This is a genomic window from Pedobacter miscanthi, assembly GCF_003315595.1.
Taxonomy (GTDB): domain Bacteria; phylum Bacteroidota; class Bacteroidia; order Sphingobacteriales; family Sphingobacteriaceae; genus Pedobacter; species Pedobacter miscanthi.
The window spans coordinates 115,343-328,326 of record NZ_QNQU01000004.1; the positions used below are offsets into that span (position 1 = coordinate 115,343).

Annotated in this window: 186 protein-coding genes (1 of these 186 cut by a window edge); 97 read left to right on the forward strand and 89 right to left on the reverse strand. The window is 38.6% G+C overall.

From position 1 onward, the window contains the following. Nucleotides 1–420: the 5' portion of a response regulator transcription factor gene (locus DRW42_RS05860; RefSeq protein WP_113947898.1), read on the reverse strand. 405 nt of this gene lie to the left of the window's left edge; the window shows 420 of its 825 coding nt (coding positions 1–420); its start codon is at nt 418–420; its stop codon lies off the left edge, out of view. Beyond that, nucleotides 405–3,572: a ligand-binding sensor domain-containing protein gene (locus DRW42_RS05865; protein ID WP_113947899.1), complete on the reverse strand. Its 3,168-nt coding sequence runs from the start codon at nt 3,570–3,572 to the stop codon at nt 405–407. The genes DRW42_RS05860 and DRW42_RS05865 overlap by 16 nt, the downstream gene beginning before the upstream one ends. A 155-nt stretch (nt 3,573–3,727) precedes the next feature. On the opposite strand from DRW42_RS05865, the gene DRW42_RS05870 reads away from it, so the two are divergent. The 10 genes from DRW42_RS05870 to DRW42_RS05920 all read left to right on the forward strand — a co-directional run bounded on the left by DRW42_RS05870 (nt 3,728) and on the right by DRW42_RS05920 (nt 20,234). Next, nucleotides 3,728–4,744: an exo-alpha-sialidase gene (locus tag DRW42_RS05870; protein WP_244215204.1), complete on the forward strand. Its 1,017-nt coding sequence runs from the start codon at nt 3,728–3,730 to the stop codon at nt 4,742–4,744. A 766-nt stretch (nt 4,745–5,510) separates the two neighbouring features. Next, on the forward strand, nt 5,511–8,738 hold the full coding sequence (locus DRW42_RS05880; protein ID WP_113947901.1) for a SusC/RagA family TonB-linked outer membrane protein: 3,228 nt from the start codon (nt 5,511–5,513) through the stop codon (nt 8,736–8,738). A 19-nt stretch (nt 8,739–8,757) separates the two neighbouring features. Next, on the forward strand, nt 8,758–10,662 hold the full coding sequence (locus tag DRW42_RS05885) for a RagB/SusD family nutrient uptake outer membrane protein (protein WP_113948071.1): 1,905 nt from the start codon (nt 8,758–8,760) through the stop codon (nt 10,660–10,662). Nucleotides 10,663–10,673: 11 nt separating this feature from the next. Then, entirely contained in the window at nt 10,674–11,375 is a 702-nt protein-coding gene (locus DRW42_RS05890; RefSeq protein ID WP_113947902.1) for a DUF3823 domain-containing protein, read from the forward strand. A 245-nt stretch (nt 11,376–11,620) separates the two neighbouring features. Continuing rightward, entirely contained in the window at nt 11,621–12,529 is a 909-nt protein-coding gene (locus tag DRW42_RS05895) for a glycoside hydrolase family 43 protein (RefSeq protein WP_244215205.1), read from the forward strand. A gap of 128 nt (nt 12,530–12,657) precedes the next feature. Continuing rightward, the gene (locus DRW42_RS05900; protein WP_244215206.1) at nt 12,658–13,689 is read left to right on the forward strand and encodes a glycoside hydrolase family 43 protein; all 1,032 of its coding nucleotides are present in this window, start codon (nt 12,658–12,660) and stop codon (nt 13,687–13,689) included. A 16-nt stretch (nt 13,690–13,705) separates the two neighbouring features. Continuing rightward, nucleotides 13,706–14,785: a glycoside hydrolase 5 family protein gene (locus DRW42_RS05905; protein WP_113947905.1), complete on the forward strand. Its 1,080-nt coding sequence runs from the start codon at nt 13,706–13,708 to the stop codon at nt 14,783–14,785. A gap of 201 nt (nt 14,786–14,986) precedes the next feature. Then, nucleotides 14,987–16,840 carry a glycoside hydrolase family 2 protein gene (locus tag DRW42_RS05910; protein WP_113947906.1) on the forward strand — a complete coding sequence of 618 codons (1,854 nt, stop codon included), beginning with the start codon at nt 14,987–14,989 and terminating at the stop codon, nt 16,838–16,840. Nucleotides 16,841–16,969: 129 nt separating this feature from the next. After that, entirely contained in the window at nt 16,970–18,490 is a 1,521-nt protein-coding gene (locus DRW42_RS05915; RefSeq protein ID WP_158544285.1) for a glycoside hydrolase family 43 protein, read from the forward strand. 514 nt (nt 18,491–19,004) lie between these two features. Continuing rightward, a complete protein-coding gene (locus DRW42_RS05920) occupies nt 19,005–20,234 on the forward strand; it encodes an RICIN domain-containing protein (protein ID WP_113947908.1) in 1,230 nt (409 codons plus the stop codon). A gap of 222 nt (nt 20,235–20,456) precedes the next feature. On the opposite strand, the gene DRW42_RS05925 is transcribed toward DRW42_RS05920, so the two are convergent. Continuing rightward, nucleotides 20,457–20,900: a GNAT family N-acetyltransferase gene (locus DRW42_RS05925; RefSeq protein ID WP_208643512.1), complete on the reverse strand. Its 444-nt coding sequence runs from the start codon at nt 20,898–20,900 to the stop codon at nt 20,457–20,459. Between the two features lie 42 nt (nt 20,901–20,942). Next, nucleotides 20,943–21,767 (reverse strand): MOSC domain-containing protein, encoded by an 825-nt coding sequence (locus DRW42_RS05930; protein WP_113947909.1) that lies wholly within the window; start codon nt 21,765–21,767, stop codon nt 20,943–20,945. 91 nt (nt 21,768–21,858) lie between these two features. On the opposite strand from DRW42_RS05930, the gene DRW42_RS05935 reads away from it, so the two are divergent. Both DRW42_RS05935 and DRW42_RS05940 read left to right on the forward strand, forming a co-directional pair. Further along, nucleotides 21,859–22,167 (forward strand): hypothetical protein, encoded by a 309-nt coding sequence (locus tag DRW42_RS05935; RefSeq protein ID WP_113947910.1) that lies wholly within the window; start codon nt 21,859–21,861, stop codon nt 22,165–22,167. Between the two features lie 277 nt (nt 22,168–22,444). After that, nucleotides 22,445–23,191 carry a polysaccharide deacetylase family protein gene (locus DRW42_RS05940; protein ID WP_244215207.1) on the forward strand — a complete coding sequence of 249 codons (747 nt, stop codon included), beginning with the start codon at nt 22,445–22,447 and terminating at the stop codon, nt 23,189–23,191. A 19-nt stretch (nt 23,192–23,210) separates the two neighbouring features. On the opposite strand, the gene DRW42_RS05945 is transcribed toward DRW42_RS05940, so the two are convergent. Continuing rightward, entirely contained in the window at nt 23,211–25,571 is a 2,361-nt protein-coding gene (locus tag DRW42_RS05945) for a mechanosensitive ion channel family protein (RefSeq protein WP_113947912.1), read from the reverse strand. A gap of 554 nt (nt 25,572–26,125) precedes the next feature. On the opposite strand from DRW42_RS05945, the gene DRW42_RS05955 reads away from it, so the two are divergent. After that, on the forward strand, nt 26,126–26,908 hold the full coding sequence (locus tag DRW42_RS05955; RefSeq protein ID WP_113947914.1) for a hypothetical protein: 783 nt from the start codon (nt 26,126–26,128) through the stop codon (nt 26,906–26,908). 79 nt (nt 26,909–26,987) lie between these two features. Continuing rightward, complete coding sequence (locus DRW42_RS05960) at nt 26,988–28,406, forward strand: SDR family oxidoreductase (protein ID WP_113947915.1); 1,419 nt, start codon at nt 26,988–26,990, stop codon at nt 28,404–28,406. Nucleotides 28,407–28,459: 53 nt separating this feature from the next. On the opposite strand, the gene DRW42_RS05965 is transcribed toward DRW42_RS05960, so the two are convergent. Beyond that, nucleotides 28,460–29,098: a hypothetical protein gene (locus tag DRW42_RS05965; protein WP_113947916.1), complete on the reverse strand. Its 639-nt coding sequence runs from the start codon at nt 29,096–29,098 to the stop codon at nt 28,460–28,462. Between the two features lie 993 nt (nt 29,099–30,091). On the opposite strand from DRW42_RS05965, the gene DRW42_RS05975 reads away from it, so the two are divergent. Continuing rightward, nucleotides 30,092–30,760 (forward strand): hypothetical protein, encoded by a 669-nt coding sequence (locus DRW42_RS05975; protein ID WP_113947918.1) that lies wholly within the window; start codon nt 30,092–30,094, stop codon nt 30,758–30,760. Nucleotides 30,761–30,833: 73 nt separating this feature from the next. On the opposite strand, the gene DRW42_RS05980 is transcribed toward DRW42_RS05975, so the two are convergent. From DRW42_RS05980 to DRW42_RS05995, 4 genes are all read right to left on the reverse strand, one after another. Continuing rightward, complete coding sequence (locus DRW42_RS05980; RefSeq protein WP_147243673.1) at nt 30,834–31,427, reverse strand: GIN domain-containing protein; 594 nt, start codon at nt 31,425–31,427, stop codon at nt 30,834–30,836. A gap of 231 nt (nt 31,428–31,658) precedes the next feature. Next, the gene (locus tag DRW42_RS05985) at nt 31,659–32,198 is read right to left on the reverse strand and encodes a hypothetical protein (RefSeq protein WP_113947920.1); all 540 of its coding nucleotides are present in this window, start codon (nt 32,196–32,198) and stop codon (nt 31,659–31,661) included. 11 nt (nt 32,199–32,209) lie between these two features. Further along, entirely contained in the window at nt 32,210–32,932 is a 723-nt protein-coding gene (locus tag DRW42_RS05990) for a hypothetical protein (RefSeq protein WP_113947921.1), read from the reverse strand. Nucleotides 32,933–33,054: 122 nt separating this feature from the next. Then, a complete protein-coding gene (locus DRW42_RS05995; protein ID WP_113947922.1) occupies nt 33,055–33,654 on the reverse strand; it encodes a GIN domain-containing protein in 600 nt (199 codons plus the stop codon). Between the two features lie 279 nt (nt 33,655–33,933). On the opposite strand from DRW42_RS05995, the gene DRW42_RS06000 reads away from it, so the two are divergent. After that, a complete protein-coding gene (locus DRW42_RS06000) occupies nt 33,934–34,833 on the forward strand; it encodes a glycerophosphodiester phosphodiesterase family protein (protein ID WP_113947923.1) in 900 nt (299 codons plus the stop codon). Between the two features lie 8 nt (nt 34,834–34,841). On the opposite strand, the gene pepE is transcribed toward DRW42_RS06000, so the two are convergent. The 30 genes from pepE to DRW42_RS06150 all read right to left on the reverse strand — a co-directional run bounded on the left by pepE (nt 34,842) and on the right by DRW42_RS06150 (nt 69,411). Further along, entirely contained in the window at nt 34,842–35,537 is a 696-nt protein-coding gene (gene pepE / locus DRW42_RS06005; RefSeq protein WP_113947924.1) for a dipeptidase PepE, read from the reverse strand. A gap of 97 nt (nt 35,538–35,634) precedes the next feature. Continuing rightward, the gene (locus DRW42_RS06010) at nt 35,635–36,225 is read right to left on the reverse strand and encodes a Crp/Fnr family transcriptional regulator (RefSeq protein WP_113947925.1); all 591 of its coding nucleotides are present in this window, start codon (nt 36,223–36,225) and stop codon (nt 35,635–35,637) included. 197 nt (nt 36,226–36,422) lie between these two features. Further along, nucleotides 36,423–37,652: a helix-turn-helix domain-containing protein gene (locus DRW42_RS06015; protein WP_113947926.1), complete on the reverse strand. Its 1,230-nt coding sequence runs from the start codon at nt 37,650–37,652 to the stop codon at nt 36,423–36,425. Between the two features lie 119 nt (nt 37,653–37,771). Next, entirely contained in the window at nt 37,772–39,496 is a 1,725-nt protein-coding gene (locus DRW42_RS06020) for a carbamoyltransferase family protein (protein ID WP_113947927.1), read from the reverse strand. 7 nt (nt 39,497–39,503) lie between these two features. Further along, nucleotides 39,504–40,133 carry an exosortase Y gene (gene xrtY / locus DRW42_RS06025; protein ID WP_113947928.1) on the reverse strand — a complete coding sequence of 210 codons (630 nt, stop codon included), beginning with the start codon at nt 40,131–40,133 and terminating at the stop codon, nt 39,504–39,506. After that, the gene (locus DRW42_RS06030) at nt 40,105–40,992 is read right to left on the reverse strand and encodes a glycosyltransferase family 2 protein (protein ID WP_113947929.1); all 888 of its coding nucleotides are present in this window, start codon (nt 40,990–40,992) and stop codon (nt 40,105–40,107) included. The genes xrtY and DRW42_RS06030 overlap by 29 nt, the downstream gene beginning before the upstream one ends. Further along, a complete protein-coding gene (locus DRW42_RS06035; protein WP_113947930.1) occupies nt 40,982–42,229 on the reverse strand; it encodes an XrtY-associated glycosyltransferase XYAG1 in 1,248 nt (415 codons plus the stop codon). The genes DRW42_RS06030 and DRW42_RS06035 overlap by 11 nt, the downstream gene beginning before the upstream one ends. Next, nucleotides 42,226–43,080, reverse strand: a complete 855-nt coding sequence (locus DRW42_RS28560; RefSeq protein WP_147243674.1) for a hypothetical protein — start codon at nt 43,078–43,080, stop codon at nt 42,226–42,228. The genes DRW42_RS06035 and DRW42_RS28560 overlap by 4 nt, the downstream gene beginning before the upstream one ends. Before the next feature lie 555 nt (nt 43,081–43,635). Then, complete coding sequence (locus DRW42_RS06045) at nt 43,636–44,598, reverse strand: glycosyltransferase (RefSeq protein ID WP_113947932.1); 963 nt, start codon at nt 44,596–44,598, stop codon at nt 43,636–43,638. Beyond that, nucleotides 44,591–45,730, reverse strand: coding sequence for a glycosyltransferase family 4 protein (locus DRW42_RS06050; RefSeq protein WP_167437794.1), 1,140 nt, complete (start codon nt 45,728–45,730; stop codon nt 44,591–44,593). Before DRW42_RS06050 ends, DRW42_RS06045 begins: the two co-directional genes overlap by 8 nt. Next, nucleotides 45,727–46,998 carry a glycosyltransferase gene (locus tag DRW42_RS06055; RefSeq protein ID WP_147243675.1) on the reverse strand — a complete coding sequence of 424 codons (1,272 nt, stop codon included), beginning with the start codon at nt 46,996–46,998 and terminating at the stop codon, nt 45,727–45,729. The genes DRW42_RS06050 and DRW42_RS06055 overlap by 4 nt, the downstream gene beginning before the upstream one ends. Before the next feature lie 16 nt (nt 46,999–47,014). Beyond that, nucleotides 47,015–48,298, reverse strand: coding sequence for a glycosyltransferase family 4 protein (locus DRW42_RS06060; protein WP_113947934.1), 1,284 nt, complete (start codon nt 48,296–48,298; stop codon nt 47,015–47,017). Further along, entirely contained in the window at nt 48,291–49,490 is a 1,200-nt protein-coding gene (locus DRW42_RS06065) for a glycosyltransferase family protein (RefSeq protein ID WP_113947935.1), read from the reverse strand. The genes DRW42_RS06060 and DRW42_RS06065 overlap by 8 nt, the downstream gene beginning before the upstream one ends. Nucleotides 49,491–49,507: 17 nt before the next feature. Then, on the reverse strand, nt 49,508–50,227 hold the full coding sequence (locus tag DRW42_RS06070) for a hypothetical protein (protein ID WP_147243676.1): 720 nt from the start codon (nt 50,225–50,227) through the stop codon (nt 49,508–49,510). A gap of 37 nt (nt 50,228–50,264) precedes the next feature. Further along, nucleotides 50,265–51,404 (reverse strand): glycosyltransferase, encoded by a 1,140-nt coding sequence (locus DRW42_RS06075; RefSeq protein WP_113947937.1) that lies wholly within the window; start codon nt 51,402–51,404, stop codon nt 50,265–50,267. Then, nucleotides 51,401–52,342, reverse strand: coding sequence for a glycosyltransferase family 2 protein (locus DRW42_RS06080; protein ID WP_158544286.1), 942 nt, complete (start codon nt 52,340–52,342; stop codon nt 51,401–51,403). Before DRW42_RS06080 ends, DRW42_RS06075 begins: the two co-directional genes overlap by 4 nt. Further along, nucleotides 52,321–54,444, reverse strand: coding sequence for an NAD-dependent epimerase/dehydratase family protein (locus DRW42_RS06085; protein ID WP_113947939.1), 2,124 nt, complete (start codon nt 54,442–54,444; stop codon nt 52,321–52,323). The genes DRW42_RS06080 and DRW42_RS06085 overlap by 22 nt, the downstream gene beginning before the upstream one ends. After that, entirely contained in the window at nt 54,434–55,492 is a 1,059-nt protein-coding gene (locus DRW42_RS06090; protein ID WP_113947940.1) for an acyltransferase family protein, read from the reverse strand. Before DRW42_RS06090 ends, DRW42_RS06085 begins: the two co-directional genes overlap by 11 nt. A gap of 45 nt (nt 55,493–55,537) precedes the next feature. Then, the gene (locus tag DRW42_RS06095; protein WP_113947941.1) at nt 55,538–56,446 is read right to left on the reverse strand and encodes a glycosyltransferase family 2 protein; all 909 of its coding nucleotides are present in this window, start codon (nt 56,444–56,446) and stop codon (nt 55,538–55,540) included. A gap of 24 nt (nt 56,447–56,470) precedes the next feature. Then, nucleotides 56,471–57,481: a glycosyltransferase family 2 protein gene (locus DRW42_RS06100; protein ID WP_113947942.1), complete on the reverse strand. Its 1,011-nt coding sequence runs from the start codon at nt 57,479–57,481 to the stop codon at nt 56,471–56,473. After that, the gene (locus tag DRW42_RS06105; RefSeq protein ID WP_147243677.1) at nt 57,466–58,290 is read right to left on the reverse strand and encodes an alpha-1,2-fucosyltransferase; all 825 of its coding nucleotides are present in this window, start codon (nt 58,288–58,290) and stop codon (nt 57,466–57,468) included. Before DRW42_RS06105 ends, DRW42_RS06100 begins: the two co-directional genes overlap by 16 nt. A 35-nt stretch (nt 58,291–58,325) precedes the next feature. Further along, complete coding sequence (locus tag DRW42_RS06110; protein ID WP_244215208.1) at nt 58,326–58,991, reverse strand: CatB-related O-acetyltransferase; 666 nt, start codon at nt 58,989–58,991, stop codon at nt 58,326–58,328. Then, nucleotides 58,982–60,214, reverse strand: coding sequence for an ABC transporter ATP-binding protein (locus DRW42_RS06115; RefSeq protein ID WP_113947944.1), 1,233 nt, complete (start codon nt 60,212–60,214; stop codon nt 58,982–58,984). Before DRW42_RS06115 ends, DRW42_RS06110 begins: the two co-directional genes overlap by 10 nt. Nucleotides 60,215–60,260: 46 nt before the next feature. Then, a complete protein-coding gene (locus DRW42_RS06120) occupies nt 60,261–61,397 on the reverse strand; it encodes an acyltransferase family protein (protein WP_158544287.1) in 1,137 nt (378 codons plus the stop codon). 67 nt (nt 61,398–61,464) lie between these two features. Continuing rightward, on the reverse strand, nt 61,465–62,322 hold the full coding sequence (locus DRW42_RS06125; RefSeq protein ID WP_113947946.1) for an ABC transporter permease: 858 nt from the start codon (nt 62,320–62,322) through the stop codon (nt 61,465–61,467). Nucleotides 62,323–62,339: 17 nt separating this feature from the next. Beyond that, nucleotides 62,340–63,434, reverse strand: a complete 1,095-nt coding sequence (locus DRW42_RS06130) for a glycosyltransferase family 4 protein (RefSeq protein ID WP_113947947.1) — start codon at nt 63,432–63,434, stop codon at nt 62,340–62,342. Beyond that, a complete protein-coding gene (gene asnB / locus DRW42_RS06135; protein WP_113947948.1) occupies nt 63,434–65,212 on the reverse strand; it encodes an asparagine synthase (glutamine-hydrolyzing) in 1,779 nt (592 codons plus the stop codon). The genes DRW42_RS06130 and asnB overlap by 1 nt, the downstream gene beginning before the upstream one ends. Before the next feature lie 150 nt (nt 65,213–65,362). Next, nucleotides 65,363–65,866 (reverse strand): UpxY family transcription antiterminator, encoded by a 504-nt coding sequence (locus DRW42_RS06140; RefSeq protein ID WP_113947949.1) that lies wholly within the window; start codon nt 65,864–65,866, stop codon nt 65,363–65,365. Nucleotides 65,867–65,925: 59 nt separating this feature from the next. After that, nucleotides 65,926–68,325 (reverse strand): GumC family protein, encoded by a 2,400-nt coding sequence (locus DRW42_RS06145; protein WP_113947950.1) that lies wholly within the window; start codon nt 68,323–68,325, stop codon nt 65,926–65,928. Nucleotides 68,326–68,577: 252 nt separating this feature from the next. Then, nucleotides 68,578–69,411, reverse strand: a complete 834-nt coding sequence (locus tag DRW42_RS06150; RefSeq protein ID WP_113947951.1) for a polysaccharide biosynthesis/export family protein — start codon at nt 69,409–69,411, stop codon at nt 68,578–68,580. A gap of 306 nt (nt 69,412–69,717) precedes the next feature. Here DRW42_RS06150 and DRW42_RS06155 point away from each other — a divergent pair, with 306 nt between their 5' ends. From DRW42_RS06155 to gap (DRW42_RS06180), 7 genes are all read left to right on the forward strand, one after another. Beyond that, nucleotides 69,718–70,083, forward strand: a complete 366-nt coding sequence (locus tag DRW42_RS06155; protein WP_147243678.1) for a hypothetical protein — start codon at nt 69,718–69,720, stop codon at nt 70,081–70,083. A 977-nt stretch (nt 70,084–71,060) separates the two neighbouring features. Further along, a complete protein-coding gene (locus tag DRW42_RS28565; RefSeq protein WP_147243679.1) occupies nt 71,061–71,330 on the forward strand; it encodes a hypothetical protein in 270 nt (89 codons plus the stop codon). A gap of 614 nt (nt 71,331–71,944) precedes the next feature. Continuing rightward, the gene (locus tag DRW42_RS06160) at nt 71,945–72,496 is read left to right on the forward strand and encodes a hypothetical protein (RefSeq protein ID WP_113947953.1); all 552 of its coding nucleotides are present in this window, start codon (nt 71,945–71,947) and stop codon (nt 72,494–72,496) included. A 161-nt stretch (nt 72,497–72,657) separates the two neighbouring features. Further along, on the forward strand, nt 72,658–73,080 hold the full coding sequence (locus tag DRW42_RS06165) for a hypothetical protein (protein WP_113947954.1): 423 nt from the start codon (nt 72,658–72,660) through the stop codon (nt 73,078–73,080). 126 nt (nt 73,081–73,206) lie between these two features. Continuing rightward, nucleotides 73,207–73,947, forward strand: a complete 741-nt coding sequence (locus DRW42_RS06170) for a glycosyltransferase family 2 protein (RefSeq protein WP_113947955.1) — start codon at nt 73,207–73,209, stop codon at nt 73,945–73,947. Between the two features lie 104 nt (nt 73,948–74,051). Beyond that, entirely contained in the window at nt 74,052–75,134 is a 1,083-nt protein-coding gene (locus tag DRW42_RS06175; RefSeq protein WP_244215209.1) for an MraY family glycosyltransferase, read from the forward strand. Nucleotides 75,135–75,257: 123 nt separating this feature from the next. Next, on the forward strand, nt 75,258–76,253 hold the full coding sequence (gene gap / locus DRW42_RS06180) for a type I glyceraldehyde-3-phosphate dehydrogenase (RefSeq protein WP_113947956.1): 996 nt from the start codon (nt 75,258–75,260) through the stop codon (nt 76,251–76,253). On the opposite strand, the gene DRW42_RS06185 is transcribed toward gap (DRW42_RS06180), so the two are convergent. Further along, on the reverse strand, nt 76,243–76,644 hold the full coding sequence (locus tag DRW42_RS06185; protein WP_113947957.1) for a DoxX family protein: 402 nt from the start codon (nt 76,642–76,644) through the stop codon (nt 76,243–76,245). The genes gap (DRW42_RS06180) and DRW42_RS06185 overlap by 11 nt on opposite strands. A 183-nt stretch (nt 76,645–76,827) precedes the next feature. Between DRW42_RS06185 and DRW42_RS06190 the strand changes: the two genes are divergently transcribed. The 4 genes from DRW42_RS06190 (at nt 76,828) to DRW42_RS06205 (ending at nt 81,169) form a co-directional block, all read left to right on the forward strand. Next, complete coding sequence (locus DRW42_RS06190) at nt 76,828–78,216, forward strand: sulfatase-like hydrolase/transferase (protein ID WP_113947958.1); 1,389 nt, start codon at nt 76,828–76,830, stop codon at nt 78,214–78,216. Nucleotides 78,217–78,363: 147 nt separating this feature from the next. Then, complete coding sequence (locus tag DRW42_RS06195) at nt 78,364–78,801, forward strand: GNAT family N-acetyltransferase (protein WP_113947959.1); 438 nt, start codon at nt 78,364–78,366, stop codon at nt 78,799–78,801. A gap of 5 nt (nt 78,802–78,806) precedes the next feature. Next, complete coding sequence (locus DRW42_RS06200; RefSeq protein WP_113947960.1) at nt 78,807–80,000, forward strand: phosphoglycerate kinase; 1,194 nt, start codon at nt 78,807–78,809, stop codon at nt 79,998–80,000. A 197-nt stretch (nt 80,001–80,197) separates the two neighbouring features. After that, nucleotides 80,198–81,169 carry a 3-keto-disaccharide hydrolase gene (locus tag DRW42_RS06205; RefSeq protein WP_113947961.1) on the forward strand — a complete coding sequence of 324 codons (972 nt, stop codon included), beginning with the start codon at nt 80,198–80,200 and terminating at the stop codon, nt 81,167–81,169. A gap of 51 nt (nt 81,170–81,220) precedes the next feature. On the opposite strand, the gene DRW42_RS06210 is transcribed toward DRW42_RS06205, so the two are convergent. Beyond that, nucleotides 81,221–82,783, reverse strand: a complete 1,563-nt coding sequence (locus DRW42_RS06210) for a PepSY-associated TM helix domain-containing protein (RefSeq protein WP_113947962.1) — start codon at nt 82,781–82,783, stop codon at nt 81,221–81,223. A gap of 280 nt (nt 82,784–83,063) precedes the next feature. Next, nucleotides 83,064–85,103: a beta-N-acetylhexosaminidase gene (locus DRW42_RS06215; RefSeq protein ID WP_208643513.1), complete on the reverse strand. Its 2,040-nt coding sequence runs from the start codon at nt 85,101–85,103 to the stop codon at nt 83,064–83,066. A 443-nt stretch (nt 85,104–85,546) separates the two neighbouring features. Between DRW42_RS06215 and mraZ the strand changes: the two genes are divergently transcribed. The 17 genes from mraZ (at nt 85,547) to DRW42_RS06300 (ending at nt 105,969) form a co-directional block, all read left to right on the forward strand. Continuing rightward, complete coding sequence (gene mraZ, locus DRW42_RS06220; protein WP_025144486.1) at nt 85,547–86,014, forward strand: division/cell wall cluster transcriptional repressor MraZ; 468 nt, start codon at nt 85,547–85,549, stop codon at nt 86,012–86,014. After that, nucleotides 86,004–86,909 carry a 16S rRNA (cytosine(1402)-N(4))-methyltransferase RsmH gene (rsmH, locus tag DRW42_RS06225; RefSeq protein ID WP_113947963.1) on the forward strand — a complete coding sequence of 302 codons (906 nt, stop codon included), beginning with the start codon at nt 86,004–86,006 and terminating at the stop codon, nt 86,907–86,909. Before mraZ ends, rsmH begins: the two co-directional genes overlap by 11 nt. Then, nucleotides 86,906–87,328: an FtsL-like putative cell division protein gene (locus DRW42_RS06230; RefSeq protein ID WP_113947964.1), complete on the forward strand. Its 423-nt coding sequence runs from the start codon at nt 86,906–86,908 to the stop codon at nt 87,326–87,328. The genes rsmH and DRW42_RS06230 overlap by 4 nt, the downstream gene beginning before the upstream one ends. Beyond that, on the forward strand, nt 87,318–89,420 hold the full coding sequence (locus DRW42_RS06235) for a penicillin-binding protein (protein WP_113947965.1): 2,103 nt from the start codon (nt 87,318–87,320) through the stop codon (nt 89,418–89,420). The genes DRW42_RS06230 and DRW42_RS06235 overlap by 11 nt, the downstream gene beginning before the upstream one ends. A 93-nt stretch (nt 89,421–89,513) precedes the next feature. Further along, on the forward strand, nt 89,514–90,971 hold the full coding sequence (locus DRW42_RS06240; protein ID WP_113947966.1) for a UDP-N-acetylmuramoyl-L-alanyl-D-glutamate--2,6-diaminopimelate ligase: 1,458 nt from the start codon (nt 89,514–89,516) through the stop codon (nt 90,969–90,971). After that, the gene (mraY, locus tag DRW42_RS06245; protein ID WP_113947967.1) at nt 90,971–92,218 is read left to right on the forward strand and encodes a phospho-N-acetylmuramoyl-pentapeptide-transferase; all 1,248 of its coding nucleotides are present in this window, start codon (nt 90,971–90,973) and stop codon (nt 92,216–92,218) included. The genes DRW42_RS06240 and mraY overlap by 1 nt, the downstream gene beginning before the upstream one ends. A 162-nt stretch (nt 92,219–92,380) precedes the next feature. Further along, nucleotides 92,381–93,769 (forward strand): UDP-N-acetylmuramoyl-L-alanine--D-glutamate ligase, encoded by a 1,389-nt coding sequence (gene murD / locus DRW42_RS06250; protein WP_113947968.1) that lies wholly within the window; start codon nt 92,381–92,383, stop codon nt 93,767–93,769. 14 nt (nt 93,770–93,783) lie between these two features. Beyond that, on the forward strand, nt 93,784–94,971 hold the full coding sequence (locus DRW42_RS06255) for an FtsW/RodA/SpoVE family cell cycle protein (protein WP_208643514.1): 1,188 nt from the start codon (nt 93,784–93,786) through the stop codon (nt 94,969–94,971). A gap of 248 nt (nt 94,972–95,219) precedes the next feature. Then, the gene (murG, locus tag DRW42_RS06260; RefSeq protein ID WP_113947969.1) at nt 95,220–96,323 is read left to right on the forward strand and encodes an undecaprenyldiphospho-muramoylpentapeptide beta-N-acetylglucosaminyltransferase; all 1,104 of its coding nucleotides are present in this window, start codon (nt 95,220–95,222) and stop codon (nt 96,321–96,323) included. A 138-nt stretch (nt 96,324–96,461) separates the two neighbouring features. Beyond that, nucleotides 96,462–97,817, forward strand: a complete 1,356-nt coding sequence (murC, locus tag DRW42_RS06265) for a UDP-N-acetylmuramate--L-alanine ligase (RefSeq protein ID WP_113947970.1) — start codon at nt 96,462–96,464, stop codon at nt 97,815–97,817. Continuing rightward, complete coding sequence (locus DRW42_RS06270; RefSeq protein ID WP_113947971.1) at nt 97,810–99,030, forward strand: cell division protein FtsQ; 1,221 nt, start codon at nt 97,810–97,812, stop codon at nt 99,028–99,030. The genes murC and DRW42_RS06270 overlap by 8 nt, the downstream gene beginning before the upstream one ends. Nucleotides 99,031–99,035: 5 nt before the next feature. Next, nucleotides 99,036–100,394, forward strand: a complete 1,359-nt coding sequence (gene ftsA / locus DRW42_RS06275; RefSeq protein WP_086545007.1) for a cell division protein FtsA — start codon at nt 99,036–99,038, stop codon at nt 100,392–100,394. 130 nt (nt 100,395–100,524) lie between these two features. After that, nucleotides 100,525–102,156 (forward strand): cell division protein FtsZ, encoded by a 1,632-nt coding sequence (ftsZ, locus tag DRW42_RS06280; RefSeq protein WP_113948078.1) that lies wholly within the window; start codon nt 100,525–100,527, stop codon nt 102,154–102,156. A 169-nt stretch (nt 102,157–102,325) separates the two neighbouring features. Continuing rightward, the gene (locus DRW42_RS06285; protein WP_113947972.1) at nt 102,326–103,567 is read left to right on the forward strand and encodes an aminotransferase class I/II-fold pyridoxal phosphate-dependent enzyme; all 1,242 of its coding nucleotides are present in this window, start codon (nt 102,326–102,328) and stop codon (nt 103,565–103,567) included. A gap of 260 nt (nt 103,568–103,827) precedes the next feature. Beyond that, nucleotides 103,828–104,004: a hypothetical protein gene (locus DRW42_RS06290; RefSeq protein ID WP_010602932.1), complete on the forward strand. Its 177-nt coding sequence runs from the start codon at nt 103,828–103,830 to the stop codon at nt 104,002–104,004. Nucleotides 104,005–104,329: 325 nt separating this feature from the next. Continuing rightward, complete coding sequence (locus DRW42_RS06295) at nt 104,330–105,313, forward strand: helix-turn-helix domain-containing protein (protein ID WP_147243680.1); 984 nt, start codon at nt 104,330–104,332, stop codon at nt 105,311–105,313. Nucleotides 105,314–105,486: 173 nt separating this feature from the next. After that, nucleotides 105,487–105,969 carry a GNAT family N-acetyltransferase gene (locus DRW42_RS06300; protein ID WP_113947974.1) on the forward strand — a complete coding sequence of 161 codons (483 nt, stop codon included), beginning with the start codon at nt 105,487–105,489 and terminating at the stop codon, nt 105,967–105,969. Nucleotides 105,970–106,011: 42 nt separating this feature from the next. Here DRW42_RS06300 and DRW42_RS06305 read toward each other — a convergent pair whose 3' ends face one another. From DRW42_RS06305 to ligA, 3 genes are all read right to left on the reverse strand, one after another. Next, a complete protein-coding gene (locus tag DRW42_RS06305; protein WP_113947975.1) occupies nt 106,012–106,281 on the reverse strand; it encodes a hypothetical protein in 270 nt (89 codons plus the stop codon). Between the two features lie 223 nt (nt 106,282–106,504). After that, nucleotides 106,505–107,392, reverse strand: coding sequence for a 4-hydroxy-tetrahydrodipicolinate synthase (gene dapA / locus DRW42_RS06310; RefSeq protein ID WP_113948079.1), 888 nt, complete (start codon nt 107,390–107,392; stop codon nt 106,505–106,507). A 240-nt stretch (nt 107,393–107,632) separates the two neighbouring features. Further along, complete coding sequence (gene ligA / locus DRW42_RS06315) at nt 107,633–109,645, reverse strand: NAD-dependent DNA ligase LigA (protein ID WP_113947976.1); 2,013 nt, start codon at nt 109,643–109,645, stop codon at nt 107,633–107,635. A 193-nt stretch (nt 109,646–109,838) separates the two neighbouring features. On the opposite strand from ligA, the gene DRW42_RS06320 reads away from it, so the two are divergent. Then, nucleotides 109,839–110,108, forward strand: coding sequence for a hypothetical protein (locus tag DRW42_RS06320; protein ID WP_113947977.1), 270 nt, complete (start codon nt 109,839–109,841; stop codon nt 110,106–110,108). After that, nucleotides 110,095–110,739, forward strand: coding sequence for a zeta toxin family protein (locus DRW42_RS06325; RefSeq protein WP_113947978.1), 645 nt, complete (start codon nt 110,095–110,097; stop codon nt 110,737–110,739). Before DRW42_RS06320 ends, DRW42_RS06325 begins: the two co-directional genes overlap by 14 nt. A 9-nt stretch (nt 110,740–110,748) precedes the next feature. Here the strand turns inward: DRW42_RS06325 and DRW42_RS06330 are convergent, their stop codons facing one another. Further along, nucleotides 110,749–111,426 carry an ACP phosphodiesterase gene (locus DRW42_RS06330; protein ID WP_113947979.1) on the reverse strand — a complete coding sequence of 226 codons (678 nt, stop codon included), beginning with the start codon at nt 111,424–111,426 and terminating at the stop codon, nt 110,749–110,751. A gap of 148 nt (nt 111,427–111,574) precedes the next feature. On the opposite strand from DRW42_RS06330, the gene tyrS reads away from it, so the two are divergent. The 4 genes from tyrS to DRW42_RS06350 all read left to right on the forward strand — a co-directional run bounded on the left by tyrS (nt 111,575) and on the right by DRW42_RS06350 (nt 115,376). Then, nucleotides 111,575–112,861 carry a tyrosine--tRNA ligase gene (gene tyrS, locus DRW42_RS06335; RefSeq protein ID WP_113947980.1) on the forward strand — a complete coding sequence of 429 codons (1,287 nt, stop codon included), beginning with the start codon at nt 111,575–111,577 and terminating at the stop codon, nt 112,859–112,861. Nucleotides 112,862–112,875: 14 nt separating this feature from the next. Continuing rightward, nucleotides 112,876–113,331, forward strand: a complete 456-nt coding sequence (locus tag DRW42_RS06340; protein ID WP_113947981.1) for a hypothetical protein — start codon at nt 112,876–112,878, stop codon at nt 113,329–113,331. 238 nt (nt 113,332–113,569) lie between these two features. Next, nucleotides 113,570–114,685: a sensor histidine kinase gene (locus tag DRW42_RS06345; protein WP_113947982.1), complete on the forward strand. Its 1,116-nt coding sequence runs from the start codon at nt 113,570–113,572 to the stop codon at nt 114,683–114,685. Continuing rightward, nucleotides 114,660–115,376: a LytR/AlgR family response regulator transcription factor gene (locus DRW42_RS06350; protein WP_113947983.1), complete on the forward strand. Its 717-nt coding sequence runs from the start codon at nt 114,660–114,662 to the stop codon at nt 115,374–115,376. Before DRW42_RS06345 ends, DRW42_RS06350 begins: the two co-directional genes overlap by 26 nt. A 348-nt stretch (nt 115,377–115,724) precedes the next feature. Here the strand turns inward: DRW42_RS06350 and DRW42_RS06355 are convergent, their stop codons facing one another. Next, entirely contained in the window at nt 115,725–116,927 is a 1,203-nt protein-coding gene (locus DRW42_RS06355) for a GTP-binding protein (protein ID WP_113947984.1), read from the reverse strand. Nucleotides 116,928–117,014: 87 nt separating this feature from the next. Here DRW42_RS06355 and DRW42_RS06360 point away from each other — a divergent pair, with 87 nt between their 5' ends. From DRW42_RS06360 to DRW42_RS06390, 8 genes are read left to right on the forward strand one after another with little or no spacing between them, the layout of a single operon-like run. Further along, nucleotides 117,015–117,410, forward strand: a complete 396-nt coding sequence (locus tag DRW42_RS06360) for a MerC domain-containing protein (RefSeq protein ID WP_113947985.1) — start codon at nt 117,015–117,017, stop codon at nt 117,408–117,410. A 12-nt stretch (nt 117,411–117,422) separates the two neighbouring features. Then, the gene (locus tag DRW42_RS28705) at nt 117,423–117,587 is read left to right on the forward strand and encodes a hypothetical protein (protein ID WP_158544288.1); all 165 of its coding nucleotides are present in this window, start codon (nt 117,423–117,425) and stop codon (nt 117,585–117,587) included. Next, nucleotides 117,580–118,206 carry an ABC transporter ATP-binding protein gene (locus DRW42_RS06365; RefSeq protein ID WP_113947986.1) on the forward strand — a complete coding sequence of 209 codons (627 nt, stop codon included), beginning with the start codon at nt 117,580–117,582 and terminating at the stop codon, nt 118,204–118,206. The genes DRW42_RS28705 and DRW42_RS06365 overlap by 8 nt, the downstream gene beginning before the upstream one ends. Further along, nucleotides 118,206–119,417: an ABC transporter permease gene (locus tag DRW42_RS06370; protein ID WP_113947987.1), complete on the forward strand. Its 1,212-nt coding sequence runs from the start codon at nt 118,206–118,208 to the stop codon at nt 119,415–119,417. Before DRW42_RS06365 ends, DRW42_RS06370 begins: the two co-directional genes overlap by 1 nt. A gap of 4 nt (nt 119,418–119,421) precedes the next feature. Beyond that, nucleotides 119,422–119,859, forward strand: a complete 438-nt coding sequence (locus tag DRW42_RS06375) for a hypothetical protein (protein ID WP_113947988.1) — start codon at nt 119,422–119,424, stop codon at nt 119,857–119,859. Then, nucleotides 119,856–120,293 carry a hypothetical protein gene (locus DRW42_RS06380; protein ID WP_147243681.1) on the forward strand — a complete coding sequence of 146 codons (438 nt, stop codon included), beginning with the start codon at nt 119,856–119,858 and terminating at the stop codon, nt 120,291–120,293. Before DRW42_RS06375 ends, DRW42_RS06380 begins: the two co-directional genes overlap by 4 nt. Then, nucleotides 120,290–120,739, forward strand: coding sequence for a hypothetical protein (locus tag DRW42_RS06385; protein WP_244215210.1), 450 nt, complete (start codon nt 120,290–120,292; stop codon nt 120,737–120,739). The genes DRW42_RS06380 and DRW42_RS06385 overlap by 4 nt, the downstream gene beginning before the upstream one ends. A gap of 20 nt (nt 120,740–120,759) precedes the next feature. Next, the gene (locus tag DRW42_RS06390; protein ID WP_113947990.1) at nt 120,760–121,197 is read left to right on the forward strand and encodes a Fur family transcriptional regulator; all 438 of its coding nucleotides are present in this window, start codon (nt 120,760–120,762) and stop codon (nt 121,195–121,197) included. Here DRW42_RS06390 and DRW42_RS06395 read toward each other — a convergent pair whose 3' ends face one another. The 5 genes from DRW42_RS06395 to DRW42_RS06415 all read right to left on the reverse strand — a co-directional run bounded on the left by DRW42_RS06395 (nt 121,198) and on the right by DRW42_RS06415 (nt 127,262). After that, nucleotides 121,198–122,181, reverse strand: a complete 984-nt coding sequence (locus DRW42_RS06395; protein ID WP_113947991.1) for a LuxE/PaaK family acyltransferase — start codon at nt 122,179–122,181, stop codon at nt 121,198–121,200. Between the two features lie 19 nt (nt 122,182–122,200). Continuing rightward, on the reverse strand, nt 122,201–122,560 hold the full coding sequence (locus DRW42_RS06400) for a hypothetical protein (RefSeq protein ID WP_113947992.1): 360 nt from the start codon (nt 122,558–122,560) through the stop codon (nt 122,201–122,203). A 6-nt stretch (nt 122,561–122,566) separates the two neighbouring features. Continuing rightward, nucleotides 122,567–124,996 (reverse strand): penicillin acylase family protein, encoded by a 2,430-nt coding sequence (locus DRW42_RS06405; protein ID WP_113947993.1) that lies wholly within the window; start codon nt 124,994–124,996, stop codon nt 122,567–122,569. Nucleotides 124,997–125,253: 257 nt separating this feature from the next. Continuing rightward, a complete protein-coding gene (locus DRW42_RS06410; RefSeq protein ID WP_113947994.1) occupies nt 125,254–126,759 on the reverse strand; it encodes a C10 family peptidase in 1,506 nt (501 codons plus the stop codon). A 26-nt stretch (nt 126,760–126,785) separates the two neighbouring features. Further along, nucleotides 126,786–127,262: a hypothetical protein gene (locus DRW42_RS06415; RefSeq protein WP_147243682.1), complete on the reverse strand. Its 477-nt coding sequence runs from the start codon at nt 127,260–127,262 to the stop codon at nt 126,786–126,788. A 368-nt stretch (nt 127,263–127,630) separates the two neighbouring features. Here DRW42_RS06415 and DRW42_RS06420 point away from each other — a divergent pair, with 368 nt between their 5' ends. The 15 genes from DRW42_RS06420 to DRW42_RS06490 all read left to right on the forward strand — a co-directional run bounded on the left by DRW42_RS06420 (nt 127,631) and on the right by DRW42_RS06490 (nt 150,567). Continuing rightward, entirely contained in the window at nt 127,631–130,501 is a 2,871-nt protein-coding gene (locus DRW42_RS06420; RefSeq protein WP_113947996.1) for a TonB-dependent receptor, read from the forward strand. 327 nt (nt 130,502–130,828) lie between these two features. Next, nucleotides 130,829–133,291 carry a glycoside hydrolase family 31 protein gene (locus tag DRW42_RS06425; RefSeq protein WP_113947997.1) on the forward strand — a complete coding sequence of 821 codons (2,463 nt, stop codon included), beginning with the start codon at nt 130,829–130,831 and terminating at the stop codon, nt 133,289–133,291. A 58-nt stretch (nt 133,292–133,349) separates the two neighbouring features. Further along, on the forward strand, nt 133,350–135,311 hold the full coding sequence (gene glgB / locus DRW42_RS06430; protein WP_244215211.1) for a 1,4-alpha-glucan branching protein GlgB: 1,962 nt from the start codon (nt 133,350–133,352) through the stop codon (nt 135,309–135,311). Nucleotides 135,312–135,488: 177 nt separating this feature from the next. Beyond that, nucleotides 135,489–136,922, forward strand: a complete 1,434-nt coding sequence (locus tag DRW42_RS06435) for an AAA family ATPase (protein ID WP_113947999.1) — start codon at nt 135,489–135,491, stop codon at nt 136,920–136,922. 455 nt (nt 136,923–137,377) lie between these two features. Then, a complete protein-coding gene (locus DRW42_RS06440) occupies nt 137,378–139,537 on the forward strand; it encodes an Ig-like domain-containing protein (RefSeq protein WP_113948000.1) in 2,160 nt (719 codons plus the stop codon). Between the two features lie 38 nt (nt 139,538–139,575). Further along, nucleotides 139,576–140,301 carry a hypothetical protein gene (locus DRW42_RS06445; protein ID WP_113948001.1) on the forward strand — a complete coding sequence of 242 codons (726 nt, stop codon included), beginning with the start codon at nt 139,576–139,578 and terminating at the stop codon, nt 140,299–140,301. Between the two features lie 19 nt (nt 140,302–140,320). Continuing rightward, the gene (locus tag DRW42_RS06450) at nt 140,321–141,259 is read left to right on the forward strand and encodes a T9SS type B sorting domain-containing protein (protein WP_113948002.1); all 939 of its coding nucleotides are present in this window, start codon (nt 140,321–140,323) and stop codon (nt 141,257–141,259) included. A gap of 13 nt (nt 141,260–141,272) precedes the next feature. Beyond that, nucleotides 141,273–142,244, forward strand: coding sequence for a PorP/SprF family type IX secretion system membrane protein (locus tag DRW42_RS06455; RefSeq protein WP_113948003.1), 972 nt, complete (start codon nt 141,273–141,275; stop codon nt 142,242–142,244). A gap of 271 nt (nt 142,245–142,515) precedes the next feature. Continuing rightward, nucleotides 142,516–144,582: an immunoglobulin domain-containing protein gene (locus tag DRW42_RS06460; protein WP_147243683.1), complete on the forward strand. Its 2,067-nt coding sequence runs from the start codon at nt 142,516–142,518 to the stop codon at nt 144,580–144,582. A gap of 30 nt (nt 144,583–144,612) precedes the next feature. Continuing rightward, nucleotides 144,613–145,302, forward strand: a complete 690-nt coding sequence (locus DRW42_RS06465) for a hypothetical protein (protein ID WP_113948005.1) — start codon at nt 144,613–144,615, stop codon at nt 145,300–145,302. 69 nt (nt 145,303–145,371) lie between these two features. Further along, nucleotides 145,372–146,286 (forward strand): T9SS type B sorting domain-containing protein, encoded by a 915-nt coding sequence (locus tag DRW42_RS06470; RefSeq protein ID WP_158544289.1) that lies wholly within the window; start codon nt 145,372–145,374, stop codon nt 146,284–146,286. Nucleotides 146,287–146,302: 16 nt separating this feature from the next. Beyond that, on the forward strand, nt 146,303–147,283 hold the full coding sequence (locus DRW42_RS06475; RefSeq protein WP_113948007.1) for a PorP/SprF family type IX secretion system membrane protein: 981 nt from the start codon (nt 146,303–146,305) through the stop codon (nt 147,281–147,283). A 99-nt stretch (nt 147,284–147,382) separates the two neighbouring features. Further along, complete coding sequence (locus tag DRW42_RS06480) at nt 147,383–147,697, forward strand: RNA polymerase sigma factor (RefSeq protein ID WP_113948008.1); 315 nt, start codon at nt 147,383–147,385, stop codon at nt 147,695–147,697. Nucleotides 147,698–147,796: 99 nt separating this feature from the next. Further along, nucleotides 147,797–148,405 carry a Crp/Fnr family transcriptional regulator gene (locus DRW42_RS06485; protein WP_113948009.1) on the forward strand — a complete coding sequence of 203 codons (609 nt, stop codon included), beginning with the start codon at nt 147,797–147,799 and terminating at the stop codon, nt 148,403–148,405. Between the two features lie 800 nt (nt 148,406–149,205). Then, on the forward strand, nt 149,206–150,567 hold the full coding sequence (locus DRW42_RS06490) for a hypothetical protein (protein WP_113948010.1): 1,362 nt from the start codon (nt 149,206–149,208) through the stop codon (nt 150,565–150,567). 337 nt (nt 150,568–150,904) lie between these two features. Here the strand turns inward: DRW42_RS06490 and DRW42_RS06495 are convergent, their stop codons facing one another. Next, nucleotides 150,905–151,474 carry a 5' nucleotidase, NT5C type gene (locus DRW42_RS06495; RefSeq protein ID WP_244215213.1) on the reverse strand — a complete coding sequence of 190 codons (570 nt, stop codon included), beginning with the start codon at nt 151,472–151,474 and terminating at the stop codon, nt 150,905–150,907. A 77-nt stretch (nt 151,475–151,551) separates the two neighbouring features. Between DRW42_RS06495 and DRW42_RS06500 the strand changes: the two genes are divergently transcribed. From DRW42_RS06500 to DRW42_RS06520, 5 genes are all read left to right on the forward strand, one after another. Beyond that, nucleotides 151,552–152,301: a DeoR/GlpR family DNA-binding transcription regulator gene (locus tag DRW42_RS06500; RefSeq protein WP_113948011.1), complete on the forward strand. Its 750-nt coding sequence runs from the start codon at nt 151,552–151,554 to the stop codon at nt 152,299–152,301. A 23-nt stretch (nt 152,302–152,324) separates the two neighbouring features. Continuing rightward, the gene (locus DRW42_RS06505) at nt 152,325–152,756 is read left to right on the forward strand and encodes a hypothetical protein (RefSeq protein WP_113948012.1); all 432 of its coding nucleotides are present in this window, start codon (nt 152,325–152,327) and stop codon (nt 152,754–152,756) included. A gap of 72 nt (nt 152,757–152,828) precedes the next feature. Then, on the forward strand, nt 152,829–153,677 hold the full coding sequence (locus tag DRW42_RS06510) for a DUF7003 family protein (RefSeq protein WP_113948013.1): 849 nt from the start codon (nt 152,829–152,831) through the stop codon (nt 153,675–153,677). 37 nt (nt 153,678–153,714) lie between these two features. Then, on the forward strand, nt 153,715–153,942 hold the full coding sequence (locus tag DRW42_RS06515) for a hypothetical protein (RefSeq protein WP_113948014.1): 228 nt from the start codon (nt 153,715–153,717) through the stop codon (nt 153,940–153,942). A 445-nt stretch (nt 153,943–154,387) separates the two neighbouring features. Beyond that, nucleotides 154,388–155,230 (forward strand): tetratricopeptide repeat protein, encoded by an 843-nt coding sequence (locus DRW42_RS06520; RefSeq protein WP_113948015.1) that lies wholly within the window; start codon nt 154,388–154,390, stop codon nt 155,228–155,230. An 882-nt stretch (nt 155,231–156,112) separates the two neighbouring features. Here DRW42_RS06520 and gap (DRW42_RS06525) read toward each other — a convergent pair. The 3 genes from gap (DRW42_RS06525) to pfkA are packed head-to-tail and all read right to left on the reverse strand — an operon-like array spanning nt 156,113 to nt 158,950. Then, nucleotides 156,113–157,111 carry a type I glyceraldehyde-3-phosphate dehydrogenase gene (gene gap, locus DRW42_RS06525; protein ID WP_113948016.1) on the reverse strand — a complete coding sequence of 333 codons (999 nt, stop codon included), beginning with the start codon at nt 157,109–157,111 and terminating at the stop codon, nt 156,113–156,115. Between the two features lie 8 nt (nt 157,112–157,119). After that, nucleotides 157,120–157,962 carry a hypothetical protein gene (locus DRW42_RS06530; protein WP_113948017.1) on the reverse strand — a complete coding sequence of 281 codons (843 nt, stop codon included), beginning with the start codon at nt 157,960–157,962 and terminating at the stop codon, nt 157,120–157,122. A gap of 1 nt (nt 157,963) precedes the next feature. After that, nucleotides 157,964–158,950, reverse strand: coding sequence for a 6-phosphofructokinase (pfkA, locus tag DRW42_RS06535; protein WP_113948018.1), 987 nt, complete (start codon nt 158,948–158,950; stop codon nt 157,964–157,966). A gap of 111 nt (nt 158,951–159,061) precedes the next feature. On the opposite strand from pfkA, the gene DRW42_RS06540 reads away from it, so the two are divergent. Then, nucleotides 159,062–159,751 (forward strand): NUDIX hydrolase, encoded by a 690-nt coding sequence (locus DRW42_RS06540; RefSeq protein WP_113948019.1) that lies wholly within the window; start codon nt 159,062–159,064, stop codon nt 159,749–159,751. A gap of 240 nt (nt 159,752–159,991) precedes the next feature. Here the strand turns inward: DRW42_RS06540 and DRW42_RS06545 are convergent, their stop codons facing one another. Continuing rightward, a complete protein-coding gene (locus DRW42_RS06545) occupies nt 159,992–160,852 on the reverse strand; it encodes an N-acetylglucosamine kinase (protein ID WP_113948020.1) in 861 nt (286 codons plus the stop codon). A gap of 220 nt (nt 160,853–161,072) precedes the next feature. Here DRW42_RS06545 and DRW42_RS06550 point away from each other — a divergent pair, with 220 nt between their 5' ends. The 5 genes from DRW42_RS06550 to DRW42_RS06570 all read left to right on the forward strand — a co-directional run bounded on the left by DRW42_RS06550 (nt 161,073) and on the right by DRW42_RS06570 (nt 167,987). Beyond that, nucleotides 161,073–162,095, forward strand: coding sequence for a threonine aldolase family protein (locus tag DRW42_RS06550; protein ID WP_113948021.1), 1,023 nt, complete (start codon nt 161,073–161,075; stop codon nt 162,093–162,095). 91 nt (nt 162,096–162,186) lie between these two features. Continuing rightward, a complete protein-coding gene (accC, locus tag DRW42_RS06555) occupies nt 162,187–163,698 on the forward strand; it encodes an acetyl-CoA carboxylase biotin carboxylase subunit (protein ID WP_113948022.1) in 1,512 nt (503 codons plus the stop codon). 228 nt (nt 163,699–163,926) lie between these two features. Then, the gene (locus DRW42_RS06560) at nt 163,927–164,511 is read left to right on the forward strand and encodes a riboflavin synthase (RefSeq protein WP_113948082.1); all 585 of its coding nucleotides are present in this window, start codon (nt 163,927–163,929) and stop codon (nt 164,509–164,511) included. A gap of 165 nt (nt 164,512–164,676) precedes the next feature. Further along, complete coding sequence (locus DRW42_RS06565) at nt 164,677–167,325, forward strand: glycoside hydrolase family 78 protein (RefSeq protein WP_244215214.1); 2,649 nt, start codon at nt 164,677–164,679, stop codon at nt 167,323–167,325. Between the two features lie 200 nt (nt 167,326–167,525). After that, on the forward strand, nt 167,526–167,987 hold the full coding sequence (locus tag DRW42_RS06570) for a DUF4268 domain-containing protein (RefSeq protein WP_113948023.1): 462 nt from the start codon (nt 167,526–167,528) through the stop codon (nt 167,985–167,987). Here DRW42_RS06570 and DRW42_RS06575 read toward each other — a convergent pair. Next, on the reverse strand, nt 167,984–169,138 hold the full coding sequence (locus DRW42_RS06575; protein WP_113948024.1) for a tetratricopeptide repeat protein: 1,155 nt from the start codon (nt 169,136–169,138) through the stop codon (nt 167,984–167,986). The two genes, DRW42_RS06570 and DRW42_RS06575, sit on opposite strands and share 4 nt — an antisense overlap. A 133-nt stretch (nt 169,139–169,271) precedes the next feature. On the opposite strand from DRW42_RS06575, the gene DRW42_RS06580 reads away from it, so the two are divergent. Both DRW42_RS06580 and DRW42_RS06585 read left to right on the forward strand, forming a co-directional pair. After that, nucleotides 169,272–169,568, forward strand: a complete 297-nt coding sequence (locus DRW42_RS06580; protein ID WP_113948025.1) for a hypothetical protein — start codon at nt 169,272–169,274, stop codon at nt 169,566–169,568. Nucleotides 169,569–169,579: 11 nt separating this feature from the next. Next, on the forward strand, nt 169,580–170,170 hold the full coding sequence (locus tag DRW42_RS06585; RefSeq protein ID WP_113948026.1) for a porin family protein: 591 nt from the start codon (nt 169,580–169,582) through the stop codon (nt 170,168–170,170). A 117-nt stretch (nt 170,171–170,287) separates the two neighbouring features. Here DRW42_RS06585 and DRW42_RS06590 read toward each other — a convergent pair whose 3' ends face one another. From DRW42_RS06590 to DRW42_RS06615, 6 genes are all read right to left on the reverse strand, one after another. Beyond that, entirely contained in the window at nt 170,288–171,208 is a 921-nt protein-coding gene (locus tag DRW42_RS06590; protein ID WP_113948027.1) for a YihY/virulence factor BrkB family protein, read from the reverse strand. A 73-nt stretch (nt 171,209–171,281) separates the two neighbouring features. Continuing rightward, nucleotides 171,282–171,680 (reverse strand): META domain-containing protein, encoded by a 399-nt coding sequence (locus tag DRW42_RS06595; protein WP_113948028.1) that lies wholly within the window; start codon nt 171,678–171,680, stop codon nt 171,282–171,284. Nucleotides 171,681–171,760: 80 nt separating this feature from the next. Then, on the reverse strand, nt 171,761–171,973 hold the full coding sequence (locus tag DRW42_RS06600; protein WP_025144571.1) for an alkylphosphonate utilization protein: 213 nt from the start codon (nt 171,971–171,973) through the stop codon (nt 171,761–171,763). Between the two features lie 45 nt (nt 171,974–172,018). Continuing rightward, the gene (locus DRW42_RS06605; RefSeq protein ID WP_113948029.1) at nt 172,019–172,543 is read right to left on the reverse strand and encodes a GNAT family N-acetyltransferase; all 525 of its coding nucleotides are present in this window, start codon (nt 172,541–172,543) and stop codon (nt 172,019–172,021) included. Between the two features lie 599 nt (nt 172,544–173,142). Then, entirely contained in the window at nt 173,143–173,685 is a 543-nt protein-coding gene (locus DRW42_RS06610; protein WP_113948030.1) for a DUF4199 domain-containing protein, read from the reverse strand. Between the two features lie 116 nt (nt 173,686–173,801). Further along, nucleotides 173,802–174,275, reverse strand: coding sequence for a response regulator transcription factor (locus tag DRW42_RS06615; protein ID WP_113948031.1), 474 nt, complete (start codon nt 174,273–174,275; stop codon nt 173,802–173,804). Nucleotides 174,276–174,569: 294 nt separating this feature from the next. Here DRW42_RS06615 and DRW42_RS06620 point away from each other — a divergent pair, with 294 nt between their 5' ends. Then, nucleotides 174,570–175,361 carry a hypothetical protein gene (locus DRW42_RS06620; RefSeq protein WP_113948032.1) on the forward strand — a complete coding sequence of 264 codons (792 nt, stop codon included), beginning with the start codon at nt 174,570–174,572 and terminating at the stop codon, nt 175,359–175,361. A 34-nt stretch (nt 175,362–175,395) separates the two neighbouring features. Next, nucleotides 175,396–176,139 carry a hypothetical protein gene (locus DRW42_RS06625; RefSeq protein ID WP_113948033.1) on the forward strand — a complete coding sequence of 248 codons (744 nt, stop codon included), beginning with the start codon at nt 175,396–175,398 and terminating at the stop codon, nt 176,137–176,139. Between the two features lie 133 nt (nt 176,140–176,272). Here the strand turns inward: DRW42_RS06625 and DRW42_RS06630 are convergent, their stop codons facing one another. From DRW42_RS06630 to DRW42_RS06640, 3 genes are all read right to left on the reverse strand, one after another. Further along, nucleotides 176,273–176,905, reverse strand: a complete 633-nt coding sequence (locus tag DRW42_RS06630) for an alpha-ketoglutarate-dependent dioxygenase AlkB family protein (protein WP_113948034.1) — start codon at nt 176,903–176,905, stop codon at nt 176,273–176,275. Continuing rightward, nucleotides 176,905–177,750, reverse strand: a complete 846-nt coding sequence (locus DRW42_RS06635; RefSeq protein WP_113948035.1) for a methylated-DNA--[protein]-cysteine S-methyltransferase — start codon at nt 177,748–177,750, stop codon at nt 176,905–176,907. The genes DRW42_RS06630 and DRW42_RS06635 overlap by 1 nt, the downstream gene beginning before the upstream one ends. Nucleotides 177,751–177,973: 223 nt before the next feature. After that, entirely contained in the window at nt 177,974–178,339 is a 366-nt protein-coding gene (locus DRW42_RS06640) for a hypothetical protein (protein ID WP_113948036.1), read from the reverse strand. Nucleotides 178,340–178,580: 241 nt separating this feature from the next. Between DRW42_RS06640 and DRW42_RS06645 the strand changes: the two genes are divergently transcribed. Beyond that, nucleotides 178,581–178,928 (forward strand): single-stranded DNA-binding protein, encoded by a 348-nt coding sequence (locus DRW42_RS06645; protein ID WP_113948037.1) that lies wholly within the window; start codon nt 178,581–178,583, stop codon nt 178,926–178,928. 51 nt (nt 178,929–178,979) lie between these two features. Here DRW42_RS06645 and DRW42_RS06650 read toward each other — a convergent pair whose 3' ends face one another. From DRW42_RS06650 to DRW42_RS06675, 6 genes are all read right to left on the reverse strand, one after another. Next, nucleotides 178,980–181,031, reverse strand: coding sequence for a TonB-dependent receptor (locus DRW42_RS06650; protein WP_113948038.1), 2,052 nt, complete (start codon nt 181,029–181,031; stop codon nt 178,980–178,982). An 80-nt stretch (nt 181,032–181,111) separates the two neighbouring features. Then, nucleotides 181,112–182,431, reverse strand: coding sequence for a PQQ-dependent sugar dehydrogenase (locus DRW42_RS06655; RefSeq protein WP_113948084.1), 1,320 nt, complete (start codon nt 182,429–182,431; stop codon nt 181,112–181,114). 142 nt (nt 182,432–182,573) lie between these two features. Then, nucleotides 182,574–185,291 (reverse strand): outer membrane beta-barrel protein, encoded by a 2,718-nt coding sequence (locus tag DRW42_RS06660; RefSeq protein ID WP_113948039.1) that lies wholly within the window; start codon nt 185,289–185,291, stop codon nt 182,574–182,576. Between the two features lie 116 nt (nt 185,292–185,407). Next, on the reverse strand, nt 185,408–185,980 hold the full coding sequence (locus DRW42_RS06665) for a hypothetical protein (RefSeq protein WP_147243684.1): 573 nt from the start codon (nt 185,978–185,980) through the stop codon (nt 185,408–185,410). 267 nt (nt 185,981–186,247) lie between these two features. Further along, a complete protein-coding gene (locus DRW42_RS06670) occupies nt 186,248–187,594 on the reverse strand; it encodes an ankyrin repeat domain-containing protein (protein ID WP_244215215.1) in 1,347 nt (448 codons plus the stop codon). Between the two features lie 9 nt (nt 187,595–187,603). Further along, nucleotides 187,604–188,806 (reverse strand): ankyrin repeat domain-containing protein, encoded by a 1,203-nt coding sequence (locus tag DRW42_RS06675; protein WP_113948042.1) that lies wholly within the window; start codon nt 188,804–188,806, stop codon nt 187,604–187,606. Nucleotides 188,807–190,448: 1,642 nt separating this feature from the next. Here DRW42_RS06675 and DRW42_RS06685 point away from each other — a divergent pair. Then, nucleotides 190,449–192,668, forward strand: coding sequence for an NADP-dependent isocitrate dehydrogenase (locus tag DRW42_RS06685; protein ID WP_113948085.1), 2,220 nt, complete (start codon nt 190,449–190,451; stop codon nt 192,666–192,668). Nucleotides 192,669–192,792: 124 nt separating this feature from the next. Here DRW42_RS06685 and DRW42_RS06690 read toward each other — a convergent pair whose 3' ends face one another. Both DRW42_RS06690 and DRW42_RS06695 read right to left on the reverse strand, forming a co-directional pair. Then, the gene (locus DRW42_RS06690; RefSeq protein ID WP_113948044.1) at nt 192,793–194,349 is read right to left on the reverse strand and encodes a hypothetical protein; all 1,557 of its coding nucleotides are present in this window, start codon (nt 194,347–194,349) and stop codon (nt 192,793–192,795) included. 2 nt (nt 194,350–194,351) lie between these two features. Beyond that, a complete protein-coding gene (locus tag DRW42_RS06695) occupies nt 194,352–195,224 on the reverse strand; it encodes an ABC transporter ATP-binding protein (protein WP_113948045.1) in 873 nt (290 codons plus the stop codon). A 350-nt stretch (nt 195,225–195,574) separates the two neighbouring features. Here DRW42_RS06695 and DRW42_RS06700 point away from each other — a divergent pair, with 350 nt between their 5' ends. Then, entirely contained in the window at nt 195,575–195,982 is a 408-nt protein-coding gene (locus DRW42_RS06700) for a hypothetical protein (RefSeq protein WP_113948046.1), read from the forward strand. A 205-nt stretch (nt 195,983–196,187) separates the two neighbouring features. Here the strand turns inward: DRW42_RS06700 and DRW42_RS06705 are convergent, their stop codons facing one another. From DRW42_RS06705 to DRW42_RS06720, 4 genes are all read right to left on the reverse strand, one after another. Further along, the gene (locus DRW42_RS06705) at nt 196,188–196,607 is read right to left on the reverse strand and encodes a hypothetical protein (RefSeq protein WP_208643515.1); all 420 of its coding nucleotides are present in this window, start codon (nt 196,605–196,607) and stop codon (nt 196,188–196,190) included. A 1-nt stretch (nt 196,608) separates the two neighbouring features. Beyond that, nucleotides 196,609–198,435 carry a DNA polymerase III subunit gamma/tau gene (locus tag DRW42_RS06710; protein WP_113948047.1) on the reverse strand — a complete coding sequence of 609 codons (1,827 nt, stop codon included), beginning with the start codon at nt 198,433–198,435 and terminating at the stop codon, nt 196,609–196,611. A 480-nt stretch (nt 198,436–198,915) separates the two neighbouring features. Continuing rightward, on the reverse strand, nt 198,916–199,671 hold the full coding sequence (locus tag DRW42_RS06715; protein ID WP_113948048.1) for a DUF1570 domain-containing protein: 756 nt from the start codon (nt 199,669–199,671) through the stop codon (nt 198,916–198,918). A gap of 24 nt (nt 199,672–199,695) precedes the next feature. Continuing rightward, a complete protein-coding gene (locus DRW42_RS06720) occupies nt 199,696–200,559 on the reverse strand; it encodes an AraC family transcriptional regulator (RefSeq protein ID WP_113948049.1) in 864 nt (287 codons plus the stop codon). Between the two features lie 182 nt (nt 200,560–200,741). On the opposite strand from DRW42_RS06720, the gene DRW42_RS06725 reads away from it, so the two are divergent. The 4 genes from DRW42_RS06725 to rplI all read left to right on the forward strand — a co-directional run bounded on the left by DRW42_RS06725 (nt 200,742) and on the right by rplI (nt 202,703). Beyond that, entirely contained in the window at nt 200,742–201,335 is a 594-nt protein-coding gene (locus tag DRW42_RS06725; RefSeq protein ID WP_113948050.1) for a hypothetical protein, read from the forward strand. Between the two features lie 292 nt (nt 201,336–201,627). Next, nucleotides 201,628–201,984, forward strand: a complete 357-nt coding sequence (gene rpsF, locus DRW42_RS06730) for a 30S ribosomal protein S6 (protein ID WP_113948051.1) — start codon at nt 201,628–201,630, stop codon at nt 201,982–201,984. Beyond that, nucleotides 201,984–202,247: a 30S ribosomal protein S18 gene (rpsR, locus tag DRW42_RS06735; RefSeq protein ID WP_010599582.1), complete on the forward strand. Its 264-nt coding sequence runs from the start codon at nt 201,984–201,986 to the stop codon at nt 202,245–202,247. Before rpsF ends, rpsR begins: the two co-directional genes overlap by 1 nt. Nucleotides 202,248–202,259: 12 nt before the next feature. Beyond that, nucleotides 202,260–202,703, forward strand: a complete 444-nt coding sequence (gene rplI, locus DRW42_RS06740) for a 50S ribosomal protein L9 (RefSeq protein ID WP_113948052.1) — start codon at nt 202,260–202,262, stop codon at nt 202,701–202,703. 385 nt (nt 202,704–203,088) lie between these two features. Here the strand turns inward: rplI and DRW42_RS06745 are convergent, their stop codons facing one another. From DRW42_RS06745 to DRW42_RS06755, 3 genes are all read right to left on the reverse strand, one after another. After that, complete coding sequence (locus tag DRW42_RS06745; RefSeq protein ID WP_113948053.1) at nt 203,089–203,787, reverse strand: SDR family oxidoreductase; 699 nt, start codon at nt 203,785–203,787, stop codon at nt 203,089–203,091. A gap of 30 nt (nt 203,788–203,817) precedes the next feature. Then, nucleotides 203,818–204,627: a 3-keto-disaccharide hydrolase gene (locus DRW42_RS06750; RefSeq protein WP_113948054.1), complete on the reverse strand. Its 810-nt coding sequence runs from the start codon at nt 204,625–204,627 to the stop codon at nt 203,818–203,820. 61 nt (nt 204,628–204,688) lie between these two features. Next, the gene (locus tag DRW42_RS06755) at nt 204,689–205,399 is read right to left on the reverse strand and encodes a hypothetical protein (RefSeq protein WP_113948055.1); all 711 of its coding nucleotides are present in this window, start codon (nt 205,397–205,399) and stop codon (nt 204,689–204,691) included. A 390-nt stretch (nt 205,400–205,789) separates the two neighbouring features. Here DRW42_RS06755 and mtgA point away from each other — a divergent pair, with 390 nt between their 5' ends. Next, a complete protein-coding gene (mtgA, locus tag DRW42_RS06760) occupies nt 205,790–206,518 on the forward strand; it encodes a monofunctional biosynthetic peptidoglycan transglycosylase (RefSeq protein ID WP_113948056.1) in 729 nt (242 codons plus the stop codon). A 67-nt stretch (nt 206,519–206,585) separates the two neighbouring features. On the opposite strand, the gene DRW42_RS06765 is transcribed toward mtgA, so the two are convergent. From DRW42_RS06765 to DRW42_RS06775, 4 genes are all read right to left on the reverse strand, one after another. Further along, on the reverse strand, nt 206,586–209,003 hold the full coding sequence (locus DRW42_RS06765) for an AsmA family protein (RefSeq protein WP_158544290.1): 2,418 nt from the start codon (nt 209,001–209,003) through the stop codon (nt 206,586–206,588). 99 nt (nt 209,004–209,102) lie between these two features. Beyond that, nucleotides 209,103–209,291 (reverse strand): YciI family protein, encoded by a 189-nt coding sequence (locus DRW42_RS29485; protein ID WP_425273470.1) that lies wholly within the window; start codon nt 209,289–209,291, stop codon nt 209,103–209,105. Further along, nucleotides 209,240–209,389, reverse strand: coding sequence for a hypothetical protein (locus tag DRW42_RS29210; RefSeq protein ID WP_244215216.1), 150 nt, complete (start codon nt 209,387–209,389; stop codon nt 209,240–209,242). The genes DRW42_RS29485 and DRW42_RS29210 overlap by 52 nt, the downstream gene beginning before the upstream one ends. 1 nt (nt 209,390) lies before the next feature. Next, nucleotides 209,391–209,870 carry an ABC transporter ATPase gene (locus tag DRW42_RS06775; RefSeq protein ID WP_113948058.1) on the reverse strand — a complete coding sequence of 160 codons (480 nt, stop codon included), beginning with the start codon at nt 209,868–209,870 and terminating at the stop codon, nt 209,391–209,393. A 50-nt stretch (nt 209,871–209,920) separates the two neighbouring features. Here DRW42_RS06775 and DRW42_RS06780 point away from each other — a divergent pair, with 50 nt between their 5' ends. Continuing rightward, complete coding sequence (locus DRW42_RS06780; protein WP_113948059.1) at nt 209,921–210,427, forward strand: hypothetical protein; 507 nt, start codon at nt 209,921–209,923, stop codon at nt 210,425–210,427. A gap of 126 nt (nt 210,428–210,553) precedes the next feature. On the opposite strand, the gene DRW42_RS06785 is transcribed toward DRW42_RS06780, so the two are convergent. Both DRW42_RS06785 and DRW42_RS06790 read right to left on the reverse strand, forming a co-directional pair. Beyond that, a complete protein-coding gene (locus DRW42_RS06785) occupies nt 210,554–211,342 on the reverse strand; it encodes a (Fe-S)-binding protein (RefSeq protein WP_113948060.1) in 789 nt (262 codons plus the stop codon). 110 nt (nt 211,343–211,452) lie between these two features. Further along, on the reverse strand, nt 211,453–212,748 hold the full coding sequence (locus DRW42_RS06790) for a 4Fe-4S dicluster domain-containing protein (protein WP_113948061.1): 1,296 nt from the start codon (nt 212,746–212,748) through the stop codon (nt 211,453–211,455). Nucleotides 212,749–212,984 lie beyond the last annotated feature (236 nt).

Consider the following 212,984-nt stretch of genomic DNA (forward strand, 5'->3'; position numbering starts at 1 on the left):
TTTATTCCTGTTTTTTATCAGGCTCGAAATCTGTACCTGTAAAAACTCGGGCGAAAAAGGTTTTTCCACGTAAGCATCGGCGCCCAGTTCCAGGCCTTCTATTTTCGATTGCAGCGAATTTTTAGCAGTAAGCAAAATTACCGGGATATGGCTAAACTCCAGCGTGGATTTTACTTTGGCGCAAAATTCGAAGCCATCCATTTCGGGCATCATTACGTCGCTGATAATGAGCTGAACGATTTCACGCTGTAAGATTTCCAATGCCTCTAAGCCATTTCTGGCTTGTAACACCTGGTATTTCTCTTCAAGGTCGTCTGATATAAAATCGAGGATATCCTCATTATCATCCACCAGTAACACCACATTTTTTTCAATCTCTTCGTGGTCTTTCGCCTTAAGTGTTCCTACAATTTCTTCCATTTTCCGTTCAGGTTAAATTCTATAAGTTGATGGATAGGCAGCTCCAGTACAAATATATTAAAATGCTGTTCATTAAAGTCAAGATATAGTTCGCCACTATGCAGCTGCGCCAGCGATTTGGAGATAGAAAGTCCGATCCCAGTACCTGCTGTGATCTGCGTTTCCTTTGCCCTGAAAAAAGGCTCAAAAATCTTTTCCTTAATTTCTACAGGGATTATATTGCCATCGCTTTTAACACATACCTTAAATTTATCCTGCTCAACTGATTTAGACAGGTCGATTTCAACGGTCGTTTTGCCATACTTAATGGCATTATCCACCAAATTACTAATGATTTTATAAAAAGCTTCTACATCGATATAAGCCTGAAATGCTTTTTCGGGCAGGTTGATCGAATAACTGATGTTGCGCTGTTCGGCTGCGGGCTGAAACTGAACGAAAACATCTTTAAGGACCTCACTGATGCTGGCCTTTACAAAGTTCAGGGAGAAATCGCTGGTTTCTGTTTTCCTGAAATCGAGCAACTGATTGGTCAGTTTAAGCAAACGATCGGTGTTGCGCCCCATAATGCGGAGGTTTTTCTCGATGGCTGGTACTGCATCAGCCTGTTTTATCAGTTTTTCCATTGGCCCTATAATCAGTGTGAGCGGTGTCCTGATCTCGTGCGCCACATTGGTAAAAAATTCGATCTTCGCCTGATAAACTTCCTTTTGTTTTTCGTGCTCGAAAACTTCCATGCGCCTGCTGTTTTTCAGGGCAATTTTCCGGTGGTAACGCCGCACCAGGAATAAAATAATAGCCCCGGCTGCCATAATATAAATAAAATAAGCCAGCGGGCTCAAGTAAAATGGTGGAAGGATTTTGATCAGCAATTTTACGTTTTTGTTGCTCCAGTTGTTGCTACCCTCAACCATGGCCTTTACTTCGAACACATAAGTGCCCGGAGCAAGTTTGGTGAAATATACTTTCCGGTTGGTTTTTAAATATTCCCAATCTTTATAAAGTCCGGTCATTTTGTAAGCGTACTCCGTCATTTCGGGCGATCGGTAACTTAAAGCGGCAAAATCGATGCTGAAAGACGATTGGTTGTGGTTAAGTTCGATGGTATCGGCATAAACGATCGATTTATTGGAGATAGAATCAGTGCTGTTTATTCCCGCACTGTTGATCTGAAATCCTGTTAAAAAAACAGGCGTTGCATAAGTGGTGGGTTTAAGATTGCTGGGATCGAAACTAATCAATCCTTTTACGCTTCCGAAATAAATCCTCCCGTCTTTATCCTGATAGGCTGAATTATAATTGAACTGATCGGTAAGCAATCCGTTTGCCTTGGTATAAGTTTTACTCAATCCGGTGGCAGGATCGAAGTGGATCAAACCGCGGGTACTGCTGATCCAGAATTTATTGGAGCTATCTTCTTCCACGCGGAAAAGGTAATTGCTCGGGAAACCATTTCTTACACCGTAACGCTTAAACTGAGCTGTTTTTTTATCGAAACGGCACAAACCACCTCCATCTGTAGTAATCCAGATGTTTTGTTTACTGTCTTCAAATATGCTGTTGATGGTATTATGGCTTAGGCTTTTTGCATCATTTGCCTTATTGCGGTAATTGATAAAACCGGGTTTTGATAAATTGAATTTAAAAACACCATCGTTAAAAGTTCCGGCCCATATATTGCCTTCATTATCCTCGATTACCGAATCGTAAAACAGAAAGGGGAGGTTTGCAATGGGTTCAAAATCATCGCGTTTGCGGTTGTAGCGGTAAATGCCATTAATGGTGCCCACCACAATTTCCCCTGCTTTCGTTTTACAAAAGGTAACAATAAAGTTGGTGCGTAAAGCATTGCCAACGCCGGCTTGATAGTGTTTAATCACTTTTTCGGTTTTCAGGCTGATGAGGTCGAGGCCGTGCTCGAATGTGCCCACCCAAAGTTTATCGCCATCTACTAGCAATCCGTGGATGTTAGAATAAGCGATGCTTCCGGGTTTTCCATCGGGTAAAAAGTGTTTAAATATGCCGGTTTTGGTGTCGAGTTTGTTCAGCCCTGCATCTTCCGTACCGATCCAGAAATTGCCGGCCTGGTCTTTCGTAATTTCCCTTACATCGCTTCCGCTGATGGAATTGCTGCCTTTTTGAGGGAAATATTTAGTAAACAGCGAAGTGTGACTCGAATAATAATTAAGGCCGCCAAAGTAGGTGCCCGTCCAAACGCCGCCCTCGCGGTCCTGGCAGATGGTATAAACCGCGTTATCACTTAACGAGTAGTCGTTATTGTACTGTTTCTGGATGTGCGTAATCTTTTCCGTTTCATCGTTATAAATATAAATGCCTGATTCGGTGGCGATCCAAAACTCGTGCAGACCTGTTTTTTTAATATCCCTCACGAAAATAGGTGTCTGGTCGTCATTTAGCCTTAAAATATTTTTGGATTGTAAAGTAACAGGATTAAAAAGTTTAACCCCCTGGTTGGTAGTGCCGATCAGCAGTTGCCCGTTTTCCGTTTCTGCAATCCGCGATACCCAGCCATATTCGGGCTTTTTGTTTTTGCCATTTACATTAAAGCTTTCAAAATTATGTTGTTTAGGATTGTATTTTTCCACCGTTCCCCGTCCGGTACTGATCCAGATGCTGCCGTTTTTTAAAACCGTAACCAAAGAGGCATCAAAAGGAGCATTAATAGTAAAAAGCGTTATTTTTTTACTCTTTTTTTGATAAAGGTATATTTTAAAGGAAGATAAAATCCAGAGGTTTCCGTCCTGGTCGCTACCCAGGTCGATAATACGCATACCTTTGGTTTCTTTAATGGCCGAAAAACTTTCTTTAGCCGGATTGTAGAGAAAAACCCCATCGTTGGTGCCAATCCAGAGGTTTTGATCATCATCATAATGTAACGCATAAATCAGATCATTGCCTAAGCTGCCGGCCTTATCGGGATCATGCCGATAGGTTTTAAATGAGTAGCCATCAAAGCGGTTTAGCCCATCTTTGGTACCAAACCACATAAAACCGTTGCCATCCTGCACGCTGCAGAATGCCGTATTGTTAGAAAGTCCGTTTTCTACCTGGTAATGCCTGAAATAATAAGGCTGCGCCCAAAGCAGATTGGCCGAAAATAAGATGCATAAAAGGATAAAGAGTTTTTTCAATATATTTTGGTCAGCAGCTTCAAATATATTAAAGAAATATTTGGCTTTCGGTCAAAATAAAATTTGAGCAGATAAGTAGAAAGATTGAGACGGATCGGTTTTGTGCTGCGGTGCAAATGCTGTTATTTGGCCATTCTAACCAAATGGGCCTGACCGTGAAAAAAATTAAAATTTCTGTTTTAGCTATCCTGCTGTTTTTGTCGCTGGCCGTAACGTCGCAAGAGTTACATAAGGCACCCTCACCATTATACCGCGATCCGATATACGATGGTGCGGCAGATCCGGTTTTGGTATATAACCATGCCGAAAAAAGCTGGTGGATGCTTTATACCCAGCGTAGGGCAAATGCGCAGACCAACGATGTAGCTTACTGTTATGGAACCAATATCGGTGTAGCAACCTCAACGGATAACGGACAAACCTTTGTATATAAGGGAGCGCTGAAACTTGATTTTGAACCCGGTGTAAATACTTTTTGGGCACCAGATGTAATTTACGAGAAAGGTATTTACCACATGTATCTTGCCTACATACAGGGGGTACGCAACCATTGGGGCGGAACGGCAAAAATTGCGCATTATACAAGCAAAAACCTTTGGGACTGGAAATATAAAGGCTTTATTTCACTCAATTCGGACCATGTAATTGATCCGACGTTGTTAAAAATGCCTGACGGGAAATGGCATATATGGTATAAAGACAGTTCGAAGGGAAGCATCACCATGACAGCCGAAAGCAAAGACTTGAAGCATTGGACGGCTGAGGCCGAACCTGCCATTGGTGGCGCACCGCATGAAGGTGCAAAAGCTTTTTTCTTTAACAACTGGTATTGGATGATTACCGACGAATGGCACGGGCAAAGGGTTTACCGATCGAAAGATGGCAAAGGCTGGGAAAAACAAGGCATGGTACTGGATGTACCCGGGCACAGGCCCGAAGACACGCCAACCGGGGCACATGCCGATGTACAGGTAATTAATGGGAGGGCTTATATTTTTTATTTTACCCATCCTGGCCGTAAAACACACTTTGAAGGTACGCTGGATCAGGACTATGCCTTTTCTTATGCGAATAAACGTACCTCTATCCATGTGGCCGAACTCGAATTTAAAGATGGTACACTGGTTTGCGACCGCAATAAACCTTTTGATTTTTATTTGGGGCAGCCTTGATGCTGTTTGTCTAATTCCCCTCTTTTAGAGGGGTGTCCGTAGGACGGGGTGTTTTATTCAGTTTTACCCTTTATTATAAAAATATTCCATTTTACTTTGATTTGTTGCCACCCATGGTGGGAAGCTTTCAAAGTAACTTTGATTTGTTGCCACCCATGGTGGGAAGCTTTCAAAGTAACTTTGATTTGGTGCTGCGCACTGCAGGAGGGTTTCAAAGTAACTTTGATTGGGCGCCACCTATGGTGGGAAGGTTTCAAAGTAAAATCAGTTCTTTTGTAAAATTGGAGGGTTTTTACCATCAAAGCGCCTATCTATAAAATATTGACCACCTAAGTCACCTTAGTACAGCTAAGAAGAATTTCTGTTGAGCCATCGTTGCCAGTGAATTAAAACCTGCATTGTGCTGAATTTATGCCCTAAAACCACTAACTTTTATTAATAAACCCGATAGCAGCGGAAAACCCGCAGGTGAGGTACGAACCAAGGCTTTGAAGCGTATAGCGGGACTTTCGTAACCCAAATGCACAGAACCCTGCTTTTCAAATAATTTATATCTTAACACATCTAAAAACGCTATCTATCGGATCATCCCAATCCTCTAGTTGCAACTTCTTAAGTTTCCTTCTCACCGCAAATCGAGACAAATTGCAGAAAGATTGATACAAATGCGTATCCCGCTGTAAAGCTAAAAAGCGAATCTTTGGTTAAGATTTAAATAGAACTAAAACCATTTACTTCCAATAACTAACCAAATCCCTAACCTAATATGAAAAGAATTCTATTCTCTTATGGCGGCTTTGTACGCATAGGTGGGTCTTTGCTTCAAAAAACATTTTTGAAACGCAAATTACTCTCCTTTATTCTTACATCAATTACCTTATTCTTACTTTCCTTTCAGCTCAGTGCACAGGAGCAGGCCACAGTTACCGGTACCGTTACCGACGAAAAAGGCGAAACCGTTATTGGTGCCAGCGTTAAAGTTAAAGGAACCAACACGGGGGTAACAACAGACGGAAACGGAAAGTTCAAAATCCAGGTAGCCGATAAAAATGCCACACTGATTTTCATTTACGTAGGTTATGTTAATCAGGAAGTGGCTCTGGCAGGCCGTGCGCAGGTTAACGTTAAACTTAAACCATCCGATAACGACCTTACTGAGGTAGTGGTGGTAGGTTACAACACGCAGAAAAAAGAAGCCATTACGGGTGCCATTTCATCCATCAGCAGTAAAGATCTCGAAAAAGTACACGGGGGCTCAACGGTAAGTACTGGCTTAGCAGGAAAATTACCGGGAGTATCTTTCAGGATGCCTGATGGAAGACCCGGATCGAGTGCCAATATCCAGGTGCGTAACATGGGTAATCCTCTTTACGTTATTGATGGTATTCAGCAGGATGCAGGGCAGTTTAACAACATTTCGCCCAATGATATTGAAACCATTAGTGTATTAAAAGATGCTTCGGCTGCTATTTATGGTAGCAGGGCGGCAAACGGGGTAATTTTGGTAACCACCAAAAGGGGAAAAAACGATACCCGCAATACTTTTAGTGTAGATGCCTATACCGGCTGGCAGAACTGGGTGCGTTTCCCCGAAACTACCGATGCTTACCAGTGGATGCTTGGCAAAGCAACAGCAGAACTTAATCAGAATGGTAAAACAGACATCACACCAGCTGAACTGGAAAAATGGAAAGCCGGTACCGAATATGGTTACCAGAGCCAGAACTGGAGAGACATTATCATTGCTCCAAACGCACCACAAAGCTCAGTTAATTTAAGTGCATCAGGTGGTAGCGATAAAGTAAATTATTACTTCTCGGCCACACGTTTGGATCAGAAAGGGGTGTATGGAACTGCCCGTGAGTTCGATTTTAACCGGACTAATATCCAGAGTAATATCGAAGCAAAAATTACCAACCGTTTTAAAGTGGGCATGTTGATTAACGGCCGTATCGAAAGTCGCGACCAGCCTGGCGTACCGGGTGGAGATGATTATTTTGCTGCCCGTTTTGCTTTGTTAAGAAACAGGCCAACCGAGCAGGCTTATGCCAATGGTAATCCGGATTATCCAAACGATATCGGCCACAACACCGAGCAGTTTGCCGTGCAGAGCAAAGCTTTAACCGGCTACTGGAAATCAGACTGGCGGGTATTACAAACCAATTTATCAGCCTCTTACGATACGCCGATTAAAGGTTTGGAAATAAAAGGATTATATTCTTACTACATTGCCGATAACGTAATAAACGGACATGAGTATACCTATAATGTATATACCTATCATCCTGAAACCGGTATTTACGAACAAAAAGTAGGTAGTTCGAACCCTTACAGGGAACGCAGGAATGAAAAAATATACACCAATACCTACCAGGTACAGGCCAATTACAACCGTACTTTTGGCAAGCATACCATCGGCGGTGTATTGGTAGCTGAACGTTTAGACCGTTTCAGGACTTATACCTTCCAGCATGCAGTGCCACAAACCAACATTTTGCCTGTATTGCAGTTTGCCGATATGGATGGACAGGATTTCGCCGATATTCAGGAAGAGGAGGCCCGTGTTGGTTATGTGGCCAGGTTGAACTATAACTATAATAACAAATATTACCTGGAACTTTCTGGTCGTAGAGATGCCTCATGGAAGTTTGCGCCGGACAGACGTGTAGGTTATTTCCCTTCAGCATCAATAGGTTGGAGAATTACTCAGGAAAAATTTATGAAATCGCTTTTGGGCGAAAGTACGATCTTAAATGATTTAAAACTACGTGCCTCCTATGGACAGCTTGGAGATGATGATTTGCGTCTCAATCCATTTCAAGAAGCACGCCTCGATCCTTATGCTTACATTCCTGGATACAGATACAATCAAGGAAGTGTGATTTTGGATGGAAAGAATATTACAACTTCAAGGGATAAGGGGCCGATTATCAACAACCTCACTTGGCTTACTAGCAAGATTACCGATATCGGTTTGGATTTTTCCATGTTCAACAGCAAACTTAGCGGAACAGCTGATTATTTTTATAGAAAACGAACCGGTTTACCAAACCTTAAAAATGACGTAGTGGCTCCGATTGAACTGGGCTATAGTTTAAGTCCTGAAAATATCGAAAGTGATGCGCAGTTTGGTGCAGAATTCGCACTTAACTACCGTGATAAGATCGGAGAATTCAACTACAATGTCGGAGGAAATATATCCATTAGCAGAAGAAAGTTTTTAGATCAATATAAGCCACGTTATGGCAACTCATGGGATTATTACAGAAATAGTTATAACCAACGTTATACCGATATTTTCTGGGGTTATGAAGTAACCGGACAATTCCAGAACATTGATGAAATCAACAATTATAAAGTGAACATTGATGGCCAGGGTAACCGCTCTTTGTTACCTGGTGATTTAATTTATAAAGATCAGAATGGCGATGGTATAATCAACGACCTCGATCAACGACCAATTGGTTACACCACTACCGGACAACCCAACGTAATGTTTGGTTTTACCATCGGTGGTTCTTATAAAAACTTCGATTTTACTGCCGATTTTTCGGGTGGTAGCATGTACTCATGGAACCAGAACTGGGAACAGCGGTGGGCATTCCAGAACACCGGGGCTTTATTACAAAGTTTTGCCGACGACAGCTGGCACCGCACCAATCCATACGATTTAAACAGCGCATGGATACCTGGTAAATATCCTGCTTTGCGATTTAACGATGGCGGACACAGTAACTACAACAAAAACTCTACTTTCTGGTTGCATAACGTGAGGTACCTGCGTGCCCGTACCCTAGAGATAGGTTACACCATACCAAAAAGATGGGCCGAAAAAATCAAGATCCAGAATGCAAGGGTATATGTAAACGGATACAATCTGTTTTCTCTTGATAACCTGAGCGACTATGGCGTAGATCCGGAAATTGCCGACGATAACGGCTTACAGTATCCACAGAACAAGTTTTTTAATATCGGTATTAAATTAACGCTGTAACATGAAAAAGACTAATCAGATGAAAAAAATTATATATGCATTTGCTGCCATTGCCTTTTTGAGTTTTGCGCAGTCGTGTAAAAAAGATTCAGAATTTTTAGATAAACAACCTACCAGTACATTGCCTATTGATGCGGTGTGGAAGGACCCAAACCTGGTACTTACCGTTGTTGGCGATCTTTATGATCGTTACCCTGATTACCAGACCATCGAAGCCTGGTGGGCCTTTACCGATTTCGACGAAGGTTTTGCCTCGGCCAGCGGCGATTATTTCCGCCACCAGAATTTAGAATATGGTTACGATGCCTGGAGATACTGGGATATGGGTGTTTACGCTTATATCCGCGATCTGAATATGTTTATCAAACGCGGACAGGAATCAACAGCTTTAAAAGCAGAAGACCGTGACCGTTTCCTTGCCGAAGCACGTTTTATCAGGGCAGGTGTATATTTCGAAATGGTTAAAAGAATGGGTGGTGTTCCCTTAATTACCGTTCCGCTGGACTATAATTATAGCGGCGACCCGAGCTACCTCCAATACCCGAGGGCAAAAGAAACCGAAATTTATGATTTCGTGATCTCAGAACTTGAAGCGGTAAAAACCATATTACCCGATAATGCAAGCGTACAGAGCAGGGCAACAAAAGCTGCCGCTCTGGCTATGGAATCGCGTGCGGCGTTATATGCAGGTTCTATTGCAAAATACAGCAATTCGCAGCTTACCCTACCGGGTGGCGAAGTAGGTATATCATCGAGTTTGGCCAATGGCTATTTCACCAAAGCTTTAAATGCTGCAAAAGAGATTATCGATGGCGGTAAATATTCACTGTATAAAAAGAACCCTAATTTATCAGAAAACTTTGCTGCGCTTTTTACCGATAAAGGCAGTAACCCTGAAGTGATTTTTGCAAAAGACTTTAAATTAAAAACCAACAAAGTGCATGGCTTTACCATCGATAACCAACCACGTTCTTCCGCAGAAGAAGCACAGGGTGGCCGTTTAAATCCATCGTTAAATTTGGTACAGTCGTTCGAAAAACTTGATAATACCTACGCTTCACTGGCTTCCGTTGATGGAAGTGGCAATCCCATTTATTATTCAGGCATTACCGATATTTTCGCAGGTCGCGATGCCCGTTTGGCCGGTACCGTAATTCTCCCCGGAACACAGTTTAAAAGTAAAACAGTCGATATCTGGGCAGGTTACCAGCTGGCAGATGGCTCGATTGTAACAGGCGATAATTTCGGACAGAACAAAACCAATGTACTCCCTGGTAACACCGGTTCGGTACAGGTTGTGGGTGCCGATGGTCCGGTTGATGGATTAGAGTTTAGTGCGCAATCTGGCTTTTACGTACGCAAGTATTTAGATCCGGCAACAGGTTCAGGCCAGATTGGTACACGAAGCGAAGTTTGGTGGGTACGTTACCGTTATGCCGAAGTATTGTTAAATGCAGCAGAAGCCGCTTTCGAACTCGGCGATCTGGCTACTGCAGCAAACTACATTAAACCTGTTCGCGATCGTGCCGGATTAACCACTGCATTAACGCCCGCACAAATTACTTTCGATCGCATTGTACACGAACGTAAAGTAGAATTTGCTTTCGAAGGTCAGGAGCTTTGGGATATGAAACGCTGGAGACTGGCAGATAAAGTATGGAACGGCAGTAACATGTCGGCAAACGATTTTATCAATGCCACCAACATCGGCAGTGCTACACGCACCAGCACGCAGGTTTTCGGTTTATGGCCTTACAAATATTATAACCCGGGCAATGCAAACCACTTAAAATATGTTTTCAAAGTAATTAAGCCTAGTCGCGTAACGGCTGCGCACCGTTTCCGTATCGGTAATTACTATTCTTCAATAGGGCAGGATGTGCTTAACGGAAACCCGAAAATTGTAAGAAACCCTAACCAATAACAGATATAGATATGAAAAATAAATTTTATTTCGTGATAGGGGCACTTATTGCTGTACTCTTTTCTTCATGTAAAAAAGATAATTACGATGCACCCGAAGCCGATTTTACCGGAAGGATTGTGTATAAAGGTGAAGCCATAAACGTGCAGTATGGTCAGGTTTTTTTCGAACTATGGCAATCAGGTTTTGGAAATTATTCTGCTTTAAATGTGAATGTGGCCCAGGATGGCAACTATTCAGCGAAATTGTTTGATGGCAATTATAAACTGGTTTTCTCACCCAATCAGGGGCCGTTTCTTTGGAAGAAAAATGCCGCTGGCAGGCAAGATACCATTGCGGTAAACATTAATGGGAGTAAAACCATGGATATTGAAGTGGTTCCATATTACATGATCCGTGGAGCCTCGCTTACAACTGCTGCGGGCAAAGTAAATGGTTTTTGCAAACTCGAAAAAATCATTACCAATGCCGATGGAAAGGATATTGAAAGTGTAGCGCTCTACATTAATAAAACGCAGTTTGTAGATGGTAGCAATAATATTGCCACACAGCAAATTAACGGCGCTGCCATTGCCGACCTCAATAACCTGAACATGAGTGTAACCATACCAACGCTGGTACCCACTCAAAATTATGTTTTCGCCCGGATCGGGGTTAAAATTGCTGGTGTTGATGATTTGATCTTTACTCCGGTAACCAAAATCAGTTTTTAATTAAAAGAGAGATTATAAATTGGTTTTATAGATTTTGTCACGTTGAGCTTGTCGGAACGCCTTCTAAAGTATTATGGAAGGTCATTCGACAGGCTCAGGCTTGACAATGCTACATTTATGATACATATAACTCCTTTAACTCCTTATTTCTGCCATAATCATTACCTTAACTGAACTACTCATTCCCGATGAAATTCCTTTTTTCCATTTTATTATGCTTTTCGCTTTGTTTTATTAATCAAAAATTGCTCGCAAAGCAATTAAATGATACCGTTTACCTGGCCGATCCAACCATTTTTGTTGATAAGGGCACTTATTATTTATATGGTACCAGCGGCGATGAAGGATTTTTGGTGTACACTTCAAAAGACCTTAAAAACTGGATCAAAAAGGCAGAAAATAATGGTTATGCCTTAAAAAAAGGTGAATCTTTCGGGAGCAAAGGTTTTTGGGCACCTCAGGTATTTAAAAGAGGAAATATTTATTATATGGCCTACACGGCCGATGAGCAGATTGCTATTGCACAAAGCAAAAGTCCGCTGGGCCCATTTAAACAGAAAAACTTAAAAGCCATTTCAGGAAGTGGAAAACAGATCGATCCCTTTGTATTTACCGATACAAATGGTAAAAATTACCTCTACCACGTAAAACTGATCAATGGCAACCGCATTTATGTATCCGAACTTAAAAGCGATTTTTCTGATATAATTCCCCAAACCGCCAAAGAGTGTTTATCCGGTACCAAATTATGGGAAAATACCGCTAAAACAGACTGGCCGGTAACCGAAGGCCCAACTATAATCAAAAAAGACAAACTTTATTATCTTTTTTATTCTGCAAACGATTTCAGAAATCCTGATTATGCTGTAGGTTATGCCATTTCTAAATCCCCAACCGGACCGTGGATAAAATATGAAGGGAGCCCCATTATCAGCAGAAAGCTGTTAAAATTTAACGGAACGGGTCATGGAGATTTTTTTACCGATGAAAACGGAACTTTGCAATATGTATTCCACACCCATCATAATAACCATAAAGTATCGCCAAGGGCTACAGCAGTTATAAAAGCCGGTTTTGTAAAAGATGAAAACGGTATTTATCAGATGCAGGTAGACCCCGGGAGTTTCCGCTTTTTAATGCAGGGCATAAATTGATTGTTTTTGTAGAAATATTGAAACAAATGGAAGCCGGTTTAAGAAAAGAAATCGCTTTTTTTAATGATTAAGGAAATACAAACAAACCGGGTTAAATTACCGGATGTAAACCTTTAAAACTGAATAAATTGAAAATAAAACTACTTTTTACATTATTTTGCCTGTTGGCTATCGGAGGATTAAATGCACAAACATTTACCAATCCCCTTTTGCCCTCAGGTGCCGACCCTTACAGTTTTTATAAAGATGGTTACTACTACTATACCCATACCACCGGTAACCGTGTAGATCTTTGGAAAACCAAAACTTTAGACGGGCTTAAAAATGCCGAACGTAAAACCATCTGGAAAGCACCTGCCGGAACCATGTACAGCAAAGAAATCTGGGCACCCGAAGTGATGTTTTTAAGAGGAAAATGGTATGCTTATTTTGCTGCTGATAATGGTAAAAACGATAACCACCGCATGTATGTATTGGAAAATGCTTCAGCCGACCCAATGAAAGGGGAGTGGATATTTAAAGGTAAAATTGCCGATCCAACCGATAAATGGGCCATTGATGGCGATGTGATCGATTTTAAAGGCCAGCTGTATATGATCTGGTCGGGATGGGAAGGTGATCAGAATGGTAAACAGGAAATTTTTATTGCCAAACTTAAAAATCCGTGGACGGTGGATGGAAACCGCGTAAAAATTTCTACTCCAAAATTTGATTGGGAAAAAAATGGCGACTTAGGCGGTGGCGCACATGTTGATGTAAATGAAGGCCCGCAGTTTTTGGTACATGGCGATAAAATCTTTATTATTTATTCGGCCAGTGGCTGCTGGACAGACTTTTACGCCTTGGGCATGCTTTCTGCTTCGGCAAAAAGTAACCTGCTCGATCCAAAATCATGGACAAAAGCAGATCAACCTGTTTTTAAGCAATCACCTGAAAATGGGGTTTATGCACCAGGCCACAATTCTTTCTTTAAATCGCCCGATGGAAAAGAAGACTGGATTCTTTACCATGCTAACGATAAGCCAGGTCAGGGCTGTGGGGGCTTCCGATCGCCAAGGGCACAGCAATTTAACTGGAATGCCGATGGAACACCAAATTTTGGTATTCCTGTAAAACCGGGAGAAAGTTTAGCCATACCTTCAAACCATAATAAAAAATAAATCAGATATAACCGATATGAACCTAAAAAACTATGTTCTTCTTGCGGTAATGAGCCTTAGCGTAAGTACAGGCTTTGCACAGAAGACAAAAAAAAGTACCGAACCGGCAAAAGTATGGTCGGTAGAAAAAGCAAATGCCTGGTATAGCGAGCATAAATGGCTAAGCGGCGCAAATTACATTCCCTCAAACGCCATTAACCAATTGGAAATGTGGCAGGCCGATACCTTTTCGCCTGATTTAATCGATAAAGAACTGGGTTGGGCCGAAGGCATTGGTTTTAATACCCTGCGCGTATTTTTGTACAGTAAAGCCTGGAGCCAGGATCCTGAAGGTTTTAAAAAACGCATGGACCAGTTTTTAAGTATTAGCCAGAAACATGGCATACAGCCTATGTTTGTGTTTTTTGACGATTGCTGGAACAAAACTTCGGCCATTGGCAAACAACCTGAACCAAAAACCGGTATCCATAATTCAGGTTGGCTACAGGATCCGGGCGATCCTGCCTTTAAAGAAGAAGCCAATTTTCCGGAGCTTGAAAAATATGTGAAAGATGTGCTTGGCCATTTTGCACACGATAAAAGAATTTTACTTTGGGATTTATACAACGAACCCGGAAACAGCGGTAAACTGGAAGCTAGTATTCCTTTATTAAATAAAACCATTAGCTGGGCACGTGCCGTTAATCCCGATCAGCCGATCTCAATCGGTTTATGGAGCTGGGGTTTCGAAAAACTGAATGCTATACAACTGGCCAATTCGGATATTGTAACCTATCATAATTACGAAGCACCAGAGTGGCACCAGCGCACCATCGACTTGTTAAAAGCCAGCGGAAGACCATTAATTTGTACCGAATACATGGCCCGCCCCCGCAATAGTCGTTTCGCTAACATTTTGCCTATGCTTAAAAATGAAAATGTGGGCGCCATTAACTGGGGCTTTGCAGCCGGTAAAACCAATACAAAATATGCCTGGGATACACCATTGGCTGATGGTTCTGAACCAATTGAATGGTTTCATGAAATTTTTCAGCCCGATGGTACACCATACCGCCAGGATGAAGTTAACCTGATCAAAAAACTCAATAACAAATAAATCCTAATTTACCGTCATTTCGAGCGGAGTGAAACGTAGTCGAGAAATCTATCTCGAGATAGATCTCTCCCTGCCCGAAGCAGGCGGGCATTCCAGTGCGTTTCAGTCGAGATGACGACAGTATGTCAATGGTAGCCTGTCGAAGGACTGCTGATTTAATAATATTGCCAAACCCAACCTTAACACACCAATTTTAAACCAATGAATAAAAAAGTATCTATTTTCTTATCGCTGCTGGGGCTCTCACTTTCCCTATCCGCACAGCAGCAAGACAAATCGTGGAGCATGGTAAAAGGAAAAATTTCCTCACCATGGGCAGATCAGGTTAATCCTAAAAGTGTTCTGCCAGAGTACCCACGTCCGCAGTTTGAACGTACCGGAAACTGGAAAAACCTGAACGGACTTTGGGATTACGCCATTTCCGGAAAATCGCAACATCCCACCATTAACCAGGGCAAAATTTTGGTTCCTTTTGCTGTAGAATCTGCACTTTCGGGTGTAGGCAAAACAGTTGGTAAAGACAGCTTATTGTGGTATAAAACCGTATTTACCGTTCCGTCGAATATGAAAGGCAAAGAAATCCTGCTCCATTTTGGTGCGGTTGATTGGAGATCTACTGTTAGTATAAACGGCAAAGAAGTGGGCAAACACGAAGGTGGTTTCGATCCTTTCAGCTTTAATATTACCCCGTTTTTAAATAAAAGTGGCAACCAGACTTTAACCGTAGAGGTTTGGGATCCAACAGACGAAGGTCCTCAGCCAAGAGGCAAACAGGTAAAAAAACCTGAAGGCATCTGGTATACGCCGGTAACCGGTATCTGGCAAACCGTATGGATCGAAGCTGTAAATAAAACACATATCGATCATATTAAAATTACTCCCGATATCGATCAGCAATCTTTAGCCGTTACGCCATTTTTAACAGGTGCTGCTGCCGGCGATCAGGTTAAAGTTTCGGCCTGGGATGGCACTACAAAAGTAGCCGAACAAACCGGCGATGGCAGTGGTGTAATTACTTTAAAAATTGCCAATCCAAAACTTTGGAGTACTAAAAATCCTTTTTTATACGATTTAAAAGTAGAATTAACCGCTAAAGGCAAAAAAACAGATGAGGTGAAAAGTTATTTCGCCATGCGTAAAACCTCAATTGGTAAAGATCAGAACGGTATCCAGCGCATGTTGCTGAACAACGAATTTGTTTTCCAGTTTGGTCCGCTCGATCAGGGATGGTGGCCTGATGGTTTATACACTGCACCAACCGATGTGGCGCTGAAATTCGATATCGATAAAACCAAAGAAATGGGTTTCAATATGATCAGGAAACACATTAAGGTAGAACCTGCCCGTTGGTATTACTATTGCGATAAAGCCGGAATGCTGGTTTGGCAGGATATGCCGAGTGGTGATTTAGGTAACGGCTGGGAAAATCGCCCGGGTATCTTAGACCACGGATCGGATCAGAACAGAACTGCCGAATCGGAAGGATATTACAAAAAAGAATGGAATGCCATTATCGATGCACTTTACAATGTACCTTCTATCGTAGTTTGGACGCCATTTAACGAAGCCTGGGGGCAGTTTAAAACCGTAGAAATTGCCAAATGGACAAAGGAAAAAGATCCTTCGCGTTTGGTAAATACGGCAAGTGGAGGTAATTTCCATCCGGTTGGCGATATCATCGATCTTCATAATTACCCACATCCGGCAATGCCTAGTCCTGATTATTTCGGGAAGGATTATGCCCTTGTATTGGGTGAATTTGGTGGGCTTGGTCTTCCGATCGATGGTCACGTATGGCAACAGAAAAACAACTGGGGTTACCAGAGTTTTAAAAATAAAGGCGATTTGTTTAATAAATATGCCGAGTTTACCAAACGTTTGGAGCGATTGATCCCTTTAGGACTTTCGGCCGGGGTTTATACCCAAACCACCGATGTAGAGGTAGAAACGAATGGTTTAATGACCTACGACAGAAAAGATATTAAGTTTTCGGAGGCACAGATGAAAGCCCTGCACGATAAACTGTATCAGATTAACGTGCCGGTTCAGAAATAAAATTTTATAAAATCGTCATCTCGACTGAAGTGAAGCGAAACGGAGAGATCTACCTAGATAGATTTCTCGACTGCGCTGCGCTCCCCTCGAAATGACGATTTTTTTGGTATAGATCTATTAATGAAATCTATGAGAAAGAAAATTAAACTTCCGTGGTCTGTTGCATTAACAGTAATCGTTAAATTACTCCTAACGGCAAATCTTTTATCCGCGCAAACACCCATAGAACCTGTAATTGCCGGAGATTTTGCCGATCCTTCTATTATCAGGGCAAATAACCAGTATTATGCCGTGGGCACTTCTTCTGAATGGGCACCTCATTTTCCTGTTTATACCTCTACAAACCTGTTAAACTGGAAACAATCCGGTTATGTTTTTGATAAGGCACCAGCATGGACATCCGGTTCATTTTGGGCCCCGGAATACGATTACCATGATAAAACCTATTTTATCTATTATACCGCCAGAAAGAAAAAAGACAATCTTTCGTGCATTGGGGTAGCCACTTCAAAGTATCCAGACAGGGGTTTTGTTGACCAGGGTATTATCATCGATTATGGTAAAGAAGCAATCGATGCCTTTGTTTATCTTGATGGCAATCAGCGTTACATTACTTTTAAAGCTTATGGGCTGGATAAGCGTCCGATTGAAATTTTAGCCTATAGATTATCAAAAAACGGGCTCAAGGTAGAGGGCAAACCTTTTTCGCTGCTTAAGGATGATGAACGCATAGGTTTGGAAGGACAGAGTTTTTTAAAAAAGGACGGATACTATTATCTTTTCTATTCTGCCGGAAATTGTTGCGGTGCACAGTGTGATTACAATGTGAGGGTTGCCAGATCGAAATCATTTGCAGGGCCATACGAAAAGTATGAAAAAAATCCGCTTTTAATGGAAAACGAATACTGGAAATGTTCTGGTCATGGCACTTTTGTAAAAGCAACAGATGGGGAATATCATTACCTCTACCACGCTTATAATAAAAAAACAAATGTTTTTTCTGGTCGGCAGGGCATGCTTGCACAGTTAAGCTGGTCGGGCAAAGATGGTTGGCCGGTGCTTAAAGAGCAATCTGGTCCCTGTGTTAATCAGGATCTTAAATTGCTGTTTACGCAGCCAAAAGCCGATAAAAGATGGCAATGGGATTTTAGAAATTCTTCTCCGAAAATTTCTCAGAACCATGGTCTGCTACATTTATCCGGAAGCATAAATAAAAATAATTTAACCGGGATAGCATTAACCATCAGGCCGGTATCAGGAGTTTTCGAAGCCAGTACAACAGTAGCCAATACCAATAAGGCCCTAAAAGGTTTGGTGTATTATGGCGATGCAGGTGCAGCAGTAGGAGTAGGCGTATCAGGAGATGAAGTGGTATTTTGGAAAGTAGAAAATAAGATCAAAACGGTGCTTTCAAAATCAAAAATACAGGCAAAAGGTCCTGTTGAACTTAAAATGAAAGTCGCTGATGATTTAAGCCTGCTTGTATTTTTTAAACAGGGAAATCACGAATGGAAAAATGTTCCAATCCAAGAAAAAATCTCAGTTAACTTCTTACCGCAATGGGACAGGAGCCCACGCGTTGGTCTGCATTTTAATGGAAGTATTAATCAAAATGCTGATTTTTCCTCTTTTAGTGTGAAATATTATTAATTCGTGCCGTCAGATGTTTCCATCTGACGGTTAATCTTTCGTACAGCAAAAATGTCGTATTTAAAAGTCGTAATATGATGACAAAATCGATTTAGTTTGTCTGTTTGAAAGCCGAATAGTGCAAACTATTCCAAATTATCTGAATATCTTATTTAGTTATAATTGCTCTAATTTTTGCTATTACAGCATTAGTACGAGGAAAACATTTGATTTTTTTTAAAAAAAGTCAATAAAAAATTTTAGATTGTTAATTTAATCTATATCTTAGACTGTCCCATAATACAAAGTGCAGTCCTACGCTTTGTAATTACCAAAATAAATTAAGATTAAAAACAGTATACCTTTTGGTTATATCCCATCTGTTTTGCATTGATTAAAACTTGGCTTTTGGATTCAATAATGATGCTTTTTAAGTACTTATTGTTTTCGCTATGAATTCCCCATTTCAAGAAGTGTAAAAACGGCGCAGCTTGGGGGTTTTCTGCTAAAAACTTTTAACTAAATATATATCACTATGAAAACAAAAGCAATTTTAACAGTTTTGGCTTTCTCGCTCGGGCTGTACTCCTGTCAGAAAAAAGTGGCAGAACAAGAGGTAAAAAAAGAAGAATTAACTTTAAAGGGGAAAAGTGTTGCCACCACGCCCCCGGCGCCAGCAGGTACAACATGGCAACTGGTAGAAAGTGATGATTTTAACAGCCTCGATTTGAATAGATGGGGACATGGGGGCACACCCTGGGGCTCTGAAAGCCACGATGGCAGCTGTAACCTGCAAACCGCAAGCAATTCTTTCGTTAGTGGTGGTGCTTTGGTGGTACAGGCAAAAAAAGGACCGTTTACAGGTCCGAGTGGTAAATCTTACCCTTACTCCGGAGATTATGTATGGACAAAAACCAGAAGGACTTACGGCTATCTCGAAATCCGTGCGCAATATCCAGATGCACGTGGCGTATGGCCTGCATTCTGGATGTTGGGTGATGGGTGGCCACCTGAAATTGATATAGCAGAATTTAGGGGCACTCCAAAAAATTATATGACGCATGCTTATTATGATGGATCATGGAGTAGCACAACAACATCCGGCAATTTTACCGGATGGCATACCTACGGTTTGCTATGGCAGCCCGGATCACTAAAATTTTATATAGATGATGTTTTAAAAGCTACAGTAACCAAAAGCTCTGTACCATCAGTACCCATGTATGTAATTTTAAGTAATGGTGCAGATTGTGGAGATGCAAATGGAACCGGTTTCCCTAACGATTACAAAGTAGATTATTTCCGTTGGTATCAATCTGTTCCAAGTGGTGGTTTGGCCAATGGCACCTATACAATTTCAAATCGCAATAGTAATAAATGTTTAACCCTGCTCAATGGATCTCAAAATGATGGGACGAATATTGTGCAATATAATTGCGATGGAAATAACAATTCCAAATGGGTGGTTTCACAGGTATCCAGTGGTGTATATACCATCGTAAATAAAAACAATTCGAAATATGCCGAGGTGGCCGGCTGGTCTACAACACCAGGTGGAAATGTGGATATCTGGCCTAATAGTGGCGGTAATAACCAACGATGGAACATCATCAGTGTAGGTAGTGGGTATTATAAAATTAAGAATGTACATAGCGGCATGGTGATGGATATTAGCGGGGCTTCTACGGCTAATAATGCAGCTGATGTGCAATGGGGAGATAGTGGCGGTAATAACCAGCAATGGAAGTTTACATCTGCCCCTTAATATCTGAAAAATACCAGGGCTGTTTAAAAAAATAAACAGCCCTCTTTTTATAATGCCTTTTACATAAGTTATTGTAGATTTTAATCTATACCATTTAGAAACAATGATATTTCTAAATTGTCTTGCTATTTTTTGATCTGTATAAATTTAAAAAAGCGTTACCGGTTGATAGAATAATTATTATGCGGAATGGGTAAGTGGGTAGAACAAAAAGAGTATAATTTAATTTTTCAGCTCCATTGATAGTATAGGGTAGGGTTTGCCGGCGGCATCAATCTCGCTACGCTCAACGGTTATAAAACCCAGTTTTTCATAAAAACCTACCGCCTGGATGTTCTGTTCGTTTACATCAACCGTGTTAACACCATATTCTTTTTTTGCAAAATCAATCAGCATTTTGCCCAGTCCTTTCCCTCTTGCATCAGCATGGATAAATAACATCTGTATAGATTCATTGTTAAGGCCGATAAATCCTAAAATTTCCTGATTTTCTTTAATGCAGTATAGTTGTACCTGATCAAAATACTCATTTAAAATCAATGCACGGTAGGTAATAATGTCGCTTTCCGAAAGAAAATGATGTGTTGCCCTTACCGAACTTTCCCATACCGTTATAAGTTGCTGATAATCTTTTTTCGCTGCCGGTTCAATTGATATTTCTTTCACGCTTTTTTTATTTTTTTAGCAGAGAGGAATCCCTCATCCATTTTACATTACTTCCATTTTCCATTCCACAACCCTTAACTCATTACCAACACAAATGGTTCCCAAATGTTGGTGCAAAAGGTTTTGCCCGAACAAGATTTTCTTTCCCACAGTACGGTAACCGGCCAGGGTTCTTAAAGGTTCCTGTCCTTTTTCGCCGGTTTGCTGATCGATAGTGATCAATACACATCTTGCACAGGGTTTTACTGCCAAAAACAGGGTTTCGCCGATGTAAAAAGTTTTAAAGCTATCCTCAATATGAGGTATACCACCGGTAAAAACAAAATTCGGGCGGAAACGGTCCATTTTAACCGGATTTTTAAGTTTTTCGTTAAGTCCGTCGAGTGCAGATTGACCAATCAGCAAACATGGATAACCATCTGCAAAACTTACCACTTCATCATTGGATGCATACCGCGGATCGACCATTCTTTTTTCGGCGACAGGCATTTTTACCAATCTCACTTTAAATTTCAGAAAATCGGAAAACCATTTGCTTACCGTTTCGTTAACTTCAACGGCTGTAGCGGTATCATTCCAGATCACAACCGGAAAACTTTTTCCGTTATCTTCATCCAATAAAAAAGATATGTTTTGATCGGGTTGCGTTTTATGCGATATCACCAGCCTGCCCTCCACAATATTAACGGCAAGCATCGCCAGTTCGAAATATTTGCGCTGGGTAATAAATGTTCCTTCTTCATCCACAAGCATCCATCTCCGGTCGAACTGCAGGCCTTTTTCTTCAAGTGTAGCCTGATTGAGACTGATGCCACCTAACGATTTAATGGGATAGATAAACAGCCCGGAAAGGAAAAATTTATTCATGGCTTAAAGATAAAAACACATTTTTAATTTATCTGTTAATGGAATGAATTACCTTAGGTATTTATCTAAATACATATTTGCTCCCTAACAAATGAACGCTAAAAAAACTTTAACCCGGCAGATAATTGAACGCATGGCTTTATTGGTGATACCTTTATTTGGGGTATACCTGCTAATGAAGTTTACCTATAACCCACATGCACATTGCGTTGGCAACGAACACAGGCATACGATGGGGCCGGTAGGTTACATCATTCTGGGAGCAGCGATCATCATCATCTGGGTTTTGGCCATTATTTTCGAACAGATCTGGCGTTATTTTAAGAAGGATAGGAAAGTTTCTTTTGTAATACTGTTTTTATTGCTTCTGGTAATCATTTCGATGATCTGTTTTATCTGAGCAGATCGCTTTTTTTAGTTTCAATAAAATATTCCATAGCTGATAATTCCTCTATATTTTCTGTTGGCCAAAATTGCTTTATCTATAGTTTTTGGCCATTCATGGTGTGTAAAGATATATCTGTCGATACCCTATCGTTTTCCGCTTGGCATCGTCTTAATTTCGTTAGGTATATCATTTACCAATATATCTATACGCTCCTTTGACCTGTATTTTAAGAAAAGTATTGCTATTTTTAAGTGTCATTACGGTTAGCTGTAATCGTGCGCCCAGGCCATTGCCCCAAAAGATAACGCTTAAACCAATCGTTGCGAAAAGCTTTTCAGCCTCAGAAATCATTGCCAAAAAAGAGGTACCCGTACTCTGTTATCACCACATCAGAAATTGGAGACGGAAAGATTCTAAGCGAGACCGTAACGACATTATTTCTATGTCCAAATTCGAAAAACACCTTAAAATGCTTTCCGATAGTGGTTACCATTCAATACTACCGGATGAACTCTACGATTACCTTACTTTAGATCGAAAATTACCCGAAAAGCCTGTTATGATCAGCTTTGACGATGGCTATAGGGAGCAATTTACCATTGCTGCCCCTTTGCTAAAAAAGTATGGTTTTAAAGGCGTATTTTTTGTTACCACAGATGCAATTGGTGGGAGACGGATGTTAAAGAAAAAACACATCAGGAATCTTTCTGATCAGGGACACATTATCGCCAATCATACCTTTCAGCACCTTAATCTGGCTAATTTATCCGACAGCGCTTTAAGAATACAGGTTATCAGATCGGCAAAAAAATTGAAGGAAATTACTGGAAAGGAAGTTAAATACCTGGCTTATCCCTACGGAATTTATAGTGAAAATATTTTACTAAAACTTAAAGAGATGGGCATAAGGGCTGCATTTATTCTTTCTACAAAAAGAAGTGCCAAATACCCCTTATATACCATCAGGAGAATTATAGATCCGGGAAATTATACGGCAAAAAACCTGTATCACAGTATCCATAAAAGTTTTAAATAATTACTTATAAATTCCCGGATTATAAGATTTCAATCCCTTTATGCTCAAATACTTCAAAAATCTGTGCGTTGATCATGCTACGTGTTAAATCTGCTTTAGAAATATCCTTACACCAGAAATAAATATTGATTTTACTGCTCAGCTTACTCACCGGACTGATCATAATTACAGGTTCTTTGCTGATAAATACATTATTATTTTCTGCAATCACCTCTCTGATCAGATTTATTACTTCAGTAGTGTTAAAAGGTTTGGCAATGGATAAGGAAATATTCACCCGCATCTGGTTATTGCTCAGTGTCCAGTTGATAATGTTATTGGATAAAATTGCACCATTTGGGATAATGATTTCTGCACCTTCATCGCTTAGCAAGGTGCTGGCACGCACACCAATTTCTTTTACCCTTCCTTTTTTATCACTCAGTTCAACAATGTCGCCGATTCGGATGGTTTTATCGAAAATGAGGATAATACCCGAAACAAAATTGCTCACAATATTCTGTAAACCCAATCCAATACCCACACCCAAAGCACCCAGGATTACGGTAATCTTATCTATTGGTAATCCCGATGCGGCAACCGCGATCAAAAAACCGCCAATCAGCAATACTAAACGTGTAACCAGTAATTTAGAACGCTCGCCTTTATTATCGTCGAAACTATCATCGCCCGTATCACCAAAGAAATAGGCAATGTATTTCTGCAGGAAGTTGGCAATCCAGATAATGCCAAGAAATAACACCACACCGCCAAAAGTGAAAGTAAAACTGCCGATAATCCTTTTTTCGGTCAGGATTTCCATCACCGATTCATAAAGTCCGTTAAAAATATTCAGGTTGGTGGTAAATATCACGAACCAGATAATGGTGGTACCAATACCTGTGAGTCTTTTTAGTCCGGCAATTACCGGCTGCCAGTCGAAATATTCAGGGAAGCCCTTTCTAATCCTGCTGCTTTTCATCTGCAGTAAAAAAGCCTCTACCAATACTTTGGCCAAAATGGTAAGTGATATGGCATTTAATAAAGAACTCACCCCGGTTGAATAAAAAATCTGTGTGAGTGTAAACCGGCCAAATAAATTACAAAAAGTAGCAATAATGGCAAATACAGTATAAATAAAGCCGGTAGTAACAATCATTTTATATCGTTTTGCTTTCTCATCGAGCATTTTCCACACCATAACCCCATAAGCTACCGAACTTACCGTTAAAAAAAGCAAAAGCCAGCGCTGGTATCTTGGCGGCATGCCCAAAAGGCGCAGGAAAACGGGTGCTAATAGCAGCACCACAAAAACGCACCAGTAATAAAATAACCTTTTACCGAGTTTCTTGCGGAAAAATACGGTAAGCAGTATGGCCAGGATCACCTGTACGGCCTCTATATAAAGCGCAGGTGCCCGCAGGTCGAAAATCGGTGCCAGCGTAAAAAGGGTAATAAAAGTAATGAGGTAGGGCTGCGGATTGATGAGCGAAAAACCGTCGAGGCTTTCTAAACGGTCGCGTTGTTTTACACTCCTGAAATTGAAAAATACCCAAAAGAAAAATATGGCGCAGGTAAAAAGCAACAGCAAGCGGCTGCTTCTGGTGTATACAAAATAGTAGCCTGATATTTCCTGTTCGCCTTTAATAAATCGTCTAAAACCTACACTTTTATTGGCCGGTTTATTTACCGATTCCCACAGATAGCGGCGTTCTTTGCCAAAAGCTTTAATGCTAACCGCATCGAGCTGGTTATCGGTAAGGTACATCAGTTCTTTAATGTTGATCAGGTTGGCAGAAGTTCTGGCCTGAAAATTATTGATGGCTAAAGTAGTACCTTTAAGCAGGCTATCCATCACCACGCGTTTTTTACCCAACTCGGCAAATTGTTCTTTAAACATGCTGCGTACAGCAGGAGAAGTAAACAACTTAATCAATACGGTATCTTTCCGCAGGTTGAGGATTTCGGTTTTTAATGCGCGAAGTTCTTTTTCATACTCATCCAGATCGGCTAAACAATCTTTGTTATTACTGCGCAGTTCTTCCAGTAAAGTTTGATCCATCTGCAGGTTCTGCAGGTTCATCGCCCTGTCGCTTTGTGTTAACCTGCTTTTAAGCAAGGCTAAGGCTGCTTCATCCTGAGTTAAATGTGCTGCTATAGGTTTAAGTTTCTTAAAAGAAGCTACCGTAACCGGCACTTTATTTACCGTTTCGAAAACTTTCTCCAGATGCGCCAGATAATCGCCTTTGGTTAACGTTGCAGAATCTGATAATATAGACACATCCTGCCCCTTACCTGCCTGGTTATTTTTCTGCGCAAAAGCATTGCCCGTAAAAAGCAAAACAAATAGAAATAATATTGAAGATGCGGGGTTTAAGGGAAAAAATTTTCTGATAATCATTGATATGAATAGTATGATATGAACCTTAATGGAAGAGCTTGCCAAAAATAACGATTAGAATTGATTTTATAATCACAGGCAATAGCCATTATCGTGCCTGAAAGTTGTTTTTTGGTTGAATTAGAAAGTATAATAAGCTTAAAGGAAAATTAGATCATTTAAATCAACATCTAACCGTATTTGCTGTTTAACACAAAAGCGTAACCAAATACATTGCTTTATAAATAAGTTAAACCGATGAATAAATTCCTAATCCCTTATTAAAGCATTGTTTTTAGCAATTATTTATGCTACTACTTTTGAGCAAAATATACGATGAGTGGCCTCATAAAATCAATATCAAACAAAAAACAAATAATAAGGAAAATAATTCTCCCAAAATAGATGATATGATAGCTTTCTCATGTAATAATTTTCACGTGATTAATTTGTCATGTAAAGAAAATATAGATATTGTCCTTAAAATCTGGAAGGAAACATTGTACATCAATACAGCCCTATTTGAACTTCTGAAAAAATAAATTTATTATTGAATAAACGGAATTGAGCAAACTATGAAAAAGCAGACCAAAATTATTCTAGGTGCAATATCACTTGTTTTTTTACTTGCCTGGGTATTGGCTTACAAATTACATTGGTTTGGTGGTAAAACAGATGCTCAATTGGCCGATAGCATTGTAACAGATACTGTTCAGCAGGCAGCTACTGTGGGAGAACCAATTTTAGTTCCCGTTAGTTCAACAGACGAGGAGAAAAAAGAAGTTATCATCGATTTTCCAACCAATGGAAATAAAGTGGAAGATTTTGTACCCCAAACCTATAAAATCGCCCTCGAAGCAAAAGGCTTGCTGGATAGCGACGACCTGGAAGATGCAGTCCTGGTTTTACAGCATAAAACAGACAGTACAGCTAAACGGCCAACCTTAGTTTTGTTGAAGGAGCCTGGTGGTGGCTACCGCTTACACGCCACTTCGTGGGAGGCTATTGGTGCAGCCTATATTAATGGCGATTTTCCTCAGTATGATAACGAAGATATCAGCATCGATCAAAACAGAACCTTAGTGATATCAACCTATTCGATCGGACCTGTTGGCAATCGCGACACCAGATACCGTTTTATAAACAATGAACTCGAACTTGTTAATATGGAAACCTACAATCAGGGAGCGGGCGGGCAAACCAGAGCCGAATACGATATTTTAAACCATAAAATAACGGTTGAGGAAGTAAATACCATGAAAGAGGATATGCCTTCCACCTTAAGCCATGCTAAATTACCTCTAAATAAACATTATCTCTTTAAGGATATCGACCCAGTAACGGTTTTTTCCGAATAAGATCTGAACCGGAATTTAGCACGAATAGTGTGTTTTTTATTATTCACAACAATCCTACCGGCTCGCGTGTTGTTTAGGTATGAAAATATTGCTTACCGGTGCAACAGGTTATATCGGAAAACGTCTGTTGCCTGTTTTAGTCGAAGCTGGCCATGAAGTGATCTGTAGCGTAAGGGACATTGGCAGACTAAACGTCAAAAAATATCCTGAAGGACAGGTTAAGGTTGTTCAGGCAGATTTATTGGAGCCGGGTAGCCTCGAAGCATTACCTAAGGATATTGATATTGCCTATTACCTCGTACATTCTCTTGATTTAAGCGGCGATTTTAGCCAGCAGGAAAAACAATCTGCACAGAATTTCATTCATTATCTAAATGCTACTGCGGCCAGGCAATTAATTTATCTTGGGGGTATCACCAACGTGGAAAAACTCAGCCGGCACCTTTCCAGTCGTAAAGTTGTGGAAGAAGAACTTGCAAAAGGACAGATACCTCTTACTGCCCTGCGCGCGGGTATCATTATCGGTTCAGGTAGCGCTTCTTTTGAAATCATCCGAGATCTGGTTGAAAAACTTCCCGTTATGATTGCGCCCAAATGGCTGGAAACTAAATGTCAGCCCATTGGTATACGGAATGTGGTTGAGTTTCTTTCAGGGGTGGTGGGAAAGGAATATACCTATAACAAACATTATGATATTTACGGACCTGATCTTTTAAGTTACAAAGAAATGCTGATGGGCTTTGCGCAGGTTAGGAAATTGAAACGCAGGATTATTATTGTTCCGGTATTCACGCCAAAACTCTCTTCATACTGGCTTTATTTTGTAACCTCAACGTCTTATACTTTAGCAAAAAACCTGGTCGAGAGTATGAAAATTGATGTCATACCGAAGCAGAATGACCTGACCTCCAGGCTATCGGTTAAGCTTTTGCCTTATAAAAAATCCATCGAACTGGCTTTTGAAAAGATTGAACAAAACCTGGTGCTTTCCCGCTGGGATGATGCCACAGGTGGAAGAATTTTTCGGGATGGGCTTCAACGGCATATCAAGGTGCCCAAATTTGGCGTATTTACAGATAAACAGCAGATGGAAGCTGTTGATGCTGAAAAAGCATTACAGCGTATTTTTGCCATAGGTGGCCGTAACGGATGGTATTACGCCGATTGGTTATGGTCGTTCAGAGGATTTTTAGACCGGTTATTTGGTGGCGTTGGACTTCGCAGGGGAAGGAAAAATACCGATGATACTTCTGCAGGCGAAGCCCTGGACTTTTGGCGTGTGCTTTACGCGGATAAAAAGGAGAAACGACTACTATTGTATGCAGAGATGAAATTGCCTGGCGAAGCCTGGCTCGAATTCAGGATCGACGAATATAACGTTGCCCACCAGATTGCAACTTTCAGGCCTCTCGGTATTAGTGGAAGGCTTTACTGGTATGGCATGTTACCTTTTCATGTCTTTATTTTCAAGGGCATGCTGAGTAAGATCGTGAAGTAGGCAGTGCGTTAGAAAGCATCTTTTTGACGTACTTCCCCCATTCAAGAAGTTTATTAAATTTTAGTTGATCTTAACTTACCTAAATACTTTTTGGCAAAGGCTGATATTTCACTGTCCTTAGAGGCCGAAGCCCTGCTCAATAATTTTTCTGCTATCGGACGGTCACTGATTAGCAAGTTACGGTACGTTATGTCGAAAGTATTTCCTTTAAGTTTTGCCAGACTTTCTACCAACGCATTACTTGCCCCATCGTTTATGCCTTTAGGTGTTGTTTTTACCATGCCGCTATTTCCTGCCTCTCCTCCAGCATTGCTGAGCCTAGAAGTGTCTCTCATATTTTCAGGGCTAGAATCAACACGTCCATCAGGTCGCTGACCACCTTCGGGAAGCGTACCTGCCAATTGTATCGATTTCTTCTTAGCGAGAACTTTTAGTTCATCGCTAAAACCACTTAAGGTTACCGATATCCTGTTTCCCCACTCTTTTGTGCTGTTGCCTTGTTTTGCCGCAAGACTTGCTGCCCTGAGCTGTTTGCTGCAGAGTGCATTGAGCTCATTGAGTGTTGCAGCATCATTAGCCTGGAAAATGATTTTAGTATCGTATGCTGTTTTCGTTTTTACCTGGTTACCAGGGTTGGTAAACAATACCGTTGCAGCTAGTAAAATGGCATTTGAATTGAATAAATTCATCATGGTTAAAATTTTGATATACAGTTATAACATGGGTAAAGGGTATTGGTTTTGATTTTTAATGGAAACATCCTGCTGCTAATATCCTTTTTAGAAAATTTCTCTGCTTCATTACCGGTTCTGATCAATGTATGCAAGCGGCCTATTAAAGTTTTATCAGGATATTTAAATCTTCTCCGCAGGCTCAATAGCCAAAGGGATCAATTCGTATATTGTTGGTGTAAATTCGAGATAATAAAGTAGAGCTGATCAGTCCGCAGATAAGTATGAGGGCAAGCGGAGAGATAAGCGGATCGCTTGATTTGCAACTGGTACCAATCCACTAATGGCTAATCAAATGTAAAATGTCAGGAAATTGAGCCATCAGAGATGGGAAAAATTTGGCTAACCTAAAAGATATTGACTTGGTAAATCCAATTTAGAAGAGGTATATAGATTTGTGTATTTCCGCCCAGCCAGGCTTTAGTACAGTATCTCCGTTCTCCTTAATTCCGGCCTAATAAATTTTTTGGGCTCCACCGACCAAGCCAACTTACTGGCTTCCAAAGAAAAATTTTCAGCCGGCGTTTTTTGGTTCTTTTTGACGCCAAAAAGAAGGAGCCCTTCGGCGGCGGCGAGCCGAGGCAAGACTGTGCCGAGGGACAAATAAAAATCAATTAGAATTTTGGTCGGTGTGATGCCAATAGATAACTATTTTATGCGCTATTAGTTAAAGCTTTAGCTATTTGTGTAGCTGAAATGATTGATCAGAAATGATAAAATGAGTAGCTATAAATAAAATCATAAAAAAAACGAGTTGCTAATAGTAACTGGTTTTTGTACAATTTCTTTTTGGTCGTCATCTTGTTTAATTTTAACGAAAAATGAAAGTTTTGGCGTTTTTATTTCTGTTAATTTACACTGTCACTATTAGAAACCGGTTAAATTTATTTGAAACTGTAGCGCCCGGAGCGTATAATACGTTTTAATGCTAAAACCAATATCCTAACCAGATCAATGAAAAAATTATTACCGATAATGTTATTGCTGATTGTGATATCAGCATGTAAAAAAGAAAAACAGGGAGATTATTCGGAAACAATCACTACCGGTGAGAAATGGGGGATTAAAATAGGCAGTACACAGGCTGAGGTATATGCCCAATTGCAGAAAGCCGGTCCAACGCTCGATTTTCGATCACTGGGCATTTATGGCCGCAGGCCTTATACTTCTCCTGAAAAACCTGCTGAGATTATCCAGTTTTACTATGCACTTACCATTTACAGCAGTACCGGAACATTAGACCGTGCAGTATTTCTTTTTAACGGCGATAAAGTAAAAGAAATTACAGTGGGTGGAGGACTTACCTCGGGAGTTACTAAATGGCCTGACGGAGCGGCCGATGATACGGCCATCAAGGTAGATGACCCGGTTAGCGCAATAGGAGCAAAGTTGTTAAAAATCCACCAGCTGCCGGCATATAGTAGTTATGGATTTGTACTTTCTGATAAACCATTAAATAAACCTTACGATCCCGATCTGAACAATTACAATGACTGGCAATTTGTATTTTCTGATTTCGTAAGCTCGAGTGTTAGCGGAACCTCAACGGTAAAACTGCATTTTAATGCCGGCAAACTCGAACGTATTGAACATGACTACCGGGAGGCACAGATATTTAACTAAACCTCGAAAAGATTTAAAAAGAAAAAGGCGGCAAATTATATTTTACCGCCTTTTATATATATGTTGTGATGGCTTATTTTGACAATGCTGCAACTTGAAGCGATTGTGGCGTATTCATCTCAGTTTTTAAAGCTGCAAAACGGTCTAAATTTAATTTTTGTGTTTTGCCCATTACTAAAATGTGGTTTTGTGTTGCACCTTTCAGTTTGAGGTCAGAGTTACCTTCAATTACGGTATATAAGCTTTCTGTATTTGAATTGATTTCGGCTACTGCGTTTTCTGATAAAAACACCTGAAGATATTTGGTATCCAATTTACCTTCTGTTTTTACGATTGCATTTTCAGATGCCTGTACTCTGTAAATGTTTTTTACATAAACTGTAATTTTTGCTGCTTCTTTACTATCCGAAGAAATTTTTAAAGCATGGCCATCCTGGATTACTTTTACTTTTCCTGTATTGTCGTTATCATAACTTACACCTTCTTTCTGGCGCTGAACTAATGTTACTTCTACATTCCCGCTTACCACAACTTTACTGAAATTATTTGGCGCCGAAACTTTTGTTGGTTGTTTTTCATCAGCCATTACGCTTGTTGAGAAGATAGATGATGTTAAAATGATTGCTGCTAAAAGCGATTTTGTAAGGGTTTTGATTGAGGTTTTCATAATGCTGTTATTTATATGTTTTATAATATTTTGTTCCTGTTTTTGTAGATAAGACGCAGGCACACGCAAAACGTTGCACCATAAAACAGGCTATTATACCAACACAGCGAAATCCTCGACGAACGGCCGATATAAATAGTCGAAAAGATGAAATTATTTTTTAGAAGATTTTAATGGTTAGCTTAGAGGCCAGAAGGAGGTAATGAGAAGAGTAATATTTTAGAAGGTGTATTAAGGATTAATTTCTAGGACGTAAAAATTCATCGTCATTTTATTTTTTGGTCTATAAGTAGAGTCGTCTGATTTGGCGTTTTTCAGGAATTCCTCTTTATTGTATGATGCTACAAATTTATTTAACGAATCTTTAACTTGGATTTTAAAATTATTTGGGAAATAGGTGCTATCGCCCACCTCAACAGGTAACATGTGTTGTGAGGAATGGTATGGTCCTGTAGTTAAATTTAAGGTATCACTTACCTTTTGAATTTTATTTTCCTTTTTGCATGTATAAGAAATAATTATTTTACGGCTGGTTTGGGCAAGATTTTTCACGTATAACCACTTGTAACGTGCAGCTTCTTCAGCATTTCTTTCTCTGGGGTCGGTTGAAGTAAGATAAAGCACGGCGGCTATTGCAATAAAAAGAACAACTATTCCGGCTAACAGCCCAACGGTACCAATAATTTTAACTTTTAAAGATTTATTCCTGAAAATTAAAAAATTTGCAAGCAGCAATATAGCGAAAATACAAAAGAGGAAATAAATAGTCATAATGTTAGGTTTTAACGGTCAAACTCAACTAAACTATCGTTGGGTAAATCATATTCATAAAGTTTATCCAGTTCGTTGTCGAAGTATAACCACTGTACAGTGTTAAGGCGGTGTTCTTCCGTTCCGGCAATTCCAATAAGCATATATTCCTTATCAGCCCTTATTTGTTTTTCGATAGAATAATTTATTTCATCACGATTTTTAACAAGCAATTGTAACTGTTCGTTTTTCGAATTGGCTATGTAATATTCTACCAGAGTGTAAAGTTTATCCAGATAGGATTTTGAATAATCCTCTTCTTGCGGCCAGTGATACTTTAAGGCTTCATTATAGTTTTTCCTGAATTTTGAAACATTACCGTCTTTTAGTTTTTTAACCGATACAATCTTTTCTGCTTGCTGTGGGGTATCTCCATCGCCTGCTACATAAATGGTATCAGTTTTCCAGGTTACTTCAATAATATCGCCTCTTAACAGGTTTCTATCCTCGTTATCGTCATTAATAAAAGATAATGTTTCATTTTTCCTGCGCGCTGTTAGCAGAAAATAATCGCCATCATCAATATAGCCTACAAATTCCATAATTTCTTGGTGTGGTGTTTGGTGATCGGCTGTCTTTTTTACTTCAGCTTCTCTCTTCACTGTATCGGAAACTACAGGTTTGTTCTTCTTTTGTGTATTAGAATGGCATGAAATACAGGTGAATACAAATAAGATTTTCCAGATATTTTTCATTGGTTGATCGCTATAATTTATTTTTCCGGATGATCTGTAAATATATGTTTTGAAACCGAAAAATCAGGTTACAAAAAAAGCGACAACCAGGTGCCGCTTTTAAAAATATGATGGAGTAATTGTTATTTAGATAAAGCAGCAGTTTGAAGGCTGCTTGCAACCGGTGATCTCATTTCTGTTTTTGAAGCAGCGAATTTATCAAGGTTCAGTTTTGGGGTACTTCCCATTACAAGGTTATGGTTTTGTGTGGCACCGCTCAATTTTAAATCGGCATTACCTTCCATCACGGTATATAAACTTTCGGTTTTAGAGTTGATTTTTGCAACAGCATTTCCGGTTAAAAATACCTGAAGATATTTTACATTCAGTTTTCCTTCTGTTTTTACAACTGCATCATCAGCAGCCTGTACCCTGTAGATATTTTTTACATAAACTGTAATTTTTGCAGGACTGTTGTTGGTTGAGGTAATTTTTAGTGCCGATCCGTCTTGTATTACTTTTACATTACCAGTATTATCATCTGTATAACTTACACTTTCGGTACCACTCTGGATCAGGGTTACTTCTACATTTCCGTTTACCACTACTTTATCGAAGTTTTTTGGTGCCGACATTTTAACCGGTTGTTTTTCGCCAGCCATTACATTTGAACTGAAGATTGAAGCGCTTAAAACTAAAGCTGCCATTAATGATTTTGCTGAGGTTGAGAATAAAGTTTTCATAATGTTTTTATTTATATTTTTAATTAATAATTTGTGATTGTTTGATAATGAGACGCAGCCATTCGGGAAACGTTTCAGCGGTTTTGCCCGTATTATACCAACGCTGTGAAATTCTCGACGAACGGGTTTTAAAATCGGGCGAAAAACAGTTCATTTTTTAATTAAAATTCCTTAGTTGAAAAATTTATGGCTGCAGTAACACAAGAATTAACATTAATGGAATAATAGCTTAATCAGCTGTTAATACTTTTGCGCGTAAATCCCATTATCCTTATTCGTATGAAAATTATCCGCACTGCACTCTTTTTATCGCTCCTTATCAATTCACTTGTTTCGTTGGCACAGAGTCCTGCTGAAAAGCTTAAAACTATTTTTCAGGATAAGAACAGGCAGATTTTGGTTGCTGCACACCGTGGTGATTGGAGAAATTCGCCCGAAAATTCGTTGCAGGCACTTTACAATAGCATCAGCAAGGGATTTGATATTATGGAGCTTGATGTGAAAATGAGTAAGGATAGCCAGATGGTGGTGATGCACGATAATACCATTGATCGTACCACAAATGCAAAAGGAAAGGTGGGAGATTATACTTTGGCAGAACTTAAAAAGTTCAGGTTAAGGAACGGTTTGGGCCGTGTTACAGAAAACCAAATCCCAACAATGCGTGAGATGATGCTGGCGGCTAAAGGAAAGATCCTGATCAATGTAGATAAGGGGAATGACCACCTCGATCTGGTATTTAAGGTGCTGCGCGAAACTTCTACCACCGATCAGGCGATTGTGAATGTTGGCGATGATATGCCTTACGAAGAATTGAAGGCCAAAAATACAATACCACAGGATGCTTATTTAATGGTGGTGGTGAATGTTAAAAATAAAGATATGCAGAGCATCATCAATGGTTATGCCGCCAATAAGAAAGCCATTGTACAGCCTATTTTTGACACTGATACCTTGACTAATTTAAAAGTGGTAAAAGCAATGAATGGAAAACCATTAATCTGGTTAAACAGTTTGTGGCCATCGCTAAATGGCGGCCACGACGACGACCGTGCGGTAGAAAAAAATGAAAAGGAAGAAAGCTGGGGCTGGCTGATTAATTATCACCCGGTGATCCTGCAAACCGACCGCCCGACAGATCTGTTGATTTACTTAAGGAGTAGGGGATTGCATAAATAAATCGATGCTTAAACCAATGAAGCACCAGGCTTTAATTCGTAGGGTGCTTTCCCAGGTTCAAAAATCCTTGTTTCTTCAGTTCCCTCTGTAGTAATTTTATTGCCCCTTATCCTGATCCAGTTTCCTTCGCGCAAGCCAACTACTTTTATATCGTTCTGCGTTAAAAACTCTTTTATCCTTGTTTCCCTTGTCTCACCATTGTGTTTCAAATCTGGATTTGGATCGAGGTAATGAGGATTAAGATTAAATGGAACCAGGCCCATACAGTCGAAAGACGAAGGATAAACAATTGGCATATCATTGGTGGTTTTCATATTGATACCGCCGATGTTGCTGCCTGCGCTACAGCCCAGATAAGCTTTACCTTTTTTGATATTTTCGCTCAAAACACCCATCAATCCAAGTTCGTGCAATGTTTTTACCAACAAAAAAGTATTACCACCACCGGTAAAAAAGCCTTTTGCTGCATGTACGGCTTCAACAGGATTGGCAAATTCGTGCAAACCTTTTATCTTAATATTAAGGCCGGAGAAAAAATCTTTGGCTTTTGCAGTATATTCCTCATGCGAAATGCCTCCCGGCCTTGCAAAAGGTATAAAAATAATTTCTTCTGTCCCTTTAAAAAGTTCAGTTAATTCTTTTGTTAGGTATTCAAGGTAATTTCCGCCAAAAAGGGTAGAAGTAGAGGCCAGTATAACATTCATTTTGGTATTTTTTTAATCCGGCTTTAAAAGCTTGTTCCTGCAAAGGTAGAAAACAGAAAGAATTTGGATTACCCTGTTTACCAAATAAATTTAATAATTAAGCCAGCATTTTTATTTCCTGATCAGTTGCCCTGTTTCTTATTCTGCTCAGGGTTTCGAGGCGCATGCCCAGATAACTGGCCAGGTAACGCTGGGGTACCCGTTCTATATCAAAAATGGTGTTTTCGAGTCTAAGGTATCTGCCTAATGCAGTAGGTATCCTCGCGATAATAGATCTTTCTGAGGCCATAAAATATTGCATTTCCAATATTTTTCTGGCAATTACATCCCACTCCGGATAATTAAAAGATAGGGTATCGGTAAGTGAATAGGGGATGCGCACCAGATAACAATCTTCGAGTGCCTGCAGGTATTCTACAGAATGGTTAGATTGCTGCCCGGGATGGCGGATGGCTTCTATGATCTGGTTTTCGAAACCAAACCAGGTACTGATATCTTTTTTCCTGTCTTTTATAAAACCCCTTACCACCCCCTTAATTAAAAAGTACATGGCATTGTTCGAGTCGATGGGCGAAAGGATATGTTTGTGCTTTCGTACCGTAACAACCTGGCAATTTTGCTCATAATAAGTAATAAATTCTTCCGATAGGGGATGAAGTTTTTCCAAATTGTTGAAAAATGGCTTCATAAGAAGACGATTGTCTGAACCTGTTGTCATTAAATTATTTGGGATAGCGTATAAAAAATCAGGTCATTTTCAAGCCGGCGTGTGACTAATGAAAATGCCTAACCAAAAGTATTGTCTATCTCAAAAGAACAGGAAAGAGATGGGGTAATTTGTCTCTAATGATTCAATCGTTAGATCAAATATAGGCTGAACAGGCCTTAGGACTTCAATATTTGCGAGAAGTATGCTGTTGGCATTATGCCTTTTTCCTTTTTAAAAGCGTTGTAAAAAGTTGCATGATTCTTGAAACCGGCTTCCTGTGCAATTGCTTCAATGGTTATTTTATCAGCAAGGATGGGATATTGTTTTAAAAAATGTGCTATCCGGTAACTGTTTATCCAGTCGCGGAAATTTTTACCAATATGGTTGTTGATTACAAATGAACATTGGTGTACAGGAATGTTGATCCGCATTGCCACATCTATAATTTGGAGGTCCTGATTGAGGTAGAGAAGTTCATCAGCCATTTCCTTTTTAATCAGGTTAATGTACAGCCCGATTTGTTCTTCGGAAAGATTTATTTTTTTAGAAGTTGCTGAAAGCTGTTTCGGAATTTTTATTATCTCCAGCAGGTCGAAGTCGTTGGGCGTTGGTTGATGATCTGTTGCCAGCTTTTCTTTCCATTCATTTTTGCTCCAATCGATAGCTACTAAAAGGAAGCCGTAAAATAGGCTTGGTTTATGAAGTGCATACAATAAGATGAGTAACAAGGCTGCACAGTTGATCACTACAAAGATAGAATTTTCGATAGGGAGATTTATATTTCTCAATATGATTGGCAAAAGACCCAGAAGCTGGAAAAAGGTCGCAACTTTTAGTAAAAAGACAGCCCAATACTGTGCGGTATGGTTTGAATTCTGTTTTCTTAAAACCCTCGATTTAATAACGGCAAACCAGGTTAAACCCAGATAAAATATAGTGAGTACAGGCCTTAATAAAGAATGGATATACGAAGGGAATAATCCGCTTTGGGCTTGTAAAGAAAGGTAACCTTCTGCATGTAGCTCTTTAACAATCACGTTCCAATCGATAGGTGCCAGGCCTGGCCATGGAATAATGTGTATAATGGCCAGCACCGCCGGGATGAAATGAAGAAAATCCCTTTTTTTAATTGTTGTTCGCTCATATACAAAACCGGTAATGTAAAGATAAAAACATGCAGGGGCAGCAAAATAAAGAGGCGTAAAGAGCTGGAAGAATATCGAAAGCGGCTCTGCCCGGCCGGTGGTAATAAACAGTGAATTAAGTACCTGCCCAAAGCGGGCAAATAATAGGAGCGATAAAAGTATATTCTGTGTCCTGTTCCCATTTTTTGCAAAAAATAAATGGAGGGAAATTAAGAGCAGGAAAAAACAGGTAGTGCCGGACAGGAAATTTACAAATTGCATATATTAACTTCGGGATAAGCGTTTTTATTGGTTAAATCTCATGATCTGGTTTAAATCAATCGATTTAGAAATAATGGTGAAATTTGTTAATAAACAATCGTAGGTAAGATGATTCTTTTTTATTTTTTAATGATAATATCTTCCATTACCAGCATATCCATTTTTGTTCTCAAAAAACAATCCAATGCTTCTTCCGGTGTATTTACTATGGGTTCATTTTCGTTAAATGAAGTGTTGAGCAAAATTGGGGTACCTGTTTTATCTCGAAAGGATTTTATGAGCTGATAATATTTTTCGTCGGTATGCTGATGTACAGTTTGGAGCCTGCCGGTACCGTCTAAATGTGTAACGGCCGGGATCTCATCCCGTTTTTCGGCTTTAATTTTAAAAACTTTTTCCATGAAGGGTACATCATCAACCTGTTCAAAATATTCTTTTACAAATTCTGATAGGATAGAGGGGGCAAAAGGGCGGAAAGATTCGCGTCTTTTAATTTTGGTATTTAACAGCTCTTTTGCTTTTGTATTTCTTGGATCAGCTAATATGGAGCGGTGGCCTAGTGCCCTCGGACCGAATTCGGCCCTTCCCTGAAACCACCCAACCACACCTTCATTAATTAAACAGTTGGTTACTTCGTTAAAAAAGTCTTTTTGTTCAGGCTTTAAATAATGGATATTTTTTTCCTTTAGCAAATTCTCAATATAAGCATTATCGAATTTACTGCCCAGATAACCATGAAACATAGGAGGGGTACGGGGTTTATTTTCGAGCTGGTTCCACACCCATAATGCGGCCCCAATTGCAGTGCCGGCATCATGTCCGGCTGGAGGAATATAAATATGCTTAAAGGATGTATTGAGTTTTATTTTTCCGTTTGCAACCGAATTTTGAGCTACACCGCCCGCTATGCAGATATGCTGTAATCCGGTTTTTTGTTGTAAATGATTAAGAAGGTGGAAAATAACCTCTTCGGTAACCTGTTGCACTGATGCTGCTAAATCTTTGTGATACTGGGACAATTCTTCATGCTGCTGTCTCGGATTTCCTAAAAGTGTGGTTAGGTTTTCGGTATAAAGATTATCCATACCAGGAATACCATTCTCCCAAGCCATATTTACACCATTTTTAGGATGGTTGAAATATTTAAGGTCGAGCTCAAAAAGTCCGTTATCTTTTAGTAAGATCAATTTATGGATCAAATCAACATAAAGGGGCTTACCATAAGGAGCCAGGCCCATAACCTTATACTCATCGCCATAATGTGGGAAACCCAAAAATTGTGTTAAAGTGGTATAGAAAACCCCTAGAGAATGCGGATAAGACACAGTATCCAATACCTTAATCTGATTCGCTTTTCCGATGGCCAGCATGGTACTGCTAAAATCACCAAAACCGTCAATTGATAAAATTGCAGCTTCTTCGAAAGGTGATGCAAAAAATGCACTTGCCAAATGGCTTCTGTGATGTTCTACCTGAACTATACTGGCTTTCAGCGTTCCTTGCAGGAGGTGAAAATGTTTGTAAATTTCGGACTCAATACTATTTGCCTTTTTAAGATTCTGCGCCCGGTTGATCATATTTTTTAAGCTCAAGCGGTTTTTTAATGCGGTGAGAACCTTTTTTGAAAAATTAGCTTTTGGATCGCGGGATACAGCAATATAATCGACCTCATTTATGGTGATACCTGCTTCAGTTAAACAAAATTCGATAGCTTTTGAGGGAAATCCTGCCCAATGTTTTATCCTCCGGAAACGCTCTTCTTCTGATGCGGCAATAATTTCACCATCTTTATAAATACAGGCAGATGAATCGCCATGATAGGCATTAAGCCCTAAAATATACATGTGGATTTTATGCTTGAGGGTTATTTGTTGCCGTAGTATCCTGATCGGCATTTGTTTTTTTAGGCATTCTGGTATTGCGCTTAATCCAGATATACAGCATAATGAAAATGATGATGTAAACAATCACGTTAAAGATCTCGTGATGGTATTCGAAGTAATTTCTCTGGCTTTGGAAAAAGCCGAAGAGCAGACCTAATCCTGCAATTCTGCAGATATTGAGAACATAAATGGTAACCAATCCGATTACAAGCATTTTGAAGGTAGATTTCCATGGTGCCGGAAATGCAAGTACGAACGCAGCTAAAAAGCTCATTACGCCTAAGCCAAGGCAGGAGTAGTTTATGCGCAGATATGGACCGTTAACCACCATTACATCCATTTCATTGTGGATGGCGTAGAACCCAAATAACTTAATAATCCAGACTGCTGGTTTAATCAATGCTGTTTTTAAGCCTTGTATATAATCGAAGTGCTGTGCAATATAGGCATTGTGGTACTTTCCGCCTTCACTCATTACACTGTTCATAAACACATTACCCTGACTAAACAGGATATATAAGACAAATAGCGCAACAATAAATTTGATTGCTTTTTTGTCTGCTTGTTTCTTAGCTTCTTTTTGACTGATTTCGCTCATACGGAACTTTATTTCTTTTTTTTAATATGTTTAATTTCTTATCTACCTGCAACCTGAACCATAGGCCCTGCATATAATGAAACTTGATGCCATTTTTTCCTTCAAATATACCCAGTTGGAACAGCATTCTATAGGTAAAATATAAATACGGGCGAATGTATAAGGGAAGTTGCCACCATAATTTTTTTAACCAGGCTTTACGTTCGTCGGGATTTCCGAGTAGGGTAGGATGAAGTGCTGATGTTCGCAGTCCCATTAATCGTTCAAATTCTTCTTTTGCTACCAGCTCACTGTACTTTTGATGTTTTGCATACCAAAAACTTAAATCATTTTCTTTAAGATTTTCTTCAATAATATGGCCATCCTTCCATATTTGGGTATTACCACTTACAATAAAGCGATGATCCATATTTTCGTTAAGGTCAGAAAAACCGATTCCCTTTCTGAACATTTTGAGCTGATACATGGGATAATAGCCCCCATAACGGATCCATTTTCCCTGGAAAATATTTTTACGGTTGAAATAGATCCCGTTTACATCTGAATATTCCTCGTTTTTAAAATCAGAGAGTTTAGCGAAAAGTTCGGGTGTTACCATTTGGTCTGCATCCAAGCCAATAATCCATGGGGTATTGATTTTGAAATTTTTTAGCGCAAAATCCCATTGTTTGGGATGGTTTTCGAATGGATGATGTTGTACCTGGGCATTATATGCAGCTGCAATAACTAAAGTTTTATCGGTACTGCCACTATCTAATATAAAAGTTGGCGCACTAAGTTGCTTAATGGAATCCAAAAGCCGTGTCAGATGAATTTCTTCGTTAAAGGTTAGAATTATAAAACTGAAATTAGGATTCATAACGGTTCAATGCCACTTCCTTATACAACTGCAGATACCTTTCTACCAATAACGCATCACTAAAATCCTGTTTAATAAGATCAGGGGCGTTGACCCTAATCCTTGCCCTCTTTTCGTTATCGTTAAAAGCCAATAAGATTTTAGCTTTGATATCTTCGACGGTTAATCTACATACCCAACCAAAATCTTTATCGGCAACATAATCTGCTAGTCCAACCTCATTTGAAATTAATACAGGGGTACCAATATCCAAACTTTCGATTACTACATTGGCAAAATTCTCATTGTATGATGTCAGAACAAATAAATCATGCCTGGCCATCAATTGGAATTTATCGTTATCCCTTACCTGCCCGTTCCATGTAATCCGATCAGCGAGCATTAAACCTTTTGCTTTTTGTTTCAAACATCCCACATAATCCTGTTCTCCCGAACCGGCAATTGTTAAGTGCCACGGAACATCAATAGAAAATAAAGCCTGAAACAACAGTTCCAATCCTTTTTTCTGCTCAATACGGGAAAGAAAAATTATCTCAAATCGGGAGTTGTCATCCTGTTTTTTTTTTATCTGGTCTATATTAAAGTGTTCGTTATTAGAGCTAAGTAAGTTTGGGATTACTACGGCTCCCTTAGACATGGCTATTTCAATTGCTTCCGATTTTTCCTGCTCACTTGTGGCATGGATATAACAATACCTTAATAGACTTTTGCCGATAAGCCGGTGCATCCATTTTTTGGCAAATGAACTCCGATTATGTTGACTATAAGTTGATAACATACCCCTTGGTGAGAGTACAATAGGTACATTGTACCATTTTGCAATTAAACAGACCAGTATAGAAACAAGATTCCACCAGGCATGAATATGGATAATCAGGTGTTGATTGTTTTTAGAACTAATAATTTCTTTTCTTAATTGCAACAACAATGCAGGAGAAAAATGACTGTGATCTTTTGTCCATCTTCTAAAATAGGTTACCGAAACCCCTTCAACCAATACGGGCTTTCCTATAGGTACGTTTAGTTCGGTTTTACCATTGGCTGTAGTAGTTAGAACGGCTATATTTATATTCTCGTTCGCATTATCGCCAAAAGTCCCATCCGCCGAATATTTAGTTTCAGCAATCTTTTGCTTTCCGGTAACTGCCAATGCTTCACATAATTTTCCAACTGATTGAATCGGCCCGCCATAGATATAAGCAGGTTTGTAAGAAGGTGTAATGTGGAGGATTTTCAATTTTTCAGGTAATTATCTAACCTTTCAATTATATACTTGTTTAAAAGGAGGTAAATTAAAAAGAAAGCTATAAAACTTCCTACCAATTTATCTAGTGCAGTTTCAAATAGGTTTATCTGAAAAATAAATGGTACAACAAAGGCAAAACCCCATATCCTGTTATAAGTATTGGATGTGATGTATCGATAGATCAGTCCTATTAATATTCCCCATAGACAAAGTGGGACCAACATCCCGGGAAAACCAAAATCGACGTAACTCTCTGTAACGTAACCCAAACTAACAGAAGTGCCTGAACTTGATCCGGCAAAACCAATTCCCGAATAAGTTATTGTTTTCTCTGTATCGTCTATCGCTGCTTTGTCCGGAAATAAAATTCTTGGCATAAACACTCTCTTTACTGCATCAAACCACAGTCTTCCATGTTCATGCGGCCTGTTTAAAGGCACATAAGATATTGTTGCCGAAAAAATATCGATATAGGATAGGCGGTCTAAAAGATTGGTAACACCATCCTGATATTTTAAATTCTCTGTTTGGGCAGTTAAATCGTATAGCTTTTCTAATGCCTCAGTTTTAGAAACCCTTACAACCTGCTCATTTTCACCTCCCGATAAATATTTCCGGTACTCGGGCTTTACATATTGCCAGATAATCATCAGATTGAATAGAAGAGCAATTATTGCGGCAAAAGAAATATAGTTAAGATAAGTATACGATTTTTTAACAAACAGATACAGCACGATGGCAACGATAAAAAAATCTTTAAATGAGCTGAAATAACCCGTGAGGCTAAAGATGATCTCGCCAACTAATATTACATAAAATAATTTTCTATTTTCATCAAACACAAAATAAAATGTAAAAAAGAAAAAGAAAATTACCCATTTTAAATCTTGGACTTTAATGAAAACCTGTTGTAAACCAGGTATTAAGTGCGACAAATAAAGAAGAAAAGGAGTGATAAAGATCGCAATAACATAAAGGGTGATTATTTTTTTTTTGTTATAATTTGACAGCTGTGATTTGAAATTGCCAAAATCGTGTTTTGGGATGTTCTTTATAATAGCAAAAATACCCAATGATATAATATAGAGTGATGTTAAACTATAATAATAAGCTTTATTGATACTTTGGTAATTGTCAAATAATTCACTGAAATCTTTATACAAATAGTCTGCATAAAATATTTTTAAACATACCTGAGACCACTGCATTAGCAAAGCGAAAAATAAAATTGGAGGTTCATTTTTTCTCCAAAGTAGTTTTGCAGCATAAGGAACAAAAAGAACAGCAAAAAAAGTGGCTAACGGATTTATGGTAAGAAGTGATAACGCCAGTATAACAGCAATGCCAATCTTCGAACTACCTAATTTTATTGCATTATCAAACAATTTTTTTATTTTTTAATTAATTAAATGAGATATTATTTTTTTTCGATGTAAAAGAAATGTTTTTCTATTCCTTAACCGGAATTTAAACCAGGCAAAAAACACTAGAACAAGATTATCTTCTTTTTTTAAGAGATTTAAACCTGAAAAAAAGAGCCTGAATTCTTTTCGGATTAAAAGCACAACTATTCTTTGAAAGTAATGAATTAGAATTAGCTCGCGTTTAGTTTTTCGTTTTACTTCTGAGCTTACTTTCGCCAAATCAAATAACATGTTGGTAATATTAATTCCTTCAACAACAGAGGCATAATTGCTTGCTGCTTTATGCGAAACCTGGTTTGGATGATTCCGGATGCTTGTAAGCTTTTTAGGGATAAATCCTATACTATGGTTTTTAGCTATCCTAGTCCATAAATCAAAATCTCCTGAATGGACTAAATTTTTTTTAAAAAAATAGTCATTGCCGATTTTATCCCTATTTATTGCAACTTGCGAAATGCTACCTGCCAAACAACCATAACTCAATGAATATTTTGCATATAATTTATTATCCAATATTGCAGGTGTTGCATCATATTCCCACTCTTGGGTAACTTCCCCTTTTTCATTGATATAATCACCACTACAGTACGACATACCTATTGATGGGTTTTTGGTATAAAAATTTATGGTTTCCGAAAGGCAATTTGGATGCATTACATCATCATGACTCCAAAAATGAGCAATTTTTCCTTTAGATTTTTTGAGTAAGAAATTGAAATTTCCAAATTGACCAAGTGATTTTTTTTGACTGAAAAGAGTAATTCGCTTATCTGCGTAAGAGTTAATGATTTGAATGGTATTATCGGTTGAATTATCATCACTGATTAACAATTCAAATGCCTGGTAATCTTGGTTAAGAACAGAATCAATTGATGCTCTAATAAATTGGGCACCGTTCTTTACTGCCAATAATACGGAAATACTTATTTCATCCATTTAACATATTTACTAACACTGCAACCTGATTATTGAAATTCCAGTTTTCAATTTTTTTCCCTGATATTTCTCCCATTACTTTAAGATCGTTATTGATCAGTACCTGTAAACTACTAAGTAAGCTTTGTTCATTAATATCAAAGATCAGTCCATTGGATGCATCAACAAGATCAATTGCGCAACCAACTTTATCTGAAATCAAAATAGCTTTTCCAGCCGCCATTGCTTCATTCACTGCCAAACCCCAGGTTTCTCCCGGCCCTCTAGATGGCAAACAATATAAATTACAAGCCTGATATATGGCAGGCATTTTAGTTTGGTTCTGAAAATCGAGAAAATGTACATTCCTTATTTTCTGGTCGGAAGCCGTGGATTTAAGTGGTTTTTCCAACTCACCATTTCCAACAAATAATAGATGGACATCTTTTCTATTGAGTTGTTTAAATGCTTCCAATAATAAATCGGGCGATTTTTTACTTTCTAATTTGCCCGCGAAAAGTATTAGTGTTTCATCTAGGTTTATTCCTAACTTATTTCTGATCGTTAAGGCCTCATTTTTTCTATCTGTTCCGAAACGGATATTATCTACAGCATGTGGGACAAAAATGAGTTTGTTCTCTTTTAGCCCAAATGTTTTAAAATAGGCTTTATTTGCCTTACCTACATAAAATGCAATATCAATGTTTTTATATACTAAAGTTAAGATGGCTTTTCTGATTTTTCTTTTAATCCAGGGTTGGTTATCGATTAACGTACTATCACCCCTAAACCAAACGGGAATCTTTCCTTTAAAATGCCAAATTATAGATAAGTGACTAAAATAACTCCAGCCATACACCAGTAAAGCATCCGGGGAAAAGGCCTTAATCAACTTTATTATTTTGGGGTTTTTAATACCCATAAAATTTTGTGAACCAGGTTTTTTAGCGGTGTTTTCTATAAATTCATGATCGTATCCCTCCAGTAAATCAATATCCCATATCACATTCTGCTTAAATCCCGGATCGTAATTTATATTTTCGGTAGTACCCAGGGTATAAAAAACTTTCAGTTCGCATTGCTGTGCCAACAGTTTAAATACTGGAGCATAATATTGTATAGGATGACTGATAATAATGGCTAGCTTTTTCAAATTCCGGAAATTACTTTTTCAAATAAACTGCATTGAAGCTTTGTCATTTGCAGCGCTTCAAAAATATATTGATAATCTTCAGGCAATTTGTTCGCAATGGAATAAATAAATCTGCTAAAGCTATCGTCTATTTCTGCCTGGTTATCCTCAAGGTTTTGAAGCGTTACATTTTTATATTTTATTAATATCAGGTTTGCTGGGCTTTGGCTATGTAAGAGTGAGAATATTTTCTTTTGTGTATACAGGTAATTATAAATTTTGGATCCTATGTAATTGGGATCGTCTGAGCCAGCCATTAATAAAGCATCACTATTTTTAACGTGCTGAATGGCATTATAGTAAGTTAAGCGATCGGTTACTTCTATCACATACTTTTCGATACCCAGCCTTTGAGCGAGCGGGGCAACACTGGGTACTCCCTTACCGTTGGGCGAATAGCTTGTTCCGAGGAAATACAGTTCGATGTTTTCGTGAAAAGATGAGTTGTTATCTATGAAAGATTTGAATGCCTTTAAAATTTTTACGATACTTTCTTTCATAATACTACCTACAGCACCAACATAAACAATTTTAATTTTTTTGTTTTTCTTAAAGAAAGAGGTAAAAGCTGCCTGGTGCTTTTGTGCTATTTCGAAGTCGTATTGTGAAGTACTAAATTGAATTATAGATGAAGGAATATCTGCCAGTTCTGGATACCTGGTAACCAGTTCATCAATATATTCTTGATTTACGGCTATCAGGCCGCTTACTTTCTTCAGGGCAATAGGTTCTAAAAACTTATTTAACCGGTAAGAAAACCAATATTTTGGAGGCCTTTCACTTTTGGGTTTATGCTTGTAATAATCCGTATGCCATGGGTCCTGAAAATCAATAATGTATGGAATATGAAACCTTCGCTTCCAATAAGGTCCTAAAGCACAGATGGGGAATTGCGTAGTAGAAAAATAGATTAAATCAAATTTTTGCTTAGCGAGTAAATTGTTTATAAAACGGAGATAAAACCACAGTGAGCGGAGCGCTATGCTTCCCAGCCCAATTTGGGCTGTCCATTTTTTTGAGAAAGCGTTTACCTGATACACATGTATTTCATCAGGGATGCTTTCATATAACAGTTCGTCTTTTACTAAATCAGAATTAACTGGGTTAACTGTAACTACATGAACATCCCATCCAAAATTTTTAAAGTATGGCAAACTCATTCTCACGCGATGGCTGTCTGCAGCATTTGTAGGTGCAAAATAAGGTGAAATGATCAGAACTTTTTTCAAAGACAAAATTCTTTCTTTAAGGGTTTAAGTGATTTTGATATCTTTCTGAGATACTCTTGATCAATAGTGCTCTGTAATCGCTCCATTGATATTTTTTTGCTTTTTCCAATATCAACCTGCTCATTTCTGGGAGTATAGTTTTGTTCTGTTTTATCCACAACATCTTTTTCGCCAACTGGTCGGCATTACCTGCTTCAACTAAAAAACCATCAACATCATTATCTATTAAATCATAACCTGCCGAATTGTTTGTGGTTAATACGGTTAAACCATTCGCCATGGCTTCGGTAATTACCATTCCAAAGCCATCTGCTAAGGTTGGGAAGACCAATAGATCTGCATTTTCATATAATTCATTTAAATCTGATTTACCTAAAAAACCTTTAAATTCAATGTTTAGCGGCAAATTTTCTGTGAATTCTTTTGGAAGGGAGTTACTTCCTGCAAGAATTAACCTGGCGTCGGCACAATCAGCAAAATATTTTCTCCATACCTCTAATAAAATGTGTGTACCTTTTCTAATGCTTAGCGAACCGATACAAATAAAAATAAACTGTTTTTTTTCTTCATTTTTGGAATGGGTATCCGAAATCACGGGATAAGCCAAAGGGATTTTTAAGATTTTATTTTCATCAACTCCAGCATTGATTAGCGTTTTTAAGGTGAAAGTAGAATTACAGATAATTAAGTCGGCTAATTCACATTCTTTTTGTTTCCTTTTGTTGCGTTTTGAAAAAAGTTTTCCCGAAATGTGCTCATTATATTCCGATTTTAACAAAGGGTACTGTTTAAATTGCTCATTCAATAAAGCTTCGTAAAACGAATAATGTTGGCTTGTCTGCTCCAATATTTTAAAACAATTAATCTGTTGTGCCCTTTCGAATGTGCTTAAGGCAGCATGTTCGTAACAATGAACAATTTTGACACTATGGTTTAATTTTCTGGCAACCCATTTGTCGAAATTTAACTCGGCCCATTCCCAAATAATATCAGCAGATTTTAGCGAAAGAAATCTAACCGCAAGTAATCTGCAGACTTCTTTCCAGGGGTATAATTTAATTTTATGATCAGGAACATCAGTAAAAAATCTATTTTTCAATCTCTTTTTTATGAAAGGAAAGATTTTAAGCAATAAATTTACATAACTGTTAGCAGGATGGAATGCAACAGTTGTACACATGAATTTTAAATAATTTTCCTGATTATAGGCCTTTATGGTTTCGGTACTGAATTTGCCGATACCTGGTGAGGCATGTACCACAGCATTGATTATTGAAGTTGTTTCTGCTTTTTTAATCAAGATCTATTTGCTTTATGGTTTCAATTAATTTTTTTTGTTCAAATTTCCAATTGAATGTGTGTGTCGCGGCTAAGACTGCTGCTTTTTTAGCAAATTCTAAGCATTTTCTATCTTTTTGCCAATTTTGTAAATTCATCAAATCAGTATCTTGATCTAAAATGAAACCTGCACTGGGACATTGTTGCATTACCCATTTTTGTCCTATTGTGGCAGTCGCTATAATGGCAAGCCCTGCATCTAGGTATTGAAAAATTTTATTTGTTATACAAAGATTACGGTTATTAGGTACACTGTTTTCCAGTGCTAATCCAACATCAAATTTCTGTAGCCAGGAATTTAATTCATAAGAAGAACATTGGGGATAAAAGAAAATTTTTTTTCTCCATTCGTCTGATAAATCTTTCAAGATTTCCGCTTTTGTTTCATTGCTGCAAGAACCTCTCAGATGAACCTCATATTCAGATGCGTTAAAGTTTGCTAATTTGAGTAGAAATTCTGCTAAACCCCTGTTAGTCCCAATCGTTTGTGAGAACCAAACTAATTTTATTAATTTTTGATCCTCATTGGTCTCGATTTTCTTATTTTCTTTTTCAAAATAGTTGTTTAATGTAATTACTTTTTTAGTTGGAAAATTCTCTTGATAGCATTTACCAATAAATGGGCTTGCTGCGCTGATGTAGCTGGCATTAACAAGGTATTTGTCTTCTATAATTTTAGCAGATTGGTTTTGCCTTTTATCTGTACTTTCTTCACGGTGATAATCTTCGGCATCAAAGGCAAACTTTGACTGGTTGAATTTTGCTGCCCATTGTACTATTGGTAATGCCTGGATCGTATGGGCAATATATAAATCTGCTTTTTCTTTTTTGAGTATATACTTAAATTCAGGAAACAATACGTTTTCGGTTAAATATGATAATGGGTTTATTGAAATCCAGATTTTACGCAATAAACGTTTAATGTTTAATATTTTTCCCCTCAATGTCGACTTATCACAATTAATGAGTTTAATATCTGCTTGATGTAAGTCTTTAATAATATCTTTATCAAAATGTTTAAGATAAGCAAGTTGTTGTAAAGAAATTATTTTGACATTAAAATTGGCTTTTAAAAGAGATTTGGCCTCTTTTACTAACCTGGGATTAGATGTTAGATGTGCAGTAGTAACTAATACTATTTTTTTTTTCTCCAATTGCCTTTTTTTAATGGTTAGGACCCTTTAAGCCGATGTTTGATATTATTCTTTTTTTGGATAAAAAAAACAAAAACTCTACTCGGCATCTGTTTTAGGTAGTATAAAATGAGTAAATTTTTGAACGTACCGTTATTAAGAAATGTTATCGCTTTAAAATTTATATAACGTTGTTTAGAATATCCATCACGTACAGTTGGCCATTGATAAGATGATATATAATGTATTTCATTACTCTTGATAAATTCAAATTCCCAGGGAGAATGTAGATTTTGATCTATGGCATACTCGCAAAGTCTGAGCAGATAGTCCAACCTCAGAAGTCCAGCGCCTATTTGTGAATAAAAAGGCCACTCTTGAGGGGTTTGAACAAATTGCTGCCCATTGATACTGATATTATAATTGAAACCATTTTTATAATGGGGATAGTATAGGAAATTCCACTTTCGATGTTTAAATATGCTTTCGTTTTTTTCTATCGTAAGCTCATCGACCGGTTTTAATGGAATTAAATCATCCAAAATGAGATAAGTAGCTTCGATGTCCGGAAAATCCTTTTGAAATTTAGTAATTCCTTTATGCAACAGATTGATCCAACTCAATGAATATTCAAACCGATATAATTTTTTGCAATTTAAGATCCGATCACTTTTATCATCACTAATGATATAAACGTCACCATGATTGGGCCACGATTCATCCAAAACCTCTAAAGATGGATTGATAAAATGTTCCATTTTATGATAGGTTAGGAAAATTATTGGAAAGCTCATCTTAAAATTCGCTAATCTCTTTTATAAGGCGTTTTTTATTATTATAAAGCTTTATATCAAAACCCTTATTTTTCCAAATATGCATATCGCCCAAATTGTTAGCCAATACCGGAATATTATTTTCCAACGCTTCAAAAAGCACAAATGGCCCCGTTTCGTACGTGATTGATGGAATGATGAGTAAATCTATTTTTTGATAAAATTCAATTATCTTTTCTGGCAGTAAATTTGTTTCCCAATGAATATTTGCATTTCTTATTGTTGATTTTTTAAGTTTTTCAAAATATGGAAGTTCATTTATAATACCGGCAATGTGAAGGTTTAAATCTTGCCTGTTGGCAGCCTTGAAAGAATTGATCAAAATATCTAATCCTTTCTCATGGCTTATTCTTCCTACGAAACCAATATTTCTGATCTCTTTGTTTCCTGCATTTTTTGGAAACAGTTTTTTATCCAGCACTTGGCTCGTTAATGAAAGTTTCTTAGAATAAAAACCATTGGCGATAAAAATTTCTTTCTGCCAGTTCGTGAACAGGTATATTTTATCGCAAAGTTGATTAAGTATGCGAATACTTTCTCTTTTTCTATCTACCGCCCCGGCAATATTAATTGGATAACCGACATAATTAATAACTCTCCCTAACAATTGACTTAAAGGTTTATTAATACCCTTTTTACTAATGTAGCAGGCAGTACATTTATGTTTTTTAATCAAGCCATCACACGCCTTTTGCCCAAATTGCATTAAATCTCCATGTATACAGGTAATACCGGGCACATGTGCACTAAAATGTATCTGGCTACCCAGCTTTTTAGCTTCGGTAATATGGAAAGTATTGAAGGCAGGGGTAAGGGTATGGAAATGGATTAAATCGTATTGATTGTTTCTGATTAGATTTCTAAAGTCTTTTACATTATTAGGGGCTTTTATTCCAAATAAAATATCCGGATCATCAGATAGTTCATCGGGGATATAATACACCTTTATTCCTATATATTCTGTTGGAGCTGATTCGCCAGTGGTAATCACATGTACTTCGTTATTTTCGGATAACAAATTTTTAGCGAGGTTTAAAACATATTTTTCAGTTCCGCCAGTACTGGTGGGATAGAAATAAGCTGTTACCAAAGCTATTCTCATGAATTAAACATTCTTTTCATTCCTGCTATTATTTCAGCATTCCGGTAACCAATAATTCTGGATAAAGTTCTTAATAACCCTTTTTCCGGTGGGAGGTAATGAGGTACAATAGTAAGCAATAACTGAATTGCCTCTTGAGCTAAATTCTTATCCAGTACGGTAAGCCGGTTAATGCAATGCCTCAATGATTGGATAATGGCCTGTTTTTTATCTGGCCTATCGATATAATCTTTTTCCCATATCTGATGGATTTCTTTTGTATTTTCAAACAGATCCTTTACAAAATTGGCATCACTTTTCTGAGACAATGATTGGGATTGAGCAGTTCTGTATTGCGCCATTATGCCAGGAGTATATTCAAAAGTGGCTTTTAATATTGCGGCATCTAAAAAGTAACGGGCATCTTGGATAATAGGGAGATTTTCTTTCCATTCCAGTTTCGAGCAAACCCTCCGTGAATATAAAATGGCCGCAGGCGGACACCAGAAATCGGTGAAAATCGAAATTTCTAAATCCGGCTTCATTTCACGTACAATAGCTTCTGTTACTAAAAGTTGGCTATCCTGAGTGATGAATTTTTGCCAATCGCCATAAGCTACATCGGCATTTGTGCTTAACAGCGCGTTAAGCTGTTTCTCTATTTTATTAAATATCAGTAGGTCATCTGCATCAAGGTATTGGATATAATCTCCCGATGCATGATTAAACCCTAATTTTCTGGCGTGGCTAACTCCCTTATTCTCCGTTGAAATTATTTTAAGAATTTTAGGGTAATTTTCTAATAAAGATAATGTATTATCTGTAGATCCGTCATTTATAACAACAACCTCTAAATCCAGGTAAGTTTGCGCATAAACCGAATTCAGCGTTTCAATAATGGTATCGGCTGCATTATAAGCAGGGATAATAACCGAAACTAATTTATTTTCTTTAACCAAGTTGATGTTCTTTTTATTGCCTCATCAAGATCTACCGTTGGTTTCCATCCTAAAATTTCTTTCGCTTTTTCTGCTAAAAATGTACTCTGGGTATTTCCGTAAATTTCGTTTAGCCAAACTGGAGGGTTAAATGGTGCAGTTGAGTTGTCGGTAAGATTTTCAGAACCAATGGTTAACCATTCTACTTCTCTTTGTCCATCCAATCTGTTTCTAAATTTAGGTACGAGGTTGAAAATATTTTTTTTAATCTTACCGAAAAAGGGATGCTGATTAATTAAACCTACAAATTCGTAGTTAGCCAATAAATAGCGCACTATTTTTTTTATACTGGTTTTTTCTTTAAAATTCTGTGATAGCAAAGTTTTAGTTGTGAGACTTTCTATTTTATTGCCATATCCTTGTAAAAGAGGGGTTAAGAAATCTTTCCATGTCATTACTCCATCATTGATTATAAAATTTTTGCCATGGGCCGCTTTAACTTCAAGTGCTTTTAAAATCGCATCCAACAGATTGTCGATATAAACAACATTTGCCAACCCCTGTCCATCATCAATCCAGCAAAAGCGGTTTGATTTGGCTAGCACTAAAGGTAAGGTGGTGTATGTTTTTCCATTAGGACCAAATACACAGGTTGGATTGAGTAAAACGATGCGGGTTTTATGCTGACTTTTGGCAAAGTCTAAACACCATTGCTGCATTATTTTTTTGGTTTTGCCATAAGTTCCGCCAGCAGGTTTATGAACAGTATTTTCATCAACCATGCCGTTCGGAAAGCCATAAACATTCATCGTACTTAAAATTACTATTGCTTCTACACCTTGTTTACAGGCAGCTTTAACAAGGTTCTTTGTAGCTTCGATATTAATATTGTATGCATCTTTTCCATCGGTTGAATAGGCAAGATGAACCAGGTATTTTTTTCCTGATAGTGCTTTCTCAACGGCATTATAATTTAATAAATCAACTTTGGGCAACGCTATTCCGAATCGGGCAATAGGTGCACAATTTTTGTAGCCCCTTACCGGTGCCGTAATATTTCTGACCCCATCCTTCCAAAGTTTTTCAATCAATGCCGTGCCAATAAATCCTGTACCTCCGGTAATTAGAAAAGAGGATCCGTTTTCATAAAGTGCTATGGTTCTTCTTTGATTGTAGGCCCATTCAATTAGGTTAATTACAGCCTTAGCCTCATCCATTTTAACAAGCGAACCGTGATTGGATGCAAACCGGCTAAGTTGTTCTACAAAGCAGGCCTCAAAAATATATTTCAGTGTTTTGTCGGCAAAGGCGTTTTCTAATCGTATTTCATGGATAACCTGCTCATCGGGTGAAAAGAAACAGGATTCAAAATTGTCTTTTTCCATCCAAATCCTTCCTTTTTCGCCGATAATTTCGAAAGTGTTCTTGAGCTTTTCTGTTCTTGATAATTTTAGTGAAATATGCGTATTATCTGCATTTTTCAAATGGTAAAGGGTATTTGCCTCTACACCACCCTCATAATCATCCTGATAGTTTACAGGTACTAAGTCGTCAAAAAGATGGTAAAGTAAATCCAGATAATGTACACCCATATCAGCTAATACACCACCATTTTTCGGGTCGAAGAAGGCATAGCTGTCTGCTACCCAGGCGTAAGGATTTCCATCCTCAACCTTTACTGTATTTATTTTACCTACTAAAGCTAAGCTCTTGCTTAAGGCCTGGTAGGAAGGCATGTAGCGGCGTACCATACCAGTGTAAACATGTTTGGCCGATTGGGATTCTAATCGGATTATTCTATCGCAAGCTGCAGTAGTTAAAGCTACAGGTTTCTCACATAAAACAGCGATATTATCTGCTAAGCAATGTGCTATTGCCGGTTCGTGCAGATAATTGGGTAAGGTGATAACGGCAAAATCAAATTTTAAATTGTTCTGATCAAAGAATTCATCAAATCCCATTTGTATTACTGAAATATCTTTTTCAGATAGTAGTTTACACACATTTTCATTGAGTTCTACAACAGTTATCGACTTTAACAGGCCCAGATGAGCAAACGCTTTTAAATAGTATTCTTGAAATACAGCACCTCCGCCAAGTACTAGCCATTTTTTATCGCCCATTAAATATGTTTTTTAGATTTAGACATTTTTTCTCTATCATGTTCCAACTAATGTAAGCCATTAAGAGGCTGATCGGAACGGTAATAGCAAAAATCTCCCATGCCGAAACATAATTTCCACTGGCAAGAATGATGGTTTGTATGATGAGAAAATGATAAATATATATACCATAAGAAAAATCTCCGAATCTTTCAATTGATTTAACAGGCAAATTCGTAATTAGCCAGAGTAAAATATAAAAGAGAAAAAATGGGTTTAGTGGGAAATTCGGATTGAATTTAATGTCCACAATCCATAATATAATGCAGAATATTAATAGGAATGTTGAGTCGGGAATATATTTTCTGAAAGTAAAACCAATTGAGCCAATAAGGAAATAGTAGGGTAAAATGGCTATGCTTTTGTTGGTAAAAAACTTTAAAAAAAATGTACACTTACAGGGATCAAGCCAATAACACAGAATGTAAATGGCTGTAAAACCTATTAATAACCATTTTCTTTTCTCTAGTGCACCAAATATTCCGCTTATGGCGAGTAAAATATAAAATGAAAATTCCCAAAATAAGGTCCAAAGTGATCCATTCAACGATTTTTCAACTAAATTGTTGGTCAGATTTCCGATAGTTGGCTGGTAAATATTAAGGGCGAGATTTTTAAAAATGTAGGTTGCCTGATTGCCGATGAAATGTAAATCTATTATTTGACCGCTTATTAATGCCATTACCGGGGCAACAATTAAAGCAGTAAAAACCAAACAAAACCAAAAAGCCGGAAAAATTCTTAATATCCTATGCCATATATAGTTTAGAAAACTTTTACTATTAAGCCAACTGGCAGTAATTAGAAAGCCGCTTAAGATAAAAAAGCTATCTACGCCTAGGGCTCCGAAGCTGGTTAAGCCAAGGGAACTTAATGGATCGATCTGACCATTGAGAACAAAACTATGTTGAATAACTACAAAAATGGCAAGTATTAAACGGATAAACCCAATAGCATTTTTTTTTGGACTGTAATTTTTTTCGAATGAATTATAAATAGTAAAATTCATTAAAAGAAAATTCTCTAGTAAAGTGCAATAAATCTGAAATTTTAATTATGCCCTGCCTAGCAGTCGGTTTAAAAAATAGAATAATTTAATACCTCTTTTAAGCCCTAATAGGCTGCAAAAACCACTTATACCTAATGGTTTAAACCAAGAATATGTTTTTAAATTGCTTGTTTTAATTTTATCTAATATTGGCAACTGCTGGGACTCTTTATACATTGAATATGCATTAGATAAAAGGTGTTTGTCTAGTACTTCTAAGATCACTTTATCCATCTTTCCTCTGGATAATATTTTTTGCTTCAAATTCTCGAAATAATTGAATGTATTTAAAGAATTGTAATGGTCATAAAGGTACGTTGCTCTATCTGTTCTGACAGTATGATTTATAGAGGTAATAACATTTGGACAAATGGTACATTTTAAACCTTTTACCAGTGCACTTGAAAAATAATCAATAACCTCCCAGGTTTTCATCTGCTCATTCCAGCAAATTTCATTTTTCCTTAGCATAACTGAAGACACAGGCCACCAATTTGAAAGTAGGTTAGCTAAATGATTTTTTCCGTATGGAAATTTGGTGTTAATGGCTAACTCGTTTTCTGCCAACCCGACACTCATATCTGAGTTGTTCCTTATTATGCATTTCATCAAATCGGCTACACCGTTTGGCTTTAAAAGATCATCAGCGTCTAGGAATAAGAGGTATTCGCCATTGGCTTTTTTTATGCCTAAATTCCGGGCAGATGATACACCCTTATTTTCCTGATAAAAATATTCTATTTTGTTATGTAAAATTAGATCGGATAGAATTTCCTGCGTACCATCCGTAGACCCGTCATCAATAACAATACATTCAACATTATCATAAGTTTGATCCAATATCGATTGGATTGCTGTTTCAATATACGCTTTATTATTGTAGGTAGGAATGATTACGGTTACGGAATGGTTCATTTTTAAAAGGCCATCTGTCAATAATTAATCATTCTTGATGCAGCTGAGCATTTGTTCTAAGATGGGGGGTGAATAAAATCCTTTTAGTTTGGATTGGCGGTAAAGTGATATACTGTTAATCTTTTTGTAAGATAAAAAATAGCAGATTTTCCATAATTTCTCTGCCAACATTAAATTAAACTTTGCAGGGGCAAGTTGTTTTTTATATTCATTTACTTCTATTAAGATTTCTAGCCAGGTTATAAGCTTTATTAGATCATGTTTGTTATCCGGCCAAGGACCAATGATAAAGCTTTTGTGCGTACTAAAATATAATTCTAATATGTCTTTAGGAATATCGAAGGATAAAACCTGCAACCAGGAAATCTCAAATGCTTTTTCCGACTGTTTATCTGATTGTGTATTACTAATCGAGTTTGGACTTATCCTATACTTGAGTAGTGTTTTATTTATGTTATGAAAACTGGTTTTGGTTTTTAGCCGAAGCCACAATTCGTAATCTTCTGCTGGAAAATAACTGCTGTTGTATACTTCGGCATTATTATTAAATAATGATTTTCTATAGATAACACTAGGATGTGCAAAAGGGCATTTAAAGAATAATCTTGTTTTTATTTCCTGATCAGATATAGGGAATTTCCATGTCCCCTTTATTTTATTCCCATCCCATAAGTTTATATCAGTCCCGCAAACCCCAACATCAGGATTTTTTAATAAATAATTAACCTGTATAGTTAATCTATCTGGATGCGCCCAATCATCAGCATCCATTCTTGCAATATATTCTCCTTTTGCAGCTGAAATCCCCTTGTTTAATTGCTTTACTAGTCCCTGGTTTAAATCACATTCAAATAAAATAATCCTTTCATCATCAATGCTTTTGATAATGTTTTTTGTTTTATCGGTTGAGCCATCATCTAATATTAGAAATTCGAAATTTTTATAGGTTTGATTTAAAATACTCTTAATAGCCGTATGTACATATTTTTCGACATTATAACATGGCATAATGACTGAAATTAAAGGGTAATCCATTCGTTAGGAATAATATCGGTCTCTGTATTAAGAAACCATTTCTTTGGTGCAATCACTATCTTATCTGCTGAATTATTAAGCCAGGCTGCCCACCAGCTAAAACTACTATTGGCAATAATCTGATATTTACACAACGACATAAGATTCATTTCTTCCCATGGTTCTCCTGAGGTTTTTACAAATGTTTTACTCTCTATAAAGGATAAGTTTTCTTCACACCAATCTAAATCATCTGAAAAAATAAAATAATTAGGCTCTTTTAAAATGGCATTAAAATGAGCTATTGCCTGTTGATAATATGAAATTGGTAAAATTCCATGTTTCAATCCATTCTCTGGTTTGAGGTAATCGCCTCTTCTAACATGTAGGCTAATTGAATGCTTTGTTTTGAGTATTTTTTTTTTAATATTTTTTGAAAGGATACTGAGTTCTGGGAAAGCGAATTCTTGTAGGAGTTTCTCTCTTAGTGGTGTAAAATAGGCTTCATTTTGAAAATATCCATTAAGAAAATATGTGCTATAATTTTGTCGTTTTTCCAGTTCATTTTTAATATTATCATCGTCGATATATTTTAATAAACTTAGCCGCTTAAGTACCTTTTTAAATAATCTAAAAAAAATATTTTCTTCTCGTATCTTCAAAAAAAACGAATTATTATTTGAGTTTATCTCTAAGTTTTTAAATATGCCCAATTCGAATTTTCTAGGTGTAAAGGTGCCGGATTCTAATTGATTGTTATTTAAAAAAGAAACATCAATATGAATTAGCTTCTCATTAGAAAATGCTCTTGCTGCAGCATATTGAAACATTTGGTTACCTTGGCCGCCCTTTAATCTGACAATTATCACTTTTTGTATTTTTCTACTAGACTGATAATATTATGCAAATCCTTGTAATTTTCAGTAAGCCAGGCTTCATCTTTTAACCACCATTTAAATTCCAGTAAAAAATCGATCTGTTCAGTTTCAAATCTATATTTCAAATGCTTTGCAGGAGTGCCTACAACTATTGAGTAAGGTTTTACATCTTTTGTAACAATTGCTCCAGCACCGATAATTGCCCCATCGCCAATTGTAACATCATCCATAATGACTACGTTTGCACCAATCCAAACATCATTGCCTATAACTACGTTCCCCATTTCTTTGAAATAGCTCTTATCCGCAAATGTTTTTCCGCATTGTTGATAGATAGAATAAAAAGCCGGGCTAGTTGAGGCGAAAGTATTTGATGGATGCATTCCTCCGCCTATTAAAACATTTTGGGCTATTGAACAAAAGCCCCCGATTTTAGTATTCATGATTGAAACAGACTGAGAAAGATATGTATACCTTCCGATTTGTGTTTGATACAAATAAGAATTTCTACCTATTGAGATATATTCTTCAAATACACAGTTATCTGTAATAACGCCATCGTATATCCTAACATTTTCTACGTTTTTAACGGTTGAAGGTGCATTTGATAATTTAAGTTTTGCCGCAATTTTTTTTATGAATTTTATAGCCATATACCTGGGGAATTGATAAATCCCAAATTAGAATTATTATATTTTGAGTGTTCACCGCCCGTATCCTCAATATAAAAAGAGAGGAAAAAATCTATTCTATCAACGAATTCAACATTGGGTACATGCATAACAGGTTCAATGAAGTATTTTCCGGGAAGCAAGTTGTTTTTAGGAATTGTTAGCTTTAGTGTTGTATTCTGGCTTTCAAGATTATAGTGTGAAGTAAATAATGCATTTTCGTTAGTATCCCTGACTATAATGCTAAAAAATAGCTCTTGAATTTGAACGCCGTAATCGACTTGTGTGATAATATTGATGTTTTCATCAAAAACAAATGTGTTTTTTTGATTATTAAAATCATCTGCCAAGATAATTTTGGTAATATGTGTCCCATCTGTTTGTTTCTCCCTATTAAATGAACTTACAGTTGCAATAGATTCGAGGTACTTTTCAATTGCTTTTCTTGTACTACCCTTATATTCTAGAGTACCGTTATTTAATATGAGTGTTGATTGACAGAGTTGGGAAATACTTCCCATATTATGGCTTACAAATAAGACTGTTCGTCCTTCACCTTTGCTCACTTGATTCATTTTGCCCAAGCATTTTTTTTGAAATTCTGCATCTCCCACGGCAAGTACTTCATCCACAATCAAAATTTCTGATTCAAGATGGGCGGCAACTGCAAAGGCCAAACGCACATACATACCAGAAGAATATCTTTTTACCGGTGTATCCAAATACCTTTCCATCCCGGCAAAATCTACAATTTCTTCCAATTTACGCTGGATTTCTTTTTTACGCATGCCTAGAATAGCACCATTGAGAAAGATATTTTCTTTACCTGATAATTCGGGATGAAATCCTGTACCTACTTCCAATAAACTTGCAATCCGGCCTTTACCCGAAATTTTTCCATTGGTTGGGCCGGTAACTTTACTTAAGATTTTTAACAAGGTACTTTTACCTGCACCATTTCTGCCGATAATCCCGACTGCATCGCCCTGTTCAATCTCGAAATTAATATCTTTTAAGCTCCAAATTACATTACTAGTGCCTTTGGTACTGCGATCATTACTTTCTCCAATGCGCAAAAAAGGGTCCTCTTTACCGCGTAAATTTGCATACCATCGTTCCAGATCGCGACTGATAGTTCCCGTGCCGATTTGCCCTAACTGATAAGCTTTGCTAAGATTTTCTACTTTAATTGCGATATCTGACATTAAAAAAAAATAGCTTATTTACCGCTCTATAATTCATATTGCCCAGTTAAACGGTCTCTTTTTTTAGTAGATAATTTTTCTTAAGGATTAGAAAATATTTTTCATAAAAATGAAATGAAATATAAGCCACACCTATAGCAATAATTATATTCATTGGTGCTGTTAGCATATCAAATTTATCATTATATGTATGGATAGGTACTATAAAGAGTTGTTGCCAGATGTAAAGACCATAAGATACTGTGCCAAGACTGACCACATACTTTAAATTGAGAATTTTATAAGTTAAAGAATTACATATTACAAGTGAATATATTAGTGATAATGCAATTAAAATATTGGCTATCAAATTTCCAAATGGAAGTAAAAATTTGCCATAAAGACCCTGACTTTGAAAAAAGTAAATGCATTCGACTGATACAATGGCAAAAGGTATTAGGAAGCCATTGCGCCAAATTTGTTGCTTTTTATTAAAAAAACCTTTAAATGATAAGAAAGAGAATAAGCATCCGGTAAAAATAGCATCGGCATTTCCTAAAAATGGGGATAATGTAAGCTCTTGAAAATGTGGGAATAGATACCAGAATATTTTTAAAAGTGGTATAAATAGAATTAATACACTGCAAATAATACACATTTTTTTTGGTGTGAATGAAAATAAAAAAGGCCAAATAAGATAGAATTGTTCCTCAACTGCCAATGACCACGTGTGCCCTGTTAACCAAGTTCCATTAAAAAAACTAAAATTGTTAACATATAAAAGCGGCCCTATTAAATGTTGGTAGTTTAGGTTTAAGTCTAAAACAATATTTAAAATGAATATTACAAACAGATAGAGATATAAAACTGGAAAAATTCTTAGAATTCTTTTGATAAAGAAGAATTTAATATTGATTTTTCCTGTTTTAATAAACTCCTTTATTAAAAGACTTGATATTAAAAAACCGCTTAATACAAAGAAAATCCTAACGCCCAAGTTGGCGTAAATAACTTTATCTGCAAACTTGTAGGTATCAGAAGTAGTTTCAAAGGTCAATTTAGCATGTCCTAAAATAACAATAATTATTGCCAAGGCACGCCAGCCATCTAATGAAGGATAGTATGATTTATCCAAAAAGTCAGGTGTAGCAAAAGGAGTAATTATTTTACTATAAACTTTATTAATATTTTTTGCAATTAACAATTGTCTATTCAGTTATTTAAAAATCAGATAAATATTTATGGTAATTAGGAAGATCACTATATGAGTTTTATACCGTATCCACAAAATTGCGTTCAACCTTATTAAAAATAACAGTCCCAAAAATCAGCAGCAGCAGTGTTACCAATGTTGCATATCCAAAGCTTCCCCAGTTAAAACTGCCTTCTCCTAAAAAGCCGTACCTAAAAGTTTCGATAATGGGGGTCATCGGGTTGTATTCGATAATCCAAGCATAAGCCGGGTATTTCTTTAAAGCTTCTGATAGGGGATAGATTACAGTAGTTGCATACATTAACAACTGGACCCCAAATCCAACCAAATATGCCAAATCGCGGTATTTGGTTGTCATGGCAGAGATGATCATGCCAGTGCCTAAGCCCAATAAAGCCATTAATATCACAACAACAGGGAACAGAGCAATGGCCCAGCTGATGTTGAAATGTGCAACTGTAAAATAATAATAGCCCATCATGATCAGAAACAAGATCATTTGGACACCGAAGCGAACCAGGTTACTTACTACAATACTTAAAGGCATAATTAACCTCGGGAAATAAACTTTGCCAAAAATTGCTGCATTATCCCTAAAAACAGTAGATGTTTTAGTAAGGCAATCGGCAAAATAATTCCATGCCGTAATGCCAGCCATATAGAATAGGGGTTTTGGCAAACCGTCGGTAGAAATACCAGCCAAATTCCCGAATATAAAAGTAAATATAATGGTGGTAAACAAAGGCTGGATAAAGAACCAAAGTGGTCCCAAAATGGTTTGTTTATAAAATGAAACAAAATCACGCCTAACCAATAGCCATAATAAATCGCGATAAGCCCAAACTTCGCTAAACTTCAGGTCAAATAATGATGTTTTCGCTTCGATGGTCCAGTTATATTCTTCCTGATGTTCCATGATCCTTTCTAATCTTTTCAAAAATCGAGCAGATGTGCCACTTTTAATAGGTAAGCATCAAATCCAAAATAAGCTCTAACTTTTTCTTTTCTTTTACTGGTTTCGTCAGCCAAAATTGCTTCTGAAAGTAAGGTTTTAATGCCTTTACACACGGCCTTAACATCCTCAGGATCTACCAGTAAACCCAATTCGCCATTTAAAAGCGCATCGCTGCTGCCATCGGCATTTCCGGCTAAAACCCTGCAGCCATGGGCAAGAGCTTCTGTAAATACCAGGCCAAATCCTTCCCCTTTGCTGGGCATTACAAAAACGTCTGCCTGATTGTATAGGTTTTCTATTTCTTCATCAGAAACATAACCTGTTAAAACAACATGCTGCTTAAGATCGTAATCGATAACCAATTTTTCAACCCTTACTAATTCTGTTTCATCAGCTTTTCCAACAATCAGATAGCTCAATTTGGGATGGTTTTTAACTAATTCTTTGAGTGCGGATAAAACGATATCATAACCTTTATACTGCTCGGCTGACGACAGGCGGCAAACGGTTAATAAAATTTGATGATCAGATGGGATATGATATTTTGCTGTTAAATTATAGTTATTCTTTTCTTCGTAAAAAGGGTAATCTTTGGGAAGGCAATTACTTAGCACATGAATATTTTGCTGTGATATTCCCTGTTGATCGTAAAGCTTTTTTGCGGTATAGGAACTTACCGCCCAGATATCGATTTTGCTTAACAGCTTTTTTTCCCATAAGCTTAATGGTTGCCATACTTCAATCCCGTGAGCAAACAATATAATTTTTTTCTTAGGAGTGAACCACCTGATCAGATTTGCAATGGGGAGTAGGTGGATATGACTCAAAATAATTACATCGTACGAAAAGCTCTTTCTAAATGTATCAATTAGAAATTGAATCTTATTTCCATTAAAGGAGCTATATTTTGGATAGTGCTGATTTTGATCGTATAACGAAAGTGTTAAGCTATCTTCAATTTTACCCTGCTGGATTAGACTATCCATGGCTTCCATAAAATTCTTACATACTTTCTCGATGCCACCCGTTAAGCTGTAAATATATAATGTTAAAAAAAGGATGCGCTTAGGCATTAAAATTTTCGGGTGGAGATTTGGTAGAGTGCAAAGGCTTTAGACCAGTGTATTTTACCCGCTTTAAATTTTTTTAGCAGCTTCAAAGAATAAGGGCTACCTGTATAACTTTTTTCATCAGTAATCTGGTTCCCTGCCAAAAACCATTCCTGTAATGGGAAAGTAAAGCCCATTTTGGGCCTATCCCAGATCATTTTGGGCAGTAGTTTTTTAAAAGCCTCAATGAGTATTCCCTTTGGTCTTTCCTGGAATCTTTGTGAAGCAGGAATGTGATCTGAAAAGCTTACAAAATCCTGATCCAAAAAAGGTACGCGAACTTCAACGCCATGGTACATGCTCATAAAATCGGTATCTTTTAAAAGCTGGTTCCGCATAAAAATATTCGTTTCGAACCACGATGCCCTTTCTTTGCCTTTTAGTGTTTTTAATGTTGAAGGCACAGGCAAGGCTTCAATTAAAGTATCAACTTCGGCCCTTCGAACACCTAAAATCCGGGCAATATCCTTCGGTATAAAAAATCCCCTTAAAAAAAGATATTCGCCAATGGGATTACGGTAAGCCAGATAACAAATGCGTTTTATTTTTTCGTCAGGTATAAATGCACAAAGTTTTAATAAAAAACGGGGCAGGAGTTTAAGCTTTCTAATGAGCCCCATTCTGTTAAAAGAAGGGTAACCGCCAAAAAGCTCGTCGGCCCCAATACCAGATAGAACTGCTTTTAGGCCTGTTTCTTTCGCATATTTGTTCACAAACCAACTGTTTATGCCATCGTTGCTGGGCTGATCCATCGCCGTTAAAATTTCTGCGAAATGCTGATCGAAATCTTCTTTTTTAACAACATATTGGTGATGTGTTCCGCTGGTTTTAGCGGTAACAACCTGCTGGAAACGTTCTTCCGAAAAAGCTGCTTCATTAAAATTAATGGATAAACTCTGAAGGTTTTTTCCAACAACCTCATCTGCCAGTAAGGTGATAATACTCGAATCTATGCCACCGCTGAGAAATACACCCACAGCTGCATCAGCTAATAAATGGCGTTTAACGGCTGAATGGAGTTGATTTGCCAGTCCGCTCGTTGCAACTTGATTTTGAGCGACCTGCTCAAAATGGAAAGGAAGAACATCAAACTTATTACTGATATGATCCCAGCTTAAAACGCTCCCGGCTGGTAAAACTTTAACCCCACTAAGCGTTGTGTAAGGTTCGGGAATATGTCCAAAGGCAAGGAAATAGGTTTTCCAGTCTTTATTTTCGCTGTAATTGCCACTTTGTTCAAATGCCTTTACTTCGGATGCAAATACGAGCCGATTATTTTCTATTGCATAATATAGCGGTTTGATGCCCATCTGATCGCGTACCAAAAAAGTGATTTGCTTTTCGCTATCATAAATGGCAAATGCAAACATGCCAACAAGTTTTTCGAAAGCTTTAATACCCCAGTTTTGATAGGCAGCCAGTATCACTTCTGTATCACTTTGCGAAACAAATTGAAATCCATTTTCTAACAATTCTTTCTTCAGATCAAGAAAGTTATAAATTTCGCCATTGTAGGTAATGGTAAGTTTATTTTTATGGTACGACATGGGTTGATGGCCAGTTGGGGAGAGGTCTATCAATGATAGACGGCGATGGCCGAAAACTAAACCCTGGTTTTTGTCTTCAAAATAGCCTTTATCATCCGGTCCTCCATGGGCCATTATATCGCACATGGCTTTCACCTCCAGTTGGAGTTGATCTATTGATTTATTTTTATCGATTATGCCAGCAATTCTACACATTTATAGGCCATCATCCCTTTTACATCTACCATTTTCCATTTTGCCTGGGCACAGCTTCGCCCCTTCAGCCACATTTTCTTTTAAAAAAATGACTGATCAGTTGTTTAAATTTAGCAGAGGAATAATTGTTTAATTATCCTCTAATGAACCCTAAATGGGTTCGACAAAAGCCATCGAGGTGTTGATCTCAATGGCGTAGCCCATATTTTGTAAACGTAAAATAATACGCTGTTTATTTTGTATCGATACCAGTTCGCCCAAGATGCCTTTAAAAGGTCCGGCCTTGATTTGTACACGTTCACCAGGTTTGATGTCGTATTCAAATACTTCAAGATCTGCATCAGTGGCGAGCAGTAGCTTGAGGTCGTTAATCTGTTGTTCGGGTATGGACGCTATCTGGCTGGAGAAATAAATGAACCTGGAGATACCATTGGTCATTAAAACTTCAGCATATTCTTTGCCCGAAATATACACAAACAGGTAAGACTTAATCAAAGCTTCTTCAACTATTTTTTTACGGTCGCTCCACTGCTTAACCACCTTTTTAAGAGGGAGATAAGCCGGAATGCCTTTCCTGATCAATTCGGCGTAAGCTTTTTTCTCAGCTCTCGAACGCGTATAAACCGGATACCATCTATAATTTTGATCAATCATTAGTTAACCTTCATCAACGATTAAACTCTATTTGGATTTCATCAATTAACCGATTAATCTTACTTCTTCTTCCAAAACATCCACCATTTGCGGTTTTCATCTTCATAATAGCCCGATCCTGAATATCCCGAATAGTCAGAATAATAGTAAGTACTATTTCCGCCACCACGGCTATAATCGGTAGTATAATAATTAGAGTAAAGGGCATCATCGCCAAAAGCGTTTAAAATAATGGCCAGATTACTTAAACCGTATTCTCTCGATAAGCGCTCGGGGATGTTTGCTGCTTTTTGCTGCGATACACCAGAACGGATTACAAATAAATTAACATCAGATGAGCGGATTAAAGGAATGGCATCCGAAACCAAACCAACCGGGGCGGTATCAACCAGAACATAATCGTAAGCACCTTCCAATTTCTTTAATAGTTCTTTCATTGCATCGGTATGCAATAATTCTGAAGGGTTTGGCGGAACCGGACCTGACGGGATAAAATCGATATGATGAACTTCATCATGGATCATAACATCTTCAAAGGTTGTCTGGCCAGATAATAGAGAACTCAGGCCTTTTTTGTTATCACTTCCAAAAGCCTTGTGGAGTTTTGATTTACGTAAATCGGCGGCGATTAAAATCACCCGTTTTTCGATCAGTGCCAAAGTACTGGCCAGGTTAATGGTTACAAAGGATTTTCCTTCACCAGATATTTCGGAAGTGACGCAAATAACTTTACTCTCTTTATGACTGGCCAAAAAGCTCAGATTGGTACGCACAGAGCGCACAGATTCGGCGAATACCGATTTTGGTCTAGCTAGTGATAAGGCTTGTCTGCTATCCTGATCGATATAATCAGGAAATTTACGGATAACCCCAATAATTGGCGTGTGTGTTAGGCCTTCTACTGTTTCCTTATCGTAAATATAAGGATTTAAGAAACGTACCAACAGAATTAAGCCAAAACCAGAAGCTAAGCCTAACATTAACGCCATGCTATAGATCTTGTTGCTGTTGGGCGAAATGGCATAGTACGAGGGGTAAGCAGGATTAACAATAGATGCGCCGGGTACAATTGCGGCTGCGTTCATTTCTGCTTCTAGTTTTTTTTCCGACAGATAAGAACGTACTTTATTATTGACTTCGAAATTAGTTTGGAGTTTTACAAAATTTTGCTCTTTTACCGGGATTGTGCCCATGCTTTGGTTAACTCCGGTAATTTGATTGCTGATAAAATTTATTGTGGCTTCGTTGTTTTTTCGCATGCCTGCAATGCTGTTCCGGATACCCGATTTAACATTGGCAATCTGTTGTTCTACCTGTTTAACGGGCTGCGATTCGGGGGTAAATTGGGTAAGTTTCGACTCCCTATTCATTAATAGTACATTCAATTGTGTAACCAGGGCACCGAGACCGGTACTGAGTTCGCCCTCCAGATCGATGCCGATTTCGACCTTACTGCGGTTGTTGTTGATCTGATCTTCTAATTGCTTTATACCCAGTAATTTTAGGTTGAGTTCGGTTTTTTGTTTTTCTAAATCGGCCAGCTTTCCTACGGTCATGGTTGTAGAAGAACCCATATCCAATATCTTGTTCCTGGTTTTATAATCGGCCAGTGTACTGCCCGATTTACCTGCCTGCATATCAATAAAACCAAGTTGGTTATCAATAAAATCGACTGTTTGGCGGGCTGATCTTCTTCTTTGGATTACATCATATTTTACATATTCTTTCATGATGGCATTTAAGATATCGGCTGCAAAAACTGCATTGCCATCCGTTTGACTTAAACCCATAACATTGGTAAAGCGTGCTGCCTCGCCGATGTTGAGCCCGCCCATTGCCCTCCCGATAAAATCCTCTTTACTGTTAAACTTGAATTGATAAATGCTCTTTACTGGAACCTTATCTTTGATACGGAAAATCATGTTGCCTATATTGATATCCTGATTGTAACGGTAGGTGAATTTTTGATTTTTATTATCCGAAACAGAGAGTTCAAAATGCTGGTCGTCCAGTCCGCTCACTGAATAAAGAGAACGGGAAAAATTCACACTGTCTTGTTTAATAATTTCGATAACAAAAGGAACGTCAGGATAAAGCTCTGTAGTACGTACACGTCCTTTTAAGTAATAACTGATTTTATAATCAAGCGTTTTTACGGCATTCGAAATCACCTCATTGCTACGGATTGTAAAACTTTCGGCCTGTATCTTATCTGTATAGTTATAATTCTGCATGGGCATTTGGGCCCCTGTATTTACTGAAGGATTGCTATCTTCTAATTTTAATGATGCCCCGGTCTGATAAATAGGTGGGGTATACCAAAGATAGATTTTGGCAATGCAAAGTGCTATAATAACGGTGCCGGCAATCCAATACCATCGACTTAGAAATACCTTAAAAATCTTATAAAAATCAATACTTTGGCTAACAGCCTTTTTCTCTTGCCCTAACTCTGTCAATGTATGTTGTTTTTAACGTTTGGTGCCTTTATTATTAATTTATAAAGATAAACCCAATTTTTCAAAAGAAATTATTTTTATTGCGAATGTTGCTCGCTTGTGTTTGATGAAAATCAAACATTATCGTATTAATTCTACGTAGGCATTTCAACCGGCTAAATAGAATAGTTAAGGGCTGGATGTAATACTTATTAATTCAGATACTAAAAGCAGTGGGTGCAGATAAATTAGTGTATGATAAACGAAAAATAACTATCTGGTTAGGGTAAATATCAGTACACCCAGGTTTACTACGACCAGAAGGGGCTGTAAGATGTTGCTGATACTTTGTAACTTATCGCTGGCTGCCGAACTTTTGGTTGGTTGAAGAACAATAATATCATGGTTCTGCAGTATCAGTTTTTTACTTGCCAGGCTATTGATGTCGTTTAAATTAACATAAATAAGCTCAGGGTGTGCCCGGTCTCCCCTAATAATTTTTAAAGTTTTAGGATCTGCAGTTTTAGTAATGCCCCCTGCTTCACCTATAATATCAATAAGCGTGGTGTTTTCTTTTTCGATGAAAAAATTGCCCTGTTTGCTAAATTCGCCCAGTAAAGTAACTTTTAAGTTAACTACACTTAGCTCAATAATGGGATCTTTTAAAAGTTTGGTTTTGTATAGGTCCTGTATTTTTGCTGCTGCATCCCTACGGGTTAATCCCTCAACCTGAACTTTTCCTATCGCCGGTAAATTAACCGTTCCATCTAATTCGACAGGATAAGACAGTACATTTTGAATACTGCCGCTACCGGCGTTTTGATTCGTATTGTTTGTAGCTGCGGTGCTACTAGTTTGGCTTGTTGTGGCGCCAAACTCAAAGTTTTGTACATTCCGGATAGCGAGCTGATCATTCACTTTTATTTTATAATAACCATCGCTGATACCCTGATCGTTTACCACATAAACCTGTTTAATGGTGTCGGTAACAATATCGGTAGGAGAATTAAATAGTGTGCGTTGCTTACGTACCGAGCAGCTTGAAAAAATCAAGCAAACAACAATAAGGCATAAAACAAAGGAAGGAGAATATTTATAAAGGGCCATAATCTTAAAGATACGTTTATGCAACTAAAACTTCCACATATCGTTTGCAAAAATACGTTTTCTATTCGCTTAAAAAAATGTTGCACTTAGCTTTGCAGCTTCTTTATATTATCAGTATGGTTATAAGGTGTAGGTTGTTAGGTGGATATGTTAATCGAGACGTTTTTTTGAATATATCTTGTAATTAAATTAATATATACATTGTATGATTTAGTTTGTTAAAAAAAATAATCGGATTGATATTGATCAATTTTGAGTATTTGTGTAGTATTTGTATTACGGATTAGGGTATTTTTGATGTTATTTATGAATAAGATTCCTTTTTTCCTCACATTTATTCTATTAATGCTTTCAGCTACAAGTTATGCCCAGTGGGCTGTTTCTTCAAATGGCGATTGTTTGTATGATGTTTTTGGAAACGTAATATCTGGCAGTTGCCAAACAAATGCTAAATGTAAATATAAAGAAAGCGGTACTACCAGAAGAACTTGCTTAGGTGTGCCAACACCATTTGGCTGTTGGGGTTTTGAGTATACAGAAAAGTTATTTCTTACCGAGTGCCCTCTCGATGACACCGCAAATCTTTTTTGCCTGGGCTGTGGTGTTCTGGGCTTTTTCTTTCTCAATAGGAACAACAATAAGAATCACAAGTTCTTCCAACGGGAATACTAACTTTGGCAATTATTTAGTTGACCAAAAGCAACTTCTAAGAAGAATATTTCCTGCTTTATAAATAAGATTAATTACCTTTGCGACAGTTTTCTATTTCAAGTCGTCCCCGTTATGAGGTTTTTAATCCTATTAGCAGTTTTATGCTCGTTTACTTTGTTGTGTCCTGCTCAGATTCCGATGACAAATGGTTGTTATGTTGCACCAAATAGAATTTATACAAATACAAATTGTACCACTTCTTATTACGTTTTGACTTGCGATGGGTCAGATCCTGATAATGAAGTTGCTGTTAGAACTGGTTCCCTAGGGGCAAATTGTTCTGTTTGTAGCGGTCTACTCGGAACGGGCAAAAGAACAAATTATACCGTTTACCATTGCCCATTGGATACAGGTGTTATTTTTTTAGCTTTATTGTCTGTCGGAGTTGGCTTATATTTTTTAAAACTAAGAAAAACGCAATTGTTTTATTAAGTTTTATCTCATTTTTTGATCAATGGTGATTATTCGATTTTTTATGTAAGTCGAAATGTATTGTACTGAAGTTTGATAATTTTTTATCAAATTTAAGGCCTGGATCTGCTCTTAGGATCAAAGCTGTTTTTAAATCACCCCATCTAATCAATTTTATTGAGGAAATCACATTATCCTAATTTTTACTGGACTGTTTTTGTTTTTTTTGCAAAAAAAGATTCTTATGGATACATGGTCCTGTTTCTGCAGTTGTTGTTAATTTATACATATATTAATACTCATTTATAAGCATTAAAAAATATTCTATTGTATTATTATTGTTATTATTTAGTAGTTTTGTGGTGTCTTCTTATGCAGGCGTCCCTATCCTACTGAAATGAAAAAAGCAATAATATCTTTAATTTGTCTTGTATTCGCTTTCATTCAATCGTCTTATAGACAGCCTTCTTCGGTACCCGGGATGTTTTATACCTGGATAGGGCAGGGTGTACCTTAATCCAACCAATGTGGCACGAGCCATATACTCGCCCACCGGTAATTTGTTAGACTGGACTAGTAACGGAAGTGTTTGTGTTTCTCCTAATCAATATGCGCTAAGAACGGGAAACTCCCATGGAAATTGCATAGTAACTGCACAAGGAAGTGGAACAAAGTGGTTATATACAAAAATATCCTGCCCGCTTGATGATAATGTTATTTTAATCGGATTGGGCTTAGGCGCTTTAGAAATTATTTTTATTAAACGTAAGGCCAGATTAGATGCCCCGATGGTATAGGTCTTTTATATTTTCTTAAAATGCCTCTTTTAATTCTTTATGGGGGTATTGTAGGTTTTTGGGTTAAAGAATAATATTAGTAATGCTGATCATTATGGGTTGCTGCCTGTTCTTAATATAATTAAAATACAGCTTACAATGGTAGATAATGGTTAATTCTGCTATAATCCTACTTAAGGAATATTATTCTCATGCATTTTTGGCTATATTGGAGTTTGAAATGATCGCATTCTTAAATCTTCATTGGTTGTAAGCATTAACCTTATGCATCATTCATTTTATTAATGATAATTGTCAATATTTTTTGTTAACCCCCTGTGTTAAAAGGAGCTCTTATTCTATTCCTAATGCGGCTTAAAGGTAGTTTATGGCAGAGTCTTCACCGATTAGGAATGTCATAACTACTAATATTCACTTTGTTCATTCTTCTATGATCATTTTTTTTGGTTAATTTTGTAATATTAATCTTACGATTATTTAAGTTTTTGAGTTAATTTAAATATTGACCCCAAAAATAGTTGTCTAAAAAATAATGTTATAAAAAAATATGGAAGTTAGTTGATACTTCCATTGCCCGAATAATGTTGAAGCGTCTATCCCTAACTTTAACTGTCTTGTCAACAGTTTTATTTTTTTTTAATATTTCCCAATCCTTAAGCCAGGTAAATGGACGTGGCTGTCATATCGGAGGCTCGGTAGGCACAAAATTTTTGGGAACAGCCACTTATTTTGGACATACAGACCAGATAGTTCAGGTTTATAGCAATTCTATGCTTGTGCCAATCATTACAGGAAATGGCTTTGCTGGTTATAGATGTGGATATATCAATGTTTATGATTCGGGCAAACGAAATACCCCTACACAAAACGACGTTCCTTATCCTGCAGCAAAAGAAATCGTTAACAATTATTCTGGTATGGCTTCACACAAATGTGTTACGGTTACTTCATACAGTTCTGATGTTACCAGCATAAAGGGCGAAGGATATGAGGTTGATTACCAATATAATGATCTGGCATATTCTGCTTATGCTGATCCGAATTTCCCATGTGCAAGCCAACCCAACAGTTTACCTGTGGATGATTATATACCATATCTATTAGCAACGGTTAGCCTATCAGGCTTTTTATTGGTCCGTAAAAAGGAAAGATTGAATTTTTTGTAATTCGTATTTTAGATTTTTATTCAATCCCGCTAGTTGATGAAATTTGACTAAAATTGGTTTTTAGCTGTTTTATTTCTCTGCAAATACTTTTGATTATTGAATAAACTGAACGTAGTTTTTAGTTTATGAGCTTTGTAACTTCATGTATCACAAAATGATATATGAGAGGTTACATCTTTTTAATTATTTTTTTAGCTTGTTCTGTTCCTCTTTTTAGTAAGGCAGATGGATGTCGAATAAATACAACGTTTTATAATATTCCCGCCAGCGTACTGCTTGGCATAAATTTAGGTAGTACTCTTGTTGCTTATACTACACCTGGAACCAATAGTAATGGTTGCTATAAAGGAACTGTTAGCTCAGCTAAATCCTGTTATGTTTGTACTGGTGGTGGTGGTGTAATCTTGGCTGTTGGGTTAGGTAGTGCTCTAGAGGTAATAACCTGCTCTTCAGGTGTTGCTACTAAAGGAACTTATTATTCAAATTACGTTCTCGAATGCAACCTCGACGATTACTCATTACCCCTCGCCACTGCCGCAGGCCTCTTCGGCATATTCGTCATCAGAAGAAGAAATAAACAATAATTGCTTGTTTATACTTGCCTTAATATCCTTGTTTAGATGTATCCATCAAGATTGAATGCTTATTGATTATATTTACCGCAGGTTTCTTTCATTTGTTTTAAAAATGAGATGGCCGCTGCAGATTAAATGAAAATATCCCTCATTACGGTTGTTTATAATGGCGAAACATTTTTGCAGGAATGTTTTAATTCGGTAATAGCACAAACCTATCCTGATATAGAGTACCTAGTTATCGATGGTGGATCTACCGATAGAACATTAGGCATCATCAATCAAAACCGATCACACATCGATTATTTTATTTCGGAAAAAGATAAAGGGCTTTACGATGCGATTAATAAAGGTATCCGGCAAGCAACCGGAGAAATTATTGGAATTTTAAATGCTGATGATATGTTCGCCAATACCGATGTATTGAGTCAGGTAGCTTCAACTTTTACAGCCAACCCAACAATTGACGGACTTTATGGCGACCTGGATTACATTCATCCAACCAGCCATAAGGTAATCAGAAAATGGCGGGCTAAACAAACCACCTATCTCGATCTTAAAAAGGGTTGGATGCCCGCTCACCCAACTTTATACCTAAAAAGAGAACTTTTTGATCAATACGGTGCTTATGCTTTGGATTTGGGAACAGCGGCCGATTACGAATTAATATTGCGTTATTTCTATATCCATAAAATCAAAGCCGAATATTTGCCTATGCTAATGGTAAATATGCGTATGGGTGGGGTTAGTAATCAATCATTAAAAAGCAGGTTTCATGCGCTAGTTAACGATTACAAGGCTTTAAAGAGAAACCGGGTGCCTAATGCTTTTTTGGTTTTGTTTAAAAAGAAAACCAGTAAACTTGGCCAGTTTTAACTATGCCGGCCTTACGTATTTGATTAATATCATGTTAAACATTTGTTGCCCTTCCTTTAGTTTATTTTAGTATAGCTATATTTGCTATAAGTCCAAAGAAAACCGTGTTAGAACGAATCCTTCATACCAATCCCATCTATTTTTATATCGCCATTTTTGTTTTGGCTTTTTCTATGGTGATTATCAGTATTCCCAGTATAATATTTACTTCTTTAAAATACGGACTTTTTGATAAGAGCGATCTATACCGAAAAAATCATAAACGCAACATCTCCAGGCTAGGTGGTTTAGCCATTGTGGGCAGTTTTACCATCAGTATATTGTTATTTTCATCCATCATCAACTTTAGTGAAGCCAATTTTGTGATCGCATCCTGTATGATCCTGGCTGCGCTGGGTTTAAAAGATGATGTTTATGGTACCAATACCAGTACCAAGTTTATCCTGCAGATTATTGTGGCCTTTATTCTTGTTTTTTTTGGTGCTTTCCGTTTAACCAGCTTATATGGTGTACTAGGCCTTGGTAACATGGTACCATTATGGGGAGGGCTGTTTTCTATCGCACTGATTATTTTTTTGAACAATGCATTTAATCTGATCGATGGTATAGATGGATTGGCTGGAGGGGTAGGTATTTTTACCAGTTTAACTTTTGGGGTACTTTTTTCGCTGATGGGACAGATTCCCTACGCATTTATTGCTTTTGCATTGGCAGGAGCTATTGGCGGATTTTTGAAATACAACTGGTTTCCTGCCAAAATATTTATGGGCGATACCGGCGCTTTAATCATAGGCCTGATTTCTGCAGCACTGGCGATTAAATTTATAGAGCTTAATAAGTTTACCGGTAATAATCATCCGGCTTTTTATTCAGCTCCGGCAATTGCAGTATCGATTTTAATTGTACCCATATTCGATTCGTTAAGGGTTTTTACGGTAAGGATATTAAAAGGTGGTTCGCCGTTTAGAGGCGACCGGAACCATATTCACCACCGTTTAGAAAGGATCGGTTTAACACCAGGATGGATTGTTGTTGCCACATTGGGTTTTAACTTACTGATTTTGGCTGCTACCATTGTGCTTCAGGAAATGGGTAATTTTGTGTTGATTTTGCTTATTATCGGCATCTGCATCATTTTTAACAGCACCCTTACGCTTGCCCTGCGAAGGAAATCAAAAAGACAATAAAATTGGATTTTTAAGCTTGATTCAGCGTTTAAATGCAGTTTTATCATGCCTTTTCCATCTTATACCATAAGCGCTCTGCTTTCATAAATAAATACTAATTTTGCGCTCTAATTTTTATATACAATGAGGCTGGCAATAAATGGTTTTGGTAGAATAGGAAGAACATTTTTACGTTTGGCATTGGCTGAGGGCTTTGAAGTGGTGGCCATTAACGATCTGGCAGATGCAAAAACGATGGCCCATTTATTTAAGTACGATACCGTACATGGTGTATATGCAGGCGGGGTTTCGGCTAAACCCGATGCGCTGGTTATCGACGAACTTTCTATCCCGGTATTTGCGATTAAAGACGCAGATCAATTACCATGGTCGGCCCTGAGGGTTGATGTAGTGGTTGATTGTACCGGTAAAAACCTAACCAGAGAAGCAGCCGAAAAACACATTACTTCGGGTGCAAAACAAGTGCTTATTTCTGCGCCAGCAGCAGACGATATCCCCATGGTGGTATTAGGTGTTAACGATGATCAGATCGACCTGAAAAGCCCGATTTTGTCAAATGCAAGCTGTACTACCAACAACATTGCGCCAATGATTAAGATCCTGAACGATAACTGGGGGGTTGAAGAAGGTTATATTACAACTATCCACTCTATGACGGGCGATCAGAACCTGCACGATGCCAACCATAAAGATTTGCGCAGGGCAAGGGCGGCATCCTCATCCATTATTCCCACTACAACTGGTGCTGCCAAGGCAATAACACATATTTTTCCTGAGCTCGATGGCCGTTTAGGTGGAGCAGGGATCAGGGTTCCGGTTTTAAACGGATCGCTTACCGATTTTACCTGCCTGTTAAAAAAGAAAACAACCATCGAAGAAATTAATGCTGCTTTTAAAGCGGCTGCCGAAAACGATCTTAAAAACCTCATTGAGTATACCGAAGACCCGATTGTTTCTATTGATATTATCGATAATCCACATTCGTGCATATTCGACTCGTTGTTAACCTCAATTGTTGGCGATCTGGTTAAAGTAGTAGGCTGGTACGATAACGAATATGGTTATAGCAGCCGTTTAATTGATGTGGTAAGAAAAATAGAAGCGCTTTCTAATGATTAATTTTAGATTTTTCAGTCGATTTTAATGCCCAGTAAACTAATACGGGTTGAAAAAAGAGGCGTAAAAAGCGTTTACCATCTGTGTCAAGTCCGAATGCGCTGCGTTTGTGGGTAAATTGCGCCACATTGCCCGGAAATACGCTAACAAATAAACCTGCAGCAATTTTGCCCACCAAAGCTTCGTGTTTTTTTGGTGTAATGATTAATGCTGCACCCAATGCAATCTCAACTAAACCGGAGTAAACAACAGTGTCATCTTTTTTGAGCGGAACCCAATTGGGTACCTGCGCCTGGAAAGCTTTTCGGGCAAAAGTTAAATGGCCAATCCCCGCGGCAATTAGGCCCGCACCCAATAATATTCTTGCTGCTGTTTTTATATTTTCTTCTTTCATGATTGATGTTACAGGCTAATACCTATTGAACAATAAATCTGCTAATCTGTTTAAAATTTCATAGCACTCATTTGAATATGGTTTACCTATCCAATTCATTACAATAAGGTAGATGTTAAATCTATAAATTTGGTAGTATAAATAACAAGTATGGCAGGCAATGGATATTTCGATTAATAGTATATGAATAGGTTTACCATATTTTCAGGCCTGAGCCTTTTAATCTTAACGGCATGTTTAACCGCAAATGCCCAAAAGAAAAAAGTAATGGCGAAAAGGCCTCCTAATATCATCATCATCCTTACCGATGATATGGGATTTAGCGATGTTGGCGCATTTGGTGGCAGATTTGTACCCACACCCAATATAGACAGGATTGCAAAAAACGGTTTAAAATTAACGCAATATTATAGCGCCGCGCCAATTTGTTCCCCATCGCGTGCAGGTATGCTTACGGGTATGTACCCGGCAAGATGGAATTTCAGCACCTATCTGGATAACAAAAAGCATAATAAAGAAGCACAGCAGGCTGATTTTCTCGACCCGGCTGCACCTACCATGGCAAAATTTTTTAAAGCTGCAGGTTATGCAACAGGTCACTTTGGTAAGTGGCATGTAGGTGGCGGACGGGATGTTAAAAATGCACCCGGATTTGAACAGTATGGTTTCGATGCGCACGCAAGTACCTACGAAAGTCCGGATCCTGATCCGGCGATTACGGCCACCAACTGGATATGGTCTGACAAGGATAGCATTAAACGTTGGGACCGGACAAAATATTTTGTAGATAAAACCCTCGATTTTTTTAAACAGCATCAAGATAAGCCCTGCTTCGTAAATCTCTGGCCGGATGATGTGCATACGCCATGGGTACCGCGCACAGAAAATGAATATACAGGTAAATTTCCGATGAATCCGGAAGAAGAAGCTGCTTTTAAACTGGTATTACAAGAATATGATGTTCAGATAGGACGTTTATTAGATGGACTAAAGCAGATGGGGGCAGATAAAAACACCATCATTATTTTTACAAGTGATAACGGACCTTTGCCCAGTTTTAGAGGCAGCAGGGCCGAAGGACTCAGGGGATCAAAGCTTTCGCTTTATGAGGGCGGCACCCGGATGCCCTTTATCATTAGTTGGCCAGGCCACATCGGACAAGATAAAACTGATAACACATCGGTTGTAAATGCACTGGATCTTTTGCCATCGCTTGCTAAAATGGCAGGTGTAGCGCTACCCAATAATTACAAAGGCGACGGAATAGACAGGAGTTTGGTTTTTACAGGAAGCCCTACGGCCAGAAACAAAGTGATGTTCTGGGAATATGGGCGCAATGATATTGCCTTTAAGTATCCGAGGCCCGTTGATAAAAGCCCTAATCTGGCTGTCCGCTCGGGTGAATGGAAACTGTTGATGAACAGCAATGGCAGCAATATTCAGCTATATAACATCATTAACGATAAAAAAGAAACCAATAATTTGGCAGCAAGCGAACCTGAAAAAACTAAAGAACTGAAAAATAGCTTGCTGGCCTGGTGGCAAGCGCTCCCAAAACTTGGGGATAAGTAGTGTTTTTAAAGCATTTGTCCTCAAAATGTTAGCACTTTATAATCATTATTATTATCGTGTTTCAATTGCTTTATTAACTTTGCAAACGTTTGCGGTGCATGCAATAGCCATATCCTGATTTGGATATTGGCCCATGATAATTAAAATATGGTCAAATTTATTCTTCCGGAAGAAGTTCTACCTTTAAGAAGCCTGGTTTTACGCAATGGCAAACCATTCAGCGAATGTGTTTTTGATGGCGACCTGGCTTATGATACCTTTCACCTTGGTTTTTTAAAAGATGACGAAATAAAATCTATTGCCACATTTATGCGAAATGATTTTTTCCCTGAAGAAGGAGAAGGTTACCAGCTTCGTGGCATGGCTACACATCCTGATGCCGGAGGACAAGGTTACGGCGCTGCTTTAGTTACTTTTGCCATCGATTACCTGAAAGAATACAATACTGATTATTTATGGTGCAATGCCCGTTCAACGGCAGCAGCTTTTTATAAAAAAATCGGCTTTACAACCGAATCGCCCGAATTCGATATCCCCGGGATCGGTTTCCATTATGAAATGAAATTAAACTTAAAATCAAAATAATTAACATGAATACTATTGACCAGTTCGACTTTAAAGACAAAAAAGCCCTGATCAGGGTTGATTTTAACGTGCCTTTGGATGATGAATTTAAAATTACCGACGATAAAAGAATCAGGGCTGCCTTACCAACCATTTCTAAAATCTTAAAAGATGGGGGTTCAGTTATTTTAATGTCGCACCTGGGCCGTCCGAAAGATGGACCAACTGATAAATATTCTCTAAAACATATTTTAACCGATTTATCTGCTTTAACAGGTGTTGAAGTAAAATTTGCTGATGATTGTATCGGCGAAAGTGCAGTAAAACAAGCTGCAGATTTAAAACCGGGCGAAATCTTATTGTTAGAGAACCTTCGTTTCTACAAAGAAGAAGAAAAAGGGGATGTTGCCTTTGCCGAAAAATTATCAAAATTAGGTGATGTTTACGTAAACGACGCCTTCGGTACAGCACACCGTGCGCATGCGTCAACTTCAATTATTGCACAGTTTTTCCCGAACGCAAAATACTTCGGTTATTTAATGGCTTCAGAAGTAGAAAATGCAGAGAAAATTCTGAACCACGCAGAAAGACCTTTTACGGCCATTATGGGTGGTGCAAAAGTATCTGATAAAATTCTTTTGATCGAGAAATTATTAGAAAAAGTTGATAACCTGATTATTGGTGGCGGTATGGCTTATACTTTTGCCAAAGCACAGGGCGGTGAAATCGGTACTTCATTATTAGAGGCAGATAAACAGGAACTTTCTTTAGAACTGATTGAAAAAGCAAAAGCCAAAGGTGTAAACCTGATTTTGCCTGTTGATACCGTAATTGCAGATCGTTTTGCAAACGATGCAGATAAAAAAGACGTTACTTCTGGTCAGATTCCTGCAGATTGGATGGGACTTGATATCGGCCCTAAATCTGTTGCTTTATTTCAGGATGTAATTAAAAACTCTAAAACTTTATTGTGGAACGGTCCGATGGGTGTTTTCGAAATGGAAAGCTTCCAGGTAGGTACCAAGGCAGTTGCTGATGCAGTTGTAGCAGCCACCAAAGATAACGGTGCATTTTCATTAATCGGTGGTGGCGATTCGGCCGCTGCGATTGCTAAATTCGGTTTAGAAGATGAAGTAAGCTACGTTTCTACAGGTGGTGGTGCTTTACTCGAATATATGGAAGGTAAAGAATTACCGGGTGTTAAAGCGATTAACGGCTAATCGGCAATCCTGATATTAAGAGCCCTTGCAGATCAAATTCTGTAAGGGCTTTTTTGTTTGTTAAATTCCCGGTTACCCATCTTGCAGGATACTTGCACCTGAGCAAAATAAGTTTTACCTTTCTTCACATTACCAGGCATTAAATTAATAATTGCTATGGTTTAAAAACAATGAACTACCAATAAATAATTAAACCTATGAGAAAAAAAGCCTTTTTGTTATGCCTGAGCTGTTTGCTGATAGCCGGTATAACTGAAAAAACATTTGCAGCAACAATGTCAAAAACTGATTACATCCTGCCAGTTGAGCCTAAGGACCTGATCGGCCGATGGGACATCACAGTCGATATAAATGGAAAACCAGCACCCGCCTGGCTGGAAGTTAAACTTTCTGGCGTAAAAACATTGGTAGGCTATTTTGTATCTACTGCCGGAAGTGCACGTCCGGTTTCTGAAGTAAAATTTACTGACGGTAAATTTAAATTTGAAATTCCGCCACAATGGGAAAGCGGTACAGCAAATCTTATTATGGAGGGAAGTTTAACAGATGGCGGTATCCAGGGCACCATGACCGAATGCAATGGTAAACAATACAGCTGGAAAGGTATTAAGGCACCTTATCTAAAAAGAACAGCTGCAACAACATGGGACAAGCCGGTTAATCTTTTTAATGGCAAAGATCTTTCGGGTTGGAAAGCCAGCGGACAAAACCAATGGATCGTTAAAAATGGTATTTTAACCAGCCCAAAACCCGGATCAAACCTGGTTACTGACCAAAAGTATAATGATTTTAAACTTCATGTTGAATTTAAATATACAAAAGGAGGAAACAGCGGGATCTATTTAAGAGGCCGTTATGAAGTGCAGATTGAAGACAGCCCAAAAGATGCACACCCCAACAGCGTGTTGTTCGGTGGCGTTTATGGGTTTTTAACTCCAAACGAAATGGTAACTTTAGGTCCGGATGAATGGCAAACTTATGATATTACCCTAATTGGCCGTTTGGTAACCGTGGTAGCCAATGGTAAAACCATTATCAGTAACCAGGAAATCCCGGGTATAACCGGAGGTGCATTGGATAGTAATGAAAGCGAACCTGGCCCGATTTACCTTCAGGGGGATCATGCGCCTATCGAATTCAGAAAAATTGTGATTACTCCCTCGAAATAATCGAATTGAACCTTGGTGTCAGGTGGTAACATCTGACACCTGAACTCCAAACTAAAAAACTTTAAAGCCTGTATTCAACAGCAGCATGTAAACAGCTAAATAGCAAACCAAAAAGGCGGTTGATAATGCAAAATACCTGGTCACTTTGTGGCTGCCCTTTCTAAAAGGAAGTAAAAACAGAATATTAAATATTTCAGATAATAAAGCACATATAAAATTCAGGCAGACCATTACACAACCAAATGCCACTACAAAAATGGCCGGTTGTATCACAATACCCGATGGAAGTCCGTATAATGCCCCCATTATAAAACTGACCGCAAGAATTATTCCGGCATATTTAAAACCCGATTTAAACTGTATAACAAAATACCTTCCCAGTTTAGGCAATGGTGGTGTAATTTTAGCTGGTTTTAGTTCTTTTTCAGCTACAGGAATTTCTGGTTGCCCATCCAATACCAGTTGCTTCTTTTTTCCCTTTTTCTGTTTTTTATAACGTGGCCACCAGATAATAAAACCGGTGATAAATAATGCCAGAGGAATTAAGCCGGCAATGATGGCGATTACCTGTGTTGGCCTGCCTCCAAAGCTGCCGTAATGGATGGGGGTTAGCCAGCTGAGGTAAGCATTGCCTACGTTTGGAAAATCCTTGCGGCTATTAAGCAGTGTTTTACCTGTATATTGATCTACAATCAACATTTCCCTTTTTCCAACCCTTGGCAGGTTTCCGCTTACCATATCGAGGCGATAAGTTCCCATTTTATCTGCAGGGAAGGCAATACCACCAATATAGGCATTTGGCATTTTCTCTTTTGCTGCGGCAGCAATGTCTTTTAGGGGCAGCGGAACAGCTTGTGCATGCCATGCCGATTTAGCTCCTAATAATTTTGCAACGCCCTGTGGCGATTTCCCGCTCAGTAAAAACAGAAAGGGGATAACCAATGTAGAAAAAGTAATGGAAAAGCCGGTTAAACTTAATATGGCCACAATGGGAGAGGAGTAAAAGCCCAATGAGTTATGCCAGTCGTAATTCTGTCTTTTAAACGAACCACTAAACCTTACCGTAAGCACCGATTTTAGCTGTTTCCATTTCTTTGGGATCCATAAACGCAGGCCCGAAATGGTTAAAATTAACAGGCAAAGTGATGCCAAACCGCAGATGTAACGGCCTGCAACGGGAATAAGCAAAGTTCGGTGCAGTTCGGTCACTACGCGGATAAAAGAACTGCTATAAATTCTTTTCCCACTTATTTTTCCATTATATGGATTGATAAAAGTTTGTTCGTTTGTTTTTAAATTGGTGATACTATATGCCTCGTTGGGGTTTTTCACCTCACCGAGAAACAGGTAATCTATTTTTAACTGTGGATTATTCTTTTTGATCAAGGGCACAATCTCCTCAACAGGCATCTTTTGTCTCTGGGCCACCACTTCAAAGAGTTGCGGATTCAGAGCCCGGTCAATTTCATCCTGAAAAACAAGAATGCTTCCCGTAAGACCAATAAAAGCTACAATTGCCCCGGCAATAATGCCAATATATAAATGCCATTTGCCAAACCATCTTTTCTGATGTTTTGCCCAGTTTAAACTTTTAGAATTAGTGTCCGATTTCATTTTGGAGCGCAGTTAACCGCTATCTTAATTTGCAGGGTATTATACTACAAAGAAATCGTTTTATATGCATTGATGCAAATTATATTTAATAAGTCTAAATAAGTTGATGTCTATTTTGCGTTAAGTTTATTGAATCGCCCGGAAGTGATAATGTCCCAAAGGGTCGTCATCTCGACTGAAACGAAGTGGAATGGAGAGATCTACCTCGATGTGGATCTCCTTACAAAGTTACTGATGTAAAATAGGTGCAAGTTGCATTTCGTCCTTAATGACTTTAATTCTACCTCGGCTCAATCCCATTCAACCGATCGTAAGGGCTTAAATTATAAGTGAAATTTCCGTTACTATCTGTTCCGTTAATGCCTTTTACGCTTGCCCGTAAGGTATATTTTGCTTTCGGGTTATAGTTATTCAATTGTAAATGGTATAAAAAGCTTTTCGTTTTATGTGTTCCCCTAAATTTATCCGCAATTCCATTATGCTCATCTTGTGCCACAACTTTTCCGTTTTCTAACAGCTCAACTTTTCTGATCTCCATAAAATTGGCACCATTGGTATAGTAAAAACCAGCAATGATACGTCCGTTGGCGTAAGTTTTTTTGGTTACATCCCATTCTATGTTCTGGTAATCATTAGCCAGTTGTTCTGGTTTCCATTTACCCGTAATATATCCGCCGGGTTTGTAATAATCTATTTTTAGTGCTTCTAAACGGTTCCGGTTAATAAGCAAACGATCTTTGAAATTGTCGAAATTACGATTGTCCTTTGGTATCCAGCCTATTTCCGCAAGCGCCAAAAGCCTCGGAAAATTCTGAACGTTCATGTCTTTCAGTTCCTGGGTAATTGCCGTCCACTGGTTGCCCTGCACACCCAATACAAATTTCCCTTCTTCGGTGCTCAGTCCCGCTTCGGGTTCGTAATTGTAAACTTTTTCTACCGAATTGATATTGCCATACGCAAGATCGCTCATTGTACCATCATTGCGGTCGGCCTGCGTAATGTCGAAATAAAACGGATCTGTAGGAGTAGCCACTGCATAAAAACCATTTTTAGCCGCGTCTGTAATGGCTTCATCGCCCAACCACGACATAATCGCGGTTTCTTTCGTCAGGTTTTTCTTATCGCTTAAAATATCATTCCAGCCAATCGGTTTTTTACCTTTTGCTTTTATAATGGCCGACACCCTGCTTGCAAAATAACTTTGCAGCTCATTGGTGTTTTTAAACGATTTCTCTTTCATAAAAGCCTGCACATGTGGTTCCTTTTCCCAAAGCACATGGCGTACTTCATCACCGCCGAAGTGGATATATTCGGCTGGAAATAATTCGGCCAGTTCTGTAAATACATCATCTAAAAAGCTGTAAACCTTTTCATTGGTTGGATCTAAAGTGTTTGGTGTGAACTGGTTGCCCCAATGCGACCATGAATCTAAAAACGGGAATACATATTCGGGCTTACGGTTCTGGTTTACACCAAGTTCGGGATAGGCCAGGATAGTTGGCCACGAATGTCCGGGAACATCAATTTCAGGGATAATTTTAATATTTCTTGCTGTGGCATATTTAACCAGTTCGCGGATCTGATTTTGGGTATAAAAACCGCTTCTTTCGGCAGGTTGTTTTGAGCTTGCGTCAAAAACCGTAGTTTGCGGAGAGGTAAGTTTCGGATATTTTTTAATCTCAATCCGCCAGCCCTGATCGTCTGTTAAATGGAGGTGCATTACATTTAATTTATAAAGCGCCATCACATCCATATATTTCTTCATCACATCTACGCCATAAAAAGTGCGGCTCACATCCTGCATATATCCGCGCCAGCTGTAACGCGGTTTGTCGGTAATTTCACCACAGGGGATGCTCCAGTTTACTTTCTTTTTACCAATGGTCGTTTCAATATCTGCCGGAAATAATTGTCTTAAAGTTTGCGTAGCATTAAAAATCCCAGCTGCTGTTCTGGCATAAACACGAATGGATTGTGTGCTGATTTTTAATTGGTAACCTTCATTGCCTAAACTATTCAGTGTATCAGATGTGATAAAAAATATACCTTGCTTCTCCTGTTTTAGGGGTGCTGTTTTAAAATTAATGCCTGTACTGCCTTTTAATAGTTCAGTAAATACGCCAATGGGCACCTGGGCATCTTTGGTATAATAAAATGTTGTGGTTGGCTTAAGTTCGAACCTGCCATCGGCCCTGTTTATTGACAATGGCTTCGGGATTACATTATTTAGTAGGAGGTTGTCTTTATAAGTTTCCTGTGCATCACAGAGTGAACCGGCCATGGTTAATGCCAAAGAAATTTTTAAGAATCTGGTTATCATTGATGGATTTTGAGTTGGTTATTAATCCAAATTAGAGATAAACCATCGATTAAGAAAGACAAAAAAACGGTCAAACGTTTGCGTAATCATTCATGAATAATCAAAAATGCTTAACGCTCTTCTTTTTGTATGAGATTGGTTAAAGTTGAAGAAAAAGTGGGACAATCTCCCACTTTTTAAAGGCTATAAATGAGGACTTTTTGATGCAATTCTTAAAATTATGGGCGAAAATGGGCAGATGTGACACTTTATCCTGAATAATTTTTAATAGGCTTATTATCAGTGTTTAATGGTTTTTTAAGTATGCCGATACGTTTATTCTAAGTATATTGTGGGGCCATTTATGTAACAAAAAAGATGTGGAAAACTTTTTTGTGGTAAAAAGTGGTAAAAAGTGGTAGAACTCTTTACTTTTACACTAGATAAAAAGTGTAGATACCACTATGACCCAACTTTTAGGAGAATTCGATTGTAAACTTGACGCAAAGGGCCGCCTTATGGTACCTGCTGCGCTTAAGAAACAATTGCCTAATGCCGAGAATGATGGGCTCATTATTAACCGTGGTTTCGAAAAAAACCTGGTGATCTATCCAAAACAAGTTTGGGATGCCGTTGTGGCTGATCTTGCCAAGCTTAATATCTACGATCAGGAAAACCGTGCCTTTGTTAGGGCTTTTACCCGTGGCGCAACCGAGCTTTCGCTTGATGCTGCCGGTCGTGTGCTTTTGCCAAAATCGCTGGTAGAGTATGCGGGTATCGGTAGCGATCTGGTGCTGGCTTGTCAGTTAGATCGTATTGAGGTGTGGGATAAAAAATCTTACGAAGATATTTTTGATGATGTTCCGGCCAATTTTGCAAGTCTTGCCCAAAAAGTAATGGGCGATAAGAAAGGAGGCGCGGATGGCGAATAATTACCATGTTCCGGTAATGTTACAACCTTGTATTGATGGTTTAAATATTAAACCTGATGGGGTGTATGTGGATGTTACTTTTGGTGGCGGTGGTCATTCGAAAGAAATTTTAAAACATCTCGGTCCTAAAGGCAAACTGATTGCTTTTGATCAGGACCCTGATGCGCAGGCCAATATCCCGGCTGATGACCGTTTTGTTTTTATCGATCAGAATTTTGGTTTCTTAAAAAATAACCTCCGTTTAAAAGGTTTCAGGCAGGTAGATGGTATCCTGGCTGATCTTGGTGTTTCTTCGCATCAGTTCGATGTGCCGCAACGTGGTTTTTCCATCCGTCATAACGCTGATCTCGATATGCGTATGGATCAGCACCGCGATTTAACTGCTGCAGAAATATTAAATACATACACGGAAGATAAACTGCATAAAATCTTTGGGATTTATGGTGAGGTAAAAAATGCAAAGTCATTGGCGCGTGCCATTGTTACTTCGCGTTTGGAGAAGCCTTTTACCGATATCGACAGTTTAAAATCGGCTATTGCAGCTTATACCCCGAAAGGAAAAGAGAATAAATACCTGGCGCAGGTTTTCCAGGCGTTGCGTATCGAGGTGAATGCTGAAATCCAGGTGCTGGAAGATTTTTTACAACAAGCCGCTGAGGTATTAAAACCGGGTGGTCATTTGGTGGTGATGTCTTACCACTCATTGGAAGACAGGCCGGTAAAAAACTTTATGGCTAAAGGTAAGTTTCAGGGTGAAGTGGAAAAGGATTTTTTTGGGAACCAGCAAAAACCATTTAATGTAATTACACGCAAAGCGATTATTGCCACTGATGAGGAAATTGCCCAAAACAACCGGGCCCGCAGTGCGAAACTTAGAATTGCAGAAAAGATATGAACAGGTTTAGGGAAGAGATAGAGGAAGAAGAGATTGGGCCCGAACCAGAGCTTAAGGCTACGCCCAAACGGCCAAAAACTGCTGAAGAGAAAATGGATAGCAATTCATTTATCAGTAAGCTTTTTAATGATGGATTAGTAACTAAAGAGGCGGCAACTGATGCTCTGCCTTATTTGTGTTTTTTGGCCCTTTTAGGAATGGTATACATTGCTAACAGCCATTTTGCGGTAAACAATGTTCGCCGCATTGATAAATTAAATAAAGAAGTAAAAGAATTACGATGGGAGTATAAATCGTTAAAGGCCGACCTGATGTTTAAGAGTAAATTGACAGAGGTTGCCAAAAAGGTTGATACCCTTGGAATAAAAGAACTGATTGAACCACCAAAAAAAATAATTGTTAAAAGCGATGAATATTAGGGCAAACATCTTGCTTCGTGTATATCTGGCATTTGGCTTAATTGTGCTTTTTGCTTTCGCGGTGTTTTTACGCCTCGGTCAGGTGCAGTTTGTACAGGGAAAAAAATGGAAAGCTATGGCAGATAGTCTTTCTACGCGCTATGTTAATGTAGAGGCTACCCGTGGAAATATATATTCTAACGATGGTAGTTTATTGGCTACCTCTATACCAGAATACGAACTGCGTATGGATATGTTTGCCGGTGGTATTGCTGATGATAAGGTATTTAACGAGAAAGTAGATTCGCTGGGTTATAAACTTTCGCAGCTTTTTCAGGATAAAACCGCTAAAGAATATGCCCGTTATCTCCGCAAAGGCCGTCAGGATAGTGCACGTTATTTATTGATTCACCGTAAAGTGGGTTATGCTGATCTCAAAACCATCAGGACTTTTCCATTATACAACATTGGTAAATTCAGTGGTGGTTTAATTGCTGTTCAGCAAAACAAGCGTATTCTTCCTTTTCAGGCTTTGGCTGCCCGTACCATTGGTTATAAAAATGAAAACGTTAAAAACGGCGTAGGTTTAGAAGGTGCTTATAAAGAATACATTAACGGCGAAACCGGAAAAAGATTGATGCAGCGTATTGCAGGTGGGGTTTACATCCCGGTTAACGAAGAAGCTGAAGTAGCGCCAAAAGATGGTGCCGATATTATTTCGACCATCGATGTAAACATGCAGGATTTAGCGCAAAGTGCCCTGGAAAAACAGCTGATCAAATCGCAGGCCGATCATGGTACCGTGATTTTGATGGAAGTGGCAACAGGCGAGATCCGTGCAGTGGCCAATTTTTCGAAAGTAGAAGAAGGCGTATATAAAGAGAAGTTTAATTATGCCATTGCAGGTAACCAGGATCCGGGATCAACTTTTAAGCTGGCTTCTTACATGGCGCTATTAGAAGATAAACTGATCGATACCAATACGATGATCGGTACAGGTTATTATCAGATCCCAGGTAAGCTAATCACAGATTCGCACCCGAAAATTGAAACGGTTACCGCCAAAAAAGCTTTTGAAACCTCTTCCAATGCTGCAATCGCAAAGCTGATCAATACGCATTACGGAAGCGATCCAATGAAGTTTACTGATCACCTTTATGATTGGCAGCTGAACAAAAAAATGGAACTGCAGATTCCGGGTGAGGCAATGCCGGTAGTTAAAAATCCTAAAACGAACAGAAGTTGGAATAAAAACATGACCCTTCCTCAAATGGCTTATGGTTATGAGATGCAGCTTACGCCGTTAAAGATGCTTACCATGTATAATGCTGTAGCCAACAATGGTAAAATGGTAGCACCAATTTTTGTTAAAGAAATCAGAAGATTAGGGAACCCGATCGAGCAGTTTAAAGCAAGGGTAATCAATGATAAAATATGTTCGGATGTTACCCTGAGCAAGATTAAAAAAATGCTTGAAGGTGTAGTGACAGAAGGTAGCGGAAAACAAGTGGTGTATAATCCTTTATATCCGATTGCTGGTAAAACGGGTACTGCGCAGGTGGCAGATGCAAATAAAGGATATAAGGCAAATAAGCAATACCAGGCTTCTTTTGTAGGATATTTCCCGGCTGATAAACCTAAGTATTCTTTGATCGTTGTGATCAATGATCCAAAAGGGGCTTATTATGGTGCTACAGTTTCGGGACCGGTATTCAGGGAAATTGCCGACCGCATTTACGCCAGCGATATGCAGATGTACAACGATATGCCAACACGTTTAGTGGGAAATACAGGTAATCCGCCAACAAAAGCCGGACAAAGTAAAGCTACTCAGAAAGTATATAGGGCATTTGGATTTAAGCCACTTTTTGCTTCGAAATCGGAGTATTACAATATTATAGATACCAGCGCAGGAACGGTTTTTCAGGAAAATAACGAACGTAAAGGCATAATGCCAAACGTAGCAGGGATGGGATTGAAAGATGCATTGTACCTTTTGGGGAATGCAGGTTTAAAAACAAAAGTTTCGGGCTCTGGTAAAGTGATTAGCCAATCCATTATCGCCGGAACAAAGGTGGGTAAGGGAGTTGGTGTACAAATAGAGTTGAATTAAGGCGAGAAAGGTAGAAGGCCGGAAGGTTGAAGGTAGAAAGGTTTAAGTCTTGATACTAAATACTCCCCGCTTGATACTAAAATAATAAGAAAAATGCAATTACAGGATTTACTTTACGGTGTAACGATTAAAGAATTGGTTGGAAAAACTGATCGGGAAATCAATGCGCTTAATTTCGATTCGCGTAAAGTAGTTAAGGACGATGTTTTCTTTGCTGTAGTTGGAACGGTTGCTGACGGGCATCAATTTATCGAACAAACCATTAAACAGGGTGCGGGTGTAATTATCTGCGAAAACCTGCCGGAGATCGATGATTATACCGTTACTTATGTTAAAGTAGAAGATACTTCTGTGGCATTGGGTATTATGGCCGGGAATTATTACGGAAATCCTTCGGCTGATTTAAAACTGGTTGGTATTACCGGAACAAATGGAAAAACCACCATTGCGACGATTCTTTTTAAATTATTTAAAGATTTAGGCTATAAAACCGGACTGTTATCAACGGTAGAAAATTATATCAATGATACCGTGGTTATCGCAACACATACTACACCAAATCCGATTGCATTAAACCAGCTTTTAAGACAAATGGTTGATGCAGGTTGCGATTATTGTTTTATGGAAGTGAGTTCTCATGCCGTATCGCAACACCGTATAGAGGGATTGACATTTGCAGGAGGCGTATTTTCAAACATCACGCACGATCATTTGGATTTTCATAAAACTTTTGATGCTTATTTAAAAGCTAAGAAAGCATTTTTTGATGGTTTACCAAAAGCTGCATTTGCATTAACCAATATCGACGATAAAAACGGTATGGTGATGCTGCAGAATACTAAAGCCTATAAAAAAACTTATGCGTTAAAACAACTGGCTGATTTTAAAGCGAAAATTATCGAAAACCAGTTCAGTGGTCTGCATTTGGATATAGATAATGAAGATGTGTTCTTCAAACTGGTGGGTTCTTTTAATGCTTACAACCTTTTAGCGGTTTATGGAACTGCAGTATTGCTGGAGCAGGATAAATTAAAAGTATTGACTTTACTCAGCCGTTTATCGGGTGCCGAGGGAAGGTTTGATTACATTACTTCGGCTGATAAAATTATCGGTATTGTTGATTATGCGCATACACCGGATGCCGTACAAAATGTACTGAGCACCATTGCCAATATCCGTAAAGGAACCGAACAGGTAATTACCGTGATTGGTTGTGGTGGCGACAGGGATAAAACCAAACGCCCCATTATGGCGCAGGTGGCCTGCGATTGGAGCGATAAAGTGATTCTTACTTCAGATAATCCGCGTACCGAAGATCCGCAAACGATCATCAGTGAAATGGAAGAAGGTGTATCGCCGACCAATAAGCGTAAAACCTTATCCATTTTGGATAGAAGAGAAGCTATAAAAACTGCTTGTCATTTGGCAAAACCAGGAGATATTATTCTTGTAGCAGGCAAAGGGCACGAAAAATACCAGGAAATTAATGGTGTAAGGAACCATTTTGATGATAAAGAAATTTTACTTGAACAACTAAAACCTATCAGCTAATGTTATATTTATTATTCGAATACCTGCATAAGCACTACGATATCCCCGGATTGAGGTTGTTCCAGTACATCACATTCCGTGCTTCGGTTTCCATTATTTTATCGCTGATTATCACTACAGTGTATGGTCGCAGACTGATCGATTTTTTACATAAAAAACAGGTAGGTGAAACGGTAAGGAATTTAGGTTTAGAAGGCCAGATGCAGAAACAGGGTACGCCTACCATGGGAGGTATCATCATTTTGCTGGGTATCCTTATCCCAACTTTATTATTTGCCAACATATCCAATATCTATGTGATTTTGATGATCATCACTACGATCTGGATGGGTGCTGTAGGCTTTTTAGACGATTATATTAAGGTTTTCAAAAAGAATAAAGAAGGTCTGGCTGGCCGTTTTAAAGTTGTTGGTCAGGTTGGTTTGGGTTTAATTGTAGGCTGCACCATGTATTTTCACCCCAATATTGTGGTAAGGGAAACCGTGCAGGATGATGTAAAAAGCACTTCTTCGGTACCGATGGTATTACGCCAGAAAGGAGAAACTTTTTATTACACCCAAGATGTAAAATCGACTAAATCGAACATGCCTTTTTATAAGAATAACGAGTTCGATTATGCGAAGGTATTGAAGTTTTTGGGAGGCGATTATCAGAAATATGCTTTTTTCATTTTCCTTATTGTAACGGTATTTATCATTACAGCGGTATCTAACGGTGCGAATATAACTGATGGGATTGATGGTTTGGCTACGGGAACTTCGGCGGTGATTGGAATTACCCTTGGTATTCTGGCTTATGTATCCGGTAATACCATTATGGCCGATTACCTCAATATTATGTATATCCCGAACTCTGCAGAGCTGATGATTTTTGCAGGTGCATTTGTGGGTTCGTGTGTGGGTTTCCTTTGGTATAACTCTTACCCGGCACAAATTTTTATGGGCGATACCGGAAGTTTGGCCATAGGGGGGATTATTGCCTCGTTTGCCATCATGATCCGTAAAGAGTTGTTAATCCCGATTTTATGCGGCGTGTTCCTGGTAGAACTCGTTTCGGTAATTATGCAGGTATCTTACTTTAAGTATACCAAAAAGAAGTTTGGCGAAGGACGCAGGATTTTCCTGATGTCGCCTTTGCACCACCACTATCAAAAGAAAGGTTATCACGAAGCCAAAATTGTAACTCGTTTCTGGATCATCGGAATCATGCTTGCAATTATGACCATTGTAACACTAAAGTTAAGGTAGGTAAAGGTAAAAGGCTGGAAGGTTGAAGGTGTAAAGTTGATTACATCCAAGACAAAAAATAATAATTAGGTGCCCTCGGGTATCTTGAATGATGAAATAAAAATTAATAAGCAGCAGTAGTACTTGATACTAATACTTACTACTTGATACTAAAAAAATAAAATGAGCACAAATAATACTACATCAAGCAATACTACGTCAGCAATGGCAGGGCACGGCCGTGTGGTTATTTTGGGTGCTGGCGAAAGTGGTGTGGGCGCTGCAAAACTGGCCCAGGCAAAAGGTTTTGATGTTTTTGTATCAGACTATGGTATAATTACCGATAAATATAAAGCTGCTTTAGAAAAACTGGGCGTTCCATTCGAATCTGAACAACATACTGAAGAACTGATTTTAAATGCTACCGAGGTAATTAAAAGTCCTGGTATTCCGCCAACCGCACCGATCATTAAAAAACTGATCGCTAAAGGAATTCCGGTGGTTTCAGAAATTGAGTTCGCCAAAAGATATACGAATGCCAAAACCATTTGTATCACTGGTTCGAACGGAAAATCGACTACCAGTTTATTAACCTATCACATTTTAAAAAATGCAGGTTTAAATGTGGGGCTAGCCGGCAACATTGGTCAGAGCTTTGCCGCGCAGGTGGCTACAGAAGATTACGAATACTATGTTTTGGAAATCTCGAGTTTTATGCTTGATGATATGTTCAAATTTAAGGCCGATATCGCTGTTTTATTAAACATTACACCAGATCATTTAGACCGTTACGACTATAAACTGGAGAATTATGCTGCATCAAAAATGCGTATTGTTCAAAACCAGACAGCAGCAGATGTTTTCATTTACTGTGCCGATGACGAAGAGAGTTTAAAAGCCATTGCATTAACTAAACCTTTGGCTAAAACCTATCCATTTTCAACTGTTAAAAAAGTTGAAACGGGAGCTTATTTAGAAGAAACTACAATACATATCCTTACAGAACCAAATAACGAACTAACCATGTCGATTTCAGATTTAGCCTTACAGGGCAAGCACAACATTTATAATTCTATGGCATCAGGCATCGTGTCGAAAGTGTTAGAGTTAAGAAATGAAACCATCCGCGAAAGCATGGGCAATTTCAAGAATATTGAGCACAGGTTAGAGCATGTGGCCAAAATTTCGGGGATTGATTTCATTAACGACAGCAAAGCCACTAATGTAAATTCTACATGGTACGCTTTAGAAAGCATGACCAGTGATGTAGTGCTGATTATGGGCGGTGTTGATAAAGGAAACGATTACAACATGCTTAAAGATCTGGTTAAAAGCAAGGTGAAGGCCATTGTATGCTTAGGTAAGGATAACAAACGTATCCATGATGCTTTTGAGGATGATGTAGACGTAATCGTAAATACTTTTTCGGCAGATGAGGCAGCGCAGATTGCTTTCCATTTGGCCAAACGTGGCGATGCGGTTTTATTATCGCCGGCTTGTGCAAGTTTCGATTTATTTAAAAATTATGAAGACCGCGGCAACCAGTTTAAAGCGGCAGTTAGAGAATTATAATAGGAGGCAAAAATATGTTGCAGGCACTACTTGATAAAACAAAAGGCGACAGGTGGATCTGGTTGATCATCATCCTGCTTTCGCTTATATCTGTAATGGCAGTGTATAGCGCAACAGGAACCCTGGCTTATAAAAAGGGCGAAGCAGTAGAAAAACTTTTGCTTACCAAACACCTCATTTTCGTGTTGATGGGTATAGGGATGATCTATATCGCCCATTTGCTCGATTATAGGTATTACGCAGGCATTTCGAAGGTTTTAATGATTGTAACCATCCCCTTGCTCTTTTATACACTTATTTTCGGTACCAATTTAAATGATGCATCGAGGTGGGTTAAAATACCTGTAATCGGATTAACATTTCAAACTTCCGATTTAGCGAAACTGGCATTAATTACCTTTTTGGCGCGCATGCTCACCAAAAAGCAGGAAAACATTAAAAACGTAAAAGAATCATTTATACCAATTATGGGGTCGGTTTGTGTGGTGTTTGTTTTAATCGCACTGGCCAACTTATCTACAGCTTTAATGCTGTTTGGTGTAAGTATTTTGCTGTTAATTATCGGCAGGATCAGTATTAAACAGATCGCGATTGTTTGTGCTGGCGGCTTCGTGCTGCTGTTGTTCGTTTTCTTTTTGGGCCCAAGGAGAAAAACATACATGTCACGTATCAATACGTTTATGCATCCCGAAATGCAACATTCAGACAAAACTTTCCAGGCAGATCAGGCAAAAATTGCCTTAGCTACTGGTGGTGTTTTTGGTAAAGGACCAGGTAATAGTACACAGCGCAATTTCCTGCCACACCCGTATTCCGATTTTATTTTCGCCATTATTATTGAAGAATGGGGCACGGTGGGGGGAATTGTAATCATGATACTATACCTGGTGCTTTTATACCGATGTATCAAGATCGTAACCCGGGCGCCAAAGGCCTTCGGGGCATTGCTGGCCGCAGGGTTAAGTTTCAGCCTCACAATACAGGCCTTTGCAAATATGGCCGTAGCTGTAGGTTTGGGCCCGGTAACTGGTGTTCCACTTCCATTAGTGAGTATGGGTGGTACATCAATGATCTTTACCAGTGTGGCTTTCGGTATCATTTTGAGCGTAAGCCGCGATGTAGAAGAAAACGCAAAACTGACTTCGAAAGAAGAAAAAACAAATAATAAAATAATCGTTGGAGAGATTCCCGCGATAGCTTAGTGAGGTTGAAGGTGGAAGGCTTAAGGCGGAAGGGTTAAGATTGAGTGATTTAAAGGTTGAAACGTTAAAAAGTGATCAAAACCTGGTGTCTTCGTGCCTTAGTGGTCAAAATAACCTTTTCGCTATAAAATAAAACAACTCAGTGTTCTCTGTGAAAAACTCAGCGCACTCGGTGGTGAAAAAAAAAGCTTAGTGCGCTCTGCCGAAAACTCAGCACTCTTTGCGATTAAAATAAATAAATTTTAAAAATGAATAATTCCCCAAAAATTATCATATCAGGTGGTGGCACCGGCGGGCACATTTTCCCCGCCGTAGCCATAGCCAATGCGCTAAAGCGCTTGGTGCCCGCGTGTGAAATCTTGTTTGTGGGGGCAAATGGTCGCATGGAAATGGAAAAAGTTCCAGCTGCCGGATACAAAATAATCGGTTTAAATATCAGTGGGATGCAGCGCGGCTCGATCGTGAAAAACTTTGCCCTTCCTTTTAAAGTAATTGGAAGTGTGCGCAGGGCCCTGCAGATCATTAAAGATTTTAAACCCGATGCCGTTGTGGGGGTAGGTGGTTACGCTTCCGGACCTTTATTGTATGCAGCCTCTTTAAAAGGAATTCCGTACCTCATCCAGGAACAGAATTCGTATGCGGGCGTAACCAATAAATGGCTGGGTAAAAAAGCATCAAAAATATGTGTGGCTTTTGATGGTATGGACCAGTTTTTTCCTGGCGAGAGGATTTTAAAAACAGGAAACCCGGTTCGTACAGAGGTGGTTGATATTAAAGGAAAACACTATCAAGGTGCCGAGCTGTTAAAACTTGATCCCTTAAAAAAGACCATTATGGTTACCGGTGGGAGTTTAGGTGCAGGTACACTGAACAAAGCAATTGAAAAACATTTGCCCGAAATACTTGCGCAGGATGTGCAGGTGATCTGGCAAACAGGAAAATATTATTACCAGGGGATTATCGAAAGGTTGGGACTCGAATATCATCCTAACGTTCGTATTCTCGAGTTTTTAAATAAAATGGATCTGGCTTATGCCGCGGCAGATGTAATCATCAGCAGGGCCGGAGCAGGAACCATTGCCGAACTTTGTTTGATTAAAAAACCGGTGATTTTGGTGCCTTCGCCAAATGTGGCAGAAGATCATCAAACCAAAAATGCAATGGCCCTGGTGAAAAACGGAGCTGCACTTTTAATTAACGACCGTTCTGCAGAAGATACGCTGGTAAAAACTGCACTCGATCTTTTAAACAATAAAGAGCAAAGTGAAGTGCTCGCAGAAAATATAGGTAAAATGGCACTGCCCGAAGCCGACGAAATTATTGCGGGCGAAGTATTGAAATTGATTAAATAAGAAATATGAATTAAAGATGTGAAATATGAGATCAGACTATTTGTCTAGTGTCTCAAATCTCCCATCTCAAATCTAAAAAAAATAAAACGGTAGAAAGACAGCTTTAAGCTTTGGTCTTTTTGCTTTTAGCTAGAAAAAATGGAATTAAGTAAAATAAATAGGGTTTTCTTTGTAGGTATCGGTGGTATCGGCATGAGTGCGCTTGCCCGTTATTTTGCTAAACGCGGCCAGGTGGTTTGTGGTTACGATAAAACCCGCACTAAACTAACCGAGACATTAGAACAGGAAGGTATTTTAATCACTTATCTTGATGAAGATTCTGCGCTGCCATCTGCATTTTTGGATCACCGTGAAGATACCCTTGTTGTATATACGCCTGCAATTCCTAAAGATTCAAAAATTTTAAACCACTTTATTGATAAAGGTTTTTCACTTAAAAAGCGTTCAGAGGTTTTGGGAATTATCAGTAAAGGCATGTTCTGCGTCGCAGTTGCCGGTACACATGGTAAAACCACCACTTCGTCTATTGTAGCGCATATTTTAAAAGATACTGGTTACGATTGTACCGCGTTTTTAGGTGGTATAACCAGTAACTATAACAGTAATGTGCTTTTTGGCGATAACAATGTAGTTGTGGTAGAAGCCGATGAATACGACCGCTCTTTCCTTACCCTGCATCCCGATGTGGCTGTGGTTACGTCAATGGATGCCGATCATTTGGATATTTACGGGGATAAAAGCCATTTAGAAGAATCATTCAGGTTATTTGCCGGTCAGCTTAAAGCCGAGGGTACATTGTATGCACACGAAGGATTGCCGTTGGAACATAGCATCAGCTATGCAGCAAGTTCAAGTGCTACAGCAAAAGCTGAAAACCTAAGGGTAGAAGGATCGAAGTTTGTTTTCGATTATGTAGATGCCACGCAAAGCATAAAAGACATTAGTTTGATGCTTCCGGGCAAACACAATGTAGAAAATACAACTGTTGCCATCGCCATCGCTTTACAATTGGGTATCGATGCCAAAAAAGTGAAACAAGCTGTCGCAAACTTTAAAGGGGTTAAACGCCGCTTCGAATATATTGTGAACAATGGCAATCAGATCTATATTGATGATTATGCACATCATCCTGAAGAACTGAAGGCCTGTTTTGATGCTGTACGACAATTGTACCCTGATAAAAAACTAACAGTAATTTTTCAACCGCATTTGTTTACACGTACCAGGGATTTTGCTGATGAGTTTGCAAAAGTTTTAAGCACTGCCGATGAGCTTTTGCTACTGGAGATTTATCCTGCAAGAGAATTGCCGCTTGAGGGTATAAATGCACAGTTTTTATTGGATAAAATTACGTTAACAGATAAAAGAATATGTGGAAAAGATTTTGTGCTTCAGCATGTTAAGAACACAAAACCTGAATTAATTTTAACAGTAGGAGCGGGAGATATCGATACCATTATCGACCCATTAAAAAATATTTTAAATAATGCTTAAACGGATAAACTGGAGCGCAATTTTTACTGGCTTTGCCTGGCTAATCAGCCTGGCAGGGGTGATTGTGCTTTTAAGTTTCATCAATGTTAAAAAGCAGACTGTTAAATGTACCGATGTTAAAATCCTGATTCCTGGCGCCGATAATTTTATCGAACGCGAAGAGATCGACGCCATTTTAAAAGAAGATCAGGGTGTGCTTTTGGGCCGTAACCTCGAAAATATCAATATCCATAAGATTGAGCAAAAACTGCAGTCTAACCCTTACATCGGCTTTGCTAAGGTATATGTAGATATGGATGGTGTATTGCATATCGAGGTAAAACAAAGGCAACCTATCCTCCGCATTCTGAATGAAAACGGACAGGATTTTTATATCGATAATGATGGTTTAAAAATGCCGATATCATCAAATTTCACTGCAAATGTTTTGGTAGCAACCGGTCATATCAGCGAGGTTTTTGGTAGCAGGATTGATACTTTGCACACACAATTGGCAAGGGATTTATATAAAACCGCACAATTTATCAAAAAAGATACCCTTTGGGATGCCCAGATTGAACAGATTGTGGTTGATCAGAAAAACGATATCGAACTGGTACCAAGGGTAGGTAACCAGCGTATTATTTTAGGTGATGCCGATTCGCTGGAAAAGAAGATGAAAAATCTTTTGCTGTTTTATAAAAAAGCTATGCCCCAGGTAGGTTGGGATACTTATAAAACCATCAACATTAAATATACCAACCAGATTGTTTGCGAAAAAAGAGATTCGACAGGTTTAGGAAAAAAAGCGAAAACATTTTCGGCAGCAGATAGTTTGAGGATACAACGGAATGTAACCGACTCTCTGATTAGAAATACAATCGGCACTGTAATGGATGATCGCCCTGAAGCAGACGAGCCGGAAAAAGCAGAACCTAAAAAGGTTGAGCCTAAAAAAGTAGAAATCAAAAAGGAAGAACCAAAGAAAGTGGAGCCTAAAAAAGTAACGCCCAAAAAGGTAGAACCCGTTAAAACAGAAATTAAAAAACCGGCAGCAACGCCGGCCACTAAACCAAAGGAAACAAAACCTGCGGATAAAAAAGAAAAGCCAAAGCAAACGGCAACAACGCAGCCAAAGACGGCAAAATCTGCGGCTGAATTGAAAAAAGAGAAAGAAGCGAGAGAGAAAGAAATCAAAGCCCTAGAAAAACAATATAAAAGTCAGCAAAATTAACGAATATGGACAAGGCAAAATTTACCAGTCAGTCGCCCATTGTAGTAGGATTGGATATCGGTACTACAAAAATTTGTGTCATCGTTGGTCGGAGAACACAGCACGGTAAGATTGAAATTTTAGGAATAGGCAAGGCAGAATCGGCGGGGGTAACACGTGGAGTGGTTTCTAACATTCAAAAAACAGTGCAGGGCATCGCTCAAGCAGTTGAGGTAGCAAGCGGACAATCCAATGTAGAAATACAGGTGGTAAATGTGGGTATTGCTGGTCAGCACATTAAGAGCTTACAGCACAGAGGAATTTTAACAAGAAGAGAATTAAACAACGAAATTGGTAAAAAAGATATCGATAAGTTGATTGATGATATGTTTAAGCTGGTAATGCCACCGGGTGAGGAAATCATCCACGTATTGCCGCAGGAATTTACCATCGATAACGAACCGGGAATCAAAGATCCGATCGGAATGGCAGGGGTGCGCCTTGAGGCTAACTTCCATATCATTTCTGGTCAGGTTACCGCCGTAAAAAATATCATCAAATGTGTTAACAATGCAGGCTTGCAGACCCAGGATTTAATCCTCGAGCCTTTGGCATCTTCCGAATCTGTATTGAGCGAGGAAGAAAAAGAAGCCGGTATTGCACTCGTTGATATTGGTGGTGGTACTACTGATATTGCCATCTTCCACGAAGGTATTATCCGCCATACAGCAGTTATTCCTTTTGGCGGCAATAGCGTTACCGAAGATATCAGGGAAGGTTGCTCTGTAATGCGTAACCAGGCCGAGCTTTTGAAAACACGTTTCGGTTCTGCGCTTGCTGAGGAGAACAAAGAAAACGAAATCATTTGCGTGCCGGGTTTACGTGGCCGCGAACCAAAAGAAATCTCGGTTAAAAACCTGGCTTACGTAATCCAGGCCCGTATGGAAGAGATTATTGAGCACGTTTATTACGAGATCAAATCTTCAGGTTACGAGAAAAAACTCATTGGCGGTATCGTAATTACCGGTGGTGGTGCATTGCTGAAACACCTGTCACAAGCGGTAGAATATGTAACCGGTTTAGATTGCCGTATCGGTTATCCGAACGAGCATTTATCTAAATACGAAGATATGCCTAAAGCCATTTACGACGATTTAAAAAGCCCGATGTACGCAACCAGTGTAGGTTTGTTAATCAAAGGAATCCAGAAAGCTGAAGAACTGATTGAAGAGATGAAACAGCCAGGTGTTTTTGTAGAGAAACCAAAAACGGCAAAGGAAAAAGAAAAACGCGGACCAGGTTTGTTCGATAAATTATTGGCAAAAACAAGAACATTCATTCAGGATGATATGAATGTGAGCGATGAAGATTACTTGAAAAGTTAATTATTTTTCCACAAAAGAAGAGTTTTCCACATTATTAACACTTGTGGAAAACGTCTGTTGAAAAAGTGTTAATATTACATTGAGTAATGAACAGAATTTAAAAATTTTTAAACAACTGATTCATAAAGATATGCAGTTCGAAATGTTAAAAGATAAGTCTTCAATCATCAAGGTTATTGGTGTTGGGGGCGGTGGCGGCAACGCAGTGAACCATATGTACCTGTCGGGTATCACTGGTGTGGATTTTATTATTTGTAATACAGATGCTCAGGCTTTGGAATCTAGTCCTATACCTAACAAGGTACAATTAGGCGCTAGTTTAACCGAAGGAATGGGTGCTGGATCTATCCCTGAGGTTGGCAAAAACTCGGCTATAGAAAATATAGATGATATTAAAGCCATGTTGGGCAATACCACCAAAATGCTTTTCATCACGGCAGGAATGGGTGGTGGTACCGGTACAGGAGCTTCTCCTATCATTGCCAAAGCCGCTAAAGAACTTGATATTTTAACTGTTGCCATCATTACCACTCCGTTTTCTTTCGAAGGAAAAAGACGTAGGTTACAGGCTGATGAAGGAATGGAAGAATTGAAGAAATATGTAGATTCTTACCTGGTTATCTCAAACGACCGTTTGCGCGAAATTTTCGGAAACTTAACCTTAGGTTCTGCCTTTGGTCAGGCCGACGATATTTTAACAACCGCTGCAAAAGGTATCGCAGAAATCATCACTGTTCCCGGTTATATAAACGTCGATTTTAAAGATGTGCGTACCGTAATGAAAGATAGCGGTGTAGCCATTATGGGTAGCTTTGCTGCCGAAGGCGAAGACCGTGCTTTACAGGCGGTAGAAGGTGCTTTGGCTTCTCCATTGTTAAAAGACAGTGAAATTGAGGGTGCCCGTTATATTTTATTAAACATCAGCTCTGGTTTACGTGAAGTAACCATGGATGAGGTTTCGATCATTACCGATTACATCCAGGAGAAAGCCGGTTTATCAGCCGATTTAATCTGGGGTAACTGTACCGATGAATCTTTAAGCGACAAGCTTTCGGTAACCATCATTGCTACTGGTTTCCAAACTTCAGAAGAACGTGTAAAAGAAGAAAAAAATAAAAAGAAAATTTCACTTTTAACACCTGAGGAAGCACCATTGGTTCGCCCGGTAGAAGCAGTAAACTCTTTTATTCAGCCTAAAGCAGTGCCTTCTTATGAGCCTGTTTTAAAAACGAAGGAAGAAGTTTCGCAGGCTGATCTTTTTGGTGGAATGTTTAATAAATCGGAAACCCAGAAGGTTCAGGAGCCTGATAACAATATAGTTCGCCATACCTTAATCGAAGAAGAACCACAGGTTGAAGAAGCAAAAGAAACCGGTTTTGAGTTTGAGGTAAAATTGGCCGAAACTAATTTTGTTTTCGAAACGCCGGTTGCGCAGATGCCACCGATGCCAGAGCCTGAACCGGAAATCGAAATGCCGGTTGTTGGTTTAGACGACGATAAAAGCGACGAATCGATGGAAGAGCAGTTAAGGAAATCTAAAGAACGTATTTTACGTTTAAAAGACCTTAGCATGAAACTGCGCACCACTAATGGATTGCAGGAACTGGAAAATGAGCCTGCCTACAAACGCAAGCAAATGCAGTTGCAACAAGTACAACACTCATCAGAATCGCAGGTGAGCCGCTTTACTTTAAGCAACGATCAGGATGGTGGTACAGAAATCAGACCGAACAATTCTTTCTTACACGATAACGTTGATTAGAACAGACCAAATATAATTTTAAAGCCCCGATTTAACATCGGGGCTTTTTTGGCATAAAATTGGAGTGTTAAAATTCTTATTTAACACCTAAAAGATTCAAGCAGGTTGATTTTAAGCCGAATAAAGCTTAAATTCGCAAAATTTTATATTAAAAAAAACAGATAATACATTGGATATATTTGATAAAATAGCAAAACACATGGGCCCGATTGGTCAACACCAAAAATGGTCTCATGGGTATTTCTCATTTCCAAAATTAGAGGGAGAAATTGCACCACACATGCAATTCAAAGGAAAAGAGCACTTGGTTTGGAGTTTAAACAACTATTTAGGCTTAGCCAATCATCCTGAAGTTAGAAAAGCTGATGCAGATGCTGCCGCAGAATTTGGTATGGCCTACCCGATGGGTGCCCGTATGATGAGTGGTAACTCTAAATACCATGAGCAACTGGAACAGGAACTTGCTGCCTTTGTGGGTAAACCCGATGCATTTTTATTAAATTATGGTTACCAGGGTATGGTTTCTATTATAGATAGTTTGGTTGACCGTAACGATGTAATTGTTTACGATGCTGAATCTCATGCCTGTATTATAGATGGTTTGCGTTTACACATGGGTAAACGTTTTGTGTATAAACACAACGATATCGAAAGCGCACGCAAACAGTTAGAGCGCGCTACAAAATTAACCCAGGAATCAGGTGGTGGCATTTTATTAATTACCGAAGGTGTATTCGGAATGAGTGGTGCCCAGGGTAAATTAAAAGAAATTGTAGACCTTAAAAAAGAATTCGAATTCCGCATTCTGGTTGATGATGCACATGGTTTCGGTACAATGGGTAAAACCGGTGCAGGAACCCACGAAGCTCAGGATTGTGTAGAGGGTATTGATGTTTACTTCGGTACATTTGCAAAATCAATGGCCGGTATTGGAGCTTTTGTAGCATCCAGCGAAGAAATTACCAATTATTTAAGATATAACATGCGTTCGCAAACTTTTGCCAAAGCTTTGCCAATGCCAATGGTAATTGGTTTGTTAAAACGCCTTGAATTATTGAAAAGCCGTCCTGAATTAAAAGAAAAACTTTGGGAAATTGCCATGACCCTGCAAAAAGGTTTACGCGAGCGTGGTTTCGATTTAGGTGTTACCGATTCGGTAGTTACGCCGGTTTTCTTAAAAGGAGAACTTTCTGATGCAACTGCATTAACTTTCGATCTTCGTGAAAATTATGGTATCTTCTGTTCAATTGTAGTGTACCCGGTAATCCCGAAAGGAATGATCGAGTTGCGTTTAATTCCAACGGCAGTACATACTTTAGATGATGTACAGCGTACCTTGGATGCTTTTAGCGAAGTAGCCGAAAAACTGGAAAACGGATATTACAAAGAGAATCTTTTTGCTACCGTTTAAGATCAATTAAAATATTACAAAGCCCTTTAAATACGTTTAAAGGGCTTTTTTATTTAGTGTTATTCTGTAAAACGCTGATTTTTAGCTAATTGTAATGTGTTTTGGTGTTCCTGATGTGTATAAACACCTTAAATGTGGAAAAAAACGGCGGAGAAGGCTGTTTTTTATTCTTCCAAAAATTTTTTTATTTAACCAAACCCTTTAAATTAGAGTATATAAAAGAAAAGTCAAACCTAAGAACCATAAAAATCTAATTAAAAATGAAAAAATTCGAAGAAGTAAAAAGTTTAGTGGCAGCTTTGGAAGCTGATGCCGACAAATTTTATAACAAAGGTAACAGCGCTGCTGGTACACGTGTACGTAAAGGTATGCAAGACCTGAAAAACCTTGCTCAGGCAATCCGTTTAGAAGTACAAGATACCAAAAACAAAGCTTAAGCGATCAAAATATTCCATTATCGAAGCCCCGGGACATCTCCCGGGGCTTTTTGCATCATATACCTTTGTTTTCACATGGTGTAGATTACTATTTTCCTTTAACTGTAAAATATATAAGACAAATTATCTTTCTCCGTGTCACTTTTCGTTTTCTTGTTTACAAGCCGTATCTTACACTAGATAACTCAATAGCATTAATTGCCTGTTGAAATTATGGCATCCATTGCAAAAAAGACAATACACTTAACTGCTCTCAACAGGATATTTTGTTTATCAGTCTACCGCATAAACGGAATAATACAATTAACATTATTAACGGTATTAAGTGTCAGAAAATTTGCAATATATTCGCGCAGATAGCGCAGATGTGGGCCTGTTATTAGGTGTAATGCGCACCATACATCCTGTTGATTTTAAACTTACCCGCGAATTTGAAAAACATCTTTTAAAAGTTAAAATAAAAAAAGGGCAGGTACTTTTTAAGGAAGATGAAGTTTGTGAGTACATGTATTTTATTGTAAAAGGTGCATTAATGGGCTGCACTTCTCACAAAGGGAAAAAAATTACCACTTATATATCGGTTGAAAATGATTTTGTGAGTTCCATATCCGGTCTTCATGGTTCCGGTTATTCGAAAGAACATGTGGTAGCAGTAGAAGATTCTGATCTTCTGGCTATGCATAATGATGAACTTAATCGCCTTTTTAGCTATAATTTTGAGCTGAATTATATCTTTAGGGTAGTTTTAGAAAAATATTATAAGGATGCACAGCAGCGGGCGCACATCATAAGGGTTGGAAATGCTAAAGAAAGATACCTGTATTTTACCAAAACCAATCCCGGTTACTTAGATCGTTTGCCTTTAGAGCTGGTTGCATCGCTGTTAAACATTAAACCTTCAACCCTTTTATCTATCAAAAAAAGCTTTTCTGTTTCTAACAGTTCAAATGAAGAATTTGGTGGATGCGGCCAGATGTTAGAGGCTTATGTGAATAAACATCAATCGTTTCGCAATAAAGATCTTCGGGTTCAATCCCTTGCCCGGGAGATAGGCGTGAGCAGTCACCGGCTTTCTGTTGTGCTCAATAACTATTTTAATAAAAGTTTTATCGATTACATTAACCAGTACCGTATAAACTGGATTAAAGAAAGCATTGCCAATCCTGAAATTATGCAGAATTTTACTTTAGAAGCCCTGGCCTATAGTGCCGGTTTTTCATCGCGTAGTGCCTTTTACAGTGCATTTAAAAAAGTAATGGGGATGAGCCCCTTAGAATATGCTAAAAAGCTTCAAAAAGAAAAGCGTTGATTTAACGTTTTTGTTACATAAAGCGCCTTATTCAGTACTTGTCGTTATATAGTTGTGTTGATTTATAATACAGGACAAACTTGTTTCTGTATTAACATTGTGTTTAGTTAATTTAGAGGAACAACAAAAACTATAGATTTTATAGGTTAATAAATACCCAAATTGATTAAACTATGATAAGAATTATGCGCTCTGCTGATTGGGAAGAAATCAGTGCTATCTATCGCGAAGGAATCGAAACAGGTACTGCAAGTTTTAGAAGACCAGATATTTCGTGGAAAGACTGGGATTTATCACATCTCAAACCCTGCAGGTTTGTGGCGGTACAGGAGAAAGAAATTGTTGGGTGGTGCGCACTTTTGCCCGTAGTGGCCAATTATGAAGTTGGTGGTGTTGGAGAGATTGAAGTATATGTTAAACAGGGTTATAAAGGGCAGGGCATCGGTTCTTCTCTCTTAAGCGCTTTGATAACCGAAAGTGAAAAAAAAGGAATCTGGATGCTCCAGGCAGGCATTTTCCTGCAGAATTCGGCCTCATTAAAAATTCATGAAAAAGCTGGCTTCAGGGTGGTAGGATACAGGGAAAAGATAGGTAAAGCAAAAGGCGTTTGGCAGGATAACCTGTTGTTGGAAAGAAGAAATAAATTGATAGCGTAATAAAATAAAAAGGGCTTCGAACACCATTCGAAGCCTTTTTTGCTAGTATCTCAATAGCTGATAATCATCTGCATTTCTCCCTTTTTCAAACCGTACAAGTTTTTCATTTCGGAAGAATAATTTGAAATCCGTAGCTGCATGATAAGTACTATAAATTCTGGTTCCATCTTCATTTGCAGCCACCAGTTCTGGTTTGTTTTTCTTTTTAAAATCAGATTCCGACATGCCCATTGTAAAAGTAGGTTCGAAGCCTACAAAGGCCCTGCAGCTCAGCATAACCAATGCCAGGCCAATTAAAATTAATTTTCTCATGGTGTGTTTATTTGTGTGTATAGAGCGCAAATCAATAATAATGCCCTGATTTACACTAAAGTTTTCATCAAACTAAAATTTTGGTTTGTAGTACTAATGCCTTGATTATGAATTAATTTCTTTTGGTAATTTTTTATTTACACACAAAAAAAACAGACTGTTATCTTTTGCATTTTTTGCAAAATCAAACAGTCTGTTCCAGAATATTATTATTGATAGGAGATTAAGCTATTACACTTAATTTTTCTATTTCTGCTATAATTAATTGTTCTAAAGCTGATGATGCTTTAACCAATGGCAAACGTACGGTATCACCGCAAATACCGATATGTTTTAGAGCTGCTTTAACCCCCGCAGGATTACCTTCTGCAAAAGCTAAACGGGTAAATTCGATTAAGCTTAAATGCGCAGGTAAAGCTGCTTTATAATCGCCGGCCAAACATAGGTTTACCATATCGGTAAATTGTTTAGGTAATGCATTTCCGATTACAGAGATAATACCCGATGCCCCTAAGGCAATCATAGGTAAGGTAACAGGATCATCGCCCGAGATTAAAAGGAAATCTTTGGGTTTATCCCTCATAATCTGGTTAAACTGATCAAAACTGCCTGATGCTTCTTTGGTAGCGATGATGTTTTTAAAATCATGTGCCAATCTGCAGGTAGTTTCAGCACTCATATTGCTTCCCGTGCGCCCTGGTACGTTATATAAAATCAGATCAAGCGGAGAAATTTCAGCTAGGTATTTATAGTGCTGGTAAATCCCTTCCTGCGTTGGTTTATTGTAATACGGACTAACCGATAAAATTGCGCTATAACCAGTAGTATCAAATGTTTTAATGTCTTCGGCAACTGCTAAAGTATTGTTTCCGCCGATACCGGCGACTAAAGGTAACCTGTTATTGTTAATTTCAGCAGTATAAGCCCACACCTTCTTCTTCTCGTCCTTGGTCATTGTAGCGGTTTCGCCGGTTGTACCTAAAGAAACGAGGTAATCTATCCCTCCGTCTACCAAATGATTAATCAGGTTTTTTAAACCATTATAATCAACTGATCCATCTGTGTTGAAAGGCGTAACCAATGCTACACCAGTACCCTGAAATTTGTTCATTTTTAACTTATAATTATTGAATTTTGAATGAGAGATTGAATGGTGCATTTTATCATTCAATAATTCAATCATGCTCTCATTTTATTTTCTAATTGAATTTTGAATAATCACCAAATGCGTACTTACTACATTCAATCATTCAAACTCAATCATGCTCTCATTTTTTACTTTTGCTATTGAATTTTGAATGAATGCTTCACTACATTCGATCATTCACCATTCAATCATTCATTCATTTCTTTACTTTATCATTTCCAACAGCTCGGCGTCGCTAATAATCGGGACATTTAATTTATTTGCTTTTTCCAGCTTCGAGGGGCCCATATTATCGCCTGCAACAAGGTAGTTCAGTTTGCCCGAAATACCGCTCAGCATCTTTCCTCCATTGGCCTCAATCATATCCTTTAGCTCATCGCGGCTATAGTTCTCAAAAACGCCCGAAATTACGAATGTTTTTCCAATAAGTCTATCACTATCAAGCGTAATTACTTTTTCTTCAATTTCGAACTGTAATCCTGCTAATTTTAATAATTCTACCTGCTGTATATGCTCTGGTTTTCCAAAATACTCAACAATACTCTCTGCAATACGCTGCCCGATCTCGTCTATAGCGATTAATTCTTCTACCGTGGCATGAGAAAGATTGTCGATGTTTTTTACCCCGGCAGCGGTTTTTTTAGCAACAGTTTCGCCAACATAGCGGATGCCCAAACCAAAAAGTACTTTTTCGAAAGGCATTTCTTTCGATTTTTCAATTCCGGTTAGCATATTTTCTATCGAACGCTCACCAAAACGCTCTAAGGTTTTAAGCTGATCTGCTTTCTCCTTTAGGCTATATAAATCGCTGATGTGCCTTACCAAGCCTTGTTTATAAAAGGTTTCGATGGTTTCGTCGCCAAGGCCATCAATATTCATTGCTTTGCGTGAAATAAAATGCTGGATTTTACCTACAATCTGCGGCGGACAACCTTCATCGTTGAGGCAATAATGTACTGCTTCACCTTCTTTTCTGATCAGTTCGGTACCACATTCAGGGCAGTTATGCAGGTAGTGTACTTTTGCTGCACCTGGCAAACGTTTATCGAGATTTACCTTAATAATTTTCGGGATGATCTCGCCGCCTTTTTCTACATAAACGGTATCACCTTCGTGGAGGTCTAAACGTTCAATTTCGTTGGCGTTATGCAAAGTAGCACGTTTAACCGTTGTGCCAGCCAGTAAAACAGGCTTTAAGTTGGCCACAGGAGTAACAGCGCCTGTTCTGCCTACCTGATAGGTAACTTTTTCTAAAACGGTTTCTACTTCTGCAGCTTTGTATTTGTAAGAAATTGCCCAGCGAGGCGATTTAGAAGTGAATCCCAGTTCCTGTTGCTGCGCATAACTGTTTACCTTAATTACAATACCATCAATATCATAACTCAATTTAAAACGTTCATCTTCCCAATGGTGGATAAATTCGAGAACGGCATCTATGCCCGAAACCAGTTTTGTATGCTCGCAAACATGGAAACCCCATTCTTTTACAGCATTTAAGCTATCCCAATGGGTTTTAAATTCATTTTTATCGGTATATAAAAAGTAGATAAAACCATCTAAAGGTCTTTTGGCTACCTCTTTACTATCCTGCATTTTAATAGTGCCTGAAGCAAAGTTACGCGGATTGGCATAAGGAATTTCGCCCAGTTCCTCCCTTGCGGCATTTAAGCGTAAAAAAGCCGCTTTGTGCATAAAAATTTCCCCTCGAATTTCAAAATGCTCAGGGGCTACTGCCGATTTAATCTGGTGTGGAATGGTGTGGATGGTTTTAACATTGCTGGTTACATCATCCCCTTTGGTACCATCGCCCCGGGTAACGGCACGTAAAAGTTTGCCATTTTCGTAGGTAAGACTAATCGATAAACCATCAAATTTCAATTCGCAAACATATTCGAAATTGTCGCCAATGGCTTTGCGGATCCGTTCGTCGAAATCGCGGAGATCCTGTTCGTTATAGGTATTCCCCAATGATAACATGGGGTATTTATGGTTTACAGTAATAAAATTTTTGGTGATATCGCCACCCACGCGTTGTGTTGGCGAGTTCGGGTCGGCAAAATCAGGATGGGCTTTTTCCAGTTCGGCCAAATGTTTTAATTTCTTATCAAACTCATAATCACCAATGGTAGGCATAGCCAGCACATAATAATTGTAATTATGCTGGTTTAATTCGGCCACAAGGGCATCCATTTCTTTTTGTATTGCAGATAGGGGCATCCACAAATATAAAAAAAGGATGAAAGGGTTTTTGATATGGAGCGAAAATAAAACTTAACAATTTATGCAATAATTCTATAAACATCTAAAATGAGTACAATTGTATAACTACCTGATTTTGTAGTGTTTCAGGGGCCTTATTTTGTTTTATGGCATTAAAATTGTATTTTTACGTTAGAAAGGATATTAAGTTATGTCAGTAGTTAATATAGAAAAAGAAACAAAAAACGAAAAATATTTCGATGTTCTGCGTAATCTCCGTACAAAAAACTTTAATCGTAACCTTCCTTTTCTTATCCTTTCGAATAAACTTCCAAAGGGCCAGGTTTATAAAGAATATGCCGATGGACGTATAGAAGTCCAAGAAGTTTCTTCAGCAGGTGAAAATTTTAAAATTAAGGTATTAAAGACCTTGCCAGCAGAGGAAGCTGATCTTTTGCGGCTTAATTATGGACTACTCTAAGCCAACACTTTTGGTGATTTCTGGCCCTAATGGAGCAGGGAAATCAACTTACATCCAAAGTATGCTTCCTGAGGAATTTGCAAATATCCTATCCTTTAACCGTGATGAAATCCGCATTGAATTTTTGAATCAACTTATTGACGAAGGTGCTTCGAAAACAGATCGGCTGAAAAATGCAACATCAATGATGGAGGCAAGACTTGTTTACGAGATGAAAGTTGCTATCTCTAAACAGGAACATTTTGTACTGGAAACTCCTTTGTCTGATCCCTATTATTGGACATACATAAATTTATTTGACGATGCAGGGTATCAGGTTCAGTTAAATTATTTATGTCTTGATACCGTAGAACAATGTAAAGCGAGGGTTCAACAAAGAATTTCGGAAGGTGGCCATGCTGTTTCACCGGAGACTATCAAAGGAGTTTACAACATGAATCTGGTTCACATTAATAGTCAACTGAATAGTTTTGCTAGATTAGAATTGTACGATGGAACAATTATTCCAACCATGCTTTGTGCGATTGATAATAACAAAGTAGAATATTATCATTCTGAAGCTTTCAAAAAAACATGGATAAAAAAGGGGCTTCCTACTTTATATAAAATGTTACAGGATGCAAAAAAATAACAATTCATTTTACAAATTTATCTTCCCCTCAATCTCCTCAAAAATCTCCATAAAATCCTTTTGTAAAATTTCTTTAAAAACTGCCAATTCTAAAGTAAGCTGTTGCAATTGCTTTTCGTTCAGTGTTTCCGGCCAAAGGCGCATGCATATCCTGTTAAGCGCATAGCTGATGTTTTCGAGTTGCTGATAGCTGAGCAGGTATTTGCTGCTGATAAACTTTTCCAGAAAGTTGAAAAATACTTCCGGTTGTTTCAGGTTGCAATGTTCCAGAAAATCGCTTAACGATTCCTTTTTTACGGCATTAAGCTTATCGTAAAAGTGATGTACCTGAATCAGGTTATGTGCGATCAATAAATGATCCAACAAAAGCTCTAAGCCAATATGCGCAAGAAATGATGGCCTAACAAGAGTATTTTCTACTATAGGTTTAATCAGCTGTTTTAATTCGGTGGTTTTCTCGAGGAAGAAATGAGAAGAGTGAAAAAATAGGTCTACCGCTAAATGCCTTTTCCAGCCGGCGAGCAGATTTTCTTCATCCGGGTTTCCTTTAAATAGAAATTCATTTTTCTGCGGGTATAAATTGGCTTCTTTTGCCGCATTTTTAATCAGATCCGGTAATACCGTCCCCATTACCACATTGGCGTCTTCACTTGCTCTGTCGAAATAATAATGTGATAAGAAGTTCATGCTGCAAGGTAATATTTTCTGTTATGGTTGTAAAGTTTGTATGGTAAAATATTAACGCAGCTAAAACCTGTTTTACAAAACCAACTAATTTGCTTTAAACTAAGCTAAAATTTTATCTTTGCACGCACATTATTAAAGTGTTTGTACAATGACGAATTTTGTTGAAGAGTTAAGATGGCGTGGCATGCTGCATGATATTATGCCGAATACTGAAGAAAAGTTAAACGAAGGTATGACCTCTGGTTATATCGGTTTCGACCCTACTGCAGATTCGTTGCATGTTGGGCACTTAACGCAGATCATGACACTGATCCACTTTCAAAACGCCGGGCACAAACCATTTGCTTTGGTTGGTGGTGCTACCGGTATGGTTGGCGATCCATCGGGTAAATCCGACGAGCGTAACCTGCAAACGCCCGAAATGATCGAGCATAACTTAAAAGGAATGAAAAAGCAATTGGCTAAGTTCCTGAAATTTGAAGAAGGTGGTAATGGTGCAGTAATGGTTAACAATGCTGATTGGTTTAAGGATATGAACCTTTTTACCTTTATCAGAGATGTAGGTAAACACATTACCGTTAACTACATGATGGCAAAAGATAGTGTTAAAAGACGTTTGGAAGGCGATTCCGGATTATCTTTTACCGAATTCTGCTACCAGTTGATCCAGGGTTATGATTTTTATCATTTATGGAAAAATGAAAACTGTTTGGTGCAAATGGGCGGTTCAGATCAATGGGGCAATATTGTTACCGGTACAGAGCTGATCAGAAGAAAAGATGCCGGAACGGCTTATGCCATCACTACTCAGTTGATTAAAAAAGCAGATGGAACTAAATTCGGTAAAACTGAAAGTGGTGCTGTTTGGTTAGACCCGGAGAAAACTTCCCCATATAAATTTTACCAGTTTTGGTTAAACGCATCGGATGATGATGTGAAAAAATGGATCCGTATTTTCACTTTAAAAAATAAAGAAGAGATTGAAGCTTTAGAGAAGGAACATGATGCTGCACCGCATCTGCGTATTCTACAGAAAGCTTTGGCTGAAGATATTACCATCAAAACCCATTCGGTAGAAGCTTTGGAAACCGCTATTAAAACATCCGAATTTTTGTTTGGAAACGGATCACTGGAATTTTTAAAAAGTTTATCGGAGAAACAGGTTTTGGAAATGTTCGAAGGTATTCCGCAATTTAATATCTCTAAGTCAGAATTAGGTGCCGGAATTGACGCAGCCTCACTGTTGGCAGAAAAAGCAGCCGTTTTTCCATCGAAAGGAGAGGCTAAGAAAACCATCCAGGGCGGAGGTGTTTCTGTGAACAAAGAAAAAGTGGCTGAAATGGCCCAAGTATTCAACGCGGATCATTTAATCAACGATAAATTTATCGTGGTTCAAAAAGGCAAGAAAAACTACTTTCTTTTAATTGCTGAATAATATTTACAGGCCCAATGAAATTAAAGATAAAAGCTTTTTTCATTGGGCTTGAATTTAAGATAGAACGGGAAGTTGATATACCCGTTGAAATTCTTCAGGATCGCATCATAAGCGAATTAAAAAAGCTGGATTATAATATTTTGGATAGCTTACCAAATAAAACCATCTTTAAAGATCATAAGTACGATGGCAGAAAAGCAAGCGCTTTTGAAACATGGGAAAGGGCAAATGGCGGTAGCTTCGAAATCATTGAAAATAATCATCATCAAAGCTTGAAATTTCTATTTTCAGTATCTATCGCAGAACCATTGTTTGCAATAATTGTTCTGGCATTGATGTGTTTTCTAATTGGCTATATGGTTTTTCCCTTTGCACTTGTAATTACTGTACTTAACATTCAGAGAGGAATAGATGTGAAAAATAAAATGCAGCAAATTTTTAATGCGGTTGTTCAATCACCTGAAGGTTGATTTTTCTATTGGTTGCGATGTAAAAATAACTCCCTTGAAAAAGATTCTTCACTGTGTTCAGAATGACATGACGGCGGATGTAATTATCCGAGTTAATCTGCGAATCCGTGGCTAATTTGTTGCTAAGTTAAGATATAGTTTTAGCCATTCATATCCTTATCTCCCAAATCCATCTGCTTTTTTGCCTCATTCGTCTACAAAGGTTAATCCAGTAGCAAGGAATTGTATCTTTGTGTAAATGCCATTGATAGAAAGGATAGCGAAGTTCAGTTCCGCACACCGGTTCCTTAGCCATGTAATTTTTTGGCTCATCACCTCTGTTGTTTTCCTAAACCGTTACGAAGTAGCAGAATATAATGATGTTAAGTGCATTCTGGCCAGGCATATCTATTATATCCTGTTTACTGGTTTTGCTTCTTATTTTCTGGCATATATCATTATTCCAAAACTTATCACATCAAAAAAATATTATGTTGTGATAGGCTATTTCATTGCAGGCAGTTATATTATCTGTGTATTTTCGAGGATAGCTGTGGTATATATTCTGGAGCCTGTTATCAGAATACCGCCTTTTGGACAGGAAACCATCTTTGAAATTATGATGGATGTACCCAAACTTATTACACATTACTTTCCCTTAACTTTTTCTGCCGCCTGGATATTTGCTTTCATTAAACTGATCAAAGCGCAATATATTGCGCAACAGCACCAGCTTTCTGTTGAAAAAGAAAGGGCCGAAACAGAATTGAAAGCTTTAAAGGCACAACTTAATCCGCATTTTTTATTTAATACACTCAATAATATCTATTCACTTTCGCTCATCAATTCTCCGGTCACTTCAAAATCGATAGCTGGTTTGTCTGAAATACTCGATCACGTTTTATATAGATGTAACGGAATGTATGTGCCATTATCGGCCGAAATCAACCTTATTAAAAATTATATAGCGCTCGAAAAACTGAGGTATGGTAATCGTTTACAGGTCAATTTTACACATGCAGTTGACCAGGAAATCATGATTGCACCATTAATTTTATTATCGTTGGTAGAAAATGCCTTTAAACATGGCGCTGGCGAAGATGTGGGACTTCCGGTAATTAATATCGACATGAATTTAACAGCGGGACATTTCCGGTTTATGGTTTCCAATAGTTTTATTCCAGGCGAAGGCGAAGAAGACGGAAGGATCGGGATCAGCAACATTACTAAACAACTGCAGCTGATCTACCCCGGTTTATATGATTTTAATACATCAACCCATGATCATATCTTTGTTGCACTGTTGCACATTAACCTAAAGAATCACATTATCAAAGAAGAACAACGTTATGAAAGTGAGATGTCTTTTAGTTGATGATGAACCTTTGGCCATACAGCTGATCCAGAACCATATTAAGCTTTTGGATACCTTTGAAGTTGTTGGCACGTGCTCCAACGCGATTAAAGCTTTAGAATTACTGCGTACCACTCCTGTAGATCTTTTGTTCCTCGATATTAAAATGCCACAGATTACAGGTATCGATTTTCTTAAAACCTTGAAAAATCCACCTGCGGTGATTATTACAACAGCTTACCGCGAATATGCCATTGAGGGTTATGATCTCGACCTAATTGATTACCTGTTAAAACCCATTACTTTCGATCGTTTTTTTAAGGCAGTAGACCGTTATTTAAGACTAAAAAGTCCGGTGGGTAAAACTGAAAGTTTGCAGGAAAACGAACAACAGTTTATCCATATTAAAGCGGGGGGAAAGTTTCATAACCTGAATAAAGATGAGGTACTATATATCGAAAGTTTAAAAGATTACATCACTATCCATTGCACTGATAGAAAAATTACTGCCAAATACAAAATCGGTGATCTGGAAACAGAACTTTACAATAAAGACTTTTTGCGGATCCATCGCTCATTTATCATAAACATGAAAAAAATAAGTGCTTTTACTAATTATGATATTGAAATAGGAACAAAGGAACTGCCGATAGGGGCGAGTTATAAAGAATACGTTTTTAAGAAACTCCAGCAGTCAGCACTATTGAAGTAGTATTTTTTACTATTAGCTAAAAAAGCCACAATTAGTGGCTTAAATGAGTTTGCTATGTTTAGATAGATTAATTGAATACATAAAACTTGTTAAAACATTTATAACACTTATATCTCTTTACTGAGATAAATGGCATAAGTGTTTTAAAGATAAAACCTCTCGGGACCCTATATGTTTCGAAGTTTTTGCACTTCGGACAAGATAGGCCGGTTTTAACCAGGGTTAATTCTTCTGATGGTATCATAATAAGTTGGCTTGTTGGGATAAACCAAATTTAAACAAAATAAATGCAAATATTGTAGTAGGAAAACTACCATTTTATTCATTTCATCTACTATTATACGCAATTTAATATATTAGATGCTCAAAAGGGTTAATAAAGCTCTTTTTCTCCCTAAAATGTTGTATCTCAGCTGGTGTTAATAAACAGGCTTCTAAAGATTTTTTCAAATCTTCAATATCCATATCCTGACCTATAAAAACGAGTTCGTTTTTACGGTCACCAAAATCATTATCCCAATCAACATGTATTTCTACCAAGTTTTCTAAATAATCGTTATACTGCTCCCGTTCCAGCAGATCCATGCTCGCCCACCAAACGCCTGCCGGATCGATACGCAACGAACCGCCTGCCTGCGAAAAATTAATAGCCTGCTCTGGTATGGCAGCCAGATACAATATACCTTTAGAGCGGATCACATTCTGCGGAAATTCTTTGTTGATGTAATTCCATAACCTTTCAGGGTGAAAAGGTTTTTTAGAACGGAAAACCATCGAGCTGATGCCGTACTCTTCCGTTTCGGGCTGATGGATTTCTTCCAGCTCTTTTTTCCAGCCCGCACCTTCAGAGGCCGAATCGAAATCAAATAATCCTGTGTTTAAAATCAGCGTAGGGTTTATCTCGCCAAAAAGCGTTTGGTAAATTTTGGCACCTGGGTTTAACTTTCCAATCAAAGCCCTTAATACTTTAATGTCTGCATCGCTCACCAGGTCGGTTTTGTTCAATAAAATTACGTTGGCAAATTCGATCTGATCGGTAAGCAGGTTTACAATGGTGCGCCTGTCTGCAACATCATCAACCATGTTTCTGTCGGCCAGTTTTTCGGCCGAGCCAAAATCCTTGTAAAAATTATAGGCATCAACCACGGTTACCATCGTATCTAACCGGCTAAACCGGTTTAGATCGATACCCGAAGTTTCATCAATAAACGAAAAGGTTTGCGCAACAGGGATAGGCTCCGATATTCCGGTACTTTCGATCAGCAGGTAATCGAAACGGTTTTCTTTTGCCAGTTTTTCTACTTCGATCATTAAATCTTCGCGCAAAGTACAACAAATGCAACCATTGCTCATTTCAACCAGCCGCTCTTCCGTTTTGGATAAGGTGTTCTGGTTTTTCACCAGAGCGGCATCAATGTTCACCTCGCTCATATCGTTCACAATTACGGCTACTTTTAAATCCTGCTTGTTCCTTAAAATAGCGTTTAGTAAAGTGGTTTTACCACTGCCCAAGAAACCGCTCAATACGGTTACCGGTAATTTCTTTATCATGTTAATGCAATTATGTTGCAAATATAGGGTTGAATATTTTAAATGCAACTACATTGCTTTTATATTTGTGCACTAAATTTATTTTTAATGAAATTACGGAGCTACAAAATCAACCTCGACCGGATCGGGATCACCGCCTCAACACTCTGTGCCATACACTGCGCAGCTTTACCTTTTTTGATTACTGTACTACCAATGTGGGGAATGGATTTTCTGGCCAACAATGCTGTTGAAATTACGATGATAGTGGTTTCGTTAATCCTCGGGATATGGAGTTTAAGCTCGGCTTACCGCAAACAGCACCACCGTATTACACCGATTTTAATACTTATGGCCGGATTCGCCTGTATTGCATTCGGGCACTTCTCAGGTATAACATTACTCGAGCCAATTTTGGTTCCATTGGGTGGTTTTACCATTGCTGTTGCACATTTTATCAACCTGCGGATGCTTAAAAGTTGTCCCATCGACCACCAATACTAAAAATTTATCCTGATGTCTAAGAATTATAAAATCCTGTTTATCCCTGCACTGTTGTTCATCACCATGTTGAACCCGGCCTGCAAACACGGCACAAACGACGGTATAGAACTTTACAGGCGATATGCCATTAAAAACATAACTGTTAAAAAAGCACAAAAAGTATTGCATCATGATTAATATCAGGTCGTTATCTCATGTTTATGAGAAAGGGAGAAAAATAAAATTTCCGGATTGGCAGATTGAAGACATGGACCAATGGCTTTTGCTTGGTGCTTCGGGCTGCGGAAAAAGTACTTTGCTTAATATCATTTCAGGGCTTTTAAAACCTACCCAGGGTGAAATTCTGATTAACGATACTGATTTATATACTTTATCTGCAAGAAGTACGGACCGTTTCAGGGGAAGGCATATCGGGATTATTTTTCAGCGGCCACATTTAATACGCTCGCTTAATGTGCTTGATAACCTGGAACTGGCTGCGGTAATGGCAGGAGTGCCCATTGATCATGAACGCAATCTTTTGCTGTTAAAAGATCTTGGTATTGGAAATCTGGCTAAAAGATATCCTGATGAATTAAGTCAGGGTCAGTTACAAAGGGTATCGGTGGCAAGGGCATTGGTAAATAAACCCGACCTGCTGATTGCTGACGAACCTACCTCCAGCCTGGATGATGAAAATGCGGCACAGGTAATAGAAATGCTTACCACCCAGGCAAAAGATAATGGGGCTGCGCTGATTATTGCTACACACGATCAAAGGGTTCGTGAACATATTGCTAAAACCTATCTACTCTAATGAATATTTTTAAAATCAGCAGCAAAAACCTCGTCAGGAATAAACTGACCACCATACTGAATATTATTCTGGTGGCCTTTGGTGTGGGCATCCTGTCTATTCTTTTCCTGGCCTCCAATCAGATCGGTAATAAACTCGAAAAAAATGCAAAAGACATTGATCTCGTTGTAGGCGCAAAAGGGAGTCCGCTACAGTTAATATTGAGCAGCATTTATCAAATCGATTATCCAACGGGAAATATTCCGGCTAAGGATGCCTACAAATTAGCGCATCACCCCATGGTTAAACGGGCTGTTCCGTTGGCATTGGGCGATAATTATAACGGTTACCGCATTGTGGGCACCGATACTTCTTTCAGTCATCTTTATGGTTTATCTGTCTTAAAGGGCAATTTTTGGCAGAAAGATTTGGAGGTAACCATTGGCAGCACAGTAGCTTCTACATCGAAACTGAAAATTGGTGATTATTTTTTCGGAGCACATGGCTTAACCGGCAATGGTGATATCCATAAACAGCATGCCTATGTGGTAAAAGGTATATTAAAACCAGAAGGAAATATTACCGATAACCTGATCCTGACCAATATTGGCAGTGTATATAAAATGCATGAAGAAAAACATAAGGAAACCCATCATGCTGCAGCGGCTGAAGCCAAAGAAATTAATGATAAACAAATTACTGCGTTATTGATCCAGTATAAATCACCTATGTCGGTCATTCTTTTCCCAAGGATGGTAAATCAGAGTACAAATATGCAGGCAGCTTCGCCAGCGATGGAAAGCGCCAGACTATTTTCATTGATTGGGATTGGAATTGATACCCTGCAATGGTTCGCGGTGTTTATCATGGCCATTGCAGCATTAAGTATCTTCATCAGCCTGTATAATGCCATGAAAGAGCGTAAATACGATCTGGCTATTATGCGCTGCCTGGGTGCATCCAAATCGAAACTGTTTTTTCTGGTGATGTTCGAAGGTATTTTGGTTACGCTGATAGGGACCTGTTTAGGATTATTGATCGGGCATGCGGCGCTAGAGGTAATCGGTGTTTATCAGGAATCGTCGCAGGCAAAATTAACAGGATTAACCGCTGTTCCGCAGGAAATTTATTTAATCTGGATCGGCCTGTTTATCGGCTCCCTGGCTTCACTTATTCCGGCCATGCAAATTTATAAGGTTGATATTGCCGCAACTTTAACAAAAGACCGTTAACGTAATGAAGAAATTAGTTTTTTGGATTGTTTTATGTTTAGGTGCCCAGGTATTGGCAGCGCAGGTTCGGGTACATACCGACATGCGCACGCCAACCTGGAATTTAATCGGTTTAAGGTACGATGCAGAACTTGCACCGGGCAAGTGGGGAAGCATTTTTCCGCCGGCACTAAAAGCACTAAATAATAAGGTAATCGAGTTGCCTGGTTATATCATCCCGACAAAAGTAGGTTCGAAGTTCAGCGAATTTATGTTTTCTATCGTTCCGATTGCTTCCTGCCCCTACTGTGGCTCCGGAGATATCCCATCAATGATCCAGGTGAAAATGTTAACCGCTATTCCCATTACCGAAAAACCGATTAAACTAAAAGGGATTTTTATTATCAATGATTCGGGCGATGACCGTAGTGAGTTTTTCCTCTTAAATGCGAAACAGTTATGATGAAAAAATATATAACTTTTTTATTGATAATGATCTCTTTTAGGGGCTTTGCGCAGGTTAATGTACATACAGATATGCGCACGCCCACCTGGAACCTGATTGGCCTGAAGTACGATAAACAGGTTAAGCCGCTGGTATGGCAGGCGATTTTTCCACCCGCGTTAAGAGCAATCAACAATAAAGTGATCGAATTGCCCGGTTTTATTATTCCCACCAAGGTAGGTAATAGTTTTACCGAATTTATGTTTTCGATTGTTCCGGTTGCTTCCTGCCCGTATTGTGGTACAGGAGATATTCCCTCAATGATTGAAGTTAAAACATTGAAACCGGTTACCTGGACAGAAGAACCGATTACCCTAAGGGGAAAGTTTATAATTAACGATTCGGGTGATAGCCGTTCTACTTTTTTCTTGTTAGATGCCGTGAAAAAATGAAAAAAATATATTTTATTTTGCTGTTGTTATGGGCAAATGTTGCTTTGGGGCAAACGCAGAAACATAATCCTAACGATCAGTTACGTTCGCTAAACTGGGATGTAATCGGTTCGGTAAAATTTGAACTTACTGAAAAAAATGAACTTTTTCCGCTGTTTTCTGAATCGATTAAACGTTTTGATAACCGCGAGTTCGACCTCACCGGTTATCTGATCCCCATAAAAAGCGGACAGAAACAGCAGAAATTTTTATTGGCCACGCTGCCGATTAACCAATGTTATTTTTGCGGACAGAATGGTGTTCCGGTAATGATTATGATTGAAATGGAAAGTGCTACAACTTACAGTGAAAAACCGATACATGTAAGGGGGATATTGAGACTGGAGCAGAAAGATGCGAGTTACGCACCACCAATCACGATCAAAAATGCCAAACTCATTAATTAATTGCTTATTTTTGTATTGCTATGGAAAACAAGACAGAGCGTTTCGAAAAACTTTTGGTCAAAAACGGATTAAAAAGGACCGCACCACGTTTACAGGTGCTGGAAATTTTGAGTGGGAGGGATTCTGCAACTTCGCAGCCGTATTTAGAACAGGTAATGGGTAAAGATGCAGATCGTGTTACTTTATACCGCGTATTGCAGGCCTTTGAAGAAAAAGGAATTATCCATAAGGTTTTAGATCAGCAGGGAACAGCCAATTATGCCATCTGCTCGGATGGATGTAGTGCGCACGAACATCACGATGAACATGTGCATTTTAACTGCGATAACTGCCATAAAATTTACTGTTTGGATAGCGTTAAAATCCCCGCATTAAAAGTGCCTGTTGGTTTTAAGGTAGAACATTTAAACCTGATTGCTACAGGCCTTTGCGCAAACTGCTCGGATAAGGTAAACTAATTATTGCACCAAAAGGTTACAGCCTCTGATATCGGCATTATCAAACCTGCCCAATACCTCAAAACTTTGATCAGGATTAATTCTGCCCAGGTCCTGCGTAGCGATAAACGAGCAGGAATTGATATTGGCCAGGTCGATTACATTAATGCCTCCTGTTCTGCCGTTTGGCATTAAACTCAATGGATCGTTGGTATCGCGAATCACCACTTTCAGCCAGTTAGGACAATTGAAAATGCCTTCACCTAGAGAATAAGCCTGAGAAAGCAATTCCGTCATTCCGTATTCGCTGTGGATGGCTTTTACGCCAAAACCTTTGCTTAGCTGCTCATGCAGTTCTTCGCGGACCATTTCCTTACGTTTTCCTTTCATGCCACCGGTTTCCATTACAATCAGTTCAGGGAAATCGATATCGAAGTTTTCGATAAAATCGAGCAGGGCATAGGTAACCCCGATTAAAACGGTTTTCTGTTTTTTTGATTTTAAATCGAGCAGGGTTTGCAATAACTCGCTATGGTTATATAAAAAATAACCGCTTTGTGGATGTTTACTTTTTTCGATCAGATCATTCACCATGTAAATCAATGATGAGCCTGAGCGCTGTTGGTATGAGGGTAATAAGGCTAAAAAGCAATAATCGGTAACATCACCATAAAACTCGGTGAAAGCTTGCAGGTAACTTTGCTCATAAAGTTTTGCATCAGTTACATGATGGCTGCTCTGTACCATACCCGTTGTGCCCGAACTGCTAAAAGTAACCTCAACCGGATCGGTACTACTTAAAACTGAATGGCTTTTAAAAAAGCTGATCGGCAAAAAGGGGATTTGTGCTATTTCGGTTATTTCATCGGCATCGATACCCAAATGAAAAATATATTCGCGGTATACATTACAGTTTTGGGCCTGTAACTTAAAAATATTTAAGGCAACTGAGTTAAACTCATTAGCACTTTTTATCGAAAATATATCCTCAGCTGTTAAATTCACGCTGCAAAAGTACAAAGCATTATGCTATTTTCTCGTCAGTTTTTTTTGCCAGCATGGCCATGCGGAACTGGTAACCACAATAACCACTAATGCCTGCAACCAAACCGCTCAAAAATCCGGTTACTAAAAGCAATGCCCACCAAAGTTTTATGCCCGTCATTACCGCTACACGGCCGGCTAACAGATTATCATTCGGCAGACTTTTAAACAGGGCGTAACCGATCCATAATAAAAAAATGGCAAGGAACGATTGCCAGAAGGCGATTTTTCCTGTTTTGCCGATGATGCCACAAGTAGCAAAGGAAATAACAATAATCACCCACCAGGGAGCGATCATTTGCAGAAAAAAACAGATTATTGCAATAACGATAAAAACCATTTTAGTTTATTTAGAAATTTTTAAACGAGAAATAATTGTACCCGATTTATCATCAGGTGTTTGCATGTAGAACAGGTCGTACAGTTTGCCATTTGCCCAGGTATCGAGCATATTATCATAGAATTTGCTTCCAGGATTGCCCGATTGTCCGCCGGGATAAACCCCATGTCCCTTTGGTGTTTTACCCAGTTCGATTACCATTCTCCATGATGGTCCGTTGCTTTCGCCAAGCGCATTAATGGTCGATTTTGCACCACCAATCTGTAAAATCTTCGATCCAAAGCCAGGTATTTTGGCCAGATGGGGTACATTGCTCTGTTTTACATTTGCCCAGTCCCAATCTTTATTGATCGGGCCAAAACGCCTTTCCAGGCTATCGCAGCTATATTTAAACGATTCGTTTACCAAATCGGCAAGTGTTTCTTTTTTAGCCGTATGGATATTGTCGTACCATGGCGCATTTGGTTCTTTCAAGATCATTTCAACCGTGCGGTCGCGGGATGGGTAACGCATCGGGATTCCTTTTACCTCAAATTCATCGGCCCAGATATCGTAGGATAAACGTTTGGTCCATATTTCGAAAACACTGGCGGCAATTTCATGTGCATCATAACGTTTGTTCCATTTGCTAACATAAGATAATGCTTCTTTTTGCGTAGCATTTAATTGCTCGTTATTTAGCAAAGGCAATAGGGCAGGAACAAGGTTTTGCGCTAAAATACTGTAATTATCGGTCTGCATTAAGCGGATACTATCCAAAGTTGCCTTATTCATAGCTGCTAACCTGTCGTTAATCCTTTTTCCGCGTTCGTAAGGTGCAAATTCCCAGTTGATATAATATGGATAAGTGGGATCGGTTGATGATTGGTTGGCCGAGCTCACAAATCCGCGTGGCGGATTTTTTACCGTTGGATTCTGCGCATTCGGGATCCAGCCCTGCCAATCGTATGCCGGATCGGTACCATCAAGAATAAACTTACCCTGATCTTTCCATTTTAACGGGAATTTACCATTCGGTGTGATGGCAATATCATTATCTACACTGGCAAAAACAAAGTTCTGTGCCGGTGCAGTATAAAAGGTTAAAGCTTTACGGTAATCGTTATAATTTTTTCCACGGTTAAGAAGGTAAAAAGTCATTAACTCATTCGATTGCTCGTGGGCAATCCATCTTAAGGCATCACCAACGGGCACATTATCGGCCCGGCCATATTTTGGTTTCTGGAAATATACAACAGGTCCGTGGTGCGTGTAATAAACTGTATCTATCTCATCTTTTCCACCACGGATTTTTATCGTTTCTAAACGTTTAGAAGTTGCTTTCCATTGGTTGTTGTACCAATACTGATTGTGTGTCGAATCCTTAAACTTAATTTGATAAAAATCTAAAATATCAGCTGCTACGTTGGTTACACCCCAGGCAATTTTTTGGTTAAAACCGATAATTACGCCTGGTGCGCCAGGTAACGAAACACCATAGGTATTAACGCCAGGTGCATGCAGCTGAATCTGGTACCAGATAGAAGGCAGGGTTAAATCAAGATGCGGATCATTTGCCAAAATTGGATAACCCGAAGCTGTTTTAGCCCCAGATAATGCCCAGTTATTGCTGCCAATCCCTTCAACTTTTTCTTTGGTTTTTACCTCACCGGTTTGGGCTTGTGTAAAGCTTTCAGGCGTTTTAGGTGTGGGTAATGGTGAGAAATTCCATTTGGTGCCCACAGGAATAATGGGATCTTCACGGAAAGGATAATCAGGGAAAAGATCTTTTGTAATTTCAGGACCGAATTTTTTAAGGATGTTAGTCATGTAAAACTCATCTGAGCCCATTGCTAAAACGGCCGACATCTGTTTAAGTAATAAAGCACATTTTATTGGTGTCCAGTCTTCCGGTTTAAAATCGAGTATCTTATATTCCAGCGGATAATTGGCGTGCGAAAGTGTTTTGATATAGGCATTAATCCCTTCGGTATAGGCCAGAATCATTTCTTTAGCTTTCGGATCAGCCATCATGCCTTTTAACGAGTTTTCTGCACCATAAACCATGCCCATCCTGCGTTGATAACGGTCAACCTCAATGGCCTTATCGCCCACTACCTCACTAATCCTTCCGGCAGCGAAACGGGTCTGAAAATCCATCTGCCAAAGGCGGTGCATAGCTGTTACATATCCCTGCGCCAGATAAAGATCGTGATCGTTCTGTGCAAAAATATGCGGGATCATACGATCGTCGAATACAATTTCAATTTTATCTATTGCACCTTTGATCTTCGCTTTATGGTTAAACATAAAATGGTTGTTCTCTGCATTTTGCCAGAAACCCATAAAAGGATTTAGGAATTTTAACAGCGGAGGCGTACTACCTAGTTTGGTATTAAATAAAAAAGCTAATGCTATCGGGATGATGACGCAAAATAAGGCCTTAATTTTATTCATAATGGTTAGCTAACAAGTCAGTTTACTAAGATAGCGCAAAATGACGGTTTATGTTTGATGCAAAATACAACAAACTGTATATCAATCAAAATTATAATTTGAATTGATATTATTATGCTAACATAGGATTTAAATTGAGTTAATAAATTGGTGTTTTATAATAAATCGAAAACCAGCGCGCTCTTTAAAATAGAAGAGAGGACCGTTTAGCTGCCCTCTCTTTTATAATTAATATCTATCTCTATATGTTTGTCATCCTAATGAGGGTAGATGTCTGTTATAATATCCTGACCCTGTAAAAAATTAATAGTTGAGTTAATATATCCATTATTGTCGGAGAAATCAAGTTTGTACCAGCCATTATAAAATCCTCCCCATCCAAAATTAAAATGAAATACCTCCTCATCATTAATATAATAGCGTTGATCGTAACCAGGTACTTTAGTTGTGGTAACATATCTATGGCGTCTTATCCCATCCATTAACCACGCATGACACTCAGAATAATATCTTCGTTTAAATATCCACCAACCTGATTGTCCAACTATTCGGCATCCACCAATCATCACAGGAGCTCCACCATGCGATATTGTTCCTGTTTGAAGATCATAAACAGGGGTTAATCTATTTCTGATCTGTACGCCATATTTTTCAAGATTTGGATTTGGCGTCGTGTCGTCATAATCAGTGTAAGTTGTATTTATGCCAAGAGCATGAAAAGCGTCGTTTGCTTTACTCATATAAGCGCCAGAACCATCACAGGCATAATTCATATCCACCATACTTCCTAGATCTCTCATTAAACGTGCTGTTTCTGAAGAACCTGAAAGATTATTCATCGATAGCCAGTTGTAAGATGTTGGGTATTTAGAAAAGGACAGTGCTTGTGCCATAGCTGTTGCAACACATCCTGTTGGGGCTTTTCCCGTTCCGCATGCAAACGGAACAAGGTCATTATATCCTGATCCGACCTGGTCCCATTCAGTTTGTACAAGTGGCCCATTATTTACAACATAGTAATCCAATAATGTTTCGCAAGTCCAATTAGGAAGATTGTTTCCAAATGGGACACCAGGGAGGAATAGGCCGTAAGGCCAATCCTGATACTGACATTCTTGTTCCCAAGTTCCCATTGTTTTATTAGGGCCTGATGTTGTTGAGCTCAATAATTGCTTTTTCCTTGATTCAAGCAATGTTTGTTCTTTTTTCCTTGACAATAAAAAGCTTTCACTTTGTTTTATTGTATTTTCTTTTATTCCTTTGATGGTTTTTGATGCATTTTCAAGATAATTGATAAATGCTTCTGGTGCGTCCATGCCTGCCTTAAAATTTACGCTTTTATCTAAATATACCAATACCTCACCAAATCTTTTATCTGATGATACGATACTTGCCCCTCCTTCTTCGAAATTTACAGCGTAAAGAATTGGTTCTACATCGCTGACGTAATTTTTATCTTTGGTTTTTAAAACAGCATTTTTAACGTTTTCAGAATATATAAAATAATTTTTAATAGTCTTTTTTGGAGTTGTATTATATAGACTTGCAACTTTATCTGTTGGTGAAATAGTTCCAACTGGTATTTTTGCACTTCTAGCTAACGTTAGCGCCTGTTCAAGTCCTATAAAATTGGAGTCTAGCTTTTCCAATTTTGAAGTGTTAATTTCCGAATTTATTATCTCGGGAGAGATACTTGATTCTTTTCTACATGCCCACAGAAATACCAGGGCAAAAATAAACAGTACAATTTTTTTTGTTTTCATAAGAGGAGTTTAATAAGATAAAATTTTTATTTGATAGAGAATAGATTTACTTTGGAAGCGGCAATAATTACTTTTTCCGGAATAATTACCTGTGAATTGTATTCGACTTTTTGAAAAGTAATGGTACTATTTTCAGCGTTGAGATTTACTTTAATCGTAACATTGTCTAATAGCTGATTATCATAGCTGAATATCAATGTATTAATTCCTTCGTTGAAAAACGATTTGGTTTCGTACCAACTATCGAATAACCTGAAAACAGTACCAAATTTTTGTGTCAGAATAGGGTTAGTGATTAACTTAGAGTTGATCTTTTTTCCAGAAGCATCAAGTTTGAATATCGTTAGTTTTTTAGTTGCAAGGATATCAGCCTTTTGCTGTGAAACCGAAAAAAAAGTAGTTTCGGGAGGGTAAGCAGGGGTAGTACTTAATGTTTTTTCACTACATCCATTCAAGGATAGTATAGATAATAAAGTAATGCTAGCATTAATTAGATACTTCATAATCAAAAGTTTATTAAGATAAATGGTCAGATCGGAACGGCTAATCTATTTTTAGTTGACTATCTAAAATGTATGATATAATTTGCTTGTGTGTCTTTTAAGTTCTTTTTCAAACTTAAGCATTAGTTGTTGTTAATGCAAATTAATTTAACTTGATTCTATTTTTAAAAAAAAGTTAGTAAGTAAATGATCTAATCTTTTGCTTAAGTTAATTGATTATTCAGATGGAGATTTTGTAATACCCTTTAAATGATATTATTATGCTAACATAATTTGTTTAATTCAAAAAAAGAGTTTAAGTTTATGTAACTAATCATACAAATCAAGAGTGCAACTAACTATTTAGGTAACCAAATTAACAATCTTTTATGAGCAGAATTTTTACACAGATCTTCTACGTGTTATTATTGATGTGCACAATTAATATTGCAGCACAGGCACAGAGCATTACGGTGAGCGGAACCGTAAAAGATAAGCAATCGAAAGAGGGCCTCGCAGGCGTAAGTTTAACCATTAAAGGCCAATCGGGCGGTACGGCATCCACAGCAAACGGTAGTTTCAGCTTTAGTACAACTGCAAAAGTGCCCTTTACTTTGGTCGCATCTTACGTGGGTTATGGCTCAGTAGAACAGCAGATAACGGGAAGTACAACGGGTATTAACCTGGAACTGGAAACGGCTGTTGTATTGGGTGGCGATGTAGTGGTTTCGGCCTCGCGTACACCAGAGCGGATATTAGAATCGCCTGTTTCAATCGAGCGTATGAGCGCCGCTACCATCAGGGAGATTGCTGCACCATCATTTTACGATGCATTAAACAACATGAAAGGTGTAGAAAGCAGTATGCAGAGTTTAACTTTTAAATCAATCAATACCCGTGGCTTTAATTCAAACGGTAATACCCGTTTTAATCAATATATAGATGGAATGGATAACCAGGCACCGGGATTAAATTTCTCTGTTGGTAACATTGTAGGGATTACTGAACTTGATGTAGATAATGTAGAGCTGTTACCAGGCGCTTCATCAGCACTTTATGGCGCTGGTGGTATTAATGGTACTTTATTAATGACATCAAAAGACCCTTTTAAATATCCCGGAGCAAGTTTTCAATATAAAACAGGAATTAACCACGTTAATGATGATAATAGCACCGTACAACCTTTTAACCAACTGGATGTACGCATGGCAAAATCATGGAACAATAAATTTGGGGTAAAAGCTGCATTTTCATTTTTACAGGCCAAAGACTGGTATGGGAACAACTACTCTAACTTCGACAGGGTTTCGAGAACTGTAAAAAGTGGCGATAGAAGTGATCCGAATTATGATGGAATCAATACTTATGGCGATGAGCTTAGTCAGAATATGAGAAATGTGGCTCAGAGTGTATTGGCTTCAGGACAGGCAACCTATATCAAAAACTACGGGCTTGCTACAGGTGGACAGGTGCCCACCCCAGCACAGATAACGAGTTTTCTATCTACAAATGCACAAACGAGACCTTTTTATCTTGGATTAAACACACCTGGATTAATCCCGAATCAGAATATTACACGGAACGGTTATAATGAATCAGATTTGGTTGATTATAATACAAAATCGTTAAAGGCATCTGGTGCATTATATTATAACATAAGCAATACGGTTCAGGCAACTTTTCTTGCAAATTGGGGGACAGGTACTTCAGTGTACACCGGCTCAGATCGTTATTCGCTCCGTAATTTTAATATCGGCCAGTATAAGCTCGAATTAAAAGGAGAAGATTTTCTATTGCGTGGATATACTACACAGGAGCGCTCGGGCGATTCTTATATTTCATCTATTCTGGGGAGCTACATCAATGAAAAAGCAAAAGTTTCGCAGGCCTGGTTTCCTGAATATGTAGGTAATTATGTGGGTGCCAGGGCAGCCGGACAAACGGATGCACAGGCCCAGATTACGGCCAGAACCGCTGCCAATTCTGCTTCAACAGGAGGTAGTGCTTATTTTCAGCCTGGCTCCCCGCAATTCCTGCAGGCAAAAGACCAGATCATGAACACCACCATCAGTGCTTCCGATCCTAGTAAAGGTATTTACGGCGCCAAATTCGATGATAAATCAAACCTGTACCATTATGAGGGGATGTACAACTTTACCAACCTTTTTAATAAAGTGGTAGAGTTTCAGGTTGGTGCATCATACCGTTTATATGATTTAAATTCGGCAGGCACCATTTTTAATGATTTAAATGAATCTATCGATATTAAAGAATACGGTGCTTTCGGACAGATTGGTAAAAAGCTTTTTAGTGATAAGGTTAAGTTTACTTTTGCCGGCCGTTACGATAAAAGCCAGAATTTTGAAGGCAGGTTTACCCCGAGGATAACAGGTGTATTCACGGTAGCAAAAAACAATAATATCAGGGTTTCTTACCAGACCGGTTACCGTAACCCAACCACTCAGAACCAATATATCGACCTTTCAGTGGGTGGGGGTTCGCAAAGGTTGATCGGAGGTTTGCCCGAAATTATGTTTACTAAATACCATCTTGATACCAATAAACCCTATACAGATGTGAGTTACCGTGCCTTTTTGGCTTCGGCAGCTGCAACCGGCACACCTAATCAGGCACTTTTACAACAATATACTTTCGATTCGAGAGGTGTACGCCCGGAAAGTGTTCAATCGTATGAACTGGGTTATAAAGGTTTGGTGTTGCCTAATTTATTGGTTGATGCTTACGGCTATTATAATATCTATAAAGATTTTATCACTGCTGTTGACGTTTACCAGAATGTTAACGGAAGCTTTGTGAAATTTGGTGTTCCCGTAAATGCAGAGGGTAAAGTAACCTCTTATGGCGCTGCTTTAGGTTTAGATTACCTGGTAGGTAAATATACTATTAGTGGTAACGTTTCTTACAATAAAATTGGCGATCTTCCGGTTAATTACATCAACGATTTTAATACCCCAAAAATCCGTTATAACCTGGGTTTTGGAAATAAAGAAATTATTAAAAACTTTGGTTTTAATCTTGCTTACCGCTGGCAGGATCAGTTCTACTGGAATTCTTCTTTTGCATCAGGTCAGGTGCCTGCATACAGCTCATTGGATGCACAGGTTAGTTTGAGGATTCCTTCGGTACAGTCAGTAATTAAACTGGGCGGTTCTAATGTGCTCAATAAATATTATTTCACTTCTTACGGAAATCCATCAGCAGGCGCTATTTATTATCTGGCGCTTACTTTTAATCCATAGGATAATAATTACGTTTAAAAGCCCTTCGTACTTTAGGTATGAAGGGCTTTTTTTGTAGGATTAATTGTCAAAATATAATAAGATAAACGGTTTATTTCCGGTTATCTTATGTTAAAATTACATAATTTCAATGATCATATCTCGGGATTTGTAAATATGATCAGGTCTGCCTAATGTTAATACATCACAACTTAGTGTTAATTTTACACTATTAAATTCATCTTTTATAAAAAAGCTACATCCCTTTTATAAAATATTTGTATTATAGTACTTTCTTAAGCACATCCCAGTTTAAGAGGTATGAATTTAAAATTTGAATAAATAAGGATGGAAGCGCAAAACGACAAACCGAATGATGCAAGTGAACTGATCGAAAAAGAACAGGAAATACAGCATTTGAACAATCCGGTTGATATATCGGTAAAACCAATTGTTAAACAGTACCTTGGGGCAGTTAAAAAAGTAAAAAAAGAAGGCAACCGCTTCTATTTCTCGGATGGCGATGCCAGGGTAGAAGTAAGGGTGGTGAGCGATGATATTATCAGGGTACGGCTTGCACCGCATGGTGTTTTCCTGGATGATTTTTCTTACGCCGTACCGGAAGTAGACCAGAAAGTTTCTGTTTTTAAAATGCAGGAGCACGATGATCACTATACCGTTTCTACACACGCCGTAACCTGTAAAATAGAAAAAGCAAATTTCCACATCTCTTTCCACGATAATATTACCAATGTAATGATGGTTGATGAAGCCAACTCTATGCACTGGGAAGAGAATGTAGATTTTGGTGGTTATTATATTTATGCCACTAAAAAATGCCATCCCGAAGAAAATTTCTTTGGTTTGGGCGATAAATCAGGAAATTTTAACCTTCGAGGCCGCCGTTTCGAAAACTGGAATACCGATGCTTACTCTTTCGGCTGGAACCAGGATCCGCTATACCGTACCATACCTTTCTATATTGGTTTGCATAACCAGGCTGCTTATGGTATATTTTTCGATAATACCTTTAAATCGTATTTCGATTTTGGTGCCGAAGATGTAAACAAAACGAGTTTCTGGGCAGATGGAGGCGAATTGCAGTACTATTATATCCACGGGCCGCACATTATGGACGTGGTGAAACGTTATGCAACCTTAACAGGGACACACCCTATGCCGCCAAAATGGACACTGGGTTATCAGCAGTGCCGCTGGAGTTATTATCCTGAAACAAAGGTTAAAGAAATAGCCAAGCAGTTCAGAGACCGTAAAATTCCTTGCGATGCCATTTATCTGGATATCGATTATATGGATGGTTACCGCTGTTTTACATGGAATAAAAAATACTTTCCCGATCCAAGGCGGATGATCAAAGAACTTTCTGATGATGGTTTTAAAACCGTGGTGATGATCGATCCGGGCATTAAAGTTGACGATGATTACTGGGTTTTTAAAGAAGGTAAAGAGAAAAGATTTTTCTGTCGCCGCAGCGACGATTATTATATGGAAGGGCATGTTTGGCCCGGCCGTTGCCAGTTTCCTGATTTTACCAATCCTAAAGTACGTGCCTGGTGGGGCAACCTGTACAAGGAGCTGGTAGATATGGGTGTTGCAGGTTTCTGGAATGATATGAATGAGCCTGCCGTATTCGGTTCGGGTACTTTCCCTAACGATGTACGCCATAATTACGATGGATATCGTGGCTCGCACCGCAAAGCGCACAATGTTTATGGTATGCAGATGGTACGTTCTACCTACGAAGGACTTAAAAAACTGATGCGTAATAAACGTCCGTTTACCATTACCAGGGCCGGTTATTCTGGTATGCAGCGTTATGCCAGCGTATGGACGGGTGATAACATCGCTACCTGGGAACATTTAAAAATCGGTAATATCCAATGTCAGCGTTTATCCGTTTCGGGTGTTCCTTTCTGTGGAACCGATATTGGTGGATTTAGTGGCGAGCCGGATGGCGAATTGTTTACCCGCTGGATCCAATTGGGAACTTTTTCTCCTTTTATGCGTGCCCATTCTGCCGGCGATACCGCCGAACGCGAACCCTGGAGCTTTGGTCAGTTTTTCGAAGATATTAACCGCAAGTTTATCGAGTTAAGGTATCGTTTAATGCCTTACCTGTATTCGGTTTTCTGGGAACACCACCGTTATGGCTTTCCTATTTTAAGGCCATTGGTTATGCTCGAGCAGGAAAATATCAGCAACAGTTTCCGTCAGGATGAATTTTGCTATGGCGATAAATTGTTGATCTGTCCGGTTTTGGAGCAGGGCGCCATATCAAGAAGGGTTTACCTGCCAAAAGGTACCTGGTACAACTTCTGGACCAACGAAATTCTGGATGGCGGTAACGAATATACCGTTGATGCGAAAATAGACAGTATGCCGATGTTTGTGCGTGCAGGTTCTGTTTTGCCCGAGTATCCGGTAATGCAATATGTAGATGAAAAATCGATCACCGAAGTAATCCTGAATATCTACCACAGCGATTACGAAGTGAATTCGTACATGTACGAAGATCATGGCGATACCTTTGCCTACGAACAGGATATTTACCTGGAAAAGAAATTTACAGTAAAAGGCGATAGCCAGGCCATTAAGGTAAACCAGCGTAACGAGGGTTTATATACCCCTAACTACGAGTTTTATGTTTGCAACATTATCGGCGTAAAATTCCAGGTTAAAAAGATCATCATTGATAATAAAGAGGTGAAAGATTTTTATACCGACGATCAGAATGTCCTGCATTTCAAGTGCAATAAAAATTTCTTGGAAATTCAGATTTTAAGTCTGTAACATTTAGCCCCAAATGCTGTTTAGTGTTTGGGGCTTCATTTATCTAGCCAAAATATCTATGTCAGCAAAAAAAGTTCCTGCAAAAAAAGCAGCGTTACCTAAAATCGATAAGAAGAAATCCGTTTGGGTACACAGTTTATTTACCGATTACGACATTGATCTTTTTCTTGTTGGAAAGCATTTTAGGCTGTACGAAAAAATGGGTTCCCATTTAATTACCGTAGAGGCTACCGCCGGAACTTATTTTTCGGTTTGGGCACCTAATGCTATCAACGTAAGTGTGGTCGGTAATTTTAACGATTGGAACAACGGGGCGCATCCGCTATACAAACGCTGGGATAAATCGGGTATATGGGAGGGTTTTATTCCCGGCATTGCCAAAGGCGAGGTATATAAATATTTTGTTAAGGGTTTTGATGAATCGGAACACCTGAAAGGCGATCCTTATGCACGCCGTTGGGAGCATCCGCCGCAAACCGCCTGTATTGTCTGGGATACCGATTACACCTGGAAAGATAAAGCCTGGCTTAATAAAAGGGCAAAATTAACTGCTTTAGATCAGCCGATTTCTGTTTACGAAATACATTTGGGCTCCTGGGAGCGCGATCCCGATAATCCTGAACGTGTTTTAAACTGTAGGGAAGTGGCCAGCAGGCTTGTGCCCTATGTTAAAGAAATGGGTTTTACACATGTAGAACTGATGCCTGTAATGGAATTTCCATTTTTCCCAAGCTGGGGATACCAGATTACCGGATATTTTGGGGCAAGCTCGCGTTACGGTTCCCCACAGGATTTAATGTACCTCATTGATGAATTACATAAGGCCAATATCGCCGTGATACTGGATTGGGTTCCTTCCCATTTCCCGGGCGACAGGCATGGTTTATATGAATTTGATGGTACACACCTGTACGAACATGCCGATATGCGGAAAGGTTTCCATCCCGATTGGAAATCGTATATTTTCAACTACGATCGTAATGAAGTACGTTCTTTCCTCATCAGTAATGCCATATTCTGGCTGGATCAGTACCATGCGGATGGTTTAAGGGTTGATGCTGTAGCTTCGATGTTATATTTTAACTTCTCGAGAGAAGATGCTGATGCTGCAACCAACGAATATGGAGGTAGTGAAAACATTGGTGCTATTCAGTTTCTTCAAGACCTGAATGTAGCGGTTTATGGTAGTTTTGATGGTGTACAAACCATTGCCGAAGAAAGCAGTACCTACCCTGGTGTAACCCATCCGGTGCATAATGGTGGCCTGGGTTTTGGTATGAAATGGATGATGGGCTGGATGAACGATACGCTGAAATATTTTAAAATCGATACCCTTGGCCGGAAACATCACCACCATCAGTTAAGCTTCAGCATGACTTATGCCTTTACCGAAAACTTTATGCTGCCTTTTTCGCATGATGAAGTGGTACATGGTAAATCGCCCATGTTATATAAAATGCCGGGTGATGACTGGCAGAAATTTGCCAACCTGAGGGCGCTTTATGGTTATATGTTTACCCATCCGGGAGCAAAACTGCTTTTTATGGGGAACGAATTTGGCCAAACCAGTGAGTGGAACTTTACCCAGTCGCTCGATTGGCATTTACTGCAATACCCACCACATAAGGGCATGCAGGAAACCGTTAAAGCTTTAAACTTCCTGTACCGGAAAGAGCCTGCCTTATATCATTTTAATTTTAGTTACGAAGGTTTCCAGTGGCTTGATGCGGATAATGCAAACGAATCAGTATTTACGTATATGCGTAAAGGTTCAAAAGCAAAAGATACCCTGGTAATTGCCATAAACCTGACGCCTGTGGTGCGCGAAAATTATAAAATCGGCGTTCCTTTTAAAACTAAGTGGACTGAGATTTTCAATACCGACGATATTGTTTATTACGGCGGCGGCATTAATAACCGTGGCGATATTGTACCTGATCTGGAAGGTTATAACGGACAGGAATATTCGATAATTGTTGATCTTCCACCTTTAGCGGTAACTATATTCAAGAGCAAATAAGATTTTTCATTTTTATACCACGCCAAAACGATCTCTAAAAATACACTTTTGGCGTGATATAGCTTTTTATATTGCGCCAAAACTACCTTAAAAAATATACTTTTGGCGTGATATAACTTTTTATATTGCGCCAAAAATTATAAATTTATTACCTTTGTGGTTATAAATTAATGGTTTATGGAACAGGTTGTAGGCAGAACCGACGAAAAATTACTGTTGGGTAAGATTGAAAAATCCGGCGAACCCGAACTCATTGCGGTATACGGGCGCAGGCGGGTTGGAAAAACTTACCTCATCAGGAATGGCTTTAGTAAAGACCTTGCATTTGAATTTTCGGGTATCCATCATGCTACATTAAACCAGCAACTGGAAAACTTTAGTTTGGCACTTACCAGAGTAACAGGCGGACTTCCACTCGCTAAACCCGAAAGCTGGATAGCTGCTTTTCAGATGCTTACCCAATACCTTACGCCTTTAGTTAAAAAGGAAAGAACAATCATATTTATCGACGAATTTCCGTGGATCAATACCGCCCGCTCAGGGTTTTTGCCTGCCTTCGAAAACTTCTGGAACAGCTGGGCTTCCAAAGAGAAGAAACTTATTGTGGTTATTTGCGGTTCTGCTGCCTCCTGGATGATCAATAAAGTAATCAATAACCGTGGCGGCCTGCATAACCGTGTTACCAGAAGGATCAGGCTTTTGCCCTTTACCGTTGGCGAAACAGCAGCATACCTTAAACACCGGAAAATAAAACTCGATAAATACCAGCTTTTACAGGTTTATATGGCCATGGGCGGTATTCCTCAATACCTTAAGGAGATAGAACCTGGCGAAAGTGTGGCGCAGATTATAGACCGGTTATTTTTCACCAAAGATGGATTGCTGCTCGAAGAATTTAAGAACTTATATTATTCCTTATTTGATAAAGCCGAAAACCACATCGATATTGTACAGGCTCTGGCTAAAAAAAGCAAAGGTTTAACACGTACCGAAATTATCAATGCCTGTAAATTAAGCAGTGGGGGTTATGCCACGCAATTGCTTGCAGAACTGGCCGAATCAGGTTTTATAACCCCATATATTCCTTTCGGTAAAAGCACTAAAGATGCTTTATATAAACTTACCGACGAGTATTCGATTTTTTACCTGAAATTTATTGATGGCAATAAAGCAACAGGTGCGGGTACCTGGCTAAAATTTTATTCGGGCACTTCGTGGAAAAGCTGGAGCGGATATGCTTTTGAGAGCATCTGCATGAAACATACTGTGCAGATTAAAAAGGCAATAGGAATAGAAAATGTTTATGCTGAAATATCAGTGTGGCGGTATGTACCTAAAAATAAAAAGGAGCAGGGCGCGCAGATCGATCTACTGATAGACCGCAATGATTCGTGTATCAATATATGTGAGATGAAATTTTCAGTTGCGCCTTTTGAAATCAGCAAGTCTTACGAAAAAGAACTGAATAACAAACTACAGGTATTTCAGTTGCAAACGGGAACAAGAAAGGCGTTGTTTTTAACCATGATCACAACTTATGGCGTAAAAAATAGAGAAAACTATCCGGGTTTGATACAAAAGGAAATTACCATGGATATACTATTTTCCTGATTTTAAATAAGAAAAGCCTCCCATTGCTGGAAAGCTTTCTTAAACCCTGGAGTGGAAGCTTCCAGAGAGGGTGCAAAGATACGATAACTCTTTTCTTGTGCAAGTATTATCTGCTAAATAAATTTATAACCATTTTGGCTGTAAATATTATTTCTCTTGAGGAAACCAAAATAAACAAGGGCTGCGTTGTTTTAAAAATTAATGATTGAAGGCCAGCAAAAATTTGCTCAAGCCTAAACATTTCAATCATTCAACCTACAATCTGTGTTTTGTTGATAAATGTCAATAAAACAGCGTGTTATGTATTCTTAATCTGTTTAATGAATAAAGTGAACGGCTAATCTGGCAGCTCCCCGATATACTTTTGTGTCAACAAACAAACTGTTTTACGTCACATCCCTAAAGTATTGAAAAGGCGCTCCTGTCTATCTTTTCTGGTGTTTGTGCTTTGCTTTATGCCTGCCTATTTATATGCGCAGTGTGAAAATACGGCACGGACCTATGCTAACTTTCAAGGTTCATATCTTGATGGGTTAGGTATTTTGGGAGCAAATTTATACGGTAATATTGCCGATGCACCAAATGCCGTTAATGGGCAGGTGAAGGATGCATCAACACTCTCGGTTCCGATAGGACTTTTGAACCTTACCGGTTCGGCCACACAATTTCTCGAATTTACCACTAATGGTACCAATGCAGGTAAACGTACTATAGCCGCAAATACTCCTGTAACGGTTAAACTGGCACTGCCCAAAGAATTGCTTGGGGTATTGAGCAGTTTTGAGATCGGAAGTTTTACTGATTTGCACGCTGTTGCAGAGAATAAGCCTTTACTTGGTTATGGATATGAGGCGGGTTATGATGCAACACGAAATCCGATTTATACCTCAGCAAATATTGCCGGGGTAATAGGCGGAGGGGGAGAGGTCGAAATTACAGTAACCCCTACGCAGGATTTTAACGGCATCTATATTAAAATCGCCGGTGCTGTAGTTTCTACAGCTTTATCCATGAAGGTTTTCCACGCTTATATCATGGAGTTGAGCACAGGATCAATCAATTGTGATGAAACCATTGATGTGCTTTCGGGTGTAAAGCCAACACCATTGGGTGGAATTGCAAACTTAACGGGTACGGTAACCGATCCATTTAATGCCATCGATGCTGATCCCAATAGTTATGCCCTGATTGATGTTGGTGCATCTGTGCTGAATCAGGTATACCTTACTACTATTTTTAATAAACCTTCGCAACCTGCAGATTCGGTCACAATTGTACTCGAAAATCCTGGTGGTGGACTTTTAAACCTTAGTCTTTTAACAGGTTTTACCATACAGCCTTATTTAAACGGAGCAAAAGCAGGGCCTGCATTTGATAATACCGGAACTTTTCTGAGCCTAAAATTATTTCCGGGATCAACCAGCAGATATACTTTAACTTTTGCGGTAACCGATGTGTACGACCGTTTAGAAAGTTCGATGGGCGGGCTTACAGGTGCATTTAGCCGTTTAAGAATTTATAATATCAAACGCAAACTTGCAAAACCGAGAACACTGGTAGATCCGTCAACAACTGATGAAAAAACGATCTGTCAGGGTGAAACGGCGAGTTTTTCTGTTCAAAATGCGCAGGCTTGTACCGAATATAAGTGGTATGATGCCGAAACGGGAGGTACTTTATTACACACTGGCTTAACCTATACACCGCCATCTACCCTTGCTGCCGGAGAATATAACTATTACGTTGAGGCAAGCAGAACTTATTGCATCACAGCAGTATCCGAACGGTTAAGGGTTAAGCTAAAGGTTAATCCTTTGCCAACGCTTACTGTTTCCGGGGCAACAATTTGTAGTGGATCTTCTGCCACACTTTTGGTCACCAATCCCGATGGAGGTTTTACCTATAACTGGTATACATCATCTTCGGGCGGCACGCCATTTAATGTCGGAACATCTTATTCCACGCCAATACTTACAGCAACCACAACTTATTATGTTGAAGCCGTAAATTCCCTAACGGGATGTAAAAATGCAGGTGGCACCAAGGCTGTAGAGGTTAAAGTAAAACAATATGCGCTTGTGCCTGCAATTATTGGTGCAGTTACTATGTGCGCAGGAACAAACTCTGCTTTTACAAATACTTATCCTAATGGAACATGGAGCAGCAGTGATGCGGGTATTGCAACCGTAGATGCTGCGGGTTTGGTTACAGCAGTTGCAGCAGGTAACGTGCTAATCAGTTATACTGTTGCCGATGATGCTACTTACTGCGGAAAGAAGGTTGATTTTAATTTAACCGTAAATCCGCAGCCCAATTTAATCTTAGGGCCTGATCCGGGAATCTGCGAGGGCTTGAGTTCAACAAAACTCACTTATACCAATCCGCTTTTCGATCCGGTTACCTACAGCATTTCGTGGGTTGGCAACTCACTTCCTGCTGTTTCGAACCAAATTTTACCGGCGAACGAAATTACCATTAATATACCTTCTACAACGCCTGTAGGTGTATACCAGGGGAATTTAACCATTAAAAATGCAAACGGCTGCGAGCGTACCATCCCTTTCAGTTTTAGGGTAAAGCTTGTGCCGCATAAACCAACAGTATCTATTAATTAAAAAAGAAATAAACCATTCATCCCTAACAAATTAAAGCCATGACAAAAAAATCTACAAAAAACTATTTAAGGATCTTTGCATTCCTGATGTTCTTATTGCCGGTTAGCGCATTTGCACAAACTACACCGAATGTATACCTGTGTGGTACAGGAACGGTGAAACTTACACCGTCATTTACCGGGTATACACCAGTTGCTGGTGATAAAATTATCTGGACGGTAGATGGTACTGCCCAGAGTGCTGTAACTTATAATGTAGCAGCAGATGCTATTTTTAATGTGCCTGCATCATTGGCAGCCGGAACACATACTTATTCGGTACAGGTTCAACCGGCCGATGCAAATCTTTGTCCGAGTGATGCATCAGATAATACAGTGATTGAGAAATTACCTACACCTCTAATTACTGTAGCCGCACCGGGAAGTGTTTATTGTACTGATCAAACCGCATCAACCGTATTTACAGCAAGTAAAGATGCTTCAATCACTTTGCCAACTGGTGTAACTATGACTTATCTATGGTCTGCAACGCTTGGTGGTACCGCCGTAACTGATATTACAACCTTGGGTGCGGCATCTGCTTCGGGAGATACTTTTACACTTAAAGCTGGTGTAGCACCGGGTGCATATGTTTTTACAGCAACTGGAAGTTATGCAACTGGGGGCGTTCAGATTGTCCCTGCAACAACATGTACTGCCACAGCATCAAAAGCAATTACCGTTACAGTTAAACCGGGCAAAGCAACAATTGCCGTAGCGCCTTAAGTTATAAAGTTTAACCGCCATGGTGTTTAGCAGGTTAGGGATAATTGTGTTTGGCGTGCTGCTGCTTCCAGCGGCGGCATGCTTTGCGCAATCTAACAATCCCAATGTGCTTAACCTTAAACCTGGTGTTACGGTTAAACTCAGGGCCAATGGTACAGGGGCAACCTCTTACCAATGGTTCAGGAATGGTGATGCTATTTTTGGTGCTACCCAGCAGGATTATGTGGTAAGCACCGCTGGAAAATATACGGTGATTACTTTTAGCCTGGGTGGCTGCAGTTCCGATCTTTCGGAAGAGATGGAGGTGGTGATGGAATCGGTTATCTCAGCTGATGTTTCCATACTTAAGAGGTCGGAAAACAGACAGGTAATCAATACCGAAGTGTTTAAATATAATTTATTGGTACGCAACAACGGCCTGGGCATGGCTACCAATGTACAGGTAAAAGACGACCTTCCCGAAAACCTGACGTTCGTAAGCGTTGATCCAGCCATTGTAGGTACGGCGAGTTATAACGAACAAACCCGAACAGTTTCGTGGGCCATACCTTCGCTGGCCAATGGGAGTTTTGTAGAGCTAGTTGTTAACGTAAGGGCCATGAAACCTGGTAATGTGGTAAATAGTGCTACGGTTACCATCAATGAGCCCGACCCCGATCCATCGAACAATACTTCGGTTGATACCAAAGAAATTACCGGACTTAAAATACCGAATGTGTTTACGCCAAATGGCGATGGGAAAAACGAAACCTTTTCTATCGAACGCCTCGATCGTTATATCGAGAACCAGCTTACCATCATTAACCGGTGGGGAAGCACGGTGTATGAAAAAAGTGGCTATTTAAACGACTGGACAGCCAATGGTTTGGTAGATGGAACCTATTTCTACGTGCTTAAAGTTAAAGCCACCAACGGCCAATGGCAGGAGTTTAAAGGCTATGTTACCGTGATCAGATAAATGAGAGGAGGATATGAAAAAGATAATTTTAACGGCATTATTTAATTTAACCTGTTTATGTTTATTTGCCCAGCAAAACGCACAGTTCGGGCAATACGTGTTCAACGGTTTATATATTAATCCGGCTTATGCAGGTTATAAAGAAGAACTGTATATGCAGGCCTTTGTCAGGGCACAGTGGACCGGTATCCAGGGGGCACCGCAAACGCTTTCTATATCTGTTGATGAAGCGGTTAAAGAAGAAAGTCTTGGTTTAGGGCTTTTAGTTTCGAAAGATAAGATTGGTGCGCAAACTTCACTTAATTTATCAGGTAATTTCGCCTACCGCATTAAACTCGACCGTACCGAAACCAATGTGCTGGCTTTTGGGATCGGACTCGGGGTAATGCAGATGGGTTTAAACGGGAGTCTTTTAGATCCAAATGAGACAAACGACAACAGGATACCAGCAGGTTACGAAAGTCGTATCGTACCCGATATCAGGGCAGGAGTACATTATTCAAACGAAAAGTTTTTTATCGGTTTCTCCGCCAATAACCTGCTTACACAATATCTACCTGTTTTTAGGGATAATAATTTACTCAGCATTACAGCTAAACCACACTTTTACCTCACTGCTGGTATGGTGTTTCCGGTGAATAACGATTTTATGTTCAAACCGACGTTCCTGTTTAAAGATGACCTGAACGGACCTACCTCTCTTGACCTGAACGCTTTTTTAATGATTAAAGAAAAACTCTGGCTGGGTGGAGTATACAGAACATCTATAAAACTCTATCCAAAACCTGATCTGCAGGCCGATTTAAGGGCAAGGGGCGCTATTGGTTTAATTGCCGAATTCTTTGTGCGCGAAAACCTTAGGATTGGTTATGGCTACGATTATAGTTTAAATAAATTGGGTAGTTATGATTATGGTTCGCACGAAATATCGATAGGCTATTACCTGCAAACAGCCAAAAGCAGAAGACCCAAATGCTACTTTTAACGATAATCTCTTTAAAATCGTATAAATATTCCTGATTTGTTTGCTTTTTGTTTGTGGTAACATGTTTTCTTAACATGGATTACATGAGCGATGATTAGTTTTGCGTTGGTTACGGAATGAATAAAATGAATGTTTAAAAACCGTTCGCTTCATTTTTACGTAATCAAACATAACCCTGAATTTTGCTCTCCCAAACAAATTGAAGCGGTTTTTTTGTCTATTCTTATTATTGGGACTGTTTTTGGTCCTTCCAGGGCCTTTGTATGCACAATTGTGTACGAACCAAAGCCGTGTATACGCTAGTTTTCAGGATTCGCAGAATGCTGCAAGTGGATTTGGATCATCTGTTTCGATAACCAATAATGCTAAATCTGTAGATACAGATCCATCAACAGCTTCTACACTTTCCATTAATAGTTTGTTGGGTTCATCATCGGTAACACAATATCTGGAGTTTAGTACAGATGGTACACATTTAGGCAAACGCTTAATTGCAGCAGGTAAACTGGTAACCGTTAAGGTATCTATTCCTGCTTCAGCTTTAAGTTTGGCAGGGACTATTGAAGTCGGCACTTTTACCAATTTAAATACTGGTACCAAAGCGGCCACACGTGTCGCAATGTATTCTGCATCTACCGTAGGTTTATTGGGCGGTGCAGGTGCCATCGAAATCCCTTTAACACCTGCACAGGCTTACAATGGTGTTTATGTCAAACTTTCGGCGTCACTTTCTATCGGTGTTTCTGCCGAGATATACGGTGCCTATCTTTTAGAAGATAATCCTTTGGATATTGAGTGTGATAAAGGGATTGATGTACTTACAGGGGTAAACGGCGCTGGTTTGCTCAACGGAACGGCTTCAATAAGTAATCCTTACGCTGCAATAGATGCTGATCCAACTTATACCACTTATGCCACCATTAATACCGGATTGCAAGCCGCAAACGAAGCTTATCTTACCGCATTGTTTGCTAAAGAAAGTCAGCCGCTTGATTCCATTAAAATCGTTTATGATGGTGGCGGAGGTCTGAGTTTACTCAGTGGTTTTACCATACAGCCTTATCTGGGCGATGCCACAGCAGGTGGCGCATTTAATAATGGGAATACAACGGTTAAAGCAATCGCTGGTACCACCAAATTTGAAGTTTCTTTTCCGGTATCTGCGGTTTTTGACCGTGTAAAAATCTCATGGGGTGGTGTATTAGCCATCGGTACCGAACTCCATATTTACAATGTAACCAAGGTAATTCCCAAACCCATACCTTTAATCGACGGACAGCAGACTTACGCCGGTAGTGTATGCTCGGGCCAGGGCACTATTTTATCTATTGATAACCTGCAGGACTGTACCACTTATAAATGGTATGCGGATAAAACCACTCCGACACCATTATTTACAGGCAGTTCTTATAATCTCGGCATATTACCGGTTGGCGATTATGTTTATTACGTAGAATCTAGGCGAAATAATTGTATTTCTTCTATTTCGGAGCGCGTAAAAGTAACACTAAAGGTTAATCCGCTGCCAACTGTTTCAGTTACCAATGTAATTTCATGCAGTGGCTCGGCGGTAAACCTTTCGGTAGATAGCCCACTTGCAGGTATCACCTATAATTGGTACGATGCCCTTACAGGTGGGAACTTAAAAAATACAGGTGTTACTTATACCACCCCTGTACTTACTGCAAATACAACTTACTATGTAGAAGCCGTAAATCAGGCCACGGGTTGTGTAAGTGCTAACCGTGCAACGCTGGCCATCCAGGTAAAACCAATAGCTACCGTTGGCACAACAACAGGAACCAATAAAATATGCATTGGTTCTGCTACTACTTTAAGCAATGTAAATCCTGGCGGAACCTGGTTAAGTACCAATCCACTGATTGCAACGGTAAATCCTGTTACCGGAGAAGTAACCGGAGTTGCTGCCGGAACAACGATAATCAGGTATACTATTCCAGACGGACCAGCTGTGTGTACAAATTCTAACGATTTTAATTTAACAGTTGCGGCGCCTCCAGGTTTAACATTGGGGCCAGAACCGGAAATCTGCTCTGGCTTTACCAGCTCATCATTAAGTTATACCAATCCGGTAAATAGTCCAACCACTTACAGCATCAGTTGGGGGACTGCTGGCTTTTCAGCAATAAATAATCAGGCTTTGCCAATGGGCAATATACCTTTTACAGTTCCTTTTGATGCTGCAACCGGGACCCATTCTGGTATCCTCACCATAAAAAATGCAGATGGTTGCAGTACCCAGATCAATTTTACCATAAAAATAAATCCAAAACCGGCAGCGCCACATGTATCGCTGCCCATAACATCCCAATATTAAAAATTTAAACAAATCAAAAATCCCATCCCCATGAACAGTTTCATTAAAAAAAGCTCATTCGTAATCGCATTATTGCTGATCTGTAACTTCTTACGCGTTTCGGCGCAGGTTACTCCAACTACAACAGGTGTTAACCTATTTTGCCAAGGCGCTGATCTTACCCTGCCTGCACCAGCCCCAGGCCAAAACTGGATCGTAAGATACAGTGCAATACAAACTACAACACCACCAGACTTAATTCCTTTAACCGGTGGGAACCAGATTCCCGCTGCCATTTTAAAGAATGGATTTTACTATTTAAGCTCGAAAGCTACCGCAGCAGGATCCTGCGAATCGGACATGCAGGAAATCCCGGTTTATGTACTTCAGCCACTCGTGCCCAATTTTGCCGCGGCCGATTTTTGTGTGGAAACGCCGATTGCACAGGTTGGAACAGTTACCAATCCCGAAGATCCAACCATCACTACTTTGGCCTATCAATGGTACACTGTAGTTGGTACAACCGAAACTGCAATTTCTGGTGCAACTCAAAAAGATTATACACCGGTTTCGCCAACCGTGGGTACAACAAAATACCGCTTAAAAGTAGGTTACGAAATTAATGGCAATAAATACTGTGCGCAAACGGTAGACCATGATGTAACGGTAACGGCTAAGCCAACTAAACCAACTATTACTCCTGCATTGATTTCTGGAAAAGCTACCCCGGTTACTTTTTAATAGCGTTTAATAAATTTTTTTCTGTTTTTAAATCTATAAATGAGGCTTAGGTTTTATACCTTCCTGTTTATGGCTTTTCTATTATTTTCATCTATAATAGGATTTAGCCAGACCGTACCCAATGGGCGGCCGAAAATCACGATCAAAAAAGGATCGGCGGTTTCGTTGCGCGCAAATTCGGTAGGGGCCACCTCGTACATCTGGTACAAGGATGGTAAACTTGTGCCCGGTCAAACCAAACAGGAACTTATTACCGCAACCGCAGGGATTTATAAAGTTACCGCAGTAAACCGTTTTGGATGCTCGTCTGATTCTTCAGACGAAATAGAAGTCGAGGTAATCAGTACGCCTGTTGCAGATGTAGCCATCACTAAACGGTCAGAAACCAAAAATGTACTGAGCAACCAGGTGTTCGACTATTACCTGAACGTGCGGAATAATGGTGCAGACGATGCCACATTAGTAAAAGTGAAAGATGTTTTACCGGATAACCTCATTTTCGAAAGTTTAGCGCAGCCAACAGATGGAACCGCCAGTTACGATCCGGCATCAAGAACTATCAAATGGGGGATAGATCTTTTAGGCAATGGAAAATTTGCAGAGCTCGTGGTACATGTAAGGGCAAAGCAACCGGGCATGGTAAGCAATACCGCAACTGTAACGGCAACCGAAGATGATCCGCTATTATCAAATAATACCTCAACCGATTTAAAAGAAATTTCAGGTTTAAGGATACCAAATGTATTTACACCCAATGGGGATGGGAAAAACGATACATTTTATCTCGAAAACCTCGAATCTTTTGAATTTAACGAGGTAACGGTAATCAACAGGTGGGGAAGCACAGTATATCAATCAAACAAATACCTGAACGACTGGACCGCTCCGGGATTAAGTGATGGAACTTATTTCTACGTGGTTAAGGTTAAAAACGGGGATGCCGGTTGGCTGGAATATAAAGGCTATATCACCATTATTAGGTAAATACAATTAAGCTGATATGATAAGTTTAAAAAAGATCTTACTTGTTTTTATTGTCTGCATGGCATTTTTAAAAATACATGCCCAGCAAAATGCACAGTTTGGTCAGTATGTTTTTAACGGAATGTACATCAATCCGGCTTATACCGGTTACAAAGAGGAACTTTATCTGCAGGCTTTTGCAAGGGCACAGTGGACCGGTGTGAAAGGAGCGCCACAAACCCTGTCGATTTCGGCTGATGAAGCAATAAATGACGAAAGTCTGGGTATAGGTGGCATTATAACCAAAGATAAAATTGGAGCGCAAAGTGCCTTAAATGCTTCGGCCAATTTCGCCTACCGCATTAAGTTAGACCGTACCGAAACCAATATTCTTGCATTTGGCCTGGGCGTTGGCGTAATGCAGATCGGTTTAGATGGCAGTTTGCTTGATCCGATTGAACAGGGCGATAACCGCATCCCCACAGGCAATGTAAGTCAGGTAATGCCCGACATCCGTGCCGGCATCCATTATTCTAATGAGAAATTTTTTATAGGTTTCTCTGCAGATAACCTTTTGTCTAAATCTTTATCCGTTTTTAGCGATTACAACCTGCTTAACATAAAAGTACAGCCGCATTTTTATTTAACATCCGGACTGGCACTTCCGCTGAATGATGAATTTGTATTTAAGCCCACTTTTTTGATTAAAGATGATCTGCATGGACCAACATCATTAGATCTGAATGCTTTTTTGCTTATCAAAGAACGTTTCTGGCTAGGGGCTGTTTACCGGACTTCAGTTAAAATATATCCAAAACAGAACCTGGATAGTAATCTCCGCGACCGTGCAGCTGTTGGTTTTATCAGCGAATTATTTGTGCGGCAGAACCTGCGCATCGGTTATGGCTACGATTACAGCTTAAATAAACTGGGTAATTATGATTATGGCTCGCATGAAATTTCAGTTGGTTATTACCTGGTTACCAAAAAAAGCAGGCGCCCAAAATGTTACTTTTAATTTATCACTTTTAGGGGTACTCTTTTTGGTTGTTTGATTAATCCAAAGTAATTAAACAAATTTATGTTATCCATGTTCAGCTTATAATATCAATTTATTATGGATGTGGCAGTTAACCGGATTACAAATCATGATTCCAATCTAAAAGTTTGGTTATCAGACGAGGAAATCTTTTATAACCAGCTGAGGAATCAGGACGGCAAAGCATTCAAAGTGCTATATAAACGGTATGCAGCAGCCATTTATGGATCGATTATCCGCAAAGTAAACGACGAGGAGAAGGCTAAAATGATTTTGGATCAAACCTTTTCTGAATTGTGGCGCAATTTTTCAGATTATGACGCAACAAAGTTGCGTATTTTTAGTTGGATCAATCAAATTGCACTTCAAAATATCAGGAAAACTACCGTTTAATAAGTTTTTAACAGCACAATCGTGTCAATAATCTACTTTATTTTTAAGTTTCAGTTGTATTTGCTATAATTAAGGGTCTAAAGTCTATCCTTATTTTATATGCTTGAATCCCGAAAGGTATTTTTAGTGAATGCTGTATTGAATTATTTCAGCAGTTTAAGCCCCATAACGCAGGGCTTTATTCAGGAAATTGAAAAAAATGTTCAACCTATACAGGTTAAAAAGAATAAATATATTCTTTCGCCTATTGATAATAATGATGATGTTTTTTTTGTGGTAAGCGGCCTGGTGAGGGGATTTATCAAAGATGATGGCAAAGAAATTACCACCTGGATAAGTTTAGAAACCGAATTTATCGGGGCCATCCAGCATCCTGATGAGAGTATCCAGCCTTCAATTGAATATTTACAGGCACTCGAAAATTCCGAGCTTGTACCCATTCCCCGTGCTTTGATTGATAGACTGTATAGCCTTTATCCCGAAACCAATGTAATCGGGCGAAAAATCCTGGCGCTGCAATATCATGCTGCATCAGAAAGATCTATACTCGCCCGCATCCCTTCGGCAGAGCGGCGTTACGAAAAGTTTCTGGAATTAAATTCATTTGATGTGTCGAAAGTCCCGTTGCGTTGCATTGCCAGTTATTTAGGCATGCGCCTTGAAACCCTGAGTCGCATACGCAGTAAACTGGTAAAGGAATTGGTGTGATGTTAATGTCGTAATTTCCTGAAGCATCGCGGAATAGAGAGATCTACCCGGATAGATCTCTCGACTACGTTGCTCTCCGCTCGAGATGACGCCTCCAATGCTATTAAGTTAAGCCGATAACCCCGGATAATATAATTTAACCACAGATAAAAAGGATGCACACAGATAAAATCCGTGTTTATCTGTGTGCATCTGTGGTTAAAAAACCTAACTTAATAGCATTGGAGACGCTGAGACCAGTTAGGTTTATTTTACCTGTAAATGAAACTTAGTTTGCGCTCGTTTCCAAACGAGTGTATGAATAGCTAAACGATTTTATCGTTTGTAACTACAAACTATTCAATGTTCGTTAAAAACGAGCCTTAACTGAAAATGAAGATTGCAGGGAATTTCTGTGTTTTCTGTGAATCCGCGGCAAAAAATAATTGGAACAGAAAAAAGTCTTAGCAAGACGCTTACAATGCTATTAAGTTAAGCCAATAACCCCGGATAATATAATTTGACCACAGATAAAATCCGTGTTTATCTGTCTGCATCTGTGGTTAAAAAACCTAACTTAATAGCATTGATGACGCCTCGAGGAGGTAGTTTTCTTCTTCAGCGTTCTGTCGATAATATCAATTTATATGCAATAAATTAAAACATGAGATAACGTAACTCGAAGAAAGTTATATATATCAACATTATTTATATTATATTTAAGGTATGGAAATACTACTTGAATTATTGTTCATTTTGCTTTGCCTCCCTTGGAAAAAGATGGCAAAATGGCTTGAGTTTGAAAAATAACACAAACTATTATGAACGAGGTGCTTTGGGATAAGATCATTCAGTTTAATCTCGATCATCTGTCGGGCGAATATTCTTTTTCGATCAGGCTGGCCAATGAAAACGGATGGACTGCAGACTTTACTGAAAAAGCCATTCTGGAGTATAAAAAGTTTATGTATCTCGCGGTCATTTCTGATGATATGGTTTCGCCTTCTGCCATTATTGATGTTGTTTGGCACCAGCACCTTATTTTTAGCCAGTCTTATCAGGATTTTTGTTCTTTATTGGGTAAAGTTATCCAGCATATTCCTTCTACACATCATAAAACAGAGTTTGGGCAGTTTAAAAGAGCCGCAGAACTAACCCGGCAACTTTATATCGGGAATTTTGGCGAACAGCCTGAAAGTATTTGGCAGAACGATACCATGCTGGGCAGTTTAAACCTTAAACCGGCTAAAATTACAGCTGGCTTTTTTGCACTTTATGGTTTGCTGGCTTTCGTTTTGCTGATTGTTCCCTTTTACTATCTGCTTAAACCGATTTATATCCATATCGATAATCCATATTTTATTCTGGGCTTGCTTGGGTTAATACTTTCTGCTTATGTGATACTTCATTTATACACGAAGAACAGGTTTAAACAGCTGGCAGGTAGTTTTGGTAAAGAATCTTTTATCTATCATCTTCAACCATTTGAGCTCATTTATCTTAAAAGCGGGAAATTGGATGATATCATAAATGGAACAATCAGCGAACTAATGCATGATGGTGTAATAAGGATCGGCGCTGATCAGCGGGTTTGTATTTCAGGCAAAACCGATCAGCTTTTCGGTGAACAACTGCAGGTAATTACCGTTTTAAAAGATAGAGGTAATATTTTTTATCGTGAATTGCTTCATCTATTACGGGCTAAATCTATTTTTACGATTACTGCCCGGAGCATTGATCAATTGAAGGGTTATCTTAATCAATCGAAGCCATTTGTAAAAGTGTTTTATCTCAATTTTACAGTTTTTGTAACCTTAATCATGTTTCCACTAATTCGCCTTATTACAGGCATTTCGAGGGGTAAACCTGTTGTTGAAATTGCAATTTTACTGGGCCTTCTGGTTGTTTTTACAATTAATCACCTATATAAACTGAATCAGCAGTTTTTTGGCCTTACCATCCCCGATCTTTATGCGAACACGATTCTTCCAGCGATAAAAGATGATCCGAATTGGCGTTGGGACTATTTTTTATACGGCTCAACGGTATTATCAGCCAGTCTGATCCCCTTTGTTAATAATGTTGAAAGGAATAGGAGTGGAGATGCTGGTGGCGGAGCCAGCTCCTGCGGTTCATCATGCGGAAGTTCCTGCGGAAGCTGCGGTGGTTGTGGTGGTGATTAACCGAAATTTTATTTGCAATAAATTAAAATCTTCATCAAATCTTAATCTTTCTGCCGTAATATTGTAGGCATAAGGGGTGAGAGCCTTATATCAACTTCATAGTTGAGAGCGTTAATTTAGATAGAGGGTGTAGCCAGTGGCTACATCCTTTTTTTATTAATATGAATCCGATCATTATTTTCCTATTGCCGATTTAATTAATTTTTTATTAAAATGGTCGTCACCCTGAATTTATTTCAGGGTCTATCACGCTAAAATGATGCTGGGCACGAAGTAGCTGCCAGGACCTTTTAAAATAACTAATAAAATAATTCAGCATGACGAATCAGGCTATTTATTATGCCAATGTCAGGTTTTCCTCTTCCAGTTGTTTCAACAAAGCAGGTACCTCTTTCCAGTGGTTGATGCGCTGATGGTGATCTTTCTCCACATTGTGGAATGCAGTAAACATTAAAGGTTTTCCTTTACAGAAATCGAGGTTTTTACAATGATCATCAATTAAATAATCGGTATCTATAATGCTTTTATCGCCACATAAGATAATATTTCTCCAGCTGATAAAAGGAAAATGTTCGGCAAGCCATTCGTGTTTTTCGAAAAGTGATAGAGGAAACTCCATCGCAGCAGATACAATGTAAATTTCGTAATCTTCCATTAGTTGCTTTACCGTTTCAATGGCACCGTCCATAACCGGTAAATTCCTGAAAAAACCTACCCGGTTGCAGATATTCATCACAACGGCCCTATCCGGAAAAAGTTCTTCTTCCTGTTTACCTTTAATATCGTCGCGCGTAAGTAAAATGCCTGTTTCTGCATAGTAAGTCTGTAATATATGATCTTCGATATCGGCCAGTACGCCATCCATATCAATGCCTATTGTCTTTTCATAGTTTGCTATATTTTGCAACAAAAATATTTAATATTGCAATATATTGCAAATTTAAATTTCAATAAATTCTTATATTTGCAATATATTGCAGCAATATGGTAAAAGAAGAGCGTTTACAGGTAATTATAGATACCCTTGAAAAGGACAGTAAAGTAAGGCTGGATGAATTGAGTACATTGCTCAATGTATCAGAAGATACGGTGCGGCGCGATATTAAAGAACTCGATTCTCAGGGGCTGCTGCGAGCGGTTAGAGGGGGAGCAATTTCCCATTCACCTGTTCCTCAGCACTACAGGGAGCGCGAAAAATACAATCAGCAGCACAAACAGATCATAGCGCACAAAGCTTTAGCCTTTTTAAAAGATGGTCAGGTGGTGTTTTTTGATGGTGGTACTTCTGTTGTTGCCCTTGCCGCCGCTTTGCCTAAAGATTTAAAAATCACCATCATTACCAATAGCTTTCCTGTGGCTAACATTCTGGAAGACCACCCAAGTGCCGAAGTGATATTTGCCGGCGGAAGATTGCATAAAACCGCATTTACCACTATGGGGCAGGATACCGTTGATACCTTTAGAAAAGTAAGGGCCGATATCTGTATGCTGGGCATTTGTAGTTTGCACCATAGCATGGGCATTACTTCCATTATTTATGAAGATGCCCAGCTGAACAATGTTATGATTAACCAGGCACAGAAAACCATTGCGCTTTCTGCACTCGAAAAAATAAATACAGTAGAATCGTATTACGTTTGCCCGGTTACCGATGTAGATGTAATCATTACCGAAACCACTCCTGATGATGAAACTTTGGCGCCTTACAAACATTTAGGGATTGAAGTGCTTTGACAGATTTTTTATATCTTCATTAAATGAAAAACGCTGCTCTCATTCTTTTGGTTCTAATTGCCGTATGCTCGTATAAGGGCTACGCGCAGATTAAGACCAGCACAGCCACAGTAGCTGTTCCCCAACCTGATTACGCAGGCAGTTTGCCTACCTATACAAAAGGTGGCTTAAAGGGGTTTTATAATTATTTGAGTAGCGAGGTAACGCCTTTGATGAGCAAGGAGGGGTTTAAAAACAGTGGTTATCCCCCAGCTAAATTAAAAATGCGGTTGTATATCAATGAACAGGGAGATATCACTGATGTTGGTTTTCCTGATGAAAGCCTCTCTAAGGATTGTGAAGCTAAAATGAGGGCCAAACTTTTAACATTAAAGGGCTGGAAAGCTCCTGTTGTTGATGGTAAGCCTGTTAAAAGTACTTTTCTCTGTAGCATCAATTGTATTTTGTGGCAATGATGTTTGCATTTTTTTATTCAAAAAAGCATATTTAATTAATTGTATAGAATGAATCGATTGCTAATCGCAACAATGCTACTATTATGCGCTTGTTTTGGAAAAATAAAACAAGGTACTGCAAAAAGTGGCTTAGTAAGGTTTACAGAAAATGAAATATTGGAACAACTCGATCTGTCATTTAAAGACATTCCCGATAAATATTATCCTGCAGGAAAACATGGTGATATTAAGTATAACTTTTTCCTTGATCTTGAACACGGTTATTTCAATACGGCAGGCAACAGGATTCATTTATTTGCCGATGACAAACGTTGGGCGGTAGTTTTTGAAAAAAGCGGTTATCAAAATCGCGCAACTGCCGCTTCGATAGAACTCGATTACATTGGGAACTGCATCAATTATTCTGTTGAAAAATTTGAGGAAACAACCTATATCAGCAATACGGCAAACATAACACTCATTGATTCCGATGAATTTACAAGAATTGAAGATAAGGAAAGTAAAGAAAGCTTCGAAATAATTGCCAGGGATATAAAGGAAATTAAGGTCCGCGATAAAATTGTGCCATTTAATAATAATTATCTCGACTATGAAAAGCTGGGCATTAAGGTTAAAGAATATGATAATCCCAATAAATTGATCGGTTTCCCGGATTTTATAAGGTATCTGCACGAAACTGACCCCGAATTGATCAGTGCAACTGATAGTGATATCCGTCAGCATATCCCAAAAGATATTCCTAAATTAACGACAATAGACAAATTTCACTACTCAAGCCATTACGATGATAAGGTATTACCGAGTGGGCAGGAGCTTTATAAATTGATTGCCAAGATTATTGTAACAAGGGATACTGCGAATTGGAAACCGACCCAGAAGCCCAATAACAGCTGGAAAAATTGGGAATCAGGTAATTTGTAGAGAGAAGTACGGATTGTATAAATTTTAATGCTCATCAATGTTTAATAATATTTTACCATACCGTATCCTGCACGAACTCATATTGATTTACGCTTGCTGGAGTATTGGATTTTTCTTTTTTAGGAAAAACGAATTCATTGGCAAAGCCGACATGGCCGTTATCTGGCTGATCAGGGTGGTAGGGATCGCCTATTTTTTGCAGTTTCTAATCGTGTTAATACCGGCTGGTGGTAGGGCAGTGAATATGAATCATACGCTTTTATAGGTCACGACTTTAGCCTGTTTCTGTTCGAAATTTTATTTTTTCTATTGGTATGTCTGTTTTCCACACAAAGCCTTTGGTTCAGTTATTTCCGCAAAAACAGATTTTGGCGCTTAACTTTTGGGTTTTTAACATTGGTTGCAGTCTTAACAAATAAAATATTGCTGTTGTTTAGCGGTTCCGAAAGGGATTATATACCTTCATCATGGCCATCTAATTATGGATCTCCGTCTTTACATATCGAATCGGTTATTGCATTTTGTTTGGTAATAGGGTTGGGTTATTTTATAATCAGAAAAAATAATTGAATTATCGATTGTTTAATTATGAAGTAACATGCGTCGGCTTTCTTTGCTGGTTATAGGTAATTATTTAAAATGAAAAAATAGGTATATGATTATTGTTGTTATTTTTATCATTAACAGTTTATAGTCAATCAGATAAAGGAATGGATAGTAGATTTTTCACCAAAAGAGAGTTTAATAGTGGTTATTCTGAAGAAAAGTATGCTGCCACTAATGTTTATAAAAGAATGCTGAAGGATGGTTTTAAAGATTATGCCCTGGCAAAGTTTGATATAGACTTTATTTCAGACAGCTCGCAAAAGCTGGATTCGTTAAGTGCTTTTTTGCAGGAGAACTATGATTTTAAATTCGAAAAACTGGTTCAGGATGATGATCACTGGATTTTAACGGGTACAGCCACTGCCTTGCCCTACACCGAAGAGGACTTAATGTTTTGGGTGATCGATTTATATTGTAAAGGTTACGAGTTTGATTGTAGGTTGGATGGTTATGGTGCATTATCGGATCCAGACAGTTCAAGTTATCTCGAAGCCGACCCCGAAGTTCCTGTTGATTTTTATAATGAAGGTCTTAACGAAATTAACAAAAGAAATTTTGGTAAAGCCATCATCTATTTTTCGGTGGCAATAAAATCATCACCTAAAATGAAAGAAGCTTGGCAGGCCAGGGGCTATTGTAAAGAGATGATTTATAGTTATAAAGCCGCTCGGAGAGATTATGACAAAGCTTTAGAAATAGATCCTGATTATACTGATGCATTATTGATCAGAGGCACCAATAAAGATGATGCCGGTGAATACGACGGGGCATTAAAAGATTATAATCGAGTTATAGAGTTGGAGCTGGATAATGGCCTTGCATATTACAACAGGGGGAATACGAAATTTAATCTTGGCGATAAAAGTGGCGCATGCATGGATTGGGCAAAAGCGAAATCGCTTGGAGAAACAGATGCGCAAAAAAGAATCGATGCAGAATGTAAATAATTTAAAATCTTCGTCATTTCGAGCGGAGTGTAACGTAGTCGAGAACCACGAAGTGCTCAGCGAAGCTAAATCTGCCTTAATAGATCTCTCCATTCCACTGCGTTCCAGTCGAGATGACGAATTTTCTTTTAAGTCCCATCAATTGCATTAGTTGTTCGGCTGAAAATTCTTTGTGAAGCAAAATTTATCTTTTACTTTATTGCGATCGTCACCCTGAATTTATTTCAGGGTCTTTTCTATGAGGTTAATGAGAAGTGATGATTTAGCGGGAGAGAGTTTGTTTCAATTCCCCCTTAAATAAGAAAAGAGATACTCCATCCAGACGTATCTCTTTTTTCTAACCAAATATAAACCTGTTATGAGCCAGGCTTTGTCTTTAATCTTCTATCAAAACCGGGGTTTTTCAAGAAAATGATTTATCTTTTTTAAGGTGAATAAACATCGTTCCGTTTATTACTCTACAAATATAGGAAAAAATTTGATAGTGTAAAAAATACACTAAGAAAATTTTAAGTTTTTTTTCTGTCATTTTTTAATTACTAATCTTTTTCTGAATGATTTTGCTTTTAAAAACGACTGTATTGCAAATATAGCTTAAAAATGTGTTAAATAATTGTTAAATATTATCAAATTATAATACGATATAGTTAAATCGTCTCAAATTCTTATTGAAAAATGATTTTTATCAATTTTTAAACTTCATTTTGTCTTGAATTTATTTTTTAAGATAATTTTGATGACGTAGTTTAGGTTAAAAATATTTTTTTAGCTAAAAATGAAATATAATTTATAGATGAAAATTGTATTTAAAATAAAAAGGCAACATTAATTGAATAATGTTGCCTTTTATATGGTTTAAAAACCGCTTATTGCTTTTTTTTATTATAAACTAGCGTAATATTCTACGAATTTAGCTAAAGCTGAAGAATATCCCCACTCGTTATCGTACCAAGATACCACTTTAACGAAATTATCGTTCAATGAAATACCTGCTTTTGCATCAAAAATAGAAGCATGGTCATCACCGATGAAGTCAGAAGAAACAACTTCGTCTTCGGTATAAGCCAGCACACCTTTTAATTCGCCTTCAGAAGCTGCTTTCATAGCCGCTTTGATTTGCTCGTAAGTAGCTGGTTTTTCTAAACGTGCAGTTAAATCTACAACAGAAACGTCAGCAACAGGAACACGGAACGACATACCGGTTAATTTACCTTTCAATTCAGGTAAAACCATACCAACTGCTTTAGCAGCACCTGTAGAAGAAGGGATGATGTTAGAGAAACCACCACGGCCACCTCTCCAGTCTTTAGCCGAAGGACCATCAACTGTTTTTTGAGTTGCAGTTACTGCGTGGATTGTACTCATTAAACCTTCAACAATACCGAAGTTATCGTTTAAAACTTTAGCAATAGGTGCTAAACAGTTTGTAGTACAAGATGCATTCGAAACGATAGTTTGATCTGCAGTTAATTTATCGTGATTAACACCCATTACATAAGTAGGGATATCGCTATCTTTTGCCGGAGCAGAGAAAACTACTTTTTTAGCACCTGCAGCGATGTGTTTTTCCGCATCAGCACGGGTTAAGAATAAACCTGTTGACTCGATTACCACCTCAACACCTACAGCATCCCATTTTAAATCAGCTGGATTTCTCTCAGCAGTTACACGGATCGTTTTGCCATTAACAACTAAGTTACCGTCAACAACTTCGATGGTACCATCAAATTTACCGTGGGTAGTATCATATTTTAACATGTATGCCATATAATCAGGCTCGATCAGATCATTGATCGCTACAATATCCAATCCTCTTTTTAATGCGGCTCTGAAAACCAGTCGGCCAATACGGCCGAAGCCGTTTATTCCAATTTTGCTCATTGTTTTTGTTAATTAGTGTAATGTTTTAATAAATTTTGTATTGGTTCTTTAATAATGCTTTTAATTTCTAGTCCGTATTTACCTGCTGTAAGCCTTAAACGGTCTTCCAGTTCGGCGGCCACTTTACCTACGATATGCAGTTCGCTGCCTTTATGTTTTTGCGAGGTTGGCAGAATATAAGTTTCGAAATATTTCTCAAATCCCTCATCAATCAGCTTACGGATATACTCATGTTTGCTGTTCTGGGTAATAAAATCGAAAAATGAAGTTAAAAATATATTTGCCTGTGGCTTATTGTAAATGCGTTCTAATATCTGAGGGCGATCCAGATTATGCGTTAGCGTAAATTTGGCTTCAATATCTTTCGGCATTTTATGGCTTAAAAATTCTTTCAGAAGTATTTTTCCGAAATAATTTGATGAACCTTCATCCCCGAGGATATAACCTAATCCAAAGTTATTATTCAACGGTTTTTTCCCGTCGAAGTAAGCGCAATGTGCACCGCTGCCCAACATGCCTACAATACCGGGCTGGTTATAACAAGCGGCAATGGCTGCGCCAAAAAGGTCATTTTCTACTACAACTTTGCTGTATTTAAAAAATGATGAAAGGGTTTTGGCCAGTTCCTCTTTTCTGTCTGCCGATGATGCCCCCGCCGCGAAGAAATAAATCTTTTTAATGTTTTCGGCATTGTTTACCAGGGCAACTTTTTTGTTTAAAATCTGTAAGATCGTTTTAGGATCAACAAAGCAGGGATTTAAGCCGGTAGTATTGCAGTGTGCCACCACCTGTCCATTTTGGGTGATTTTCCAAAATGCCGTTTTCGATCCGCTATAAACAACTGCTATCATATTATATCGAAAGTACCTCGGTCATTTCCATTAAATCGGGTTCGAGTTTAAAAGAATGAGCCGTTAAAGCCTCTCTTATGCTGGTTAATTTTATTTCGTTTCCTTTTAAACCCACCATTTGTTCTGTTTCGCCTGCAATTAACGCATTTACTGCCGCAAAACCTAAACGGCTGCCTAAAATTCTGTCGAAACTGCTCGGGCTACCGCCACGTTGCAGGTGACCAAGGATGGTTACTTTGGTATCGTAATGATCGAAAGTTTCCTTTACTCTTTTGGCGATATCGTAAGCGCCGCCCTGTTTATGTCCTTCGGCAACAATTACAATACTCGACGATTTTTTAGTTGCTGCACCCAGCGCCAGTTTTTCAATCAGTTCGTTTACACTGGTTTCTTTTTCAGGTAACAATACTGCTTCGGCACCGCTGGCAATCGAACTTCTTAAAGCTATACAGCCCGAATCACGTCCCATTACTTCAATAAAAAACAAACGATCATGTGCATCGGCAGTATCCCTGATTTTATCAATCGCTTCGATTACCGTATTAATGGCTGTATCGTAGCCTAAGGTAAAATCCGATCCTACCAAGTCGTTATCAATTGTACCCGGTATACCAATTACCTTAACACCAAAAGTTTCAGAAAAGCGTTTGGCACCCGTAAAAGTTCCATCGCCACCGATAACCACCAATCCGTCGATATCGTTTTTCTTTAAATTGTTATAGGCAATCTGCTGACCTTCGTCTGTTTTAAATTCTAAACAGCGTGCAGTTTTTAATATGGTACCACCCAAGTGTAAAATATTACTTACCGAACGGGCGTCCATTGGTTTTATGTTGTCGGTTATTAAACCCTGATAACCCTGCATTACCCCGAACATATTAATGCCGTGGTAAATTCCGGTACGAACAACAGCTCTAATTGCAGCATTCATTCCTGGGGCATCGCCTCCAGAAGTTAATACAGCTATATTTTTTATATTTGGCTCCATCTTTATAATACGAATATAGTGTGTATTTTTTACACTAAGTAATTTATTTTATTTTTTTTACTTAATATTGAAAGTCATACCTTTATCTGCTTAAAATAACTAAATTTTACTTTGGAACAAATTTTACCTCATTTAGATTCTGTATTCTCGATAGATTGCGTTTTGTTTGGATTTGATGGTAAGGAACTAAAAATCCTGCTTATCGAAAGGAATGAAGAACCGTTTAAGGATTGGTGGGCACTGCCCGGTAATATTGTTGGTCCTGATGAAAGTTTAGATCAGTCTGCCTCGCGGATTTTGTACGAACTTACCGGTTTACGCGGTATTTATATGGAGCAGTATTATGCTTTCGGCGATCCGCACAGGCACCCGCAGGGTAGGGTAATTACACTCGCCTATTATGCTTTAATCCGTTTGGGCGGTGATAAAGATTTGCGTCCGATTAGTACCTATGCAAAACGTGCCAACTGGCTGCCTATTACCGATCTGCCTAAACTGGCTTTCGATCACCAGAAAATCTACGATAAAGGTTTAGAGAAAATAAAACGCAGGATTAAACACCAGCCGATTGCCTTTGAGCTTTTGCCGGAGAAATTTACCTTAACACAATTACAGCATGTGTACGAACTGGTTTTGGGTAAAAAACTGGATAAACGGAATTTCAGGAAAAAGATTGTAAGTTTTGGCGTATTAAAAGAACTTGATGAGAAGCAAAAAGGTGTATCTTACCGTGCAGCTACTTTATACCGCTTTGATAAACGTAAATACGCGAAACTTTTTGGTAAGGAGATTTCGTTTTAGCGGGGGGCGATGGGCGAGTAGCGTTTGGCGTTTGGCGTGGATTCAACTTCTGAACCACAGCTGTCACCCTGATCCGATAGCTATCGGATTTATTTCAGGGTCTTCTTTGAGTGAAAATATAAATGTTAACTGAAATTATTATAAAAAGAAAACCCGGTTTGAATTTCAAACCGGGTTTTTTTATGTTGTTCTACTCGACTTTGGACTAAAGACTCCAAACCGGAAACTCCCAACTCCAAACTAAGCCTTCGGCGCTAGTTCCAGGTGATAGTGAACCAGGTCATCTATAGGTGAGCGGATAATTTTACCCACGCCCATTTCGTAACGGTCGGCCACAATACTTAAAATATCGCGGAAACTGTAACCTACAGAACCCACACAGTTTAATTTATGGTCTTTATAGTTAGGGTAGTGAATTACCAAAGCTTCGAAAAATGCAGTAAAAGCATAATCGATGGTTGCAAAAGTATAATCCTCATAGCTATCTTTAAAATCGTATAAGAATTTACTAAAGCTTGCGCAGAAACGGTTTGGCAATGGCTTGTTGTAAATGTTATCGAAAATATCTTCGTTGGTTAAAGCATAGTTATCGTAAAAAGCTTCACGTAAACCTTTTGGCATATAACCTTTCATGTAATCGCTTAAAATACGTTTACCGATATACGAACCGCTACCTTCATCACCCAAGAAATAACCCAAAGAATCGATGTTCATGGTAATTTCAGATCCATCATAAAGGCATGAGTTGGTTCCTGTACCTAAAATAGCTGCAAATCCTGGCTCGTTTCCAAGAAGTGCCCTTGAAGAGGCAAGTAAATCATGACCAACAAAAATGGTTGCATTGGTAAAAACCAGTTGCATCGCATCAGCAACAATCTTAACATTTGCAGGTGTAGAACAGCCGGCGCCGTAATAATAAACCGCTGTTAATTTCTCTCTTTCCAAGTGGTCTGGAAGAGTCTCATTCAAAGACTTCACAATGTAATCTCCTTTTGAGAAATATGGATTGTAACCTTCGGTGTTAAAGTAAATTTTTCTGCCGGCCTCGTTAATCAAGCACCAATTTGTTTTGGTAGATCCGCCGTCTGCAATTACTATCATTTTATTTATTTTTGGTTTTAGCACGATAAAAGTATAAAAAGTCTTATATTTTGTATCCTTTTTTTTAATAATTTTTTAACAATTTGTTGTTGTCGAAAATTAAGTGTGTAAAAAATACACTATATAGGGCGTTTAATCGACGAAAAACCTTAAAATTATACCAGAAAAGGCATTGGTCTTTTTTTTTAACATCAAGAATATTTTACAATCCCATAGCGAAATGAACAACAGATTTTTAGATTTCAGGAGTGATACCGTAACCAGGCCAACAGCCGGAATGTTAGATGCCATGATGAGTGCAAAAGTGGGTGACGACGTTTTTGGTGAAGACGAAACTGTGCATGCACTCGAAACAAAACTGGCTTCAACTTTTAACATGGAAGCCGGATTATTCTGTCCGTCCGGAACGATGACCAACCAGATTGCGATTAAATGTTTTACCCAGCCTATGGACGAAGTAATCTGCGATCAAACAGCACATGTTTACCGTTACGAAATAGGAGGCATTGCCTTCCACTCAGCAGCATCGGTAAGATTATTACATGGCGAACGCGGCATCCTGACCCCGGAGCTGATCGAACCTGAAATTAATGAAGATAATATCCACTATCCAAACTCCAGTTTAGTGGTTTTAGAAAATACAGTCAATAAAGGTGGTGGTAGCTGTTATACTTTATCGCAAATTGCCCCCATCCATCACCTGTGTAATATAAAAGGATTAAAACTGCATTTAGATGGTGCGCGTATTTTTAATGCGCTCACCGCAACCGGCGATCAGGCCGGCGAGTATGGCAAATATTTTGATGGCATTTCAGTTTGTTTATCAAAAGGTTTGGGCGCACCAGTGGGTTCTGTACTTTTAGGTACGAAACAGATGATCAGCAAAGCGCGTAAAATTAGAAAAGCTTTTGGAGGAGGAATGCGCCAGGCGGGCTTTTTGGCTGCTGCCGGAATTTATGCACTCGATAACCATGTAACGCGTTTAAAAGAAGATCATGCACATGCACAAGCTTTAGCCAATGCTCTGGCCACCGCAAAATATGTAAAATCGGTTATACCGGTCGAAACCAATATTGTAATCTTTGAAGTAGAAAAAGGATCAGCAGAGAAAATCGTAAACCAGCTAAAAGAAAAAGGTCTGCATTGCAACACTACCAGTGCCAGCACAATCCGTTTGGTTACGCATCTGGATTTAAGCGCCGAAATGATCGATCAGGCAATTGAAATAATATTACATTTGTAGCTAGTCGGATGTCCGAAGACGGAAGTCAGAAGCCAATGGTTCATAGTCTCATAGTTCATAGTTTAATTTGCGTGTATAATGTCTAACCAATATGCCTAACAACTCCAAACCCATAACTCCAATCTCCAAACTACTCATAGCCAACCGTGGCGAAATTGCTTTGCGTATCATGCGCTCGGCGAAAGAAATGGGGATTAAAACAGTAGCCGTTTTTTCTGAAGCCGATCGTAATGCCTTGCATGTGCGTTATGCCGATGAGGCGGTTTTTATCGGTCCGGCGCCTTCTAATCAAAGTTATCTGATAGGCGAGAAAATTATCGATGCCTGCAAATTAACGGGAGCCGAAGCCATTCACCCGGGTTATGGATTTTTGTCAGAAAACGCTGGTTTTGCACAGCTGGTTGCCGATGCAGGTTTGATTCTGGTCGGTCCTTCGCCACAGGCTATGGAAACCATGGGCAATAAATTATCTGCAAAAGCTGCCGCATTAAAATATAACATCCCGATGGTGCCCGGAACGGAAGAAGCTATACAGGATGTAAACGAAGCCAAGCAGCGCGCCATCGAAGTTGGTTTTCCGATTTTGATCAAAGCGGCCGCAGGTGGTGGTGGCAAGGGGATGCGCATCGTAGAAAAAGCCGATGATTTTGAAGAGCAGATGCAACTTGCCGTAAGCGAGGCTACCTCGGCATTTGGAGATGGAGCCGTTTTTATCGAACGTTATGTTACTTCGCCAAGGCACATCGAAATACAGGTTTTAGGCGATACCCATGGCAATATTGTACACCTTTTCGAACGCGAATGTTCTGTACAGCGCCGTCACCAAAAAGTGGTAGAAGAAGCACCTTCATCAGTTTTAACTGAAGAAATCAGGCAGCAGATGGGTAAATGTGCTATAGATGTGGCCCGTTCGGTAAATTATACCGGCGCAGGTACGGTTGAGTTTATATTAGATGAAAACCTCGATTTCTTTTTCCTTGAGATGAATACCCGTTTACAGGTAGAGCATCCGGTAAGCGAACTGATTACGGGGATAGACCTGGTAAAAGAACAAATCAAAATTGCCTCAGGCGAAAAACTGAGTTTTAACCAGGAAGATTTAAAAATAAGCGGACATGCCATCGAATTGAGGGTTTATGCAGAAGATCCGGCCAATAACTTCCTTCCTGATATCGGTACTTTACAAACCTACAATACCCCAAAAGGTAATGGTGTAAGGGTTGATGACGGTTTTGAGCAAGGCATGGAAATACCGATTTATTATGATCCGATGATTGCCAAACTGATTACTTATGGTAAAGACAGGGAAGAAGCCATCGAAAGAATGATAAGGGCAATTGAAGAATATGATATTACGGGGATAGAAACTACACTGGCTTTTGGTAAATTTGTAATGCAGCACGAAGCCTTTAAAAGCGGCAATTTTGATACCCATTTTGTAGGAAAATACTTTAAACCCGAAAGTTTAAAGGTACAGGATGAAACAGAAGCGCTGATTGCAGCTGTAATTGCCGCTAAACTTTTCCAAAAAAAGGAGGTGAAATTGGGTGATACGGTAGTGAAAAGTACTTCGGACTGGAGAAAGAATAGATTGAAATATTAGAAATACTAAAATAAATTAGTCGTCATTGCGAGAAGGCTTTTCAGCCGACGAAGCAATTTTTCTTGCAAGAATCGCTAGCAGGAAAGATTGCTTCGTCGTACCTCCTCGCAATGACGGTTCGCTTTATTGAATTGTCATCCTGAGCGTAGTCGAAGGATCTCCGTTCCGCTTTGCTTCAGTCGAGATGACGACATGCATGAGATTGACAACCCTACAAATACAAAAAAAATGTTCACAGGAATAATAGAAACACTGGGCGAAGTTACCGCCATCAAAAACGATCATACCAATATCCACTTTACCATTTCATCGGCCATCAGCCATGAGTTAAAAATTGATCAGAGTGTAGCCCATAATGGGGTTTGCTTAACTGTAGTGGCCTTAAACGATGGAACACATACCGTTACTGCAATTGATGAAACCCTGAATAAAACCAATCTTGGGGGTTTAAAAGTGGGCAGTAAAATTAACCTGGAGCGTTGTATGCAGATGAATGCACGTTTAGACGGCCATATAGTACAGGGCCATGTAGATCAGACTGCGGTTTGTGTAAAACGTGAAGAACTGGATGGTAGCTGGGAGTATCGCTTTAAATATGATGCTTCTGCCGGAAATGTAACCGTAGAAAAAGGTTCTGCCTGTGTTAATGGTATCAGTTTAACCGTAGTTAATTCGGAAGCGGATGAATTTTCGGTATTTATTATCCCTTACACCTTTGAACACACCAATTTGCAGGAGGTAGAAGTTGGCGATACTGTAAATTTAGAGTTCGATATTATTGGCAAATACGTAGCCAGATTAATGAATAGGTAAATTTTATTTCTTCAATTATTTGTTTTTAATATCTTGATTATCAGTTTTTTGTTTGTTAATACGCGTTGTTGTAACGCTTAATTTTTCATGACAGTGCAGGATGGTTGGTTGAATTATATTGCTGAATATAGTAGTGTTAAGACTAAAAATTAACACTAACCATATATGAACAGAATCTCCTGCATGTTAAGCACAATGTTTACCATTGTCTTGCTATTTTTATTTACCACAAGTGTTTCAGCTCAAAAAATCTCCTTAAAAGATTTAACTGTTGAGCATTTAGTAAATCCTTTTAGTATTGATAACCCTAAACCAAGGTTTAGCTGGAAAATCGTTTCAGCAGTAAAAGATACCAAACAGGGTAATTATGAAATCAGGCTGGGTACTTCGCCAAAAATTGATAAGGTATTATGGAAAACAGCAGTGAATAATGATCAGTCGGTTTTAGTTGCTTACAATGGACCCCAATTATCTTCAAAAACCAGATATTACTGGCAGGTTAGGGTAAAAGATAACCATGGCAACACTTCTGCCTGGTCGGCGGTGCAGTATTTTCAAACGGGGTTGAAACCTGAAGACTGGAAAGCAAAATGGATTGCTGTAGAAGGAAAAGATACTTCACTTGCCAGTCCGTTGTTCAGAAAGGAGTTTAACTTGAAGAAAAACGTCCGTTCGGCAATGGCTTATATTACCGCAAAAGGTTTGTATGAGGCCAGTATAAATGGCGGACGTGTAAGCGATACTTATTTCGCACCCGGCTGGACGAGCTATAAAAATCATATCCAATATCAGGTTTACGAACTTAAAAATACCTTGAAAAAAGGTGCGAATGTAATCGGTGTTTCACTGGGCGATGGCTGGTACAAAGGACGGATTGGATTTGGCTCTCAAAAAGAATTTTATGGCAATACAAGAGCATTGTTGTTACAACTGGAAGTAGAATATACCGATGGCAGCAAAGAAACCATCGTTAGCGATAACAGCTGGAAAACAAGTTATGGTGCCATAAAATCATCTAACATTTATGATGGGGATACTTACGATGCGAGGTTTGAACAGATGGGTTGGAACAATATCAACTTTAAAGAAAATGCCAGCTGGAAACCTGTGCAGGAAGTAGCTAATGGACCAGAAAAACTGGTGGGCATGACCGGTCCGCAGGTGCGTAAACACGAAGAATTTAAGGCTTTAAAAATATTTAAAACACCTTTAGGAGAAACTGTAGTTGATTTTGGGCAGAATTTAGTTGGTTGGGTAATGCTAAAAGCAAAAGGAGCAGCCGGTACAAAAATTACCATTAGCCATGCCGAGGTACTAACCAAAGAAGGGAATTTTTACACCACTAACCTGCGTACTGCCAAACAACAGAACAATTATATTTTAAAAGGAGAAACCGAACAGGTGTTCGAACCGCATTTTTCTTTTCAGGGTTTCAGGTATGTTAAAATTGATGGCTATCCGGGCGAACTGAAATTATCCGATCTTACGGCTGTAGCTGTTTATTCGGATATGAAAGCAAGTGGAAAATTCAGCACTTCAAATCCTTTATTGAACCAATTGCAACACAATATTTCGTGGGGACAAAAAGGGAACTTTGTTGATGTACCAACAGATTGTCCGCAGCGGGATGAGCGTTTAGGCTGGACAGGCGATGCGCAGGCATTTGCTGCCACAGCGGCATATAACATGGATGTATCGGGCTTTTTTACCAAATGGTTAAAGGATGTTTCAGCCGATCAGCTTCCAAATGGTAGTGTACCTTTTGTAATTCCAAATGTATTAAACCAGAACGATGCCGGTTCTGCCGGTTGGGCTGATGTAGCCACCATTATTCCCTGGGATATGTATGTATTGTATGGCGATAAAGGCCTTTTGGAAACGCAGTATGTCAGCATGAAAAAATGGGTCGATTACATTTCTTCGAAGGCTAAAAATAACCTTTGGAACACTGGTTTTCACTTTGGCGACTGGTTATTCTACCGCCCGAACGATGATAATGATGGCCGTGCGGCGGTAACCGATAAATACATGATTGCACAAACATTTTATGCACATTCTACACAATTACTCCTTAATGCGGCTAAAGTATTGGGCAAAACAGATGATGTGGCCAAGTACAGCGACCTTTTGGAAAAAATAAAGGAAGCCTATATTAAAGAAAACATGACCCCAAGCGGAAAATTGATCTCGAATACACAAACTGCTTATGTTCTTGCTCTACAGTTTGATATGCTGCCCGAAAATTTACGTGCACAGGCTGCACAGCGATTGGTAGATAATGTTCGCGATTACGGAAACCACCTTACTACAGGATTTTTGGGTACACCTTATCTTTGCCATGTATTGAGCAGGTTCGGACATGAGGATGTAGCCTACGATTTATTATTGCAGGAGAGTTACCCTTCATGGCTTTACCCTGTAAAAATGGGCGCAACCACCATTTGGGAGCGTTGGGATGGTATTAAACAGGATGGTTCTTTCCAAACCGCAGATATGAACTCTTTTAACCATTATGCTTATGGTGCCATTGGCGATTGGATGTATAAAAATATCGCAGGGATTAACCCTGTGGCAGCCCAACCGGGTTACAAAGCCATTTTAATTGCACCAAGGCCAGGCGGCAAATTAACCAATGCCTCGGCAGAACTGGAAACTGCCTACGGTGCCATAAAATCATCATGGACCATTGCCAATGGTATTTTTAAACTCGATGTAACTATTCCGGCCAATACAACTGCCACCGTAATTTTGCCAAAAAGCGATAAAAAAGAAGAAATAGGTTCTGGCAGCTATCATTTTGAATATAAATATTAATCGCTTATCATTGCAGCGTTTGATAGGCGGCGAAGAGTCGTCATTGCGAGAAGGCTTTTTCAGCCGACGCAGCAATCTTTCTTGCAATAATCGCGAGCAGGAAAGATTGCTGCGTCGTACCTCCTCGCAATGACGAACTTTCTATTGGAGCCTGTCGATGGCAACGCCGTCGAGATGACGGTAATTAAGCTTAAATATAAATGTACAGTAAAGAAGAATCAGCGAGGTTACGTCAACAATTTTGGATCAGTTTCGGGCAATATATGAAACCCGTTCCTTCGGCCAGTGGTTCAACCGTAAACTGGACCAATTATAAAACAGGGGTGAAGAACATCTTCTTTAAAATGGATGTAGATAATAAAAAGGCATTCATCAGTATTCAGCTTTCTCATCCCGACGCCGATATCAGACACCTCATATTTGAGCAGTTTGAAGAATTTAAACTCATGTTTACCAACACCGTAAACGAAGAGTGGGACTGGATCAAAGATGCAACTGATGAATTTGGCAAAACCGTTTCCTTAATTTCTGCCAGCATTAGCGGGGTAAGCATATTTAACCAGCAGCATTGGCCGGATCTCATTTCATTTTTTAAACCAAGAATTATTGCCCTCGACGAATTTTGGGACAATGTAAAACCCGTTTTCGAAGACCTGGTTTAATCAGTGAGGTTGAGCTGTGCAATCCTGTCTTTCGTAAATTTAATTTCTTCCTTGTCATTTAGCAAACTCGGCTTGCTTTTTAAATAGAGCATATAATATTTAAGCGCATTGCCTGGTTGTTTCATTCTAGTATCGTAAAATACAGCCATGCGGTAATACAGCGTTGGAACAATTTTAAACTGAAGTCCTTTTTTATAAGCTGCACCTGCAAGTGTTAACTGGTTATTTTCTTCATAAACCAATCCCAGTAGCGAATAATAACTCGAAGTATTAGGCGAAATGGCCTCATCGATCGTTTTTTTGGTATAAGTAGCAGCCTGGGCATAATTTTTCAGCGCCCGGTAACTCAGCGAAGTATAATATAGCGTGGCTTCGTTCTGCATGGCAGCTGCTTCCAGCATCTTGAAAAGATCAATAGCTTTCTGGTACTTTTTGGTATAATAATAAGCCTTGGCCACATCTTTTATTACTCCTGCATCGGCACCATCCTTTAATAATTTCTCTCCGGAAGTAATTACCTCGGCATATCTTTTTAACTGGTTAGCTATCGGAAGTTTCGCCCTTTGCAACACCAGGTTGTCGCTATCGCCTTTAATGGCAATATCAAGCACATCATAAGCCTTTTCATATTGCTGGTACCCTGAATGTACTTCTGCCAGATCAACCGCAACATCACCTTCCAGCGGATTAATTTTATTCGCTTTTAACAGGTAAATCAGTCTGACCGAATCTTCTTTCGGGCTACTGTACATATTGGCCAGTAGTTTATAAACACTAAAATTGTTGCTGTCTATCTTTACCACTTCGCCATAATAGCGTTTGGCTTTTTCGGTATTTCCCCTCTTGCTACTAATACTCCCTAAACTAAAAAGGATAGGCAGGTTTAAAGGCTGGAGTGTATAGGCCTTGCTATAAAATTTTTCTGCTTCAACATTGTTGCCTGCCATTAAAAAACAGTAACCAATCTGGCTTAAAGTTTTAAAGTCATCCGGTGCATCGCCATAAATACTTTTCAGGTATTGGGCGGCATCGGCATAACGTTGTGATTGGTAAAAATCAAAAAGTTTTTCCTTGTCCAATACATCGCCGTTTTGGGCGTAAATTGTTAAACTGAAACTGAATAATGCCAGTAAAGTGAGTAGATTTTTCATGGCTGATAATTTTAAACTAATTTATTAGTTATTTTCGAAATTTCCAAACCAGTTTGTTAAAAGATAGACGAAATCAAACAAAATAAGTGCTAAAGGGTTTATACAGAATAGTTGAACTAAAAAATAAGAACCTATGAACACTTTAAAGAAGTTTGAATTAATGGAAAAAATTGTGCGTGAATTGGAAGATTTGCAAAACTCTCAGCAGGCACTAATCCAGAAAATCGGTAAAATTGAAGTTGATAACATCGAACTTGGCGATAGCCGTCTTGAAAAAGATTTACCGGATATACATCAAAATTTAGCTGATAACTTAGATACTATTTCAGGAATTTTAGATTACTTTGCAGGTAAAACACAAAACTTTGGTGATAAAAACAATGTTGAGGCTTTAAAAGAACAAGAAGCCATTAACAACGCCACAAACTAAATTAACTGTATATGAAATTTTTATCTTTAACCGTTGCATTTTTACTTGTTGCATTTTTCGCAAGTGCGCAGGTATTGCCATCTTTCCAGCTGGGTATTAAAGCTGGTGCAAATTTATCGAAATTTGATAGTGATAACACTTTTAGCAGTAAGAACCGTGCAGGTTTTTACGGCGGACTTTGGGCTAGGATAGGTGCTGCAGGAATTCATTTTCAACCGGAGCTGTATGTTTCGGGAAAGAAAGCAAACCTGGTGAGTGATGCAACAGGAGAGGTAAACAGAGTAAATTTCACCAGTTTAGATGTGCCTTTATTGATCGGTACAAAATTTGGAGCCGCGGGAGTTGGTCTTCGTTTAAACACCGGACCAATGTTTTCATTAATATTAGATGAAAACCAGAGTTTCGGTCAGGCGGCAGGAAGTGTTTTCAAAGCTGATTTTAAAAACCAGGCTTTGGCATGGCAGTTTGGCGCAGGCTTAGACCTTAAAAAACTAAGCTTTGATGCCCGTTACGAACTAGGATTATCAAAAATCAATAAAGCCGGTTATCCAGGTACCAAGCTGAATTTATTTACAGTGGGTTTGGGGTATAGGATTTTGTAATACTTAATATAATTTCTCACCGCGAATCGTCATCTCGACTGAAGCGTAGCGAAATGGAGAGATCTATAATAGATTTCTCGACTCCGTTGCACTCCGCTCGAAATGACGATTTTTTGTTTACCCTTCTTTCTCCAACTCAACTTCCGTAAGCTCGTAGGCAAACGATCCGTTTTTTGGTACGATAGGTGTTGCCCGGCCAATACTTAGTGCTTTAATAAATGAAGCCCCGAAATAGAATATCAGTGAGGAATAGAATACGAAAAGCATGATTACGATAATGGAGCCTGCTGATCCGTAAATATTGCTGATATTGCTCAATGGCAAAAGGATTCTTAAAATATACTTTCCGGCGGTAAAAAGGCATCCGGTTAATAATCCGCCTGAAATGGCTGCACGCCAGGTAGGCCTTCCATTGGTTAAATACCTGAACAGGATGGTAAACCATGTAGTTACAATTACCACAAATATCAGCTGGTTAAGTACAGAGGTTAAAATCAGACCGATTGAAGGTGCCCCGTTTTTTAAATAGGCCCCGATATAAGCCTGTACACTATCTGCCAGTAATCCGATAAAAAACAATATACCAGCCAAAAGGATAATGGTAACCGATATGGCCCTCGATTTAAGTGTGCTGATGATGCCCTTTTTATCCTGGGCAATATTCCAGATCTGCTCTAAAGAATTTTTAATCACATTGAACAATGTGGTGGCTACAAAAAGGAAAAATATAAAACTGAAAAGGGTAACATACCAGGCCTGATCAATCCCGCGGATATTTCTTAAAGTTGTTCTGATCTGCGTAATGCTTTCATTGTCGAGTATACTGGCCAGTCGTTCGAAAAGATGGGTAGCCAATAATCTTCTATCGGTAAACATCCCGAAAAGCCTGATCAGGATAATGAGGATTGGTGGCAGTGCAAAATTGGTGAAAAAAGCAGTTGCACCAGCGAGGCGTAAAGGATCATTCTGTTGAAATAAATTAAATGCTTTTCTTATGGTTGAGAAAAAAAACTTTAGATCTTCTATTATCGATGGCATCGCTCCTGCGTTAAACTCAAAAGGCCGAAAATAGTAAAAATACTTTATTCAGCCTTTCTATGATGGTAAAGATTTAGTTCGTTTTGGTGAAAACAAGTAACGTTTTATCGCCATCTAAAAGATAAAGTTTATTATCAGTTACTTTGGCGCTGTTTACCTGGTTTAAAGCATGCAGGTACGACCGTTCGGCGGCATCAGTTTCCTGGCAAAACATTTTTGTACCAAAAACATTTTTTACTGTGATCTTATTATCTGCAATTTCTGCCTGTCCGCCATAGCCGTTACAAAAAGATTTTCCGCTTATTTTTAAACTATCAGCAAAATTCAGGGTTGCTTTTGCTGATGCCGGTAAGGTTAAGCCAGGTAATTCTGTTAACTCCCATTTGGTATTGGTAAAAGTTGCGGGATCTAATTTTTCTTTACAAGAACTCAATAAGAAGAGCAGCATTCCGCAGAGGATCAGTTGTTTCATGATAATAAGGATTAATAATTTCTTTTTACCATCAAAAACTAAACCAATAACGCAAAGATATCCTGTTGATTAGAAGATAATTAGTTTTTCTTTTTCAGGAATTCTGTTTTTAACACTAAAACTGTTCCGTTTACTTTACCTTCAATGGCCTTAGGATCATCGGTTAAACGGATGTTTTTAACAGCGGTACCCTGTTTAATATCGCTCGCCATGCCTTTTACCTTTAAGGTTTTAATAACGGTAACCGAATCTCCTTCGTTTAAAATATTGCCGTTGCTGTCTTTAGTTTCCATGTTTTTTCGATTTACCGGCGAAAATAGAATTTATAAACGGATAATTTATGGTTGTTTTTCAATCTTCATCCAGTGGTGTGTAATGCCGTGGTAATCGAAAACGGAGATTTTTTTCAAACCAACTTTTTCAAGCACGTGGATCGAACCCAGGTTATTGATATCTGCAATGCCGATAATTTCATCAAGTTTAAGTTCGTTAAAACCATAATCTCTTGCAGCTGCAGCAGCTTCAGTAGCATAACCCTTTTCCCAAAAACGTTTACTAAACCGGTAACCAAGGTCATAATAATTGCTATGGTTATTATGGGTTTCTTTCATCAGTTTTAAGCCCGCCCAACCGATAAAACTGTTGCTTGCTTTTTCAATCACTGCCCACCTGCCGATTCCATTTTCGATATACTGTTTCCTGATAAATTCGATATCAGCCTTACTTTGCTCAATGGATTGAACCGGTTTATTACCCAAAAAAATATGGACTTCGGGGTCGCCATCCATTTCAAACATACCTGCTGCATCTTTAGGTAGCAGCTCGCGCAATATTAAACGTTCAGTTTCAGCAAAAATCTTCATATCAGGCTATGGTTAGATCAAAATTAGGATAATTTGGGCTAAGTTTAGTCTTTATGGAAGATGAAAAATGTGGGATGGATGATGGAATGTATTCTGCGGTAATCAGCGAAATCCGGGGGAGATTATTCTGCAATTGGTTCCCGCAGATTTAAGGAGATATACGCAGACGGGAAAGAATGGAAGATGAAAAATGTGGAATGGATGATGGAATGTATTCTGCGGTAATCAGCGAAATCCGGGGGAGATTATTCTGCAATTGGTTCCCGCAGATTTAAGGAGATATACGCAGACGGGAAAGAATGGAAGATGAAAAATGTGGAATGGATGATGGAATGTATTCTGCGGTAATCAGCGAAATCCGGGGGAGATTATTCTGCAATTGGTTCCCGCAGATTTAAGGAGATATACGCAGACGGGAAAGAATGGAATATGGAAAATGTGGAATGGATAATGGAATTGCATCCAACTCGGTGCCCCCTGTATCATGCTGAGTGTAATTGAAGGATCTCTATGCACTATGTGGTTACCCTTCGATTACATCCAGGCAAAAGATAGCAATTAACGCTGCGTTCTTTGCGGTTAATAAATAATTGTTTTATTTAAACTGCATGAGTCTTAAAATCATTAACCGGCTTTCTTTTTAAAATCAATGCCGCCGCTAATGATATCAATATTCCTACGGGCAATATTTCCATGTAGGTAAATAATACGACCATTACCGGGTTTTTGTACATTTCCTGATTTACGGCCAATTCTTTTGCTTTTTTAGATAGCTCTGCGGCCGAGGCACCACTGGCTTTTGCTTCTCTTAATACCTGAGCTACATATTTATCCATAAAATCGGGCATAAATACATAATAATCAACTAGCCAAACAATAACATAGATAGTTGAAGCTACTAAACTGATTAAGGCACCGATTTTGAATGCTTTACCGAAAGTGATTAATCCATCATTATATTTATCGCGGTAGTTGATGATTCCTACAAAAATGAAGGAAAAGGCCAGTACCATAGATGCATAGCCGATAAGCATGCTATGCTCCATATCTGGGTTATTATAACAGCCGGCCATCGAAAGTACCATCAATACGGAAACAATTACACCTGCAATTAATCCGAATACAATTACATTCTTTTTCATGTTTGATTTTTTTATTGGTTTACCCCACAAAATTGACCTGATTATTCCTTTTTGCCTTCATACTTTAGTATGATTTTTAAGAAATCTGGCTTTTTAACACTAAAGTGTTAACCTCATCAGGGGATAAGGCTGAGTTTTTTTGCAGTTTCAATCGCTTGCGTTCTGCGCTTTACTTCCAGTTTTTCGAAAAGCCTGGCGTTATGCGTTTTTATGGTGTTTAAAGAAACAAATAACTTCGATGCAATTTCCTGATTGCTTAACCCTTCCGACATCAGCTGCAATACTTCAAGTTCTCTTTTGCTGATGTTCAATCTGCTTAATTCTTTTTCGTTAAGTGTAAAAGCCCCGCGTTGCCCGGTAAAAATTTCTTTCTCGACCAGGATGGTTTTAGGTTTGGTTAATTTTAGGGCCAGCCAGATACCCAGGGCTGTAAAAATAACAGCTATTGATCCTGCATAAATTTCGAAAGCATGATTAATAATGAGGAAACGAAGCTCCAGCCATTTCAATAAAAACAGCAATATAGCGAGGAATACGCCATATAGGATTACGCTTTTATTTCTGTTCAGAAAGTTAGTTGAGCCCGCCATTTGATAAATCTTTAATCAAAAATAAGGAATTTAGTTTGAGCGAAGTAAGTATGGATGATGGAAAATGTAATATGGATGATAGGATAAGTCCGGAAGTCAGATGTCCGAAGTCCGATGTTGGCGCGGTGAAAAATAAGCCATAAATGCTCAGCGTTCTTTCGCGTTTTTTGCGGTTAAAATGCCATTAGCCTGTAGTCAATCAAAATTTCATCCAAATGCCGTAATTTTCTGGTGACTTTGATAACATAAAAGCAATAAAGATTTTAAATTAGCAAAAAAAATAAAAACTAAACCATGAAAATTACGCTTTATGCACTTGTTCTGTCCGTTGTTTTGTTCGGCTGCGGTGGCAATTCAGAAAAAACTTACAAAGCCCGCGCATTTGCGGTAAGTGATGATTTTAATGTATTTCCAAAAGGGAGCAAAGACATTTTAACCATTGTAAAAACCGATTCGGGTAAAACAACTGCTGCCGATCGTTTCGCTATTAATACCAGGGATACCACAATCACTATAGAGGATGGTGCAAATGCTCCGGCCAAGAAATTTAGTGTAGCCTCATTCATTAACACACAAAAAACAGCAGTACTGGTACAGGTAGATGATAAAGACGGCAAGATGGCTCCATTTTATATCATTTATGTAAATGGAGGAAAAACAGAAGTGGTAAGCTTAAACAAAGCATCAAAAGGGGCTGAAGATAAAAAATATACCAATGGTTTAGAAGAATTAACCAGAAGCAATTTGTTGGTTAACAACGATTTCTTTATCACCACAATCAACTCAAGGGTTTACCCGATCAAACGCCAAAAAGAAGATGAGCGCATCCAGGGTAAATTCTTTATGTACTCGAGCGATAAAACCACTCTGGCATTTTTAACCGCTAATGCTTTATATCAGGTAAATACCAAAACGGGAGAAACTTTTAACCTGCCTTTGCCTGCATCATTAACCAGTCAGCCCGAAACCCTTGTAGGGAATATCCAAAGCGACTATACCTGGGTACCGAATGAGCATGGAACACCTTTCCTGAAGAAAAATGCTGATGATAACCGCATTGTGGATATTAAGGAGTTTAAGCACTAAGCTAAACTGTTTTAACAGAATTTAATCTGTATCCATGACTTTTTACAGCAGGTATCAAAACGGGGAAACACAGGATGTTTATAACGACATAGAAAAATTAGGAGAGAAAGCATTCTCTCCTGATTTTTATCCTGATGTAGAAAAAGTGTTGATCGAAACGTTTGAAAGAGTAAAATTCAATCTGGATATTATTTATAATGAGCTGATAAATATTAATTACGTTTTCTGGAAGAATGAAATTGGCGATGATGATGCAATAATTAAACCCGCTGATAATACTGATCAACTTTTTAATACATTAGCAAAGAGTATTGAGCCTGTTGGTAAATTACCGCAATCCTTAAAAATATTTTATAAAATTGTTGGTAGCTGCAATTTTGCTTGGAATTATCAAGAAAATGAAAACATCATGTGGGAAATGGCAGATCCAATCCAGATCACTCCATTAACTTATTGTGTTTCGGAAGTTACAGATGAATATTGGTTGGAAGAAATGCATGAATATATTGAAGATGAGGAATTTGGTTCCGCTTTTTTAGAGCTCTCAGCCGATAATTTTCATAAAGATAACGTCAGTGGCGGAGCTCCCTACGCGCTACAGTTGACCCAAGCTAAAAGCATTGATGGTTATTTTTTAAATGAACCAAACGAAACAACATTTATCAATTACCTAAGGATCTGTTTCGAAAGCTGCGGTTTTCCTGGTATGCGAAATCAAAGCAATCAAAGCTTCCAAAATTTTTTCGATAAAGTAAAACCTCAGTTAAAAAAAATATAAGTGTTTAAATTATCCGCGGTTAAGGGTTTTGAACCTAATCTAGAAGGCGCAAGCCATTGATAATATTAAGTAACCACTAAAATTGCTTAAAAACCATAGCCGTGGTCCGTGTCTTCACGGACCACGATAATCTTTAAACCACCATCGTTCTAAAGGTTAGGTTTACCCTTGGCTGATTTACTTTTTTGGTAGGAGGGAGCCTGTGCAGCCAATTGGTCTGCGTTTCATCTTTCATCACCAATAAACTTCCGTGTTCCAGAAATAAAGTAACCGTTTCTTTAGTTTGTTTATGCTTGAAAAGAAATCTCCTTTCGGCACCAAAACTTAAAGATGCAATAGCAGAATCTTTAGCCAGGGCTTTTTCATCGTCGCTATGATAAGCCATGCCTTCATCACCATTGTGATATAAATTTAGCAGGCAGGAGTTGTAAGTTACACCTGTTTGTTCTTCCGAAATTCTTTTAAGTTCAAGCAATTCTTTCGTCCAGGGTAAAGCCAGTTTCGATTTATTCGAATAGGTGTACGAGTAATTTTCATCTCCATACCAGGCCACTTTCCTCTTGGTAATAATATGTTTGCCCATTATAAAAGCCTCATCGTTTTTCCATGCTATCGTATCCATCAATACATCAAAATAGTGGTCGGCCTCCGCAGGTGAAAATAATTTCCCGAAATAATTTACTGTTCCACCATAAGGAAGAAAATTCTGATTTGGATCCGTCGTTACGCCGAATAAATCGAGGGTTTGAATGCTATTTTTGTTCATTACAATTCAGGGTTTATTTGTGCTGCTTCCCAACCAATCATGGCCGTTTTCCTGTTGATACCCCAGTGATAACCTCCCAAAGCACCGCTCGATTGTATTACCCGATGACAGGGAATCAGAAAAGCAACCGGATTATCGCCGATAGCCGTGCCAACCGCTCTTGATGCATTCGGGTTTTGCAGGTTTTTGGCGATGCTTCCATAAGTGCTTAATTTGCCCATGGGGATTTTAAGCAGTGCTTCCCAAACTTTTAACTGGAAATCTGTTCCTTTTAAATGTAATTTGATCTGATTGAGTTTGCTCCAATCGTGACTGAAAATATATAGAGCATTCTGTTGCTCCTTATCCAGTATCAGTTGGTATTTAGCTGCCGGAAACTGGCGTTGAAGATTAGCTAAGGCTAGCTTTTCATCATCATAAAAAGCAATATGGCAGATTCCCTTTGGTGTGCTCGCTACAATAATATTCCCAAACGGACTTTCTGCAAAACTATAATTGATATGAAGATTCTCGCCACCGTTTTTATACTCGCCGGGTGTCATCCCTTCGATGTTTACAAAGAGATCGTGTAACCTGCTGGTGCCCGATAAACCGGTTTCTAAAGCGGTATCGAACAAACTATAGTTTTCTTTCAGCATTTCTTTGGCGTAACCTAGACTGATGTACTGTAAAAAACGTTTCGGTGTAGTGCCTGCCCATTCGCTAAATAACCTTTGAAAATGAAAAGGACTCAAATTTACTTTTTCGGCAATTTGTTCCAGTCCGGGTTGTGCCTTAAAATTAGTTTTGATGTAACTAATTGCTTCGGCTATCCTGTTGAAATTGATTTCTTCTTGTGCTTTCATGGTCTTGAATAATTTATACCCAAAAGTAGTATGCATAAAAACCGTAAACTACCCGAAACTTGCTCAATTTAATGTTTTCGTACTTCAAGAGCCAAAATTAATCAACAATCAGGGCAAAACTCCTGTTTAAAACAAGCAACCAGGTTTATCATTATCATTTACCATGATGCGATAAATTTAAACATCCCATCAGGAATATAAATAGTTTAACTTTAATTCCTGATCAGGATAACCAAAGTTTTTCTTCCCTTTTCACCACCAGTACCCTGTCGTCATTTAAAACCAGGTAGCCATACTCATAGCAGAAAATATAACAGTTGCCGTTCTGTGTTTCATAGTAATAAGTATGATAATCAAAATTGAAACCTGCAGATATCAATTTTTTACGACTGATTTTTGCTTTACCATTCGGGTTAAACTGCGCCAGGATATTGCGGTTTTTTTTCAAAATGCTGTTAATCCGTCTCAATACGAGGCTGTCCTCGGTTTTAATACGGTTGTTGTAATTGTTGCGGCAAGAATCATCGCAGAATTTCTTGTCGGCTCTTCCCTTAACTGCGGTTCCGCAGTCTAAACATAAGCGTTCCATAATAACTTTCTTTTTTTTATTATGGGATGATGGTCTAATTTATAAAATAAAATGATTGAAAAGAAAAAAATAAAAACCCTCATTCAAGCTCAAAATCGCGCATTATCCGTGTATAAACGTTTATAAACGACTATAAATACTTACTATCCGACTAATTTTTGGTGCTGTGTGCAATTTTGTGGTGTCGGTTGTCGTGGTGGCAACTGTTCGTTAAACATTTAGAAACTTAAAATTTAAAATTATGGAAAGTGCAACTAACAAAGTGGTATTAAGCGGATTTGCAGGCGCAGATGCAGAAGTTAAAAACGTTGGGTCTCAAAAATTAGCTAAAGTGCGCATTGCTATCAATGAATCGTATAGAAACTCATCGGGTGAGGATATTAAAAAAGTACAGTGGTTTAATTTAATCTTTTGGAATGCGAAAGCGGATATTGCGGAGGCACAGATTAAAAAAGGTACTGGTTTAACCATAGAAGGTAAGTTACAGAATAGCAGTTATGATGGGAAGGATGGCTCAAAACGTTATCATTTTGAGATTGTGGTAATTGATGTTGTCATCCGTGAAAACGAAAAACAGAACGCTTTTTAAATCAGTAGAACCACATCATGTAAGGCTTTAATTACATGATGTGGTTTATAATTATAATTTTACAGAAAGGCCCGTGTAAAAATTGATTCCCGCAGCCGGATTGAAATATCTTCCGTTTGCCGCGTTTAAATCATTACCCAAACTGTAATTTACATTAAGCAGGTTATTCACACCCGCAAATACGTCTAAACGGGTTTTGCTGATCTTTAAATTTCTGATCCCCAATTTGCTTTCTACCAGATGATACCTCTTTGCAAAAACGGTATTGGCATCGTTTAATGGGATAGAAGAAGTATAATTGTGCTGGACAAAGAAATAAATTGCTTTAGGAAAGTTAAATTCAAGGCTGTTTACCAAAATACTTTCGGGAACACCGGTAAGTTTATTACCACTGTAAGATGTAGTACCGCTTACAAAATCATCGAACCTGAAATGACTATAGGTATAATTGCTTCTTAGTTGTAATCCTGTTAAAAATGATGTGTTATTCCTGATGATCCAGATGGCTGTTTCGAGTTCAATTCCATTTTGTTTGGTACCCCCTGCATTAATAAAATATTCGGCATCGTTCTGGTTCAATCTTCTTACAATGGCATCTTTCAAATGATAACTGAATACGTTGGCGTTGGCATAAAAACGGTTGTTTTTGGTTTTATAACGTAAACCAGCTTCATAGTTCCAGCCTAATTCGGCCTGCAGGTTATTATTGATGTTGTTATCAGACGACCTTACTTCCGCAATGGTAGGAGGTGAATAACCTTTGCTTACCGAGGCACGTACCGAAAAATCGGAAGTGATCAGGTAAGAAACTGCTGCTTTTGGCATAAACTGGGTATCGAATCTGCGTTGCTTTGATGCGATAACTTCGGGGAAATAACTTTCGTAATTGTACCTGTAGAAATTTAAACTCGAGGCCAGCTCGATAAGGAATTTATTGCTGATATCGAAATTCAGTCTCAGGTAGGCGAAATCCTGACTTGCCTTTAACCGGTCTGAAGCCTGCATGGCAGTAGCTTCGCCACCATTGTTGTTAAAATTTTTGATCTGGCTTTTCGTAGCCGAACTTTCTAATCCAATCTGCGCATTAAACTTAAAGTCTTCTTTTGCCTGTGTATAATCCAAAAATGTTCTTAAACCTAAAGTACTTTCATAACGTTTTTCATAATTCGTAATAAACGGATTCTTGAAATCGGTATAAGTGGTAAACAAAGCAATTACATGCTTCAAATGTGTATTGATCTGGTAAGAATTAGATAATCCGCCAAAAATAGTTTTATTATAAATGGCAGCCTGTTGCGAAATAGCACCTGGTATGGTTGGGGTTGCCGGCCGTGCAAGTTTAGGATCCTGGTCTAACTGCATGGCTGTTAATCCTCCAGGTGTGTTATAAGCCAAATCGCTATAAAAAGCAAAAGCCTTTAAGCTGCCTGAGGCGCTATAGTTCCATTGCTGAAAAGTCTGGAAATATTTTCTGTCCATGGCGCTGTTCTGACGGTAACCATCACTTTTTTGGTAACCTTCGCTAAAGCTGAAACTATAATTTTTAAATTGATGTTTGATGTCTGCCGTTTGATGGAACAAACCATAAGAACCGGTAATGGCTGATGCGCTGATTCCATTATTACCGAGGTTGGGTGGCGTAATTAATAACGCCCCACCAGTGTTTGCGCCAAATATACTGGCCTCCGGACCTTTGTAAATTTCCATGGTACCCACTGCAGTAACATCCAATGCATTTAAATAGGTATTGCCGCCTGCATCAGTCAGGGGGAAATCGTCAACATAAATCTTAACATTTCTGATACCGAATGGCGAACGTAATAAACTACCACGGAGGGATAAACGGTAACTGCCGGGCGAACGTTCTTCCATTCTCACACCGGTAATGGTATTTAGGGTACTTACCAACGAGTTGCTTTGCTGGTTACGGATTGCATTACTATCGATAAGGCTTACTGCTGATACCGACCTGAGTAAAGGCTGACGGTTGTAATAACCTTTAACGTTAACATCTTCGAGTTTTTTTGTCGAATCGGGTTTTATGGTCTGCGCTAAACCTGTTAATGCAAACAATGATAGTATTAAGGTAAGATTTGATTTCAAAGGGACATAGGTTGATGTTTAGCCACAGACTGGCAGATAAATTTACTGCATATTCTACTAATCTGTAGCTAATTTATAAACTATTTTGCTGCTACCCTCCAAATTACACCGCTTACATCATCGGCAACCAATAAGGCACCGTCTGGAGTAAGTGTAACACCAACCGGACGGCCGTAAACTTCTGCCTTTTCGGCATCAGCCACAAAGCCGGTTAAAAAATCTTCAGGTTTTCCAGTTGGTTTACCGTCCTTAAATGGTACAAAAGCTACTTTGTAGCCTGAAATTGCCGATCTGTTCCACGAACCATGCTGACCGATAAAAGCACCTCCCTGGTATTTTTGAGGAAATTTTGTGGCTTTATAAAATGCTAATCCCAATGAAGCAGTATGTGCCCCAACCGGAACATCCGGAGCAATGGCTTTTTTAACCATTTCAGGATTTTTACCTTTTAAACGAGGATCTTCATTTTGTCCGTAGTAAGAAAAAGGCCAGCCATAAAATGCACCGGGTTTAACACTGGTGATATAATCTGGAACCAGGTCGTCGCCTAAGCCATCGCGTTCATTAACGGCTGTCCACAACATATTGGTTGATGGTGCCCAATCTATCCCTACCGGATTACGTAAACCACTGGCATAAACTTTTTCACCTGTTCCATCCGGATTGATTTCTAAAATATTGGCCCTGCGAACTTCGTTTTCCATACCGTTTTCGCCAACATTGCTGCCCGATCCAACAGTTACATAAATTTTGCTTTTATCAGCATTGGTAATGAGGTTCCTTGTCCAGTGGTTGTTATAGCCCCCGGCCGGAAGACTCAAAATCTTTTTACCGGTTGCAGTTATTTTGGTATCGCCTGTTTGATAAGGATATTGCCATAAACCATCTGTATTGGCTACATAAAATGAATTACCGATAATCAACATGCCATAAGGCTGGTTAAGTCCGTTTAAAAAAGTAGTTACGGTTTCGGGTTTACCATCTTTGTTCGAATCGCGGTAAAGTAAGATGGTATTGGCACTTTTTCCGGGAACTTCCGACTTGGCTTTACCAGTTACCGTATTGGCAATCGATTCTGCTGCGCTTCTTTCTGAATTGGAAAGTACCACCAGTACATCACCATTTGGGGCAATATAGGTATTCCGCGGGCTTTTAATGTTTGAAGCAAATTTTGTTACCACAAATCCCTCAGGAGCAACAGGCGTTTTTCCTTCCGGCCAGCCAATTACCCTACTGAATTTGCTTTTAGCGGCATTGGTATCGGGTGCGGGTAAATCTATCGCTCCATTTTTAGTGGTTACTGTGGTATCTTCGCCCTGGGGCTGTTTGTTAGAATTGGATTGACATCCAAAAAGAACTGAAGTTGAAAGTATTGCAGTATAGAAAATCTTGTTTTTCATGTCCGGGATTTTTTTGATCATTAACTGGTTTCAAAAAATATAACATGGAAATCGAACAGATGTTTTCGACAAATCATAATTGCCACAACCGGGAAATTGAAATGGAAAGTACCCGAAAGTACTTTCCATAGGAGAGCGCACCTTATTTTCCTTTGAAGATGTTCAGTTTGTACTGATAGGTAACAAGGAAGTATCGTTTTAATATTTCTCTATCTGATATATTAACTGCATTGTTGTAGGCATATCTGCTTACCGAAATATTCTGGTCGAAAAGATCGTAAACAGAGATTTTTAACTGTCCACGGTCTTTTTTAAGCATCTGTAATGACAGTGCCAGGTTTAAAAGATGAGAACTTCTCGGAAAACCTTCGGCAATCTGCGGGTTGTAATTATAGGAGTAATTGGCATCGAGGATTATTTTTTTAGGCCAGCGCAGGCTAAAATCAGATCCTATGGTATGCGAATAGGTATTTACATTATTAAAGTTAACATCCTTATACCGGGTCATCTGTTTGGTGAAATTGTAGCGTGCATTAATATTCAGCAGCTCATTGTAATTGAAACTGATGTTTTCGCCCAATGTAGTATAAAAGCTGTTTTCAAAACCCTCGTCAGTATTTAAGATAAATGGCCTTCTGTTTAGGTTCAGGTTTACATTGGTGTTAAGACCAATCTGCCATTTCTGCGATTTTTTAAACTGTTTGCCAAAATTGATGCCCATATACCCATTGGCATTACCATTCCGGTTTACATACGTGGTGGTATTTGCGCCTGCGCTGCTCAGTATGGTTTGCTGGATAACCACATTGTTGCTGAAATTTAGTCCGGAGTAGACATTAAAATTGATCTGTTTGCTATAATTATACTTATAGAGATTAAAATTAAAATTTCTTACCCTTGATGGCAGCAAATCAGGATTACCCGTGGTTTTATACAAAGAATTGTAAACACGCACAATGGGCTGCATTTGAGAGATACTGGGCAGATCTAAACGCTCATCGTAACTGAACGACATGCTTGGCCCATCAATGCGTACACTTGGGAAAAAGTTGTTAAATTTTTGATCAATATCATCATAGCCATAATTGAACACATTTTTAACATCCATTAATTCGGCTTTAACACCCAGCCTCACACTGTATTTTTTACTGATTTTGTATAAAAGCTGCGGACGAATATTCTGCGTAAAAATATTGCGCTGTAAATCGTTGCTCAGGTTTACCTGAAGAAAATCGTAAGTGCCCGTGAGTGGATTTTTTTCTGAAAGGCTCAACTGATCTTTATTGCTCGAATATCTGGAATAGGCATTCATCTCCAGGATCAGCTTATCTGAAAGGAGCGGATAATTATAAGTTAAAGATAAATCCACGGAAGTCGATTTTCTCCAGCTGTCTTCGTAGCGATCCTGCCTTTCCGACTTTACATCTGCTGTGTAAGAAACAATGTTATTGAGTGAAAACCGGTCTCCTTCATTATTGCTTAACTGAATGGAGTGGGTAATATTGAGCGATTCGCCTTTTTTCTTTAACCTCCGGTAATAATTAAAATTGTGCGAAAAATCAATGTTGTTTGATTTGTAGGTAGCATCGTACGAATTTTCCCTCAATTTGGGGAAAGCGGTATTCGAACTGTTGCCAAAATTGCTGTTTAAGTTGTTATCGCCGCCAAAATTAAGCTTTGGCTCATACCTGATTCTGTTAATGGTATCGGGCACCCATTCTACCAGACCGCCGAAAGCGTGTTTGTTATTTTTATTGGTATTGCTGTTCTGCGAAAAAGATACAAGCCTGGTATCAGGCAGAAACTGTTCATTATAATTCTGACTGTTATAAATCCTTTCGGTGTGGGTAAAGAAATAAACCAGGTTGAGCTTTAATTTCTTCCCATAGTTGTTATTGATATTAATACCTCCTGAAGCCACGTTTTCCATGCCGCCATAACCTCTTCCACCAAATGTGCCATCGTATACCTGCGATCCACCCGAACGGTCGAAACCACCCATGGAATATAAATCCTGACCGGAAAATCCTGTTTTATTGAGGTTATTGGCCAAACCAATTAAACTTACCTGCAAAGTATCCCTGAAATTACTGAGGATCCCCGCAGTTTCATACCGATCCCTGCTGCCACCACCACCATAAATTTTACCCAGCGTACTTTTTTTGATTTTACTTTTCATCTTCAGGTTGATGATTTTGGCTACCTGAGTTTCGCTCACCAGGTGATCAGGATCGTTCTCACGGTCGTCGTAAACCTGAATTTTATCAACCATATCGGCATCAAGATTTTTGGTGGCTACTTTCGGATCGTTTCCGAAAAATTCTTTTCCGTCAATCAACAGTTTACTGATCGATTTACCATTTACGAGGATAGAACCATCAACATTTACCTGTACACCCGGCAATTTTCGGAGCAGTTCTTCTACTACTGCATTCGGGCGGGTTTTAAAAGCTTCGGTATTAAATTCAATGGTATCTTTTTTGATTACCACAGGCGATCTTTCACCTTTGATTACTACTTCCTCCAGGTTGTGGCCAGCCAGTAAAATGGTGCCGAAATCTTTAACTGCATCTTTTTTAAGATCAAGCATCCGCCTGAATGTAGTGTAGCCAACATAGGAAATAATGAGTTTTGCAGGCTTTTCGACAGAAATACCGGATAATTTAAAAACGCCGTTTTTATCGGTAAGGGTATAGGAAACCAAACTGGTGTCTTTCGCATTAACAATGGCAACGGTGGCAAATTCTACAGGGACTTTGGATGATGAATCGGCAACAATTCCTTTAACGGTAGTTTTATTTTGTGCCATCAGGTTTAAACCTGCTAAAATTAACAGGAGCGTGGTGAGAAGCTTGAGCATTTAGGTTATTTGGTTGAGCTATAATTTTGAAACGATTAGTTGAAACTAAATTACTGCATAATAACCAAAGATTTAGTTAAGGAATTGTTAAATCGTTTTAAAACAGACTTTGTCCGTTATTTAACGAGGTTCTCCAGTAATTTGGTCTCAATATCTTTTGCATTTAATAGCAATGCGGAGAACTGGGGATCAGATTTTACCAATAAAAATTTTCCGTTAGGAAGAACAATGGCCGAGGTACCGCAGGTGGTAACTTCTTTAAATAATAACTTTTTTAAAAATCCCGGATCGGTATCTATTTCCAGGCCTTTTGATTTAACTTGGCTAAACTGTTCTCCTACCTCACGGTACTGATAAATGGCAACTTTTGGCCGGGCTGCAGCTTTTTCTAAAATATTTTTTTGAAATGTCCACCTTACATTGTTCAAAAACTCAGCATTCTGGTAATTCAGGTCGTTCCAGCAGGCGTCTTTGTTAAAATCGTATTTAATGATGATGGTATCTTTTAAAGCAAGTCTTTCGTTCTGTTTTAAAAAGATATGTAGCGAGTCGATCTGTGCATCGGTTAATGTGCCCGCCTGATAACGGTTTTTTTCATCTACATAGAGTTTTGGAGAACAGGCGTATATAAATATGGCAAGAAGTAGGAGTATAAATAATTGAGATTTGAATTTAGTGAAACTTTTCATTTGTGTGAGCATTAATGTTGACATTTCCTGATCAGATTTAAATCATCCGACCAGGAAATTTCTTAAAGATAAATTTATAACTAAAATGTTAATTAACAATATTAGAATTTGTTATATCTATATTTCACTACCATTTATAAACTTTAATTAAAAGACTCGTCATTGCGAGGTACGAAGCAATCTTAAAGCGTTTGCTAGTAGCGATCGTTGTAAGATTGCTTCGTCGGCTGAAAAAGCCTTCTCGCAATGACGTCCGTCTAGGTAAACTTACCCTCTCAAAATTTTAGCTTTCTCTGCATCAAATTCTTCCTGTGATAAAATTCCGGCATCCAATAATTCTTTTAAATCCAATAAAGCCTGCTTTTTGGCTGCCATATCATTTTTGGGCGGCTCAGAACTACTTTGTGATGATGCTGCGGTCTCTGTTTGCTGATTTGGGGCACTTGCAGGACCGTATTTTAATAAAAGTTCAGTAATTTCATTAAAACCTTTGATGTTTGAATAATCGATTGCTTTTTGCTCTTTCACATTAACAATTGACGGATCGGCAGATTTTTCGAGTAAAAATTTCACTGCATCTTTTTTGCCATTTGCAGCAGCATAATGCAAGGCGGTGTTTCCGCTTTCATCCTGGATATTAACATTGGCACCTTTTTCCAGTAATAACTTTAGCATACTTAAATGCCCACTTTTAGCTGCTACGTGTAACATGCTTTCGCCACCATAGTTATAATTATTGTCGAAAGAGAAACTGGCCGAAATAGAAATATTGTTTGCCGTTTCTACCCATTCGAGGTACGAATACATCGAATCGTCGTTGCCCGAAAGCGGTTTTGCGTAATTTACATCTACGCCATTGGCTAAAAATAAATCAACAATTTCCTTCTGGTTATTGGCACAGGCATACCATATAGGCGATAATCCATTTTTTGAAGATACAAATACATCCGCACCTTTTTCTACCAGTGTTTTGGTAAGCATGCGGTTGGCATCGTAACAGGCAAGCAATAATGCCGATTCTCCATTGTGGTTAACATGGTTAATATTGGCGCCTTTATCAATCAGCAGCTCAACCATTGGCGAATTTTTAGATTTAACCGCAAAAATCAATGGCGAATCGCCATGTTTATTAGTAGTACCAATATTGGCACCAAATTCCAATAATTTTTGGACAACTTCCTTGTTTCTCCACGCAGATGCGATTAGTAATGGGGTTTCTGCTTCATTATTTTCGCTGTTAACGTCAAGGCCGCTATCCAGCAGCTTTTCCAATATTTCAATTTGACCGTTTTGTGCAGTTAAGTGTAACAGGCTATTTCCTTTAAGGTCCTTAATGTCGATCCTGGCACCTTTATCCAACAGGTAAAGTGCTGTTTGTTTCTGCTTTTGCAGGCAGGCAAAATAAAAAGGAGTTTCGCCGGCATGATCTTCATAATCCAGATCTGCTCCCTTATCAATTAAAATTTTTACCAGATCTAAATAACCGTGGTGCGCGGCATAATGCAGAGCAGTTCTGCCTTTTTCATCAGTATAACCTACTTCTACTTCGTTATTGGCCAATAAAAGTTCGGCTATTTTTCGTTTGCCGCTTTCGCAGGCAATTATAAATGACATCGACATATATTAAGATTGTTTCATTAGCAGTTCAACTGTTTTTATTTTCAGGTTGTCATCTGAGGCCAGCATTAAAGCTGTTTGGTCTTTATCATTGCTCATGGTAATATCTGCTCCATTTTCGATCAGAAGTTTTACTTTCCGGTAGGTTTCCTTTGCTTTTTCGGGTTCGTAATTCACATTGTAGGCGCAAACTTTGTGCAACAGCGTATTTCCCTCATCATCTGTCCTGTTGATATCTACCTGCCCGGTTTCTAAAACAGCAGCTAAAATATCGGCCTGTTTTTCGGCAATCACATCCAACGGGGTTTTATCTGCACTATACCAGGTGCTCGGTTGATAGAGATCGGCACCATCGTTAAGCAATTTTTTAAGGAAATTAATGCCGCTTTCACTGTTCGACATCATACGTACATATTCGAACAAAAGGGTTTCTCCTTTTTTACTTACCTGATCAAATTCGGGTGAAGCAAAATTGCGCAACGTATCGTAAATGTTTTCACTTTGCGAATGTGCAACGGCATAAAAGAAGGCCGAATTTCCTTCTTGATCGGTCTGGTTTGGATCGGCGCCGTTTTCGAGCAAGTGTGCGATTAAATTTTTCTTATTAAATTTTATCGCCGTAATTAAAGGCGTTTCCTGTACAATATTACCTTCATTGATATCAATGCCTTCGTTAATGAGTATATCGATATAACCTTTAAGCAAATCGGTTGTTTGTTCATCGTTGAGGTTGTACCGGCGGAAACTGCTTTTTACCACTTGCTGTAGGTAGTTCTCTTCTGCATTGTTTTTAAAATTTGTGGTGCATCCGGCATCAATACAGGCTTTGATTACTTCTAAACTTACGCCATTTTCGAAAAGATAACCCAATAAGGTTTTTGCATTTACCTCGTCGTTCAGGTTATCAAAATGGGTAATAAATTCCTGAAAGAAAATGATGTCTTCCTCATCGTTGCCCAGGTTGCGTACAATGCTTTGAAAAATGCTTTTATCAAAATTATCGAATTCATAAATATCAGTTTCGATGGTTTTATCCTTTACCATCATATTTAACATTTCGTACTGTTTTTCGCGGATAAGGTTGTCGAAAATAGACGATTTTTGGTAATCTTGGAGGTTTTTGGAGAGTTTTTCGCCGTTTTGCATCATGCTTTTCGCTTCGTCAAATTTGCGGGCATTTAACTGCTGATCTAAGGTAGTTTCGGTCATTTCAATTAAAATATTTAAAATAGATAGATATATGTGCCCCTGATGCTACAAAAGTTTAGCCAAAGAATGTTTGGAGAAAAAAAATAATGTGAAAGTTGTTTATGGGTAACTGTATAAAGTGTTGAGAATGGTTAATTGTTTACCCTTCGACTACGCTCAGGGGGTTAACTGTTGCCTGGCGATTGCTAAATTGATGCATTGCTAAATTGTTAACCGCAGGTTGCCCATTGAAAATTGTTTGTTTTTTTGCTAATTGTTGGTTTTCCGGGCCAAATGCCAAAGTGTATAGCCCTGATCGGAGCGGGCATTCCGATATTTCATCGGGATAAAGCGGAGAGCAGGAGTACCGATAAAAAAAGCGAACGGCCTTGCGCTTCAAAAAAGATACAGACATTCATACTTTACATTTATTTTTTTTGGAAAGCAGTTGAAGCATTCCATAGGTTAATTTCTTCCTGCTCTACCTTCTGCAATGAAAAATGGCATCCGTTCGATCAGGTTTAGCTTGGTTATTTTTCTGCTGCTATGTTAATTTCCTGTTCAGAAGCCAAAGTTTATAGCCCTGATGGGAGCGGGCATCCCGACAGTTCCGTCGGGATAAAGCGGAGAGCAGGAGTATCGAAAAAAAAAGCGAATGGCCCTGCGCTTCAAACAATTTACAGTCATTCATACTTTACATTTATTTTTTTGGAAAGCAGTTGAAGCATTTCATAGGCTAATTTCTTCCTGCTCTGCCTTCTGCCGTGAAAAATGGCATCCGTTCGATCAGGTTTAGCTTGGTTATTTTTCTGCTACTATGCTAATATTCCGGGCCAGAAGCCTAAGTTTATAGCCCTGATCGGAGCGGGCATCCCGATATTTCATCGGGGTAAAGCGGAGAGCAGGAGTACCGATAAAAAAAGCGCATAGCCTTGCGCTTCAAAAAAATTACAGTCATTCATACTTTAGATTTACTTTTTTTGGAAAGCAGTTGAAGCATTCCTTAGGTTAATTTCTTCCTGCTCTACCTTCTGCCATGAAAAATGGCATCCGTTCGATCAGGTTTAGCTTGGTTATTTTTCTGCTACTATGCTAATATTCCGTGCCAGAAGCCTAAGTTTATAGCCCTGATCGGAGCGGGCATCCCGATATTTCATCGGGGTAAAGCGGAGAGCAGGAGTACCGATAAAAAAAGCGCATAGCCTTGCGCTTCAAAAAAATTACAGTCATTCATACTTTAGATTTACTTTTTTTGGAAAGCAGTTGAAGCATTCCTTAGGTTAATTTCTTCCTGCTCTGCCTTCTGCCGTGAAAAATGGCATCCGTTCGATCAGGTTTAGCTTGGTTATTTTTCTGCTACTATGCTAATATTCCGGGCCAGAAGCCTAAGTTTATAGCCCTGATCGGAGCGGGCATCCCGATATTTCATTGGGATAAAGCGGAGAGCAGGAGTAACGATGATAATAGTGAATGGCCCTGCGCTCCAAACAATTTCCCATGAGTAACATTTTACTAAAGGAATGGCACAGCTGCATCATAAATAACATTGCGATGTTCCTTAATTCATTCGATTATTTTATCTTTAGGCGATTTTAAAAAGATCGGTACAAAGAGCCATAAACCGATCGAATATTTAACCTTAATAAGCAAAATCAATATAAATATGTCAAATACATCAAAAATTATCTACACCAAAACCGATGAGGCGCCAATGTTGGCTACTTATTCACTTTTACCTATTGTACAAGCTTTTACCGCATCAGCAGGTATTGATGTAGAAACCAGAGATATTTCTTTAGCAGGAAGAATTTTGGCAAACTTTCCTGAGTATTTAAAAGACGACCAAAAAATTGGTGATGCTTTGGCAGAGCTTGGTGCATTGGCCACCACTCCTGAAGCAAACATTATCAAATTACCAAATATCTCTGCTTCTATTCCACAATTGGTAGGTGCAATTACCGAGTTACAGGCGCAGGGTTTTGCCCTTCCAAATTATCCTGATAACGCACAGAGCGAAGAAGAAAAAGCAATTAAAGCTAAATATGCAAAAGTTTTAGGTTCGGCGGTAAACCCGGTTTTACGTGAAGGTAACTCCGATCGCAGGGCGCCTAAAGCCGTTAAAAATTATGCAAAACAAAACCCGCACTCGATGGGCAAGTGGTCTGCAGATTCTAAAACCAGGGTAGCCAGTATGACAGAAGGTGATTTCTTCGGTTCGGAAAAATCGACCACTGTTGCAGAAGCCAGCCAATTTAAAATTGAATTTGTTGCTGCAGATGGTGCTGTAACGGAATTAAAAGGATTATCGCCATTAAAAGCAGGAGAAGTAATCGATAGTTCGGCATTGAGTTTATCGGCACTTAAAACTTTTGTGGCTAAAGAAATTGCCGAAGCTAAGGCAGAAGGTGTTTTATTATCGACGCACTTAAAAGCAACGATGATGAAAGTATCAGACCCTATTATTTTTGGTGCCATTGTTGAAGTTTATTTTGCAGATGTTTTTGCTAAATATGCAGATCTCTTTAAAGAATTAAATATCGATACCCGAAATGGTTTAGGTGATGTTTATGCAAAAATTGCAGGCAATCCTAAACAGGCAGAAGTTGAAGTTGCTTTGGCACAGGCTATTGAAAATGGTCCGGCTTTAGCGATGGTAAATTCTGATAAAGGAATTACCAACCTGCACGTACCAAGTGATGTGATTGTGGATGCTTCTATGCCTGCAATGATCCGTACATCAGGCCAGATGTGGAACAAAGAAGGTAAGCCTGAAGATACAATTGCTTTAATTCCCGATCGTTCTTATGCAGGTGTATATACAGCAACCATCGATGACTGTAAAGCTAACGGTGCTTTTGATGTAACTACCATTGGCTCGGTACCAAACGTAGGTTTAATGGCTCAAAAAGCTGAAGAGTATGGTTCTCATGATAAAACTTTCCAGGCTACAGCTTCGGGGATCATCCGTGTAACTGATGCTGATGGAAAAGTATTTTTTGATCAGAAAGTAGAAAAAGGCGATATCTTCCGCATGTGCCAAACTAAAGATGCGCCAATTCAGGATTGGGTAAAATTAGCGGTTAACAGGGCACGCCTGTCTGAAACCCCTGCAGTTTTCTGGTTAGATGAAAACAGGGCACACGATAGAGAGATTATTGCCAAAGTAAATACTTATTTGAAAGACCACGATACGACTGGTTTGGATATCCGTATTTTAGCCCCGATCGAAGCAACCAAATTTACTTTGGAGCGTATCCGTAAAGGTTTAGATATCATTTCGGTGACCGGTAACGTATTGCGTGATTATTTAACCGATTTGTTCCCGATTTTAGAATTAGGAACTTCGGCCAAAATGTTATCAATTGTACCTTTAATGAACGGTGGTGGTTTATTCGAAACCGGTGCAGGTGGTTCTGCTCCAAAACACATTGAGCAGTTTATCGAAGAAGGTTATTTACGCTGGGATTCGCTTGGTGAGTTTTTAGCACTGCAAGCCTCTTTAGAGCATTTATCTCAAACTCAAAACAATGCGAAAGCACAGGTTTTAGCCGATGCTTTAGATGAAGCGAATGCTAAGTTTTTGGCAACAGATAAATCTCCTGGCAGAAAGTTAGGAACAATCGATAACCGTGGTTCGCATTTCTATTTAGCTTTATATTGGGCTGAAGCTTTAGCTGCACAAAGTAAAGATGCTGATCTGAAAGCAAGATTTGCACCGTTGGCTAAAACTTTGTTAGAAAACGAAGCAAAAATTAACGAAGAGTTGATCGGTTCGCAGGGTAAACCTCAAAACATTGGCGGTTACTATAACCCTAATGATGAATTGGCGAGTAAAGCCATGCGCCCAAGTGAAACATTAAATACCGCTTTGGCTGGTTTGTAATAACTAAGTTTTAGCATAAAATAAAAAAGGTGTTAATGCGTTGCATTTAACACCTTTTTTATGTCGTTTATAGTAGACCCTTAACTTCTTCTTTTTTCCAGATAAATGTCGTTTGGTTTGCTGCTTATAAATTATTCACCTGGCGTGCTCTGAACATAACGCATGCTACTAAAAGTGATATGTTTATGATGAAGATGCTTAACATTTTGCCCAAATAATCAGGATGCGGTATTCCTCCCAAATAATCTACCGCCGAAATCCGCTTGAGAACACAATAGGTTAAAAGGAAAAAAAACACTTCAAAGAGCTTTTTGCCATCACTAATTATTCCGATAGAGATGCTTAATATGGCAATGAGCAAAGTTCCGTTAACTACCTGTATTATGTTAAGATAGCTTGAACTGATTATCAACCTCAAAATTACTGGGAAAGCCAATGCAATCAACAGGCTAAAGGCGGCAAGAATTTGTGCCGATAGTACTCTTTGCAGGGGTTTGTAAGCGGCATAGGTTAAGTAATGTAACCGATATGCCTTTTCTTTAGTAGCCAGATCGGATAGTTTGTTTACCTGCAGAAAAAATAAAACAGGAAGTAAAATTACATGGGCCGTTGTAAGTGGAACAAATAACAACGAAACCCATAGCGCAAAGCTAAGTATATTTAGAATTTTTGGATCTTTTCTGATCATTAATAACAGCTCTATTTTGATCAGTGGCAAGATGCCGTAAGCTGGAATTATTGCCGGAAGGGCAATCTTTTCTATTTTTGAATAATTTGTTTTTGCAGGTGCCGAGAATATAGGCAATCTTCTAATCTTTAATGTTTTAAAATCGAAGCGGTGAAATGAAAATGAAGAAATGCAAACTGAGATCAATATCATGCCAATCCATACCGCTCTGCTGGTCAGGTAATCAAAACTCCAAGATACGCCATTCCATACAAAGGTTTTATAACTCGCCGTTTCTGTAATTGTATAGCCTAAAGCAATGTCTTTAATGCGCTCATGAAATTGGGTATCAATCTGATTTGTAATGCTACTGATAATTTCATTGATTCCAAAAATATCGGTGATGGCAGAGGAAGACGTTGAGCCCATATTAATGGTAATTAAGGTAGTAAAGATGAAAAAATAAAGAATACCCTGCAGTATACCTTTTCCCCGTAAAAATACCTCACCCAGTATGGCAAATCCTGCAACCACCGTCATTGCAGGGATAATTGTAAAAATATAGGGTAGTAAAAAATCTTTAATAAGGAAGGGATAACCGGATTTTTTGATCAAAAACACCAGCATTGCTACAATAATTGCCAAAGCGGAAATAGTAAGTAATATAAGCAGGTTACTTACAAATTTGATTAATAGATAGCGCATATTGGATATTGGGCTGGCAGCAACAATTAATCCCACTTCGGTATCTATATCTTTTTTGATTGCTCCGTTAACTAAAAAGAAACCGAACAGGGCAAGTATGGTGGTGGTCATTAATACAGAAATATGTCCGGCCCATGCAGAATTATAAACGCCCTTGTACCCGGTGATAATTAAAGTTGTATAATTTTCATCAGGTGCAGGTACAAAGTGGTACGCTGCATAAATGGTTATGGCCAGTGTAATCAGAAAAGCATAGCTACGGCTTCGCTGTAGGTAATCGCCTTTAATCGTTTGATAAAATATGCCCATAATTAGTACTGTTTTTGGGTTAAATACAAATAGGCGTCTTCTAAACCAGGATTTACACCTTTTATGTTTGCATTTCCATGGCTGGTATCAGAAATATACCGAAGGTTAATATGGTCAGGCTGTTTACTCATGTCGGTTACCAGGTGCTTTGATCTGAAACCATCAAGTTCGGCATGTGGGATAGAAGTTTCAAAAACCTTACCCTCCATTTTCTTTGTTATAGCAGCCGGACTACCTTTATCAATGAGCATTCCGTTTTTCATGATGGCCACTTCATCGGCAATGGTTTCGATATCTGAAACGATGTGTGAAGAAAGAATAACAATAGCATTGTTTGCCATTTCTGAAATCAATTGTCTGAAACGGACTCTTTCTTCAGGATCAAGGCCCACAGTCGGCTCATCAAAGATTAATACTTTAGGATCGTTAAGTAAAGCTTGTGCAATACCCACCCTTTGTTTCATTCCACCAGAGTAGCTGCCTATTGGCCGTTTGGCATCGGCAGTGAGGTTAACCCCATCCAGCAAGATTTCGATGCGTTTTTTTAATCCATGGCCGCCAATACCTTTGAGTGCAGCCATGTACGTTAGAAATTCGTAAGCGTTCAGATTGGGATATACCCCAAAATCCTGTGGCAGATAACCCAATATTTTTCTGATTGCGTTTGGATTTTTTATGATATTTTCTCCATTCACAAATATGGTTCCGCCGGTAGGCTTACTAATGCTGGCAATAATTTTCAATAAAGTTGATTTTCCGGCACCATTTGGGCCTAATAAGCCCAATATCCCTTTCCCGATACTGACAGAAAAATCAGCTAATCCTATTTTACCTTTGTTGTACTGTTTTGTTAAGTTCTTTATTTCTAGTTCCATACTTTGGTTTTAGGTCGTTTGATTGGTGGGTATGGAGGAAGTTACAAAATGTAAAAAAATGTATCACTTTACGATAATTTGTGATCCCTTTTTTAATGATAAATCTAATTCCACAACCCCTCGGTCTGTGTCTCCACAGAACGAAATAAAAGTTTAATGATACAATTACCCGCATGAGGGATAGAAACGGATAGCCCGCAGCCTGATTTTTCATCAGGCGAGGACTAGCAGTGCATAGCCCGACCCTTGCGCAGCTTGGGGCACGCCCAGGTAAAAAGATTCTACAGCTAAAGAAAAACCTTATCTATCTCCATTTGTTATATCACTATAAATTATAGGAGACCAATACCATGGCAATTAACGAGAACAAAGGATCGCAGGATAAAATACACAGCACCACAGAAAATAGCGAAATCAATAAAGAAAATTTATCATACGATAAAAATAAAGATAGTTACGAGCTTGATGTAAAAGGTACGGATAGCGATTACGATCATCCGATGGGATATGAAACAGTTGCTGCCGGTGCAAAGGATGATGATTCTACCTACGATGAGGCTAATCCTTATGTTGGCGATGAATATGCCCGTAATGAAGAAATTGCTGAAGATAACCTGGAAGAATTAGGTATGCATGTAGATAATGGGGAAAGTGTAAAACTGAACCCTGAAGATGAAATACTGGCCCGTACGCCAGAAGATAACCGTGATGATTTGGATGAAGAAGGTTATCCTGTTAACGATACGCCCCAAAAATAGTCAGGAGATTACCGTCGGGAAGATGGTGACTTGACGAAACAATCATAAATGGAAAAGCAGGGTTACAGCAAATGTAGTCCTGCTTTTGTTTTGGTGCAAATCTATTTTATCAATTGTTCTATATGCTGTTTCCAAGTTTCCCTATTGTTGACTACAAATTTTTCGATTGCTCCGTCTTTCAACGAAATCTGTAAACCATTTTTAATTATTCCAATGGGCTAAAGAATGTAAGCTCACTTATACTATCAATTTGAATAGAAAGCGTATGGTTCTGGATATTTAAATGGTGTGATTTGAATACTAAACGATCATTTAGCAGGTATAATTTTCCACCTACAGCTTCCCTTTTTACAAAATGATTGGCAGCACCGGCATAAACAATGTCAGCTTCATCAACTCCCTCTAATTGTGTCTGATGATTTACTTTTTTAGATTTTGAAAAGAAATACAGCATCAGTCCCATGAATGATCCGAATAGTAGTCCACTTATTGGTCCCATGATTAATGCGGCATGTAAATCGTATAGAAAAATTGATGTTATACCAAAAAACAGGCAAAAAAATAAGCCAGACAATAAACCTACCTTTATAAAGGCCTTGGCGTCTGGTTTTTTTTCGTAATTCATTTTAAGGATTAATATCTAGGTTAAATCGTCTGCGTAATTCATCAAGCTTTGGATTTTTATTAACCAGGTAATCATATTTTTCGCGGTTACCATAAAGCCTGTTTTCAATTTTACGCTCTACCAGTTTATAGGTAACCTCTACACCAAAGTTGCGGAGTTCGTTCCGTAAAAAATTTAAAAGCTCAACAGATTCCTGCTGGATAAGGTGTTCCTGCGTTTTACTTTCTACCGAAATCTCAATCAGTTGTGGATTAAGGAGGGTAGGAGCAAAATTATTTAAAATGGTAAAAAGGTTGATTTTATCAGCTGCTTTGAGTTTCTGGGTATAAATACTCCAGATTTCCAATAAGCGATCATAACTAAACACCTCGCGGGCCTCGCCTGTTGCTTTTTTCGGGCCTTTCTCTTCTTCTTCCTGTGCAATACGGTCAAAATCGTTTAACGAAGGAATAAGCATGCTTGTAGCACTGGCCTTTGGTATGTTGATGCTGATGGAAGTTGCAGACGGCGGGGGACCACTCACCCTGGGGCTTTCTTTCGCTTTTTCTTCTACAGTAATACTCGGTTGAACAGGGATATTAATAACAGGAGGAGGAGTTTGTGCCGTATTTTCAGCTTCAACTTTTGGTTTAGGGCTTTCAGCTGGCGCGGCTACGACATTAGTTTTTTTTTTATCCTGATCTCCGTCAGTTGCTGTGTTATTGGTGTTTAAAGGTTGTTGCGCTAAATTGACGACCGACCGGATATGGCACATTTTTATCAGTGCCAACTCTACCTGTAAACGCTGGTTTTTAGAGTTTTTATAATTTAAATCGCAGGTATTGGCCAGGTTTAAAGCAGTTAACAAGAACGAAAGTTCTGTTTGGCGGCACTGATCGAGATATTTTTGCTTGATATTTTCGCTAACCTCCAGCAATCTAATGGTTGCTGCATCTTTACCTACCAACAGGTTACGGAAGTGACTGGCCAAACCATTGATAAAGTTGTTGCCATCAAAACCATTGTTCAGGATTTCGTCGAACAAAAGTAAAGTCTGGCTCACTTCTGCTGCAGTTAAGTAAGAAGTAAGTTTGAAAAAGTAATCGTAATCTAAAATATTCAGGTTATCGATTACCGCTTTATAAGTGATGTTCTTATTGGCATAACTGGCAATCTGATCGAACATCGAAAGCGCGTCGCGCAAACCACCATCTGCCTTTTGGGCAATAATATGTAAACCATCACTTTCGAAAGCAATATTTTCGCGTTGGGCAATGGTTGATAGGTGACTGGCAATATCCTCTACCTGAATACGGTTGAAATCAAAAATCTGACAACGCGATAAAATAGTTGGCAGGATTTTATGTTTCTCGGTAGTAGCCAGGATAAAAATGGCATAAGAAGGTGGTTCTTCCAAAGTTTTCAGAAAGGCATTAAATGCACTTTGCGATAACATGTGAACCTCATCAATAATATAAATCTTGTACTTTCCGGCTTGAGGCGGTATACGCACCTGTTCAATTAAACTACGGATATCATCAACAGAGTTGTTTGATGCCGCATCTAATTCGTGCACATTAAAAGAATGTCCGTTTTGGAAAGAAAGACAGTTGTCGCATTGGCCGCAGGCCTCCATATCAGCTGTAGGATTGGTACAGTTAATGGTTTTGGCCAGGATACGCGCACAAGTGGTTTTACCTACTCCACGCGGCCCGCAAAATAAAAATGCCTGGGCAAGCTGGTTATTTTTGATGGCATTTTTTAACGTACCGGTAATATGCTGCTGGCCAACTACGGTTTCGAAGGTGGCTGGGCGGTATTTACGGGCAGAAACGATAAAATTTTCCATCGGCACGAAAATAGGAAAAATTTAGGTGTTGTTAGGTTGAAAAATTGGAATGTGGAAAAGTTGGTGCAGGAGGTATAATGTTGGAAGCAAATTGTTAATTGTTGGATTGTTTTATTGTTCGCAATCATTCACTCATTCAAAATTCAGCCACTTATTCATTTGTTTTACTTCATTGTTAGAACGTTGAAATGTTAGGCTTAAGAAAACATTCAATCATTCAAAATTCAATCATTATTATNACTTCATTGTTAGAACGTTGAAATGTTAGGCTTAAGAAAACATTCAATCATTAAAAATTCAATCATTATTATATTGTTTTAAGGTTGATGTTGTAAAGTTGAAATGTTGAGCTTAATGCACATTCACTCATTCAAAATTCAATCATTATTATATTGTTTTAAGGTTTGATGTTGTAAAGTTGAAATGTTGAGCTTAATGCACATTCACTCATTCAAAATTCAATCATTCTTTAATTTAAACCTAAGGATGCAAGCTGTAAAATTGTTTATAACTGGCTTCAAATGCATTAAAGCTACCATAAGTAAGCTCAATGGCTTTTTCAGTATCGTAGCCTTTTGCAGTTAATTTGATAATGTTTTTTAATGCCCTTGTGCTTTTGTTTTTAACGAAATAATAAATCATGCTGTAAGCGGTGTTATAATTATCATCCACACCATGCCCGTAAAATGCTCCATCATAGATTTTAAAAAAGTTTTTTAACCTGTCGGTATCCTTAAAGGCCAAACCTGCTTTTATGCTTTTAATCCGGTTACTTTGCGGATAGGAATATAAATTTCCTTCGCTGTCGAAATCAAGTGTTTCGAAAAATTCTGCCAAACCCTCATTTAGCCATTTTGGTGCTTTCTGGTAATTAAACTGGAAAATACTGTGACTGGCCTCATGTAATGCCACAGGGATAAAATCACCACCCTTCATGATAAACGCTTCATTTATTGTTGGGATATAAAACCCCGTTTGTGATGGCGCATTGTATTTGGTTTTTTCTATTTTGTAATCTTTATATTTTCCGTAAAGGTTAATTTTAACAGGGACAGTAATGTTATTACTGGTTTCGAAAATTTCATTGCAGAACATGCGCTCGTAGGCAATCAGTTTTTCGATCTTCTTTTGTTCGCTGTCGTTTATTTTACAGTTTACCAAATTGATTTCGACATACTGGGCGTAAAGCGATAAGCTGATCAGATTAATGGATATTAATAGAAATAGTTTGTTCATAATTTTAAAACCTATTCTAATATATTACTTAATCACCGACTTTAATTCATTTCTATACTCCGAAGCACTTTTCCCCGTAAATTCTTTAAACAATTTATTAAAGTGGCTAAAATTATTAAAACCGCTTTCGTAAGAAATATTGGCAATACTGATCGGTTTTTCGGCCAAAAGTTTTGAGGCATGTACCACACGGTATTCATTTACGAAATGAGTAAAGGTTTTTTTGGTAATCTTTTTAAAGTAACGGCAAAAGGAGGGGACCGTCATGCTCGACATTTCCGCTACATGCTGTAAACTGATCTGATCCTGAAAATGATCTTTCACATAGTTGAATATCATATTGATGCGGTCGTTATCCTGCACCTGCATTTCCATCGAAAAACCATCTGCATTTAAAATTTTATAATCATTTGCCAGTTCCAGCTCTTTCAGAACACTGAGTAGGGTTAACAGCCTTTCGAAAGGTGGCTGATCATCCATCATTTCGATTTTGTCGCCAACGGCAAGCATGGTTTCGGCGCCAAAAGCAATGCCTGCCTTTGCCTTGTCGAATAACTCGTGGATGCCTTTAATTTCCAGCAAACCTAAAAAGGTATCGCCAAGAAAGTCCGGTTTCATCTGGATCACCGTTTCGTTTTTATTGCCTGTATTGGTATCGGTAAAACCACAGTGTGGGAGGTTGCTGCCAATCAGGATCAGATCGCCGTCTGTATAATAAGAAACATGACTGCCAATCTGCCTTTTTCCGGCTCCGCCATTTACAAATACCATTTCAATCTCCGGATGGTAGTGCCAAAGGTGCGCCATGTTATTGGCATTTTCTACATATTTAGAATAATAGAAAGAGCTCCCGAAAGAGGGCTCAACAACCTCGAAACTTGGTTTCATATTTTCTGAATTATTTCACCAAAATACATAAAAAATATGCTTTATTATAACATTTTGTCAGATAAGTGTATTATAGGGGTAATATAGCATAGAAAGTGGAAAATATGCAACTAACTATATCCCGGTTTGCTCCCTACCTTAGTACCATCATATAATTATTAACTCTTTAAAAATATTTGGTTATGAAAAAGTTCTTAAAAATCGGTTTAATAGCAGCCTTATTTTTTACTGCTACGGGTGTTCACGCTAACGATGATGATTTTACATTAAAGGTAAAAGGCGAGAAAGAAAAATATATTCGTTTTACTGCTGATAAAGCAGAAAAAGTTAATCTTTCGCTTTTAGGGTCGGATGATGAAGTTTTATTTGAAGAAACCATCAACGCGGTGGCATTCTCAAGCAAAATTTACGATTTAAACGCGCTTCCTGATGGAAACTATGTGCTTAAAGTTGAATCAGAGGCTAAACTGGCAAAATATGCAGTTACCATTAAAGATGGCGAAGCTGTTGTTTCAGAACCAACCGTTTCTAATATATTTAAACCTGTATATACACTAAATGATAAAGTGGTAACACTTAGCTTAGATAACCTGGAGAAAAATCCGATCGAAGTTAAAGTATACAACGAATACAATGATGAGGTTTATAACGAAGTGTTTAAAGATAAAGCACAGTTGACCAAAAAATTCAATATCAGCAAAACAGATTCAAGAGAATTAACCTTTGTGGTTAAATTTAAAGACGAGTGTTTTGTAAAAACTGTACAAACTTACTAACAACAACAGCTAATTGATGTAGAGGGATTGTCTTAATTGATGATCCCTTTTTTATTGATGGATGATGTAATGATGTAAGATGGATGATTTAAGGCGGATGAAGGTATAGCTTGATTTCCCATTATACATCATACCTCTTACATTTTTCATAATGTTTTTCCATCATCCATTTTCCCTTTTCCATCTTCCCTACATTTTTTGTATAATCATTTGATTTTAAGAAAAATATTGTTACTTTTGCATCCCCGTAATATAGCTCGGGATTAAAAAATTAAAAACATAATTAATAACAATGAATCAGTACGAAACTGTTATCGTTCTAACCCCGTTGTTATCAGAAGAGGCTGCTAAAGAAGCATTAGCTAAATTTAAAGCCGTTCTTACTGACAACAATGCCGAAATTATCCAGGAAGATAATTGGGGTTTGAGAAAATTAGCGTATCCAATTGACAAAAAATCAAACGGATTCTTCAACTTAACTGAATACAAAGCTTCAGGAGATTTGATCGCAAAATTAGAGCTTGAATTAAAACGCGATGAGCGTGTGTTACGTTTCTTAACTATCCGTTTAGACAAACACGCAATTGCTTACAATGAGAAAAAGCGTAGTGGTGCTTTTAACAAAAAAACTAAGGAGGTTGCAGCGTAATGGCAAGAGAACAAATTCAATACGTAACTGCCCCTAAAGTAGAGGATAACCGTAAAAAATATTGCCGTTTCAAGAAAAACGGAATTAAATACATCGATTACAAGGATGCAAACTTCTTGTTGAAATTCATTAACGATCAAGGTAAGTTATTACCACGCCGTTTAACTGGTACTTCGTTAAAATTCCAACGTAAAGTGGCTCAGGCTGTTAAACGTGCCCGTCATATCGGTTTGTTACCTTTCGTTGCTGATCAATTAAAATAGGAGGCTAGAGATATGGAAATTATTTTAAAACAAGATATTAAAGGCCTTGGCGAGAAAGATGATTTAGTTACAGTAAAGCCAGGTTATGGCCGTAACTATTTAATCCCTCAAGGATTTGCAGCACTGGCTACTTCTTCTGCTAAAAAAGTTTTAGCTGAAAACTTAAAACAAGCTGCTTTTAAACAAGATAAAATTAAGAAAGATGCTGAAAGCGTTGCTGAGCGTTTAACTGATGTTAAACTATCAATCGGTGCTAAAGCTGGCGAAAGCGGTAAAATCTTCGGAGCGGTTAATACCATCCAGATTGCTGAAGCATTAAAAGCTCAAGGCTTTGATGTAGACCGTCGTCGTATTACTTTCGAAACTGAACCTAAATTTGTTGGCGAATATGTTGCTAACTTAAACTTACACAAAGAAGTTAAAGTTCAGGTTCCTTTCGAAGTAGTTGCTGAATAAGCATTCTTTTAAAGAATCAATAAAAAGTCCCGATGAAAATCGGGACTTTTTTTATGGAAAAACAATATATCGTCATGCTGAATTTATTTCAGCATCTTTTTTAGCTTGAAAATACTGAAATAAATCCTATAACTATCGGATTTGGAAAACGACTACTTTAGAAAACGAGTTTAGCTTGTAATAAAGTCAGGGCATTTCACCATTATTCTTGTAACAAAGTCAGGGCATTTTGTTTGGTTGATGAAGTTTTAGTAACTGAAATGCTTTCTAAGTCATCAAATCTGCGTGATCTCTGGGAAACCATTAGTGATCTCCCAGAGTTATAGATAATAATGAAATTGGTTTAGTCCATTTTCCATTATCCATCTCACATCTTCCATCCTAACTATCCTTTTGGTGTGGTAGGCCTGATTTCTACCTTGCTCGGTAAGGTTCTGGCCGGCATGGCCAAAAGATCAACAATCAGTTTACCCATATCTTCGGGCTGGATTTTCCATGCATCGTTTTCGCTATCAGGCTGATGATCGTTAAAATGGCTCGCCACCGATCCGGGCATAATGGTACTCACTTTTACGCCGTATTTCCTTAAATCGAGCATAACCGATTGTGTAAAACCGGTTAAACCGAATTTGCTGGCATTGTAGGCAGAACCCCCGGCAAAAAAATTGGTTCCGGCTAAACTCGAAATGGTAAAAATATGCCCTTTATTTTTTTTAATTTCTTCAACTGATGCTTTGATGCTGTAAAAAACACCTGTTAAGTTGGTATCGATGGTTTCTTTCCATAAATTAATATCCAGCTCGTCTATCGGTGCAAAATGACCAACACCGGCATTGGCAATCAGCACATCCAGTTGTCCCCACTTCTCGACGATCAGGTTAATGGCTGCCTCCTGCGAATTAAAGTCGGCAACATTGGCTTCGATGGCCAGTACATCCCCATGCGCCACCAGATTGGCTGCTGCCTGGTTTGCGCTATCTATTGTTCTGCTGGTAATGGCTACTTTGTAACCTTCTTTTAAAAGGGCTTCGGCAATACCGTAACCGATTCCTTTACTTCCTCCTGTAATTAATGCAACTTTCATGTTCTTGTAACGTATGATATCGGAAAATGTTTATTTTGATTTTTTCCTGCTGTTATGTGGCAGTTCCTTGATCTGGATATCCTTAAAATCAACCGGCTGACCTTCACTTTGCAAAGCAATAAAACCTTCTGTAAGTGCCTTGCCATCGATTTTGATTTTTGGATCGTAGCGGTTGGCTACACCGCCACCAATCTGCGGTGTGCTATATTGTAAAACCGTATCGCCATTGATAATGTGTGTAACCAGCGAATCGCCCATTACAATCAGCTCTGCTGATACCCACTGATCGCCATCGTATGTTTTTGATTTAGAGTCTAAACAATGTGCATCATATAACTTGCCGCGATAAAAAATATCCGTACCTGGTGAACACATGTTGCCTGTAGGTCGAGGACGGCCATCGCTTAGGCCACCTAAAAACTGCATTTCGATCGAAATTGGCCAATCTTGTTCTTTCGGCATTGTTTTCGGATCCTGCGAATGAAACATTACACCACTATTGCGCAGGGTGTAATCTGGCGCTCCTTTTTGCAGTTCGCCAACAAAGCGGTATTTCAGTTTGAGGTGATAATAAGAAAAGGGTGTTTTATAATAAAGATGACCAAACTGATCATTAAAATCACCATATTGATCATAACGAACCTGTATTGTACCATCAACTACCTTGAAAGTATTGCCATAATTCACATTATAATCATGGTGGTGAATTTTCACATTCCAATCTTTAATATCTTTTCCGTTAAAAAGTGTAACCCACTTTTCTGAATTGTTATTGATGTTTTTGGTGGTGCTACAGCCCCATAAAGTTAGGACGAAAAGCAGATAGCTTAGTTTTTTCATTTGGTTAATTTGATTTGCGGTATTTGTGTTAGTTCTTTAATTGGTCAATCATAAATTTTATTTATCGTTTAGGCTTCTTAATAATTTTACAGCAATTACCGCTATTGTCCGTAAAGTTAGATAAGTGTATTCCATTTTCCCTTATATCTGCTTTTATTGCGAGTAAACTATCGAATTTGACCATACCATTTCTAATTTCATAAAATTCGGATGGGTTATAGTAAATAGAATCGGGATTTTGGGCTAATTCTGTAAGGTCAAAACCACCATATTCGAGAAACCCGTCATGATCAATATCGGTAAATGGAGCTGGCCCGCCTCCTTGATTTTTGTCGTTATACACACAATCTGCAATAAATGTTACCTTTTTATCTTTAGAAATTGAGTAAGCTGTAATAAAATTGAAGTTTGGCCTTCCATCGTTTTCCAAAAAAAGCAGCACTTTACCTTTGCTTTTGATGACCCTGTTGTATTTACTTTCGTAGATAAAATAGTGTGTAGTATCTAAATAAATCTGTTTATCATTCAGAAATATCGCTTCATGGTAACGATCGTAATCCTTATGGTCAAAATATACCCTTTTTATCCTGATGCTATCGGCGCCATCTATTTTAATAATGAGTGGCTTGTAAGCGGTATCTAGTTTATTGGAATCGGGTAATTTATTGTTAATAATAACTGTAGGCGCAGCTTTGATCTGTTCTATTGGTTTTGAGTTTCTGCACGCAATGAAGCAGAAGGATAATACAAGAACGAAAATTAGTCTTATCATAAAACTAAGATATAAAAATGAAGCAGCATTAATTTACGCTCTGCTTTTGATATCAAAAAAACATAATTTTCCATTTTCCATTTTTTGACCATTAAGGTATTAGGGACATTAAGATTTAGCGACATATTTCTAGGCTTTAACTATTGGTTATTGAAAATTGATTATTGGTAATTATTTCTTCATTGTAGTTTCCATTTCACGTTTTCCCATGTTACATTTTTTTGATCATTAAGGACTTAAGGATGTTAAAGTTAGCGACATATTTCAAGGCGTTAACCATTGGTTGTTGAAAATTGATTATTGGTAATTGTTTTGATCATTGGTATTTCTCTTCATCCATTTTCCATGTAACATTTTACATCTTCCATCCCTTTAATTACCTTTGGGCCTATGGCGAAAACCCGGACAACCAGAACGAAAAGTAAAGCAAAACATCCGCTTTTAAAAAAGATCACAAACATTGCAACTAAGGTATTTTTATATTTTTTACTGGTTTCTGTATTTTGGGTAATTGCCTTACGTTTCATTAATCCACCGATAACACTTTTAATGGTTTTGCGTAATATTGAACGTAAAGCAGATGGAAAGCCATTTAAAACGGAGAAAAAGTGGGTGAAGTTTGATGACATGTCTGACAACATGAAAAGGGCCGCGGTATCAGCCGAAGATCAACTCTTTTTAAAACATATCGGTTTCGATATGAAAGCTATTGAAAAGGCTTTTGCCAGCAATGCAAAAGGAAAAAAAGTAAAAGGGGGAAGTACCATTTCGCAGCAAACTGCAAAAAATGTGTTTTTATGGCCTGGTAGGTCATGGATTAGAAAAGGTTTCGAAGCTTATTTTACTTTACTGATCGAACTTTTCTGGAGCAAAGAAAGGATTCTGGAAGTTTATTTAAATGTAATCGAAATGGGTGATGGCATTTATGGTGCCGAAGCCGCATCGCAGGAGTATTATGGTAAATCGTGTACCAAACTCACTAAAAAACAGGCCGCTTTAATCGCATCCTGCTTCCCAAACCCAAGAAGATGGACGCCGAAAAATGCCACCCCATACATCAGGCACCGCCAATATCTCATTTTACGGAATATGAACAGGCTGGGACCACTTGATTTTTGATGTAAGATGTTTGATGTAAAATGGGTAATGGAGATACAGTTTCTTTCCATCATCCATCTTACATCTATTAATCATGATCTTTATTCCACCTGATTTTAATGCCGCCTTTTTCATCATCAACGGCTTTTAAATGCAATACAATGCCACGCATCCGGGCCTGTTTTTTCTCTTCTTTGGTGAGGTTTTCGTCGCCTTTAGGGTTTCTCAGCGGGATATCCATGGCTACATTTGTTCCTGGGCCCAGGGCATAAGTTCCTTTAACATTAAAATTTAAGGCACTGGAGTTTACCTGCATCGGACTGATTTCTACCTTATCGCCTTTAATATTGAGCGTTCCGTCGAGGTTTTTGATTTCTACATTTGATAAATTCCGGTTGGCAAATGCAAATTTCCCTACTTTAACCATCGGATCAAAATTGACCAAAGCAGCATTGTTAAGGTTGAAAACTACCCTGCCGTTTATCGACCGCGGAAGTATTTTCCCGGTATGCGATATCCTGCCCGAAATATTTACGAGTGAAGATAAATAACCTTTTAAGTTTTTGTTGGTAATGGTGTTTTGTCCGAAGTTATCAAAAGAATAAAAGAAATCCTTAACGCTTACATGGCTTATTTTCGAATTGATTTTAAAACTGTTCGATGCGGCCTCCTGTACAATATTCCCATTTAAAGATAATTGACCGCCAGCATGGGCAACACTTATTTTATTAAAAAATATACCACCACCACGGAGTGAGATATCAGCATCGAGGTTTTTAGCCGTAAAATTATCATAAATGGCTTTATCTACGGTTAAGCGGATGTTCATTTTGGATAGCTCGAGCACATTGCTCAACTCTTTTGAAACTATTTTTTTGTTGCCGCTCGATTTTGGTTTATTACTTGATCTCGGACCTAAAAAGGGCAAAAATTCTTTTAAATAAAGTTGTGGGCTCGACATTTTTAAGTTTACCAATATTTTATCCGGTGCGGTATAATATAAATTGGCAAAATTAGCAATGCTACAGTTAACATTTAGCTCACTTTTACCCAATTGGAAATGTCCGTTCTGTATAGATAAATCATTCTGGTTAAAGTTGATGTTCAATGCACTTTTTACCAGGTGAAGGTTCCGTGGTACATACAAAATATCCGCATCGGCGATCTGTATCTTGCCTGAAACCACAGGTTTGGTAAACCTAAAATTATCAATATCGGCCTGGCAGTACAACCTCAGGTTGGCCGTTCCGTTTTTAAAATTGAAATCGTTTGTACCCAGCGAATTATTTAAGTTGGATAATGGAAATTGTGAAGTAACCAGTCCGGTAGCAATGGGCCTGGCCAGGTTGTTTACCGTAAAAGTATCGATCTTCAGGGGTGCGTTGAAATATTTGGCTGTAAGTTTATGAAATTTGATCGAAGAGTTTTCATCACCGATTATGCCGCCAACTGTATCGCGGTTGGTAAAAGAGCCATCAAAATTACAGGCTGTTAATTTTCCGGCAGGGATAGAAACAATATTGTCTCTCACAGTAATGCCGACCTTGATCAAAGGATCTCCATATTTTCCCGATCCATCGTCGATAATATTTCCTCGGATATCGATCGGTTTTTCGATGCCGAATTTTAATAATTTGGATGAAATATTGGGCGAAAGAAGTAAAGCCACGTCCCTGAATAAAATGTCATCAACAGCAATGCTGATGGCAAAGGCCGATTTGGAAAGATCTATTTTGGCACCAATCTTAAAAGGATGCCCGCCAATGTTTAAAATTTCGGGGTTTAAGATTACTGCATCCGAATCGCGGCTATAATGTGCAACAAGCGTTCCGCCCAGGGTTTTATCTTTTAAAAAACTTCCTTTGCGCGTATTAAAAGCAAAGCTGTTTACCTTGGTATTCAGTTTAATTTTGCCTGTCCAGCCGCTATCCGGATATTCCATCCTCCCCTGGATCTGGTCGATATCAAAATTGAACAGTTTAAACCTTTTTTTGTTATCGAGTATTAAACTTACTTTGTTGAAATCAATCTTTTTTACCTCCAGTGCAGAAGATTTTGGCGACGACTTTTTATCATCGGTTTTAGGTTTGCTTTTAAAAATACTGGTATTGCTATACCCGGTAGAATCGGTATAGATATAGATTGAGGCATTATTAATGGCAATTTGTTTAATGTTGATGTTGCCCACAATGAGCGAAAGTACATTTAAGGATACATCGATATCCTGTGCCTTTAAAAGATCGTGTTTATGCTGGTTCCATAAACTATCCCTCAATAAAACGCCATTTAATGATACAGAAACACCCGGAAAACTCTTCAGGAGCGTAGGTTCCATACTGGTAGCCGTAATTTTTCCGTTTAAATTTTTATTCAGCTGTGAGAGGATAGAAGCCAATACTTCTTTCTTGTTCCTGCTGATATAAAATGCCCCGGCCAGCCAGGTTAATATAATCAGGATAACAAAAACCGATATGATTTTTAAAGAGATTTTGAGCCAGCGCTTCATACACATTAGTTTGATTTAACAATATAATGCTTTTTGATTGCTAATTGTTTGGCAGGTAAAGAAAAATATCAGTTTTAGCGCTATAGGTTTTAGGTATATTTATCCTAAAAGTAGCTCCAGATCAGGGTGATATTGAGAAGTGAGGAACTGTGTAATGGTATAATCGGCCAATCGGCGGGTATAAAAAGGGTCTTCCATGAGGATCTTTTTTAAGGCTTCTTCATCTTTGGCCAACGCTAAAATAATGCCGCCTGTACGGGGTACTTTTCGCCCCGAAGCAACAAAAATATTTGCATCGTAGTATTCTTTAAGAACTGAACATGTGCTTTCATATACCCGTCCAGTTCTTCTAATGGAACAATATATTTTAAATCTACGATGAACATGTTATAATAGGTGCGCGAAAACGGTAGAATGCCAGCTGTTCTGGAAGGGAACTTCCCACTTGGTTTCGAGTTCTGCCAGGTTTTGCACCATATTGTTAAATACAATGGTTTCTAGTGTTACCTGTTTAATATTGACCAGGGTTTCGAAATCTTCTTTATTGTTTACCACCACTTCTCCGTTTACTTTATAAGCCATGTTGAAACGATTAAAAAGATCAACGTGATATTCCTGTTCAATTTCTTTGATGAGCCTTACAGAGCTATCAATAGAGCAGCCGGTAACCCCTGCCTGGCTTTCATCAACGGTAATGATAATGAAAAAACCATAACGGATTTCTGCTTTTGCAAGCAATTCGTTTCCGTGGGCTTTCCATTGGTTGGTAAAAGCTGCTAATTTGTTCAGGATCTCATTTTCTTCGGTAGAAGTAAACTTGCGATCGCTTTGGTAGATCCAAACTCTTGATTGTGGAGAAAAACTCATATACAAATTTATGATTTTAATTAATTTGCTGTGTTTAAAACGCTAACCTGATGAAAAAGTTTACACTCTGCTTGAAAATATCCCTTGTTTCGGCTTTCTGTATGTTTTTATGCGCTTTTTCCGATCCCGAAACCCTCGAACAATATACTGGTTACCTGCAAAAAACATTTGTTGATCATTATGATAATGCACAGGAAAGCAGCCAGGTAAAACGTTACGAATTAAATGTTACCAACACTGGTTTTTGCCGTTATAAGCGTTACTATAATAACGGTAAAACAGAGTATTTCGCATTTAAGCTGGCAAAATTTAAAGATATGGATTATTATGGCACCACTGTTTCAGGGAAATTATACATTCATACCAAAAGTGACGATGTAATTGTGCAAACTTATAAGGATAGGGGAGGCGATGTTGATTCGATGGCTACACAGATTATTATTCCGGTAAAAAATATGGAAGCGGAAGATTTAAACCTGATCAGGAATAACCTGGAAAGGATAGTAAAACTACCGCCCGCTGAGATACCTAAAACAGAAGTGAAATCGGAGGATTAAGGGTTACTTCGACTAGGTTAGTCAGATCGATTCGTCATGCTGAATTTATCTCAGCATCTTTTAAGCATGAAAGACCCAGATCCCGATGGTTCGGGACAGGGTGACGACCGTTTTAATTAAAGCAATTTACAATCCATTTGCCCTTGCTGTAATCTCCGCAATATCAAGCACTTTAACTTCCTGTTCTTTATCTTTTAATTTAATGCCATCGCTCAGCATTGTCATACAGAACGGGCAACCCGCTGCAATAAACTGTGGATTGGTTTCCAATGCTTCGTCAATACGTTCTACATTGATGTCTTTATTTCCCTTTTCCGGTTCTTTAAACATCTGTGCACCACCAGCACCACAGCATAAACCATTGCTTTTGCAGCGTTTCATTTCTACCAGTTGCGCATCCAGCACTTCTAAGGCTTTTCTTGGTGCTTCGTAAATTCCATTGCCACGGCCCAAATAACATGGATCGTGATAAGTGATTTTCTTGCCTTTGAAACTTTCGCCGCCTTCGGCTTTCAATTTACCTTCGTTTATCAGATCCTGGATGAGTTGTGTATGGTGGATTACTTCATAAGTACCGCCTAAACCAGGATATTCATTTTTAATGGTATTAAAACAATGCGGACAGCCGGTTACGATTTTCTTAATGTTATATGCATTCAAAACCTCTATATTGGTCATGGCCTGCATCTGGAACAAGAATTCGTTGCCCGCTCTTTTAGCCGGATCTCCGGTACAGCTTTCCTCCGTTCCTAAAACTGCATATTTTATGCCTACATGATGTAAGATCTTGCATATATCACGGGTAATTTTCTGTGCCCGCTCGTCGTAGCTTCCTGCACATCCAACCCAAAATAATATCTCTGGTTCTTCACCTGCGGCCATTAATTCGGCCATTGTAGGGACTTTAAATTCCATTTGTCTGTTGTCTAGTGTTAAGTATCGAGTATCAAGTATTAAGTTGAGTATCAAATATAGAGACCTGGCGTAACTTATTTTATTTAATTCAAACTGAAAACTGTTGATTGCTAACTTTCCTGTGCCCAGTTAAAACGATCGGCAGGAGAATACTTCCATGGTGCCTGGTTATTTTCAATGTTTCCCAGCATGGCATTAATGCTACCCGGAGCCTGCGATTCTTCCATCACTGCGTAACGGCGAAGTTCCATAATAATCTGCAAAGGATCGATATTTACCGGGCAGGCTTCTACGCAGGCATTACAGCTGGTACAGGCCCAGATTTCTTCCCTGCTAATGTAATCATCCAATAAAGATTTTCCATCCTGATGATCAGCACCATGTTTATCGATGTTCTGTCCCACTTCTGTAATGCGGTCGCGGGTATCCATCATAATCTTACGTGGCGATAAAAGTTTGCCGGTAATATTTGCCGGACAAACCGAAGTACATCTGCCGCATTCGGTGCATGTGTAGGCATTCATCAGGTTTACCCAGCTTAAATCCGTCACGTCTTTTGCGCCAAATTTACCAGGTTCGGTTTCTGCCGGAACGAAAGAAGGATCGAGCATAGCCTTTACCTCGTTGGTAACAGATGCCATATTGGTAAATTCGCCTTTTGGTTCGAGATTAGAAAAATAGGTATTTGGAAAGGCGAACAGAATGTGGAAATGTTTTGAGTAAGGCAGGTAATTTAAAAATGCCAGGATACCGATAATGTGGAACCACCAGCAGCTGCGTTCTACAATTATTAATGCGCCCTCAGAAGAAGGAAGAATGTTCATTAAGTACTGACTTACCGGAAATGCACCTGCATTAACATAATGGCTAACGCCCAAAAGCTGTAGTTTGGCATCGGCTGCATTCATAAGTAAAAAAGCACTCATTAATAAAATTTCGGTAATCAGGATGTAGTTGGCATCTGATTTTGGCCAGCTTTTCATTTCTACACCGCTGAAACGTTTAAGTTTAATGATATTCCTACGCACCAGAAAAATAGCACACGAAACCCAAACTGTAAAAGCCAGGATTTCGAAAGAACCGATTAAGAAGTTATACAGACCGCCTAAACCGTTAAAAATACGGTGGGTGCCAAATAATCCGTCGATCATAATTTCGAGTACTTCGAGATTAATTATTACAAAACCGATGTAAACAAAAAAGTGCAGAAAGGCTGGGATAGGGCGTACCACCATTTTAGACTGACCAAAGGCTACGCGCAGCATGGTCATTAACCTTTTTTGTGGCTGATCTTTACGATCAACCGCTTTTCCTAAGCGGATATTGCGAATTATTTTACGCAAGTTAACGGTAAACAGCGCAATTGCTGCAAGTGTTAGTACTAGAAAGAGGATCTGTGCCACCATGCAATATTAGATTGTTTACGCTAAATTAGGATATTAATATCAAAAAAATACTATGCATGCATAAAAAAAATAATAAAATTGTTTGTTTGTACTCATTCTAAGCTATGATTAGGGCAGTTTTTCTAAACGCTGAAAAATTAATTAATTGATAATCAGAGTAACGCTGAAATAATTGAAAAAAAGTTTTGCTTTTGAAAAAAGAACACTACATTTGCAATCCCAAACGGATGGTGCCA

Excerpts from the sequence above, each read along its gene's own strand:
- DRW42_RS06455 (WP_113948003.1), top strand. The coding sequence starts at position 141,273 with ATGAAAAAGATAATTTTAACGGCATTATTTAATTTAACCTGTTTATGT.
- mtgA (WP_113948056.1), top strand. The coding sequence starts at position 205,790 with ATGGCGAAAACCCGGACAACCAGAACGAAAAGTAAAGCAAAACATCCG.
- DRW42_RS06520 (WP_113948015.1), top strand. The coding sequence starts at position 154,388 with ATGGATAGTAGATTTTTCACCAAAAGAGAGTTTAATAGTGGTTATTCT.
- DRW42_RS06425 (WP_113947997.1), top strand. The coding sequence starts at position 130,829 with ATGGAAGCGCAAAACGACAAACCGAATGATGCAAGTGAACTGATCGAA.
- DRW42_RS06010 (WP_113947925.1), bottom strand. The coding sequence starts at position 36,225 with ATGAAGCCATTTTTCAACAATTTGGAAAAACTTCATCCCCTATCGGAA.
- ftsA (WP_086545007.1), top strand. The coding sequence starts at position 99,036 with ATGGACAAGGCAAAATTTACCAGTCAGTCGCCCATTGTAGTAGGATTG.
- DRW42_RS06125 (WP_113947946.1), bottom strand. The coding sequence starts at position 62,322 with ATGGAACATCAGGAAGAATATAACTGGACCATCGAAGCGAAAACATCA.
- DRW42_RS06340 (WP_113947981.1), top strand. The coding sequence starts at position 112,876 with ATGAAATTAAAGATAAAAGCTTTTTTCATTGGGCTTGAATTTAAGATA.
- DRW42_RS05905 (WP_113947905.1), top strand. The coding sequence starts at position 13,706 with ATGAACCTAAAAAACTATGTTCTTCTTGCGGTAATGAGCCTTAGCGTA.
- DRW42_RS06105 (WP_147243677.1), bottom strand. The coding sequence starts at position 58,290 with ATGTTTCAATATGCTGCAGCAAGAGCATTTTCTAATGAGAAGCTAATT.
- DRW42_RS06440 (WP_113948000.1), top strand. The coding sequence starts at position 137,378 with ATGCCTGCCTATTTATATGCGCAGTGTGAAAATACGGCACGGACCTAT.
- DRW42_RS06670 (WP_244215215.1), bottom strand. The coding sequence starts at position 187,594 with ATGTCATTTATAATTGCCTGCGAAAGCGGCAAACGAAAAATAGCCGAA.
- DRW42_RS06700 (WP_113948046.1), top strand. The coding sequence starts at position 195,575 with ATGGCAATTAACGAGAACAAAGGATCGCAGGATAAAATACACAGCACC.
- DRW42_RS06030 (WP_113947929.1), bottom strand. The coding sequence starts at position 40,992 with ATGAATCCTAATTTCAGTTTTATAATTCTAACCTTTAACGAAGAAATT.
- DRW42_RS05935 (WP_113947910.1), top strand. The coding sequence starts at position 21,859 with ATGAACGCTAAAAAAACTTTAACCCGGCAGATAATTGAACGCATGGCT.
- DRW42_RS06290 (WP_010602932.1), top strand. The coding sequence starts at position 103,828 with ATGAAAAAATTCGAAGAAGTAAAAAGTTTAGTGGCAGCTTTGGAAGCT.
- accC (WP_113948022.1), top strand. The coding sequence starts at position 162,187 with ATGCCTAACAACTCCAAACCCATAACTCCAATCTCCAAACTACTCATA.
- DRW42_RS06780 (WP_113948059.1), top strand. The coding sequence starts at position 209,921 with ATGAAAAAGTTTACACTCTGCTTGAAAATATCCCTTGTTTCGGCTTTC.
- DRW42_RS05885 (WP_113948071.1), top strand. The coding sequence starts at position 8,758 with ATGAAAAAAATTATATATGCATTTGCTGCCATTGCCTTTTTGAGTTTT.
- DRW42_RS06410 (WP_113947994.1), bottom strand. The coding sequence starts at position 126,759 with ATGAAAACAAAAAAAATTGTACTGTTTATTTTTGCCCTGGTATTTCTG.
- DRW42_RS06140 (WP_113947949.1), bottom strand. The coding sequence starts at position 65,866 with ATGATTGATCAAAATTATAGATGGTATCCGGTTTATACGCGTTCGAGA.
- DRW42_RS06715 (WP_113948048.1), bottom strand. The coding sequence starts at position 199,671 with ATGAACAAACTATTTCTATTAATATCCATTAATCTGATCAGCTTATCG.
- DRW42_RS06195 (WP_113947959.1), top strand. The coding sequence starts at position 78,364 with ATGGTCAAATTTATTCTTCCGGAAGAAGTTCTACCTTTAAGAAGCCTG.
- DRW42_RS06415 (WP_147243682.1), bottom strand. The coding sequence starts at position 127,262 with ATGAAGTATCTAATTAATGCTAGCATTACTTTATTATCTATACTATCC.
- DRW42_RS06755 (WP_113948055.1), bottom strand. The coding sequence starts at position 205,399 with ATGATAAGACTAATTTTCGTTCTTGTATTATCCTTCTGCTTCATTGCG.
- DRW42_RS06655 (WP_113948084.1), bottom strand. The coding sequence starts at position 182,431 with ATGAAAAACAAGATTTTCTATACTGCAATACTTTCAACTTCAGTTCTT.
- DRW42_RS06325 (WP_113947978.1), top strand. The coding sequence starts at position 110,095 with ATGGACTACTCTAAGCCAACACTTTTGGTGATTTCTGGCCCTAATGGA.
- DRW42_RS29210 (WP_244215216.1), bottom strand. The coding sequence starts at position 209,389 with ATGTTCATCGTAGATTTAAAATATATTGTTCCATTAGAAGAACTGGAC.
- rpsR (WP_010599582.1), top strand. The coding sequence starts at position 201,984 with ATGGCAAGAGAACAAATTCAATACGTAACTGCCCCTAAAGTAGAGGAT.
- DRW42_RS06790 (WP_113948061.1), bottom strand. The coding sequence starts at position 212,748 with ATGGTGGCACAGATCCTCTTTCTAGTACTAACACTTGCAGCAATTGCG.
- DRW42_RS06530 (WP_113948017.1), bottom strand. The coding sequence starts at position 157,962 with ATGATAGCAGTTGTTTATAGCGGATCGAAAACGGCATTTTGGAAAATC.
- DRW42_RS06625 (WP_113948033.1), top strand. The coding sequence starts at position 175,396 with ATGACTTTTTACAGCAGGTATCAAAACGGGGAAACACAGGATGTTTAT.
- DRW42_RS06545 (WP_113948020.1), bottom strand. The coding sequence starts at position 160,852 with ATGATAGTAATTGCAGACGGCGGATCTACCAAAACAAATTGGTGCTTG.
- DRW42_RS06000 (WP_113947923.1), top strand. The coding sequence starts at position 33,934 with ATGAAAATTATCCGCACTGCACTCTTTTTATCGCTCCTTATCAATTCA.
- DRW42_RS05965 (WP_113947916.1), bottom strand. The coding sequence starts at position 29,098 with ATGATGAATTTATTCAATTCAAATGCCATTTTACTAGCTGCAACGGTA.
- DRW42_RS06165 (WP_113947954.1), top strand. The coding sequence starts at position 72,658 with ATGAGAGGTTACATCTTTTTAATTATTTTTTTAGCTTGTTCTGTTCCT.
- DRW42_RS06185 (WP_113947957.1), bottom strand. The coding sequence starts at position 76,644 with ATGAAAGAAGAAAATATAAAAACAGCAGCAAGAATATTATTGGGTGCG.
- DRW42_RS06045 (WP_113947932.1), bottom strand. The coding sequence starts at position 44,598 with ATGGATGAAATAAGTATTTCCGTATTATTGGCAGTAAAGAACGGTGCC.
- DRW42_RS06380 (WP_147243681.1), top strand. The coding sequence starts at position 119,856 with ATGATGAAAAAATATATAACTTTTTTATTGATAATGATCTCTTTTAGG.
- DRW42_RS06605 (WP_113948029.1), bottom strand. The coding sequence starts at position 172,543 with ATGAAGATTTTTGCTGAAACTGAACGTTTAATATTGCGCGAGCTGCTA.
- DRW42_RS06590 (WP_113948027.1), bottom strand. The coding sequence starts at position 171,208 with ATGCCATCGATAATAGAAGATCTAAAGTTTTTTTTCTCAACCATAAGA.
- DRW42_RS06210 (WP_113947962.1), bottom strand. The coding sequence starts at position 82,783 with ATGAAATCGGACACTAATTCTAAAAGTTTAAACTGGGCAAAACATCAG.
- DRW42_RS06475 (WP_113948007.1), top strand. The coding sequence starts at position 146,303 with ATGATAAGTTTAAAAAAGATCTTACTTGTTTTTATTGTCTGCATGGCA.
- ftsZ (WP_113948078.1), top strand. The coding sequence starts at position 100,525 with ATGCAGTTCGAAATGTTAAAAGATAAGTCTTCAATCATCAAGGTTATT.
- xrtY (WP_113947928.1), bottom strand. The coding sequence starts at position 40,133 with ATGAGCGAAATCAGTCAAAAAGAAGCTAAGAAACAAGCAGACAAAAAA.
- DRW42_RS06435 (WP_113947999.1), top strand. The coding sequence starts at position 135,489 with ATGGAACAGGTTGTAGGCAGAACCGACGAAAAATTACTGTTGGGTAAG.
- DRW42_RS06375 (WP_113947988.1), top strand. The coding sequence starts at position 119,422 with ATGAAGAAATTAGTTTTTTGGATTGTTTTATGTTTAGGTGCCCAGGTA.
- DRW42_RS06620 (WP_113948032.1), top strand. The coding sequence starts at position 174,570 with ATGAAAATTACGCTTTATGCACTTGTTCTGTCCGTTGTTTTGTTCGGC.
- DRW42_RS06400 (WP_113947992.1), bottom strand. The coding sequence starts at position 122,560 with ATGGTTTTTATCGTTATTGCAATAATCTGTTTTTTTCTGCAAATGATC.
- DRW42_RS06370 (WP_113947987.1), top strand. The coding sequence starts at position 118,206 with ATGAATATTTTTAAAATCAGCAGCAAAAACCTCGTCAGGAATAAACTG.
- DRW42_RS06320 (WP_113947977.1), top strand. The coding sequence starts at position 109,839 with ATGTCAGTAGTTAATATAGAAAAAGAAACAAAAAACGAAAAATATTTC.
- DRW42_RS05985 (WP_113947920.1), bottom strand. The coding sequence starts at position 32,198 with ATGACTATTTATTTCCTCTTTTGTATTTTCGCTATATTGCTGCTTGCA.
- DRW42_RS06445 (WP_113948001.1), top strand. The coding sequence starts at position 139,576 with ATGACAAAAAAATCTACAAAAAACTATTTAAGGATCTTTGCATTCCTG.
- DRW42_RS05945 (WP_113947912.1), bottom strand. The coding sequence starts at position 25,571 with ATGATTATCAGAAAATTTTTTCCCTTAAACCCCGCATCTTCAATATTA.
- DRW42_RS05955 (WP_113947914.1), top strand. The coding sequence starts at position 26,126 with ATGAAAAAGCAGACCAAAATTATTCTAGGTGCAATATCACTTGTTTTT.
- DRW42_RS06355 (WP_113947984.1), bottom strand. The coding sequence starts at position 116,927 with ATGATAAAGAAATTACCGGTAACCGTATTGAGCGGTTTCTTGGGCAGT.
- DRW42_RS06635 (WP_113948035.1), bottom strand. The coding sequence starts at position 177,750 with ATGAAAGCACAAGAAGAAATCAATTTCAACAGGATAGCCGAAGCAATT.
- DRW42_RS06350 (WP_113947983.1), top strand. The coding sequence starts at position 114,660 with ATGAAAGTGAGATGTCTTTTAGTTGATGATGAACCTTTGGCCATACAG.
- DRW42_RS06150 (WP_113947951.1), bottom strand. The coding sequence starts at position 69,411 with ATGGCCCTTTATAAATATTCTCCTTCCTTTGTTTTATGCCTTATTGTT.
- DRW42_RS05960 (WP_113947915.1), top strand. The coding sequence starts at position 26,988 with ATGAAAATATTGCTTACCGGTGCAACAGGTTATATCGGAAAACGTCTG.
- DRW42_RS06720 (WP_113948049.1), bottom strand. The coding sequence starts at position 200,559 with ATGAAACCAAGTTTCGAGGTTGTTGAGCCCTCTTTCGGGAGCTCTTTC.
- DRW42_RS06465 (WP_113948005.1), top strand. The coding sequence starts at position 144,613 with ATGAACAGTTTCATTAAAAAAAGCTCATTCGTAATCGCATTATTGCTG.
- DRW42_RS06110 (WP_244215208.1), bottom strand. The coding sequence starts at position 58,991 with ATGGCTATAAAATTCATAAAAAAAATTGCGGCAAAACTTAAATTATCA.
- DRW42_RS06750 (WP_113948054.1), bottom strand. The coding sequence starts at position 204,627 with ATGAAAAAACTAAGCTATCTGCTTTTCGTCCTAACTTTATGGGGCTGT.
- DRW42_RS06170 (WP_113947955.1), top strand. The coding sequence starts at position 73,207 with ATGAAAATATCCCTCATTACGGTTGTTTATAATGGCGAAACATTTTTG.
- DRW42_RS06550 (WP_113948021.1), top strand. The coding sequence starts at position 161,073 with ATGAACAACAGATTTTTAGATTTCAGGAGTGATACCGTAACCAGGCCA.
- DRW42_RS06090 (WP_113947940.1), bottom strand. The coding sequence starts at position 55,492 with ATGAATTTTACTATTTATAATTCATTCGAAAAAAATTACAGTCCAAAA.
- gap (WP_113947956.1), top strand. The coding sequence starts at position 75,258 with ATGAGGCTGGCAATAAATGGTTTTGGTAGAATAGGAAGAACATTTTTA.
- DRW42_RS06505 (WP_113948012.1), top strand. The coding sequence starts at position 152,325 with ATGAAAAACGCTGCTCTCATTCTTTTGGTTCTAATTGCCGTATGCTCG.
- DRW42_RS06775 (WP_113948058.1), bottom strand. The coding sequence starts at position 209,870 with ATGAGTTTTTCTCCACAATCAAGAGTTTGGATCTACCAAAGCGATCGC.
- DRW42_RS06205 (WP_113947961.1), top strand. The coding sequence starts at position 80,198 with ATGAGAAAAAAAGCCTTTTTGTTATGCCTGAGCTGTTTGCTGATAGCC.
- DRW42_RS06130 (WP_113947947.1), bottom strand. The coding sequence starts at position 63,434 with ATGCCTAAGCGCATCCTTTTTTTAACATTATATATTTACAGCTTAACG.
- DRW42_RS06190 (WP_113947958.1), top strand. The coding sequence starts at position 76,828 with ATGAATAGGTTTACCATATTTTCAGGCCTGAGCCTTTTAATCTTAACG.
- mraZ (WP_025144486.1), top strand. The coding sequence starts at position 85,547 with ATGACCCAACTTTTAGGAGAATTCGATTGTAAACTTGACGCAAAGGGC.
- DRW42_RS05890 (WP_113947902.1), top strand. The coding sequence starts at position 10,674 with ATGAAAAATAAATTTTATTTCGTGATAGGGGCACTTATTGCTGTACTC.
- dapA (WP_113948079.1), bottom strand. The coding sequence starts at position 107,392 with ATGAACAAATTTCAGGGTACTGGTGTAGCATTGGTTACGCCTTTCAAC.
- DRW42_RS06480 (WP_113948008.1), top strand. The coding sequence starts at position 147,383 with ATGGATGTGGCAGTTAACCGGATTACAAATCATGATTCCAATCTAAAA.
- DRW42_RS06575 (WP_113948024.1), bottom strand. The coding sequence starts at position 169,138 with ATGAAAAATCTACTCACTTTACTGGCATTATTCAGTTTCAGTTTAACA.
- DRW42_RS06070 (WP_147243676.1), bottom strand. The coding sequence starts at position 50,227 with ATGGAACATTTTATCAATCCATCTTTAGAGGTTTTGGATGAATCGTGG.
- DRW42_RS06095 (WP_113947941.1), bottom strand. The coding sequence starts at position 56,446 with ATGAACCATTCCGTAACCGTAATCATTCCTACCTACAATAATAAAGCG.
- DRW42_RS06685 (WP_113948085.1), top strand. The coding sequence starts at position 190,449 with ATGTCAAATACATCAAAAATTATCTACACCAAAACCGATGAGGCGCCA.
- murD (WP_113947968.1), top strand. The coding sequence starts at position 92,381 with ATGAGCACAAATAATACTACATCAAGCAATACTACGTCAGCAATGGCA.
- DRW42_RS06230 (WP_113947964.1), top strand. The coding sequence starts at position 86,906 with ATGAACAGGTTTAGGGAAGAGATAGAGGAAGAAGAGATTGGGCCCGAA.
- DRW42_RS06015 (WP_113947926.1), bottom strand. The coding sequence starts at position 37,652 with ATGCAATTTGTAAATTTCCTGTCCGGCACTACCTGTTTTTTCCTGCTC.
- tyrS (WP_113947980.1), top strand. The coding sequence starts at position 111,575 with ATGACGAATTTTGTTGAAGAGTTAAGATGGCGTGGCATGCTGCATGAT.
- DRW42_RS06490 (WP_113948010.1), top strand. The coding sequence starts at position 149,206 with ATGAACGAGGTGCTTTGGGATAAGATCATTCAGTTTAATCTCGATCAT.
- DRW42_RS05880 (WP_113947901.1), top strand. The coding sequence starts at position 5,511 with ATGAAAAGAATTCTATTCTCTTATGGCGGCTTTGTACGCATAGGTGGG.
- DRW42_RS06085 (WP_113947939.1), bottom strand. The coding sequence starts at position 54,444 with ATGGGCGATAAAAAATGGCTAGTACTTGGCGGAGGTGCTGTATTTCAA.
- DRW42_RS06675 (WP_113948042.1), bottom strand. The coding sequence starts at position 188,806 with ATGACCGAAACTACCTTAGATCAGCAGTTAAATGCCCGCAAATTTGAC.
- DRW42_RS06020 (WP_113947927.1), bottom strand. The coding sequence starts at position 39,496 with ATGTATATTTTAGGGCTTAATGCCTATCATGGCGATTCATCTGCCTGT.
- DRW42_RS06695 (WP_113948045.1), bottom strand. The coding sequence starts at position 195,224 with ATGGAACTAGAAATAAAGAACTTAACAAAACAGTACAACAAAGGTAAA.
- glgB (WP_244215211.1), top strand. The coding sequence starts at position 133,350 with ATGTCAGCAAAAAAAGTTCCTGCAAAAAAAGCAGCGTTACCTAAAATC.
- DRW42_RS05930 (WP_113947909.1), bottom strand. The coding sequence starts at position 21,767 with ATGAATAAATTTTTCCTTTCCGGGCTGTTTATCTATCCCATTAAATCG.
- DRW42_RS06630 (WP_113948034.1), bottom strand. The coding sequence starts at position 176,905 with ATGAACAAAAATAGCATTCAAACCCTCGATTTATTCGGCGTAACGACG.
- rsmH (WP_113947963.1), top strand. The coding sequence starts at position 86,004 with ATGGCGAATAATTACCATGTTCCGGTAATGTTACAACCTTGTATTGAT.
- DRW42_RS06595 (WP_113948028.1), bottom strand. The coding sequence starts at position 171,680 with ATGAAACAACTGATCCTCTGCGGAATGCTGCTCTTCTTATTGAGTTCT.
- DRW42_RS06690 (WP_113948044.1), bottom strand. The coding sequence starts at position 194,349 with ATGGGCATATTTTATCAAACGATTAAAGGCGATTACCTACAGCGAAGC.
- DRW42_RS06710 (WP_113948047.1), bottom strand. The coding sequence starts at position 198,435 with ATGGAAAATTTTATCGTTTCTGCCCGTAAATACCGCCCAGCCACCTTC.
- DRW42_RS06705 (WP_208643515.1), bottom strand. The coding sequence starts at position 196,607 with ATGAATTACGAAAAAAAACCAGACGCCAAGGCCTTTATAAAGGTAGGT.
- murG (WP_113947969.1), top strand. The coding sequence starts at position 95,220 with ATGAATAATTCCCCAAAAATTATCATATCAGGTGGTGGCACCGGCGGG.
- DRW42_RS06240 (WP_113947966.1), top strand. The coding sequence starts at position 89,514 with ATGCAATTACAGGATTTACTTTACGGTGTAACGATTAAAGAATTGGTT.
- DRW42_RS06330 (WP_113947979.1), bottom strand. The coding sequence starts at position 111,426 with ATGAACTTCTTATCACATTATTATTTCGACAGAGCAAGTGAAGACGCC.
- DRW42_RS06385 (WP_244215210.1), top strand. The coding sequence starts at position 120,290 with ATGAAAAAAATATATTTTATTTTGCTGTTGTTATGGGCAAATGTTGCT.
- DRW42_RS06270 (WP_113947971.1), top strand. The coding sequence starts at position 97,810 with ATGCTTAAACGGATAAACTGGAGCGCAATTTTTACTGGCTTTGCCTGG.
- DRW42_RS06665 (WP_147243684.1), bottom strand. The coding sequence starts at position 185,980 with ATGAAAAGTTTCACTAAATTCAAATCTCAATTATTTATACTCCTACTT.
- DRW42_RS06305 (WP_113947975.1), bottom strand. The coding sequence starts at position 106,281 with ATGAGAAAATTAATTTTAATTGGCCTGGCATTGGTTATGCTGAGCTGC.
- DRW42_RS05980 (WP_147243673.1), bottom strand. The coding sequence starts at position 31,427 with ATGAAAACCTCAATCAAAACCCTTACAAAATCGCTTTTAGCAGCAATC.
- DRW42_RS28705 (WP_158544288.1), top strand. The coding sequence starts at position 117,423 with ATGTCTAAGAATTATAAAATCCTGTTTATCCCTGCACTGTTGTTCATC.
- mraY (WP_113947967.1), top strand. The coding sequence starts at position 90,971 with ATGTTATATTTATTATTCGAATACCTGCATAAGCACTACGATATCCCC.
- DRW42_RS06725 (WP_113948050.1), top strand. The coding sequence starts at position 200,742 with ATGAAAAAGTTCTTAAAAATCGGTTTAATAGCAGCCTTATTTTTTACT.
- DRW42_RS06500 (WP_113948011.1), top strand. The coding sequence starts at position 151,552 with ATGGTAAAAGAAGAGCGTTTACAGGTAATTATAGATACCCTTGAAAAG.
- DRW42_RS06115 (WP_113947944.1), bottom strand. The coding sequence starts at position 60,214 with ATGTCAGATATCGCAATTAAAGTAGAAAATCTTAGCAAAGCTTATCAG.
- DRW42_RS06405 (WP_113947993.1), bottom strand. The coding sequence starts at position 124,996 with ATGAATAAAATTAAGGCCTTATTTTGCGTCATCATCCCGATAGCATTA.
- DRW42_RS06235 (WP_113947965.1), top strand. The coding sequence starts at position 87,318 with ATGAATATTAGGGCAAACATCTTGCTTCGTGTATATCTGGCATTTGGC.
- DRW42_RS06485 (WP_113948009.1), top strand. The coding sequence starts at position 147,797 with ATGCTTGAATCCCGAAAGGTATTTTTAGTGAATGCTGTATTGAATTAT.
- DRW42_RS05975 (WP_113947918.1), top strand. The coding sequence starts at position 30,092 with ATGAAAAAATTATTACCGATAATGTTATTGCTGATTGTGATATCAGCA.
- DRW42_RS06570 (WP_113948023.1), top strand. The coding sequence starts at position 167,526 with ATGTACAGTAAAGAAGAATCAGCGAGGTTACGTCAACAATTTTGGATC.
- DRW42_RS06255 (WP_208643514.1), top strand. The coding sequence starts at position 93,784 with ATGTTGCAGGCACTACTTGATAAAACAAAAGGCGACAGGTGGATCTGG.
- DRW42_RS06390 (WP_113947990.1), top strand. The coding sequence starts at position 120,760 with ATGGAAAACAAGACAGAGCGTTTCGAAAAACTTTTGGTCAAAAACGGA.
- DRW42_RS06345 (WP_113947982.1), top strand. The coding sequence starts at position 113,570 with ATGCCATTGATAGAAAGGATAGCGAAGTTCAGTTCCGCACACCGGTTC.
- DRW42_RS06365 (WP_113947986.1), top strand. The coding sequence starts at position 117,580 with ATGATTAATATCAGGTCGTTATCTCATGTTTATGAGAAAGGGAGAAAA.
- DRW42_RS06215 (WP_208643513.1), bottom strand. The coding sequence starts at position 85,103 with ATGATAACCAGATTCTTAAAAATTTCTTTGGCATTAACCATGGCCGGT.
- DRW42_RS06420 (WP_113947996.1), top strand. The coding sequence starts at position 127,631 with ATGAGCAGAATTTTTACACAGATCTTCTACGTGTTATTATTGATGTGC.
- DRW42_RS06450 (WP_113948002.1), top strand. The coding sequence starts at position 140,321 with ATGGTGTTTAGCAGGTTAGGGATAATTGTGTTTGGCGTGCTGCTGCTT.
- DRW42_RS06580 (WP_113948025.1), top strand. The coding sequence starts at position 169,272 with ATGAACACTTTAAAGAAGTTTGAATTAATGGAAAAAATTGTGCGTGAA.
- pepE (WP_113947924.1), bottom strand. The coding sequence starts at position 35,537 with ATGAATGTTATACTGGCCTCTACTTCTACCCTTTTTGGCGGAAATTAC.
- rplI (WP_113948052.1), top strand. The coding sequence starts at position 202,260 with ATGGAAATTATTTTAAAACAAGATATTAAAGGCCTTGGCGAGAAAGAT.
- DRW42_RS06100 (WP_113947942.1), bottom strand. The coding sequence starts at position 57,481 with ATGGATTACCCTTTAATTTCAGTCATTATGCCATGTTATAATGTCGAA.
- DRW42_RS06745 (WP_113948053.1), bottom strand. The coding sequence starts at position 203,787 with ATGAAAGTTGCATTAATTACAGGAGGAAGTAAAGGAATCGGTTACGGT.
- DRW42_RS06470 (WP_158544289.1), top strand. The coding sequence starts at position 145,372 with ATGGCTTTTCTATTATTTTCATCTATAATAGGATTTAGCCAGACCGTA.
- DRW42_RS06075 (WP_113947937.1), bottom strand. The coding sequence starts at position 51,404 with ATGAGAATAGCTTTGGTAACAGCTTATTTCTATCCCACCAGTACTGGC.
- DRW42_RS06565 (WP_244215214.1), top strand. The coding sequence starts at position 164,677 with ATGAACAGAATCTCCTGCATGTTAAGCACAATGTTTACCATTGTCTTG.
- gap (WP_113948016.1), bottom strand. The coding sequence starts at position 157,111 with ATGAGCAAAATTGGAATAAACGGCTTCGGCCGTATTGGCCGACTGGTT.
- DRW42_RS06610 (WP_113948030.1), bottom strand. The coding sequence starts at position 173,685 with ATGAAAAAGAATGTAATTGTATTCGGATTAATTGCAGGTGTAATTGTT.
- ligA (WP_113947976.1), bottom strand. The coding sequence starts at position 109,645 with ATGCCCCTATCTGCAATACAAAAAGAAATGGATGCCCTTGTGGCCGAA.
- DRW42_RS06645 (WP_113948037.1), top strand. The coding sequence starts at position 178,581 with ATGGAAAGTGCAACTAACAAAGTGGTATTAAGCGGATTTGCAGGCGCA.
- DRW42_RS06615 (WP_113948031.1), bottom strand. The coding sequence starts at position 174,275 with ATGGCGGGCTCAACTAACTTTCTGAACAGAAATAAAAGCGTAATCCTA.
- DRW42_RS06515 (WP_113948014.1), top strand. The coding sequence starts at position 153,715 with ATGTTTAATAATATTTTACCATACCGTATCCTGCACGAACTCATATTG.
- DRW42_RS06600 (WP_025144571.1), bottom strand. The coding sequence starts at position 171,973 with ATGGAAACTAAAGACAGCAACGGCAATATTTTAAACGAAGGAGATTCG.
- DRW42_RS06360 (WP_113947985.1), top strand. The coding sequence starts at position 117,015 with ATGAAATTACGGAGCTACAAAATCAACCTCGACCGGATCGGGATCACC.
- pfkA (WP_113948018.1), bottom strand. The coding sequence starts at position 158,950 with ATGGAGCCAAATATAAAAAATATAGCTGTATTAACTTCTGGAGGCGAT.
- DRW42_RS05915 (WP_158544285.1), top strand. The coding sequence starts at position 16,970 with ATGAGAAAGAAAATTAAACTTCCGTGGTCTGTTGCATTAACAGTAATC.
- DRW42_RS05995 (WP_113947922.1), bottom strand. The coding sequence starts at position 33,654 with ATGAAAACTTTATTCTCAACCTCAGCAAAATCATTAATGGCAGCTTTA.
- DRW42_RS05920 (WP_113947908.1), top strand. The coding sequence starts at position 19,005 with ATGAAAACAAAAGCAATTTTAACAGTTTTGGCTTTCTCGCTCGGGCTG.
- DRW42_RS06510 (WP_113948013.1), top strand. The coding sequence starts at position 152,829 with ATGCTACTATTATGCGCTTGTTTTGGAAAAATAAAACAAGGTACTGCA.
- DRW42_RS06660 (WP_113948039.1), bottom strand. The coding sequence starts at position 185,291 with ATGCTCAAGCTTCTCACCACGCTCCTGTTAATTTTAGCAGGTTTAAAC.
- DRW42_RS06765 (WP_158544290.1), bottom strand. The coding sequence starts at position 209,003 with ATGAAGCGCTGGCTCAAAATCTCTTTAAAAATCATATCGGTTTTTGTT.
- DRW42_RS06585 (WP_113948026.1), top strand. The coding sequence starts at position 169,580 with ATGAAATTTTTATCTTTAACCGTTGCATTTTTACTTGTTGCATTTTTC.
- asnB (WP_113947948.1), bottom strand. The coding sequence starts at position 65,212 with ATGTGTAGAATTGCTGGCATAATCGATAAAAATAAATCAATAGATCAA.
- DRW42_RS06560 (WP_113948082.1), top strand. The coding sequence starts at position 163,927 with ATGTTCACAGGAATAATAGAAACACTGGGCGAAGTTACCGCCATCAAA.
- DRW42_RS06785 (WP_113948060.1), bottom strand. The coding sequence starts at position 211,342 with ATGGAATTTAAAGTCCCTACAATGGCCGAATTAATGGCCGCAGGTGAA.
- DRW42_RS05990 (WP_113947921.1), bottom strand. The coding sequence starts at position 32,932 with ATGAAAAATATCTGGAAAATCTTATTTGTATTCACCTGTATTTCATGC.
- rpsF (WP_113948051.1), top strand. The coding sequence starts at position 201,628 with ATGAATCAGTACGAAACTGTTATCGTTCTAACCCCGTTGTTATCAGAA.
- murC (WP_113947970.1), top strand. The coding sequence starts at position 96,462 with ATGGAATTAAGTAAAATAAATAGGGTTTTCTTTGTAGGTATCGGTGGT.
- DRW42_RS06200 (WP_113947960.1), top strand. The coding sequence starts at position 78,807 with ATGAATACTATTGACCAGTTCGACTTTAAAGACAAAAAAGCCCTGATC.
- DRW42_RS06300 (WP_113947974.1), top strand. The coding sequence starts at position 105,487 with ATGATAAGAATTATGCGCTCTGCTGATTGGGAAGAAATCAGTGCTATC.
- DRW42_RS06640 (WP_113948036.1), bottom strand. The coding sequence starts at position 178,339 with ATGGAACGCTTATGTTTAGACTGCGGAACCGCAGTTAAGGGAAGAGCC.
- DRW42_RS05910 (WP_113947906.1), top strand. The coding sequence starts at position 14,987 with ATGAATAAAAAAGTATCTATTTTCTTATCGCTGCTGGGGCTCTCACTT.
- DRW42_RS06155 (WP_147243678.1), top strand. The coding sequence starts at position 69,718 with ATGAATAAGATTCCTTTTTTCCTCACATTTATTCTATTAATGCTTTCA.